Genomic DNA, 169,370 nt, shown 5'->3' on the forward strand with positions numbered 1-169,370 from the left:
CCCTAATGCGCTTTTCCTCATCGGTGGGACGTCGGATTTCTGGCGGGAATGGCAACTTGTCTGTCGTGTCCGCGCTGTTGGACCTGGGCCAGGAATGGCTGGCTCGACACGCCTCGCCGGGTTCCTTCAATACTGCATAGGAAGATTCGAGGTAGTGGAGCGCGCATGCGACCAACACGCCGAAAGGTTTACATAGGGTTTACATAGCGCCGATACTGGGTTGCCTACGTAAACCCTCGGGATGCTCGGACCAGCCCATATTCACCCTTTGTTCTCGGCTAGGGTTTACCTAAAGTTTACATAAAGTTGACAGATCCGGACCCAAAACCACGGTTTTCGGCGATCTATGTAAACCCTGCGACCACAAAACCTCAACAAAACAGGCTTCTGAGCAGAAGCGCGCCGCAGACAGGGTTTACATAAACCGTCGCTCACACAGAAACGCGCACCAGAGCAGACCAACGCATCACCAGCTACACCGACACTCAGAAGACAACGGACAGCATCTGGTGACGAGCACATCGAGCCCTAGAGCACACGCAACACGACAGGTGACGACCACTGAGGACGAACGGCATCGAGGATGCGGAGTTGAGTCACGCATGTCTGAATGACGAGGCAGGTGCGGACAGGTCACGGAAGGTCGGTATTGCTGCCTGATGCCGTGTTGATGATCTAGCTAGACAGCTGTGTAGGTAGGTAGCTGCGGACCCAGATCCGATGAGCAGCTGATGATCTGGCACGCTGCTTCGCCGGTGAGCGCGATCGTTGCCGAGGAGGTTAGAAGCGCAACGCCCTTAATGTCCTAGTTCCCGCCAGCAACGCGAACGCTCCCATCCACCCAGGCGCTCGGGCCCTCGAACTAGTCGCGGTTTTGACCAGCCAACGCATCGTCGTGTTGAGGTTAGCGTATGACACGCGGGCAGCCGGTGCGGTAGTGGGGTTCACAACGAGCCTCCTATAAGGATGTGACCCCGTCACGGATACATTCATGCAACGTCGCGGTCCTGGGTTCTTCCTCTTTTGTGAATGGGAGTCGAGCCAGCGCATACAGGTTCCGCAGGACGAAAGCACCCTTCGGTTTGTTGCCTATCGAGGTCCACATCGACTTGACCGAGAAGCAGAGAAGTCGATCACATCCACGTCAACTGGAACGATTTCAACCCGACCTACCGAAATGCGAAGCCACGACCGCTATAATGGAGGTGCAGTGAATAAGGCGCGCTTCCATCAAGGATTTCACCCATCGCCGCGACGAGAGAAGGCCTTGGGGGGATCGGATAGGGTTTCTCTCACCTCAAGGCAGTATCAACGTGAAGAGCTACATATCAAAGTAGCTACCGCTCTACAGGACATAGAAGATGAAGATGAGTAAAAGCGAGACGGATCTAGGCAAGTTGGCCGTGGGCTACGCACGTGTCTCAACCACGGGGCAAGGAGATAAAGGGACTAGCTTGGAGGCGCAGCGCCGCGCAATCCGGACCTTCTCTGACCACATGGGCTATAGGCTGATTGAGGTCTTCGAGGATGCTGCGTCTGGTGCGCACGAGAAGAGCTTCAATATGCGACCGAACCTCAACCACGCCCTTGATTGTATGAAAGAGAACGATGCGATTCTCGTCGTTTATGACTGGGATCGTTTCTCCCGGTATAGAGGTGTTCCGGAGCAGTTGAAGAAGCGCGGCATATCCAAAGATCGTGTATTATGCGTGAAGTCAGGTGAAGATCTGCGGCGCGCCTCGGAAGCTGCGGTATTCGAGCGTGCTTCCTTCGATCGCGAGATGATCTCGCGTCGCACGAAGGATGGTATGGCTGCAAAGAAACGCGCAGGCGAGACGTTCGGCAATCCCGACATCAAGAACGTGCAAGCGTCCGGTGTGAAGGCCTACAGCGCGAAGGCTGATCGGGTCGTTCATGAGATTGTGGAACACATCCGGCGCGGGACGCTCGACGATAAAGATAGCTGCGGCGTAGTAGCCAAAAAATTGAACGCTGCGGGCCTGCTCACTGCGCACGATAAGTCCTGGAACAAGGACCGTGTGAAAGGTCCACTTCGCAAGGCTCGAGCACTAATCAAGGCCGAGCAATCATCGGAGTCAGACGACATAGATGAAGAAGGCTACGAGCATGAGATTACATTCGGTATGTTCTGACGCGCGCAGGCTGGCTGTTGAGGTCGGTGAGCATGATCCGGGCGCCCCGAGCTACCAGAGTCACACAACGCGTTCGGCGCGCTCTATCCGGTCCGCCGTTGCTGACATCGAAGAATCCGACGGATAGCGAGTGCGACCAGACATCGCACCACCCCGTCGGCATGACGGCCCCGCAGAGACTCTCTGTTCGCGCTCAGGGGCACGGTCGTGTGTTTGGAGGCCTCGGCGCCCGAAATGACTTTGACGCGCTCAGCGGGCAGCACAGCGCCTCTGGGCGCGTTCGGCCAGCGCGGCCATGACAGGAAGGCCCGAGAGATCCGAGACGAAGATGGTGCTGTCATCTACGGGCCAGTCGAGCGACATCTTGGGGGCGCCGCCGTGGCGCCATTCGATCCGGTCGCCGGGATGCGCCTGACGAAGCCAGCGCGCCGCCGGGCCATGGCCCGCGTGAAGCACGCAATCAACGTCGAAGCGTCCGTCAGCGTGCCAATGCCGGTAGGTGAAGGCGCGCGGTCGAGCGGGCGCCCCGGCGCCGCATTCGGGAAACCGCAACCGGCAATGGCCGCCATGCGGCCGGTCCCGCGGCAGCGCTTCCCCGTCCAGCGGCGCGAATGTCACCCTCCGCATGGTCAGGTCGAGCGGGAGGACCCGCTCAACCCGGACCGCGTGAAAGCCTTCACTCGACGCCATAGATGCGCGCGATGTCGTCGAGCATCAGTTGCGCGGCGAGAATGCCGCCGGCGGTATTCCAGATCGCGTCGCTGACGTCGTGCACACGGCCGGCCTGAACCGCCGACAGCGATTGCCAGAGTGGGTCGTTCAGGACCTCTTCGGCCACGGCGTCGCCTTCGCCGTCGCCGGTGTCGTATGTGAAGTGGAAGATCCGGTCGCCGTCCATGTCGGGAATGCTTTCCTTGCCCGTGCGGATCGCGAAGTCCTCGACATTCTGATTCTCGGGCCGGTCGAAGCCGAGATCCTGGAGCAGAACGCCGGAAAAACTGTCGAGTTGGTAGATGCGGATCTGCCCTGGCAGAAACCGGATGACGGAGACCTTTTCCTTAAGAGCATCGCCCAGTGACGCGCTCAGCGTATCGACACGCGCTTCGTAATCAGCGATGGCGGCCGCGCCCTCTTCCTTCAGTCCGAGCGCATCAGCGTAAAGGCGGAAATTGATCTGCCAGTCACCGCGCAGTTCAGCCGACATGACCGTTGGCGCGATGGCCGAAAGCTGGGGAAAGATCTCTTCGTGCCGCTGGGCGTTGCCGAGAATCAGGTCGGGTTGCAACGCAGCGACCAGTTCAAGATTCACCGCGCTCTCGGTGCCGACGGGCTGCGCATCGCCCATCTGCTCGGTGATGTGATCCCACCACGGATCGCCGTTCCAGGAGTTCGCGGCCCCCACCGGCACCACGCCGAGCGCAAGCAGGGCCTCGGTCCCCTCGTTGGTCAGGACGACCACGCGCTGCGGTTCTTCCGGAACGTCGGTGGTCCCCAGCGCATGGTCGATCTCGCGGGCCTGAAGCGGTGCGATGTCCAGCAGCGCCACGACCGGCAGCGCGGCGAGGATATGTCGGAAGAGTTGCATGAGGCGGCATCCTTTGTTGAGTGTTTCAGTCGGATTTGCTGCGAATTGATTGACTAAATCAGTCGGGAATGTCAATCGACCGTCGAAGAAGGTGCATCAGCAATGAAGAAAACCGCCACGCTCCTTGTGCTGGTCCTCGGCCTCGCAATCGGCGCGAGCCTCCACTTGGGGCTAAATCTCTATTCGCCGGCAAAGGTTCTGGCCGCGCTCGGGGGTGCCGAGGGCACGGATGCGATCATCATCAGGACCCTGCGCATCCTCCGCACCCTGGTGGCGATCTGCGCCGGTGCGGCGCTCGGCCTGTCGGGTTTTCTCGTCCAGTCCGCGACGCGCAATCCGCTTGCCGAGCCGGGGCTTCTTGGGATCAACGCCGGTGCGGCGTTCTGCGTCGTTTTGGGGGTCACGTCTTGGGGCACGGTCGGCCTCGCGGCGATGGGAGCGCTGGCCCTCGCGGGCGGGCTTTCGACCACGGGTTTCTTGTTCGCCGTCGTCGCAGCGGCCGGGCGGACCGCCGGGCCGGGCACGACCCTCCTCGCAGGGGTGACGCTGGCGGCCATGCTCGCCTCGCTGACCCAGGTTCTACTGCTGGTGGATGAAACGGCGCTGGAAACCATGTTGTTCTGGCTCTCGGGGGGGTTCGCCGACCGGAGCCTCGCTGTGCTCGCGCTCGGACTGCCCTCGCTCGCCGTCGGGATGATCGGGGCGCTGGCCATATCGGGGTCGCTGGACGTGCTGCGGCTCGACGACGACAGCGCCGGGGCGCTTGGTGTGCACGTGACCGGGGTCAGGATGGGGGCGCTCGCTTTGGGCGCCCTGCTCGCTGCCGGCGCGGTCGCGATGGCCGGGCCGGTCGTGTTTCTCGGTCTCGTGGCCCCACATCTGGCCCGCCGCATCGCTCCGCGCACCAACAGCGCGGGCTGGATCGTCGTCACCGTGCTGACCGGCGCGATTATCGCGGTCCTGGCCGACATCGTGGCCCGGCTCATCGTCCTGCCTGGAGAGGCGCCGGTCGGCGCTGTGCTTGCCCTCGTCGGCGTTCCCATCCTGGTCAGCCTCCTGCGTCGCAAGGCCGAGGCCGCGCTGTGAGCCGGATCGTCGCCCCCCTGCGCCTTGCCGGGCTGGCCGCTTGTCTCGCGGTGCTCGCCGTCGTGGCGACGGGCCTCGGGTCGAGCGCCCTGCCACTCGACCGCGTGACCGCCGCGCTCTTCGGGCGGGGCGAGGCGATGGATGCGGTGATCGTCTGGACCTTGCGCTTGCCACGGGTGGCGCTCGCCGTGCTCGCCGGCATGGCGCTCGCGCTGGCGGGGGCGCTCCTCCAACGGGTAACGCGAAACCCGGTCGCCGCGCCCTCGATCCTCGGGATCACCGACGGGGCCGCCGTGGGGGTTGTCGCATTCCTCTGGATCTTCTCGGACGATGCCAACGCGCTCGCGGTCTCGATCCATTGGCAGCGGCTTGCCGCTGCGCTCGGCGCCCTCGTTTTCGCGGCTCTCGTTGCGGTGCTCGCCCTGCTCGATCCGCAGGGCCTCAGCCCGTTGCGCATCATTCTCTACGGCATTTCACTTGCCGCCCTAGCGAAGGCGGCGGTGACGCTGATGATGATCCTGGGGCCGGTCTACCGCGCAGGGCAGGCCCTGACCTGGCTGACGGGATCGGTCGGTGCGGCCCATTGGCACGACGTGGGAACGGTCGCGGCCGGCCTGATAGTCGCCACACTAATCCTCGTGATGGTCGGCCGCCGCGTCCGGCAACTCGTCCTCGACCCGGAGACCGCCCAGGCGACCGGCGTTTCGGTCGGTCGGGCGCAGCTTCTGTTCCTCGCCCTCACGGTCGTGCTCACCGCGCTCGCTGTGTCACAGGTCGGTGCGGTCGGTTTCGTGGGTCTCATCGCGCCGCATATCGCGCGCCTCATTCACGGCCAGTTCACCGGGGGATACCTCGCGGCCACGGCGATGATCGGTGGCGTGCTCATCCTCGGCGCCGACACGCTGGCCCGGACGCTGGCCCCGCCCGTCGAACTGCCCGCCGGGGCCCTCACCGCGCTGGTCGGCGCCCCCCTTTTTCTCTGGCTGCTGTTGAAAGAAAGGCGAACGCATGGCTGAAGCTCTCACCCGTTTGCGCAATGTCACGGCGCGCTATGACGGTGTCACCGCGCTCGAGACGGTCGACCTCAACCTTCCCAAGGGCCTTATCACCGCGTTCTGCGGCCCGAACGGGAGCGGAAAGTCCACGGCGCTGCGCGTCATGCGCGGCCTGCACGTTCCGTCGATGGGGACCGTCGAGGTCGCCGGCCGTCCGCTCGGCGACTGGATGCCCAGGGAACTCGCGAAATCGGTCGCGATGCTGAGTCAATCGCCCGACGCGCCTCCGGAATTGACGGTGCAGGATCTCGTCCGGCTCGGTCGCTTTGCGCACCAACGTGGCTTCCGCGGGCAACGGGCGGAGGATCGAATCGCCTGCGAGAGGGCGCTGGCGGCGACTGAGATGACCCACCTCGCCGAACGGCCGATCGGGCGGCTCTCGGGGGGGCAACTACAACGCGCGTGGATCGCGATGACCATCGCGCAGGACGCACCAAACATCTTCCTCGACGAACCGACAAACCATCTAGACGTGTCGCATGCGTTCGAGGTGCTCGAACTCGTGAAGCGTCTCAATCGCTCCGAAGGCCGCAGTTTCGTGCTTGTGCTGCATGACCTCAACATGGCGATGCGCTACGCCGATCATATCGTTCTGTTCGACGAGGCGCACGTAGAGGCGGCCGGCCCCACCCGAACTGTCCTGACGGAGCGCCGGATCTCCGAGGTCTTCGGCATCGGCTGCAAGCTGATCGACATCGAGGGGCAGGACGTCCCCACTGTTGTTCTGCTGCCGGGTCAATAAGCTCTAGACTCCGTCGAAAGAGCGAAACGGGCATCCGCTTAGGCCATGGCAACAGACTGCTTTTTATGGATTCGTGTTAAGGGTGTGAGGCCACCGCTCGATCACGCGCACTTTGGCCCGGGCCAGGAATGGCTGTAGCGACACGCCACAGCAGGCCCGTAGCGTCTTCGAAAAGACGCTCCTCTTTTGCTGGGCGCCAAGTAAGAGACCCGGACAGAGGGTTTACATCGGGTTTACATAGCGCCCGCTCCGGGTTGCCCTATGTAAACTCGCGGGACGTTAGGAAGGGAAATATTCACCATTTGTTCTCATTTTGGGTTTACATGGAGTTTACATAGAGTTGACAGATTTCATCCCAAAACCGCGTTTTTTGGTGATCCATGTAAACCCCGCGACGCGAAAACCCCAACAAAACAGGCATCTGCGATGAGATCAGGCCAGGCGAAGGTTTACATCGACCTCGGCGGTGACGGCGATCGACGTCCGCGCGCACCGGCGCAAAGGCCTTTAACGGTGCATCCGAGCGCGTCCTACGATCACGCTGACGACCCACGGACGTGTGGCCAAGTCGATGTCGAACCGGTGACGCGAAGGTCCATAGGAGCAAATGTCGCGCACCGACGTGCATCATGGCTTGCGGGCCGAAACCTGGATGCTCCTTTCTGAAATAATCTCGCCTCGAACCGCCTCCCGTCGTCCGGGTTGCTATAATGGGAGATATTGAAGATCTGAAAGACGATGCTAATGAACCGACATCTGGACATCACGCGAATGACATCGGGCACGAACAGGAAATTGCTCCAACGCGAGCTGCGCAAATGGCTCGCACGCTACACTTTCACGCACTTTGTCACTTTGTCGTCCAATCACCAGAGCTTCAGCTACCAGTGGATGAAGCAACAGTTGAGAGAGTGGGATGCGCGCGTAAACCACTCTCTGAACGGCCGGCGGTGGCAAAAAAGACCGGACGAGCGCCTGGTTTGGTTCGCATTTCCGGAGAAGCTCACCACCAATCCGCACTGGCACCTTCTGGTGGCGGTTGATGACCGCGCTGAGACGCCCGCTCGTGCTGCGCGCCTTGCAGATTTTCCCATTTACGGCAACCGGCATTGGATGAACCTATGTTACCAAGGATCCTTCGACGCACAGCGCATTGAATCAAAGGGAATAATCGAGTATGCTACGAAGGTGAGCGCCAACCCGGCGTATCTGGAAAGGTTCGTGCTCTCGAGGGAGTTCATGAACATCTAGGGTTCGAAGACAGCCTGATTGCGACGCTTCAGGTAGGTCATGGGCATCTAGATTCCTGGCATTTCCATCGACCTCGCTCTGGTCGTAATGGCGAAGCTATGTTTGATAGCTCCACTACACATAAATCGAAAGCATGGTTCAGCGCCGACAACGGAGGCGCTGAACGCAGCGAGCGAGGCCGAAGGCCGAGTGAGTGAGCATCTCTTGTCGCTGCTACACGCCACGAGCGTGAACCGTTCCGCCCCCCAACGAACACGAAGTCCTAGAAAAACACGTCGCTAGCGATGAGGATGCAGACTGGTGCCGCAACAGCTTCAAGTTCCAAAGCTCCCATGTTTTCTTTTCTGTGTTCCGGTCGTTTTTGTTTGCTTCTTAGATCTGAAGAGCCAGTGATACTCGTGGTTCTCTGAACGAGGTAAGTTCTGGCACGACAACATGGACACCCGGTCTTTATCGCGAACCAGAATGCGCCCGGGGTCGTTCTTTCGACGAACAGCGAGTTCAATGAGGAGCAGCTTCAACAACTGGTCCACGAGCACCCTGAGGCACTTCCCATCAACGAAATCGACGCGGCCTTCGAGGGTGCGATTTCGGTCTGCCGCGAGTTGAACACACCCGCCGGCCCGATCGACAACTTCCTCATCACACTTTCTGGGCTCCCGGTCATCGTCGAATGCAAGTCATGGCGCAACCCGCAAGCGTGCCTTGAGGTGGTGGGCTAAGTGCTCAATTATGCGAAAGCGCTCGCGCTGGTCGTCGACTGAAATTGAGTGTGATGCTGCCCCGCGCGGTCGCACTCTCGATCCGAACACAACAAAGGACCTACTCGAATGACCAGTGAGGCTCTCAAGCATGGTCTTCGCAAAAACGCCGGCCAGGTCGCCCACCAGCTCATCCAGGTGATGCTGGTCGGCTTTGCCATCGGGATGACCCGAACGGTAGTTCCCGCCATGGCCGAATCCGAGTTTGGGCTTGAGCGCGGTTCGTTCTTGTTGCTGGCCTCCTTCGTCGTGGCCTTCGGGGCGGTGAAGGCCGTGATGAACTTTGTCGCTGGTCGCTGGTCGGAACGCATCGGTCGCAAGCGCGTGCTGTTCTGGGGCTGGGTCGTGGCGCTGCCGATCCCGGCGATCATCTGGGCGGCACCCGATTGGAGCTGGATCGTGGGGGCCACCGTGTTGCTTGGTGTGAACCAAGGTCTGTGCTGGTCGATGACCCAGACAGCGAAGCTGGACATGACGCGCGCAGACGAGCGCGGGCTGACGATGGGGCTCAACGAATTCTCCGGCTATGCCGGTGTTGCCCTTGCCGGCATCCTCACCGCCTACGCCGCCGAGTGGTTCGGCGCGCGCACGGGGCTTCTTGTCTTCGGTTTCGCGGTGATACTGGTCGCGCTTGCTCTGACGGTGGTCTGGGTGAAGGATACCCTACCTTGGGCGAAGGCCGAGAGCGCCGCCCATAAGGCCGCGCTGCAGAAGAACCCGCCACGCTATCCCCCGGGCGTCCCGGCACATCCAACGACGAGCGAAGTGTTCGCTTTGATGAGTTGGCGTGACAAGAGGCTCTTCGCGATCAGCCAAGCGGGCCTGGTCGAGAAATTTGTAGACGCGCTCGTCTGGGTCCTTTTCCCTGCCTTTCTTTCAACGCAAGGCTCCGGCCTGACCGAAATCGGCTGGATCGTCGGCGTCTATGGCTTCGTCTGGGGGGGCTCGCAGCTCTTGACAGGGCGGCTGTCGGACCATGTGGGCCGGTTATGGCCCAACGTGCTCGGCATGTGGATCAGCGGCGCCGGCGTGGCGATGGTCGTGTTGGGCACCGGTGCGTATTGGTGGTCCATTTCTGCCGGCGTGGCAGGTTTCGGAATGGCGCTCCTGTATCCGAACCTTTCGGCGGCCGTGGCCGATATCACCCCGCCCATCTGGCGCGGCTCTGCCATCGGGATCTACCGGTTCTGGCGTGACCTTGGCTACGCCATCGGCGCGCTCGGGCTCGGCCTTGCGGCCAGCCTCGCCGGGGCACCGGAAGCTGCGTTCTGGTTCGTAGCAATCTCGATGTTCATATCCGGTGCCTTGCTGTTGTGGCTCTCGGAAGAAACGCATCCGCGCTTGAATCCTGCCATTCCAGAGAATTCCGATTGCTGAATTCCTTGCCCGCCGTCTAGGCCTCATGGTCATTTTGCTTCTCGCGGTCTCGGTCAGGGGCTTTTGCCCAAGTGGATGTGCGCTGCTTCGACGATCTGTCAGACACAGAGAGACCAGCCGCGGCGCTGAATTGGCTCGCCAACCAAACCAGAACCTTCATTAACGTCTTACGCACTACCATCCGGTCCGCCGACACTGACAGCGAAGATGCTGACAAATTACGATCGCAGTCGGTCTTGCAACGGGAGCTTTGCTCAATGCCGTCGCAAAAGCTCTGCTTGAAATCCGACCGATGCCTCTACCGGCTTTTCAAAGGTCCGTTTTCGCCAAATCCGTTCATGCTTCGGGAAGTGATATCGTCGAGTGTGATGAGATCTGGGTGCACTCGCAGATAGAGCAAGACTGGCTGCACTTCCTGCGTGATGTCGGGAATGGTAAGAACGTTACCATCACACTACGCCAGGTCCAGCTGCTGATGCGCGTAGGCGCAACGAAAACGGCCTAGAACCGGGCGTCTGCCTCTAGCTTGCACGGTCGGGCCCGTCCTCATACAATAATCCATGAGGCAAAAACTCCCTGCGTCGTCACAACAGGCACGAATGTCGCTCGCCAAGGCCCTTATTCTTTCAATCATCCTAGCGTTCATTGGAATGTTCGAGGTGACGATGAACGTCGGTTCACACCATGATCCGGGCGTCGAGATTTCGCAAACCCATTGCGAATCCTGCCCTGAGGCCACTGAAATGGACACGTCCCGCGCACACGCGGGCGCTTGTTCGAGCGGAGCCAGCTGCATGCTCAATGCGGTCGAGGCCGCACAGCAGCCCATCGTATTTGTGCAGATGACGAGCGATTGGATGACCCCTGCCCCAAGCTCGACATTCGCGTCGACTCAACCCCAACTCGATCTGCCGCCTCCGCGCGCTTGAGACTGTTCCCTATGTCATCCATCGGGGCGACCCGATGATCCCGACCCGTGCAGTTGCGCGCGAACAGTTCGATCGAGAGTCACATGAACAAACCCCTGCTACTGGCCGTTCTGGCCGCCGCCGTCCTTGGCGGTATCTACGTCGTCACCCGTCCCGGCACATCTGCCCAGGACACAACCACCAGTGCGGTCGCCGAACCTGCGGAAGGCGACCCCATCGTCACCGTCACCCTTCCGCAAACGCTCTCTGACCAAGCCCAGATGGGCGAGCGCGGCTTCAACGCGGTCTGCGCCGATTGCCACGGCGAAAACGCGCAGGGCAAGATGGGGTTCGGTCCGCCGCTGGTGCACAAGATCTATGAGCCGTCCCATCATGCCGATATGGCGTTCCAACTGGCGGTCCAGAACGGCGTCACGGCGCACCACTGGAAGTTCGGCAACATGCCTCCGCAAGAGGGGCTGACAGGTGCGGATGTGCAGGCGATCACGGCCTACGTCCGTGAACTGCAACGTGCGAACGGGATCGAATGATGGGGCGCCTCAATCTCACCCGTCGCGGTTTCTGTGCCGGGGGCGTGGCGGCGTTCAGCGTCCGCCCGACATGGGCCGCCACGCCCGATGACCTGACAGCGCGCAAAGCCCGCGTCCAGCTTGCCCCGGACGGCTACCCGATGACCGAGGTGTGGTCGTATGACGGCACGCTCCCGGGCCGAACGATCCGCGTCGGACAGGGCGAACGGGTCACCCGCCGTCTGGTCAACGACCTCGACGTGCCGACCTCGATCCACTGGCACGGCATCCGCATCGACAACGCGATGGACGGCGTGGCTGGCCTGACGCAGGACGCGGTGCCGCCCGGCCACACCTTCGACTATGACTTCGTGGCGCCGGATGCCGGGACCTACTGGTATCACGCCCACACCAATTCGATGGAGCAGGTGGCGCGTGGTCTGTCCGGGCCGCTGATCGTGGAAGAAGCCGACGCGCCCGAGGTGGACGCGGACGAGGTTCTGATTCTCGACGACTGGCTGATCGACCCGGACAGCGGCCAGTTCTTCGATGACTTCAATCAGCCCATGGCCCTGTCCCATGCCGGGCGCATGGGCAACCTGATCGGGACCAACGGGCAGTATCAATTGGAGCTGCCCGCACAGTCCGGTGCGCGGCTTCGGCTGCGCCTCATCAACGCGGCCAACGCGCGGATCGTCGTGCTGCGGCTTCGGGGGCTTTCGGGCTGGTCCGTCGCGCTCGACGGGATGCCGCTTGCCGCCCCGGAACCCATGATGGACGAGATCATCCTCGCCCCGGCGCAGCGGATCGACCTGATCGTCGACGTGACCGCGCCGGAGGGCGAAACCGCCGCGCTGCTTCGTCTCGACGATGACGACCAGTGGCGCGGTCAGGTCGCCTTCCCGGTGCGGGGCACGCGCTCCGGCCCCCGTCGCGACCGCCCGGCGGCATTGCCCCCCAATCCGAATACGGCGCTGCCCGACCTGACGGCCGCGCGGTCGCTCGACATGGTCATGGAGGGCGGTGCGATGGGGCGGCTCGGCATGGCCCGTTATCAGGGCCGCGACATGGGGTTTCGCGACCTTATAGGGCAGGGCCAGTTCTGGTCGCTCGCCGGTCAGGTCGGGCTTTCCGACGAACCCTTTGCCAGACTCGACCGCGGCGAGGTCGTCCGCCTGCGGATCGAAAACCGGACCGTGTTCGCCCATGCCATGCACCTGCACGGGATGCACTTTCGCAAGGTCGCGGCGGATGGCACCCTCGGCCCCCTGCGCGCACCATCCTGAGTATCCCCGAGGAACCGCTCGAAATCGCCGTCTCGGCCGACAATCCGGGCAAATGGTTGTTCCACTGCCACATGCTCGGACACGCCAGGAGTGGTATGACCACTTGGATCGACGTCGCGTGAGCGACACAACAACAGTAAGGAGACTAAATGAAAAAGATTATCGCACTGCTTCTCGTCGCCACCGGCACGGCGGCCTTTGCACACAGCGGCGTCAAGGACCCCGACGTGATGAACCGCATGATGGGCATGTCCGAACTGGCCAAGCAGATGAAAGTCATCGGCTCCATGCACATGGGTCAGGAAGCCTTCGACGCTGAGGCTGTGAATGCGGCGCTTGCGTCCATCGCGGAAGAGGCATCCTACATCCCATCGCTGTTCGAGGTCGAGGCGCTCGACCCAAAGTCTGAGGCGCTGCCGTCGATCTGGGAGGATTTCGAGGGGTTCACGGCCAAGGCAAATACGCTGCGAGAAACGGCCAGTAGTCTTGCGGGCACCGTGGCCAATGCCGACGATCTGCGGCCGATCATGCACCAGATCGGGCAGGCTTGTAGCGCGTGCCACGCGGATTACCGCGCCGAATGAGACTGGCGGTTGCAAACTTCGCCTGCGCGGCCCCCACCGCGCAGGCCGACCACCGGTTCGAGGGCATGGATATTGCTGAACGCTAAGCGCTGTATGTCGAACACTGTGCGGCCTGCCACGTTGCGAACCTTGAGGGCCAGCCAGACTGGAAATCACCGGGGCAGGACGGACTCTTGGGAGCACCCCCGCATGACGAAACGGGCCATACGTGGCACCACAACACGGGCCTGTTGACGGATTACACCTTGCACGGTGGCCAAGCGGCTCTCAACGCGCGCGGCGCAAAAGGTTTCACCAGTGGGATGCCGGCGTTCGGGGACCTGCTGTCCGAGGAAGCGGTGCTCGACATTCTCGAATTCATTCGGTCGACCTGGCCGCGAGAGGTGCAGGAGGTTCAGAGCCACCGATCACACGTCACCGTCTGATCGGCTGATCGTGTGCACCACTCAGCCAATCAGCAGCTTCTTACGGGCGGTATAGTCATCGGCGTCGATCTCGCCACGCGCGAAACGCAGGTCGAGTTCTGTGAGCGCGGCCGAAGCCTTGCCGACATGGGTAGTGCCCTCCATGCGTCGGACGAACCAGATGATCGCAGCCACGATCAAGCCGAGGACGATCAACCAGAGAACCGGGCCGAACATCATGCCGGCACCGTAGCCCCAGTTCATCGTGTGATCGTAGCCCTCTGGATCGGCCAGTGCCGGTTGAGCGAACAGCGCAAGAGCGAGTCCAAGGCGTTTCATGTCATCCTCCAGTTTCTAGAAACTGCACCTTCAGACTACGACAGAGCGCTTCGAGCTAACTTGATCCAGCGCAACAACACAGGGTCGTGATAGGGCAAGGGCGCTCCGGTTTCCCGGAGCGCCCAATCGCACTGCTACCAAACGGATCACTCGGCGGCGATCTCAGTCACGGTGAGCTTGCCTTTCACGCGGTCGGCGAGGAACTCGATCTCCTGACCTTCGGCCAGACCTTCGATCATGGCAGGATCGGCGACTTCAAAGACCATCGTCATCGCTTCCATATCGAGATTGACCAAGGGCCCATGATCGATGGTCAGGCGATTCCACTGGCTGTCGACTTTGGTGATCGTGCCGGAGCTCATCTCCACCGCGGCGGCATCCGCATGGCTTTCAGCTTGGGCGGTGGCCGTGAACATGGCGAAGGCGAGGGTTATCAGGTATTTCATTTTGTGTCCTTTCGAGACGTCTGAGGGGATCAGGATCAGCCGCGACGAACGTGGTCGCGGGGGGAGATGATGGTTTCAGGGCTGGTGTTCCGGGCTTCCTCCGGTAATTCGCCGGTCCATTCCCAGGCTTCGGTGCCGGGCGGATTTTCATACCAACCGGGGTCCGCGTAATCGTCGGGCGCAATCCCTTCGCGCACCTTAACGACCGAGAACATGCCCCCCATTTCGAGCGGACCGTAGGGCCCCCAGCCGGTCATCATCGGCACGGTGTTGTCTGGCAGTTCCATCGACATTTCGCCCATGTCGGCCATGCCTGCGGTGCCCATCGGCATGTAGCCCTGCGTTTCCCGCCGGATCATGCCAGTGAGCCTACTCTTGTCTGCTCCGATGAAGGTCGGCAGGTCATGACCCATCGCGTTCATCGTGTGGTGCGATTTGTGACAGTGGATCGCCCAGTCGCCTTCGTGCACCGCGTCGAACTCATAGGCACGCATCGCGCCCACGGGGATGTCGATGGAGACCTCCGGCCAGCGGGCGCTTTCCGGCACCCATCCGCCGTCGGTGCATGTCACCTCGAAATCGTAGCCGTGCATGTGGATCGGGTGGTTCGTCATGGTGAGGTTGCCACAGCGCACCCGGACGCGGTCCCCCTTATTCACCACGAGCGGGTCGATGTCGGGGAAAATCCGGCTGTTCCACGTCCACATGTTGAAGTTGGTCATTTCGGCCACGCGCGGGATGTAAGTCCCCGGATCGATGTCATAGGACGCGAGGAGGAAGGCGAAGTCGCGGTCCACAGGCATGAAGGACGGGTCGCGCGGATGCACGATGAACAGTCCCATCATGCCCATGGCCATCTGCACCATCTCATCCGCGTGAGGGTGATACATGAAGGTGCCCGACTTGGTCAGGTCGAACTCATAGACGAACGTCTTGCCGGGCGGGATCGCCGGGTGGCTGAGACCTCCGACACCGTCCATGCCGGAGGGCAGGATCAGCCCATGCCAATGGACCGACGTGTGCTCCGGTAGGCGGTTGGTGACATAGATGCGCACCCGCTCGCCTTCGACAGCCTCGATAGTAGGACCGGTCGACTGGCCGTTATAGCCCCAGAGCCGGGCCATCATGCCACTCGCCATGATCCGCTCGACAGGTTCAGCGACCAGATGGAACTCTTTGACGTTGCCGTTCATGCGCCACGGCAACGACCAGCCGTTGAGCGTCACGACCGGGTTGTAATCCGGGCCGTTGTCCGGTCGCAGCGGCACCATCGTGTTAGGGCTGTCGTAGAACGCAGCTTCCGGCAAATCGCGATACCGCGTTTCGGCACGGCCGGCCGAGGTCATGGCGAGGCCCGCGCCTGCCAGTCCGGCCCCTGCGGTGAGGAGTTGTCTGCGGTTCATCAGTCGTTTCCTCCTGTGGGGCCACCCCAGATGGCAGCAGTCATGTCGGCCTCGGCGCGCCAGTAATCGGCCTTGGCCTCCGCATAGCTGATCTCGGCGTCCAGCCGTTCGCGGGCATCGGCGATAAGTTCAAAGGTCGACGACAGCATCCCGTTGTAGGACTTCAGCGCCTCCTCATCGATCACGCGGCGCAGCGGCAGGACTTCGTCCCGCCAATGCTGCGCGATGGAGTATTTGCCCGTGACTGCGGCATGCGCAGTGCGCGCCTCGGACCGCGCGTTGACCGCGGCCTGAGCCAGTTCGTTCGCGGCTCGCATATAGGCCAGTTCACCGCGGCGGTTCGCGATCTTACCGGTATCGTAAAGCGGGATCTCAAAACTGACCTGCGTGACCGGCGACACAGTCGTCTGTCGTCCCGTGCTCGTGATGGAACGCTCCGCTTCGACCCCGGCAACCAACCCGATGTCTGAGATCATGCGCGTCTGACCGGCCAGTCGATGTTCCTGTGCGATTACCTCCAGTTCGAGCCGGCCAATGGCGAGGTCGGTTCGGTTTTCCAGTGCCAGACGTTCCACATCGGCGCGCCCTGGTCGCACGCCGGGCAGTCCCGGCAGACGATCAGGCACGAAAAAGTCGATGTCTGTGCCCCAAAGCCCCATGAGTCGCGTCAGGCGTTCCTTCGCCAGTTGTGCCTCGAGCCTCGCATCGGCCCGCTCCGCGGCGAGTTCTGCGGTAAAGACATGCTCACGCGCCTGATCGGCCCGGTTCATCGCTCCGGTGCGACCAAGCTCGGAAGCGAGCTCGGACGCAGCATCGGCAGTTCCCTGTGCCCGACCGATCAACGCAGCCGTTTCGAACGCCGCGACGGCGTCGATCCAGGCCTGCCGCGTTTCCGTCGCCAAGGCGATTGTCGCGCCGAGCGCTTCGAACTGAGCCTGTTGGAAATGCGTCTGGGCGAGCGCCTTACGCGGCTTCAAGGTTGCTGCATCGAGGATCGCGCCGGTCACGGCGGCCTCAAGCGACCGCGCCAAGCCGACCTCACCGATCCCGGAAATCGTGACACCAAAAGACGGGATCGGCCCGAGCGCCACCTCCCACAGATCTGCAGCGGAAAGCCCCAGATCGGAATAGGCCGCCTGAAGCCCACGATTGTTCATCAAAGCCACCTGCACCGCAGTGTCGGGGCCGATGGTTTTGTGGAAAACGAGCGACCGGGCGCGTGCCTCGTTCGCGGCCACGTCAGCGGCCGACAGCGCCAAGACGCCGTTCGCGCCTGTCGCCTGTCTCGTGACGCGCGACACCGTCTCGAACCCCGCGCCGGGAGTCGAAACCTGATTGACGAGCGCGGTGTCCGCGCAGGCGGCAAGCACGAGCGGCACCAGCGCCACTCCTGTTCTGAGAGCCAATCTCATGATGCGGACCCCGGTGCTTGGGCGTCATTGAGGCGACGCCAGTCTTCAGGTGCGGTGATGGGGCGCGACGTATGCACAACGGTCGGCCCGAACGGCATCAAAACGGCGGTGGCTGGATCGGCGGCACGGATCAACGGCGCGGCGAGGGGTGGCTCGAACGGCTTTTCACAGCCAGCGAGCACGAGCGGCACGGCGGCCGCCAGGAACAGTCTCATGATTAGTCTCCGGAAAGGATCGACACGTCAGGCGGAGCAGTCCGCCCTGCGAAAGCGCGATCAGGCCTTCGGCGGTCGCCGCAATCCGGTCGGTTGCGATAGCTCGTTCAGCCCGGCGAAAGACCAACTGCGCGGAATGACCGAGGTTGTCCGGATCTGTGCGGCGTGCATGTTCAAGACCGAAACCTCCGCGATACACGCGTCTTCGCAGCAAAAGGGCGTGGTCGCCTCTGTCAGTTCGGAATGTCCGGTGGGCTCGGCATGCCCGGCGTGGTCCATAGTTCCAACGCCATGAGCCGCGTGAACGTCTTCACCGCCGTTCGTGGTTTCGGTCGCAGTGAATGCCATCCTCTGTTCACAAAGCATATCACCTGACATAGCCGACGATGTGACCGGTGCGATCACGACAAAAGGCAGGGTCAGGGCCAACATCAATGCGATAAAGGAGCGTCTCATTGTGCGCGCATAATCCACTGGCGCTTGAGAACTGACAAGCCACGATCTCGTAACCGTTCTCCTTTTCTGCGTCCCTCTCTGCTGAATCCCAAACGCCGGCCCCAAGGCAGAAACGGCGCCCGGCGGGGCGGTCTGAATTTCGCCCTTGACCCTCCAGTAACTGGAAGCCCCATCTTAGATGTGTAATCGAACGCCGGAGCCCGACATGCCGCAAGACCACGACACGCACCACCATGACACCGATGCCCCGAGCACCACGCGCGACCCGGTCTGCGGCATGCTTGTCGACCCGGCTGCGGGCAAACCGACCGTCAACCACGAAGGCCACACCTATCACTTCTGCTCGGACAACTGCCGGGACAAATTCCGCGCCGAACCTGACGCCTATATCACCGCGAAAGACCCGGTCTGCGGCATGGATGTCGCGCGCGCCAGTGCCGAGCACATGGTGAAGCACGAGGGGCAGAAGCACTACTTCTGCTCCGAGCGATGCCAGTCGAAGTTCGGGGCCGACCCGAACACTTACCTCGGCGACCGACCGCAGCAGGCTGAGATGCCCAAGGGCACCCAATACACCTGTCCCATGCACCCGGAAATCATCCGCGACGCCCCCGGCGACTGCCCGAAATGCGGTATGGCGCTGGAACCCGTGACGCCCTCGGCGGACACCGGGCCGAACCCCGAACTCGTCGACTTCAGACGGCGCCTGTGGATCACGGGTCCGCTGGCGCTAGCCGTGTTCGTGCTCGAGATGGGCAGCCACCTGGGTTTGCCGTTTGCGGGCTGGATCGGCCATACGGCGTTCGGCTGGCTGCAATTCGCGTTCGCCACGCCGGTGGTGCTGATCTGCTACCCGTTCTTCAAACGCGGCTGGTCGTCGATCGTGAACGCCAGCCCGAACATGTGGACCCTGATCGCGCTCGGCACCGGGGCGGCGTATCTCTTTTCCATCGTCGCCCTGATCGCCCCCGGTCTGTTTCCCGACGCTGTGCGCGGCGACATGGGCATGGCCCCGGTCTACTTCGAAGCGGCGGCGGTCATCCTCGTCCTCGTTCTGATCGGGCAGGTGCTCGAACTTGCGGCTCGGGATCGGACCGGCGATGCGATCCGCGCGCTGATGGACCTCGCGCCAAAGACCGCGCGGCGTGTGACCGATGACGGCGAAGAGGATGTGGAACTGGACGCGGTCCAGACCGGCGACATTCTCCGCGTGCGCCCCGGTGAAAGCGTGCCCGTCGACGGCATCGTGACCGAGGGCCGCACCTCCGTCGACGAAAGCATGATCACGGGGGAACCCGTCCCGGTCGAAAAAACCGAAGGCGACGACCTGACCGGCGGCACGTTGAACAAATCTGGCTCGGTTCTGATGCGCGCCGAAAGCGTGGGGGCGGATACGACACTCAGCCGGATCGTGGATATGGTGGCCAATGCCCAACGCTCCCGCGCGCCAATTCAGGGGCTCGCCGACCGGGTGTCGCTGTTCTTCGTGCCCACCGTGGTTGCCGTCGCGATCGCGGCGTTCATCGCCTGGATGGTTTTGGGCCCAGAGCCGCGACTGTCCTACGCCTTCGTCGCGGCCGTCTCGGTCCTCATCATCGCCTGTCCCTGTGCGCTTGGCCTCGCCACGCCTATGTCGATCATGGTGGCCACCGGTCGCGGTGCGCAGGCGGGTGTCCTGATCCGAGATGCCGAGGCGCTGGAGCGGTTCTCAAGAGTAGATGCGCTGATCGTCGACAAGACCGGCACGCTGACCGAGGGCAAGCCGGCCCTGACCGATGTCGAGCCTGTGGGCGAGGTGACGCGAGACCGCCTCCTGTCCTTCGCCGCGGCGTTGGAACGCGGTTCCGAGCACCCGTTGGCCGAGGCTATCGTCACGGGCGCGAAGGTGGCCGGCGTGCCCATGCTCGACGCCAAGGACTTTGAGGCTGTCACCGGGAAGGGCGTGAAAGGCCGTGTCGACGGATCAGAGGTGCATCTGGGCAACGCAGCCCTGCTCGTGGACGCCGGCATAGACACGGGTTCGCTCGATGACCGTGTGAGAGCCCTGCAATCCGACGGCAAGACCGCGATGTTCGTCGCTATCGACGGCGCGCCTGCTGGCGTCATCGCGGTGGCGGACCGGATCAAGGACAGCACACCCGACGCGATCCGCGCGCTGCACGACGCTGGCCTGCGGATCATCATGGCGACGGGCGATGCCGAGGCCACGGCACAGGCGGTCGCGCGCGACCTCAACATCGACGAGGTCCACGCAGGCGTCAGCCCCGAAGACAAGCAGGCTCTGGTCGAGAAGCTGCGCGGCGAGGGCCTCTCGGTCGCGATGGCGGGCGACGGCGTCAACGATGCCCCGGCCCTTGCCGCGGCCGACGTGGGTATCGCTATGGGAACGGGCGCGGACGTCGCCGTTGAGAGCGCCGGTATCACGCTCGTCAAAGGCGATCTGGGCGGCATCGTGCGCGCGCGCCGACTGGCCGAGGCGACGATGCGCAACATCAAGCAGAACCTGTTCTTTGCCTTCGTCTACAACTCCGGCGGCGTGCCGCTCGCGGCGGGTGTGCTGTTCCCGATCTTCGGCGTGCTCCTGTCGCCCGTCGTGGCGGCGGCGGCGATGAGCCTGTCCTCCGTGTCGGTGATCGGCAATGCGCTCCGCCTTCGGCTGGCCAAGCTCTAACGCCACCGCAGGATCTCCCAGCAAGTCGCCTAACGGGTGGCTACGACCTCGGTCGCAAAAAGACTCTTCGTCGTAGTCCGATCCGCCAATGGCAGTGCAGACCCTTGGCGCACCGCTCGCTCCCAGACAGCGATAAGCGCCGTCGTTAGAAATATTTTGCGAGAACTGACAAGGAAGGGGGGAGGTTGCAAACGAGCGGGTCTGGTTGCACAGACTACGCGTAGCGGGAATCGGTCAACAAGCTGCGCAGCGTGCAAAGGCGCTGACGTGCGTGCGAAGTGGAGCGCGTCTGGCGCAGGCGGTCTAGGCTTGGCCACCTTTAGTGGGCATATACTCGACCCAAGCCTCCGACATTTTCAACAAAAGCCGATACCAATCTCATGCGGATAGCAGCCGCGCCGCTGGAACGATCCACCGGCGCGGACAATGTGCTGAAAAGTGGTCAATTCATGGTAGCTTCTCGCAATAAACTGAACGTGCCTTTCATGCCCGCCTCGCGGTGTCCCGGAACGTTGCAAGCGAACCCGACCTCGCCTTCTTCGGGGAAGGTCCAGATCACTTCTGCCGTCTGATTGGGGGCGAGGAGCACGCTGTTCGGATCGTCATGCATCATCCCTGCCTCTTCCATGCGCGCGTGCCGTATCTCTCTAGCGGTGATCATACCTTTGCGCATCATGGCATTCATTTCGGCGCGGTGGCCGTCCCAGGTCGAATCCGTCCCGATGTTGAATTCATGAATGAATTGCCCAGTGTTGGTGACAACGAAGCGCACGGTTTCGCCTGGCTCGACTACGATTGTCTTAGGGTCAAATTTCATTTCTTTCATTGCCACCTCGATGGTGCGGTTCACGTTGCCGGGGCGGCCGGCCTCGCCGAAGCCGACGTCGGTGCCGTGTCCAGGGCTCGCCAGCACAAAGCCGGGCAAAATTGCGATGGCGCAGACGGCGCCGAAAGTTTTGACGTGCATTTGATATCTCCTTTTGTGCACTGATATTGAGACGGGCTTGTCACCCGTTCGCGTCAAATCCCTGCACGAGGAACAGGTGGGTCGGAGATAAAATCGGCGGCCGTGAGCCGCGAATTGCGGAAGGTCCTGCGCGAATGCGTGTGGGGTCGGACCTCAGCGGGACCCGACGTTTCAAAGAACCAGACTTGCACGTGACAGTCGATGCTCGGATGACAATGGACTTCGTCAGACGCTTTCTGAACGGTGCGATGATGGCCCACTTGTTGCGTCTCGGCTGCGCGGTGGTCAGAAAGGAGGTTGGCAGCCGAGACCGGCACGACAGGTGACAGCGACGTCAGTAGGCAGAGAAATGCGACAAGGTAATGTCGGAAGAGGCTCACGAAATTGCTAACTTTTTGATCGGTGCCCTGCACTCTTAGCTCTGTTCCAGCGTCGGCCGGTGTGTGGTTGCTTACCATATTCATGCATCTTGTTCGATTTGCACTGTCAATGATGCCCGTCATCGGCACTGCTACTACCTGCCCTAGATACCATTCTGCCGTTTCAGGTCGCACGGGAACGACGGGCAGCAGATTTATCTTCCTTGAGGTTGAACGGCTAAACCATCCTGCAGGAGCGGTCAAAGGTCGAAAACGGATGCGCGCGAGAATCCGCTCCTGCAACGGGGCAGCCCCGATGGCCCGAGGGGATGGCGCAAAAAAATTTTTCTTATGATGCTGTAACTTTGGCAACGGTTTGTTCGCCACTTGGCTCGGAGCTTGCACAAGAGCTGTGGCATCACACCGGGCCAAAATTGTTTCGGGTCAATGGCATGGCGGGCGGCGCAACCACTATGACTTGGACAGTGGGCGAAGATCAGACCCAGATTCGGCATAATGGTTGGCTCCGTCGTCGAACCCGGCGTGATGACTGCACGCAGGGGTTGACGGGGAACGAAGCTTTCGCCTCCAACGGTGATGGCCGCGTGACCTTCGAGGAGATGGAGCAAGGCATGGGAGACCTTCAGGTCAAGTTCGATGCCCACGGAAACGGCACCCTTTGGCTCGACGGGTTCGAGGCGCTTTACGCCAGCGTAATGCGCGAGCACATGGTCGCCATGTTCCAGGATCTCGACTCAGACGGCGATGGCGAGGTCACCGTGGATGAAATGCAGGAGCCTGCCAGGATGTTTGAGCGCATGCGCCGCTACTGGTCCGAAGATGGTAGTCCGGGTTCCATGATCGATGACGGCCCGATCATGAACGACGACTGAGACACGGCGCCATCGCCCGCCTCAGTGCGGGTGGCGGTGCTCGTCGTGCGTGTCGGCGACGCGCTTCAGGAACACATGTTCGAAGCCGAACACTGCGGCCATACCCACGATTCCGACCAGCACGATCGTCGGATCGCTTTGCAGCTTCATCGCGCCGAAGGTGACGAGAACGGCGGCATCGAGTGCGATGGCAGTGAGAAGAACCCCTCCCCGAACGCCGACGTCCTGACGCAGATTGCGCCACACACCCCAGTGGATCAGTATGTCCATGACCAGATAGAAGAACGCGCCGAGCGATGCGATCCGCGACAGGTCAAAGAACAGCGTCAAAAGCCCGGCAATGACAACGGTATAAACCAGCGTGTGATCCTTTATCGTCCCGGGCATGCCGAAATGGCTGTGTGGGATCATCTTCATGTCCGTCAGCATCGCCAGCATGCGCGACACCGCGAAGATGGACGCGATCAGGCCGGACGCGGTCGCCACCAGCGCCAGTGCAACGGTGAGGTAGAAGCCGGTCTGACCGAGCGCCGGCCGCGCCGCTTCCGCGAGCGCCGAGTCCTTCGCGGCCACGATCTGGTCGAGCGGCAGGCTGGAGCCCACTCCGAAGGCGACGAGCAGGTAAACCGCAGCGCAGATGAGGATGGAAATCGTGATCGCACGGCCCACGTTGCGATGTGGACGCGTGATTTCCGCGCCGCTGTTCGTAATGGTCGTGAATCCCTTGAATGCGAGAATCGAGAGTGCGAGCGATCCCACAAATCCGGTCGCCCCGGTCTCGAGGTCGCTCGCCGTCGCCTCGAAGGAAAACCCGCTCGCCCAGAGCGCCGCACCTCCGAAAACTGCGATGCCGAAGACCTTCAGGACGGCCATGAGAATCGAGACCAGCCCCACGGATCTGTTCCCCGCGACGTTCACGAGGTAGGCGAACACGATCAGCGCGACGCCAAGGATCGGCACCAGGGGTGTCGAAGGCTCCATACCAAGGCCGCGTAACAGGTAGGTTCCGAAGGTTCGGGCGACGAGACTTTCATTTATCACCATCGACAGCGCCATCAGGAGCGCTGCTCCTGCCGCCACGGTCTTCGGGCCATATGCTTTGTGCAGGATCATCCCGATGCCGCCCGCCGAGGGATAGGCGTTCGACATCTTGATGTAGGTATAGGCACTGAACCCGGTCACGATCGCCCCAGCGATGAAGGATAGTGGAAACAGAGGACCGGCAAGTTCCGCGATCTGCCCCGTCAGCGCGAAAATACCTGCGCCGATCATGACCCCCGTGCCCATCGCGATCGCGCCTGCAAGAGTGATCGATCCCTGTTCGTAGTCAGTCATAGGTCTTCTTCCGCTTTGCGGTCTCCGCGTAACGCAGCCCAGATGAGGGGCGCTCCAGTGGCGGCACCAAGCCCGAGCGCAAGTGCCCAGTCAACGGTGCCAAGCCCGCCCTGCGCGGCTTGGGTTCCCAGGTGGGCGAGCAGAAAACTCGCCGGCGCGATCCCGGCCAGCGTCGCGAGCGCAAAGCGCCAAGGCCGGATCGTGCTGAGGCCGGCGACGTAGCTGACAAGGTCGGAGGAGATGAAGGGCATCAACCGGCTGGCGAAAACGACCAAGGTCAGGGCGTTTTGCGAACCGAGGAAGCCCCGCTCAATCCTCTTGCCAAGTCTGCGCTCTATTGCCTCGCGCCCCAGGGCTCGAGCTAGAACGAAGGCGCAGACCGCGCCCGTTTCCGCGCCGAGGATGACCCAAGGCGTGCCCCAGGTGTGCCCATAGGCCGCGCCAGCCGCCAAAGCGATCGGGGCGCTGGGAAGCGGGCTGGCGACCACGGCCAAGATCATCAGGCCCACTATGACTACCGGGCCAGCCGCGCCTGCGTTCTCGACAAGGCGTTCGAGCGTCTCACGGTTGAGGTCGTTCGCGACGTCGGGCGAGCCCCACAGGAGCCAAGCGGCGAACAATCCGATGCCGAAGACGATCGCTACCAGCGGCGTCAAATGGGGCCTGCTTACATGGGGCATGAGTATTGCTAGCCCTAGTCTCTCGTTTATTGCAACGCAAACTCGCCATCCATCCACTTCTGCTGGAAGTGCGAGTGACCAAACTGGTCCTGTCAATACTCTAACGCCGCCGCGCGAGTTCTCGATAGAGTGCCTCTCGGGTGGTGCCGATCTCGGACGCCAAATCCTGATACTGCCCCTTGGGCGGGAGCTCGTTGCCGGTCGACAGCCACGCGTCCAGTCGCCCGGCAACCGTCCGGATCGTCCGAATCTCGGCGCGCATCCGCGCGGTCTGTGCGGCCGATGCAAGACGCGCGGCCCAATGTTCAGCTAGGTCGGGATCAGCGCGTAGCCGATCCCGTGCCACATTCGCACCGATCCGCAGGACTTCCGCCCCCTCCGGCCCCGCAACCGCATCACAGTGATAAGCCGCCGAATATAGCGACGCCTCGGCCAGCACGTCACCAGCCTTGGCGGTCTGCAGCGTCAGCGCCGTGCCCTCGAGCGTCACGCGGACGAGCCGGACCGCGGCCTGCGTCACGCGATAGAGCGCGACCACCTGGTCACCTTTCCGAAACAGCGGCTCACCCGGTCCCAGCACATCGCGAGTTGCGTCATCAAAGAGCCGTGAAAGAACGTCAAACATGATGTCTATCATATGAACGCTGAGCCTTCTGTCGCAATGGTCTTGCACCCAAAAGGAGAACCAACCCATGAAATGCATCGTCCCCTTGGCCTTCGCCGCAACCTTGGTGAGCGTCTCGCCGGCTCAGTCCCAGACGCACCAATCAGACCACATGCACGACATGTCGGTCGTATCCGCTAGCTCAAGCGAATCAGGTCAGAGCGCCTTCGCGGCGATACAGGAGATCGTCACGCTCCTCATGGCCGACCCGGACACCGACTGGTCCACTGTCGACGTCGAGGCCCTGCGCCAGCACCTGATCGACATGGACAACGTGGCGCTGCGCGCCCGTGTCGTTCGTGAGGTGACGGGCGACGGTGTGACCTTCACCGCCACAGCGGACGAGCCCGAGATCGCCGCCTCCATCGAGAGGATGGTCATCGCTCATGCGCGGACCATGTCGGGACAGGCCGGGATCTCGCTCACCGCGGCTTCGGTCCCCAATGGCGCGCGCCTGACGGCCGCCGGAAATCCCGAGCTACTGAACGCACTGGGCTTCATCGGGATCATGTCTCTGGGGGCGCACCATCAGGCCCATCACCTCGCCCTCGCCAGGGGTAGCTTGGCCCATTAGTCCCGGACAGACATCCCGCCGCTTGGAACATTCCAGCGCTGGAAGGTTGTTGTCCCACTATAACGAAGAGGAGACTGCACCATGTCCTATTGGCGTTTTGCCGCGATGATCGCCACGTCCACCCTGATCATGTTCGGCCTGATGTATCTGAACACCTACCTTCTCGGACACGTGTTCTTCTCGGAAACGCGCGCCTACATGGCGGTGCTGATGGGCGCGACGATGGCCTTCGTGATGCTGGCCTTCATGTTGTCGATGTATGCAAGCAAGGCGATCAACGCGTCGATTTTTGTCGGCTCCATCGTGGTCTTCGCGAGTTCGCTCTGGCTCGTGCGCAGTCAGGCGACGGTGGGTGATGTCTCCTACATGCGCGCGATGATCCCGCACCACTCCATCGCGATCATGACGTCGAACCGGTCGAACCTGTCCGACCCCCGTGTGCAAGAGCTGGCAGGTGGGATCGCCGAGGCCCAGAACAAGGAAATCGCCGAGATGCGGTATCTGATCTCCGACATCGCCCAGAACGGCGACCAGCCCGAAGCGGCGCCCAAGCGCGAGGCCGAGATAGTCGATCTGGAAACCGCGTTGTCGACCCCGGTTCTGTCACGTTTAGATGCCGAACCGCTGACGCCGGGCGACATTGCGAAGGCGTATGAGAACGGGGCTAGGTGCACCTTTTCCTACACCACGGAAGGCCAGCCGGTTCTGGCGACCAACGGCGACACGGCTCTCATCAAGATCAGCGAAGATCTTGTCGAGCTTGTAGGGCCCGCGCCCACCTTCGAAACCCAAGGTCTTAACGTCGAACTTTCAAGACCGGAGGGTGCGTCGCTTTCGGCTACCGATGTTGCACAGACCAAGGCGATCATGGTCCTTGAGATCGAGAGCAGCCTCAAAGCTGGCTACGAAGGGTGGTGGCGTTGTGCCCGGCAACGAGACCCGAATGCCTCGTGATTTTCGACTTCCACGGTGACGGCAATTCCTTCATCCACGAGAAATGTCGCGGCACCAACGAAGCGGAGGGCGAAATCCTCGCTGGCTTCGACGGTGATCGCGGCTGGTTCTGTTGTAACCGCAACAGCGTGTGCGTCACGGTGACCGTCTATATCAGTCGAGTGTATGCCGAGACCAAGGACGCGCGCTGGAGGAGATGGGCTGCCGTTTGTCGAAATTGCGACAGACGGCAGCGACCTGCATCATCTTTTTGACAAAGCGGGGCGACTTGTTTGTCGACTACGCACTGTTGGCCTGGGCCAGGAATGGCTGGATCGACACGCCACATCGGATTACTTTCATACTGTAGAGAAGGCTCCTGACGTCGGCGGCACCGCTGCGCCTAGTAAAACGAAAGCTTTCGGATCTCCGATCAATTAACGCTACTTCGGCGACCTGTCCGACGCGGCGATACGTGTCGAAGCGCTTGTATGGCTGACCGACCGAACGAACACTTTCATCAACGTCTTGCGCCCTGCCATCCAGTCCGCCGTTGCCGATAGCGAAGAAGCGAAGGTTAGAAACAGCAAACCAACTCCGACCTTGCACCTCGGCGATATGCTACCGCAGAGGCGCCCCGCGCAGGCTCAGGACGCACCTAGGTGGGCTTGGCGCCGTGTCACGCCTGAAACATGTGGACGCACACAGCGGGCAGCACAGCACCCCTGAGGCGACGCGAGCTCGTGGGAACGGGGTGATGAAGGCGCTCTAGGGTTCATCTGCCCACTCAGTGGAGCTGCTCGCTATCACGCCGGCCGCGGTGATTCACGGTTTCACACGCGGACAGGCGTTTTTTCGTCGGATATGCGAAACAGCTCAAGGGCCAATTTTCGGTCGGCAGAGCGGAGCCACCTGGCCAGATTGTCAGAGCAAAGTCCTGACAGTGACAATCATTTTGAAATGACCGAGAGTGAGCGCCGGCGACGTGGGACAATGGATAGGATGCGATGGCGCGCGCGATGTTTGCGAAGTTGGGGGAGCCCTACGTCGTCGGTGTCGCCTCACGCATCTTCGGGCAGGTGATCGCTTTTGTATCGGTCGCAGTCGCGTCGCGATATCTAGATCTCGAAGTGTTTGGCACCTACGCACTGGCGTGGGCCGCGGCGGTGATCGGCAACACATTCGTGTTCACGGGCCTCTACCAGGCGCTTCTGCGAAGTCGGGATTTCGAAAGGGAACGCGACACGTTGTTGTGGCTGTTGTTGACGGTCGGGTGTGCGTTCGCGATCGTTCTGGTCGCCTTTGGACTCCTGTCCGGCGGCTTTGCCACGGCGCAGGGCTACGCGTTGCTTGCATTTGCGCCGATCCCATTGCTGAGTGCACCGGCGGCATGGTGGGAGGCGCAGTTGGTGAGGGCCAAACGGGTGCGTGCGGCGAGCCTCTATGTTCTCGTCGCTGAAACCGCCGCGCTTGCTGTGGCGATCCTCATGCTAACAAGCGGCTGGCAGATCGAGGCTCTGATCGCGGCGCGCTATGCCGCTGTGCTCGCCGGGGTCGTTTTGACCGGGGCACTGGTGCGCAGGCTGCCACGTCTGGCGTTCCGGCGCGACACGGTGCGCACGGCGCGCAGGACGGCCCTACCGCTTTGGGGAACGTCCACGGTTCACCTTTTCACCAACTATGGGGCTGACATTATCCTTGGGGCCTTCTCGCCAGCGGCCATGGTCGGGGCATATCGCGGTGGCGCTCGCATCGCGATCACAGCGTCCAACCTCGTGCTGCAGCCTCTGACCATGCTGAGCTGGTCGCGCTTCACGGACATTGAGAAATCCGGCGAAAGTCTTGCAGCGATGCGGGCGTCATGGGCCGACAACATGGCGCTGGGGGCCGCGATCCTTTGGCCGATGAATGCTGCCGTCGCGATGCTAGCCCCGGCGCTTGTCGTCACGATACTGGACGAAACGTGGCTGGCGGCGGCGGGCGTCGTGGCGATCCTTTCGGTATCCCGCGCGATCGGGTTCGGCGGCGCTCTGCTCGAACCCGTGATGATGACGGTGGGCAACGGTCGCCTGCAATTCCTGATCCGTCTTTGGGGGGCGGGGACACTTCTTATCCTGCTGCTCGCTTTCGCCCGTTTCGGGGCCGAACCGGCAGCCTTTGCGCATCTTGCAAGTTCGGTTCTTGTTGCGACGCTATCACTCGTTGCGATCGCTCGCACGTTGGAGATGCCCGTCGCTTACATGGCAAAGGCGTTCGCGCCCGGCCTCGCCCTGACCGGCGTAGTGTTGGCGGTCATCCTTGCATCGGGGACTTTGATCGATGGTGGCGGCATCGCGACCGGATTAGCACTTAAGATCGGAGCAATCGTCCTCGCATGGTCCGGCCTGATGATCGTGTTCCTCACGCGCCGCATCCTCGTGCTTCCCAAGCCATGAGCTTGCGCCCGGCGCTTGCCTGTCTCCCGCGACTACCCGAATCGGCTTCGGGCATGGGTGCCCAAGAATTTGATGATTGTCCGCATACAAAAACCGCATTGCCCGGCAACAAAGGTGCTGCTGGTTGGGGGATTGACCACCAGCCAACACCAAGAACGGCGCGCGTCAGGGTATCAAAAAGGAAAGAAGCCGTTAAAATTCAAAGCCGACCAGGGTTGGCAATAGTAAGGCGATTCATACAGGCAATCATACTGAAGCATGCAGACGCCACCGAAGCTTATCGCCTTTTCCAATTTTCCCAGGGAGAGCTGGGACAGCCTCAACGCGCCCGGCACTCCGCCGATGCTGCGCCATCTCTGGATGCGCACGGCGGCCGAGGTTTTTGCACGTGAACGTCCCGCGCAGGTGCTTGTGAGCGGAGACCCCAAACACCCCTCCGCTTGCGTTGCGCTGTATGCCCCACCTGACAGTCCCGGGACCTTGCGCCTTCTAGGAGCCCTTGATCTGGGCGAACCGGCGGACCTGCCTGCGCGGAGCGACGAGGCGCTTGCGGATCTGGCTCGGAAGTTGTGGCGACTCGGCGTCCCGGTCGATCTAGGCCATCTACCCACCGATACCCGCCTGATTTCGCAACTTCGCCAACAGAAGCCAGCTTTCGCGATGATCGGCTTGCGCACGCGCGATGAACGGGGATTGCCCGCGCTCGCGCTGGAAGGCGAATGGTCGGATCCGGCCATGGCTATCGGTCGCAGGCGCCGCCAATCCCTTGCACGCAAACGCCGCAGAGCCGAAGCCAATTTTGGCAAGGTGCGTCTTCAAATGATAGCGCCCGGCCCTGAGACTGCGACCGAAGACATGGATCTGGCCTTCGCGGTCGAGGCTAACAGTTGGAAACGTAGGGCAGGCACGGCGATCATCCAGCAGCCGCGCCAGCTCGAGTTCTTTCGGCTCTACGGACAGCGCGCCGCCAAACTGGGGATACTGCGTCTTGCATTTCTCGAGATCGGCGGGGCGCCGGCGGCGGTTCACTACGGCGTGGAAATCGACAACATCTTTTGGTCGCTCAGGGTCGGGTATGACGAACGCTTCGGCTCGGTTTCGCCCGGCGATCTTCTGATGTTCGATCTTGTTAAGGACTGCGTTGCGCGTGGCGTCAGCCGGTTCGAGTTGTGCGGCAAAGATGCGGACTGGACACGTCGCTGGTCCAATCATTCGCGACCCATCGCCGCCGTCCGCCTGTATCCCCTCACGTTGAGCGGTTTCGGCAGCCTTGCCGGAGACCTGACCGCTCTGGGTTTGCGCAAGACTCGTTGGCGCCAGTCCAAAAGAGGCGCGCGGGCATGACTGCGAAGATCGACCCTACGACGATTCTTCTTCTTGGCAACTACCGCCCGGCGCTAACCGTGGCCCGCTCGCTTGCTGCGCAGGGCCACAGGATCTGGGCCAGTCTTGACGACGATGCAGGGGCGGCGGGCTCGTCTCGCGCTGTCGAGGGGCAGTGGCGGAATACGGCGAGCATCGACCCTGACGTGCAGTATCGTGCGTTGGCGCTGTTTCTGGCCGACCGCCCAGACATCCGGGTCGTGTTCCCCTTGGCGGAAGCCTACGTCCGCGCCTTCTATGCCCACAGACACCTCCTGCCCGACGACCGGACTTACGTGATGCCGAACCAAACGGCGGCCGAGGTCTGCGCGGACAAGGGTAGACTGCTGGACCTGGTTACCAAAGCGGGCCTGCCGGTGGCGCGCAACGTGACTGTCGGCACCTATGAGGAGCTTCGCGACGCCGCCAGGACCGTCGGCTTCCCCCTTATCGTGAAACCCGCCGACAGCACGATCTGGATCGGCGCGCGCAAGGTTCTGATCCTCGAAGATCGGGCTGCATTCGACGCGGCACTGACGGAATGGCCCTCGGGTCATGCCGCTCTGATCGTTCAGAGCTACGTCGACGGTCCGCGCCTCAACCTCTATTTCGCGGCACAGCACGGGCGCGCTATCCGTTATGCGGCGGTGCGGATCGGTCAGACCGATCTGCCGGACAGGACCGGACTGGCCACCGACGGCGTAACCATCCCGCTTGAGCCGAGCCTGCGCGACATCGGCGATACTTTGATCGCCAAGCTGGATTACCACGGGGTCGGCTGCATTCAGGTTCTTCGCGACCGTCACACTGGCGAACTGAGCTTTCTTGAAATCAACGCGCGGATCGGGGGCAACCACACCATCACCGATGCCTGCGGCTTGGAACTGGACAGAATTGCGGTCGCGCTTGCCTCTGGTGGCGTATTGGACGACCGCCTGATCGTCGCCAATGACGGGGTGCGTTATGTCTGGACTACCGGCGCGTTGCGCGGGGCGGCGATCGCGCTGCGTGACGGCGAAATCAGTCCCTCAGCCTTCCTCGCTCAGGTCCTGCAGACCCTGTTTCTCGCGGTCACGACCCGAACGCACATTACCTTTCGCCTCACCGACCCAAGGCCGGCGCTGATCTTGCTCTCCCGCGCTTTGCCGCACCGGCTCAGGCTGTTCGGAAGTGGCAGACCAGACAGCGCTGCGTGACACTTGGGTTACCAAAGCCCCGACGCAATCGGACCGCTCAAGGAGACTGGATTGAACCAAGCCATCAAGAAGAACTTTTTCGTCTTCGCGCCCCCCGCGATCCTGGTCATCGCCTTGCTGGTGCCGCCTTGGGTGAACCCGTTATGGGCATTCCAGGACCCTATCGTCGCGGCGCAAAGCTCGGGTGAATGCTGCAGCGCCTACTTCGGTGTGATGTCTAACATCGGCGTCATATATTGGATCGTTGGCGCCACCGCGGCCGCCTGCGCAGCCATCGTGTTGCGTGCGTCTGGGGCGCCGTCGCGCACCGTTGCCTTCATGACCTCAGCCGGGCTGCTGACCGCCGCGCTTGGCCTAGACGATCTTCTTTTGCTGCATGAGCGTATCCTGCCGAAGCTCGGCATACCGCAGAAAGCGATCCTGTTGGCCTATGCCCTCGCCGGTGTCGCCTATGTCGCAGCGTTCTTCCGAGACATCCGATCACGCGATTTTTCGGTCCTTTGTCTCGGAATTCTTGCTTTGGTCGTGAGCCTCGGCATCGACGTCGTCTTCTCAGAGCAAACCGATCAAATGAAGATCGCCGAAGACATCGCGAAGTTTTTTGGTATCGCAGGATGGACCGGCTTCCACTGGCTTCGCGCCATTGCCGAAATGAGAGAAAGAGCGAGATCAACTGCTTGAAATCGAAGTATCTTCACGCTGCATCTCGATGCTAAGCGATCGTCGAACATCTCCATGACCAGATTGCGCTGAAGTTCAGCGACCTGTCCGCCGCAGCGACAGGTGTTGTGGAGCTTAAATAACACGCCGTCCGAACCAGCCCTCCTTCAAGGTGGCACGCCGCCGCCCTTCAGTCCGCCCCTGCCGACCACGAGGGAGTCAACGGAGATTAGGGGGGACCCGGTATCGCACCAACGCCTCGAAGGATGTCACCGCACAGGCTCTCTGTGCACACGTAGAACGTAACGTCGTGAATTTCGGCCCCATGGATACCTACGCCGACCCAGACGCACTGAGCGGGCAGCACAGCGCCTATGAAAGCGCGGCGGGTTCGATTGCTCACGGTCACGAAGGAGCAACGCTTGTCTGTGGACTTGCCGGGGCTGTTCGTGACTTCGTCGGCCGCAGTGGTGCTGAGGCAAGCGCATGGGCAACAGCTGGTCAATTCGTCGGGTGGCGAGACCCCCACTCTACACCTTGCCGATACGGGTATGACGGCTATAATAGAGTGAGAAAGTTGCTATACATTTTGCTATACAATTGGGATAGACGCGAAAAATAAATTTCCTTTTTTTCAATGCCTTAATGGTTTTCTTTAGGAAGCGCGGCGGACTTCGTCTCCGCCACTTCCCGTCCCTGCCAGCGCATGGACCTTCCTCCCCGACCCATTGGCCCTTCACCGACATCGACGCCGCTTGGCCGCTCGTGGTGGCCGCGTTCTTTGCAATCGCGGAGCGGGATGCTAGATCACCGGGACGGCAGGCGCTTTCGCTGCGCATGGGCCGCGGGCTGTCCGGGTTTCGAGGGGTGCGCACATGGTCGGGTTTCTGGGCAAGCTCCTTGGTCGGTTGAATACGGAAGACGCCGCGCCCGCATTCGCCGCGCCGCTGGCCCCGTCCGAGACCCTTTGCATCATCGGTGACGTTCACGGCTGCGACACGCTGCTGTCCCACATGCTCGACCATCTCGACGGGCGCGACGAGGTGGCGCGCGTCGTGTGCGTCGGCGACTATATCGACCGGGGGGAACAGAGCCGCGGGGTCCTCGACCTCCTTCGCCCGCGCGATGATGCCGACAGGTTCACCTGCCTACAGGGCAACCATGAAGAGGCCATGCTCGACTTCATCACCGACCCCGACGGGCATGGGCGGCGGTGGCTGCGGTTCGGGGGGCTTCAGACCCTTGCGAGCTACGGGATCGGTGGATTGTCGGAGCAATCGACCGGAGACGCGGTGACCGAGGCCGCAGCGGCACTGGCCGACGCCCTCGGGCCGGACATGATGAACTGGCTGCGCGCGATGCCGCTTTGGACGACGTCGGGCAACCTGGGAATCGTTCATGCCGCCGCCGACCCCACCAAGCCGCTGGAAGATCAGTCGGGACACGCATTGAAATGGGGGCACCGTGACTTTCCCGACACAATGCGCGAGGACGGTCTCTGGATCGCGCATGGCCACACGATCATACCCGAGGCACGCGCCGCAGGTGGTATTATCTCCGTGGATACAGGGGCCTATGCCACGGGTCGGCTGTCGGGAATCATCGCCTATCCGGATGGGCGCACCGAAACGGTGGTCGCGACCTATCAGGGAGTTTCCTGTGGATATCCCTAGTATGTCGCTTCAATCGGACCGCTAGGGCTGGTATCACCTTACTGAGAAAAGAATCCTGTCTTGGGGGGCAGTCGTGCGGTCAATTCTAATGACGGGTCTGTTTCTGGCCCTTGCCGGATGCGGTGCGATCGGGACGCCCGTGATCGTCGCCGAACGGACGGCGGTCGGCGAGGTCGAAATCGTCGCGATGACGGCGAACAGCATCGCCGCGGCGAACGCGAGCACCTATCAGCCGCGCACGCTTCCCGCGATCTTCGCGCGCACCACGGGCACGGCGGGCTCGACGACGGGGTTCGGCGCCCTGCCCGAACCGCCGGTCGCCGAGGAACGGCGCCCCACGGGTCTGAGCACGCGAATCCCGCCGCAGATCGACCCCGGCCCTTACCGGCTCGGCGCGGGCGACATCATCACGCTGGCCACGCCGGAGTCGGCCAACACCGTCGAAGCGTTGACCGGGCTTCTCGCCGCGCAGAGCCGCCGCCTTGGTTACACGATCCAGGATGACGGTTCGATCTCGATCCCGGATATCGGGCGGATCAACCTTGGCGGCATGACGCTGCAAGAGGCCGAAAGCGAAATTTTCAGCGCCATGGTCGATCAGGACATGGTGCCCAACTTCTCGCTTGAGGTGTCCGAGTTCAACTCCAAGCGGGTGACCGTGGGGGGCGCGGTTCAGTCCGCCGCGATCCTGCCGATCACCGTATCGCCCCTGCGGCTGGCCGAGGCCTTGACGGCCGCCGGCGGGATCGACACCGAGGACCTCGATTACGCGTCGATCCGGCTTTACCGGGACGGGACGATGTATCAGATCCCGCTCGAAACCTATCTCAAGACGCCGAGCATTCAGCGCCTCATCCTCACGGATGGCGACTCCATCTACGTCGATACGGAATACGAGCTCGACCGGGCGCAAGCGTTCTTCCAGCAACAGATCACCGTCAATTCGCTGCGTCAGCAGGCGCGGGCCAACGCCATTTCGCAACTGAACACCGAGATCGGTATTCGTCGCGCCGAACTGGACGAAGCGCGCGCCAACTATGCGCAACGCATCCAGCTGGACGCGGTCGAGCGGGACTATGTCTATATCGCCGGTGAAGTCGGGCAGCAGAGCCGCTTCACCCTGCCCTTCGAACGCAAGGCGAGCCTTGCGGACGCGCTGTTCAGCGAAGGCGAAGGGGTGCCGAACGCGTCGGGCAATATCGGAGAGGTCTACGTGCTGCGTGGCACCGGCGACGGCAAGGGTATTCGGGCCTGGCACCTCAACGCCTACAACGCCGCGAACCTCGTCCTTGCGACCCGGTTCGAGCTTCGGCCGAACGATGTGGTCTTCGTGTCCGAAAAGCCCCTGACCGCCCTGAGCCGGGTCATGGGCGAAGTGGCCGCAAGCGTGCGCCTTCTGGGGATATGACGGGCACCCCGGCCTGATGCCGGGGTCAGGCGTTGAAGAGGAAGTGGAGGACGTCGCCGTCCTTCACGACGTAAGACTTTCCTTCGGCCCGCATCTTGCCTGCGTCCTTGGCGCCGTTCTCGCCGCCCAGCGCGATATAGTCGTCATAGGCGATGGTTTCGGCCCGGATGAACCCGCGCTCGAAGTCGCCGTGAATGACGCCCGCGGCCTGCGGTGCGGCGGTGCCCTCCTTGATCGTCCAGGCGCGCGCCTCTTTCGGACCGACGGTGAAGTAGGTCTGAAGATGCAACAGGTCGTAGCCCGCCTTGATGAGGCGATCCAGACCGGCCTGTTCCAGCCCGAGTTCGTCGAGGAACATGGCCTGTTCTTCCGCGTCGAGCTGACTGATCTCTTCCTCGATCTTGGCCGAGATGACGACCGACGCCGCCCCCTGTTCCGCTGCCATCTCGGCGACGGCTGCGGAATGTTCGTTGCCCTCGGCCGCCTCGTCCTCGCCCACGTTGCAGACGTAGAGGATCGGTTTGGTGGTCAGAAGCTGGAGCATCTTCCATGCCTTCGCATCTTCGGCATCCACCTCGACGGTGCGCGCCGGTTGACCGGCTTCGAGGGCCTCCATCGCGGCTTTCATCAGGCGTTCCTGCTGGACCGCCTCCTTGTCGCCGCCACGCACCTTGCGCACGATGTTCTGAAGCCGCTTCTCGATCGACTCCATGTCGGCCAGCATCAATTCGGTCTCGATGGTCTGGGCATCTTCGACCGGGTTCACGCGGCCCTCGACGTGGGTCACATCCCCGTCCTCGAAACAGCGCAGAACGTGGGCGATAGCGTCGACCTCGCGAATGTTGGCAAGGAACTGGTTGCCCAGCCCTTCGCCCTTGGACGCGCCTTTCACGAGGCCCGCGATGTCGACGAAGGTCATCCGGGTCGGGATGATCTCTTTCGACTTGGCGATTTCGGCCAGTTTGTCGAGACGCGCATCGGGCACGGCGACCTCGCCCACGTTGGGTTCGATCGTGCAGAACGGGAAGTTCGCCGCCTGCGCCGCGGCGGTGCGCGTCAGTGCGTTGAACAGGGTCGACTTGCCGACGTTCGGCAGCCCTACGATCCCCATGCGAAAGCCCATGCTCGTCTCCTTCGGAATTGTCCCGCGCCTTCTATGTGCAAAACCCCTCGCCCGCAACGGGGCGCGTGCTAGGGTCTACGGGCAGTCTTGATGGAGTTTCCGATGCAGCCGATTCCTTATCTTTTCTTCTCGAACACGGCCCGCGAGGCATTCACGTACTATGGCGAGGTGTTCGGCGCCGATCCCGAAATCATGGAGATGGGCGACCAGATGCCCGGCGTCGACCCCAAGACGGTGATGCATGCAGCGCTCAAGGTCGGCGACGGCTGGATCTACGGTTCCGACGATCCTTCGGGCACGGATTTCTCGGCCATGGCCGGGTGCAATATCCACGTCAGCTTCCCGACGGTGGACGAGGCGACGCGCGTGTTCAACGCGCTGTCCGACGGTGGCGAAGTCAGGATGCCGCTGGAGGCGACGTTCTGGGCCCCGGCCTTCGGCGCGTTTTCCGACAGGTTCGGCATCCGCTGGATGGTATCCGCCGATCCGGCCGAGTGACCTCAGCCCCGGCTGAACATCCGGAAGGCCGTCGACGCGCCGTAGCCCGCGATGATCGCGATGGCGAGCGACAGCAACCCGTACCAGAGCGGCTGGTCGTGGGCGAGGTTGTAGAGCCAGCGTTCCAGCCCGACCTTCTGCACACTCACGTATGAGATGTGATCCGATACGATATTGCCGTTCCGGGTCAGATAGATACGCGCCGTGTAGAGCCCTTCGACGAGGTTGGAGGGAAGCTGCACGGCGGTCGAGAACAGGGTTTCCTGATTGAGGTCGATGGAGCTTTCTTTCAGCGTGTAGAGGTCGGCCTCTTCCCGGATGCGAATGACGGCATCCACGAACGCCTGTTCGTCCGCGATGTCGGGCCGGTCGAGTATCCAGATCGCCTCGTCGATCGAGACGAGGCGCCGCGCGTTGGCCTCTTCATTCACCACATCGTCGAACACGCCGGAGGTGGCGACGGCATAGAACGAGGGCACGTTGCTGACGCGCACTTCGTCGGTGTTGATCCAGATACCGAACCGCCTGTCCTTGCGCCGGACCGTGATCGCCTGTGTCGGCCCTTCGATCACGACGACGACGCCGAGCTCACTGTCGGGCGCAGGCCGTTCGCGCTTCACCGCACCGAAGACGAGGATTTCCGAGCCGACGAAGGTCGCGTCGATGGCGACGCGGTTCTGGCTCATCCCCGCGACGATCTGTTCCTGCTGCGCACGCGCGGGGACTGCGAGGAACAGGGTGAGGATCAGAACCAGACGCAGCATCCCTCAGCCCTCCGTCCCGATCGAATAGAGTTCCTTGGGTTCAACCAACAGGCCCACGGCAAGGTTCAGGCAGACCCCAACCACCAATAGGGCGAGCAGGATGCGCGTCTGCTCGGCCTTGATCCTCAGCCCGATCCGCGCCCCGACCTGCGCGCCGATCACGCCGCCGACGATCAGCAGCACGGCCAGACCGATATCGACCGTGTGATTTTCCCATGCGTGCATCAGGGTGGTGAAGGCCGCGACGAAGATGATCTGGAACAGCGAGGTTCCGACGACGACCTTGGTGGGCATCCCGAGGATATAGATCATCGCGGGCACCATGATGAACCCGCCGCCGACGCCCATGATGGCCGACAGCACGCCCACCCCGAAGCCCACGAGAACCGGAGGGATCACGGAGATATAAAGCCCCGAGGTGCGGAATTTCGACTTGATCGGCAGGTTGTGGACCCAGTTGTGCTTCTTGCGCTTGGGCGCGGCCATCCGGCGCGACCGCATGAGCGCGCCTACGCTTTCGATCAGCATCAGCGTGCCGATGATGCCGAGGAAAACGACGTAGGACAGCGTGACGAGCAGATCGACCTGCCCGATGGATCTGAGATAGGCGAAAAGCTGAACACCGGCGGCAGCTCCGACAAGGCCGCCGCTTAGCAGCACGCAGCCCATCTTGAGATCGACGGTCTTTCGTTTGAGGTGGGCCAGAACGCCCGATACCGATGACGCGACGATCTGGTTCGTGCCCGTCGCCACCGCCACGGCGGGGGGTATGCCGATCATGAACAGCAGGGGCGTCATCAGAAAGCCGCCACCGACCCCGAACATACCCGAGAGCACCCCCACCAAACCACCCAGCCCCAAGAGCAGGAAGGCGTTGACCGAAACCTCGGCGATGGGGAGGTAGATCTGCATATTCATCTCCTGCGCCAACTTGCCGCGGTTGTCCAGATGACCGGGCGGGCGCAGAGGTGATTTCTAGGCCTTTTCTGAAAGATACCTGCGGATGAGGCGTTCAAGCTTTTCGGCACCCGCGACGGCCATCTTCTTGGTATGGGCGTGGGAGAGTTTCTCGTCCGACATGCCTTCAGCCATGTTCGTGATGGCCGAGATCGCCGCCACCTCGAGCCCGAAGAACCGGGCGAGGATCACCTCCGGCACGGTGGACATACCGACCGCGTCGCCCCCCAGCATCTTGATCGCGCGAATTTCCGCGGGCGTTTCGAACGAAGGGCCGGAAAACCACGCATAGGTGCCTTCGGCGAGCGTGATGTTTTCGGCCACGGCGGCATCGTGCAGCGCCTTGCGCATCGGCTCCGAATAGGCGTCGCCCAGCGGCACGAAACGCGCATCCGTCGCCTCGCCGATCAGGGGGTTGGCGCCCGCGAAGTTGATGTGGTCGGTCAGCATCAGCAACTCGCCCGGCGGCACGTCGAGCCGCGTCGATCCGGCGGCATTCGTCAGCAACAGCGTCTTTGCGCCCAGAGCCTTCAGCACTTCGAGCGGCAGGCGCATCTCCGCCGGGTTGCCATGCTCGTAGTAATGCGCGCGCGCACCGAAGATCGCCACGCGCGTGCCCAGCAGATCCCCGACCACGAGCTTGGGGTTGTGTCCCGACACGCCCGGCTGGGGGAAACCCTGAAGATCGGAATAGGGGATCGCGGTTCCCTCGACCGCATCGGCAAGGTGGCCGAGACCCGATCCGAGGATCAGCCCCATTTCGACCGGCGCGTCCCCGGCTTTGCTTCGGATGAAATCGGCCAGCGTGGCGGCGTCGGACATGGGTCACCTCGTCGTTTTCGCCACCCTAGTCGCGACAAGTGGCACGGGTCCAGCCCGCCCGCGCGTCAGGCGGCGTTGGCGCGCGCCGCCTTGGCCGCGTCACCGCCGAGCGCCTGCATCTGATGATCGGCCCAGAACCGGATGTCGTATTTGTGGACTGTCTCGCGCAGGGCCTTCATCCGGTCTTTGCGCTCCACCTCCTCCATCGCCAACGCCTGTTCGATCGCGCTGTCCATCGAGCGGGCGGAGAACGGGTTGGTGAGCAGGGCCGAACGCATCTCGACCGCCGCGCCGGCGAATTCCGAAAGCACCAGAACGCCGTCGCCATCGACCCGCGCGGCGGCGAATTCCTTGGCGACAAGGTTCATTCCGTCCGCCAGCGGGGTGATCCACGCGACATTAGCGGCCCGGTAATAGGCCACAAGATCGGTGAACGGGATCGCGCGCGAGATAAGCGCGATGGGCTGCCAGTCGAGCGTGCCGAACCGCCCGTTGATCCGCCCCGCCATCTGCTCCAGATCGGCCTGAATGTTCTCATAGACGGTCATGTTCTGGTTCGCGGGCACCGACACATGCATGAGCTTCACCTTGCCCAGCATGTCGGGGTTGGCCTCCAGAATACGCTCGAAGCTTTCCAACTGGTCGATCCCGCCCTTTGTATAATCGGTGCGCCCGACCGACAGAAGCAGACGGCGTTCGCCCAGCTCCGCGCGGATTTCGGCGGCCATCCTGTCGGTCTCGGGCCGCTGCGACACCTCTTCGATGTAATCGGCGTCCACCCCGACCGGCGAGGCTTGGACACCGATCTTGTGACCCCGGAACTCCAATTCCGAGGGCACCGACACTTCGGTAAGGGCCGAGAATTCCGAGGCGAAGTCGTCCTCGACCTTCTGCCGCCGCGTCACGTCCACCTCGAACATCGACCGCGCGGCGGACACGAAGTTCGCCACATAGCGCGGGATGTGGAAGCCGACCACGTCGCAGGCCAGAAGGCTTTCGAGGATTTCCTTGCGCCAGGGCAGCACGTTGAACATATCGGCCGAGGGAAACGGCGTGTGATGGAAAAAGCTGATCTTCACGTCCGGGCGAAGCTGGCGCAGATAGCCCGGCACCAGCCACAGGTTGTAGTCGTGAACCCAGACCACGGCACCGTCCGCGGCTTCCGCCGCGGCGGCCTCGGCAAAGGCCCAGTTCACCTCGCGAAACGTGGGCCAGTCCACGGGATCGTAATTGTAGCGTTCCTTGAATCCGTGAAGGATCGGCCAGAACGCCTCTTTCGACGACACCTCATAGAAGCTCTTCACCTGCTCGCGGGTCAGCGGCAGGCGCGTCACGCCATAGGTGCCGAAATCGTCCTCGATCTCGATCCGGCGTTCGAAGTCGGGGTTGTTCGGGTCTTCGGCCTCTTTCCACGCGACCCAAGACCCTTTGTCGAAGCGGCCGAAGAAGCTTTTCAGCGTCGGCACGATCCCGTTCGGACTCTTGTTCTCGTGGTATTCGATTTTCCCGTCGACCTCGACCTCCGTATAGGGCTGGCGGTGGTAGACGATGACGAGGTTCGAGGACATCTCAGGCTCCTAGCGGTTTTTCATAGGGCACCTTGGGGTGCAGGTCGAAGGCGGCGATGGCTTCCATGATGCCCGCCGCGCCATGTGCGGTGGCGTAGTGGACATGCGGCAGATGCGCGACGCGGGACACGAGTTCGGGCTCCGAATTTCCGACGGCCACGGCGGGCAGCCCGCATTCGAGCATGGACAGATCGTTGAGCGTGTCGCCCGCGACCAGAACCCGGCTTTCCTCCATCCCGAGGTGTTCGACCAGCCGCCGGATCGAAGGCCCTTTCGAAACGCCCTTGGGCAACACGTCGAAATAGCGATCGTCGGAGATCAGCCAGTCCAGACCCATCGCCTCGACCCGCGTTTTGGCGGCCTCGTCGAAGGTTTCGGGGGCAAGGTCGTAACTCACCCGATAGCGAAATTCGGTCGGTTGAAGCGTCAGGCCGGGCGCACCATGCAGCTTGGCGCGCACGGTGTCGCCCATGTCGCGCCAGCGGGTCGCGATATCTTCTTCGAGCGCAGCGATGGGCGTGACTGTCCCGTCTTTCACTCTGGCGATGGTGGTGCCCACGTCACCGACGACGTATTCCGGCCACGGCAACGCTCCGCTCGCACACATCTCGGCGATGAACTTTGGATCGCGCCCGGTGACGAAGATCAGGCCGACGGTCTCGCGGTTCGTCTCGATCCAGTCATACAGCCGTCTGCGGTCCGCCTCGGCCCCGCCGAGGAAGGTGCCGTCCAGATCGGTGGCGAGCGTAAAGGTCCGCGCGGCGAGCGTCGTGACCGGGGTGGTCATTGCGGCAAGGTTCATCGGGGCACTCCAAAGTCCAGTCGGGCGGACGGGCTGGGATGGTCGAGAATGATGTCGAGCGCACGAGGTTCGGCCTCGATGGGCCTGCGCCACAGGGCCGAAAAGCTGTCTTCCAGATCCGCGCCTTCGTGCAGCACGGCATTCACCGTTTCGCAGATCGGCATCGGCACACCGATCCGGCGGGCAAGGTCGATGACGGACACGGCGTTCACCTCGCCCTCGACGACGACCGGCTTGCCGTCGAAGCAGTCGGGGCGGGCGATCCCCTGCCCCAGTTGCGTGCCGAGCGACATGTTGCGCGACGTGGTGGAGGAGCAGGTGAGGGTCAGATCCCCGGCCCCGGCCAGACCCGTGACCGTCTCACGCCGACCGCCCAGCGCCTCGGCCAGTTGCTTCATCTCGTCGATCCCGCGGGTGATGAGCGCGGCGCGTGTGTTCTCGGCGAACCCCGCCCCCGACATCATGCCGCAAGCGATGGCGATGACGTTCTTCACCGCACCCCCGACCTCGACGCCGACAAGGTCATCCGAGACATAGGGCCGGAAACCGCCGCCCGACAGCGACACGGCGAGGCGCGCGGCAGGGCTGGCATGCGGGTCGAGACGGTCGGCATAGCTGAACGGAAACGCCACGGTCGCGGCGGTGGGATGATCGAGCGCGGTCTCGCGCGCGAAGGTCGGGCCGGATACGGCACCAACGGGATGGCCCGGCAACATATCCGACACCACTTCGGACAGCAAAAGCCCGGTGCCGCGTTCGATACCCTTGCAAGCGAGCGCGATGGGGATGCCCGGCGGGATATGCGGGGCCATGGCGGTGCAGATGTCGCGCAGGGTCGAGGATGGGGTGACGATCAGCACGGCTTCCGCCCCGGCCAGCGCGTCGCCGATCACACCCGTCGCACGGATACCGGGGGGCAGGTCTATGTCGGGAAGGTAGTCGTGGTTCTCGCTCCGCAGGTTAATCGCTTCGGCCAGTTCGGCGCGGCGCGACCAGAGCGAAACGTCGCGCCCGGAGCGGGCGAGAACGGTGGCAAGGGCTGTGCCCCATGATCCGGCGCCGATCACGGCGACGCGGGAAAAGGGCTCGGATGACGGCTGTCTGTCGCTGTCTTTCATCTGCTCGGGCCTAAGACCCTTCGGATTGTCGTTGCTCGGCCGACCGTGGGGCGGATCGGCCCAGGAAGCCCGGGACTGGCTCACCGAATGCTACGCACTCAACCCCTCATCCGCCCGGATCACGGGGGCGCGCAGCGTTATGAACATGAGGGTAGCCGGTTCCCGCCCCTCCGCAAGGCAACGCTGCCGTGCAGCATCGGGTTCCGCGAAGGGACGAAAAAGTTCACCCGCGCCTGACGATGGCGCGGGCGCCTTGCACATTTTTTGTGCGGTTACGGAGTGAAGCGCGCGACGCCCGCCGTCACATCGTTGATCGTGCCGGAGCCGAGGCCGACCAGCGTCAGGAACTTCTGAAGCTCGGTCGAGGGCGCGCCGGAGACGTACAGGATGTCGTCCTCGAGCACATCGAACCGCTGGGCCAGAAACAAGGTGTTCGGGTCGCGCAGGTTCGCCCGGTAGACGACGTTGACGTAGCCGTTGGGGTTCTTGATCGGGAAGCCCGGGTCGAGTTTTCGGGCGAGCGAGGCATGTTCGCGGCGCAGCAGGAACACCCCACGGGGGTCCGAAAGCACGTTGATGAGACCGCCCGCCTTCGCAACGGCCTTTTCCAGCGTGATCCCGTCGGTCGAGAAATCGACCAGTGTGTTGCGGCCCGTGGCACCGAGGGCGGTGAACGTCTGGATCTCGCGCACCACGGTGATCGTGTCGCCGGGACGGGCATAGATGTTCTCGGACGGGTCGTTGATGAGCTTGCCCATCGCGATCGACAGGGTGCGCCCGCCGCGCGTGAGCGTCACCTTGGTTTCGTCCGTGGGTGCCCGCGCGCCGCCCGCCGCCGCGATCACGTCGAGAATACGATCCCCGGCCTGCGTCAGCGGAATGCGGCGGCCGTTCACGACCTCGCCGGTCACGGTCACGGTGTTCGAGACGTTCTGGTTCACCGAGACGATGGCCTGCGGCTCGATCGCCTTGCCCTGAAGCGCCTCGACGATCTTGGTCTCGGCCTCGGACAGCATCAGACCGGCAACGGTCACGCGGCCGGCATAGGGAATGGTGATCGCGCCGTCACGCTCGACCACCTGCGCCGGAATACCCGTTGCACGCGACCCGGTGGTGCCGGGCGCGCCTGTCGCGAACAGACCGCCGCCGTTCGCCTCCCAGATCGAAACGCTGACGGCATCGCCGACGCCGATCCGGTACTGCCCGGCCCCGCGATAAGCACCGCCAAGGCTGCCGAAGCTCTGCACGCCACGCCCTTCGAGCAATTGCACGACACGCGGGGTCAGGTCGGCGACGATGAACCCTTCGGAGACCGCCGTCGGCATCCGGTTTTCTTCCATTTCAAAGGCCTGCGTGGTCGGCCCCTGGTTCGGAAGGATCGAACAGGCGCTCAGAAGAACCGACAGGACGAGCGGAAGAATACGGGAAAAAGTCATACGGTGTTCCGGTTGCGCGATACGAGTTTCGAATCGCGGCTCACGCCCGTGGTCGCACGGCGGAGCAAGGTTGTTTTCGTTATGGTGCAGCGCGTGTGCATGACCATCCCCCCGGATATCACCGGGGTTATGTGGCAGGAAAAAACCGGGTTGGCAATTGCCCCACGGCACTCTCTCGCCGAGGGGTTTCCCGGGCGCAACAGGCACCCGGCGGCCTGTCAGCCGACCTGCTTGCCGTGCGACCAGACCCCGCGCACGACCGGCGTGCCCTGCACCCGCCCGACCCGAACGAGGTCGCCGTGCAGGCCCGCGGCGATCCGGCCACGGTCGGTCAGGTTCGCCGCGCGGGCCGGATTGGCCGTGACCGTTGCGATGGCGCGCGGCAGGTTATCCCAGAGGTCGGCCAGCAGGAAGGCCGAGGTCATGAGCGCGGAGGGCACGTAATCGGACGACACGATATCGAGCAGACCCGCTTCGGCCAGTTCATGCGCCGCCACGTTGCCCGAATGCGACCCGCCCCGGATCAGGTTGGGCGCGCCCATCATCACCTGAATGCCATTGGCATGGCAGGCTTCGGCGGCTTCGAAGGTCGTTGGAAACTCCGCCAGCCCCATGCCGTGCGCGGCCGACACCGCGACGTGTTGCGCCGTCGTGTCGTCATGGCTCGCCAAAACCGCGCCGTATCGCCGGGCATGGGCGACGGCTTCGGCTTCGTGCAGGTCCGCGTTGTTGGCCTGAAGCGATTTCAGATGCGATACATGCGCGTCGAACTCGTCATCGGTCATGCTGCGCTTCTTGGCCACGTATTGCTTGAGCTTGGAAATATCGCGAAATTGGCGCTGCCCCGGCGTGTGATCCATCAGGCTCACGATCCCGACACGGTCGTCGGGGCCGAATTCCTCCATCTCCTCGACCAGCGTTTCCGAACAGATTTCCGCCCTAAGGTGCACGAAATGACTGATCCGCAGCGCGCCCATCTGGCGCATCGCGAAAATCTCGCTCGCCACCTTGCGCGCGTATTTTTCGTACCGCCCTTTTCCGGTGTGGATCGACCCCACGCGCAGCGCATCGAACACGGTGGTGATGCCCACGCTGGCAAGTTCGCCGTCATGGGCGAGGATCGCGGCGGCATGGGGCCAGTCCACGTTCGGGCGCGGTTCCAGATGCCGTTCCAGATTGTCGGTGTGCAACTCGATCAGGCCGGGGATCAGCAGATCGCCTGCCACATCCACCGCACCCGGCACCGCCGTCGCGCCATGATCGACCGACGCGATCCGCCCGTCGCGGATCGTCACGCTGCCGCGTATCACCTCATCGGCGAGCACGATTTGGGCATTGGTGAAAATGAGGTCGGTCATGGAAGCCTCCGCAGAATTCGGGGGTTGTGGCAGGGCTTTGTCACCGCAATGTGACGGTCTAAGGTTACGGGCCGAGCATGGAACAGTTTCACAGATACGCCGTCTATTACGCCCCGGATCGGGGGCCGTTCGCACGCTTCGCTGCCGAATGGTTGGGCTGGTGCCCGCTGTCCGGCATCGAAAAGCCCCATCCCGACGTCGCGGGCCTGCCCCGCCCGGTCGAAGAGATCACGCGCACCCCGCGCAAATACGGGTTTCACGGCACGATCAAGCCGCCCTTCCGGCTGGCGGACGGTTCCAGCCCCGAGGCGCTTCAGGACGACCTGTCGGCGCTGGCCCGGCGTCTGACGCCTGTCCGGATGGGGGGGCTTGCCCTGAAACGGCTGGGCGGCTTCGTGGCGCTGGTGCCGGAGGGCGACACGTCCGCCCTCGCCCAACTGGCGGGAGAGGTGGTCGAGGCGCTGGACCATCACCGCGCCCCGGCACCCGCATCGGAAATCCAGCGACGGCGCGCGGCCGGTCTGACCCCGAGACAGGACGAGTTGCTGATGCGCTGGGGCTACCCTTACGTGATGGACGAGTTTCGGTTCCATCTGACGCTGACCGGCAAGCTGGACCCGGACGAGGCCGCACGCACGATGGCCGCGCTCGACCCGTATCTCACGCCGCTCCTGCCGCGCCCGTTCGCGCTGCGCGATCTGTGCCTTTTCGGAGAGGACGAGACGGGGCGCTTTCAGTTGATCCAACGCTACGCCCTCACCGGCTGAAGCGCGGCGCGCACCGCCTTGACCGCACGGTCCAAAGCGCCCGAATTGTCGATCTCGGTCACGCGCAGCCCGGCGGGGAGCGGCAGTTTCGCCCGCGCGAGCCGCTGGGCGATCTGGTCCTCGCTCTCACGCCCCCGTGCTCGCAGCCGGGCCGCCAGCACATCGTCGGTTGCCGTGATCGACAGCACCCGCAGACCGGGGAACACCTTGACCGCCTCTGCGAGCATTGCGCGCGAGACGTTGAAGAGAACGGGCCGCCCGGCGCCAAGGTCGTCATGGATCGACACCGGGATGCCGTAGGCCAGACCATGCGCCTCCCAATCCAGCGCGAAGTCACCCGCCGCTTTCATCGCCGCGAACGCCGCACGGTCCACACCCTCGAACGCCTCGCCACCGGCCTCGGCGGGCCGTGTAATGACCCGGCGCACCAGCACGACCGAAGGGTCGGCCGCCTGCACCGCCTCCATCACCGTGTCCTTGCCGACACCCGAGGGGCCGACGACCGCGAAGGGGCCGATCACGCTCATGCCGCGCGCCTTGGCGTGAACGCCGACACGTCGACCTCGCGATCCGCCACGCGGTCCCGCGCGGGCGCGTCGTGGAAGATGCCGACGATGGCCGCCCCCCGCGCCTTGGCCTCTTCGATCAGGCTCAGGACGGTTTCACGGTTCGTCGCGTCGAGCGAGGCGGTGGGTTCATCCAGAAGCATCGCCGGATAGCGATGCGCGAAGCCACGCGCGATGTTCACGCGCTGCTGTTCTCCGCCGGAAAAGGTCGTCGGCGACAGACCCCAGAGCGTTTCGGGAATGTTGAGCCGCGCAAGCAGCTCTTCCGCCCGCGCCCGCGCCGCGTCGCGCGGCACACCCACGGCCAGCATCGGCTCCGCCACCACGTCGACCGTCGCCACACGCGGCACCACGCGCAGGAATTGCGACACATACCCGAGCGTATGGCGACGCAGCGCGATGATTTCGCGCGGCTGGGCGGTGGCCACATCGGTGTCACCCACGATGATCGACCCGGAGGCGGCAAGGTAGTTGCCGTAGATCATCCGCATCAGCGTGGACTTGCCCGCACCCGAATTACCAGTCAGCGCCACGCATTCCCCCGGCGCGACCGAAAAGGTGGCGTTCGCCATGACCGGGATCACCGCACCGCCTTGATTGTGCAGCGTGAAGGACTTCGAGACGTTTTCGATACGGATCATCTTCACACCTGCAAGACCGAGGATACGAGGAGTTGGGTATAACCATGCTGCGGATCGTCGAGCACCTGATCGGTCAGCCCCGCCTCGACCACTCGGCCCGACTTCATCACCATCAGCCGGTCGGCCAGTAGCCGCACCACGGCAAGGTCATGGGTCACGATGATGGCCGAAAGCCCCATCTCGCGCACCAGCCCGCGCAACAGGTCCAGCAGCCGCGCCTGAACGCTCACGTCCAGCCCGCCGGTGGGTTCGTCCATGAACACCAGACGCGGCCCGGTGACGAGGTTGCGCGCGATCTGGAGCCGCTGCTGCATCCCGCCGGAAAACGCACGCGGGCGATCGTCGATCCGGTCCGCCGCGATTTCGACCCGGCCAAGCCAGTCGGTCGCGCTGTCGCGAATGTCGCCATAGTGCCGCGCACCTACGGCCATCAGCCGCTCGCCCACGTTACCGCCCGCCGAGACCGACATGCGCAGCCCGTCGCGCGGGTTCTGGTGAACGAAGGCCCAGTCGGTGCGGCCAAGCATCCGCCGCTCAGGCTCCGACATGGTCAGCGTGTCGCGGGGGCCGTCCGTGCGAGTGTCAAAGATCACCTCGCCCCGGTCAGGGGACAGATGCCCCGCAAGGCAGTTCAGAAGCGTCGACTTCCCCGACCCGGATTCGCCGACGATCCCCATGACCTCACCGGGGAACAGATCGAAACCGACATCGGTGCAGCCGATACGCGCGCCATAGCTCTTGTGAATGTCGCGCACGGACAGAAGCGGGGTCATCAGGCGGCCTCCTCGGCGTTCAGTCGTCCGCGATACCCGGCGTCCTGCCGGCCCGCGCAGAAATCGGTGTCGGAGCAGACGAACATCCGCCCGCCCGCATCGTCGGTGATGACCTCGTCAAGGTAACTGTCCCCAGCCCCGCACAGGTCACACGGATGATCGGCCTTGGACGCCTCGAACGGATGATCCTCGAAGTCGAGGCTGACCACGCGCGTAAAGGGCGGGATCGCATAGATGCGCTGCTCGCGCCCGGCGCCGAAGAGTTGCAGCCCCGCCATCTCCATCTTCGGATTGTCGAATTTTGGAATCGGGGACGGGTCCATCACATAGCGCCCCTCGACCTTCACCGGATAGGCATAGCTGGTCGCGATATGACCGTGGCGCGAGATGTCTTCGTAAAGCTTCACATGCATCAGCCCGTATTCCTCGAGCGCGTGCATCTTGCGTGTCTCGGTCTCGCGCGGTTCGAGGAACCGGAGCGGCTCCGGGATCGGCACCTGATAGACGAGGATCTGATCCTCGGTCAGCGGCTCTTCGGGGATGCGGTGGCGGGTCTGGATCACTGTGGCCTCATTCGTGCGCTCGGTCGTCTCGACGCCCGCCGTGCGCTCAAAGAACTTGCGGATCGACACCGCGTTGGTCGTGTCGTCGGCCCCTTGATCGATCACCTTCAGCTTGTCCTCAGGCGTCAGGCAGGCCGCCGACACCTGCACCCCGCCCGTGCCCCAGCCATAGGGCATCGGCATCTCGCGGCTGGCGAAGGGCACCTGATAACCGGGGATCGCGACACCCTTGAGGATCGCGCGGCGGATCATCCGTTTGGTCTGTTCGTCCAGATAGGCGAAGTTGTAGTCGCTCATAAAAACCCCCTGTCGATCAGGTCGAGCCGTAGCACTTTGGGCGAGATGAACTGCGCCGCCTGCATCCCCATCGCGCGCGCCGCTTCGACGTTCTTGATGCTTTCGTCGACAAAGAAACACGCCTCCGGCGCGACGCCCGCACGGTCGCAAAACAGCGCGAAGATCGCCGGGTCCGGCTTTGCCATGCGTTCCTCGCCCGACACGATGAGCGTGTCGAACACCTTGCTCAGACGCGGCTGCGCGGTCAGCCCGCGCGGCCACGTTTCCGCCGACCAGTTGGTGATGGCGTGAACCGGCGTGCCGTTTTCCTTCATCGCATCCAGAAGCGTCCAGCTGCCCTTGATCTTGCGCTGCACGGTCAGGGGATAGGCGTCGAGGTATCCTGCAAAAATCTCGCGATCCCGCGCGTCTTCGATCTCATCCGCCAGATCGGCAAAGCTCTCGCCCGCGTCGGCCCGCGCGTTCTTGTCGCGAAAGCCCACACGTTCCATGAACCCCATCGCGGCCTCGCGCCCACCGCAAGCCTCGGCAAAGGCGGCGACCGGATCCCAATGCACCAGCACGCCGCCGATATCGAACACCATATGGGTCGGTTTCATTCCGCCGCCTCCTTCATGGCCGCATTGTCCACATCGGCACGGATGCGGCGCACGAGCTCCAGCTCGGACTGGAAGTCGACGCAATGCGGGAGCTTGATGTGTTCGAGGAAACCGGTCGCCTGAATGTTGTCGGCATGGGACAGCACGAATTCCTCGTCCTGCGCCGGGGCGCCCAAGTTGTCCTCGCCCAGTTCCTCCCACCGAAGCGCGCGGTCGACCAGCGCCATGCTGATCGCCTTGCGCTCGGTCTGCCCGAAGACGAGGCCGTAGCCCCGCGTGAACTGCGGCGGCTCGGTCTTGGACCCGGTGAACTGGTTCACGGTCTCGCATTCGGTGAGCGTGATCTCCCCGATCTCGATGGCGAAACCCAGCTCGGGAATGTCCATCTCGACCGCGACTGCGCCGATGCGCAGCTCGCCCACGAAGGGGTGGTTCTTGGCATAGCCGCGCTGGGTCGAATACGCCATCGACAGCACGAAGCCCTCGTCGCCGCGTGTGAGCGCCTGTAGCCTGAGCGCCCGGTTTGCTGGGTATTCCATCGGCTGGCGGGTCATGTCGGGGGGCGTTTCGTCACTCTCCGGTTCCGACTGGATCAGCCCGTCGCGGTTCAGATACTCGGTCACGCGCGGCATGTCAGCGCCCGACGCTTCGGCCTGCGGCGTTTCCGGCACCTCGCCGTCGGCAGCGAGTTTGAAGTCGAGCAGACGGTGCGTATAGTCGAAGGTCGGCCCCAGCACCTGCCCACCGGGAACGTCCTTGAACGTGGCCGAGATACGCCGATCACAGGCCATAGCACCGGTATCGACCGGCTCGGAAGTACCGATGCGCGGCAGTGTCGTGCGATAGGCGCGGATCAGGAAAATCGCCTCGATCAGATCGCCCCGCGCTTGCTTGATCGCGAGGGCTGCGAGGTCGGGGTCGTAGAGCGAGCCCTCGGCCATCACCCGGTTCACGGCAAGGCTCATCTGTTCGCGGATCTGGTCGGTGCCAAGTTCGGCCACGGCGGTGTCGCCACGCCGCTCCTCGGTCAACCACGTATGGGCATTGTCGATGGCGCGCTCGCCACCTTTGACGGCGACATACATCAGCGATCCTCCACGCGGGTCGAGCGGGGCAGCGCGGCAAGGCGGCTGCCAGAGGTGAACACGCAATCGACGCCCAGCGGAAAAAGCGCGGCGTTGCGGGCGAAAAAGCCGGTTTCGGGCAGGCTCAGATGCGCCTCGCTCTCGATCCCCGGCCCGGTCAGGTGCGCGCCTTCGCTCGTGAGCGCGTCGACCTCGACGATCAGCGTCGCGCTTCGGTCCGGGTACTCCGGCGTCCCGATGGGAAAGCCGGTTTGCGGGGCGAGCGCCGCCCAATTGCCCAGCGCGAACATCGCGTTTTCGCGATCCACGATAGGTGCGCCGATGTGGAACGCGATCCACTGGCGGATCGCCGCGCCGTCATGGCCGGGGGCGAGGTAGAGCGGTGTCTCGCCGTCGCAAAGCGTCAGCATCAACGTGGCGGCGGCGGGCGAGATCGGCGCGGGCGCGGCGCCGCCCAGAATGTCCACGATCTTGCCGGGCCGGGCCATCGCGTCCAGCACGGCGCGAAAGGCGCGCGCCGCCTCACGGGGCGCATCGGCGAAATCGCCGGAAAGCGCGTCGTCCAGCATCAGTCCTCTCCCCTGACCATCGTGAAGAAATCGACCTTGGTGGCCGCCGCCTTGGCCGCGCGCGTGGCCTTGGCGGTCAAGGCCGCCTCGGCCAGCGGGTCCAGCACCTGCGCCTGCACCGCCTCCGCGCGGTCGGTCTGCATCAGCGCATCGACCAGAGCGGCGCGTTCCGCATGGGCCTTGTCGCGCCCCTGCACATAGCCATGCCCGACCTCGCCCGTCGCCAACCGCAGCGCACAGCGGGTCACGGTCATCTCGCCCAGATTGAACGGCGCGCCGGTGCCGCCCATCCGGCCCCGGACCATGACGCCGCCGACCTCGGGCGCGCGCAGCCAGTCGAAGCCGGGGACCTCCACCCCCGCCATCAACGCCGCAAGTCGCGCGGGCGGCGCCTTGGCCACCAGCCCCATCCGGGCCCGCCGCGCCGTGTCCGTCTTTTCCGTCATCTAGACACCTTGCCGATTTGTCTACGCTACTATACAACTAGACAAATCATAGGGCCCCGCGCCCGGATTGTCTTGTGAAAGTTCTGTGACGTATGCCCAAGACCCCGATCTGGAAATCCATCGCGGCCACCATCGGAGACGAGATTGCCAAGGGCCATTATGGGCCCGGCGACAAGCTTCCGACCGAGGCGGCCCTGTCGGCGCGTTTCGGCGTCAATCGCCACACGGTGCGCCACGCGCTGTCGGACATGGCCGAGCGGGGGCTGGTGCGGGCGCGGCGCGGGGCGGGCGTGTTCGTGGAGGCCGAGCCGACCGATTATCCCATCGGTCGCCGGGTCCGCTTTCACCAGAACATCCGCGCCTCGGGCCGTTTGCCGCAAAAAGCCGTGCTCAGGATCGAAGAGCGGGGGGCGGACCTGTCCGAGGCCGCCGCGCTTGAGATCGCGCAGGGCGCCCCGGTGATCGTCTACGAGGGGCTGTCGTTCTCCGAAGGCACGCCCATCGCGCATTTCATTTCCGTTTTCCCAAAGGCACCTGTGCCGGGCCTTGCCGCGACATTGGGCGAGGTGACATCGGTCACCGAAGCGCTGGTGCGCAACGGGATCGACGACTACGTGCGGGCCGAAACGCGCATTTCCGTCGACCACGCCTCCGCAACGCAGGCGATTCACCTCAGGATCGGATCGGGCGATGCGGTGCTGAAATCCGTCGGCATCAACCGGACCGAGGGCGGGTTACCCATCGAATACGGCACGACGTGGTTCGCCGGGGACAAGGTGACGCTGACGGTCGCGCCGGACAGCTAAGCGCCGTACTTTTCCAGAAAGGCTGGCGTCGACATCGACCGGAAATCCGCAAGTCGGTCGCGAAGCGTCGCATGATCCCAGTCCCACCACGCAAGATCCATCAGCCGCTGGGCCACGGGCCGCTCGAACCGGGCGCGCAAGGGTTTGGCGGGGATGCCCGCGACGATCTGATATGGCTCCACGTCATGAGTCACGACCGCCATGCTCGCCACCACGGCGCCATGGCCGATCTGAATCTCGGGGCGGATCACGGCGCCGTGCCCGATCCATGTGTCATGCCCGATGCGGGCCACACGTGCGGCGCGCTTTTCAAAGAAGCCGTCATCCACCTCGGCGTCGTCGAAGTAGTCCGGCGAACGGTAGAGGAAGTGATGCAGCGACGGCTGGTCCATCGGGTGATCGGTCGGCCCGATCCGCACGAACGCGGCGATATTGGCGAACTTGCCGATCTCGGCATTGGCGATGTCGGCGTAACGGTCGCAATAGGAATAGTCCCCGAACTGCGCGTTCTGGATGCGGCTGCCCTGCCCGATCTCGACAAACGCCCCGAAGCGGGAGCCGCCGATCTGGCAGTCCGGATGGATGAACGGCGCCTCGCCCAGCCGTGCCATCAGAATGGTCTTTCCTCGCCGGTGAACTTGAAGAACTTGCCGGTATCGGACATCGACAAGCGTTCGATCAGACCCAGAATGCCCGTCGCCACCTCGTCGGGCGTCACATCCGCCTCGGGCCCGCCCATGTCGGTCTGCACCCAGCCCGGATCGACCAGCGCGACGGGGATACGGTCGGCGGCAAGATCGGTCGCCAGCCCCTGCATCACCTTGTTCACCGCCGCCTTGGACGCGCGATAGGCGATGCGGTCGGACTTGGCATAGCCCATCCACGCCATCTGGCTCGACACCGTGACGATCTTGCCCTGACCGCTGGCCCGCAACGCGGGCAGCACGGCCTGCGCCACCGCGAGCGGGGCGAGCGTGTTGATCGTCAGCGTCTCGGCGAACCCTTCGAAATCCATGTCGAGCGTCGACTGCCGGTCCGGCCCGATGATCCCTGCGTTGTTCACGAGCACGTCGATCCGGCCCAAACCGCCGAAGGCCCCGGCGATGGCGGCCACGTCGGACAGATCGCAGGCGATATCCGTGCCCGCGCCCGACCGGCTGTGCGTCACGACGTCATGCCCCTCAAGCCGCGTAGCCGCCACCAGCGCCGCGCCGATGCCACGGTTCGCCCCTGTCACCAGAATTCGCATGTCACTCTCCCTTAATCAGTTTCCGTCGGAGCCAACCGGACAAGCTGTCCATCAGCATCACGACGATCACGATCAGGATGATATAATAGGTGACCTCTTCCCAGTCCTTCTGGGTAATCATGGCCTGCGTGAGCAAAAGCCCGATCCCACCGCCCGTGATCGCGCCGATGATGGTGGCCGAGCGGGTGTTGGATTCGAGGAAATAGAGCACCTGCGACAACAGCACGGGCGTCACCTGCGGGATGACCCCGAAGCGGTAGCGCTGCACGGTCGACGCCCCGGTCGAGACGACACCGTCGATCTGTTTCTGATCCACGTTCTCCAGCGCCTCCGAGAACATCTTGCCGAAGCTGCCGGTATCCGTGAACAGGATCGCAAGTGCGCCGGTCATCGGGCCGGGGCCGAAGGCACGGGATAGAAGGATGGTCCAGATCAGCGCGTCCACTCCGCGCAGAAAGTCGAACACGCGGCGCAGCGCAAAGCGCACGGGCATCAGCGGCGAAAAGTTCTTGGCGGCAAGGAAGGCGACGGGCAGCGCGACGATGGCCGCGCCGAAGGTTCCGAGAAAGGCCATGAGCACGGTTTCAAACAGCGCCCAAGCTACATCGACATGCCGCCACATCGGGTTTTCCCAGAAGTCGTGCCACGCGCCTTCGATATTCCCACGCGCCGGGTCGATCTGGTCGCCAAAGAGAATGTCAAAGACCCCGTGGCCAGAATAGGGGCTGTCGAGCGTGAACCAAAAGAGCTCCCATCCCGGAAAATAGTTGAACACCTCGGTCTTGTTCCGTGTCAGCGAAAGCCGCCCCTCGTCCGTCGTGATCGCCATGCGCGTGCTGGACAGGTTGATCCAGTCCGGCACGTCGTCTTCGGGGATGTTGGTGACGACCGTGCGCCCTTCGATCTGGCCGCGAATGGTGCCGTATCCGGGCACCTCATAGGTCAAAGCGTTACCCGGCAGGAAGGTGACGATATGCCCGGCGCCAAGGTCGATCACCGTGGTCTCGCCCTGCGCGTCCACCCAATCCGGCACGATGCCGTCCGGATAGGCCCCCTTGCGCTCGCCCTCGATGGCGACGCCGAGTTCGCCCGAGCGGTTGTCGCGGGTCACGTGGGTCTTGTAGCTCACCATATCCGCGACAAGCGTGCGCCCGTTCTGCACGTCGAACTTGAGCCGGTCGCGGTCGGGGATGTTCGACGGGATGCCGAACATGTCGGGCGTCAGGATGTGGAACGCGAAGGCGACATAGACCAGATAGGTCAGGACAACCGCAGGAAGACCCCACGAAAAGAGCTTCTTGCGCCCGAACAGGCGGTCCGCCTGTGCATATGCGGTCGCATCGGTCATCAGTGCGCCCCCTCATGTGCCAGCCGGTTGCGCACGTGGCTGGAGATTTGATCGAACACGACGATGGTCAGGAACAGCAGGATAAAGATCGCCGCCGCCTCGTCGAACCGGCCCTGCCCCCATGACATCGCGTTCTTGAGCTCGTACCCGATGCCGCCCGCGCCCACGAAGCCGAGGATGGCGGAGGCGCGGATGTTGATTTCGAACCTCAGCAGGGCGTAGCTGAAATAGTTGGGCGCGACCTGCGGCACGACGCCCAGCCACATGCGCTGACCCCATGTCGCCCCGACCGAGGCCAGCCCCTCGATAGGTTTGAGGTCGGCGTTCTCGTTCACCTCGGAGAACAGCTTGCCCAGCGCGCCGGAGGTGTGGAAGGCGATGGCGATCATCGCGGGCACCGGGCCACCGCCCAGGACGAAGATCAGGATCAGCGCGATGACGATTTCAGGCACCGCGCGCATCACGTCCATGATCCGGCGAAACACCGGGATCAGGCGCGGCCAGCGGGCCATGCCGCGCGTGGACAGAAGCGACAGGATGAAGCCAAGAGCCGCACCGATGATTGTCGAAGCCGCCGCGATGTTGAGCGTTTCGGTGAGCGCCGGGAAGTATGTCACGAGGTGGCCGGGCAACTGATCCACCTTGGGGGCCGTGTCCGCGATCACGTCGGCAGGAAAGCCAAAGATATTCGGCAGCCCGGCCCAGAACCCGCCCGCGTTCCGGGCATCGGCCAGCATGAAGCCGGACACCATGAGCGCGACGAAAACGGCCAGCATGATTCCACCGTACATCCGTTTGCGCCGGGTCATTTCGACGTAATGCGCGCGGGCGTCGAAGGGGATGTCGGTCATGGCGGGCCTTTCGAATACAAAGACCCCGCCGGGGTGCGGCGGGGTCGATGGTGGTCTGGTTTACTCGCTCTTGGCCTTGCGGGCCTCGATGATCGAGAGATAGGCGTCATGGGTGATCGGGTCGAAGCCCAGCGATTCACCGGCCGAGATGTTGTAGGTGCATTCGGGGTCGGCGTCGTACATGCCGTCGACCAGCGCGGTCATCTTGTCCTTCACGTCCTGCGGCAGCGCCGAGGCGAGCACGATCGGGCCTTCGGGGATCGGCTTGGAGCGCCAGATTTCCACAAGGTCGTTCATGTCGACGAGGCCCGCGTCCACGGCTTTACGAAGCGCGCCGGAGTTATAGCCGTCGGCCCATTCGCCCTGACCGTCGGCCCAGGTCACGCCCGCGTCGATGTCGCCGTTGTTGACCGCGACGATGGTCTGCTCATGCCCGCCGGTGAACACGACGTCACCGAAATACGCGCCCGGCTCCATCGTGATCGCGTCGCCTGCCATCGGGATTTCGATGGACGGGATCAGGTAGCCGGAGGTCGAGTTCGGGTCACCGAAGCCGAACACCTTGTCCTGCATGTCCTCGAGCGAGGTGATGCCGCTGTCGGCGCGGGCGAAGCCGATGGAATGATAGCCGTAGGAGCCGTCGAGGTTGATCTTGACCAGCACCGGCTCGACCGCCTCGGGGTCTTGCAGGTAAGTGGCGGCATAGGCGGAGGCGCCCAGCCACGCCATGTGGATCGTGCCGCCCAGCAGGCCCTGAATGACGCCGTTGTAGTCGGCGGGGGCGAACAGCTTGACCGGAACGCCCAGAGCGTCTTCGGCATAGGTCTTGAGGCATCCGTGGTTGTTCAGGCGGTCCTGAGCGTTTTCGCCACCCAGAATGCCGATGTTGAACTCTTCGATGCCTTGGGCCATGGCCGGGGTCACCAGCGCGGTGGTGGCAAGGGCAGCTGCGAGGATGCGTTTCATCTGTCTCTCTCCGTTTCAGGTTGATTGAGGGGCGTCCTGCCCCGGTCGATGAAAGGGTCGTCAGGCGGTCGCGGCGGCGCGGGCGGTGAGCGCCGGGCGCGCGGCATCGCGGATTTCGGTCGAGGTGGCGTCTTCGGAAAAGCTGTCGTCCGCGCCGTAGATGTCGCGGGCCACGCCGGTCGTGAGTTGCGCGGGCGTGCCGTCGAACACGATCCGCCCGTCGCGCATCCCGATCACCCGGTCGCAATAGCGCCGCGCGGTGTCGAGCGTGTGGAGGTTGGCGATGACCATCCGCCCGTCTTCTTCGTGGATGCGCCGCAGCGTCTCCATCACGATCTGGGCGTTCATCGGATCGAGCGAGGCGATGGGTTCGTCCGCAAGGATCACCTTGGGGTCCTGCATCAGCGCCCGCGCAATGGCGACCCGCTGCTGCTGACCGCCCGACAGTGCCTCGGCGCGTTTGGCCGCATGTTCGGCAATGCCCATACGTTCGAGAATGTCGATGGCGTGATGGATGTCCTCACGCGGGAACAGGTTGAACATCGTGGCGAAGGTCGAGCGGCGATTGAGCGTGCCGTGCAGCACGTTCGACACCACGTCCATGCGCGGGACGAGGTTGAACTGCTGAAAGATCATGGCGCAGTCTGCCTGCCAGTTGCGGCGTTCGCGGCCGCGCAGGGTCAGCACGTCGCGCCCCTCGAAGGTCAGGCTGCCCTGGGTCGCGTCCGTCATCCGGTTCATCATCCGAAGGAAGGTGGACTTGCCCGCCCCCGAGCGCCCGATGATGCCCAGCATCATGGGCCGGTCGACGCTGAAATTCATGGAATCGACCGCCGCGTTGCGGCCAAAGCGTTTGGTCAGGTTTTCGACAACCAGCATGGAGCCCCCGTCTGTCACGGGGGTCCGTATGGGGCGAATCCGTCACCGAAATGTGTCGCTGGCGTAAAGCTTTTGTAACGCCGCGCCGCCGAGGTCAGGTCAGGGCGGATCGCAGCTTTTCGATGTGCAGGGTGACCAAATTCGTGGCGGTTTCAGGATCGCTCGCTTCGGCATAGCACCTGAATTCGGGCGCGTTGCCGGAGGGGCGCAGATGCACCACGGCCCCTTCGGCAAAGGTCACGCGCAGCCCGTCCGTGGTGTCGGTCGCGGTCTCGGTGAGGCCCTCACCGAAGAACGCCGCGCGCGCGACCCGGTCGCCCTCGAGCCCCGCGATGAACGCCCGCGCCACCTCCGGCTCGACACCTTGCAGGCGGTCGGCGGCGGTGAACCGCGGCGGCAGGGTCGAAGCGAGGCCTGACAGGCGCACCCCCTCGGCCTTTGCCCGCGCGAGCGGCGCGATGATCGGCAGCAGGCTGTCGCGGGTCATGAGCGGGGCAAGCGTGCCCGCTGGCCCCTGCGCCTCGAACCCGAGCAGGAAGCCCCCGTTCGCCTCATACCCGGCGACCTTGGCGGCGGGGTCGGCGTCCAGCGCCGCCTCCATCGCCGCGATCACGAAGGGCGAGCCGATGCGCGTCAGGTCCACCCGGTCGAAGCCCAGTTCGGACACCATCGTGTTGGAGGACACCGGCGTGCAGATCACCTGCGCGCCCAACATCTGCGCCGTGAGCGGGCCAAGCACGTCGCCCGGCACGATCCGCCCCGTCTCGTCCGTCACCATCGGGCGGTCGGCATCGCCATCGGTGGACACCAGCGCCGACAACCCATGTTCGGCACACCAGCCCGCGAACATCTCGCGCGTCTCGGCGTCCACCGCTTCGGTGTCGACCGGGATGAAGGTGTCCGAACGGGCAAGCGGCACGACCTCGGCCCCCAGTTCGGCCATGACGCGGATCAGGATGTCGCGGGCCACCGACGAATGTTCATAGACGCCAATCCTGAGCCCCGACAACGCATCCGCCCCGAACGCCCGCACATACCGCGCAACGTAAAGGTCCGGTGCGTCGTAGCGCGGCTCTTCCTGCGCGGTGAGCCCCCTTGCCTCGCGCCTAAGCGCGGCCGTGATGCGCCCTTCGTCCTCCTTCGAAATCTCACCCGTCGGCAGATAGAATTTCAGCCCGTTGCGGTCCGCCGGAATGTGACTGCCCGTCACCATCACGGCCCCCGCCTGCCCGGCCATCGACACCAGCGCAAGCGCGGGTGTCGGCACCGGGCCAAGGCGAACCACGTTCACGCCCTCGCCCAACGCCGCATCGGCCACGGCATCCGCGATGTCGGGCGAGGAAGGCCGCAGATCCCATCCCAGACAGATCGTGCCGTTATGCGGACAAGCGGCGAGGAACGCGCGGGTGTAATCCGCGACCAGTTCCGGCGTCAGCTCCGTGACGAGGCCCCGCAGCCCGCTCGTTCCGAATTTCGGTGCCATGTCCCTGCCCTTCGCCTGTTTTCCCGTTTGTCCCGGCCCGGTGCCCGTGGGTCAAGCCGCATTCGCGGGGCGGCCAGCCATCGCGGCGGCGCGCACGACTTCGGCCACCTCGCGCAACTGGCCCGCCAGCGGACTTGTCCGGCGCCAGATCATCCCGATCGTGCGCGTCGGCTGCGGTTCGGGAAACCGGGCGACCGAGACATCCGTCGCCCGCGTCTCGACCGGGACAGCCATTTCGGGGATGAGCGTGACACCGATGCCCGACCCGACCATCTGAACCAGCGTCGAAAGCGACGACCCGTCCAGCGTCTCGCGCGGCAAAGCGGACTGGATGTTGCAGAACGACAGCGCCTGATCGCGAAAGCAATGCCCCTCTTCCAGTAGGAGCAGCCGCATCTCGCGCAGGCCCTCGCGGTCGGGAACGGGTTTGTCGGCATCTTCGGGCGGACGCACGAGCACGAAGTCCTCTTCGAATAGCGCGACCTCGGTGAACGCGGGTTCCGATATGGGAAGCGCGAGAATGGCCGTGTCCAGCCGCCCCTCGTGCAACTCGGTGATAAGCTTCGACGTCAGCGACTCCCGCACATGAATGTCGAGGTCGTCATGCTCCAACGACAGCCGACCGATGATGGCGGGCAGCAGATAGGGTGCGATGGTCGGGATCACCCCGATCCTGAGCCGCCCGGCGAGCCGCCCCTTCGCCGCGCGCGCCAGATCGCCCAGTTCATCCACACCACGCAGCACCTCCCGCGCTTTCGCCACGAAATCTTCACCGAACGGCGTCAGCCGCAACTGGCGGGGCCCACGTTCGACCAGAGGTGTCCCAAGTTCTTCCTCAAGCTCCTTGATCCGCATCGAAAGGGCCGGCTGCGAGATGGCGCAGGCATCGGCCGCGCGCCCGAAATGGCCGTGTTGCGCGAGCGCGTCGAAATAGCGGAGCTGCTTGATCGTCAGGTTTGCCATAACTCCTAATTATGACAACCATCAGAAAACGCAACTTTTAGATATCGAATGCGAATGTTAGATTGATTCTAGGAGGAGGACATTCCATGCGCCGCCAAGGTCGAATCAAGGACTTTGGAGGGGTCGACGTGACCGTTGGCCCCGCAAAAGCGGACGTATGCCCTGTCCTTCGAGAGCGCATAACAGACTGACTCTAAAGGGAGAGTACCTCATGGACGGCAATGCTGCATCGAAATGCCCCTTCGCCGGTGGCGCAGCGGTCACGCAAGGGACCCGCACGAACCGCAACTGGTGGCCCAACCAGCTTAACCTCAAGATCCTGCACCAGAATTCGGACCTGTCCGACCCCATGGGCGACGATTTCGATTACGCCGAGGCGTTCTCCAAGCTCGACCTGAAGGCGCTGAAAGCGGACCTGACGGCGCTGATGACCGACAGTCAGGACTGGTGGCCCGCCGATTTCGGCCACTACGGCGGCCTGATGGTCCGCATGGCATGGCACGCCGCCGGCACCTACCGGATCGGTGACGGTCGCGGCGGTGCGGGCACCGGGCAGCAGCGGTTCGCGCCGCTGAATTCGTGGCCGGACAACGCCAACCTCGACAAGGCGCGTCGCCTGATGTGGCCGATCAAACAGAAATACGGCAACGCGATTTCCTGGGCCGACCTGATGGTGCTGGCGGGGAACGTCGCGCTGGAGTCGATGGGCTTCAAGACCTTCGGTTTCGCCGGTGGCCGCGCGGATACGTGGGAGCCGGAAGAGGACGTGAACTGGGGCGCTGAAGAAGAGTGGCTCGGCACCGATCAGCGTTTCCACGGCGAGCGTTACCTCGACAACCCGCTGGGCGCCACGCACATGGGCCTGATCTACGTGAACCCCGAAGGGCCCGAGGGCGAGCCGGACCCGGTCAAAGCCGCGCACGACATCCGCGTGACCTTCGCCCGTATGGCGATGAACGACGAGGAAACCGTCGCGCTGATCGCGGGCGGCCACACCTTCGGCAAGACGCACGGCGCGGGCGACGCCGCCCTCGTGGGCGCCGAGCCCGAGGGCGCGGGGCTGGCCGAGCAAGGCTTCGGCTGGACCTCGACCCACGGCAGCGGCATGGGTGCCGATGCGATCACGGGCGGCCCGGAAGTCACCTGGACCAAGACCCCGACACAGTGGTCGAACAATTTCTTCGAGAACCTGTTCGAGTACGAATACGAGCTGACCGAAAGCCCTGCGGGCGCCAAGCAGTTCGTGGCCAAGGACGCGCCGGAGATCATCCCCGACCCGTTCGACCCGAACAAGAAGCACAAGCCGACGATGCTGGTCACCGACCTGTCGCTGCGCATGGACCCGGAATACGAGAAGATCTCGCGTCGGTTCTATGAAAACCCCGACCAGTTCGCCGACGCCTTCGCCCGCGCGTGGTTCAAGCTGACCCACCGCGACATGGGGCCGAAGACGCGCTATCTGGGCGAGGAAGTCCCGGCCGAGGATCTGATCTGGCAAGACCCGATCCCGGCATGCGATCACCCGCTGGTCGACAGCGCGGACATTGATACGCTGAAGTCCAAGATCCTGTCGTCGGGCCTGTCCGTGTCGGACATGGTGAAAACCGCCTGGGCCTCGGCTTCGACCTTCCGGGGGTCCGACAAGCGTGGCGGGGCCAACGGCGGCCGCATCCGTCTTGCCCCGCAGAAGGACTGGGACGCGAACGAACCGGCGGAACTCGCCCGCGTGCTGGGTGTCTACGAAGGCATCATGGCCGACTTCAACGGCTCGGCCTCGGGTGGCAAGAAGATCTCGCTCGCCGACCTGATCGTGCTCGGCGGTTCGGCCGGGATCGAGAAGGCGGCCAAGGACGCCGGTCTGGACATCTCGGTGCCCTTCACGCCGGGCCGGATGGATGCCTCGGAAGAGCAGACGGATGTCGAGAACTTCGAGCCGCTCGAACCCCTCGCCGATGGTTTCCGCAACTACCAGCAGGTCGAATTCGCGGTGCCGGCCGAGGCGATGATGGTCGACAAGGCCCAGCTTCTGACCCTGACCGCACCGGAAATGACGGTGCTCGTGGGTGGCCTGCGGGTGCTGGGCGCGAACCACGGCGGATCGGCGCATGGCGTGCTGACTGACAAGCCCGGCACGCTGTCGAACGACTTCTTCGTCAATCTCCTCGACATGGGGTGCAAGTGGTCGGCCACGGACGACGCCGAGACGACATTCGAGGCGCGGGACCGCAAGACGGGCGAAGCGAAGTGGACCGGGACGCGCTGCGATCTGGTGTTCGGCTCCAACTCGCAACTCAGGGCGATCGCCGAGGTCTATGGCCAGTCGGACGCGAAAGAGAAATTCGCGGCGGACTTCGTGAAGGCCTGGGTCAAGGTGATGGACGCGGACCGCTTCGACGTGAAGTGACCTGACCTTAGCGACCTTCGGGGGCGGCCTTTCGGGGCCGCCCTTTTCTTGTCTGGGGGTTCGGCTCGGGCTTGGCTGGACGGGATCGCGGGTGCGCTTGGAGTTTGAGCCAACAGGATACCAGAATACTAGGATTCTAGTATTCTGGTTCCAAAAATAACTCTATTTTACAGTATCTTGAAACCACAGCACCCGCTCAATTCGTTAACGCCACGCGTTTCGCAGCACCCGGAGCACCGCGTCAGGACCGTTCCCCAAACGCCCACTTCCCTTGCCCCAGACCCGGCGAGGCGCGCCCGGACACCGTCTCGGCGTCGGACAACCGGATGGGTGTGCGAACCCCCGGTATCCCCTCGGGCCGGATCACCATCCCACGCGCCGCCATCTGCGGATCGTCGATCGCCTCGGCAACCGTGTTGATCGGCCCCACCGGAATGCCCAAGGCCGTCAGCCGCTCGATCAACGCCGCCTTCTCGACCTCCGCCGTCGCGCCGGAAATCGCGTCGCAAAGCTCGCCGCGATGCGCGACCCGGCCCGCGTTGTCGGCGAACCGCGCGTCGGTCAGAAACCGATCGAGCCCAAGTGCTGCGCACAAGGCCCGGAACTGACGGTCGTTCCCGGTCGCGATGATGACGTGGCCATCGGCCACCGGGAACACCTTATAGGGCACCAAATTCGGATGGGCATTTCCCATCCGCGTGGGCGCCGCACCGGACACGAGGTAATTCATAGCCTGATTGGCCAGCACGCCGACCCCCGTCTCCATCAGGGACACGTCGACCTGCTGCCCGCGCCCGGTCCGCTCCCGCGCCGCAAGCGCCGCTTGCACCCCGATCACGCCGTGCAGGCCGGTCAGGATGTCGATCCACGCGACCCCGATCTTCTGCGGTTCGCCGTCGGGATCGCCGGTCAGGTCCATGATCCCGGTCATGCCCTGCGCCATGAAGTCGTAGCCCGGCTGATGCTTGCGCGGCCCGTCCTGACCGAAACCGGACACCGAGGCATAGACCAGCCGGGGGTTCAGCGCGGCGCAGCTTGCGTAATCCAGCCCGTATTTCGCAAGGCCCCCGACCTTGAAGTTTTCGATCAGCACGTCGGCCTCGGCGATCAGCGCCTTCAGCCGCGCCAGATCGTCCGCGTCGCGAAAATCGCAGACGACCGAGGTTTTACCCCGGTTCGCGGAGTGGAAATAAGCCGCCACCCGCTCGGTCCCGCCATCCGGCAGGGGCCGTTCGATAAAGGGCGGCCCCCATTTGCGGGTGTCGTCGCCGTCCGGGCTTTCGACCTTGATGACCTCGGCCCCAAGGTCCGCAAGCGTCTGGCCGATCCACGGACCGGCCAGCACCCGCGCAAGTTCGATGACCTTCAGCCCCGCATACGGTGCGGTCATCAGAAGAACGCCTGAAGGCCCGTCTGCCCACGACCCAGAATGAGCGCGTGAACATCATGCGTGCCCTCGTAGGTATTCACCGTTTCGAGGTTCTGGGCATGACGCATCACGTGGTATTCCGACGAAATTCCGTTGCCGCCGTGCATATCGCGGGCCTGCCGGGCGATGTCCAAGGCCTTGCCGCAGTTGTTGCGTTTGACGATGGAGATCATCTCGGGCGCGAACTTGCCCGCGTCCATCAGCCGCCCGACGCGCAGCGCGCCTTGCAGGCCCAGCGCAATCTCGGTCTGCATGTCGGCCAGTTTCTTCTGATAAAGCTGCGTCGCGGCAAGCGGCCTGTCGAACTGCTTGCGCTCCATCCCGTAGGCATGCGCCCGGAACCAGCAATCCTCGGCCGCACCCATCGCGCCCCAGGAGATGCCGTAACGTGCGCGGTTCAGACAGCCGAATGGCCCGGACATGCCCGAGACGTTGGGCAGCAGTGCATCCTCGCCCACTTCGACATCTTCCATGACGATTTCGCCCGTGATGGACGCTCGCAGGGATAGCTTGCCTTCGATCTTGGGCGCCGACAGGCCCTTCATGCCCTTTTCCAGCACGAAGCCGCGCACCTTGCCGTCATGCGCTTCGGACTTGGCCCAGACAACGAACACGTCGGCAATGGGGGAGTTCGAGATCCACATTTTGGACCCGTTCAGCACATAGCCGCCGTCCGTCTTTTTCGCCCGCGTCTTCATACCCGCCGGGTCCGAGCCCGCATCGGGTTCGGTCAGACCGAAACAGCCGATCCATTCGCCGGACGCCAGTTTGGGCAGGTATTTCTGCTTCTGCGCCTCGGACCCGTAGGCCTCGATCGGATACATCACCAGCGACGACTGCACCGACATCATCGAGCGGTAACCGCTGTCTATCCGCTCCACCTCACGCGCGACGAGGCCGTAGGAGACATATCCCGCGCCGACCCCGCCGTAGGCGTCGGACACGGTGACGCCAAGCAGCCCGGCGGCCCCCATCTCGGCGAAGATCGCCGGGTCGGTCGTCTCATTGAGATAGGCGTCCTTCACGCGGGGTGCGAGCTTGTCGGCGGCAAAGGCGGCCGCCGTGTCGCGGATCATGCGCTCGTCTTCTTCGAGCTGATCGTCCAGCAGGAACGGGTCCTCCCACTTGAAGCTCTGTCCTTTCGCGTCGGCCATCTGATCCTCCTAGTCCGTCGTTTCCATGTGCATAATCGTTGAAAACCCGCCTGAACATCGGCATTTTCCCAAGAGTTGATGCACTTTATGCATGAGGTGTCATGCGCAATCGCCGTTTCCTCCCGTCGATCTCGGTGCTCGCCGCCTTCGACGCCGTGATCGCCACCGGGTCGGTGACCGCCGCCGCGCGCGAACTGGACCTCACCCAGAGCACCGTAAGCCGCCTGATCCGCACATTGGAAGAGCAGTTGGGGCGCGATCTGTTCGTGCGGCACAAGAAACGGCTGGTGCCGACGCCCGCCGCGCTCGATCTGGCCGGGGACGTGGGGCGCGCGCTCGACCTCATTCAGCGGGCCAGCATGAAGGTGGTGGCGAACCCCGAAGGCGGTTCGCTGTCCGTCGCGACGCTACCGACGCTCAACGCCCAGTGGCTCGGCCCGCGGCTGAAGTCGTTCCTCGACACCAATCCGGGGATCAACCTGAGCCTGACCACCCGCCTGCGCCGTTTTTCGTTCGAGACCGAGCCGGTGGATGCGGTGATCTACTTCGGCGACGACGACTGGCCCGGCGCGCATCATCTGCGCCTGTTCGGCGAGCATTACACCGCCTGCGCCGCGCCCAACCTCATCGCCGGGGCGGACGTCACCGCGCCCGCCGACCTCGCCCGCCTGCCGCTCCTCCAACTGGAAACCCGGCCACTCGCGTGGGCCGACTGGTTCGCCGCGCATGATGCGCCGCCGCCGCGTGCGGACGGGATGCTGTTCGACCACTTCTCGATGATGACGCAGGCGGCCATCGCGGGGCTTGGCGTCGCGATCCTGCCCGCCTACCTCGCGGCCACCGAACGGTCCGAGGGGCGGCTGGAGCCGCTGTTCACTCCGGCGGTGCCGGGGCGCGGGTCGTACTGGCTCGCGTGGCCGGAACCGCGCGACGCCTATCCACCGCTCGTCGCGTTTCGCGACTGGCTGTCCGGGCAGCCCGCGCCCTAGTCTCCGAAGACCGAGAGGTAGCGGATCACGGTCGGCCCCAGTGTGATGAGGAACAGCGCGGGCAGCATCATCACCGACATGACCCCGGACATCTGCACCGGCAGGCGGTTGGCTTTTTCGATCGCCTTCATCTCGCGCATCTCGCGCATTTCGGCGGCATAGGCGTTCAGCGCCTTGGCGATGGACGTGCCGTATTCCATCGACTGACTGACCACCTGCGCAAAGGCCGAAACCTCGGCCACACCCATTCGTTCGGCCATATCGGCCAGCGCTTGCCGCCGGTCGCGGCTGGCGAGGATTTCGGCCTGACACAGCAGGAACTCTTCGGAAATGGCCGGGCTGACGGTGGCAAGACTCTGACCCACGCGCGTCATCGCCGCATCGAACCCCATGCCCGCCTCGGTCGAGATTTGCAGCAGGTCGAGCGCATTGGGAAACCCCGCCTCGATCTCGGCCTGTCGCGCCCTGATCTTGCGCTTGAGCCAGATCGTCGGCGACCAGAACCCGATGGCGGTGCAGATCGCGACGAGGCGCGAGGCGGAAATGAAGGTGAGGCCGCCGACGAGTTTGTCGAGGAACCAGGGCAATCCGATGCTCATGTTCAGGGCCGTCAACGCCAGTGCGATGACCGGCGCGGCGGTAGCGAGGATCAGGCGCAGCACGAAGAAGTTGCGCAGCGCGTTCGGACCGCCGAACCCGGCCCGCCGCAATTGGTCGCGGATCTGGGTCCGTTCGGCGCGTTCCTCGGGGATCAGCGCCTTGAGCATCCCCTCGGGCAGCGCGTCGGGTGTCTTGAGAAGGTCACGGTTCGCCGCGCGCCCATAAGCTGCGGACGCCGCCCGCATCCGTTCGGCCGCCGGGTCGCGCATCGCGATCGCGGTCCAGAGCGCGAGGCCGATGAAAACGACCGACACCGCGACCATCGCCATGAGCAGACCGGGCGAGTTCAGGAGCGAAGTCAGATCGGAAAACGTATCACCAAGCATCGCGAAACCTCACACACGGAACGAAACGAGTTTTCTAAGCATCAGCGCATTGCCCAGAACCAGCGCGAGGATCGCGCCGCACATCGGCCAGAACGCCGGATCGTCCTTGACGGACGCATAGTATTCCGGCGCGGTCAGCGAAGTGCCCACATACATGAGCACCGGCATCGCCGAGAGGATGATGGCGGTGATCCGCCCTTCCGAACTGACAGCCGAAACTCGGCGACGCATGGCGAAGCGACCCCGGATCACCCGCGCAAGGGTTTCGAGCATCGCGCCGAGATTGCCCCCGGTCGCGTGCTGGATTTGCACGGCGGCGGACAGGTAGTGAAAATCCTCAATGTCGATGCGCCGCGCCAGATCGTCGACCGCGTCGGTCAGGCTGTCACCATAAGCCACCTGATCGGCGAGAATGCGGAACTCCGCCGCGATGGGGTCGGGCAAGGTGGTGGCGACGTTGCGGATCGTGACGTTCAACGGGTGTCCGACGGAGAGCCCCCGTTTCATGAGGTCGAGCGCGTCGGGCAGTTGCCGGGTCAGCGCGTCAGCCCGTTTGAGGGCCGCGGTCGAGATGACGAGCGTCGGGACGAGAACACCGACACCGACGGCCACCACAAACGCAAGGCCCGCGCCGATCACCCCCTGAAGCACGAGGAACAGGAGCGAGGTGACAAGCGCCGACCCCAGCACCAGCACGTTGGGCGACAGGGTCATGCCGGCACGCCGCATACGCACCGGAATGGTTCCGAGGATCGGCAGACCGTCTAACGCGGTCCGCTCCACCAGCTTGCGCAGCCGGTCGCCCGTTCCAGCGTCCCCACCCGCTTGCATCCGGCGCATCCGGTCCAGCTGCACGCTGTCGTCCGCCGGGCGGCGCACCTGCCAGACGGCGGCCCCGATCAGGCAGAGCGCCAGAACGGCAAGGCCGATCAGCAAAGCGGTGCCGGACAGGCCCGCCATCACACCGGCTCCGCTGCGGTGAAGATCCCCGTGGGCAGCGGATAGCCAGCCGCCTCGATCGCCTCGACCGCGCGGGGGCGTACGCCGGTCGGACCGAAGCGTCCGATCACGTTGCCCTCCGCATCGCGCCCCGCACGGCGGTAGGCGAAGATATCCTGCATCAGGATCGTATCCCCCTCGATCCCGTAAACCTCGGAGATCGCCATGACGCGGCGCGTGCCGTCCGACAGGCGGTTGAGCTGCACGACGATGTTGATCCCTGCGGCCACCTGCGCGCGCACAGCGGACAGCGGGAAGTCGTTTCCGATCATCACCACCATCTGTTCGAGCCGCGAAATCGCATCGCGGGCGGTGTTGGCGTGAATCGTGGTCATCGACCCGTCATGCCCGGTGTTCATCGCCTGAAGCATGTCGAAAGCCTCCGACCCCCGCACCTCGCCGATCACGATCCGGTCGGGCCGCATCCTGAGCGCGTTCTTGACGAGAAGCCGTTGGCTTACCTCTCCCGCGCCTTCTACATTCGCGGGGCGGGTTTCAAGCCGCACCACATGCTCCTGCTGAAGCTGAAGCTCGGCGGCGTCCTCGATCGTCACGATCCGCTGGCGGCGGTCGATGAAGGACGACAGCGCATTCAGCATCGTCGTCTTGCCCGACCCGGTGCCGCCGGAGATCAGCACGTTCATTCGCGCTCCGACCGCGGCATGGAGAAACGCGGCGGCGTTCCGGCTCAACGCGCCTTGGCTCACCAGCTTTTCCATCGTCAGTTTGTCGGCCGAGAACTTGCGGATCGAAAGCGACGGTCCGTCGATGGCACAGGGCCGGATGATCGCGTTCACGCGGCTTCCGTCCGGCAGGCGCGCATCGACCCACGGCTGGCTTTCGTCGATCCGGCGACCCACGCGGCTGACGATCTTGTCGATGATCCTGAGCAGGTGCTTTTCGTCCCGAAACGTCGTCGGCGCGCGTTCCAGCAAGCCGCCGCGTTCCACGAAGACGTTGCGATGGCCGTTGACGAGGATGTCCGAAACGCCGTCATCCGCAAGCAGCGGTTCGAGCGGGCCAAGCCCCATCACCTCGTCGATCAGTTCGCCCACCAGCCGCTTGAAGCTGTCCGATCCCATCTGGATGCGGTTGTCGTTCAGATGCGTGACGACCAACGCCGAAATCGCACGGCGCAGTTCCTTGAGGTCGGCTTCTTCGATCAGGGCGAGGTTCACCTCTTCGAGGATGATCTCATGCAGGCGGTGCTTGAGGTCGAACCATGCGCTCGTCTCGCCTTGCGAGCTGTGCGCGACCGGGGCGGGCGCGGGCATCGGCACGACGTTGCGGGTGTCGGTTGGGGGCACCCCGGCGGCAACGGGCACCGGTTTGCGCGCGTCGCGTCCACCGCGGAAATCATTGAAAATCGGCATGCTCAGGCCCTCCGCCGGTTCGAATTCTTGAAGTCTGTTCTGATCTGCTCGACGACCGGACCCATGGCGCGGCTTACGGGTGCCTTCGGGCCGGACAGTGCCATCGGCTGCCCGTGCGCGCGCGCCCGTGCGGCGGTCTTGTCGTCGCGGGGGAGCCATGTGGCGAGGGTCTGGCCGAGGAAGTGCTCGGCTTCCTTCACATGGGCGGCACCCGGCTTCTTCTCCTTCGACACGACGACCTGCACCGGCAGGGCGGCGTGATCGTCGGTGTAGAGGTCGATCATCCGTCGGATCTGGCGCACCGTGTGGACCGAGGTATCGCCGAGGATGAAAAAGCGGTCTGCCCGGGCCAGCACGGCGTCGATCCAATCGACGACGACACGGGGCAGGTCGAGCACGACGTAGTCGTAGGCCAGACGAAGTTCGTCGATCAGCCAGGCGACCATGTCCGGCGTCATCGCGTCGAGCGGCGCAAGCGTCACGGGCGCGGCCATCACGTCGAAGCCGCCGGGTGCATAGCTCTCAAGCGCCCGCTTCAGAAAGGACTGGTTCGGGTTCGCTTGCCCCTGAAGCATCTCCAGATAGGCACCGCCATCGGTCAGGTCGATGGAGGCGCCCAGAACGCCGTTTTGGAAGTCGAGGTCCACCACCGCGACCCGCGCGGGTTCGCCTTTCGATGTCTTGTCGGGGCGTGCCAGCAGCGTGGCGAGGTTCAGCGCGAAGGTCGTCGTGCCGACACCGCCCGCCGCCCCGCAGACCGCAAGCACCATGGCGTCGCGCGTCTCGCCCCCGGTGGTTTCGGCCTGCGTGGTCAGCGCACCGAGGCTCGCCGCATGGTCCGCTTGCGGCTGGGTGTTGGACAGCGGAATGACCTCGGCCACCCCGGCCTCCATCAGCGTGCGCGCCGTCGCCAGCGTCAATGCCTCGCCGGTCACCCCGAGGATTTGCAGATCGTCCCCGAAGTGGCGTTTGAGTTCGCGAATGATCGCGATGTCGGTGTCGTTTCCGGGGCGGATCTCGAAGACCAGCAATTCGAGACCCGTAAGATCGGCGTCTTCGCGAGAGATGTAATCTGCAAGGCCGAAGGGTTTGTGGCGGACGTCGAGGTTGGCGTCCTGCGCCAGCCCCCGCGCGACCATCTCGGCCATGCCGGGCGTGCCGGACAGCATCAGGGTCCGGGTGCGCGCAGCCTTTGGCGCCGCGACCGGCAGATCGGCGTCGGTGAAGCGGGACGAGACGGCCAACTCGGTCATGTGTTCTCTCCATCCATGAGGATTTCGGCGGGCAACGAGGCGCTCATGCCCGGAAAGGCGATGGCGGCCCCGACCTTGCCGTCGGCATTCGCGCCCATAAGCGTGGCCAGCGCCCCGATGGGGGTTACGAATTCGAAGTCGAGGTCGACGATCTCGACCGTGACGCGGGGCGTGTAAGGCCCGCCGACGAAGCCGAGGTTCCCGTCGTAGTCGTAGCCGAAACGCAGGTTGGCGGGCGTCGCGTTGGTCGGCAGAAGCGCCGTGATGCGGGCGTAGATTTCGGCCCCCGTCGCGCCCGACTGCGCAGCCGTGCAGGACACCGAACCGGGGTCGGCGCACAGCCCATCGCCCGCCGAACAGGCGGTTCCGTAGGGGGTCAGGCTCCAGCCGATGCTGCGCGTGGTCGCCGCCGGCACGCCATCGCAGGCGGGCGTCCGAACCACGGCGGCGCGCACCGCCTGCTCGGTCGCCTTCTGCGCCATGACATAGGCGAAGCCCAGACGACCGAAGTCGATCAGGCCGAAGGCGAGCAGCAGGAAAAGGGGCATGATGATCCCCATTTCGACAAGCGCCGCACCGCCCTCGTCCCGCCGGAAGCGGATGATATGGCCGCGCAGGATCATGTTCCGAAAATCCGGCCCTGATCGCTCACCTGCGTCGATGCGGTGGGCAGGGTCATGCCCGCCAGTTCGAACACGCGCGCGAAGGGAAAGGTTATGTTCAGCACGGCGGTCACGGTCGCCACCGGCACGGTGCCGGTGCGATAGTCGCCGGATGCGCAGGTCAGCGCGGCGGTCACCGAGGACACGGTGATCGACGCCGGAAAAATCAGCGTTCCGTCCGAGGCGTTGCGCACTATGTCGGTGACGGTCGCCTGCCAGTCGTCCAGATCGGCGCCGACCTCGTCACAGATCGTGGGCGTCTCGACCCGCGCGACGTAGCGTGTCGCATCACGCACGCCCGCGATGGTCGCCTGATAGGCCCAGAAGGTGCGCGCGGCCTCGATCGTCACGCCGAAGAGGATCAGCATGAGCGGCAGGACGAGGCCGAACTCGGCCAGCACCGCGCCCTCGTCGCGGTGTGCGAAACGGCGGATATGACGAAACGCGCGCATCAGTCGTAGAGCCTCACCACGTCGCGCAGCACCGCATCGGTGACGTTCTGCGAGGGGTCCGGCCCGACCTGCCCCACGATCTCGACCGCGACACCGTCGGTGCCGTCAAGGCCGACCGGGGTCATCAGAAAGACCTCGGCGAAGCCAAGCACCGGAACGCCAGCAGACCCGGCCGAGACACCGTTCGCGCCGCAATCCACCACCGCCGCCACCATCACGCGGCGGGCCGGGTCTTCGGACACCGCCGAGGTGCATTGCGGGCCGACGACCAGATCGAGAACGTCGTCCACGATGCCGCCGACGCCGCCGAGCAGACCGCCCAAACCCCCGGACGACCCACCACTCGACCCGTCCGGGGTTTCGCCTGCCAGTTCGGCGGCAAGCTCGGCCTGAAAGTATCCGAAGCGCGTCGTCGCGGTCGGGTAAGGGTCGGTGCCGCCATAGTTCACATCGACATAGACGTCGCGCCCCGCGCTCCAGTCGCCATCGCCCAGAAGTCCGCAGGTTCCGCCCGCCTGACAATCGTCGAGCGGCAAGCCCGCAGCCCCCGAAAGCGAGACGTTCGTGCCCGTCAGACATTGACCCAGAAGCGGCTCGAACGCCGAGAGCACGTTCGAGGCGGCAGGATAAAGCGCGTCGTTCACGAGGTCCGTGGCCGGGCCGTCGAATATGTCGAAGGGGATGTTGAGCGAGGCGTCGAGACTGACCGACAACAGGCTGTCGCGCACCGTGACCCCGTCATCGGCAAGGCAGACCGGCTTGTCGCCTTCCGCCGCGATCATGCAGATGTCGAGGCCGACACCGTCAAGACCCGCGCACAGACCGTCCATCCCGATAAGGTCCGCGACCGGATCGAGCGGGGCGAGCGCGCCAGGGGCGAGTTGGCCCACATCGGCGGCAAGGTGGAGGTCGAGCGACCGGCCCACACTGGCCCCGATGTCGAAGTCGGCACCTGGCGCGCAGATCATCAGCGGCGTGACGTTGCAGGCATAGCGCGTGAAGCCCGCGACGGCATGGGCGCCCGCGCGGTCGCGCCCGGCATCGTTGCCCGACAGGGCCGCATAGACGGCGCCGAAGATCGGCGTCACGGCGCGGTCCGCGACCCGGACCGACACGTATTTCGCCGCCTCCGGGGTGGTCGTGGCGTCGATCTCGCCCGACGCATCCGGCCGCACCGCGTAGAAAGTCAGGACGAAATCCTCCGCGCCCAAGGCGCCCGGCCCTTCGCCATAGGTCTGGCTGTCCGCGATCAGTTGTTCGGCGGCGGCTTGCGCGCGGGTCAGCGCGTCGGCACCCCCGTCAAGCTCGCCCGCCGCCGCCAGCGCCACGTTGTCGGCGAAGCTCTGCATCTCGGATTGCGTGGCTGCGGCGCGACCGAAATCGTAGCTGAGGGCGACGATGCCCGACAAGATGGCGAGCATCAGCGCGAACACGACAAGCACGGCGCCGCCCTCGTCGCGCCAGTGGGAAGCCAGACGGGACCGCATCATTGCTCCAGAACGATCTCTTCCGACGCCATGCCACGGCGCACACGCACCGTCGTCGGGTCGAGCGCGGGGGCCTGAACGACCACCTCGGGTTCCGGCGTGGGTTCGGGATCGCCCCAAACGTCGCGCAGGGTGATCTGATCCATCTCGCCGGTGTCGCCGATGGCATCGTCATTGCGCAGGATCAGGCTCAACTGCCCGGCCTCCTGCGCCAGGACGAGGCGCTGACTGTCGCGCGGCGCGACCTCGACGGTGATCGTGCGGGCCTTGCGCGCCCCCCGCGCCTCGGTGTCCTGATCGACGGCAAGAACGCGGGTGTCCTGAAGGATGACGCCCGTGCGAAGCGTGTCGCCCCGCCCCTGTGTCAGGACGATATCGACATGGTCACCGGGGGAGACGAAGCCGCCGACGGCCGTGTCCGCGTTCACCCGGATCGCGACGGCACGGGTTCCGGGCGAAAGGGTCGATCCGATGGTCACCGAAGCGCCGAATTCGGAAACATTGGCGGCGAGAACGACATCGCCCTCGCGGATTGTCTGGGTGGCGCGGCGCGGGGCCGTGCCTTCGGCGCCCAGCAGGACCGTGGCGCTGTCGAAGGCGCCTGTTGGCACCAGATCGGCGGGCCATGTCTGGGGGACGAGGTCGTCGCGGCGGATCGGCTCACCGAACCGGATGTCTCGCGCGGCGGCGATCAGCACGACCGTTTCCGGAACGGCCACCGTTGGGGCGGCCTGTTCGGACCCGCCCAGCACGCGCTGTGCGACGGCGGCACAACCGACGGCCAGTGCGATGCCGCTCGCGGCGAGGATGAGGGGTGCTTTTCGCATGATCTGCTCGTTTTCACTCGTAAGACTTGCCTTCGCCTTCTGTCCCGGGCGAAGTGCGGGTCACGCGCCGCGCAGACCTGAAACTGCGCGACGCGTGGCGAGGTAATCGTCTCAGCTCGGGGCCGGTGCGTCCGGGAGGGCGCTGGACGCGGCGCCCATCGATTCCGACACGTCGCCCGAGAGGGTGAGGAACGCGCCAGCGCCGATGGTGATGGCGAGGGAGAGGGCGATCCCGTATTCGACGAGGGTGGCGCCGCATTCGTCGCGCTGGAAACGGCCCAGCGCAGCCTTGATAACATTGAACATACTAGCTCCTTGGGGGTTGGACGAAACCGACGCGGCCCGCCTCAATGCCTATAAACGTGTCGGAAAACGGAAATCCGGGCATCATTCAAAGGGATGAGAACTGCAACCTAAGGTTGAACTTCTAGCGCCGAAAGGGTCAGGGCAACCTTACCTTTTCACAGGATCGACACAGTGCTGCCGCCGCGCCGCCACATTTCGCCTCGGAAACTAACCTTTTGTTCAGAAAGGCGGCCCGGATCGTGGTCTTTTGCAAATTGCGAAACCTGAATCCGGGATGTTGAATACCTTAATAATTCCCCACTTTTGGACGCGGTTTTTTGTTGGATGGCGGTGTCGCGACCAGAAACGAAGGGGCACATCATGGTCATGCCGCTGAACCACCGCCGCATCGCAGCAGCGTCACCCACATCGGACCTCGGCTGTTTCGTGCGAGTCGGCCACGTGGCCACGCTCACCCTGTCCGGTCAGGCCGACTTCCGCTCCATGGCCGAAGCGATCGCCGTCGCGACGCGGGCCGACCGTCTGGCGCTCGTCCGGCTTTGCAAGGGCAGCGACCGGGCGGATATGATCGTGGATGTCGGGGGGGTCGACACCCGGAAGCTGAACGACCTCGTCTGGATCGCGGCCGAGGGGGAGGTGGGAAGCCTCAAGACCTATTCGGGCGACTATTTCGAGAAATTCACGGTCCTGCTCGGCAAGAACGACGCATATGCCGACATCCTGTTCATCGCCTGCCCGGACCCTGCGGTGACCGAACTCCTCGGCTCGGAACTCGCCTTTCTCTGGTCCACGCGCAAAAAGGGCCTCGTCTCGCGGCTCATCGGGCAGGAAGACCACCTCGAACCCACATCGGTTTATCCGCTCCTGTCGCCGGAAAATCCCTATGACCTGACACGGGCCGAAGCGCGGATCTGCAAATCTCTGGCCGACGGTCTGAAACCCGCCGAGATCACCGAACGCCTGCATTGCTCCATGCCCACCGTGCGCACGCATCTGCGCAACATCTATGCCAAGACCGGGCTGAACGGGATGCTCGCCGTGGTGCACAAGCTGCACGCCGACATGAACGGCGCGCCCGTCACCTGAGGCACGTTTGCTTTTCCCGGCGCCCCACCCCACTTGATCGGTGTGGACACGTCAGAGACACCTCAACCCCTGCCGCGTGGCGAGATCCGGGCGTTCGTGCGGGAAACCTTCGGGCTTCGCGGCACCCTGCGGCTGCATCGCGCGGCCCTTGGCGGCGATCTGATCCGCGCGCCGCTGAACGTGATCCTCGCGCCCGTGTTCCTGCTGACGCGCCTTGCCGCTTTGCTCGCGCGAGTGATGAAATGGCCTCGCGCCGCAGACTGGCTTGCCACGCGCCGCATCCTGCTTCGCACCCGTGTGGCGACCGAAGTGGCCGCGCGGGTGTCGGCGTTCATTCACGAGCTGGACGGTCACGGCATCGGTCCCGGTGCGCCGGTGGACGAGACGCGCGCGGCGATCGACGCCTATGTCTCGACCCGCAGCGCCGTGGCCGAGATCGTCACACTGATCGTCGTCATCCTATCCGGCTTTCTGCTGTTTCACACCGCGACCCCCGGCCTCGTATCGCTCGCTGGCCCCTTCGCCGATCTGGGGGCCCAGACCATCGCCATCGACCGGTTCCCGCTTGGCCCCGGCATCGGGCGGCTGTGGTACGGCCTGTTCCCGGCGGCGCTGCCGATCTGGATGGTGGTCGCGGTCTTTCTGGCGCTCTCCGTCGCCAGCGCCTTTGTCACGACCTTCGCGGGCCTCGTCGCCGATCCGGTTCAGGTCGCGACCGGAACGCATCGCCGCAGGCTGGAGCGCCTTTTCCGCCGCCTCGCGGACCGTGCCGGGCCGGAAGGGCTTGCGCGCGAGCATGTCGCGGCACGGCTGGGCGATATCGGCGACCTTGCATTCAACCTGATCCGCTTCCTGCGCGGCTGAGTTACGGCACCATCGCGGATTTGAGCGCCTTGCTGGGAAAGCATGTGGCCTCGCGCCCGTTGGCCTCCTGCCAGCGCCCGATGGAGCGGCGCGTCTTGTAGCCCGGCAACCCGTCGACCCCGCCGACGTCGTGCCCCTTCCCTTCCAGCACACGCTGGATGTCGGCGATGTCCGAGCGATACATTCCGCCGACATCGCCCCAATCGCCGCGAAAATCCCCGATGCCATACTGGATACGGTCGCCCACATGCCCCACGAAAAGGGCGTACAGGTCGCTCGTGTTGTAATCCTTGAGCACGTAGAAATTCGGTGTGACGACGAAGGCCGGGCCGAACCGGCCGGCGGGCATCATTAGATAGCCCTCGCCTTTCGCCTCATGTTCGGGAAACGGACGGCCCGAAACACGGGTGATCCCCATATCGGCCCAATCCGCGATGCTGCGCCCCTGATCCGGCCCCTCCAACGTGCAACTGACGGAGGCGGGCACCCTGACCTCGAACCCCCAATCGCGGCCCGCGACCCAGCCGTGGTCGGCCAGATAGGCGGCGATCGAGGCGATGGTGTCGGCCTCAGACCCCCAGATATCGGCCTTGCCGTCGCCGTTCCCATCGGTGCCGTAGCGGGCGAAGTTCGACGGCATGAACTGCGGCTGCCCCAATGCCCCCGCCCAGCTGCTGCGCATCTCACGCGGGTCGAGATGCCCCGCCTCGGCGATTTCCAGAGCGGCGATCAACTCGTCGGTGAAGTAATTCGCGCGCGTGGACATGAAGCCTTTGGTGCCCAGCACTTCGAAGGCGTCATACCGGATCGCGACCCGGCCATAGCCGCTCTCGCGCCCCCAGACGCCAAGAACGATCCGCCCCGGCACGCCTGTCTTTCGTTCGACCGCGTCTAGGGTGGCCGCGTGACGGCGTGCCATGACCTTGCCGACCGAGGTGGCACCGTCCAGCCCGTTCCGGTTGAAGTATTTCGCGGGCGCCCCGAATTCCGCCTGCCGCTGGTTCTGCGGCGTCTCGCGCACCGTTCCCGGGGGCACGAGGTCGGGAAGATCCCAGTTCAGCGTTACCCCGTCGAAAGCCGCATCGAACGTGTCCCGCGACACGCCGTTGGCCTGTGCGCGCGGCCAGACGGTCGTGTCCAGCCAGTCCTGAAACTGGCTTTCCACAGCGTCACGATCCTGCCCTGCGGCGGGTGTGGCGATGAGGGCAGCGAGGATCAGGGCATGTAGCCAGCGCATGAAACGAACGTCCAAAGGTCGCCCCGACCCTAGGGCCAATCCCGCGCGGCACCAAGGCGGGGGTTCCGCCATCGGCTGAAAACCCCGCCACGTCTCTTTCCGCCGCCCCGGTCTTCGGTCACAGTGCCGCCGAGGACAGGGAGGACCGACATGACCAAACGCGACACGCTCATCTCACGCACCATCGTGGAGGGGCTCGACCGTGCGCCCCACCGCGCCTTCCTGCGCGCGATGGGGCACGACGACACGGCACTGGCCAGCCCGTTCGTCGGCATCGCACATACCGCGAGCGAGGTGACGCCCTGCACCATGTCGCTCCCGCCGCAGATCCAGTCGGCCAAGTTAGGCATCACCCGCGAAGGAATGACCCCGTTCGAATTCGGCACGATCACCGTGGCCGACAGCATGTCGATGAACCATCGCGGGATGCGCTTTTCGCTCGTCTCGCGTGAGATCATCGCGGACAGCATCGACGCAGTGGTGCGCGGCCATGCCTATGACGGGCTGATGACCTTCGCCTCCTGCGACAAGACGCTGCCGGGCATGTTGATGGCCATCGCGCGCATCAACCGCCCTTCGGTCTTTCTGTATGGCGGGGCCGCGCTGCCGACGCCGTGGAACGGGCAGGACATCGGGGTGGTCGACGTCTACGAAGGCGTGGGGCGCGTCTATGAGGGGACATCGAGCGAGGAAGAGCTCGACGCGATGGAACGGGTGGGCGTGCCCACTGTCGGCTCCTGCGCCGGGCAGTTCACGGCCAACACCATGGCGCTCGTGGCCGAGGTTCTGGGCTTGGCCCCCCTCGGTGTCGCCTACCTTCCCGCCGTCTATTCCGAACGGCAGGCACTGGTGAAACGCGCGGCGGGTCTGTTGCGCCGCGCGGTGGACGAGAACGGCCCGCTGCCCTCGGACCTCATCACGCGCGAGTCGCTGGAAAACGCCGTGGTCGCTGTGGGCGCGACGGGCGGGTCGACCAATGCCCTCCTGCACCTGCCCGCAATCGCGAACGAGGTCGGGATCAGCTTCACGCTGGACGACATCGCGAAGGTGCTTGAGGACGTGCCGCTGGTCGCCGACCTGAAACCCGGCGGCGCCTACTGGGCGCGCGACATGCACCACGTGGGCAGCACCCCGGCGCTCCTGCGCGTGTTGAAGGGGGCGGGCGTGCTGCACACGGACACGCCGAGTGTCGAGGGCCGGACGCTGGGTGAACTGGCCGACACCGGACCTGAAGCGGACGGCAAGGTGATCCGAGCCGTGGGCAATCCGGTCACGCCGACCTCAGGCGTGGTGGTGCTCAAGGGGTCGCTCGCCCCCGAAGGGGCGGTGCTCAAGGTCGCGGGTCTCAAGCACACAGTTCACGAAGGCCCCGCGCGGGTGTTCGAGTGCGAGGAGGATGCCGTGGCCGCCGTGCGCAAGCGCGAATACGAGGCGGGCGACGTGATTGTGATCCGCAACGAAGGCCCCAAGGGCGGGCCGGGGATGCGCGAGATGCTGGGCGTCACCGCGCTCCTCTACGGTCAGGGCATGGGCGAGAAGGTCGCGCTCATCACCGACGGCCGCTTCTCAGGCGCGACGCGGGGTCTGTGCATCGGTCACGTCGGGCCCGAGGCGGCGGCGGGTGGTCCCATCGGCCTGATCCGCACCGGCGACATCATCCAGATCGACGCGGGCAAACGGGAGTTGAACGTCAAACTATCGACAGACGAGCTTGCCCGGCGCACCCGCCCCCCGGTGCCCGAGGGGCTGGAACCCGAAACGGCGACCCTGCGCAAATACGCGGCTCTCGTCGGCCCCGCGCATCTGGGCGCGACCACGCACCGGAACACCTAGGCTCAGGGGCGCGGGAACGGATTGCTCCACGCCTGCTTTCCCGCCGCATCCACCACGGTCACGCGCAACCAATCGCTGTCGTAGAACCGCATGAGCGGCACTTCGGTCCGCGTCATCGACGTGCCGTGGACCGCTGCCGTGCCCTGCCCCCGACCCTGTACGATGATCGACACCGCGGCGGTGGTTTCCACGGTCACCGCGCTTTTCGTCACGTCGATGCCCCGGATTTCCGGGCCTTGAGAGGCGTAGAACTCCCCCCGCTTCAGCGCCGCCAACAGCAGATCCGGATCGTTCGCTTCGGCCTTCACCATGACCCAGCCTCCGAAGTGGTCCGGTTCGGTGAAATGGGCATCGTCCGTCGCGATGATCGTCAGGTCGCGCCCCTCCGACAGAAGCAGGTCCAGCACATGCCCGCCGCCGCCGCGCGCCGCCCCGGCTTCGCACCCGTGGTTATAGATCTCGACCGCATGGGCCGCGTCGATCGACCGGGCATCCGCCAGCGTCAGCCCCGACCAGTGCGGATGCGCGATGGCGATGAAAGCCCCGGCATCGCGCGCACGCCGGGCGATCTCGGGCCCGGTCTCCTGCGCGTCGACGGCAAGGAAACCGGGCGAGTTCGAGGGCGCGAAATCGGCGGGCAACCCAACGGCGAGGATGTGCCACAGATCCCCATTCTCCATCGCGCCGGAATGCAGCTCGGCCCCCAGAAGCGTGGTGAAGGCGTTGTTGCGATACGGCGGCGTATCCGCGATTGGATAGTCGAACATGCCGACGAAATGATCGGTGAGCGCGATGAAATCATAGCCCTCGGCCTGATAGCGTCGGCACACCTCGCCGGGGTCGAGCGCCCCGTCGGACAAGTTGGAATGGGTGTGCAGGTTCCCGCGCCAGAACCGTCCGGGCGCCGTGAATGCGGTCAGCGACATCGTGCTCTCCTTGTTGCCGGAACGCTATCGCAATCACGGCGCGGTTTTGAACCCGTTTGTCGCCATCGCCCGCCCGGCGTCATGCGTCAGGGCACGGGTGCGGCGGAAAACGCGTCGGTCCAGCGTTCGAGGAATTGCCGCTCTGTGCTGCCGTCCAGGGCCACGAGGAGCGGCGGCGCAAGCGGGATGGACCGGCGCGCGCTTTGCACCGTGCGCAACTCGTCGGGGTCGGTCGCATACAGCAGGCCGACCGAAGCGAGCATCGCCTGCCCCCGCTCGGACAGAAGGAAGTCGAGGAACTGTTCGGCCGCCATGGGGTTTCGCGCCTTGGCGGGGATCATGTAGGCGCGCGACAGAAAGAGGGTGTAGTCCTCCGGCAGGATCACACCCACGTTCGCGGGGGCCGCGTTGCGCACGTATGATCCGAGGACGTTGTAGGCGAACAGGTATTCGCCGGTCGAAACGCCCTCGATGATCTCGGTCGAACAGCAGGTCGCGATCGCATCGGACCGTGCCAGACCTTCCAGCAGCGACCCGAAAGTGGTCGCTTCGAGACTGTCGATATAGGCGAACAGGTATCCCAGCCCGGATGCCTCGATGTCGTAGGTCGCGATGCGCGCCCGGAACGTCACGGGGTCGTCGCGCATGAGATCGAGCAGGTCGAAACGCGATTGCGGAACATCCTCAGGCGCAATCCGGTCGGTGTTGTAGATCATGACCGCAGGTTCCTGCGTCACGCCCCAAACCTCGTCGCGCCACCGTCGCGTATCGGGAAGGGCCCGCGTGCGGTCGGACACGAAGGGCCGGGCGCAGGCGCGGTTGACCAGCGAGACCATCAGATGAACGGCGGACGAGAACACCGCATCCGCCGGGGTCGTCTCGCCGTCGCAGGCGGACGACGCATTGGCGTGCAGGGGGTTCGAGCCCCATTGTTCATAAGTGATCGCAAGGTCCGGGTGGTCGGCGGCGAAGGCGGTCAGGGCGGGTTCCAGAATGGCGATGTCGGTCGTCGACCGGATGACGAACGGCGTCGCCCCGGTGCCGAATGTCGCCACGTCTTCCTGTGCGAATGCCGCCGTGGCCGAAACCGCGACCGCCAGCAGAGCTTGTATCAGGCGCGTCACGAAGCACCCCCTTTGACCATGGGAAGGGCGAAGCCGATCCGGAAACGTCCGTTCGCCTGCGACACGACGATCTCGCCATCGAAAGCGTCGGTCACGGCGGTCACGATGGACAGGCCAAGCCCGCCGCTGTCCTCGCGCGAGGCGGCGGAGCGTTGAAACCGTTCGCCAGTGCGGGCGAGCAGACCGGGTGACATGCCCGGCCCCGCATCCTCGATCCACAGAACCGCGCGCCCCTTATCCTCGCTCACGCCGATCCGCACGGGCGGCGCGCCATGTTTGAGCGCGTTGGTCAGCAGGTTCTTTCCGGCCTGAACCAGCGAAAACTCGTCGCCCAGAACCATGACCGGGTCTTCCCCGATCACCAGTTCCACCTCGACGTCAGGCGCCAGCACCTCGTGGTCGCGGGTCTCGACGATCTCAAGCGCGATCTGGCGCAGGTCGATTTTTTCGCGCGCGACCGAGTCGGTGCGATGGACGACCAGAGCGCGCGACAGCATCTGATCGAGAAGCGTGCCCAAGGACCGCGTGCGCCGCGCGAGGCGTTCGAGACGTTTGTCGCGTTCCCCCGGATCGCTTTCTTCGATTGCCGTCTCGGCCTGTGCGCGGATCGCGGCGACGGGCGTGCGAAGCTGGTGGGCCGTGTCCGAAATAAGTGACTGCATCGCCGTGAACTGCCGATCCAGCCGCCCCATGAAGCGGTTCATGGCGGTGACGATGACGGCGATCTCGCGCGGAACGTCCTCGACCGAGACCGGCGTCAGGTCATAAGGGTCGCGCCCCGCCATATCCTCGGCGATCCGGTCGAGCGGCCGGACCGCGCCGCGCACCACGATGACCGAGATCAGGATCAGCGCGGCCCCCGCGATGGCAATGGGAACGAGAGCATTCAGCATCAGGTCGATGGCAAGCGCCCGCCGCGCGATCATGGTCTGCCCCACGGTCACCCGGACATTGCCCGAAAAGTCGCGCTCGGCGAAGCGACGGACGACATCGACGAAGCGCGCATCCTCGCCCTGCATCGACCCGTCGAAGAAGATCGCCTCGCGCAGCCGTTCGCGCGTCGGGGACGGCGTGTCACTCAGCCCCGTAATCAGTCCGTCGTCCGGTCCGCGCACGGCATAGGTCACGCGATCGTCCGGGGCCTGCGCCAGAAGCTCGAAGGCCGAGGTGGGCAGGTTAAGCGTCGGCGCCCCGTCGGCGATCCGAATGGACTCCGCGATGTCGTTCGCGGCACCCAGAAGCAGACGATCATAAGCCTCCCACGATGCGGATCGTCCGTTGAACCATGCCGACAGGGCCACGATCACGGCGCCGATGCCAAGGATCAGGACCACCCCTGTCAGAAGCCGGGCCAGAAGGCTGGGGGCCGAACCGTCAGCCACGGTCGACGATCCTGTAGCCGACACCGCGTTGCGTCTCGATCCCCACGCTGCTGCCCGCAAGACGCTTGCGCAGCCTCGCGATGTAAAGCTCGATGGCATTCAGCCCGACATCCGCATCGTCGAAGGCGAAGAGCCCGTCGTAAAGCCGTTCCTTCGACAGGTATTGCTCGGGGAAACGGACGAGCAGTTCCAGCAACGCCGCCTCGCGCCGGGTCAGGGTCACTTTCTCGCCGTCGAGAGTCGCGCTCATTTGTGACGGCGAATAGCTAAGGGCCCCAAGCTGGATGGTGTCGCTTTTCTGCGCCGCCTCGCGCCGCACCAGCGCCCGTAGCCGCGCCTCCAGCTCGCGCTGATCAAAGGGTTTCACGAGATAGTCGTCGGCCCGGAGGTCGAGCGCATCGACCCGATTATCCACCGACACCAGCGCGGTCAGCATCAGGACCGGCGTCCGATTCCCGCCGGTGCGCAGACGGCGCAAAAGGTCGGTCCCGCTGCCGTCCGGCAGGTTGATGTCCAGCACCAGCGCGTCATACCGCTGGACCGCCAGATGATCTTCGGCCTCGGTCACGGTGGCCGCCAGATCGCAGGCGATTCCCACGCGCGCGAACCGGGCCGACACGGTTTCGGCCAGATCGGTCGCGTCTTCGACCATCAGAACGCGCATCTCGGGGGTCCTTTCGTGCCATGCGTCCGGCGCATGACAGGTTTGTGACAGGTTCAACCGTTACTGCCCAGTTAACCCGACGGGAGCGGTGGTGCAAAGCCGTGTCCCGGCCGGGGAGGAGACCGGCGTGCCGCTTGGGAGTGCGGGCGCCGAAATTGGAGGACACTCATGACCATCAAACTCACCCTCGCCGCCCTCATGCTGGGCGCATCCACCTTCGGCGCCGTCGCGCAGGACTTCACCCCCGAGAACCCGGAGTGCATCGCACCCGCCAACCCCGGCGGTGGCTGGGACTTCACCTGCCGTCAGGTGGGCAAGTCGCTTCAGGATCAGGGCCTGATCGAAAAGACCATGCAGGTCGTCAACCTCGCCGGTGGCGGCGGCGGTGTCGCCTTTGCCGAAGTGGTGAACAAGCGCAGCGATGACAACGACCTGATCGTCGCGGCATCGAGCGCGACCGCGACCCGTCTGGCGCAGGGGGCATTCCCCGGCAACACGATGGATCAGGTCCGCTGGCTCGCCTCGATCGGCGCGGATTATGGCGTGATCGCCGTGGCGGCCGACAGCGACGTGAACACGCTGCCCGAGCTGCTGGACATGGTGAAGAACGATCCGACCTCGGTGTCGGTCGCGGGCGGTTCGGCCGTGGGTGGCTGGGACCACCTCAAGGTGCTGATCGCGGCCAATGCCTATGGCATCGAGGACGTGCGTTCGGTGAAATACATCGCCTTCGACGGCGGCGGCGAGGCTGTCACGCAGCTTCTGGCCGGTTCCGTTCAGGCCTTCACCGGCGATATTTCGGAAGCCAAGGGGTTCGTCGATTCCGGTGACATCAAGGTCATCGCGGTTCTCTCGCCCGAGCGTCTGGAGGGCGAATTCGCCGACTTCCCGACCGCGAAGGAGCAGGGCATCGACGCGATCGGCGCGAACTGGCGCGGGTTCTACGCGCCGGGCGGCATGTCCGACGAAGCCTATGACACTTGGGTGTCGAAAATCGCCGATCTCTATGCCTCGGACGAGTGGAAAGAGATCATGGCGGCCAACGGCCTCGCCCCGCTCAGCCTGCAAGGTGCCGAGTTCCAGGAATTCGTCGCGAATTCGGTCCAGCAGATTCAGGACATCTCGAAGGAAATCGGGATCATCAAGTAACCCGACCACCACTCACACACACCGGGGCGGCGGCCATGTCGCCGCCCTTTCCGCAATCTCTGCCGCAAGGAGAGCGCCATGAGCGATCGCATATTCGGTGCCGTCGGCCTGCTGTTGGCCATCGGCTTCGCCGTCGCCGCCTGGAACATCGAGGAAAGCTTCCTCTCGGACGCCGTCGGGCCGAGTGGCTTCCCCCTCATCGTCGCCGTCGTGCTGGGCCTGTCCAGCATCGTCATCGCGATCAAACCCGACGCCGCCCCGCATTGGCCCGGCCTCGGCCGCCTCGCCGAACTGCTCGCCGCCGTCGTGATGATGGTGCTGTATGCCGAGCTTCTGCCGGTCGTGGGCTTCGTCATCGCCACCGCCGTCGCAGCCGCCTACCTGAGCTGGCGATTGGGGTCCGGCATCGTCGGTGCCGTCCTGACCGGGGTCGGTTCCTCCGTGGGGATTTACGTGATCTTCCACCTCATCTTCGGCCTGTCGCTCGCGCGCGGCCCGCTCGGCTTCTGAGGAGGCTCACGTGGAAACTTTCGCAAACCTCGCCGATGGTTTCGCCATCGCTTTGACGTGGAACAACCTGTGGCTCGCGCTGCTGGGCTGTTTCCTCGGCACCATCATGGGCGCGCTGCCCGGCCTTGGTCCGTCGAACGGCGTCGCCATCTTGATCCCGCTCGCCTTTACCATGGGCCTTGGCGCGACGCCGTCGCTGATCCTGCTGACATCAGTCTACTACGGCGCGATGTATGGCGGGCGAATATCGTCGATCCTGCTCAATATTCCCGGCGATGAACCCGCCATGATGACCTGTCTCGACGGGTACCCGATGGCGAAGAAGGGGCTCGCGGGCGAGGCGCTGTCGCTCTCCGGCATCGCATCCTTCGTCGGTGCGTTTCTTGCCACCTGGGGGCTCATCCTGCTGGCCCCGCAACTCGTCAAGATCGCGCTTCTGTTCGGCCCTGCCGAATATTTCGCGCTCTTCGCGCTCGCGTTCATGACGCTGGGCGGCGTGTCCTCCACCAATCAGGCGAAATCGGCCTTCGCCGCCGCGCTGGGTCTGGGTCTCGCCACGATCGGCGTCGACACGCAGACCGGCGTGCCTCGGTTCACCTTCGGCGAAGTGCACCTTTACGACGGCCTCGACTTCCTCGTCGCAATCGTCGGTCTGTTCGCCCTGTCCGAGGTGTTCATTTTCCTCGAAGAGCGCCACGGCAACTCCGAAGCGGACGCGAAAAAGCTGACCATCGGACGGCTCTATCCGCCGGTTTCGATGATTAAACAGACGACGCCGACCATGCTGCGCACCTCGGTGCTGGGCTTCATCGCGGGCGTTCTGCCCGGTGCGGGGGCCTCGCTCGGCTCGTTCATCAGCTATTCGTTCGAGAAGCGGCTGGTGGACAAGGAAGGCACCTTCGGCACGGGCGACCCGCGTGGCGTGGCCGCGCCCGAGGCGGGCAATAACGCCGCCGCCGGGGGTGCGCTGGTACCGATGCTGGCGCTGGGTGTGCCGGGGTCCGGCACCACGGCGGTTCTGCTCGCCGTGCTCTTGTCGCTGAACATCACCCCCGGCCCGCTGCTGTTCACGCAGAACCCGGATGTGGTCTGGGGCCTGATCGCGGCGCTGTTCATCGCGAACTTCATGCTGCTGGCGCTGAACATCCCGATGGTGGGTCTGTTCACCCGCGTCCTGCTGATCCCGCCCCGTATCCTGATGCCGATCGTCGCGATGGTCAGCTTCGTCGGGATCTACGGCATCTCGGGCTCGTCCTTCGACCTCTTGGTGATGATCGGCTTCGGCGTGATGGGCTGGGTGCTTCGCAAGTTCGACGTGCCGCTGGTGCCGATCATTCTGGGCACGCTTCTGGGCAACGCGATGGAGAACAACCTGCGCCGCGCGATCACCATCGACAACGGCAACTGGTGGACGCTGATCGACAGCCCGCTGACGATCATCCTGTGGTCCATCGCTATCGTCGGCTTCATCCTGCCCGTCATCGTCGGGCGACGCGTGAAAGCCAAGATGCGCCGCGACGAAGAAGGCGCGCTTCAGGACTGACGAGATCGAGGGCGGCATTCAGGTGCCGCCCTTTTCGCATCCATGCCGGGCGGGGCGCGGAGTTTTTCGGTTGGGCAGCGTCAGCGATGCCCGACATTTTTCGCGAAGGCGACGGGCGGTTGTCCTCGAGTTGTTCGAAGAGCCGTAAACGCCCACCGCATTCGACGAACTGAGAGGTATGCCTGACGCCCGATATCCCTGACGCTAGAAGTAGGCCGCAACTCCGCGTCGACATGCTTCGCAGACGCATCAGTGGAAAGCCCTCAGGCCAGCACCGTCTCGATCTTGACCCCGGAAATACGATGCCATAGGTACGCAGTCACCGAGCGGGCGTTGTGTAATGGTAAGACCTCAGCCTTCCAAGCTGATGATACGGGTTCGATTCCCGTCGCCCGCTCCACCGATCCGCAGGTCTCCAGACACAAAAAAGCCGGGCACCCGGCCCGGCGATTTCGTCACGCTCTGATCCTCGATCAGAGGTAGTAGGTGTCCGCGAAAACGTGGCGGACGATGCCGTCGCGGGTGAGGCCGCGTTCGGCGAGCTCGGCGTCCGACAGCGACTCGAACGCGGCGATTTCAGCTTGGCGCGAGCGGGCTTCGACATAGGCGGCACCGAAGGATTTCAGACCGTTCAGAACACGGGCGAAGACCGGGTGCGAAGCGGCGAAGTCGGAGTTGGTTGCGGTATAGGCCATCTTGGGAACCTCAGATCAGATTGTGTTGCTCAGGGTTTCCCCCCTTGCCGATCTAATTAGGTCACACAGGCTGCCACGAACACCGACAATGCGGCAATGCCGCTATGCAGCATTTGCAGAGCCGGCCGGGGCGAGGCTCAATCCCCCAATATTTACAATGTGTTCCACGATGTCGGAGACACCCTCACCGTGCCGCAATGCAGAAAAAACGAAGGGTTTCCCGGCCCGCATCCGGGTCGCGTCACGCTCCATCACCCCCAGATCGGCCCCCACATAGGGCGCCAGATCGCGTTTGTTGATGACCAGAAGGTCGCTTCGCGTGATCGCGGGGCCGCCTTTGCGCGGGATCTCCTCCCCCGCCGCCACGTCGATGACGTAAAGCGTGATGTCGGCCAGTTCCGGGCTGAAGGTGGCCGACAGGTTGTCGCCGCCGCTTTCGATCAGGATCAGGTCCAGATCGGGGTGACGGGCGTTCAGATCGGCCACGGCGGCGAGGTTGATCGACGCATCCTCCCGGATCGCCGTATGCGGGCAGCCGCCGGTTTCGACGCCGACGACGCGGTCGGCGGGCAGGATCTGCATCCGCATCAGCGCCTCGGCGTCCTCCTGCGTGTAGATGTCGTTGGTGATGACCGCCATCGAACAGCGGTCTTTCAGCGCCTTGGCCAGTTCGGCGGTCAGGGTGGTCTTGCCAGCCCCCACCGGGCCACCGATGCCTACTCTCAGGGGTCCATTCATGTGCGGAAAATCCTCGAGCGTTGGGTTTCGTGTTTCATCGCCGCGATGTCGGACAGGAACGAGGACGAGGCGATATGCGTCAACTCCCCGTCCGCCGCTTCCCGCGCGGTCTCTTCGCAGATCGGTGACAGCGTGCGGATCACGCGTTGCGCCTCGGTCTGGCCGATCGGGCCAAGCCGCTGCGCCGCCGAGACCAGGTTCGAGACGAACGCCTGAAGGTAAAGCGTGAGCGACAGCTCCAGCGGCAGCCCCTCGATCGCCACCGCACGGCCCAGCGCCACCGGATATGTCAGGCCGGCGAGGTCGGCGTCCCACACATGGCCCACGACGTCGCAGAACGCCCGCCCCTGCGCCTCGGCCTCGAGCAGCCGTTCGCGGCAGGGCGCGAAGGCCCGCGCCGCCCGGTCCACCTCGGCCAGCGGCACCCGGGCGTGATAGGCGGCGGCCACGAAATGCGCGTCAGCATGGGCCGAGCCGAGCGTCAGCAGGTCGGTGAGCCACGTTTCCAGATCGGCGGAGGTCTTGATCCACCCCGCCTCGAACGCGGCCTCCAGTCCATGCGAATAGGTAAAAGCCCCGACCGGAAAGGCGGGCGAAAGCCATTGGGTCAGCGTGAGAACCGCGTCAGTGCGCATGGCTGTGATCTCCGTGGTCGTGGTCGTGGCCTTCGGGGCCGTGGGTATGCGAATGGTCGTGCCCGTGGGTGCGACCGTGACCATAGGCTCCGCCTTCGGGGGTGAAGGGTGCAACCACTTCGCGCACCGAAGCGCCAAGCCGCGTCAGCATGTCCCGCATGACGTGGTCGCGTTGGATGAAAATTGCGGCAGATGCCAATTGTGCAGGCGTATGGCGATTGCCGATGTGCCAGGCGAGCCGCACCATGTCGTCGCCCGTCACCTCGTAAAGGTCTTCCTCCGCCGGCACGACGCCCACGCTGCGCCCGTCCTCCAGCACGAAGGCGTCATGCACCCCGACGCTCGTCGTCTGGGCCAGATCGACGAGGAACCGCTCGCCCGTCTCGGTGGTCAGAACCCTGCGCCTCAGGAACCGCTCGTCATAGGTCAGCACCACCCGTGCGTCGGTGTGGTGGAGGTTTTTCACGGCTCGGGCGGCAGGCAAGTTCATCTCAACCCCATAACGGTGTCGTAACGGTAATCGGTCTTGGCCCCGTCCGGCGCGATGCTCTCGGCAAGGTAGGACAGGCCGTATTCCGGCAGGTAGTGATAGATTTCGCGCTCCTGCCCGTAAGACAACGCGACCGGGATCATCGCGAAGGCGCAGGTGCCGATGGTCAAGACGGATGCTGGCCCGAAGGTATAGGTCTCGGTCGACTTGAACCGGTCGGTGCCGTCGAACCCTTCGACCGTCAGGGTGAGGGCGCCATCGGGAAACGGTTCCGGCAGGTTGTCGAGCGCGGTCGGATAAGAATACCGCGTCTCGTTCTCCGCCTTGCCGTCGACCAGATCGAAGATCCGGGTCAGGTACATGCCCTTGGCCAGCACGGCGCGCACCGTCGGCTTCGTCTCGCTTTCGACCGTGGATTCGACCGAGCCGTCGGCATAGCGAACGAAGGTCTCGACATCCCCGGTCGAGGCCGAAAACCGAACGCCGTTCCCGGCCATGTCCGAAGGGCGCGGGCAATCGGCCAGCGCGGGGCCGGCGAGCAGGGTCAATGCAAGGAACAGTCTCATCGCGCCTGCACCCCCGTGATCCCATAGGTTCGCTGCACGCCCGAGGCCAGTTCCGTCCACTGGGTCTGAACCGCCATGTCGAGGTCGATGAAATAAACGTAACGGTCGAGGAAGGCCGTTTGCCCGTCCCGATGCTCGGCGGTGATGCCCATCACGCGGTAGTCGCAACCGCTCACCCGCGCGCTCTTTTCTTCGAGGAAGGTGTAGGTGACCTGCCAGCGCGTGCGCCCCCGCTGATCGTCCAGACCGTTGGACGAGGACGACACCTCGGTCACGGCCCGTGTCGCTCGGGTGAGCGGGTCGAGCCGGGGCCGCGCACCGCTCATCCGCCAGTCCGACGACCACGTCGTGTTGAAGTCGAGCGGCGCCTGCCCCGTTAGGGCGACCGCCGTGGTCGACCCGCTTTCCCGGATCGGAAACGGCCCGTCGCGCAGAATGTCGGTGTAACGATCCACCGCGAACCCATCCGTCGTGTCGGGGTCGAAACGTCGCGTGAATTGATAGCGCGTCCCCTGCCCCGTGCGCGTCACGGTGGTCGGCCCGGTGGCCTGACGGGTCACGACGACCCCCCGGTCGAGGTTCGCGGCCGTCAGGCACGCCGCCGCACCCGGCCCCGCGAGCCCCGCGACACCGGCGGCAAGGATCGCCGCGCCCCTCATTTCGTCACCATCTTGGTGATGCCGTAGCGGGCGGTGCGTCCGGTCTGGTTGTCCGTGTATTGCGTCAGCAGGCCATACCCCAGTTCAGGGAAATAGGCGTAACGGTCGGTCCAGTCGCGCCCTTCGCCCTGAAACCGCGCCGTCACGCCCATGACCGCGTAGGTGCAGCCCGACAGCGTGGCCTGCCGCATTTCTTCGAACACGTAACGCACGGTGTAGCGGTAATTCTCCTTGAACGCGCCCGACTGATCGCTCCCCGTCGCCTTGACGTTGAGGGTCGAGGTCCAGACCCGCCCCGACTGCGGCTTGGGCGGATTGCCCCCGAAGCTGTATTTCGAGGTCTGCTCGAACCACGCCCCGATCACGTTCTCGGGCGCATCCGAGAAATGGCCCTGCACCGGAAAGATGCCATAGCGAGCGACCACCGCATCGCCCCGGCCATAATTCACCTGCACGTATTGCCCGTTCGGTTGCGCGGCCCCCTGCCCCTTGATCTCGCGGGTGAACGCGATGCCTCGAGCAAGGTCACCGGGCGCGACACAGGCGGCATTGGCGGAAAGCGGGAGGGCGGCGGCGAGGGCCGTCGTCAGGGCGCAAAGGCGGAAAGGCATGGCGGAAATCCTCGGTTCAAAATGGGTAATTCCCATTCTGACCGGCATTTGTCCGATTCCGGCAAGCCCCCGTTTGGAGTATATGGACGCAACCGCCCCCATTCAGAACAAGAAATACCGCTGCGCCATCGGCAGCTCGCTTGCCGGTTCACAGGTGAGCAATTCGCCGTTCGCCCGCACCTCGTAGGTCTCGGGATGCACTTCGATCTCCGGTGTCGCGTCGTTCAGGACGAGGTCTTTCTTCCCGATCCCCCGCGTGTTCTTCACGCCGACCGTGTTCTTCATCAGCCCCAGCGTCTTGGCGATGGAGTTGTCGTGGGCGCAGGCGCTGACGAAGGTTACGGCCGAGTTCTCGACCGCCCGCCCCATCGCGCCGAACATGGGCCGGGAATAGACCGGCTGCGGCGTCGGGATCGAGGCGTTCGGGTCGCCCATCTGCGCCATTGCGATCATGCCGCCGATCAGCACCATCTCCGGCTTCACGCCGAACATGGCCGTGTTCCACAGCACAAGGTCCGCGCGCTTGCCGACTTCGATCGACCCGATCTCATGGCTCATCCCATGCGCAATCGCCGGGTTCATGGTGTATTTCGCGATATAGCGGCGGACGCGGAAGTTGTCGTTGTCGCCGGTCTCCTCGGCCAGACGCCCGCGCTGCTTCTTCATCTTGTCGGCGGTCTGCCACGTGCGGATCAGCACCTCGCCCACGCGGCCCATCGCCTGACTGTCGGACGCGATGATGCTGAATGCGCCCATGTCGTGCAGAATGTCCTCCGCCGCGATGGTTTCGCGCCGGATGCGGGATTCCGCGAACGCCACATCCTCGGGGATCGACTTGTCGAGGTGGTGACAAACCATGAGCATATCCAGATGCTCTTCCAGCGTGTTCACCGTGAAGGGCCGCGTCGGGTTGGTGGACGAGGGCAGCACGAAATCTTCGCCGCAGATTTTGATGATGTCGGGCGCATGGCCGCCGCCCGCGCCCTCGGTGTGGAAAGCGTGGATCGTTCGGCCTTTCATCGCGGCCACGGTGTTCTCGACGAACCCGGACTCGTTCAGCGTATCGGTGTGGATCATCACCTGCACGTCAAGGTCATCGGCCACGCTCAGGCAGCAATCAATCGCCCCCGGCGTCGTCCCCCAGTCTTCGTGCAGCTTCAGCGAGCAGGCGCCCGCCATCACCTGTTCTTCCAAGGCGGCGGGGAGCGAGGCGTTGCCCTTGCCCGCGAACCCGATGTTCATCGGCACGCCATCGACCGCCTGAAGCATCCGCGCGATGTTCCACGGCCCCGGCGTGCAGGTGGTGGCGAGCGTGCCATGCGCCGGCCCCGTGCCGCCGCCCAGCATCGTGGTCACCCCGGAATGCAGCGCATCCTCGATCTGCTGCGGACAGATGAAATGGATGTGGCTGTCGAAGCCCCCCGCGGTCAGGATCCTGCCCTCGCCCGCAATCGCCTCGGTCCCCGGACCGACGATGATGTTCACGCCGTCCTGCGTATCGGGGTTGCCCGCCTTGCCGATGGCCGCAATGCGCCCGTCCTTCAGTCCCACGTCGGCCTTGTAGATACCCGTGTAGTCCACGATCAGCGCGTTGGTGATGACGCAATCGACGGCCCCGTCGGCACGCGGAGACTGGCTCTGCCCCATCCCGTCGCGGATGACCTTGCCGCCGCCGAATTTCACCTGATCGCCATACCCGCCGGTCGCGGTCAGGTCGCGCTCGACCTCGATGATAAGGTCCGTGTCCGCCAGCCGCACCTTGTCGCCGGTGGTCGGGCCGAACATCGCGGCATAGTCGGATCGTTTGATGGTTGCTGGCATGTCTTACCCCTCGCCGCGCCTTGGTCTGTCAGATGAGCAGGCCGCCAAGGCCCCACTCCGCATCGTCCGTATCATTCCACCCAAACCCCGTTCGCCCGGTGCCATTCTTCCAGCGACAGGTCCGGGTAGCCGTCGAAGCTGCGGTCACCCTTTCCGATCTCGGCCTCGACCCAGTCGGGTTTGTCCACCAGCCAGATGTGCGTGATCGCCGAAGGCACCGGCAGCTTGGTGTCGATGACGCTCGCCAGCGGATGCACGAGGTCCGGCCAGCGTTCGTCGAAAAGCCAAAGCTGGCTCCCGCAGGTCTTGCAGAAAAACCGTTCGCCATGCGACGCACGCCCGCTGTCATGGACGGCGTGATAGCTTCCCAGCCCTTCCCAGTTGTCGCAACTCAGACTGTCTGCGATTGCCCCGATGTTGACGGCAAAGCCCCCGCCCCCGGCCGAGTGTCGGCAGATCGAGCAATAGCACCGCTGGTAGGGCACGGGCGTGCGGCTCTGAACGGTGAAGTTCACCGCTCCGCATTGGCACGACCCTTCCAGCGACATCGGCATCAGAGCGCCCCCATGACCTTCTGGTTGAAGCCATAGATCTTGCGTGCGCCCCCGATGGGGATGAGGTTGACCTCACGCGATTGCCCCGGCTCGAACCGCACCGCCGTTCCGGGCGCGATGTCGAGGCGCAGGCCCCGCGCCGCCTCGCGGTCGAAATCGAGCGCCGGGTTCGTCTCGTAGAAATGATAATGACTGCCGACCTGAACCGGACGGTCGCCGGTGTTGGCCACCATCAGGGTCGTGACCGGCGCGCCCTCGTTCAGGACGAGCTCACCGGGGGCCGCCATGACCTCGCCGGGGATCATTTCCGGGCCTTCGCCGCTTTGATGACCGCGACGGCCGACAGGCTGACCCCGATGACGAAGGCGATGCCCGCGATCAGAAACCCGTCCTTTTCATGCAGATGCAGCGCCGCGCCGTGACCGGGATGGGCCAAAGCGGGGGCGGTGGTAGCGAGCAGGGCAACGAGATAACGCATATGAGGTCTCCTCAGCGAATGGGGTTGTGAACGGTGACGAGCTTGGTGCCGTCGGGAAACGTGGCTTCGACCTGAACCTCGTGGATCATCTCCGGCACGCCCTCCATGCATTGATCGCGCGTGATGACTGCCGCGCCCGCCTGCATCATCTCGGCCACCGACCGTCCGTCGCGCGCGCCCTCGACCACCGTGTCGGTGATGAGCGCGATGGCCTCGGGATGGTTCAGCTTCACCCCGCGCTCCAGCCGCTTGCGGGCGACGATGGCGGCCATGGCGACCAGCAGTTTGTCTTTTTCTCTCGGGGTCAGGTTCATGTCACAGCATCCAGGGTCTTGGGAGTTCGTCGTCGTTGAGCAGGCGGATCGCGGGAACCAGCGCGCGGCGCAGCGCAAAGCCGTCCTGTGCCACGATCCGGCAGGTCAGAAGGTCGGGAGATTGCAGGCTCACACCCCCGGTTTCGGGCATCAGGCGGCGCATCGGTTCGAGCCACGCCTCGGCATCGGCGCCCACGTAAACCAGCGCGGCCATCGCCCGCGCGCCGTTCAGGGTCGAGGCCGTCGACATCTGCGCATCGACATCCCCGGTCAGCGCCACACCGTCGAGATAGACCGCCTGCCTGCCGACCCGGATCGCCACCCGGTCGCGGAACCGGCCATCTTGGATGCGCTCGCCCATCGCGACGCGGCCAAGGATGATCGGCTCGACCATCAGGAACCGGGCGCCGGGGTCCAGATCGACCGTCAGACTGCGCTCGAAATTCATATGCTCGAAAAGGATGGTTTCCTGCGGCAGCCAGTTCAGCCGCGCATCACGCGCCACGCTCAGATGCGTTTCGATCCGCCCCGCGGTCTCGCCGCGTGCCGCATAGGCCCGTTCGGCGGCCTGCGTCGTCACGGTCAGGGTGGTGCCCGGCCCGGCGGTCGCTTCGATGAAGAAACGGTCGCCCCCGGTCACGCCGCCTGCCGTGTTGATGAGCATGGTGTCGAGCCCGGTGGTGTCGGTGCGCGGAAACAGCGCCTTCATCGACCCGGCCATGGCCAGACCGTCGATCACCGACCGTCCGTCGCGCAGCTTGGAACTCACCTGCACCCGCCCGCGCGCGCGGGGCTGGCTCGCCTCGTGCTCCAACGTCGCCCCCGGCTGGTGGGTCATGATTCCTCCGGCTGTCCGTGGATCATCTGAGCGCGGGGGGCGGGCGTTGTCAGGTCGGGGGCCGGATCAACGGCGAGATTCGGCTGGCGCCAGACGGGCGGCGCACAAAAAATGCGCTGTCAGCTTAAAAATGTCGCAAAATGGAATCTCGGGGTTCGAGCGCTGCGCCTTCAATCCTCAGGCGGGGCGTCGTCGTAGATCCCCGACAGGATACGCTGCGCGTCGCCCGCCGGGTCGTCGTATTGGCGCGAGCGCATCGTCCAGAGGAAAAAGACGAGGCCCAGAAGACCCAGAAAGATCGAAGTCGGGATGAGGAACACGAGTACGTTCATTTGCCCACTTTCAGCCGAAGCGCGTTGAGCGTGACCATAATGGATGAGGCCGACATCGCCAAGGCCGCCGCCAGAGGCGTGGCGAAGCCAAGCAGCGCCACGGGAATGGCGATGGCGTTGTAAGTCGCTGCGATTCCGAAGTTTTCCTTGATCCGCCGCGTCGCCTTGCGCGAGGTCAGCAGCGCGTCGCCAAGGGGGGCGAGGCTCTTGCCCAACAGCACGATATCCGACACGACCCGCGCGGCCTCCAGCGCCGAGGCCGGGCTGATCGACACATGCGCGGCGGCCAGCGCGGCGGTGTCGTTGAGACCGTCACCGACCATCAGCACCCGCTTGCCTGACGCAGCCAGCGCCTCAACCTCGGCCACCTTGCCGTCCGGCAACATGCCCGCGCGGAAATCGTCGATGCCAAGCCGGAACGCCACGTCGCGCACAGCTTCCTCGGCATCGCCGGAGATCAGCGTCACGCCACAGCCCGCCGCCTTCTGCGCCGTCACGGCCTCCTTCGCGCCGTCGCGCAGCGCGTCGGTGAAGGTGAACGCCACCGCGGGCCGCTTGCCGATCTTGAGGTAGGTCGCGGTGCGTCCGAGCACATGCGCCCCCACCCATTCGGCGCGGCCGAGCCGAACCTGCTGGCCGTTCCAAAGCGCCTCGATCCCGTGGCCCGGAACTTCGCGCACGTCGGTCAGCGCCGCAGGCACCAGCCCCTCGCCCCGCGCCGCGAACGCGATGGCTTGGGCCAGCGGATGCGCCGACCCCTGCGCCAGACCCAGCGCCACGACCAGATCGGCCTCGGCATGATCGCCAAGGTTTTCCAGCTTCGGCGCGCCCTCGGTCAGCGTCCCGGTCTTGTCGAAGACGACGTGATCCACGTCCGCCAGCCGCTCCATCGCCGTTGCGGATTTGAGGAGCATCCCCTTCTTGAAGAGCCGCCCGCTCGCCGCCGTCGTCACCGCAGGTACGGCAAGGCCCAGCGCGCAGGGACAGGTGATGATAAGCACGGCAACCGCGATGTTCAGCGCAAGGCGCACATCGCCGCCCGTGATGACCAGCCATGCCATGAACGCGCCCAGCGCCAGCAAATGCACCACCGGCGCATAGATCGCGGCGGCCTTGTCGGCCAGCCCGGTGTATTTGTTGCGCGCGGTTTCCGCGATGGCGACCAGATCGGCCATGCGGTGCAGCGCGGTATCCTTGCCCGCCGCCGCGACCCGCAGCGTGAGCGGCCCGGTCAGGTTCACCTCGCCCGCGTTCAGCATGTCGCCGGGGCCGGCGAAGATCGGGAGCGACTCGCCCGTCAGGAACGACCGGTCCACCTCGCTCTCACCCGTTTCGACCATGCCGTCCACAGGCACCCGGTTGCCGGGCGTGACCCGCACGACATCACCGATGGCAAGATCGGCGACGCTCACCACCTCTTCGCCGCCCTCCACGATCCGGTGCGCGCGCGGCACTTCGAGCGCGGCCAATTCCTCGGCCGCCGACCGCGCCACGGCACGGGTGCGGTGATCCAGATAACGGCCCGCGAGCAGGAAGAAGGTCAGCGACAGCGCGGCGTCGAAATAGGCGTGTTCGCCGGAATGCATCGTCTCGTAGACCGACATGCCCGCCGCCAGCAGGATGGCGAGCGAGATCGGCACATCCATGTTCAGCCGCTTGACCCGAAGCGCGCTCCACGCGCTCGTGAAAAACGGCTGGGCCGAGAACGCCACGATGGGCAGCGCGATCCCCGCGCTGACCCAATGGAACAGATCGCGCGTCGCGTCCGAGGCGCCGGACCAGACCGCGACCGACAGGAGCATCACGTTCATCATGCCGAAGAACGCAACGCCCAGCCGCATCAGAAGTTCGCGCGAGCGTTTGTCGGTCTCGGTCGCCATCAACGCGCCCGCGTCGAGCTCATAGGCTTCGAACCCGATGCCGGTCAGGTAATCCGCGAGCGCCTCCGGCTCGACATCCTGATCGACCTCGACCGTCGCGCGCTTCAGCGTCAGGTTCACCCGTGCCGAACGCACGCCGGGCTGCGTGGTCAGCCCCTTTTCCACCCCCACGATGCAGGCCGCGCAGTAGACCTGCGGCAACGACAGCATGATGCGCTTGGCCTCACCCCCATCGCCCGCATAGCCCCTTCCGGCCGTGCTTTCGGCAAGCGCGGCAGCATCACAGGCTGGACAGGCGGAAACAGGGGCGGCCATGGGTCAGTTCTTCGGAATGTAGAGTTCGATGAGTTGGCGGAACGGCGTGCCGTCGTCGGCCACGGCTTCGAGCCGCAGTTCCCATTTGCCGAAATCGAGCGCGCCGACCTCGGTCACGTAGGTGCCGTTCATGGTGCGCTTGAAGGTCAGCGTCTGGTCGTCGGCCACATGGGTCGCGCGGCCAAGGATGCCGCCCGCGTCCCGCACCATGACCGGCAGGCCCGTCGCTTGATCGGTAATCATCAGCATCAGGGTTTCGCCCGACAGGGTCGGCGCCACGTCCCAGCCCAGCGCCTCTTGCGCGGCGCGGTCGGTGTCGAACTTCTGACTCGCGACGTAGGAGTTGCGCGTCTCGAGCCCCGGAAAGGTGCCGACGGCCTTGACCGCCATGAACACGTTCACCCCGATGATGATGGCGAAGGCGCCGACGAAGATGGCAAGCACATGCCAGCCGGTGAGTTTCTTGCCCGTGTCGGGGGCGTCATAGGTCATGCTCATTGCCCTCTCCCGTTAAAGACGGTGTCGTGGGACGCGCGGTCGCCCGTCACGCCGTCGATCACCCAGATGCGAATTTCGGTCCGGTCGTCGCGCGCGACCTCGCTGCCAGCGGGGGCCGTGACGTAAAGCCGGGTCTTGCCTTCCGTGTCCGGGTCGACCACGAGCATCGTCTCGATCGATCCTTCCACGTTTACCGTGAACGGGCTGTCCACGCCCAGCGAGAAGTAGAACGGGCGGCTTTCCCCGTGCTTGTTTCGGATGCCCACCTCGTAGGTGTTGCGCACCGAGCCGTCGGACAGGGTCACGAAGGTCGGGTTGCGCACCGGGTGCACGGTGATCTGAAGGTCAGGCCGGATGAACAGCGCGACGGTCAGCGCGACGCCGACGGCGGCCCAAAGCGCCGTGTACATGATCGTGCGCGGGCGCAGGATGTGCTTCATGATCGGGCGCTTGTGGCCGCCCGCCCGTTCGTGGGTTTCGTCCTTCAGCGCCATATAGTCGATCAGACCGCGCGGTTTGCCGACCTTGTCCATCATCTCGTTACAGGCGTCGATGCAGAGCGCACAGGTGATGCATTCGAGTTGCTGACCGTCGCGGATGTCGATGCCCATCGGGCAGACGTTCACGCAGGCCATGCAGTCGATGCAATCGCCCAGCTTCTCGGCCTCCGGCCCCTTGCGGTGCTTGCCGCGCGGCTCGCCGCGCCAGTCGCGATAGGCGACGACGAGGGTGTCCTCGTCGATCATCGCGGCCTGGATACGCGGCCACGGGCAGGCGTAGATGCAGATCTGCTCACGCGCGATGCCGCCGAAGAAGAAGGTGGTGAAGGTCAGGATGCCCATGGTGGAATAGGCCACCGGATGCGCGTTCAGGGTGACGAGGTCGCGCGCCAGTGTCGGCGCATCGACGAAGTAGAACACCCATGCGCCGCCCGTTGCGAGGCCGATAAGCAGCCAGACGAACCATTTCGACAGGCGCAGCCGCCACTTTTTCAGGTCCCACTTGGATTTCCACAGACGCACCCGCGCGTTGCGGTCGCCCTCGATCCAGCGTTCGGTCAGGATGAACAGGTCGGTCCAGACGGTCTGCGGGCAGGCATAGCCGCACCAGACCCGGCCCAGCGCCGAGGTGAACAGGAAAAGGCCCAGCCCCGCCATGATGAGCAGGCCTGCGATGAAGTAAAATTCATGCGGCCAGATTTCGATCCAGAAGAAAAAGAACCGCCGCCCGGCAAGGTCCACGAGAACCGCCTGATCCGGCAGGTTCGGACCCCGGTCCCAGCGAATCCACGGCGTCAGGTAGTACACACCAAGGGTCAGCGCCATGATCCACCATTTGAGCGCGCGGAAATGACCGCGCACCCGGCGCGGGAACACGGGTTCGCGCGCGGCATAGAGTTTCTGCGGTGCCTCGGGGGTGTCACTCGTCGACATGGGAATCCGATCCTGGGTTTCGCGTTTGTCCGGTTCTAGGGTCTCAGGCCCCGCCCGAGCCTTGACTTGGATCAACATACCGCGCCGCACCGGGCCAGTTGACGCAACGTAACCTTACTTTGCAGCGTATGTTTTAAGGCCCCGCAAAAACAGGGGTTTCATGGCCATGCGACGGCTTGGCGCAGGGTGCGATGGCATGTCGCACCGGGTGCTGCCCCGTCGCGCCGCTTCCCGCATCGCCCCGAATATGTGATACCGAAGCTACCGGCCTCGGAGATGCGAACAGGTTCTGGGCCGGTTTGTCCCTAAGACGGTTACGGCGGGCTCACCCTCGGGTCCGCCGTACTCGTTCACCCGTCCCGTTCGGGCGGGCGCGTCACCCGCACCATCGGCAGATAGCGCCCGTGGGGGCCGTCCTGCGGCTGGCCCGCCGGTTGGAACCCCGCCTTGGCGAAGGCCGCGATGGACCCGGCGTTCGAGGGATGCGGATCGGCCCCGACGCTGGGCGCGCCGCCCGCGAGAAGCCAGTCGGAAAACGCCCGGATCAGCCCAGAACCGTGTCCCTGCCCCGCCATATCCTCGGGCCCGATGAACAGGTCGATCCCACGCGATCCGGCGGGCAGGAAGGTGAACGGATGATCCGGCCACCCGTGCACGTCATAGTCCTGCACATACCCGAACGCCCGGCCCTCGTGGCTGACGATCCAGGCGCGGAACCCCTTGTCCGCCAGATCCTCGTCGTCGAAAGGGTCTTCGTCGTCCCACCAACGCGCCACACGCGTTGCGGCCAGCCACAGCCGCAGCATGGGCAGGTCGTCCGGGGTGGCGCGCCGAAACGCGTATGTCCGATCATCCGTCATCGCCCACACATGGCACGAAAAAGGGCCGGAGGCAGCCCTCCGACCCTTCGTTAAGTTGGCACCGACCCCGGAGAAACGCGCGAACAGGATCAGGGGTCGGTGCCTTGTACCGGGGAGTGAGGCCCCGGAACTTGGTGCCAGCCGGCGGTTACTGACCGCCGCCCAGCTGGTGTACATAGGCCGCAACGGCCTTGATCTCGGCTTCGTCGAGGCGAGAGTTCCAGTTCGGCATCACACCGAACGGACCCTGCCGGACCGAGGTTTCGATCGCGGCTTCGCTCGAGCCGTGCAGCCAGATTGCATCGGAGAGATTCGGCGCGCCTTGATCTGGATCACCTTCCGCATTTTCTCCGTGGCAGGCGGTGCAGTTGTCCGCGAACACCGTCTCGCCCTCGGCCACATCGCCCGAACCTTCGAGACCGGACAGCGACATGACATAGGCCACCACGTTGGTGATCTCGTCATCCGAGAGGTAGTCGTCGCCGAACGCGGGCATCTGCGAATAGCGCGCGTCAGGGTCTTCCTCGTTCCGGATGCCGTGGGTCACCGTGTAGGTGATGGCTTCGATGTCGCCGCCCCAGAGCCATTCGTCATCGAGAAGGTTGGGATAGCCGTTGCCCTCTTCGATGCCGTTGGCGCCCGAACCGTGGCACTGCGAACAATAGGTCGCGAAGGTCGCGCGGCCCGACTGGATCGCATAGTTCGCCACCGCTTCGTTCGACGCAATCTCGGTCACGTCCATCGCGGCAAGCTCGGCCTTCACGCCCGCATTCATCTCTTCGAAGCGGTTGATCTCGTCCGCGACTTCGGTGCGGGTCGAGTAGCCCAGAACACCGCGCGTCGCCCCGTTTATCAGCGGCCAAGCCGGATAGGCGATGGTGTAGCCGATGCCCCAGATGATCGTGGCGTAGAAGGTCCAGATCCACCAGCGCGGCAGGGGATTGTTGAACTCCTTCAGGTCCTCGTCCCAGACGTGACCTGTGGTTTCCACTTGGTCTTTGTTGTCGCTCATTGCCGGGCCTCCTTCATATCAGCGCCGGGTTCATCGTTGCGGAAGGGGGCCTGTGCCGCGTCCCTGTGCAGATCGCGCGAGCCGGGGCGAAACACCCAGAGCACCGTCGCGATGAAGAACAGGAACATGGCCAGAAGCACCCAGCTGTCCGCGATTTCTCGGAAGATCGAATAGGTATCCATCATCGCCTCCCTTACCGGATCCAGTCTTCGGGGGTCTGCTCGAAGGTCGAGAAGTCCACGAGCGTGCCCAACATCTGCATGTAGGCAATCAGCGCGTCCATCTCGGTCACTTCGGGCTGACCGTCGAAGTTGCGGACCTGTGCGCCCGGATAGCGTTCGACGACGGCATCGGGATCGCTATCCTCGAAGACCACCCCATCCGGGTCGGCCTGCGATTTGAAATCCGCGACGGCGGCTTCGAGCTGCTCGTCCGTATAGGGCACACCGACGAAGGCGTTGGTGCGCAGCACGTCCTCGATGTAGCGCCCGTCGAGCGGCCGATCGAGAAGGTAGGCGTATTTCGGCATGACCGATTCCGGCACCACCGACTGCGGGTTCACGAGGTGGTCGACGTGCCACTCGTCCGAGTAGCGGCCGCCCACGCGGGCCAGATCCGGCCCGGTGCGCTTGGAGCCCCACTGGAACGGGTGGTCGTATTTCGACTCCGCGGCGAGGCTGTAATGCCCGTAGCGTTCGACCTCGTCCCGCATCGGCCGGATCATCTGCGAGTGGCAGACGTAGCAGCCCTCGCGGATGTAAATGTTCCGGCCTTCCATCTCGAGCGGGGAGTAGGGGCGCACGCCCTCTACATCCTCGATCGTGTTTTCGAGATAGAACAGCGGGGCGATTTCGACGATGCCACCGACGGTGACGACCAGGAGAGATCCGACCAGCAGAAGCGTGGCGTTTTTCTCAAGGACGGCGTGTTTATCAAGAATTCCCATGTCTATGGTCCTCCTTATTCAGCCGGTGCCGCAGCAGGCGTCGTGGCTTCGGCCAGCGGTGCTTTGCGAACGGTCATCCAGAGGTTGTAGGCCATGATCAGGGCACCGGAGAGGTACAGGATACCCCCGAAGCCACGGACCAGATACATCGGGAACTTCGCGGCCACGGTGTCGGCGAAGGAGTTCACGAGGAAACCCTGCGCGTCGACTTCACGCCACATCAGGCCTTCCATGATCCCCGTCACCCACATCGACGCGGCGTAGAGCACGATGCCGATGGTGGCGAGCCAGAAGTGCCAGCTCACGAGTTTCAGCGAGTAGAGGCCCGCCTTGTTCCACAGTTTCGGGAACAGGAAGTAGAGCATCCCGAAGGTGATCATCCCGTTCCAGCCCAGCGCACCGGAGTGCACGTGACCGATGGTCCAGTCGGTGTAATGGCTGAGCGAGTTCACAGCCTTGATCGACATCATCGGGCCTTCGAAGGTGGACATGCCGTAGAAGCCGACCGAGATGACCATCATGCGGATGATCGGATCGGTGCGCAGCTTGTCCCAGGCGCCCGAGAGCGTCATCAGGCCGTTAATCATGCCGCCCCAGCTGGGCATCCACAGCACGACCGAGAACACCATGCCGAGGGTCGAGGCCCAGTCGGGAAGCGCGGTGTAGTGCAGGTGGTGCGGACCGGCCCAGATATAAAGGAAGATCAGCGCCCAGAAGTGGATGATCGACAGCTTGTAGCTGAAAACGGGCCGTTCGGCCTGTTTCGGGATGAAGTAGTACATCATGCCCAGGAAGCCCGCGGTCAGGAAAAAGCCGACCGCGTTGTGGCCGTACCACCACTGGGTCATGGCGTCCTGAACGCCCGCGAAGACCTGCACCGACTTGGAGCCGAAGATCGACACCGGGATCGACAGGTTGTTCACGACGTGCAGCATCGCGATGGTGATGATGAACGACAGGTAGAACCAGTTGGCGACGTAGATGTGCGGCTCCTTGCGCTTCATGAGCGTGCCCATGAACAGCAGCAGGTAGCCGACCCAGACGATCGTCAGCCAGAGGTCCGTGTACCATTCCGGTTCGGCGTATTCCTTGCCCTGCGTGGAGCCGAGGATATAGCCGGTCGCGGCCAGAAGGATGACGATCTGGTAGCCCCAGAACACGAACCATGCCAGCCCGTCGGACCAAAGACGCGCGCCGGTGGTGCGCTGAACGACATAGAACGAGGACGTGATGAGCGCCGTGCCACCGAAGGCGAAGATGACCGCCGAGGTGTGCAGCGGACGCAGGCGCCCGAAGTTCAGGATGCCCTCGGCCCAAGCGAAGTTGAGCTGCGGGAATGCCAGCATGAAGGCGATGTAGGTTCCGACGAGGAAGCCCACGACACCCCAGAATGCGGTGAGTGCGACACCGATACGGATCGGTGCGTCGAGATACCCGGATTTCGGCGCCTTCTCATGACCCATCTTGCGCAGGGTGATGATGAAGCCCGCCGCCGCGATCGCCACGACCAGAATGGCGTGGACCAGGTAAGCGAGATCGCGGGCATAGGTGGTGGCAATCGCGGCCAGTATTGCAATGAGGCCGAAGATCACCAGTTTAAGGTAATCCCACATGTTACGTCCCTTCTGTCTGTCACTACGCGGCTCGGACAAAGGACGAATCCCACCCAGTCCGCGCTTTTCGACTGATTGGGGGTTTGACCTGTTGGGGGGCCAGTAACCTTGATCCATGTCAAAACCCCGTGGGCTTTGTGAAATTAGCGATTTGACACATATCAAAGCGCGTTCTTCGGACCCTATGCACCATGGCGTCATACACCGTCCGGCCGTTCCATTCCGGCCCCTGACAGCATGAGGCAGCCATGAAGGCGTTCCGCACCGTGACCACGGTTCTCACCGACCCCAAGGACTCAGCGTCCGCCTTCGACGCGGCGCAGAAAATCGCCGCCGCGAACGAGGCGCACCTCGACGTGTTGTGCCTTGGCCTCGACCGGACGCAGCCCGGTTTCTATTACGCCGGCGCCACCGCCGTCGTGATGCAGGACAGTCTCGATCAGGCCCGCGAGGATGCCCTGGCGATCGAGGATATGGCGCGCAAGACGCTCGCAGGATCGACGTTCAACTGGTCGGCCACCGGCCTGTCGGCGCAGATGGTCGCCGTGAACCAGCTGATCGCGCATCGCACCCGCTTTTCCGACCTCGTGGTTCTGCCGCAGCCTTATTCCAAGGGGCGCGGGCACGACATGGAGGCGATCTCCGAGGCGGCGATGTTCGAGGGCGACGTGCCGGTGCTGATCCAGCCCGACGGGCACAGCTTCCCGGACAAGGCCGACCGCATCCTGATCGGCTGGAACGAAAGCCGCGAAGCTCTGCGCGCGGTCAAGGCCGCCCTGCCCTTCCTCAAGGCCGCCTCGACGGTGAACATCGCGATCATCGACCCGCCCAAACATGGCCCCGAACGGTCCGACCCCGGTGGGCAGTTGAGCCAGTTCCTTGCCCGTCACGGGGTGAAGGCCGAGCTTTCGGTCCTGTCCAAGACCATGCCCCGCGTCGCGGACGTGCTGGCCCGGCATGGCAACGACATCGACGCCGACATGATCGTCATGGGTGCCTACAGCCATTCCCGTTTCCGCGAGTCGATCCTCGGCGGTGCGACGCGAAATATGCTGGAGCTGACGGAACGCCCGCTGCTTCTCATGCATTGACCATGTGACGAGTACGTTTTTTCCTCCCTGAAGGACTGACCGGTGGCACCCCCACCGGTCTTTTTTTTGCCGTGCGGGTGGCGGGCGTCGGTGCCCGTGGCTATCGTGCGGTCACAAAACCAGTGAGTGAGGGTAACCCATTGAATCCAAAAACCATTACGACCGTGCTTCTTTGCACGGCCGCGCTGTCGGCCTGTGCCAAATCCAGCGCGAACATCGAAGCGTCCTATGTCTCGCCCGCGCTGTACGAGAGCATGTCCTGCAAGCAGTTGTCGGACGAGGCGCAACGGGTGGCGAGCCGCGCCAACACCGTGGCCGGGGTGCAGGACAAGAACGCCACCCGCGATGCGGTCGCGACCACGGCGGCGGCGGTGATTTTCTGGCCTGCCGCGTTCTTCATCGGGGGCAACGGCACCAACGCGACCGAGCTTGCCAGCCTCAAGGGCCAACTCGAAACGATTCAGTCCGTGTCAGAGCAGAAGAATTGCGGGCTGACGTTCCGCACGGTCGACCCGAACAAGGTCTGATCCGGCGTGGCGGCGCGGTCCGACTGCGCCGCCATTTTCGTCAGATAATCATCCCGCCGTCCACGTCATCGCCGGTTTCGGCGATCAGGTCCTGAAGGTCCGGCACGATCACGCGCCGCTTGCCTTCAAGCTGGATGATCCCCGATTTGCGCAACGCCGAGATCTGGCGGCTCACGGTTTCCAGCGTCAGGCCCAGATAATCCGACATCGCTTCACGCGTGAGGGGCAGGTCGAAGACCATACCGTCGCCCGGCAGTTGCTTGCGCAGCGACGCATCGCGCCGCGCGACGATCAGCAGAAGGCTCGCGATCTTTTCGCGCGCGGTCTTGCGCCCGAGAACGGTCATCCACTCGCGCGCGGAATCCAGTTCGTCCAGCGTCATTTCCAACAGGCGCTGCCCGATATGCGGGGTGTTGGTCATGAGTTGCTCGAAGGGGCGGCGGCGGAAACAGCAAAGCGTCACGTCGGACACCGCGACCACGTCGAAGGCCGCCGTTTCACGCCCCGGACGCCCGATGAAATCGGACGGAAGAAGCAGGCCGACCATCTGGGTGCGGCCGTCCTCCATCGTCTGGCTGAGGGTGGATATTCCGGTCACGATCGAGGCCACGAATTCCATATGGTCGCCGGACCACAGGATCGGCTGCCCGGCCTCGTAGCTGCGGTAGTATTTGATTTCTTCCAACACCTCGAGCTCGTCGGGTTCGCAGCGCGAACAGACGGCACGGTGGCGGATCGGACAATTGCCGCAATCCTTTAGATCGAGGTGAAGTGAGCCCATAGCTGAGGCCATTTGATCCGTATCAATGTCGCGCGCGAAAGTTGAACTTAAGCCTACGCCAATGGATAACCTGACGCAACTTCGCAAACTCGGTCTTTTTGACGCGCGTGTCCCCCGTTACACGAGCTATCCGACCGCTCCGCACTTCGCCGGCGGCATCGGTGGTTCGCATGTAAGCGACTGGATTCGCGCGATTCCCCAAGGATCGCAGATCTCACTCTACCTTCATGTTCCGTTCTGCCGGAGGTTGTGCTGGTTCTGTGCCTGCCGCACGCAGGGGACGAGCACACTCAGCCCGGTCGCCGCATATGTTGATTCGCTCACTCAGGAATTAGAGACCTTGAAGTCTCACCTCCTGCCGGGCATCACGATCAGCCATCTGCACTGGGGCGGCGGGACACCGACCCTGCTCGATCCGGGCATGATCGAACGGCTGTCCGCCGCGATTTTCGACACGGCGCCGCTGGGCGAGAACGCGCAGTTCTCGGTCGAGATCGACCCGAACGAAATCGACGATGCCCGGATGGACGCGCTGGTGGCCGCGGGCCTCAACCGTGCCTCGCTCGGCGTGCAGGACTTCGACCCGATGATTCAGGAGGTCATCGGCCGCCCGCAGACGTTCGAAGTGACCAAGGCCGCCGTCGATGGGCTGCGCGCCCGGGGCGTGCAATCGCTGAACGTCGATCTGCTGTACGGCCTGCCGCACCAGACCAACGCCCGGATGACGGATTCGGTGAAAAAGGTGCTGTCGCTCGGACCGGACCGCATCGCGCTTTTCGGTTACGCCCACGTTCCGTGGATGGCCCGGCGTCAGGGCCTGATCCCGACCGAGGCCCTGCCTTCGCCCGAGGAACGGCTGGAGCTGTTCAACCTCTCGCGCGACCTTTTCGTGGCGAACGGGTTCGATGAAATCGGCATCGACCATTTCGCCCGGCCCGAAGACGGGCTGTCGAAGGCCCACAAGGCGGGCACCATGCATCGCAACTTTCAGGGCTACACCGAGGACAGCGCCGAGGCGCTTATCGGCATCGGTGCCTCGTCCATCTCGCGCTATCCGCAAGGTTACGCGCAGAACGCCCCGGCCACCTCGGCGTATCAGGAGCGTGTGCGCGCCGGGCAGCTTCCGGTCACGCGCGGGCACGCCTTCACGGGTGACGACATCCTGCGCGGCCGGGTGATCGAGCAGATCCTGTGCGATTTCGCGGTCGATCTGCCCGCCATCGCGCGCGAGGTCGGGGTCGACCCGGCGACGGCGGTTGCGCTGGCCGGCGGCTTGGCCGAAACTCTGCCCGGCACGGTGTCCGTCACGGACGGTGTCCTGACGATCGAGCCGCAGGCGCGGCCCCTCGCCCGGATCATCGCCCGCTACTTCGACGCCTACGAAATGAACGAAGCCGGGCACAGTCAGGCGGTCTGAGACCTCCTCGCCCGGTGCGGGGAGGAAAGTATGGGTTTCATCGAACAGGCCGCTGCCATCGTCGGCAGCGCACAGGTGCTGACCGGGTCCGACATTGCGCGCTATGTCGACGATCCGACCGGCGCCTATCACTCCGCCCCGCTCTGCGTCGTCCGCCCCGGCTCGACGCGGGAGGTGTCGGACCTCATGGCGCTGGCGTATGGGATGGGTCAGGTCGTCGTCCCCGTCTCCGGCAACACGGGCGTCAGCGGCGGCACGTTCAACGAGGGCGCCGTCATGCTGTCGGTCGAGCGGATGAACGCGGTGCGCGAGGTCAATGCCTCGGCCCGCACGGCGACCGTGGAAGCGGGCGTGATCCTCGACCGCCTGCGCGACGCCGCGGATGACGCGGGCCTCGTATTTCCCGTCGTTTTCGGCGCGCGCGGTTCCGCGATGGTCGGCGGCATCCTGTCGACCAATGCGGGCGGATCGAACGTCCTGCGCTACGGCAACACGCGGGCGCAATGCCTCGGGATCGAGGTGGTGCTCGCCGACGGGCGGGTCATGGACCTGATGACCGCATTGCACAAGGACAACTCCGGCTACGACCTGCGCGACCTGATGATCGGGGCCGAGGGCACGCTGGGGATCATCACCGCCGCCGTGATGAAGTTGTCACCCAAGCCCGCCCATACCGTCACCGCGATGCTCGCCCCCGTGTCGCTGGATGCCGCGCTGACGGTCCTGAACCGCCTGCAAGCCGCGTCGGGTGGCGCGGTCGAAGCCTGCGAATACATGCCGCGCAGCTATATCGAACGGCAGTTGGCCCAGATCGCGGGCGCGCGCGAGCCCTTCGACGCGCCGCATGAGGTGAACGTGCTGGTCGAGCTTGCGGGCGATGCGGGGCTGTCGGAGCTTTTCGAGGATGTGCTGGGGGCGGCGTTGGAAGAGGGCCTGATCGCGGACGCCGTGATCGCCCAGAACGACACGCAGCGCGCCGCGATGTGGGAGCGGCGCGAATCCGCAGCCGAAGTCACGCTCGCCACCACCCCCGCGCTAATGGGCGACATCGCCCTGCCCGTGGATCGTCTGAGCGACTTTTTCGCGGCCATGCGCGACCGTCTGTCCAAGATCGAGCCGAAGGCACAGGAAACCTGTGTCGCGCATCTGGGCGACGGGAACATCCATTACGTCGCCTATAGCGAGGCCAACGACCCGGACCTAAAGATCCGGCTGTCCGAAGCGATGGAGGGGCTTGTCGCCGACATGCGCGGCTCGTTCTCCGCCGAACACGGCGTCGGGCTTTACAAGCTCGGGTCGATGGAACGGCACAAGAACCCGGTGGCGCTTGACGTGATGCGCTCGATCAAGACCGCGCTGGACCCCAAGGGCATCCTGAACCCCGGCAAGGTGATCCCGGCCTGACCCCGGATTTCGCGCGGGCGCACTGGATATGTTAGGGATGATCGCGAACCTCTGAACCTTTTGCAGGGAGCGATCATGTTTCGGACAATCCTATGCGCGCTTGCGGTCGCGTCATTCGCCGGTGCCGTGCGCGCCGACGAGGCGGGCACCCTGACGCTCGACATCGCCGGTGAAACCCATAGCTTCACGCTCTGGACCGATCAAAGCGACTGGTCCGGCTCGGAAACCTACGCAAGCGTCAACATCTACGCCCGGCCCGAGACGGACGCGACGCGCGAAGCTTACGGCATCCTCACGCTTGGGTTCGAAGTGGCCGGTGGCAGCGCGAATGCGCCGGAGGCGAGCCTGACGCGGATCGACGGGGACGAGCGGGTGAAGCTCTATTCCACCGACGACGCTGGCGGGCTGTCCATCACCCCCGACACCGCAAGCGTGTCGGGTGAGGAACTGACCATCTCGGGCAGCTTCGCGGGCGAGATGGGGATCAGCGAGAATTACGGCCGGGACATCGACCTGAACGATCCGCTCGCCGTCAGCGGCACCTTCGACGTGGTGCTCGGCCCGGTCGAATAGCCGCGCTATTTCCAGTCGAAGAAATCCGGCCCGGCGCGCGACAGCAGTTTCTGTGCCAATGCCCGGCCCATGTCCGGCCCGTCTTCGACCGCGCCGCTGATCTCGTCCGCCAGCGCCTCGGACCCGTCCGTGCGCAGGATTTCCCCGCGCAGGCGCAGCGTGCCGCCGTCGATCTCGGCCAGACCTGCAATCGGCGTTTCGCAAGACCCGTCGAGGGTGGCGAGGAAACTGCGTTCCGCCGCCAGCCGCCGCTCGGTCCCGCCATGGTGAATCGCTTCGAGCATGTCGGCGACATTCGTGTCGTGCGAGCGGCGTTCGATGCCGATGGCACCCTGCGCGATGGCGGGCAGCATATCCTCGGGCGCGATGGCGTCATGCGGCACCTCGTCCAGCATCCCCAGCCGGGTGATCCCGGCCATGGCGAGGAACGTGGCCTCGGCAACCCCGTCGCGCAACTTGGTCAGCCGCGTCTGCACGTTGCCCCGGAACTCCACGACGTTCAGATCAGGCCGCCGGTTCAGAAGCTGGGCCTTGCGCCGCAGGGACGAGGTGCCGACCACGGCCCCCTCGGCCAGCCCGTGAATGCCGCCGCCGCCCAGCGAGATGAACGCATCCCGCGTGTCTTCGCGCGGCAGGTAGCAGTCGAGCGTCAGGCCCGGTGGCTGTTCGGTCGGCATGTCCTTCATCGAATGGACCGCCAGATCGATCCCACCGTTCAGAAGCTGATCCTCGATCTCGCGCGTGAACAACCCTTTGTTCCCGATCTCTTTGAGCGGCCGGTCCGCCGCGATCATCGCCCGGTCGTCGCCGGTCGTTTTGATGACCACGATCTCAAACGCGGTTTCGGGCAGATCGAAGGCCGCCGCCAGCCGATCACGGGTTTCATAAGCCTGCGCCAGCGCCAGGGGCGAGCCACGGGTGCCGATCTTGAGCGGTTTGGTCGGGTCGGGAAGTTTTGGCGTCATGGACCTCGTTTAGACGCGGCAAATGGCCCTGTCCATGCCCCCGCCGCTTGACATGAGGCCGCAGACGGTGGACCCACGCGGGGCCGTAGATAAGGATCACCCATGACCAAGCTTCTCATGCGCGCACTGGCGGGCGAAACCCTGCCGACGCCCCCGATCTGGATGATGCGTCAGGCGGGCCGTTACCTGCCGGAATACCGCGCGACGCGCGAGAAGGCGGGCGATTTCCTGTCGCTGTGCTACAACCCCGAGCTTGCCGCCGAGGTGACGCTGCAACCGATCCGCCGCTTCGGCTTCGACGCCGCGATCCTGTTTGCCGACATCCTGCTGGTGCCGCAGGCGCTTGGCGCCGACCTGTGGTTCGTCACCGGCGAAGGCCCGCGCCTTTCGACCATCGAAGGTGAAGAGGATTTCGCCAAGCTGGGCGGCAAGGACGACATTCACGACACGCTCGGCCCCGTTTACGAAACCGTGCGCATCCTGTCGCGCGAACTGCCCGCCGAGACCGCGCTCATCGGTTTCGCGGGCGCGCCGTGGACGGTCGCGACCTACATGGTGGCGGGGCGCGGCACCTCGGATCAGGGCCCGGCCCACGCGCTCAAGGACACGAACCGCGACCTCTTCACCCGGCTCATCGACAAGATCACAGACGCGACCATCGAATACCTGTCGAAACAGGTCGAGGCGGGCGCGGAAACGGTCAAGATCTTCGACAGCTGGGCCGGCTCGCTCAAGGGGCGGGACTTCGACGACTTCGCGCTCGAACCCACCAAACGGATCATCGCGGAACTCAAGGCGCGCCATCCCGGCCTGCCGATCATCGCCTTCCCGCGTGAGGCAGGCGAGCGTTACATCGGTTTCCACAAGGCCACCGGGGCCGATTGCGTGGCGGTCGACAACTCGGTCTCGGCAGACTGGGTCGCGAAGCATGTCCAGCCCGACGGCTGCGTGCAGGGCAACCTCGCCTCCAGCCACATGGTGACGGGCGGTCAGGCGCTGGTCGACGAAGCACAGGCGATCACCCGCGCCCTGCGCGGCGGCCCGCACATCTTCAACTTGGGCCACGGCATCACGCCCGACGCCGACCCCGACAACGTCGCCCGGATGATCGAGGCGGTGCGCACCGCCTAGGGCGCGCCGGGGGCGACCACGAACAGCGAACGGACCGGCGCGGGATGAACGACAGACCCAACGACTTCCTCACCCCGCTTCTGGACAACCTCCCGACCGCCGAGAACCCGCATCTCGACGAGCTTGTCGCCTCGATCGGCGACTGCGTGCCGGATCACGCGACCGCACAGTTGGAGGCGTTCGAACATGCCGCGACACTCGTGCCGCGCACGGGCGAATTCCGGGTGCTCGACCTCGGCTCCGGCTTCGGCAAGACCAAGGCCCAGTTCGAAACCCTGAACCCCGTCCTCAGATGGAACGGCGTCGACATCGCGCGGCGCTGGGACCGGCGTGACCGGCCCCTCGCCCGCGCGTCGCGGAAATACAACGGCGTGCGCATCCCCTTTCACCGCAACACCTTCGACATGGTGTTCAGCAAGCAGGTCTTCGAACACGTCCGCCATCCCGAACCGCTCCTGCACGACATCCGCCGTGTGCTGAAACCGGGCGGCGTGTTCGTGGGCAGCGTGTCCTGCATGGAGCCGTTTCACATGGCGAGCATGTTCTGCTTCTCGCCGCACGGGTGGAAGACGATCAATGCGGACGCGGGGCTGAAGGTCACGTTCCTCGCCAGTGGGATCGACGCGCTGTCGCTCGGCCTCTGGCACTTCAACCGCGATGCCCGGCAGGGACGACCGTTCAAGAGCTCGAACCTGAACATCGCCATCGACGCATTGGCCGAACGCGGCGATATGGACTGGCGCCGCGCCAACGTGCTCAAGGTGCTGCACGCGGGGCAGATGATCTTCACCGCGCAGAAGGCATACTGAGGAAATGGGGGATAAGGTGAGAGGCTGGACAACGACCCAAGCGGGACTCGTTACGGCTGCTTCCTTCCGGACCTGACCGGGTTGGCGAGGCACTTGCCCGCGCCAACCTCTCACGGGGCGATATAGGTGACTCGGCCCCACGGATCAAGCCCTCGGACCGCAGGGGTTTGACACCCGGCGGCCCCCCGCATACCCGTTTCACACGCAACGGACGGAGGACAGGATGGACCTGAGCGAACTGGCATTCGGGGGCGGCGGGCTTGACCGTGCCGCGCATCGCAGGGCCGAGGCCGACGCGCTGTTGTCCTCCGGCACCGCCCGCGCGCTTCCGATCTGGCGCGGCAGGCCCCTGATGGCCGGGGTTTCCGGTCCCGGCGGCGATCTGCACCTCGAACTGCTCGCGACCGACCATCCGCTCATCACCGGGCACGACCCGGCGTGGATCTTTCTCGGGCAGCAGGACGGCACCCCGCTTTTCGCCGCCGACATTTCCGCGATGCCTGCCTATTCCCACGCCGCCGACGGCGGACCCGGTGATCCCGGCATGGACATGCCCGCCCCGCCGCTGGGCGACCTGCCCGAAGATGCGCGCTTTCCCGATCTGCGGGCCGCGCTCGCCGGCCTCACCCCGTTCGAAAGCGAACTCGCCGCGACCGCGCGCGGCATCCTCGAATGGCACCGCTCGCACGGCTATTGCGCGGCCTGCGGCGAGAAATCGAACATGGATCAGGCCGGATGGCGCCGGTCCTGTCCGTCCTGCGGGCGCTTCCACTTCCCGCGCACCGACCCGGTGGTCATCATGCTCGTCACCCACGGCAACTCGGTCCTGCTGGGCCGCTCGCCGGGCTGGCCGGATGGCATGTATTCCCTACTCGCAGGTTTCATGGAGCCGGGGGAAACCGTCTCTGCCGCCGTCGCACGCGAAGTGCAGGAGGAGACCGGGGTCATCGTCGGCCCCTCCCGCATCCTCGCGACGCAACCCTGGCCGTTCCCGGCCTCGCTGATGATCGGCTGCTGGGCCGAAGCCACGCACACCGAAATGACGCTCGACCCGGCCGAGATCGAGGACGCGCACTGGGTCAGCCGCGAGGCGCTTGTGGACATCTTCGCAGGCACGCACCCGACGATCCGCAGACCGCGCAGGGGCGCCATCGCTCAGGTTCTGATGAAAAACTGGCTTGCCGGAACGCTCTGACTGCCTCAGAATCGCCCCGAACCACCACTAAAGGGGGCCAACGCCACGGGGCGAGAGCGGGAAAAGGGACAGGCATGCAACTCACCACGCGCGAGGATATCGCGGCGCCGATCGAGGCGGTGTTCGCCAATATCGCCGATTTCGGCTGGTTCGAACGGGCCGCGATGCGCCGCGGTGCCGAGATCGTGCGCACCGATACGCTTCAGGCACCGGGCGTCGGCATGTCGTGGCACGCGGAATTCGAGTATCGCGGGCGCGAGCGCAAGGCGGATATCGACCTGACCAAATACGACCCGCCCGAGGGCATGACGCTGGTGATGCGCGCCGCCGGGCTGGACGTGGAAGCGGTGATCGAACTGGTCGCCATGTCGCGGACCCGGACCCGGATGAACATCACGATGGAGGCCACGCCGCGCACGATACCGGCCCGCCTGATGATCCAATCCGCCAAGCTTGCCAAGACCAACATCCAGAACCGCTATCGCCGCCGGATCGCCGAATTCTGCGCCGACCTCGAAGAGCGGTGCCAGTCGCGCGGGTTCTGAGCGGCCCGCGCCTTCACCCTCCGTGATGAATTTGCATCAATCCCCGAATTGCACCAGCGTGGCGTGCAAGGGAGCGCACGGGACATTCGATTTGACCCGATCGCTTCGTTACGGTCCGCGATGGGTATTCGCTTCGACATTGAAAACAAAACTGGTGGAAAAACATGGATTTCGTGACACATGGCGGCGCAAACATAGACCTGAGCGTTGCGGATGACATTACGTCGCCCCGTGTGATTTCCGAGATCGAACAGGGCACCTACGAAGACCGCGAGATGAAGTTCGCGCGCAACGTCATTCAGGACGGGGATCGCGTTCTCGAGCTTGGGGCCGGGCTCGGATTCGTCTCGACCGTGGTCTGCGGGTCCAAGAAGCCCGCCTATTTCGCGGCGGTCGAAGCCGACGCGCGGCTGATTCCGCATATCCGGCGGACGCATGAGAAGAACGGCGTCACGGGGGTCGAGGTCATCAACGCGGCCTTCGTCGCGGATCGCGACACGCTTGATCGCGGTCATGTGGAATTCGGCGTGACGAGCGTTTTCTGGGGTTCCGGCATCAACAAGGCCGGGGACAACAACGTCACGACCGTCCGGGTCGACGTTCAGGATGCGTCACGGTTCATTCGCGAAAAGAAGATCAATGTGCTGGTGTCCGACATCGAAGGGGGCGAGCTGGACCTTTTCCGCCATCTCGACTTCGGCCCCATCCGCAAGATCATCATCGAAGTGCACCCGCGCGTTTTCGGCCCCGAAGGCGTGCGCGAAGTGTTCCGCATCCTCGACGACAACGATTTCGTCTATGACGCGCCCAACAGTTCCGGGCCGGTGATCACGTTCCGCAAGCAAAAGCCGTTCCCCCGCATTTTCGGACGGCGCAAGTGGCCCTTCGGGCGCCGCTAGGCGCGCTTACCCGTCCCGGCGCGGGTCCGCGGGATAGACGCCCAGAACGTCGAGGTTGCGGGTGAAATACTCCAGCTCTTCGAGGGCGAGTTTCACGTTCTCGTCTTCCGGGTGGCCTTCGATATCCGAATAGAACCGGGTCGCGGTGAACGAGCCGTCGATCATGTAGCTTTCCAGCTTGGTCATGTTGACGCCGTTGGTCGCGAAGCCGCCCATCGCCTTGTAAAGCGCGGCCGGAATGTTGCGCACTTCGAAAACGAAGGTGGTCATCATCTTGTCGCCGCGCCGGGTGAGATCGGGCTCGCGCCCCATGATGACGAAGCGCGTGGTGTTGTGCCCGTGGTCCTCGATATCGCGGGCCAAAACGTCGAGGCCATAGATCTCGGCGGCGAGAGTCGAGGCGAGCACGCCTTCGCCTTTCACCTTGCGTTCGGCCAGTTCCGCCGCCGCCCCGGCGCTGTCGGCCGCCGCGTGCCCCCGGATGCCATGCGCCTTCAGAAACGCCGCCGATTGCGGCAGCAGGACCAGATGCGCCCGAACGTCCGTGATGTCTTGCAGCCGGGCGCCGGGCAGGCCCATCAGTGAAATCCGCACCCGGACGAAGGCCTCGTCGAGAATGTGAAGCCCGCTTTCAGGCAGCAGCCGGTGGATGTCGGCAACCCGGCCATAGGTCGAGTTTTCGACCGGCAGCATCGCCTGCTCGGCCCGGCCTTCGCGCACGGCGGCGATCACATCCTCGAAGGTCGCGCAGGGCAAGGCCTCCATGTCGGGACGCGCCTGTTGGCAGGCCTCGTGCGAATATGCGCCCGGTTCGCCTTGAAACGCTATGATGCCGGTCATGCCCATCCCCTTCCCATGACGTGCGACGCGGCAGACACCATGTCGCATTTCGTCGCGCCTCATACCGCTTGAAACGCCGGGGTTAAAGCGTGTAGACACCCGCGAGACCAGGCATCAGATGGAACGCGACATGTTCGACACAATGACCCTTACCAAGGCCGGCGCCGCCGTTTGCGCCGCGCTGCTGATTTTCCTTTTCGCAAGCTGGGGTGCCGATGCGCTCTATGCCACCTCCGAGGGCGGCCACGGGGAAGAGGGCGAAGAGCACAGCCAAGGCTACGTGATCGCGAACCTCGAGGAATCGAGCGAAGGCGGCGAAGAAGAAGCCGAAGTCAGCTTCGAAGAGGTCTATGCGTCCGCCGATGCCGGTGCGGGCGAGCGCGTGTTCAACAAGTGCCAGTCCTGCCACAAGCTTGACGGTTCCAACGGCACCGGCCCGCATCTGGACGGCGTCGTGGGTCGTGCCGTCGCCGGTGTCGACGGCTTCGGCTACTCCGACGCGATGGCGAGCCACGGTGGCGACTGGACCCCGGAGGCGCTCGACGCCTTCCTCGAAAACCCGCGCAGCAACATCAGCGGCACCAAGATGACCTTCTCGGGTCTCAAGGATATCGAAGACCGCGCGAACGTGATCGCGTATCTCGCCGCGAACCCCTGATCCGCGCAGGACACGGAAATTCAAGGGCCGCCTCGGGGAACCGGGGCGGCCTTTTTCTTGTTTCCGTGTAATGTGCCCGCAATCTATCTCACGAATTCTCGCCTTGAATGTCAGGGCGATGCGGGCTTAGCCTTTTCTCTACCGGACCAGTCCAGAGCGACCAGAGGAGACGCCATGACGCCCCGCCCCGCGCGCGCCGCCACCCAAGCCCGACTTGCAGCCCCGACGTTCCCGACGCTGACCGCGATCCTTCTGTCGGGCGCCGCGATCCTTGGCGGGGCCACCGTCGCCCGCGGTCAGGACACGATCGAGACCCACGCGTTTTCGAACTTCGGCGAGGTCAAATATGGCCCGGACATGGAGCATCTGGACTACGTGAACCCGGATGCGCCCAAGGGCGGCGAGATTTCGATCTCGTCCATGGGCACCTTCGACAGCTTCAACAACTATTCGCGCAAGGGCGTGTCGGCCGCGCTCGCCACGATCGGGTCGGAATCGATCCTGACCTCCACCGCCGACGACCCCTACGGCATCTACTGTTTCCTCTGCACGACGATGGAATACCCCGAGGATCTGAAGTGGATCACCTTCAACCTGCGCGATGACGTGACCTTCGCCGACGGCACGCCGATGACCGCCGAGGACGTGCTGTTTTCCTTCAACCTGTTCCTCGAACAGGGCATCACCGAATACCGCCGGATCGTCGAGGGCTTCATCGAGGATGTCGAGATCGTGGACGATCACACGATCACCTTCACCTTCACCGATCAGGCGCCGATCCGCGAACGGGTCGGCTTTGCGGGCGGAACCCCGGTCTTCTCGAAGGCGTGGTTCGAGGAAACCGGCACCCGGCTTGACGACAGTTCGGAAGAGCCGTTCATGTCGACAGGCGCCTATGTGCTTGAATCGAAAGACTTCAACCGGCAGATCGTCTATGCGAAGAACCCCGATTACTGGGGCGCGGATCACCCGCTTCAGATCGGCCGCAACAACTTCGACCGCATCCGGGTCGAGTATTTCGCCGACAGTCAGGCCGCGTTCGAGGCGTTCAAGGCCGGGGCCTTCACCTTCCGCGTCGAGAATTCCTCGCTCATCTGGGCGACCGGCTATGACTTCCCGAACCTGAACGACGGCTACGTCATCAAGGAAGAAATCCCCGACGGCACCGTGGGCACCGCCCAAAGCTTCATCTTCAACCTCGACCGCGAGGTCTGGCAGGACAAGCGCGTGCGCGACGCGATCGGCATGATGTTCAACTTCGAATGGTCGAACGAGGCGCTGTTCTATGGCCTTTACGACCGCGTCTATTCCTTCTGGCCCGGCACAGACCTGGCGGCCGAGGGCGTTCCGTCCGAGGGCGAGGTGGAAATCCTTCAGCCGCTCGTCGACGAAGGTCTGCTGGACGCCTCGATCCTGACCGACGAACCGGCGATGCCCCACGTCAACAGCGCGGACGGCAACCGCCCCTCGCGCGGGACCTACCGGGCCGCGGGCGCCTTGCTGGAAGAGGCGGGCTGGATTCCCGGCGACGACGGCGTGCGGCGCAACGAAGCGGGCGAGGTTCTGGCGCTTGAGATCCTGTCTTACGACCCGAATTTCGACCGCATCCTGAACCCCTATATCGAAAACCTTCAGCAACTCGGCGTTCAGGCCAAGCTGGAACGCGTGGACACGGCGCAATATGTCGAGAACCGCCGCGCGGGCGATTTCGACATGACCAGCCACAGCTTTTCGATGGGGTTCGAGCCGGGCATCGGGCTGGAACAATGGTTCGCCTCCAAGACGGCCGACGACAGTTCGCGCAACCTGATGCGTCTCAGGAACGAGGCGGTGGACCGCATCATTCCCACCGTGGTCGATGCCGAGACGCTTAAGGCGCTCGAAACCTCGGTCCATGCGCTCGACCGGACGCTGCGGTCCATCGGCTTCATGGTGCCGCAGTGGTACAAGCCCGTGCATACCGTCGCCTATTTCGATATGTATGGGAAACCCGAGACGATCCCGCCGCTCGATATGGGTTATCTGGATTTCTGGTGGTACGACGCCGAGAAACATCAGGCGCTCAAAGACGCGGGCGTCCTGCGCTAAGGCAAGGACCAAGACCACCCTATGGGCGCCTATATCCTCCGCAGGTTGCTGCTCATCATCCCGACGCTCTTCGGGATCATGGTCATCAACTTCACTCTGACCCAATTCGTCCCCGGCGGGCCGATCGAGCAGATCATCGCGCGCATCGACGGCGAGGGCGACGTGTTCGGCGCCATCTCGGGAGGTGCGGGGGAATTCGCCAACGACACCGCGCGAAGCTCGGCGCAAGGGTCGTCGGAATATGCGGGCGCACGCGGTCTGCCCCCGGAATTCATCGAGGAACTCGAACGCGAATTCGGCTTCGACAAACCGCCGGTCGAACGGTTCTTCACGATGATCTGGAACTACATGCGGCTCGACTTCGGCGAGAGCTACTTCCGATCCATCGGGGTGTTCGAACTGGTGGCCGAAAAACTGCCGGTCTCGATCACGCTGGGCCTGTGGTCGACGCTGATCGCCTATATCGTGTCGATCCCGCTAGGCATCCGCAAAGCGGTGAATGACGGATCGACCTTCGATACATGGACCTCGGGCCTTATCATCGTGGCCTATGCCATCCCCGGCTTTCTGTTCGCGATCCTGCTTCTGGTCCTGTTCGCGGGCGGCACCTACTGGCAGATCTTCCCGCTCAGGGGCCTCACCTCGGACAACTTCGAGGACCTCAGCCTGATCGGCAAAGTGCTCGACTATTTCTGGCACATCGCCCTGCCCGTCTTCGCCTCGACCATCGCCAGCTTCGCGACGCTGACGCTGTTGACCAAGAACAGCTTTCTGGACGAGATCAAGAAGCAGTACGTCATCACCGCGCGTGCTAAGGGCGTGTCGGAACGGCGCGTGCTTTACGGGCACGTCTTCCGCAACGCGATGCTAATCGTCATCGCGGGCTTTCCCGGCCTGTTCATCTCGGTCTTCTTCGGCGGCTCCCTCATCATCGAGACGATCTTCTCGCTCGACGGTCTTGGCCGCCTTGGGTTCGAGGCCGCCGTCGCGCGTGACTATCCGGTGATCTTCGGCACGCTCTTCGTCTTCGGCCTCGTCGGGCTGGTCATCGGCATCTTGTCGGACCTCATGTATGTCTTCGTCGATCCGCGCATCGACTTCGAAAAGCGGGAAGCCTGATGAGCGCCGATCCGAACATGCGTGAACCGGCCCAAACGGCCCCGGCCCCGGTCGCCCCGCGCAAGCGCCCGTTCCTGTCCCCGCTGAACCAGCGGCGCTGGCGCAACTTCAAGCGCAATCGCCGCGCCTTCTGGTCGCTCATCATTTTCGCCATCGTCTTCGGCCTGTCGCTCTTTGCCGAATTCATCGCGAACGACAAACCCATCCTCGTGTCCTATAACGGCAAGCTTCACGCCCCGGTGTTCAAGTTCTATCCCGAGACGGCGTTCGGCGGCGATTTCCGCACCGAAGCGGTCTATGCCGATATCGAAGTCGAATGCCTGATCGTCGCCGCCGGGTCCGAGCTGTGCTGGGACGACCCCGAAGGCACCATCGCGGATGCCGAAGATGGCGAGATCGCGGGTGAGCAGATCACCAAGGGATGGCTGCTCTGGCCGCCGATCCCCTACAGCTACGACACGATCAACGACATCGGCACGGCGGCGCCCTCGGCCCCCGACGGCGACCATTGGCTCGGCACCGACGACACCGCGCGCGACGTGCTGGCGCGGGTGATCTACGGCTTTCGGCTTTCGGTCTATTTCACCATCATCGTGACCCTCGCCACCTCTCTCATCGGGATCGCGGCGGGCGCGGTGCAGGGCTATTTCGGTGGCTGGCTCGACCTCGTCTTTCAGCGCATCCTCGAAATATGGGCCTCTACGCCCTCGCTCTACGTCATCATCATCCTGTTCGCCATTCTGGGGCGAAGTTTCTGGCTCTTGGTCTTCGTGACGATCCTGTTCGGCTGGCCCGCGCTCGTCGGCGTCGTGCGGGCCGAGTTCCTGCGGGCGCGCAACTTCGAATACGTCCGTGCCGCCAAGGCGCTCGGCGTGTCGAACCGGACCATCATGTTCCGCCATATGCTGCCCAACGCGATGGTCGCCACGCTCACCATGCTGCCCTTCATCATCACCGGCACCATCGGCACGCTCGCCGCGCTCGATTTCCTCGGTTACGGCCTGCCCTCGTCCGCGCCGTCGCTGGGCGAACTCACACGGCAGGCGAAACAGAACCTTCAGGCCCCCTGGCTTGCGTTCACCTCCTTCGTGACCTTCACGGTGCTGCTGTCGCTTCTCGTCTTCATCTTCGAAGGCGTGCGCGATGCCTTCGATCCCCGGAAGACCTTTCAATGAAGCTGCTCGACGTCCGCAACCTCAAGATCGCGTTCCGGCAGGACGGGCAGCTCCTGCCCGCCGTCAAAGGCGTGTCCTTCGACGTGATGAAGGGCGAGACGGTCGCGCTGGTCGGGGAGTCCGGGTCCGGCAAGTCGGTCACGGCGCTGTCCACCGTGTCGCTCCTGCCCGAAAGCGCCGAGATCGAAGGGTCGATCAAGTATGACGGGCGCGAGATGGTCGGGGCCACGTGGAAGGAGTTGCGCCGCACGCGCGGCAACGACATCAGCTTCATCTTTCAGGAGCCGATGACCTCGCTCAACCCGCTGCACACGCTGGAAAAGCAGCTGCGCGAGTCGATCCAGCTGCATCAGGGGCTCGAAGGTCAGGCGTTGCACGACAAGATCGTCGAACTTCTGGACAAGGTCGGCATTCCTGACCCCGAAAGCCGGCTCAAGAGCTATCCGCACCAGTTGTCGGGCGGTCAACGCCAGCGGGTGATGATCGCGATGGCTCTGGCGAACGGCCCGGACCTGCTGATCGCGGACGAGCCGACCACGGCGCTCGACGTGACCATTCAAGCGCAGATTCTTGACCTACTGGCCGACCTCATCAGGTCCGAGGGAATGAGCCTTCTGTTCATCACGCACGATCTGTCCATCGTCCGCAAATTCGCGGACCGCGTGAACGTGATGAAGGATGGCGAGATCGTCGAGGCCGGGCGCACCGACGAACTGTTCGCCAACCCGCGCCATCCTTACACACGGAAACTCCTCTCCGCCGAGGCGACCGGCAAGCCGCTGCCCGTCCCCGCAGGCGCGCAGGAGATCGCGAGCACCAAGGATCTGCGCATTTGGTTCCCGATCGAACGCGGCCTGTTGCGCAAGACGGTCGGGCACATCAAGGCGGTCAATGCCGCCAGCTTTTCGGTGCGCGAGGGCGAGACGGTGGGGATCGTGGGCGAATCCGGCTCCGGCAAGACCACGCTTGCACTCGCCGTCATGCGGCTTATCTCGTCACAGGGGCCGGTGGTGTTCCTGGGCGACGACATTCAGGGGTGGAAGTCCAAGCAGTTGCGTGGCCTGCGCCGCGATATGCAGATCGTGTTCCAGGACCCCTACGGCTCGCTTTCGCCCCGCATGACCTGCGAGGAAATCATTGCCGAGGGCCTCGCCGTTCACGGGGTGGAGCCGGGGCGCAACAAGCGCGAGATGGTGGCCGAGATCATGACCGAGGTCGGGCTGAACCCCGAGATGATGCACCGCTACCCGCACGAATTTTCCGGCGGCCAACGCCAGCGCATCGCCATCGCCCGCGCCATGATCCTGCGTCCCCGCCTTGTCGTGCTGGACGAGCCGACATCGGCTTTGGATATGACGGTGCAGGTGCAGATCGTCGATCTGCTGCGGCGTTTGCAGGAAAAGTACAAGCTCGCCTATCTGTTCATTTCCCACGACCTGAAGGTCGTTCGCGCCCTCAGCCACAAGGTGCTGGTCATGAAGTCCGGCGACGTGGTGGAGCAGGGCGACGTGGATCAGGTGTTCGACGCGCCCAAGACCGACTACACCAAGGCGCTCATGGCGGCGGCGTTCGAGATCAAGGCGGCGGACGGCGCTGCGATGTAGTGCGGCGGGGTCCGGTGCGGACCGGGCCTAGCTCGCCCCGGCCTCGATCACCGTGCAGGACGTGTCGCGCACCGAGAGCCGCCGACAGGCGAGTTCGGCGCTTTCCTTGGTCATGCCCACGAAGTTTGCGTTGAACCCCTGACGCGACTTGCCGACCTTTCGAAGCGCCTCGCCCAAGGTCGCGAGTTCCGACAGGGCGGTCCTGAGGAGCACTTTCTCGGCCTCGTATTGGGTCGTGTAGATGCCGACGTTGATGCCCCAGTGACGCCCGCCCGAGGTGGACATGCGCGTCACCAGTTCCGGTGCAGCCGGGGCGGCGGCGCCCGAGCTTTCCACGCTGACGAGGATCATGTCGTCGGGCCGCGCGGGCGGGACCGGAGCGATCTCCGGCGCGGCGAGCGAGGCATTGATGATCGGCGTCGCGTCGTCCTGCGCGATTGGCGGGGTTTCGGCCGCCACGCCCGCCTCGGCCACCTCTTGCGGCGCGGTCTGCGGCGTCATCGCGGGGTCGGGCTGCAGCGTTTCGGCCGGGTCTGCGACCGTCGCCACCTCGACCGTTTCGCCCGACTCTGTCGGTTCCGTCGTCTCCGCTTCGGCCACCGTGGCCGCGTCCGTCTCGGCCACATCCGGCGCCGCGAGAATGCCAGCGATCACGTCTTCGACCGCTTCCGATGTCGCGGGGTCGAAGGCCATGCCGGGGCGCGGTCTGGGGCGGATCGACTTGGCCGGCGCTCCGACGACGCGGATCGTCTTGCCCGCCCCGCCCGGCTCGTCGAACTCGTTGTTCGCGACCAGCGGCGCCGAAGCCCCAAGTCCGCTGTTGCCCATGTAGGGCGGCTTCGACGGCGGTCGCACGGCGACGTTGTTGCCCGCCTGTCTGAAGCCCATGTCCAGAAGCTCGGCCATCTGCGCGTCGCGCGACGGGCCGGACGTGCCGCCGAAGATCGTCGCGATGATGCGCTTGTTGCCGCGATGCGCGCTGGCGGTCAGGTTCGACCCCGAAGCGCGGGTATAGCCCGTCTTGATGCCGTCCGCGCCCTCATAGGTCGTGAGGAACCGGCGGTTGGTGCTGGGCACCGTCTTGACGCCGACATCGGCGGAGGTGCGCGAGAACAGGTTGTAATACTGCGGGTAGTCGTAGAACAGGTGCCGCCCCAATGTGGTCATGTCCCGCGCGGTGGACAGGTGCCCTTCGGCGGTCAGCCCGTGCATATTCTCGAAATGCGTGCGCGTCATGCCCAGCGCCTTGGCGGTGCGGTTCATCCGGGCGGCGAAGGCCTCTTCCGACCCCGAGATCGCTTCGCCCAGCGCGGTGGCGGCGTCGTTCGCGGATTTGACGGCGGCGGCGCGGATCAGGTGGCGCAGTCGCACCTGCGAGCCTTCGCGGAACCCGATTTTCGACGGCGGCTCGGCCGAGGCATTGCGGGAGATCGTCACGAGACTGTCGAGGGAAATCTCGCCATGCTCGACCGCCTCGAACACGATGTAGAGCGTCATCATCTTGGTGAGCGAGGCAGGGTGCAGCCGCGCATCGGCGTTGCGTTCGTGCAGCACCTGTCCGGATCGCGCGTCCACCACCAGCGCGGCGTAGGGCGCGGCGAGCGCGGGCGCACCGGCCAGCGTCAGGGCCACTACGATGAATGCCAGAAAAGTGCGGACTGCCTGCCCGACACGACGAAGAGCGTCGCTTGCCATCACTGCCTCATTCCCCGGACGGTTGTTTTTTTGATGTCCGGATTTTTCTGCTTGGGGGAAGCGTAGCACGGCCCCTGAGCCGAGAAAACAGTTAAGTCTCAGTTGCTTTGCCGAAAGACATCATGCCGCGCTCAACATCTAGCGTGTCCCATTTGGTGCACCGCGAGATGCTGGAATGTGGCGACATTGTGTCAGGCCGGCGGACCTGAAAGGCACGGGCGGCGGGGCCGCCCGCACAGGATTTGCGCCGCGCCGACTGCGTCGGCCCGTCACGGTGGCGAGGGGACCAGTCCCCTCGCGCTCCCCTGAAGTATTTTCGAAACGAAGAAGAGATCAGTCGAGGCTTGCGAGGATGGCCGGGAGGGCACCCAGCCGGGGGATTTCGCGAAAGCGTGGGTGCTCCGTCGGGGGCTCGGCATGCTCGAATGACCACGTGAGGTCATGCGGGACATGGGTGCCCCAGGCCCCCGCTTCGATCACCGGAAGCACGTCGGATTTGAGCGAATTGCCGACCATCATCGCGGTGTCCGGCGCCACCTCGCGCCGCCGGAAAATCTCGGCATAGACCGGGGGCGTCTTGTCCGACACGATCTCGACCCCGTCGAACAGGTCACCAAGACCGGATTGCGCCAGCTTGCGCTCCTGATCCAGAAGGTCGCCCTTGGTGATGAGCAGGATATGGTGGCTTTCGGCCAGCGCGCCCACGGTCTCCTCGACATCCGGCAAAAGCTCGATCGGATGCGAGAGCATCTCCTGCCCCGCCGCGATGATCTCGGCGATCACCGTCGCGGGTACCCGTGCCTCGGTCACTTCGATGGCGGTCTCGATCATCGACAGCACGAAGCCCTTGATGCCGAACCCGTAGTGCCCGAGGTTGCGCCGTTCAGCCGCCATGAGCCGCTCTTCCAGATGCCCGCGCTCGGCGTGATCGGCCAGAAGGTCCGCGAATCGTTCCTGCGTCAGGCGGAAAAATTGCTCGTTCTGCCAGAGCGTATCGTCGGCATCGAATGCGATTGTCTTTATTTTTCCTGCCATTGTGACCACTCCCTGCCGAAGGCCCCCTTTATTTGCGTGGCCACCCCATTATATTGTCGGCCTCATGCGGGCAAATTGCGATCACATGGAGAGCGGATTGGCGAGCGACCTCAAACTCATGGCTGACGAACCGAACGGCCCGCCGGGCGGGGACACCCAGCTTGCGGTCCGGCCCAAGGCCAAGTCCAAGCGCCCGCCGCTTTACAAGGTGCTGCTCATCAATGACGATTTCACCCCGATGGAATTCGTCGTCATGGTGCTGGAGCGGTTCTTCAGCATGAACCACGCGCAGGCGTTCGAGATCATGCTGACGGTCCACAAGAAGGGGCTCGCGGTGGTCGGCGTGTTCTCCTACGAGATCGCCGAGACCAAGGTGAATCAGGTGATGGAAATGGCCCGTCAGTACCAGCACCCCCTGCAATGCACGATGGAGCGGGAATAGCCCGCCATGTCATCCGCCAGACTATCGCACGCGCTGGAGACCGGCGCGCTCGTGCTGCCCGAAGGTCGCATCGCGGTCTTCGGCCCGCCGATCGGCACGGACCTGTCGCCGCTGGAGCGTGACCGGGTCGAGATCGTGAGCCGGTTCTTTCCCGATGCACGCTATTGGCAGGGGCTGGGCTACAGGGTCTTGCAGGCGCCCGAGGGCACGTATGCGACCGCGCTGGTGTTCCTGCCCCGCGCCAAGGATGCCGCGCGCGCCCTTCTTGCGCAGGCATCGGGCTGTGCCGGGTTCCTGATCGTGGACGGGCAGAAGACCGACGGGGTGGATTCGATCCTGAAAGCGGTCAAGACCGTGGCCGGAACGATCGGTGTCACCTCGAAATCCCACGGCAAACTGTTCTGGCTCGCCGCACCGGACTTTCCGGGGTGGGCGGGTCAGGCGCGCACGGTCGAGGGCTTCGTCACACGCCCCGGTGTGTTTTCGGCGGACGGGCCCGACAAAGGCTCGCGCGCGCTGGTCGACGCGCTTCCCGCGCTTTCCGGCCGGGTGGTCGACCTCGGCGCAGGTTGGGGGTTTCTCGCGCGCCACATCCTGACCTCGAACAAGGTGACCGCGCTTGATCTGGTCGAGGCCGATCTGACCGCGCTCGACTGCGCGCGTGAGAACGTGACCGACCCGCGGGCGTCGTTCCACTGGGCCGATGCGACCGATTACCGGCCCGACACCCCTGTCGATGTCGTCGTCTCGAACCCGCCGTTTCACACCGGGCGCGCCGGCGACCCCGGCCTCGGCCGCGCCTTCATCGCATCGGCCGCGGCCATGCTTGCCCCGACCGGCACTTTCTGGATGGTCGCCAACCGCCATTTGCCCTATGAGGACGCGCTGACCGCCCAGTTCCGCGAGGTGGACGAGGTCGGCGGCACGCCGGGCTTCAAGGTGATCCGCGCGTCGAAACCCCTTCGCAGCCGGACCTGAATGCCCCTAGTCTCGACCCCGGTGAATCAGGAGACCTGAATGTCCTTTTCTATCACGGGCAAGACCGTCATCGTCACGGGCGCCGCCAATGGCGTCGGCCTGGCCATCGCCCGCCATCTGGCCGAGTCCGGCGCCAACGTCATGTGCGCCGACATGGACGAGGTGAAGCTGGCCGAGGAATTCGGCTCCAACCCCGATATGGACGTGCTGCCCGCCGCCGGGGCCGACCCGGTCGAGGAGGAAGCCTCGAAGGCGCGCATCTTCGCGGGCGACCTGCGCGAAAAGCTGACCATCGCCAATCTGCTGTCGGCCACAATCGACGCCTTCGACCGGGTCGACATTCTCGTCAACGCCTCGCGTCAGGTGATCGCGATGGACCCGCTGGACAGCGAAGACAAGACCGTCGAAACCCTGATCGACCAGAACCTGATGACCGCGCTCAAGCTCAGTCAGGCCGTCGCCAAGCGGATGATCCAGCAGGCGAAGGACGAGGATGCCGAAGAGCCGCCGCAGTCCATCGGTGCCATCGTCAACCTGACCTCGATTGCCGCGACACGCACCCGGCCCGCGCTGATGGGGTTCTCGATCGCATCGGCCGCGCTGGAACAGATGACCCGCTCCATGGCCGTCGCGCTCGCCCCGCACAAGATCCGGGTGAACGCGGTCGGCTTCGGTTCGGTCATGTCGACGAGCCTGCGCGAAGCCTGCGCGGCCGATCCGAACCTGCGCGAAGAGGTCATCCACGGCACCCCGCTGGGCCGCATCGCCGAGGCGAGCGAGGTGGCGGAAGCCGTTCATTTCCTCGCCGCCGATGCCTCGCGCTTCATGACCGGACAGGTGGTGATGGTCGACGGTGGGCGCACGGTGATCGACGTGGTGGACAGCGACCGGCACTAGCCCCGGCGAACGGGTCCGCGCCTTCGGACCGTCCTGGACAAGCGGTCGGACCCGCGCCGCGCGCCGGGTTTCCGGCCGGTTCATCCGGCAGGCAAACCCCCTGTTCAGGGGGATGTGTCAACGCCCTGCGAAACCCTATCCATAAGGCGATGCGCCGCCTGCGGTGCACAGCACCAAGGGGGTTTCCATGAATCATTCCAGACGCATTCTCGCGGCCACGGCCGCACTCGCGGCAGCGACGTCCATGTCGGGCTGTGCGCTCTTCGGTATCGGGCCGGACGGGTCCACCGCCGACCCGGTGGCGACCGCAGCCCTGGCGGTCCAGACCCGCGACGATTTCAACGCCTTGGCCAGCGTGGATTCGACGCTGCCCACGAGCGGTGAAGCCAATTACTCGGGCTTCATGGCGGGTGTCGTGAAGGACACGCAGTTCACCGGCGGCAACCCGACCCAGATCGGGCGCATGCTGGTCGGCGACGCGAATTTCGAGGTCGCATTCATGGCCAGCGACGTCGACTTCTCGGGCACGGTCAGCAACATCCTCGCCAAGGACGAGACCGACCAGAACGAGTTCTACATCGCCCTCACCTCCGGCACGGCAGCCGACGTTCAGGCGCTTCTCGAAACCTATGACGGCACCAGCGGCGAGCTGACCTTCACCAACGGTCGACTCGACACGCCGGTCGGCACCACCAAGAACATCACGTCCAACGTGTCGGGCACGGTCACGCACAACGGCGACGCCATCGAATTCGGCGGCACCACCCGGGGCTATTTCATCGGCGCCAACGGAGAAGGCATGTTCGTGAACGCGGAGACGCACGAAGGGCTGACCATCAAGGAAAACGGCGTCGACCGTTTCGGCGACTTCGGCATCCGGCTCGTCGAAACGAACTGATCCGGCGACGGCCCCGGTGCGATAAGGATCGGGGCCACGCCTGCGGACGATGGACAAATCCCGCTGAACATCCTAGAGTTGTAGCGGGGATACATGCCTAGCGCATGGGATGAGGGCCGAACGACCCGAAAGGGATGCCATGTCCTGTGCCCGTGCCCTGCCCTTCGTCCTTCTTCTGTCCGCCTGCGCCGCCCAGTCCGGCAGCAACGCTTCGCCCGAGGTCATCGCAAACAGCGTCGCCGACGTCATCGCCGACCTGTCGGGCGTCGGAGCGGCGCCCGCCACCATGCCCACCTCGGGCGGCGCGACCTATACCGGCTACGCGACCGCCTTCGTCAAGGAAACGATCACCGATCAGATCGGGCGTCAGCTTGTCGGAACCGCCGCGCTGGATGCGACCTTCACGGCGGCGGGGGCCCGGATCGACGGCTCGGTCGGCAACATGCTCGGCAAGACCGGGGTGAACCAGACCGAGCTGTTCAGCGCGATCCAGAACGGGCACGCGGGCGACATCGAAGACATCCTCGCCGACTACAGCGAGGCGACGGGCCAGATCGCGGTGGAAAGCACCGGCGCAAGCGGGGCCAATTTCGAGGTGACGATCGACGGCACGATCACGCATGACGGCGACGCGCTGCATTTCGACGGGCGTGGCACCGGCAATTTCTCGGGCGACGGGGCGACGGGCGTTCAGGTCACGGGCACCGCAGGGGGCGCGGGGAACATGACGCTGACCGAAAACAACGCGCTGCGCGCCGGAACGCTTGCTGTGGTCGCGGCACAGTAGTCCATTTACCTGCGCGGACGCTTGGCATAGGCAAGGCCCGTTGCAGGAGGACCGCCGATGACCGACATGATGGACGACCAGAAAGCCCGCGCAAGCGCGTGGTTCCGGGACTTGCGCGACCAGATCGTCGCGGCCTTCGAGGCGCTGGAAGACAGCCAGACGACCGGACCCTTCGCCGAAAACGCCCCGGGCCGGTTCGAGGTCAAGTCGACCACCCGCACCTCCGACGACGGCTCGGACGCGGGCGGCGGTCTGATGTCGGTCATGCGCGGCGGGCGCGTGTTCGAAAAGGTCGGCGTCAACATCTCGACCGTCTACGGCGTGCTGGGCGAGGCGGCCCAGAAAAGCATGGCCGCGCGCGGCGTGCCGGGGATCGAGGCGGACCCCAGCTTCTGGGCCTCGGGCATTTCGCTCGTCGCGCATATGCAAAACCCCCACAGCCCGGCGGTGCATATGAACACGCGGATGTTCTGGACCCCCGGCGCATGGTGGTTCGGCGGTGGTGCCGACCTGAACCCCTGCATCGAATACGACGAGGACACGGCGCATTTCCACGCCGCGATGAAGGCGGGCTGCGACCCGCACGACCCGGCCTATTACGACCGCTACAAGGCCTGGGCGGACGAGTATTTCTACATCCCGCACCGCCGCCGCGCGCGCGGTGTCGGCGGCATATTCTACGACGACCACAACACCGGCGACTGGGAGGCCGACTTCGCCTTCACACAGGACGTCGGGCGCGCCTTCCTCCCCGCCTTCCTGCCGGTGACGGAGAAGCGCCGCGACACGCCCTGGGACGCCGCCGACAAGGACACGCAACTCGTGCACCGGGGCCTCTATGCCGAATACAACCTCGTCTACGACCGCGGCACCAAATTCGGCCTCGCCACCAGCCACGACCCGGACGCCGTCCTGATGAGCCTGCCCCCGCTCGCCAAGTGGGTGTGAGACGGCAGAGGGGGGCTGTCTGCCCCCCACGGCGGCAAGCCGCCGTTCCCCCCGAAGGTTTCCGGAAACAGAGAAGGGGCGGCCGTTAACCTTAATGCGCCCGCCCCCTCTTCTCTGTTTCAAAAGGGGCCTACATACTTAACTAGCCGCAATGACGGCTAGATCGGTTTTCCTAGACACCAAATTCCGCCTAATGATAGGAACGTTTAGGGAGTGACGGCTACCATCTTCTTACGTGTCCCTTGGCCTAGACAACCTTAGCGGGACGGGTAGGAACGGCAGTGCGAGACCACGTATTCCCACTTTCCAAACCGAAACCGGGTGTATGAGCAAACGCTCACCGGTTTCGGCCATACACACGCTACCATATTAGGCTCCTTCGTGCGATCCGGGTATGTCCCGGCCCACTGGGGCCACCCCTTGCGCCCCCAGAACTACTGCTTATCGGGCGTGGAGCTATATATGGTGACGGTAGCCGTCTCTTAACCTATATCGAATCGCAGGATTGCGTGTCGAGTCATATCTTGTTCTTGATGCGTTCGCGGTTTGGGCTATCGGTCGTCGTCCAGTAGCAGTTCTAACTGCGTCCCCTTCTTGGGGAAGGCGCGATCTAGCATGGTTTTGAACTGTTCCCATGTGGCCGATGCCCGCATGAGGCCAATAACAGCGTGCAGGTGCTGTGCTAGTGCCGGGTGCCCGATATCTTCAGTGAGAAATTGGTGATGGCGTCTCAAACGCCCCCCATCGTCCTTTGTTGGGTTCATGGCTTGCAGCTCTTCGAGGATGCCGGGGGCTAGGCGTTCATAGACAATGTCGTTTGTGTATTTTCCGACCACGCCCGGCCTAGCGACCGACATTGCATTCCAACTCCATCCGCGAAGCCTGAATATCTCGCGATAGAAAGCATCGGGGAACCGCTTAGCCCATGCGGCAAATTCCTTTTGCAGGTATTTGTCCAAAATCGCCTGAAGGGCGTCATGGTCTCGGGTGTTTTGGTATCCTGTGGCTTCGTCAACGAGGCCGATGATGCCAAGGTCCGCAAGACCGCGCATAACGATTTCCGCTGCTTGGGCCCTGTCCGCCTGCTGCGGATTAAGGACCCCATCCTGTCTAGCCTGTAGCCATATGTTGCAGATTTCAGGAAGTGCTTCGGCTGGATAGCCTTCCGCCTCGGTGTCTCCAGATTTATAAGTTATCGGCTTGAGGGGCCCGTCCATTAACTCCTTGGAAATGTATGGCAAAAGACTTTTTGATGCCAGAAAGACGGGCATATGGGCCCCGTCTTTCTCTGCCTCTGTTTTCAATCTCTTTGCTGCACCGCTGCGACCGCCAAGGACGCTGGCAATTCCGTGCCCAGACAGAACTCTACGACCGTCTTTCAAGACCGCGCAGGGAATCTCGACGGGCCCAATCCTGAGCTTGCCCCGATGCGTTGCCTCATTGTCAGCGAGGGCGTCCCTTTCAGACGCAGGAATAATCTCAGGCCCGGATGATGCTTTAAGGCGCGGTGCTACCTTGCTCACAACTTCCTCAAAGTTGGCGTCGATAGGTTCGATGATGTCTTTCTTCTCATCAGGCATTGGTCAGCCTCCTGTATGTCAGTCGCTTGCCGTCCATGCGGTCGATTGTCATGTTGATGAAATCCATGGTGCCGACCTGCGACGTGTTATGGCGGAATGAGTATTCCTTGATGTAGCGATGAAGGTGCTTGGCACTCATGTAGTGGTAGATGCCGATGTAGCCGCGCTTCAGCAGAGACCAGAAGCTTTCGATGCCGTTGGTATGCGCCATGTCGCGGACATACTCGCCAGCAGAGTGATTAATCCGAATGTGACGGTAGCCCGCGCCCGTCAGTCCAATGTAACCGCCGTGAGTGTCCGTGACGACGGTTGCCCCCTTCTTGCAGTGTTGGCGAACGAACTTCTCAAGGGTCGCAGCCTTGGTGTTTTCAACCACTACGGCGCGGACCTGACCAACTTCATCGCGGACACCAACAACCGCAGTCTTGCCAACCGCGCCACGACCAGCGCGAAGTTTCTTGTCGGCATGTTTGTTCTTTTCGCGCCCCCCAATGTAGGTTTCGTCAACCTGCATCTGGCCGTCCATGTGATCGTCACGATCCTTCAGCCACGTCTCTCGGATGCGCTGGGCGAGGAACCACGCGGTTTTCTGCGTGACCCCCAGTTCACGGGCCATCTGAGTGCTCGGTATGCCCTTACGGGCGCTGGTGAGCATGAAGATAGCAAGAAGCCACTTCTGAAGGGGAAGGCGGCTCTCAGCCAACACGGTGCCCGTGCGGACGCTGAAATGCTTCCGGCAGTCCTTGCAGCGGTAGGGCATGGGCTTATGGTCTTTGCACTCGGTCACACTGACCGAACCACAGTGGCCGCAAACCGGCTCATCGCCCCAGCGGCGCGCCTCGAAAAACCTGCGGGCGGCTTCCTCATCCGGGAACTTCTTGAAGAACTCGAAGGTGGAGAGGGTTTCGGGTTTGGACATGATGCAAGCTCCTTCTGCATCATGTTTAATCTAACTAGCCATCCGCCGCAAGAGATTTTTGGCTAGCTAAGTATATAGGCCCCTTTCAAAAAACCTCGGGGGAGTCGGCCAGCTTGCTGGACGACGGGGGCAGCGCCCCCTGACGGCGAAAGCGCGGGATCGGGCGGCAAGGTCCGGTGGACGCCCGTCCGGCCAGCCACTAAATTCGACCAGACTCACCCGGAGGCCAAATGTCCGACAGCACCGAATATCAGGTTCTCGCCCGCAAATATCGGCCCGAGACCTTCGCCGACCTGATCGGGCAGGAGGCGATGGTGCGCACGCTGCGCAACGCCTTCGCGGCGGACCGGATCGCGCAGGCCTTCGTGATGACCGGCATCCGGGGGATCGGCAAGACGACGACGGCACGGATCATCGCCAAGGGGATGAACTGCATCGGTCCGGATGGGAACGGCGGCCCCACGGTCGAGCCCTGCGGGGAGTGCGAACATTGCGTCGCCATCGCCGAAGGGCGCCATGTCGACGTGATGGAGATGGACGCGGCCTCGCGCACCGGCGTCGGCGACATCCGCGAGATCATCGACAGCGTGCATTACCGGGCCGCATCCGCGCGCTACAAGATCTACATCATCGACGAGGTTCACATGCTGTCGACGAGCGCGTTCAACGCGCTTCTGAAGACGCTCGAGGAACCGCCGGCGCATGTGAAGTTCATCTTCGCCACCACCGAGATCCGCAAGGTGCCCGTCACGGTCCTGTCGCGCTGTCAGCGGTTCGACCTGCGCCGGATCGAGCCCGAGGACATGATCGGCCTGTTGCGCCGGATCGCCACCGAAGAAAAGGCCGAGATCGCGGACGACGCCCTCGCGCTCATCACCCGCGCCGCCGAAGGCTCGGCGCGCGATGCCACGTCGCTTCTCGATCAGGCGATCAGCCACGGGGCGGGCGAGACAACGGCGGATCAGGTGCGCGCCATGTTGGGGCTCGCCGACCGGGGTCGTGTGCTCGACTTGATCGACATGATCCTGCGCGGCGACGCCGCCGGTGCCCTGGCCGAGCTTTCCGCGCAATATGCCGATGGGGCCGACCCGATGGCGGTGCTGCGCGATCTGGCCGAGGTCACGCATTGGGTCAGCGTCATCAAGATCACGCCCGAGGCCGCCGAAGACCCGACCGTGTCACCCGACGAACGCGCGCGTGGTCAGGCGATGGCCGAGGCGTTGTCGCAGCGCGTTCTGGCCCGGATGTGGCAGATGCTCCTCAAGGCGATCGAAGAGGTCGGCATGGCCCCCAACGCCATGATGGCCGCCGAAATGGCGGTGATCCGCCTAACCCATGTGTCCGACCTGCCCTCGCCCGAGGAACTGGTGAAGAAGTTGCAGGAAACGCCGCCTCCGCCTCCCACCGCGCCCACAGGTGGCCCGGCGCCGGGTGGCGGGTCCACCAACGGCTACGCGACCAGCCGCGCACCGTCGGGCGGTGGAGGCACCGTGACCGCGCTCGCCCCGCAAGCCGAGAACGCGCTGGCCCGTTTTCCGACCTTCGAAAGCGTCGTGCGGCTGATCCGCGCGAACCGCGATGTGAAGCTCTTGGTCGAGGTCGAGACCTGCATCCGGCTTGCCGCCTACCAGCCCGGCCGGATCGAATTCACGCCGACGCCCGACGCCCCCCGCGACCTCGCCGCGCGTCTGGCGCAGCGGCTTCAGGGCTGGACCGGCGCGCGCTGGGGCGTCTCGCTCGTCAACGACGCCGAGGTGCCGACCATCGCCGAGACCCGCGATGCCGAGGAGAACGAGATCAAGGCCAAGGCGACCGAGCACCCGTTGGTGCAGGCCGTCCTCGCCGCCTTTCCCAAGGCGCGCATCACCGAAATCCGCACCCCGGACGAGTTGGAGGCCGAGGCGCAGGTCGAGGCGCTGCCCGAGGTCGAGGACGAATGGGACCCGTTTGAGGATGGGTGAGGTGCCTGCACCTCACCCCGCGCGAGCAGTCCGGTTTACATCGCAAACCTGAATGTCGCGCCCCGAATACATTCTTGGCGTCCAGCCTTGTGGCCCCGCCCGGCCATTGCGATATAGAGACCGACACCCGAACAAGAGGGAGACACCCATGCTCAAAGGACTTGGCGGCCTTGGCGACATGACCAAGATGATGAAAGCCGCGCAGGAAATGCAGACCAAGATGGGCGAGATGCAGGAACGTCTCGACACCATCACCGTGGTCGGCGAAAGCGGCGCGGGGCTGGTCAAGGCGACCTCCACGGCCAAGGGCGAACTTGTCGGGCTGGACATCGACCCGTCGATCTTCGACCCGAACGAGAAAGAAGTGGTCGAGGACCTGATCCTCGCCGCGATCAAGGACGCGCAGGTGAAAGCCTCGGAACGCTCCAGCCAGGAAATGCAGAAGATCACCGAAGAGCTCGGCCTGCCCGCGGGCATGGGCAACCCCTTCGGCGGCATGGGCGGCTGACGGAACCTTGAGCGAAGCGCCGCGCGACATCGAGAACCTGATCGAGTTGATGGCCAAGCTGCCGGGCCTCGGCCCGCGCTCGGCCCGTCGCGCCGTGCTGCACCTGATCCGAAAGCGCGGGCTGCTTCTGGCCCCTCTGGCCGACGCGATGCATGCCGTCGCGGTTTCGGCCCGCGAATGCATCACCTGCGGCAATGTCGGCACGACCGAGGTCTGCGACATCTGCACCTCGGAAAAGCGCGCGACGGGCGAGTTGTGCGTGGTCGAGGATGTGGCGGACCTTTGGGCGATGGAACGCGCGGGCGTGTTCAAGGGCCGCTATCACGTTCTGGGCGGCACGCTCTCCGCGCTCGACGCCATCGGCCCTGACGAGTTGCGCATCCCCAAGCTGGTCAGCCGCGTGGGCGACGAGAACATCACCGAAGTGATCCTTGCGTTGAACGCCACGGTCAATGGCCAGACCACGGCGCATTACATCGCGGAAGAGTTGGAGGGGCGCTGTGACGTCACCTCGCTTGCCCAAGGTGTGCCCATCGGCGGTGAACTCGATTATCTCGACGATGGCACCATCACCGCGGCGCTCAGGGCGCGTAAGCGGGTCTAACGCTCTAGCGGAACCTGCTTGTGGCAGGTCAGCAGCCAGTCGCCCGCGCTTTTCACATAGACGCTTTCGCATTTCGCCACATAGGCGGCCACGCCGTCGCGCTTGCCTTCGGCGCGATAGGTCAGGCGCGCCTTGTTCCCCAGTTTCTCGACATCGCGATCGAAGAACGACACGCTATCCCAGCGCGGCGCATTTTCCAGCGCGTTCAAAACCTGCTCGCCTTTCAGCAATCCGGTCGGCTCGGGGAAGTCCATCACCGCGTCGGGCACCATGTGCGCGCGGTAGAAATCGGGGCCTTCGAGCCAGAAGTTCTCCTCTTCGGCCCAAAGGCTTTCGGCGGCGGGCGTGTCATCCAGTGAAGTCATGCAAACGTAACGCTGCTGACGCAGCATCGTTCCGAGAGGTGATCGGTGCGTAACGTAAGTCGGGCCTGTGCATCACCGGGGGTGGCGAGCGGCCGCCAAACGACATAGGTTCCGTGAGCGCAAACAGGAGGGGCCCAATGGCACCGATCATTTCCGTCAAGAACCTGCAAAAAACCTATGACAACGGATTTCAGGCGCTCAAGGGCGTCGATCTGGATATCCAGGAGGGCGAGGTTCTGGCCCTCCTCGGCCCGAACGGCGCGGGCAAGACCACGCTGATTTCCATCATCTGCGGACTGGCACGCGCCACCGGCGGCTCGGTCACGGTCGGCGGCTACGACATTTCCAAGGACTTCCGCGAGGCTCGCAAGCTGATCGGTCTGGTCCCGCAGGAAATGTCGATCGAGATCTTCGAGAAGGTCGAGCCGAACGTGAAGCATTCGCGCCGCCTGTTCGGCAAGGGCAAGAACGATGCCTATGTCGAGCAGATCCTCAGGGATCTGACGCTGTGGGACAAGAAGGACAACCGTATCCGCGAGCTGTCGGGCGGCATGAAACGGCGGGTGATGATCGCCAAGGCGCTCAGCCACGAGCCGCGCATCCTGTTCCTCGACGAGCCGACCGCCGGCGTGGATGTCGAACTGCGCAAGGAGATGTGGGCGGTCATGTCGGAACTCAAGAAATCCGGCGTCACGATCATCCTCACCACCCATTACATCGAAGAGGCCGAGGCGATGGCGGATCGCGTCGGCGTCATCTCGAAGGGTGAGCTTCTGCTGGTCGAAGAGACCAATACGCTGATGAAATCCTTCGGGAAAAAGATGCTGGAGATCGAGCTCGACAAGCCCGTCGACGCCATTCCCCCGGCACTCTTGGATCGCGGCGTGACCTTGGGCGAGGACGGGCGCACGCTTTACTACTCCTACGACACCGCCGCCGAGAAGACCGGGATCACCGATCTTCTGGCCGAGGTGCGCAAGGCCGGGCTGACCATGTCCGACCTGTCCACCCGTCAAAGCTCGCTCGAGGACATCTTCGTCGACCTCGTCGCCAAGCAGAAAGAAGAAGAAACGGAGGACGCGGCATGAACTGGCACGCGGTCGCAGCAATCTACCGGTTCGAAATGGCGCGGACGTTCCGCTCCATCGGTCAGTCGGTCATCAGCCCGGTCGTCTCGACCTCGCTTTACTTCGTCGTCTTCGGCACCGCCATCGGCAGCCGGATCGACACGGTCGAAGGCATCGCCTATGGCGCCTTCATCGTGCCGGGTCTGATGATGCTTCAGATGCTCATGCAGTCGGTGTCGAACGCCGCGCTCGGCATCTACTTCCCGAAGTTCGTCGGCACGATATACGAGGTGCTGTCCGCCCCCGTCTCGGTCCCCGAAATCGTCATGGGGTATGTCGGGGCGGCGGCGACCAAGGCCTTGATGATCGGGCTCATCATCCTCGGCACGGCGTCCTTCTTCGTGGACCTTCAGATCGCGCATCCGGTTGCGATGCTCGCCTTCATGATCCTGACCTGCGTGACCTTCTCGCTCTTCGGGTTCATCATCGGCATCTGGGCGGACAACTTCGAACAGGTGAACCTGATCCCGATGCTGGTCATCACCCCGCTCGTGTTCCTTGGCGGCGCCTTCTACTCGATCTCGATGTTGCCGGAGGCATGGCAGACGGTGGCGCTGTTCAACCCCGTGGTCTACCTCGTCTCGGGTTTCCGCTGGTCGTTCTTCGCCATGTCCGACGTTCCCGTCGGCATCTCGCTGGTCGCCATCGGGGTCGTGCTGGTCGCCTGTCTTGCGGTCATCACCGCGATCTTCCGCACCGGTTGGAAACTGCGGACCTGACGAACCCGACGTCATTGCCACAGGGGGGCGACAATCATCGCCCGCTGGCCTTGTAGCCCCCCTGTCGCGCCTCTACATCGACCCCTATGAAGCGCTTTATTCCTTTCATGACGCCCGACCCAACGGTCGCGGTGATCCGCCTCCATGGGTCCATTTCCACAGGCACGCGTGGACAGTTGAACGATGTCGCGATGGCCGGACCGATCGAACGCGCGTTCCGCCGCAAACCCAAGGCGGTGGCGCTGTCGATCAACTCCCCCGGCGGCAGCCCTGTGCAATCCTCGCTCATCGCGGCCCGCATCCGGCGGCTCGCGGACGAGAAAGAGGTGCCGGTCTACGCCTTCGTCGAGGATGCGGCAGCCTCGGGCGGCTACTGGCTCGCCTGTGCGGCGGATGAGATCTATGCCGACCGGTCCTCGATCCTCGGCTCCATCGGCGTCATCATGGCCAGCTTCGGCGCGCATGAGTTCATCGCGAAGCACGGCATCGAACGCCGGGTCTACACCTCGGGCGAGTCGAAGTCGCAACTCGACCCGTTCAAGCCCGAAGACCCCAAGGACGTCGAGCGCATCAAGGCGGTGGGCAGCGAAATTCACGAGGCGTTCATCGAACACGTCAAAGCCGCCCGCAAAGACAAGCTGGCCGACGATCCGTCGCTTTTCACCGGGGAATTCTGGGTCGGGCAAAAGGCCGTGGACCTTGGCCTTGCCGATGGTATCGGCCACCTCGTCCCGTTCATGAAGGAAAAGTTCGGCAAGGACGTGAAGTTCGCGGTCCTCGGCCCGAAAAAATCGCTGTTCAAACGGTTCGGCGCGCAGATCGCCGAAGACGCCATCGCCACGGTCGAGGATCGGGCGGCTTGGGCGCGGTTCGGTCTCTGACATGATAAAGATCGTCTCGCTTTTCCTGATCCTGATGCTCGTGCTCGCCATGTTCGGGCGCCTGCGCATACCGGGGGCCGACAAGCTCACGCGGGCCAAATGTCCGAAGTGCGGCAGGCCGCGTCTGGGCAAGGGCCCTTGCGAGTGTGGTCATTCATGATCGTCGATCTTCTGTATGCGGCCCTCGGTCTGGTCATCCTGCTTCTCGCCGGTGACAGCCTCGTCAAAGGCGCGGTGAACCTTGCCCTCAGGCTTGGCATTCCCGCCCTGATCGTGTCGCTCACCGTTGTCGCCTTCGGCACCTCGGCGCCGGAGCTTCTGATCTCGGTGCAGGCCATCCTCGAGGGCGTGCCGGGCCTTGCCCTCGGAAACGTCGTCGGGTCGAACACGGCCAACATCCTGCTCGTCCTCGGCGTCCCTGCCCTGCTCACGGGCCTTGCGACCAAGGATTGCGACAGCCGCCATAACTACGTGATGATGCTCGCGGGGACGGTGCTGTTCATGGCGCTGGCCACGACCGGGCAATTCGGCTGGTGGCAGGGTCTGATCCTGCTCGCCGGTCTCGCCTTCATGCTAATCCATGCCGGGCGCGCCGCGATGAAGCACCGGCGCGAAGTGGTCGCCGCCGCGGCCGCCAAGGGAAAAGAGATCGACGAAAACCAGCTCGAGGACGACGAGGAGCTTGAGGGTGCCGACCCCGACCTGCCCAAGTGGAAGATCGCGCTTTACCTGATCCTCGGCCTGATCGGTCTGCCCTTGGGCGCTGACCTGCTTGTCGAAAGCTCGACCAACATCGCGCTGTCCATCGGCGTGTCGGAAACCGTGATCGGGCTGACGCTGGTGGCGGTCGGCACATCGCTGCCTGAACTCGCCACCACCGTGATGGCCGCCTATCGCCGTCAGGCGGACGTGGCGCTGGGCAACGTCATCGGCTCGAACATGTTCAACCTTCTGGGCATCATCGGCGTCGCGGCGCTGGTCGGCAAGATCCCGGTCGACCCCGAGATGCTGCGCTTCGACATCTGGGTGATGCTCGCCGTGTCGATCCTGATCGCGCCCTTCGTCTTCCGGGGCTGGCACATGGGCCGCGTCTGGGGCGCCGCCTTCTGCGTGCTCTACGCGCTCTACGTCTTCGTGGTGCTGGGCGCATGAGCGGAGCGTTGGTGACAGGCGCAGGCACCCGTCTGGGGCGTGCCATGGCGATCTACCTTGCCGAACGCGGCTATGACGTCGCCGTGCACTACGCAGGCTCGCAAGAGGGCGCGCAGGAGACGGCCGAAGCCTGCCGTGCGCTGGGCGTGCGCGCCGAGGCCGTTCAGGCCGATCTTCTGAACCCCGACGAGGTCGAGGCGCTCATCCCGACCGCAACCCGCGCGATCGGACAACTGACGGTGCTCGTGAACAACGCGTCGATCTTCGAAGACGACGACATCGAAACCGCAACGGCGGAAAGCTGGGACAAGCACATCGGATCGAACCTGCGCGCGCCCTTCTTCCTGACGCAGGCGTTTGCCGCGCAGGCCCCCGACGCGGGCACCGACGAGAATGGCGAACCGATCGCCACCGGCCTCGTCGTGAACATGATCGACCAGAGGGTGAAAAAGCTCACCCCCTACTTCATGACCTACACCATCGCCAAGATGGGCCTGTGGGCCTTCACCCAGACCGCCGCCCGCGCCCTTGCCCCGCGCATCCGCGTGAACGGCATCGGCCCCGGCCCCACGCTTCAGGGTGCAAACCAGAGCGACGAGGCCTTCGCCCACCAGCGCGCGAACACGGTTCTCGAACGCGGCGCGAACCCCTCCGATATCACTGGCGCGCTTGGGTATTTCCTCGACGCCCCGGCGGTCAGCGGGCAGATGATCGCGGTGGATGGCGGGCAACATCTGGGCTGGAAAACACCCGAGATTCAGGGCCGCGATTGACTTCGATCAAGGCCTCCGGAAACGAGACCCGGGGAAGTTGTGCACGGGCGAGTCGACTTGCATAAATTACACATGGAAAATTGTGTGTTTTCATGGATTTACATTCTCTTAACAATTTTTCTATTTAATTTCAGTAGGTTGAAATGGCGCCTATTTTTTAGGCAGCCCAATGTAACACCTGTGAAACAAGGAAATATTCCGCGGAACAGGTTTTCTTCCACGGACTTATCCCCAGATTCTGTGGACGTGTTTCCTCTTGTCGCCGCCACGCTATCATTGCAGCCAAAACGGGAATCAGCGAGCAGTCCGGATGAGTGAGTCAGCACCAACAGAAATGGGGATCGACGGGCTTCGCGGTCACGCCCTGATCGCGCGCTACGTGCGGCAGTTGGACAATTCCCCCGGCGTCTATCGGATGCTGGATGAGACGGGGCGCGTGCTTTACGTCGGCAAGGCCAAGAGCCTGAAGAACCGCGTCACGAACTATGCGAACCGCACCGGCCACTCGGCCCGGATCGCGCGCATGATCTCGCAGACGGCGAGCATGATGTTTCTGACGACCCGGACCGAGACCGAGGCGCTTCTGCTCGAGCAGAACCTAATCAAACAATTGAAGCCGCACTTCAACGTGCTCCTGCGCGACGACAAGTCCTTTCCGAACATTCTGGTCACCAAGGACCACCCTTACCCGCAGATCAGAAAGCACCGCGGCGCGAAGAAGACCAAGGGCGCCTATTATGGCCCCTTCGCCAGCGCCGACGCGGTGAACCGCACGCTGAACCAGCTGCAAAAGGTCTTCCTCCTGCGCAACTGCTCGGACAGCATGTTCGAAAGCCGCACCCGGCCCTGCCTGCTTTACCAGATCAAACGCTGCGCCGGTCCCTGCGTCGGCAAGATCTCGGAAGAGGGGTACGGCGAACTGGTGGGCGACGCCGAACGGTTCCTGTCCGGCAAGACCACCAAGGTGCAGTCGGAACTGGCCGCCGAGATGCAGGCGGCTTCTGAAGCGATGGAGTTCGAGCGCGCGGCCGTGCTGCGCGACCGGATCGCGGCGCTGACCAAGGTGCAGTCGTCGCAGGGCATCAACCCGCGCGGCGTGACCGAGGCCGACGTGATCGCGCTCCACATGGAAGGGGGGCAGGCTTGCGTGCAGGTGTTCTTCATCCGCGCGAACCAGAACTGGGGCAACCGCGACTTCTACCCCCGCACCGGCGCGGGCGCGGGCGCGGACGAGGCCGAGGTGCTGCGCGGCTTCATCGGCCAGTTCTACGACCAGAAGGAGCCCGCGCGCCTTCTCCTGCTCTCGCACGACATCGAAGAGCGCGAGTTGATGTCCGAGGCGCTGGCCGAAAAACTGGGCCGCAAGGTCGCGATCGAAGTGCCGCAGCGGGGCGAAAAGATGGAACTGGTGTCCAATGCCGCCCGCAACGCCCGCGAGTCGCTCGGGCGCAAGCTGGCGGAAACGGCGACACAGGCGAAACTGCTCGCGGGCCTCGCCGAAGCTTTCGATCTGGACGAGGCGCCGAAACGGATCGAGGTCTACGACAACTCTCACATCCAAGGCGCGCACGCGGTCGGCGGGATGATCGTGGCGGGCCCCGAGGGCTTCATGAAAAGCCAGTACCGCAAGTTCAACATCAAAGGCGAAGACCTGACGCCCGGCGACGACTTCGGCATGATGAAAGAGGTTCTGACCCGCCGCTTCAAACGCCTGCTCAAGGAAGACCCGGACCGCGAAAGCGACGCGTGGCCCGACCTTCTGCTGATCGACGGGGGCGCGGGGCAGGTCTCAGCGGTGAACGAGATCATGGAGGACTTGGGCGTCGAGGATATCGCGATGATCGGCGTCGCCAAAGGCGTGGACCGCGACCACGGGAAAGAGGAATTCCACAGGCCCAAACAGCGACCCTTCGCGCTCAAACGCAACGATCCCGTGCTCTACTTCGTGCAACGGATGCGGGACGAGGCGCACCGCTTCGCCATCGGCACCCACCGCGCCAAACGGACCAAGGCGATCAGCGCCAACCCGCTGGACGACGTGCCCGGCGTCGGCGCGGGCCGCAAGAAGGCGCTGCTCGCGCATTTCGGCTCGGCCAAGGCGGTCACGACCGCGTCGCTTTCGGACCTCAAGGCGGTCAAGGGAATCTCCGCCTCGCTGGCGGAAACGATCTACGGGCATTTTCATGAGAATGGCTGACGGAACCTTCCCCGTGGGTAAGGTTTTCTCCATATTAACAATGACTTAACGCGTCGCACGTTCCGGCGCTGCGCGACCCGCCCTCACATTGGCCCAAGTCTGGCCGAACATACATCCGAGGGGGTCGCCACTGCTGCGCCATTTGTCCGCCCCGCCGGGCGCCCCTTCCCCTTCTCTGTTTCAAAAATACTTCGGGGAGCGCGAGGGGCAGCGCCCCTCGCACGGGTCGGCCCGGGCGCAAGCCCGGGACGAAAGCCTCCTTCCCCCCGGCCCTGCCCCGCGATACACCTTCCATCATGAGATGGACGATCCCCAATATCCTCACCATCGGACGCCTGATCGCAGTCCCGCTTCTGCCGATCATGTTCCTGTTTTTCGCCCGCCCCTGGGCGGACTGGTACGCGCTGATCGTGTTCATCGTGGCCGCGGTCACGGATTACGTCGACGGCTACCTCGCCCGCGCGTGGAGCCAGGAATCGAAGTTCGGCGCGACGATGGACCCGATCGCGGACAAGGCGCTCGTCCTCACCGCGCTACTGGTCATCGCCGCCTATTCCGGCCTCGCCGTCTGGATCGTCCTGCCGTCGGGCATCATCATCTTCCGCGAGGTCTTCGTTTCGGGCCTGCGCGAGGCGCTGGGGGACAAGGCCCGCGCGCTCAAGGTCACGCAGATCGGCAAGTGGAAGACGACGGTTCAGATGATCGCGCTCACGCTTCTCTTCGCCAAGGGCGTGTTCGAGCATTACGTGGGGATGCAGAGCTTCGGCATGGATGACGAGTTGTTCGATCAGATCCTCGACGGCGAGGTGACCGATCACCTCGGCCTCGGCTGGAAGACGACCGGGATGATCTGGTCGGGCAACGCGGGCGTCATTCTCTTGTGGATCGCCGCGCTGCTCACCGCGATTTCCGGCTGGGACTACTTCCGCAAGGCCTGGCCGTTCCTGAAGGAGGCTGACGATGCTTGACGTGATGTATTTCGCTTGGGTCCGTGAGCGGATCGGTGAGCCGCGCGAAACGGTGGCGACCGAGGCCGCGACCGTGGCCGATTTGGTCGAGGAATTGAAAGCGCGCGAGCCGCGATACGAAGCTGCCTTCGCCGACCTGTCGGCCCTGCGCGTGGCACTGGATCAGGAGCTCTCCGATTTCGACGCGCCGCTTGCGGGCGTACGCGAGGTGGCGTTCTTTCCCCCGATGACGGGCGGCTGACATGCCGATGATCCGGGTGCAGTCCGAGCCGTTCTCATTGGGTGACGAGGCCGAAGCATTCGCGAAGGGGCGCACCGACACGGGCGCGGTCGTGACCTTCACCGGCATCGTGCGCGACACCGGCGGCATGGCCCGGATGGAGATCGAGCATTATCCCGGCATGACAGAAAAGGCGATTTCGGGCATCGTGGATCAGGCGATGGACCGCTGGTCGCTGGACGATGCGCTGGTGATCCACCGCTACGGCAGCCTCGCCCCCGGCGAACGGATCATGATGGTCGCCACGGCCAGCCGCCACCGGGTCGCGGCCTTCGAGGCGGCGGAGTTCCTGATGGATTACCTCAAGTCCCGCGCGCCGTTCTGGAAGAAGGAGTTCGGTCCTGACGGCGCCGAATGGGTCGCCGCCAAGGACGAGGACGAGGACGCGCTGTCGCGCTGGTGACGTTCACCGAATCTCAAGCCCTGTGGCGCAATCATGGCGCCCATGTCGACGCGAATACTTTATTCCTCCGGTGCCTTGCGCGCCACGATGACCGGGCAATCGTCCGAGCGCGTCATGTTCACCTTCGACCATTGGCGGCGTGATCGGCGCGGCATGGCTCCGCCGCCCTCCGGCGCGCCGTTCACCACGCGGGGGTTCGCGCACATCCACGTCTCGACGGCCCGGAACGACTGGTTTCTCGCGCCTGACCTTGCCGCGCTTCTGACGACGCTCGCGGGGGTCGCCGCGCATTTTCCGGTGCGGGCCGGGCTTGGGTTTTCGATGGGCGGCTTCGGTCTTTTCGCCGTATCGCGGGCGGTGCCGCTGACGCAGGCTTTGTTCGTGTCTCCGCAGACCACCTGCCGCCCCGACCTGCCGCTGGATCATGCCATCGAGGATGGTCGGTTCCCGCAGGATCTGGCCGATCCGGTCTTCGCCTGCGAGGCGGATCATGTCATCCGCCACACCCCGCCGTCTGATGCGGCCTGCGTGGTTCTGTTCGACCCGACCCTGCCGTTCGACGCGCGCCATGCTGCCGAGGTCGCCCGGGGCTTCGTCGCGCCGCGGCTGGTGCCGATGCCGGGCGCGGGCCACCCGGTCACCGATGCGCTGCCGCCGACGCGGGCGTTCGGGACCGTCGCGCGAGCGGCCTGTGCGCCGGGCGTCGCAGAGCATTTCGTGACCCAGGCTTTCGCGCGTTTCAGGCGCAACCCGGCTAAGGCGCTATTGGAACAGATACGGCCAAAAGGTGAGGAGGCCGACGAGGACCGCCGTGATCGCAGCCACGAGGACCGCCCCCGCCGCCAGATCTTTCGCAATGCGGATCCCTTCGGCCTGCGCGGGGTGCAGGGTGTCGGCAAGGGTTTCGAGCGCGGTGTTCAGGATCTCGGCGATCCAGACCAGCGCGATCATGGCGACGATCCAGCGCCAGTCGTCGCCGTCTAGGCCCAGCCAAATCGCCGCCCCCATCGCAATCGCCGTGGCCAGCAGGTGAATCCGCGCGTTGGGTTCGCGCATCATGATGTGAGCCAGACCCGCGAGCGCATGTGCAAGGCTCGCAAGGCGGGATCTCATCCCGCGTTCATCCGCTCGATATAGGCGCGCAGCTCCTCGGCCTCCTGCCGGGCGGCCCGCAGGCCGTCCATCGCGGCGCGAAGCTCGGCCTCGGTCTGGTGCTGCTGGTTCGACAGTTCCGCTTCGCGTTGCTGGAGGTAGGTGATCGCCTGATCCCGCGTCTCTTCGGCGTCATGAAGCGCCTGTGCCATGCGGTCGAGTTCGCCCATCTCGGCGCCGGAGACCCGCGTGAACCTGTGGATGAGCCAATGGGCGAACCACCCGAGCGCAAATGCTATGAAAAGAATGATCGCCGTGACGATGATGAACTCGGCTCTGTTCATGTGTCCCTATCCCTCGCGCTCCGGTCTGGGCGGGGCGCGGACCCCTTCCAGCTCCGGGTGCACCACGGTCGGTGGCGACAACGCTTCTTCGCTGACTGTCTCAGTCTCTGTGGTTTCGTCAACCCCTTCCCCGGGGGTCTCGTCCGCCGCGTTGGCCGCGGTCTCGTTCGTGGTTTCTTCGTCCGCCGATGCGGTCTCGTCCGCCGCGTCAGGGTCTTCGCCCTCGGTGGTCTCGGCCACCTCTTCCGCCTGCGTCGCGCCGTCGTCCGTTTCATCCGTGCCCGGCTCGGTGTTGGCGGTTTCGGGGGCGGGTGCCTCGTCGCCGGTCGGCTCCGTCGCTCCCTCGGCGGCCGCGTCTTCGACGTCGTCCTCGGGCGCAAGGGCGGCCGCCGTTTCGGCATCCATGCCTTCGGGCGGTCCGTCGTCGCCGGCGACGTATTCCTCGTCCTCCGGCGGCACGCCTTCGTCACCGGTCTCGTCGGCCTCTGCGGTGTCTTCCGCGTCGGCGGCGGTCGGGCGCGGGCGGGGGCGAATGTCGCCCAGCGGCCCGTCATAGGGCGTGCCTTCGATCAGCGGTTCGCCATCGAGCTCGCGCTGTGAGATGAGCCGGAATTCGATGCGGCGGTTCGCCTCGCGCCCCGCTTCGGTGTCGTTGTCGGCAATCGGCACCTCTTCGCCATAGCCGTGGGCAACGATGTTGGAGGTGAGGATGCGGCGGGCGAGCAGCGCGTTCAGAACCGAATTCGCGCGCTGTTGCGACAGGGCCTTGTTGAGTTCTTCCGAGCCTTGGCTGTCGGTGTGACCGCCGATCTCCATCGGCACCTCGGCACAGTCGCGCAGAACATCGGCGATCTTGTCGATGGTCGCCGCCGCCGAAGCCTCGATCTCGACCGAACCGGGCGCGAAGGTGATCTTGGAGCCCGCGATGGTCTCGTTGATCATGGCGACGCATTCCTCGGGCGAAGGCAGCGATGCGATGGGATCGAGCGCCTCGTCATAGCTGACGTTCACGCGGTAATCCTGCGCCTCGCCCAGCTTTTCCGAGAGCAGGCGCGAAATCTCGGTGTTGGCGTTCGGGTCGCCGGTCTTGCCGCGCAGTTCCACCAGTTCCGGCTGGACGATGGCCACGCCGTTGTCGAGGTAAGACAGCGCCTCGACCGCCGCGAGGACGCGCACGGACCAGCCGCGCGGCAGGTTCTCGTCCAGACGCGCCGCCATATAGACCTTGTCCATTCCGAAGCGCGCGCGGGCGACGCTTTCGGTGATCGTGCGTTGCTGTTCGTCGCCAAGACGACCGCGAAGCTGGACCTGCCCTTCCGGGCTGAGGGTCGCGGAAAATTCGGGCCGCCCTTCACCTTCGGTGGATTCGGCCTGTGTCTTGGTGGCGTGGAGCGAAAAGACATCGGGCAGATCGGCTTCGAGTTCGCCCACCACGCGGTCGAAATTCTGCTGCTCGACGCTCGCGGGCGCGACGAGGGTCACGTCGGCATCCGAGAAGGTGATCGTGCCCGCGCCCATTTCACGCACGGCGCGCACGCCGCGCGACACCGCGTCCGGCCAGTCGGGCGAGGGCACGCCAAGGCCGATGGTGCAGGTCGGGCGCCCCTTGACGCCCGATGCGATCCCGGCGGCGACGATCTTGACCCGCCCCGCCTCGGTCCCGGCCGTGCAGGCATCGAAGCGCGCGCCCTGATCGTCGATGACGAACCGGGTCGTGAAGGGCGTGATGACGGGCCGAGGGGCCGAGATGTTCATCGCCACCCGCAGACCGCCCGGTGCGGCGCGTGCAAGATCGCGTTCCCATGTCGTGCGCTGTTCGGCGCTGTCGGCAATCGCCTCGATCGTCACGCGCGAGGCATCCATCGAAATCTTGGCGCGCGGCAGACGTTCGAGCGCGACGAGCGCGAAGTCGAGCGCCGAGGACCAGTTTTCGGGCACGTCGTAATCGGCGGTTTCGAGAAGGTCGGCCACGTTCTTTTCCGGCGCGATCCGGCGCACGCGGGCATTCAGCGCCTCGCGGTCGGTGGCGTTCGGAATGAGCCCGATCATCGAAATGCCGCCGTCGTTGCGCAGGATCTCGACCGAAAAGCGCGGCGGTTCGATCCCGGCGGCGTTCGGCACCTCCATCTGGTCGATCACGCGACTGGAATCGACCTCACCCCCGGCGATGGAGATTGCGCGGAACCGGTCGGATTCGGTGGGGGCCATGCCCGACAGCACGAGTTGCAGACCATCGGTATGGACATTCGCCCAGTCCTGCCCGCCGAGGATCAGGGCCTGTTCGACCGCAGCCTTGGACACCCGCTCGATCACGTTCACGGAACTGAACGCCGCCACCAGCGCAAGCAGGGCCGCGAAAAGGAAAACCCCGGGAATGATCAGGACTTTGGAGAATTTCATGCCGGCAGGATGGTATCCGTTATGACGTTGCAGGCTTCATTAGGGCTGTTTCCCGCGAGGTGCAATCAAAGGAAAAGTGCGACGGCAAGAAACGGCACAGGGATCAGCCCGGCATTCCGATTCGAGCGGAAAAGCATGAGGCAGGTGTCGGGATCGTCCATCTCGAGTTTGCGCATCTGCCAGGACAGGTGCCAACCCATCGCCCAAGGCGCGGCAAGCGCCACGACCAGCGCCAGCGGGCTTTGACCGGGCAGGTAGGCGGTGATGATGGCCAGCGTCATGAGCGCGACGCAGCCCACCAGAAAGGCAAGCAGCCAGCGCGGCGTATTGTCGCCGAAGAGCCGGGCGGTGGATTTCACCCCGATCAGCGCGTCGTCCTCTTTATCCTGATGGGCATAGATCGTGTCGTAAAACAGCGTCCATGCCATGCCGGCGAGATAGAGCGCGACGGCGGGCCAGGCGAGCGTGCCGGTGTGTGCGGCGAAGGCAAGGAGCGCGCCCCAGTTGAAGGCGATGCCCAAGAAGATCTGCGGCCACCACGTAAAACGTTTGGCGAAAGGGTAGATCGCCACCGGGGCGAGCGCGACGATGCCGAGGATGATGGCCGCCGTGTCGAAGGTGATGAGGATGAAGAAGGCGATCAGCGCCTGCACCACGAGCCACGCCAGCGCCTGAGGCACGCTCACCGCGCCCCAGGGAATCGGGCGGGACCGGGTGCGCGCGACCGAGCCGTCGATGTGGCGGTCGGTGATGTCGTTCCAGGTGCAGCCCGCGCCGCGCATGAGCGTGGCCCCGATGGCGCAGCCCACGGCGATCCAGAGGTCATGCCAGCTCGCACGCCCGTCGAAGCCCATGCCCAAGAGCAGACCCCACCAGCACGGCAGCAGCAAAAGCCATGTGCCGATCGGTCGGTCCAGACGGCTGAGGCGGAAATAGGGGCGCAGGGGCGCGGGCGCATACCTGTCGACCCAGTTGCCGGTATAGGCATCGGCGACCGTGCCGCTGCCGTTCGCTGCCTCTGGCGTCCCGTTGCCTGTCGCCATAACGTGCCCCCATGATCGAGCGTGCCAAAATCCGGCTCTTTGTAGACGAGTCCCTGCGCGAAGGGCAAACCATTCCCCTCGAACGCGACAAGGCGCATTACCTGTTCGGCGTGATGCGGCAGGCGGTGGGCGACCGCGTGGCGCTGTTCAACGGGCGCGATGGCGAGTGGACCGCCGAGGTGACGCTGGCGGGCAAGCGAAACGGGGTGCTGACCTGTCTGGGTCAGGCCGCGCCGCAACTGGACCCGCCGGACCTGTGGCTGATGTTCGCGCCGATCAAGAAGGCGCGCACGGATTTCATTGTCGAGAAAGCCGCCGAGATGGGCGCGTCGCGCATCGTGCCGGTACTGACGGAGTTCACCAATTCCGAACGGGTGCGCGTGGATCGGTTGCAGGCCCATGCGGTCGAGGCCGCCGAGCAATGCGGCGGGACATTCGTGCCGGAAGTGGCGGAGCCGGAAAAGCTGGACCGGCTGCTCGATGGCTGGGACGGGGCGCGGCGCCTGATGTTCTGCGACGAGGCTCTGGCGGGCGAGAACAAGCCCTTAAGCGGCGCGGCCGGCGCGCCCTGGGCGATCCTGATCGGCCCAGAAGGCGGGTTTTCGGATGCCGAGCGCAAACGCCTGCACGGGATGGAAAGCGCGGTCTCCGTCAGCCTCGGCCCGCGCATCCTGCGCGCCGATACGGCAGCGGTGGCGGCGATGACCCTGTGGCAAAGTGCGCTGGGGGACTGGTGATGCGGCCCGCCATCGCCACCGATATTCCCGCAATCGAGGCGTTCCTGTCCGATCACGCGGCGACGACGATGTTCCTGCGCGCGAATCTTGCGCGCCACGGCCTGATGAACCGGACGCATCCGCACGGCACCGCCTATTACGTCGAAGGCGAGGAGGCGGTGACCGGGGTGTTCGGCATATCGAACGCCGGGTTCGTGATGGGGCAAGGCAACGACTGGCGGGGCTTTGCCCGCGCTATCGCGGGGCGCGAGGTGATCGGGCTGAATGGTGCCAAGGATCAGGTCGAGGCTGCGCGAGCGGAGTTCGATTTCAAGGGCGCGGATTTCGCGCTCGACCGGGACGAGCCGCATTTTCGGCTGTCGTTGGACAGGCTGGACGAGGGCGCCCTCGGCCCCCAGACCCTTCGCCCGACGGTGCCAGCGGACCTTTCGCTCCTGACCCGCTGGAACGCGGCCTATACCATCGAAACGCTGGGCGCTGACGACGGGCCGGACAACGCGGCCGAAGCGGTGGCGCGGTCGGAGCGCATGATCGCCGAGGGTTATGGCCGCATCCTGATGGAGGGCGACACGCCCGTCGCGATGACCGCCTTCAACGCGGAACTGCCGGACATGGTGCAGATCGGCGGGGTCTATACACCGCCCGCGTTTCGCGGACGGGGATATGCCCGGACCGCCGTCGGGCGGCATCTGATCGAGGTGCGTCAAGCAGGCGTGCGCGAGGCGATCCTGTTCGCCTCCGGCGAGGCGGCCTGCCGCGCCTATGCGGCCATCGGGTTTCAGCGCATCGGGGTCTATACGCTCGTCATCCTGCGCACCGCGCGAAAGGTGGCGGCATGAGTTTCCTGCGGCCCGAAGCCCTGAACGGCCTTGCGCGCTGGCGTGATGTTCTGATCGGTGCGGCGGTGGCGCTTGCCGGGCTGCGCTGGGTGCTGGTGGGCGTCGGGCTGATGCCGTGGATCGGTGTCGCCGTCACGTTGCTGGGGGCCGTGTTTCTGTGGACCGGGTTCCAACGCGCCCGGTTTCGCACAGGATCGGGCGGGCTTGGCGTGGTCGAGGTGGACGAGCGCCAGATCACCTACCTCGCCCCGGTCGGCGGAGGCATCGCGGCGATCGACGCTCTGACACAGGTATCGGTGGTAGCGAGCCGTGCGGGCGGCGCGTTCTGGCGCTTCGACATGGCGGGCGAACGGCTGTCCGTTCCCGCCGCCGCAGAAGGGGCGCGTGCGGTGTTCGACGTGCTCACCGCCCTGCCCGGCGCCCGGATCGAAACCGCCATCCGCGCACTGAACCAACCGCCCGAGACCCCCGTCACGATCTGGCGAAAGGGCCCGGCGGGCGTTGACACCCCCCGCGCAATCGAACACTCGTAAACTCCGAGACAGTTCAGAGGCAGCGTTTCATGTCCATTCCCCAGTCCGGCGGCGGGCCGATCACCGACCAATCCCAGCTCGCGGGCTACCTCGAGGCGGGGTGCAAGCCCAAGGACGACTGGCGGATCGGCACCGAGCACGAGAAGTTCGGCTATTGCAAGGACACGCTCAAACCCCTGCCCTACGACGGGGAACGGTCGATCCGTGCGATGCTGGAGGGCCTGCGCGACACCTATGGCTGGGCGCCGGTCGAAGAGGGCGGCAACCTGATCGGGCTGGAGAAGGACGGCGCGAACGTGTCGCTGGAGCCGGGCGGGCAGTTGGAGCTCTCCGGCGCGCCGCTTGAGACGATCCACCAGACCTGCGACGAGGTGAACGAGCACCTGCGCGAGGTTCAGGACATTGCCGACCGGATCGGGGCCGGGTTCATCGGTCTGGGCGCTGCGCCCGAATGGACGCACGAAGACATGCCGATGATGCCTAAGGGGCGGTATCGGCTGATGACCGACTACATGGGCCGCGTCGGCACCCACGGCACGCAGATGATGTACCGGACCTGCACGGTTCAGGTGAACCTAGACTTCGCGTCCGAGGCCGACATGGTGCAGAAATTCCGGGTGGCGCTGGCGTTGCAGCCTGTCGCGACGGCGCTGTTCGCCAATTCGCCGTTCTTCGACGGCAAGCCCAACGGCCACAAAAGCTGGCGCTCGCGGGTCTGGCGCGGGCTGGACGATGCGCGCACCGGGATGCTGCCTTTCGTGTTCGAGGACGGCATGGGGTTCGAACGCTACGTGGACTATGCGCTCGATGTGCCGATGTATTTCGTCTACCGCGACGGCAAGTATATCGACGCTTTGGGTCAGTCGTTCCGCGACTTCCTGAAGGGTGAGCTGCCTGCCCTGCCCGGCGAAGTGCCGACGCTTTCGGACTGGGCCGATCATCTGACGACGATTTTCCCCGAGGCGCGGATCAAGAAGTTCATGGAGATGCGCGGGGCCGACGGTGGCCCGTGGCGGCGGATCTGTGCGCTGCCCGCGTTCTGGACCGGGATTATGTACGATCAGTCCGCGCTGGATGCGGCGTGGGATCTGATCAAAGGCTGGGACGCGGAGACCCGTGAGGCGCTTCGGGTGGCGGCATCCGAGGACGCGCTGGATGCCGTCGTCGGGTCGATCAGGATGAAGGATCTGGCGGCGCAGGCGCTGGAGATTTCACGGGCGGGCCTCAAGGCACGCGCGCGCCCGGCTTCGGGCGGGATGATCCCTGACGAGCGCCATTTCCTCAATACTCTGGAAGACAGTGTCGAGGACGGGCGCACGCCGGCGGACGAGTTGCTGGCGCATTACCATGGCGATTGGAACGGCGATCTGTCGAAGATCTACGGCGCCTATTCCTATTAGAACAGGCTGAGACCGATCCACAGACCGGGGTGGGAGGCCATGTGCGCCATCATCCCGGCCTCGAGCCCGCGTTTCCAGTAGAACAGGCCGTAAAGCACACCGAGCACGGCGTTGAGCAGGATGGTGCGGATCGCGATGGCGGCATCCAGCGGGGCGGTCACGGCCATCGCGGGCAAGTGGCCGAGGCCGAAGAGCATGGCCACGACGATGACAAGCATGGTGCCAAGGACCGAACCGGGCACACGGCCCGACAGTTTCCACGCGGCCCAGAACATGAGCGTCAGCAGCCCGTATCGCAGCATCAGTTCCTCGACGATCCCGCCATAGGTGATCGCCGCCAGCCCTTGCATCAGGGTCGGCAGAGCCGTTCCCGGCGTCTCTCCCCCGCTGTAGACATGGTAGAACCACCGATCCGCCAGCGCGATCAGGATGCCGCCGACGAGGCCCGCCGCGACGGGCAGGACGGGGGACGGGAACCGCGCGGGTTCGCCGCGCAGCCGGGCCGTCAGCCATGAGGTGAGGCCCACGCGGTGCGACAGCCCCACACCCGCTGCCGTTCCGGCGGCCAGAAGCATGAAAGGCTGTGTGATCGCCAGCAGCCGCAGCACGGGGTCGGGAAGGTCCGGTGCCTCCGGCAGACCCTTGAGGAACGTCAGGTCGATGGTCGCGGCGAGCGCCAGCAGACCCATCGCGCCAATGGCGATCCACGCAAAGAAGGGCTTCTGAAACCACATGGCGCGACCCTGCCCCGCCACGCGCGGGGGCGCAACCGAAAGGGCGGCGCGCTCGGGCGCCGCCCTCCGGTGGACAGGCTCCCCTCAAGGGAAGGAGAAGGGGGCCTAGCCGCCGATCGGTTGGATGAAACAGGTGGAGGTGCCGAGCGCGATGACCTTGCCATCCCGGCTTTCCACCCGCCCCTCGACATTCGCGACCCGTTTGCCGCGCGTCTGCACGGTGGCGATGGCGCGGACCTGCCCGGTGCCGGGCATCATGGGCCGCACGAATTTGACGCAGGTGTCCATCGATACGAACCCCTCGCCCGGTGCGCAGGTCGTGTGGACCGCGCAGCCCAGAACGCTGTCGAGCAGCGCCATGGCCCAGCCGCCGTGCACGGTGCCCAGCGGGTTCATATGCGCGGTCGTGGGCTCGCCCCGGAACTCCGCCATGCCCTCATCCGCCTGATGGATCCAGAAATTCATCGTCTCGGCAATGGTCGGCGCGGCGATCTCGCCCGCCATCGTGGCGCGCATGATGTCGAGCCCGGACATGCCGATGAGCTTGCCCATATCGGCGGGGCCAGCGTTGATGTCGGGTCTTGGCACTTCGTCGAACATGGCCTAATCTCCAAATAGATGCATATGCATCGGATCACATGCATATGCATCGAGTCAATGAGGACGTAACGGCATGAGCACAGACCTGTCCGAAGACATGACTCCGGAACTGGCGGAACTTCTGACCGGGAACTGCTACTGCCTTGCCGTCCGCCGCGCCTCGCGCCGGATGGTGCGGCTGTACGATGCGGCGCTGGCCGAGCGGGGTCTGACGATCTCGCAACTCGCCATGCTGGCATGGGTCAAGGGCCTGCGGACCCCGACCGTGCAGAAGATCGCGGATTACATGGAGATGGACCAGTCCGCCGCGTCACGCGGGATCAAACCGCTGGAGCGCGACGGGCTGATCGCCAGCGCGCCCCACCCGCGCGACAAGCGCAAGTCGGTGCTGGCGCTGACGGAGGACGGCGAGGCGCGGCTGGCCGCAGGTGCCGCTGCCTGGGCCACGGCGCAACGGCAGGTGGAGGCCGAGATGACGCCGATGGGCGGGCTTGCGTCGTTCATCGGTGAGGTGAACGCGCTGGCGCAGAAGGCGGACGAAACGCTGGGCTAGGCGGGCTGACGCCCTTCGAGGTCGAGCCGCATGGTCGCCATACCGTGACGGCGCGACAGTTCCTCGTACCCGGCGGACAGATAGGCGTTGAGCGCGGGCGCGTTGTCCAGCTCGACCTTCAGCGTCAGGGTCAGCGCGCCAAGGTCCAGCGCCGCCTGTTCGACCCGTTCGTTCAGTTCCGCCGCCGCCCCGCCGCGCGCCTCTTCCACCAGATAGACGTAAGTGAGGTGGCGCACTTCAGGCCCGATCCCTTCGCGCAGGGCGAAAAAGCCGACGTCCCGGCCCGCGTCATCCTCGAGATAGAACGACACATCCTGCCCCTCGCCCAGCCATTTGCGCTGCCACTCCATCTCGTCGAACGGGACTTTCGCATTGGGATTGAGGAGCGGGATATCCGCGTCGGGCAGCATCTGTTCCAGAGGGGCGAGATCGCGGGAGCGGTTGCGGCGCAGGGTGAGAGGCATGTGTCCTTCCTTCGGCTTGGCCCGGCGCGGGCCGGGGGCTTGGTGAAAGGGGCGTGGGTGGCATAGGGCGGTGGGGTGGGTCAACCGGGGGGGCCAAAGTGCATGATGCTACACATTGCACAAAGGTCAACTTGGAGCCCGGTTTGACCGATGCTGCGAGGCGCACGAGTAGCCGCTTTCGCGTGGCGGTTCGTCAAAATCAAGGCTTCTCGCCGACCAGACCTTGAAGACGCGACGAGAGTTGATTTTCCAGAACTCCCAAACCTTCTGAGTTGTTCAGATAGGTCAGGTATCGATGATGGCGCAGATCAAACGGCACGTCTTCGCTATTCTGAGTTATTGGAATAACAGGTTTTCCCCAGGCGTGTGCGATCCCAAGTTCGTAGAACACGTTTTCATTGCGACCGGTTAGATCACATATGACCACAGCCGAATGGTTGATAAGCTCAAGTATGTCGTTGATTAGGACCGAGTTGTTCCAAACCTCATCAGCGCGCTTTGCGGGGAGCGGCGTCGTTTCGCATGATCGTTTGATTGCGTCGTAAACTTGTCCAAACCGGCCTCCAAAGGGCATCATCACACCGATTACATCGTTTCGCGATCTAACAAAATTGTAACCCAGACTACGTTTTGCGGCGGAGAATGCCACTGCATCGGTCGCGGCTTGAGCTTCGATCGAAAACTTCTCTTCAATGTAGGTGCGTAATTTCTCGATTGAGCCATCACCTGCATCATCCATCCGAGTAATTAGGTCCAAGACGTTTCCAGGGTAATCTGGGTCACGCCAACTCAAGCTTCTAAGAAGACGACTGTGATTGCGGATTTGGTTTGTCCAGCCAGACAGCACACCAATTTCGAGAAAGTTTTCTTGGTCAAAATTCTCAACAATGAGGTCTTTGAGTTGAAGTAGGTTTAGTGGTTCCGCTGAATGGCTCTCGTCATCGTTCGATGCGAGCTCATCGTCCATCCCACAAATGAATGCCAGCTGTCTCACAGCTTGCATGAAGCTGATGCCACGTTTTTCTTTGAGAAAAGAAACAACATCGCCCTTTGCATGACATCCAAAGCAATAATAGAAGCCCTTCCGATCATCAACATGGAAGCTTGCTGTTGTTTCTTCGTGAAATGGGCAAGGTGCCCAATAGTCTCCTTTTTCAGGATTACTTTTCCGCATATCCCAACGAACCCAACGCGAAGTTACGTCAGTGAGGGAAATGTTATCTCTAAGGCGATCCAAGTAACCGGGCGGAAGTGACATCAGCTTTCATAGAGCAAAGAATTAATGACCAATTCGGGATTGAGATCGTTGATTTCTGCGAGATATGCAAGAGCGGACCTTGAACCAGAAAGTTCCAAAGACCGCTCCGTCCGCTCAGCTGCCATCCGCTACACACCCCCGCCCCCGCAGTCCCCCGCGAGGGCGCCCGCCACCCCTCAGGCCACCTCTGGATGCTTATAATCCGCCAGCTGCTTGCGCAGATTCAGCTTTGACACCTTGCCGGTCGCGGTGAGCGGGAGGTCTTCGACCCAGATCACGTCGTCGGGGAGTTGCCATTTGGCGAAGTGCGGCTCCATCGTATTCCGGATTTCGTCCAGCGACGGGCGCTCGTCCCCTGCCGCCACGGCGACCAGCACGGGGCGTTCGTCCCATTTCGGGTGGGCCACGCCGATGGCCGCGCAGTTGGCGATACCCGGGTGGGAAAGCGCGGCGCTTTCGAGGTCGATGGAGGAAATCCACTCGCCGCCCGATTTGATGAGGTCCTTGGCGCGGTCCTGAATGGTCAGGTAGCCGTTGTCGTCGATGCTGGCCACGTCGCCGGTGCCGAACCAACCCTCGGCGTCGATCGCCTTGGCGCTGGCTTCCTCGTTCTTGAAGTAGCCCGCGACGATGGCATTGCCGCGCACGTAAAGCTCGCCGATGGCCTTGCCGTCGTGGGGCTGGCGGTTGCCGTCCTCGTCCACGATCTTGAGTTCCACGCCATAGACCCGGCGGCCCTGCCGGGATTTCACGTCGATCATCTCGTCGAACGGCAGGTCGCGGACCTTGGGCGGCTGGACCCCATGCGTGCCGATGGGCGACATTTCGGTCATGCCCCAAGCGTGGTTGACGTTGATCCCCAGCTTTTCGAATTTCTCGATCATCGGGCGCGGGGCGGCGGACCCGCCGATCACCACGTCGCCGAACCCTTCGGGCGCACGGCCTTGCTTCTCGATCTCGCCCAGCAGGCCCATCCAGACCGTCGGCACACCCCAAGCGGAGTAGACCTTTTCCTGATCCATCAGCTTGAACACGCTCGGACCGTCCAGACCGGGACCGGGCATGATAAGGTTGATACCGAGGATCGGCCCTGCATAGGGCAGACCCCAAGCGTTGACGTGGAAGAGCGGCACGACAGGCAGGACATTCGTCCCCTGCCCCAGCGCACCGCCCATGACGGCGGCGACCATAAGCGCGTGCAGCACGGTCGAGCGGTGCGAATAGAGCGCGCCCTTGGGGTTGCCGGTCGTCCCGGAGGTATAGCACAGCGCGGCGGCTGTGTTTTCGTCCAACTCCGGCCAGTCGTAGGTGGTCTTTTGCCCGTCAAGGAGGTTCTCGTAGATCAGAACGTCGAGCGGCGTGTCGGGCATGTGATCGTGGTCGGTCATCACCACGACGCGCAGATCCTTCGGAAGCTGGTCGCGCAACGCCGCGATGATCGGGAGGAAGGTGGTATCGACGAAGATCACCTTATCCTCGGCATGATTCACGATATAGATCATCTGCTCGGCCGAGAGGCGCGGGTTGATCGTGTGGCACACCGCCCCCATGCCCGAGATCGCATAGTAAAGTTCGAAATGACGGTGGCCGTTCCACGCGAGCGTCGCGACGCGGTCGCCCTGCTCGATTCCCAGCGCATGAAGGGCGTGGGCAAGCTGGCCGACCCTTTTGTAGGTTTCGCGATACGTGGCGCGGTGCGTGTCGCCTTCGGTCCGCACCGACACCATTCCGGCGTCGGGATGCGCTTCGGCGGCGTAATCCAGAATAGAAATGATCGACAACGGCCGATTCATCATCATGCCTTGCATGAGGCTCCTCCCTTTCGGTTGCCACGCCCGGCGCTCGTGCGGCACCTTGGTTTACGTGGCGTTTTACCTTGCGAAACTCAGTTTCAAAGCCAAGTATCCGCAAGACTCGGGAGGAAGGAAAGCACAAATGTCTGTCACCGCAAAACGGATCGTTCTGGCCAAAAGGCCGAAGGGCGAAGTCACGCCGGAGAACTTCCGGCTCGAAGATTACGAAGTCCCCGACCCCAAGGCGGGCGAGGTGGTGGTGCGGGTCACCGCCCTGTCGCTCGACCCCTACATGCGCGGACGGATGGACGACGCGAAAAGCTATGCCGCCCCGGTCGAGGTCGACGCGGTCATGGAGGGCGGCACGGTGGGCGAGGTCATCGCCTCGAACGCCGACGGGTTCGCCGAGGGCGACGTGGTCTTCGGCATGACCGGGTGGTGCGACCACGCGGTGATGAGCGCCAAGGCGCTGACCAAGGTGCCAGCGGGGGTGCCGCCGACCGCCGCGCTGGGCGTTCTGGGGATGCCGGGGTTCACCGGCTGGCACGGGCTGACCGATATCGGCAAACCCAAGGCGGGTGAAACGGTTGTGGTCGCTGCCGCCACCGGCCCCGTGGGGTCGATGGTCGGACAATACGCCAAGCACTTGGGTCTGCGGGCCGTGGGCGTCGCGGGCGGCCCGGACAAATGCCGCCATGCGGTCGAGCATTTCGGGTTCGACGAATGTCTGGATCACCGCGCCTATGCCGACGGGAAAGAGATGCGCAAAGCCATCGCCGAGGCCTGCCCGGACGGGGTCGACATCTATTTCGAGAACGTAGGCGGCAAGGTGCTGGAAGGCGTGCTGCCCAACATGAACACCTTCGGGCGCATCCCCGTCTGCGGCATGATCGCGTGGTACGATCTGGGCGGTCTGGGGATGGGCGACGGCCCCGGCAAGGACCAGTTGCCGCGTGCTTGGCGCACCATTCTGGTGAACCGGCTGAAGGTCGAGGGCTTCATCATCACCGACGGCTGGCACCGGCTGAACGAGTTTCTGGGCGAGGTCGCGCCGCTTGTCGCGAACGGCACCATCAAGTTCACCGAGGACGTGGCCGAGGGGCTGGAAAACGCGCCCGAGGCCTTCATGTCGATGCTGAAGGGTGGCAATTTCGGCAAGCAGATCGTGAAGATCGCGTGATGCATTCGCTGTTCGATCTGACGGGCCAGACCGCGATCGTCACGGGGTCGACCAAGGGGATCGGCAAGGCCATCGCCTTCGCCCTGGCCGAGGCCGGGGCGAACGTGGTGATCTCGTCCCGCAAGGCCGACGTTTGCGACGCGGTCGCGGCCGAGGTGAACGCGCGGGGCGGCGGCCGGGCGGTCGCGATCCCGGCCAACGTGTCGAAGGACGAAGACCTCGACCGATTGGTGGCCGAGACCGAAGCGCAGTTGGGACCGGCGGATATTCTGGTTCTGAACGCGGCGGTGAACCCCTATATGGGCCCGTTCCTCGACACGCCCGACGATGCGTTCGACAAGACCATCGCGGTGAACATCCGGGCGAACATGCAGCTTGCCAAGCGGGTGGTGCCGGGGATGCAGGCGAAGGGCGGCGGCGCGATCGTGATCGTGTCGTCCATCGCGGCCTTCAAGGGGTCGAAGATGCTGGGTATCTACGCGGTGACCAAGGCCGCCGACACACAGATCGTACGCAATCTGGCGAGCGCCTATGGCCCCGACAACATCCGGGTGAACGGAATCGCGCCTGCGGTGGTGAAGACCGACTTCGCCCGCGCGCTTTACGAGGACCCGGAGCGCGAGAAACAGGTGTCGGCGTCCTATGCTCTGAAACGGCTGGGTGAGCCGGACGACATCGCGGGGGCGGCGCTGTTCTTTTCCTCCCGCGCCGGGGCCTGGACGACGGGGCAGACGCTTATCATCGACGGGGGCTGGTCGATCGAAGAAAGCTGAGAGGGCGCGGGTGGCGTTGTGGTCGCCCGGGTTTCGCGTGGCGTCAGGATACTAGAATACTAGGATTCTAGTATCCTTAGCGCGTCGATTTTCGCTTCGTTTTCAGCACCTTAACCCGGCACCAATCCGCCGGCCCACCCCGCCGTTAACCTTTCAATGCTCGTGATCGCACTGCCGATGATCCCCGAACGCTTCGAGGATATTGCAGTCGTGCCCCGGCCCTCCGTCGCAGGCTTCGACGATCCGCAGAAGTTCCGCCTCCAGCCGCCTGAGCCGCGCGATCCGGGCGCGGATGTCCGACAGGTGGGTCTCGGCGATATCGTGAGTCTCAGCATGATTGGCAGGGTCCAGCGCGACCAAGGCCCTGATCGCGTCGAGCGACAGCCCCAGATCGCGCGCGTGGCGGATGAACCCCAGACGCTCCAGCCCGGCGCGGGAATACCTGCGCTGGTTCCCCTCGGTCCGCTCGTCGGCCTCGATCAGCCCGACGCCCTCGTAATACCGGATCGTCGGCACCTTGACCCCGGTGGCATGGCTGAGTTCACCAATCGAATACATGAAAATTACCTCTTGAACCTCTAGTCGCTAGAGGAATTATTTAGGGTGGGCAGACGGAGAATGCCATGCCCCACGATCACGCCCACGGCCACCATCACGTAGACCCCGACGCGGGCGACCGCGCCGTCGCGGCGGCGGTCGGAGTCAACGTCGCGCTGACCGTGGCCGAGATCGTCGGGGGGCTCCTGTCCGGTTCGGTCGCACTGATCGCGGATGCGGTGCACAACCTGTCCGATGCGGCGAGCCTTGGCATCGCGTGGTTCGCACGGCGGATCGGGCGGCGACCGACCGACGCGACCATGACCTTCGGCTACAAACGGGCGGAACTTGTCGCCGCGCTCATCAACCTGACGACCCTGATCGTGATCGGCCTTTACCTGATCTACGAAGCGGTGCAGCGGTTCTTCGCCCCCGTGGAGGTGATCGGCTGGCTGATGATCTGGGTGTCGGTCTTCGCGCTGATCGTCGATGCGGTGACAGCCTGGCTGACCTATCGGCTGTCCAAGGAAAGCGTGAACATCCGCGCGGCGTTCATGCACAACGTGGCGGACGCGTTGGGTTCGGTCGGGGTCATCGTCACGGGGCTGCTCATCGTGTCGTTCGGGTGGAGCTGGGCAGACCCGCTCGCCACGCTTCTGATCGCGGGCTACATCCTGTGGATGGCGGTCGGCGAAATCCGGGGCGTGATCCGCACCCTCATGCTGGGCACCCCGCCGGGCATCGAACCGGATGAGGTCTTGGCAGCAATGGAAACCGTCGAAGGTGTCGCAAGTGTTCATCACCTGCACATCTGGCAGATCAGCGAACGGGTCGTGTCGCTGGAGGCGCATCTGGTGACCGACGCCGAGACGTTGCCGCAGATCGCGCGTGTGAAGGGCCGCCTTCGTGATATGCTCCACACCCGGTTCGAGATAACCCATGTGACGCTGGACGCCGAAACGCCGGAACTGGCCTGTGCGCATCCGGCGCGGATCGGGAGTTAGGCGAGTGGTCGGCCCCGGTGGCAGTCGTAGAATGTCTTGAGGTTCTTGTCGGCCTCCAGCGGAAACACATCGCCCTCGCTCACCTCGCCCATGCGGTCGACGCGGAACATGCGAAAATCCTGACGAAGCTCGCACCAGCTCGCCAGCGTCCAGACCTTGCCCCAATAGAGCAGCGCAAGCGGGCGCACCGTGCGGGTCGTCGCCCGCCCGCCCTCGTCCTCATAGGGAAAACGCACGCGCAGGCGGGCATGAGCGGCATGTTCCAACTGGTCGAGCCGGGCGCGGTCGACCGGGTCGGCGGAGAGAAAGTCCATCGCTTCGATCGGCACCCGCGCGGCGCGATCCTTAAGGCTTTGCGGCAGCACCGCTTCGATCTTGACCAGCGCCTCTTCGGCGGCGCGGGCCATTTCCAGCCCGCCCCAGGCACGGGCCATGCGCGCGCCTGCGACAAGCGCCGTCACCTCCGCCTGCGTGAACATAAGCGGCGGAACGTCGTAGCCTGCGCGCATGATGTAGCCGACCCCGGCCTCGCCTTCGATGGGAACGCCGGAGCCGATGAGATCGGCGATGTCGCGGTAGATGGTCCGCTCGCTCACCTCCAACCGTTGGGCGAGGCTTCGGGCCGTGGTCAGCCGACCGCCGCGCAGATACTGAACGATCTGGAACAGGCGGTCGGCCCGTCGCATCAGGCGGCGTGCGGCTGGAACAGGCCGATCTGGTTGCCGTCGAGGTCGAGCGCCATGATGAAGCGGCCCGCCGGAATCTCGACAGCCTCGCCCAGCACCTGCCCCCCGGCAGAGCGCACGCGGTCGGCAGCCGCCTCGCAGGTGCCGTCGACGGCGAAGTGGATGACGTTGCCGCGGGTGCCGGTGTCGTCGGACTGAAACAGGTTCGCGCCGACGCCGGCGGTCGAGCCGTTGAGCACCGCGAAGGGGGCGCTGCTGTCAATTTCCGTCCGATAGCCGAAGACGGAATCGTAGAACGAGATCGAGGTCTTCAGGTCTTTCACTGGAATTTCCGCCCAGACGACAATGGGTTGCGTGGTCATATCAGGTCTCCTTCATGTTCTGACGAACCCTGATTAACACCCCCCAACTGACAGCATCCTGTCAGGAGCCTTTCACCGCGTCCAGCCAGCCGAGCGTTTTTCGCGTGTCGCCCTCGGGCATGTATTCGGCCGAGACCCAGCCCTTGTAGCCGCTGTCGTCCAGCGCGGCGAAGAAGGCGGGAAAGTCGACCTCGCCCTTCTCGGGTGCCCGCCGACCCGGCGCACTTGCGATCTGGACGTGGACCGCGCGGTGTCCATGCGCCTCCCACACCGCCATGCCGTCGCCGGTGAGCATCTGCGCGTGATACATGTCGAATTGAAGGTTCACGTTCTTCGCCTTCACCTCGTCCAGAATCTCGGCCGCCTGATCGAAGTCGTTCAGGAAATACCCCGGCATGTCGGTGCCGTTGAGCGGCTCGATGGTCAGGCTCATCCTGGGCGCCTCAGCCGAGGCCCAGCGCAGATTTTCGACGAAGGTGGTTCGCGCGACCAGACCGCTCGCCTTGCCGGCCATGACGTGCATGTGCTGCGCGCCCAGCGCCTCGGCGAAGCGGACCGCGCGTTTGAAGTCGTGACGGAAGCGTTCGGTCAGACCCGGCACGGCCGCAAACCCGCGCTCGCCCCCGGCCCAGTTGGGCGGCGGGCAATTGATGAGCACCATCTGGAGGCCATTCATGGCGAGCCGCCGGGTCATTTGGGTCACCGCGTCGTCATAGGGAAACAACGCCTCGACCCCGGTGAAGCCGTGGTCGGCGGCAGCGGCAAAACGGTCGAGGAACGGAAGCTCTTTGAACAGGAGCGAGATATTGGCGGCGAACTTCGGCATGTCGTCTTCCCTAGCGGTCAATCCATGTTTCGACTAGCCGCAACGGTGCATCGGACACGAAAAAGGGCCGGACGCTGGTCCGGCCCCTTCGTTAACCTTTGGCGCGGTCTCAGCCCCGCGGGATGATGAGCACCTCGACGCGACGGTTCTGGGCCCGGCCCTCGGGCGTCAGGTTGGTCGCGACCGGCTCGCTGTCGCCCTTGCCCACCGCCTGAAGCCGTGCGGCACCGACGCCGTTCGACTGAATCACGCCGAGCACGGCCTGCGCGCGGCGCTGCGACAGGGTGAGGTTGTAGCTCGCCTGCCCGGTGTTGTCGGTATGGCCCACGACCTGAACCGACGAATTCGGATACTCGCGCAGGTTTTCGGCCAGCGCGCGCAGATCGGGGTAAAGGGCGGGCGAAACATCGGCGCTGTCGGTCGGGAACAGGATGCCCTGCGGCATCACGACCTTCAGATAGCTGCCGGTGTTGATGACCTGGATCGACGAGTTCGACAGGCTCGAGCGCAGGTCGCCCGCCTGTTTGTCGAGCTGGTTGCCGACCAGACCGCCGACGATGGCACCGCCGATGGCGCCGGCCGCCGCGGTGGCTGCACGGTTGCCGGGGATCGCCGCGCCGACAAGGCCGCCGACAGCCGCGCCGGTCGCGATGCCCGCGCCTTCGCGCTGACCCACGGTCGAGCAGCCGGTCAGCGCCAGAACCGACACCAGCGGCAGGACGAACAGGGGTTTCAGGGTAGTCATTCGTGGACCTTTCAGTGGGAATCCGATCTTCGCGGGCAGCATAAGCCCCGGCCCCGCAAGGGGAAAGGCCCGTTCGGCCCGGGTTTCGCGGCGGGCAGCAAACCGCCGCCTACCCGATGGCCTCGTCGCGCGCGGACTCCCACGCGAGAAGCGCGCGTTTGACCGGCAATCCCCAGTGATAGCCGCCAAGGCCCCCCGATTTGCGCAGCGCCCGGTGGCACGGGATGATCCAGCTTACCGGGTTTCGCCCCACGGCGGTGCCGACGGCGCGGACCGCTTTGGGGTGGCCGACCGCGCCCGCGATCTCGGAATAGGTGGTGACGTGGCCCGAAGGGATCGCGATCAGCGCCTCCCACACCTTGATCTGGAAGGGCGCGCCGATCATGTGAAGCCGCGCCTCGCCAGTCTGATCGAAAGCCGCCGTGACATCGGGCCGGATCGCCATGGGATCTTCGACGAACGTCGCCTTGGGCCAGCGCGACAGCATATCGGCCATCGCCGCTTCGGCCCCGGTTTCGGCGGCGAAGGCCAGTCCGCAGATACCCCGGTCCGTCGCCATGACGAGGGCGAGGTCGAAGGGCGAATCGAACCAGCCCCAGCGGATCGTCAGACCCTCGCCGCCCTTGGCGTAGTCGCCGGGGCTCATCGCCTCCCACGTCAGGAACAGGTCGTGAAGCCGCCCGGTCCCGGACAGGCCCAGCGAATTGGCCGCTTCCAACATGGTGAACTTGTCGCGCAGCAGCGCGCGGGCGTGGTCGATGGTCAGGTATTGCTGATACCGTTTGGGGCTGACGCCAACCCATTTCGAGAAAACACGCTGAAAATGCGCTGGGCTCATGTTCACTTCGCCCGCCAGCGCGTCGAGCGTCAGGGGCGTTCCGCCCGCCGCGTCGATGGCGTCGATGGCCCGACGCATGACGTGATAGTGATAGGCCCCTTCGGCCTCGGTCTCGGGCGTTTTCAGATCAAGCGCGGTCATGGGCGTCTCCTTCGACACCAAATTTAGGCGGGGCGCGCCCGTCGGGCGACCCGTTTCCTGCGGTTTAGCGTGGGACGCCGCGCATCACGCAACCTGTCGGATCATCCGCGGGATCTGATCCCGATCCGTGCCGCGCAACGCCCGCACCTCCCACTCCGTCAGGCAGAGCCGGGCCGCGCGGGCATGGCTGAGCCTGAGCGATGGTGTCGCCAGCAGGTGCGCAGGCAGGTCACGTCCGATGGCACCCAGCGTCGCCGGATCGAGCAGCAGCGATTCCGCCCACAGCCCGTTGGCCTGCACAAGGTCATGCACGGGGAGGAGGAGTTGGGTCAGACAGCTTGCCCCCATCGGGGCGCTGCGCACGCGCAGCCCATCGGCAAGGTGCGCGATTGGCGCGAGGGCTTCATCCACCCCCAGATGCAACTCCACCGCCGCGCCCGACAAAAGAACCCGGTGCGCGGGCGCGAGCCAGGTCGCGTGGGTCGGGCCGCCATCCCCCAATGCACCCTCGGCGATCTCGACCAGGGCGAGGTCCGGTTGCAGGGCGGCATCACCCGGGGATACGCGAATGCGCCCGACCCAAAGGACGGGCTGAACCCCGTGGTCGCGCGTGAGCACACGGTCGCCGGTCGCCAGCCATTCGACGGGCAATTCGCCGTCGGTCGTCATCACATGCGTTCCGGGACCGAACCCCGGCATCGTCGCGATCTGGCTGTGCATTCTGGCTGTCATGCCCCGATCCTTGGACCTTTGCGCATCACCAGACCAGAAAAAGCGAAACACGAGGTTAAGACCCGCACACCAACTTGCGCCCCCCGCCGAAACCCCCGATACGGGGATCGATGGCCAAGCAAATGGACTATATGACGATCCGCGAGGTGTTCCGCCGGTTACACGAGGCCGAGCCGGAGCCGAAGGGCGAACTGGAGCACGTCAACGCCTATACGCTCGTCGTCGCCGTGGCGCTGTCGGCGCAGGCGACGGACGCAGGCGTGAACAAGGCCACGCGCGAGCTGTTCAAGATCGCGGATACGCCCGCCAAGATGCTGGCGCTGGGCGAAGCGGGCCTGACCGAGCATATCAAGACCATTGGCCTCTTTCGCCAGAAGGCCAAGAACGTCATCAAGCTCTCGCAGATCCTCGTCGATCACTACGGCGGCGAGGTGCCCAATAGTCGCGCCGCCCTGCAATTGCTGCCCGGTGTGGGCCGCAAGACCGCGAACGTGGTCCTGAACATGTGGTGGCACTATCCGGCGCAGGCGGTGGACACCCACATCTTTCGCGTCGGCAACCGGACGGGCATCTGCCCGGGCAAAGACGTCGTCGCCGTCGAACGCGCCATCGAAGACAATGTCCCGGCGGATTACCAGCAGCACGCCCATCACTGGCTGATCCTGCACGGGCGCTACACCTGCAAGGCACGCAAGCCCCTGTGCGGCACCTGCCTGATCCGCGATCTCTGCCAATTCGAGGAGAAGAACCTTTGACCAAACGCTTCCAGGTCGTCGGCATCGGCAACGCCATCGTCGACGTCATCACCCAGAACACCGACGACTTCCTCGAACACATGGGGATCGAAAAGGGCATCATGCAGCTCGTCGAAAAGGAACGCGGCGAAACGCTCTATGGCGCGATGGAGAACAGGGTGCAGGCGCCGGGCGGGTCGGTCGCCAACACGCTCGCCGGGCTCGGGAACCTGGGCCTGTCGACCGGCTTCCTCGGACGCGTGCGCGACGATTCGCTGGGGCGTTTCTACGCGCATGAGATGGCCGAGGACGGGACGGTCTTCGTCAACGCGCCGGTGAAGGACGGCGAGCTTCCGACCTCGCGCTGTATGATCTTCGTCACGCCCGATGGCGAGCGGTCGATGAACACCTATCTCGGCATCTCGTCGGAAATCTCCGAAGCCGACGTGCCGGAAGAAGCCGCGCGCGATACCGAGGTCATGTTCCTCGAGGGCTATCTCTACGACAAGGACAAGGGCAAGGCGGCCTTCAACCGCGCCGCCGAGATCACGCACAAGGCCGGCGGCAAGGTGGGCATCTCGCTCTCCGACCCGTTCTGCGTGGAACGCCACCGCGACGATTTCCGCCGCTTCGTGAAAGAAATGGATTTCGTGATCGGGAACGAACACGAATGGCAGTCGCTCTACCAGACCGACCTGTCGGCGGCGCTGGAACTGGCCGCCGCCGAATGTGGTCTGGCCGTGTGCACCCGGTCCGGCGCCGACGTGGTGCTGATGCAGGGCGAGAAAGAGGCCGTGGTGCCGGTGAACCGGATCGACCCGGTCGACACCACCGGCGCGGGCGACCAGTTCGCCGCCGGCTTCCTTGCAGGCTACGCGCTCGGCCATGACCTCGAGACCTGCGGTCGCATGGGTGTCATCGCGGCGGGCGAGGTCATCAGCCACATCGGCCCGCGCCCCGAGGCCGACCTGAAAGAGCTGTTCCGCAAGAACGGCATCGCGCTTTAGGAGTTTCGCGGCGGGCTTGCGCCCGCCACGATCCGCTGGAGGGGCCAGCC

At 64.4% G+C, this 169,370-nt stretch carries 179 protein-coding genes, 1 tRNA gene and 1 other RNA gene; 79 read left to right on the forward strand and 102 right to left on the reverse strand.

What is annotated here, in order from left to right:
• Window positions 1–1,361 precede the first annotated feature (1,361 nt).
• The gene (locus RB2654_RS09630) at window positions 1,362–2,153 is read left to right on the forward strand and encodes a recombinase family protein (RefSeq protein ID WP_008330880.1); all 792 of its coding nucleotides are present in this window, start codon (window positions 1,362–1,364) and stop codon (window positions 2,151–2,153) included.
• 249 nt (window positions 2,154–2,402) lie between these two features.
• On the opposite strand, the gene RB2654_RS09635 is transcribed toward RB2654_RS09630, so the two are convergent.
• On the reverse strand, window positions 2,403–2,780 hold the full coding sequence (locus RB2654_RS09635) for a siderophore-interacting protein (RefSeq protein WP_161600688.1): 378 nt from the start codon (window positions 2,778–2,780) through the stop codon (window positions 2,403–2,405).
• 49 nt (window positions 2,781–2,829) lie between these two features.
• Window positions 2,830–3,738, reverse strand: coding sequence for an ABC transporter substrate-binding protein (locus RB2654_RS09640; RefSeq protein WP_008330882.1), 909 nt, complete (start codon window positions 3,736–3,738; stop codon window positions 2,830–2,832).
• A 102-nt stretch (window positions 3,739–3,840) separates the two neighbouring features.
• On the opposite strand from RB2654_RS09640, the gene RB2654_RS09645 reads away from it, so the two are divergent.
• The 11 genes from RB2654_RS09645 to RB2654_RS09695 all read left to right on the forward strand — a co-directional run bounded on the left by RB2654_RS09645 (window position 3,841) and on the right by RB2654_RS09695 (window position 13,743).
• Entirely contained in the window at window positions 3,841–4,824 is a 984-nt protein-coding gene (locus tag RB2654_RS09645) for a FecCD family ABC transporter permease (RefSeq protein ID WP_008330883.1), read from the forward strand.
• On the forward strand, window positions 4,821–5,840 hold the full coding sequence (locus RB2654_RS09650) for a FecCD family ABC transporter permease (protein ID WP_008330884.1): 1,020 nt from the start codon (window positions 4,821–4,823) through the stop codon (window positions 5,838–5,840). The genes RB2654_RS09645 and RB2654_RS09650 overlap by 4 nt, the downstream gene beginning before the upstream one ends.
• Entirely contained in the window at window positions 5,833–6,621 is a 789-nt protein-coding gene (locus tag RB2654_RS09655; protein WP_008330885.1) for an ABC transporter ATP-binding protein, read from the forward strand. Before RB2654_RS09650 ends, RB2654_RS09655 begins: the two co-directional genes overlap by 8 nt.
• Window positions 6,622–7,365: 744 nt before the next feature.
• Window positions 7,366–7,872: a hypothetical protein gene (locus RB2654_RS09660; protein ID WP_040884667.1), complete on the forward strand. Its 507-nt coding sequence runs from the start codon at window positions 7,366–7,368 to the stop codon at window positions 7,870–7,872.
• Between the two features lie 830 nt (window positions 7,873–8,702).
• A complete protein-coding gene (locus RB2654_RS09665) occupies window positions 8,703–10,010 on the forward strand; it encodes an MFS transporter (protein WP_008330888.1) in 1,308 nt (435 codons plus the stop codon).
• 599 nt (window positions 10,011–10,609) lie between these two features.
• A complete protein-coding gene (locus RB2654_RS09675) occupies window positions 10,610–10,939 on the forward strand; it encodes a hypothetical protein (protein WP_008330891.1) in 330 nt (109 codons plus the stop codon).
• 83 nt (window positions 10,940–11,022) lie between these two features.
• The gene (locus RB2654_RS09680; protein ID WP_008330893.1) at window positions 11,023–11,469 is read left to right on the forward strand and encodes a c-type cytochrome; all 447 of its coding nucleotides are present in this window, start codon (window positions 11,023–11,025) and stop codon (window positions 11,467–11,469) included.
• Window positions 11,469–12,734 carry a multicopper oxidase family protein gene (locus tag RB2654_RS09685; RefSeq protein WP_425463151.1) on the forward strand — a complete coding sequence of 422 codons (1,266 nt, stop codon included), beginning with the start codon at window positions 11,469–11,471 and terminating at the stop codon, window positions 12,732–12,734. The genes RB2654_RS09680 and RB2654_RS09685 overlap by 1 nt, the downstream gene beginning before the upstream one ends.
• Before the next feature lie 23 nt (window positions 12,735–12,757).
• Window positions 12,758–12,856: a multicopper oxidase domain-containing protein gene (locus tag RB2654_RS24140; RefSeq protein ID WP_437435905.1), complete on the forward strand. Its 99-nt coding sequence runs from the start codon at window positions 12,758–12,760 to the stop codon at window positions 12,854–12,856.
• Between the two features lie 27 nt (window positions 12,857–12,883).
• A complete protein-coding gene (locus RB2654_RS09690) occupies window positions 12,884–13,318 on the forward strand; it encodes a c-type cytochrome (RefSeq protein ID WP_008330898.1) in 435 nt (144 codons plus the stop codon).
• An 89-nt stretch (window positions 13,319–13,407) separates the two neighbouring features.
• Window positions 13,408–13,743, forward strand: a complete 336-nt coding sequence (locus RB2654_RS09695) for a c-type cytochrome (protein ID WP_148912461.1) — start codon at window positions 13,408–13,410, stop codon at window positions 13,741–13,743.
• A 21-nt stretch (window positions 13,744–13,764) separates the two neighbouring features.
• On the opposite strand, the gene RB2654_RS09700 is transcribed toward RB2654_RS09695, so the two are convergent.
• The 6 genes from RB2654_RS09700 to RB2654_RS09720 form a co-directional block, all read right to left on the reverse strand.
• The gene (locus RB2654_RS09700) at window positions 13,765–14,061 is read right to left on the reverse strand and encodes an SHOCT domain-containing protein (RefSeq protein ID WP_008330900.1); all 297 of its coding nucleotides are present in this window, start codon (window positions 14,059–14,061) and stop codon (window positions 13,765–13,767) included.
• A 146-nt stretch (window positions 14,062–14,207) separates the two neighbouring features.
• The gene (locus RB2654_RS09705) at window positions 14,208–14,507 is read right to left on the reverse strand and encodes a copper-binding protein (protein ID WP_008330901.1); all 300 of its coding nucleotides are present in this window, start codon (window positions 14,505–14,507) and stop codon (window positions 14,208–14,210) included.
• Window positions 14,508–14,542: 35 nt separating this feature from the next.
• On the reverse strand, window positions 14,543–15,910 hold the full coding sequence (locus RB2654_RS09710) for a multicopper oxidase family protein (RefSeq protein WP_008330903.1): 1,368 nt from the start codon (window positions 15,908–15,910) through the stop codon (window positions 14,543–14,545).
• Window positions 15,910–17,316 carry a TolC family protein gene (locus RB2654_RS09715; protein WP_246146514.1) on the reverse strand — a complete coding sequence of 469 codons (1,407 nt, stop codon included), beginning with the start codon at window positions 17,314–17,316 and terminating at the stop codon, window positions 15,910–15,912. The genes RB2654_RS09710 and RB2654_RS09715 overlap by 1 nt, the downstream gene beginning before the upstream one ends.
• Before the next feature lie 2 nt (window positions 17,317–17,318).
• On the reverse strand, window positions 17,319–17,537 hold the full coding sequence (locus RB2654_RS23375; protein ID WP_148912460.1) for a hypothetical protein: 219 nt from the start codon (window positions 17,535–17,537) through the stop codon (window positions 17,319–17,321).
• A gap of 60 nt (window positions 17,538–17,597) precedes the next feature.
• Window positions 17,598–17,969, reverse strand: a complete 372-nt coding sequence (locus RB2654_RS09720) for a hypothetical protein (RefSeq protein WP_040884671.1) — start codon at window positions 17,967–17,969, stop codon at window positions 17,598–17,600.
• Window positions 17,970–18,198: 229 nt separating this feature from the next.
• Here RB2654_RS09720 and RB2654_RS09725 point away from each other — a divergent pair, with 229 nt between their 5' ends.
• Window positions 18,199–20,664 (forward strand): heavy metal translocating P-type ATPase, encoded by a 2,466-nt coding sequence (locus RB2654_RS09725; RefSeq protein ID WP_008330911.1) that lies wholly within the window; start codon window positions 18,199–18,201, stop codon window positions 20,662–20,664.
• Between the two features lie 442 nt (window positions 20,665–21,106).
• On the opposite strand, the gene RB2654_RS09730 is transcribed toward RB2654_RS09725, so the two are convergent.
• Entirely contained in the window at window positions 21,107–21,631 is a 525-nt protein-coding gene (locus RB2654_RS09730; RefSeq protein ID WP_008330913.1) for a cupredoxin domain-containing protein, read from the reverse strand.
• 688 nt (window positions 21,632–22,319) lie between these two features.
• Here RB2654_RS09730 and RB2654_RS23875 point away from each other — a divergent pair.
• On the forward strand, window positions 22,320–22,883 hold the full coding sequence (locus RB2654_RS23875; protein ID WP_083783372.1) for an EF-hand domain-containing protein: 564 nt from the start codon (window positions 22,320–22,322) through the stop codon (window positions 22,881–22,883).
• Window positions 22,884–22,904: 21 nt separating this feature from the next.
• Here the strand turns inward: RB2654_RS23875 and RB2654_RS09745 are convergent, their stop codons facing one another.
• From RB2654_RS09745 to RB2654_RS09755, 3 genes are all read right to left on the reverse strand, one after another.
• Complete coding sequence (locus RB2654_RS09745; protein ID WP_008330921.1) at window positions 22,905–24,218, reverse strand: APC family permease; 1,314 nt, start codon at window positions 24,216–24,218, stop codon at window positions 22,905–22,907.
• Window positions 24,215–24,898: a TVP38/TMEM64 family protein gene (locus RB2654_RS09750; protein ID WP_008330923.1), complete on the reverse strand. Its 684-nt coding sequence runs from the start codon at window positions 24,896–24,898 to the stop codon at window positions 24,215–24,217. Before RB2654_RS09750 ends, RB2654_RS09745 begins: the two co-directional genes overlap by 4 nt.
• Before the next feature lie 100 nt (window positions 24,899–24,998).
• Complete coding sequence (locus tag RB2654_RS09755) at window positions 24,999–25,535, reverse strand: Crp/Fnr family transcriptional regulator (RefSeq protein WP_008330924.1); 537 nt, start codon at window positions 25,533–25,535, stop codon at window positions 24,999–25,001.
• 55 nt (window positions 25,536–25,590) lie between these two features.
• Here RB2654_RS09755 and RB2654_RS09760 point away from each other — a divergent pair, with 55 nt between their 5' ends.
• From RB2654_RS09760 to RB2654_RS09795, 9 genes are all read left to right on the forward strand, one after another.
• Window positions 25,591–26,136 (forward strand): hypothetical protein, encoded by a 546-nt coding sequence (locus RB2654_RS09760; RefSeq protein WP_008330927.1) that lies wholly within the window; start codon window positions 25,591–25,593, stop codon window positions 26,134–26,136.
• Between the two features lie 81 nt (window positions 26,137–26,217).
• Window positions 26,218–27,090: a DUF305 domain-containing protein gene (locus RB2654_RS09765; protein ID WP_008330929.1), complete on the forward strand. Its 873-nt coding sequence runs from the start codon at window positions 26,218–26,220 to the stop codon at window positions 27,088–27,090.
• A complete protein-coding gene (locus RB2654_RS23385) occupies window positions 27,087–27,344 on the forward strand; it encodes a hypothetical protein (RefSeq protein ID WP_148912459.1) in 258 nt (85 codons plus the stop codon). Before RB2654_RS09765 ends, RB2654_RS23385 begins: the two co-directional genes overlap by 4 nt.
• Before the next feature lie 744 nt (window positions 27,345–28,088).
• Window positions 28,089–29,504: an oligosaccharide flippase family protein gene (locus RB2654_RS09770; protein ID WP_148912458.1), complete on the forward strand. Its 1,416-nt coding sequence runs from the start codon at window positions 28,089–28,091 to the stop codon at window positions 29,502–29,504.
• Between the two features lie 258 nt (window positions 29,505–29,762).
• Window positions 29,763–30,848: a GNAT family N-acetyltransferase gene (locus RB2654_RS09775; RefSeq protein WP_040884673.1), complete on the forward strand. Its 1,086-nt coding sequence runs from the start codon at window positions 29,763–29,765 to the stop codon at window positions 30,846–30,848.
• A complete protein-coding gene (locus RB2654_RS09780) occupies window positions 30,845–32,062 on the forward strand; it encodes an ATP-binding protein (protein WP_008330934.1) in 1,218 nt (405 codons plus the stop codon). Before RB2654_RS09775 ends, RB2654_RS09780 begins: the two co-directional genes overlap by 4 nt.
• Window positions 32,063–32,113: 51 nt before the next feature.
• Complete coding sequence (locus tag RB2654_RS09785) at window positions 32,114–32,743, forward strand: DUF8692 domain-containing protein (RefSeq protein WP_040884675.1); 630 nt, start codon at window positions 32,114–32,116, stop codon at window positions 32,741–32,743.
• Window positions 32,744–33,597: 854 nt separating this feature from the next.
• Window positions 33,598–34,395: a metallophosphoesterase gene (locus tag RB2654_RS09790; protein ID WP_008330938.1), complete on the forward strand. Its 798-nt coding sequence runs from the start codon at window positions 33,598–33,600 to the stop codon at window positions 34,393–34,395.
• Between the two features lie 88 nt (window positions 34,396–34,483).
• Window positions 34,484–35,803 carry a polysaccharide biosynthesis/export family protein gene (locus tag RB2654_RS09795; protein ID WP_008330940.1) on the forward strand — a complete coding sequence of 440 codons (1,320 nt, stop codon included), beginning with the start codon at window positions 34,484–34,486 and terminating at the stop codon, window positions 35,801–35,803.
• Window positions 35,804–35,828: 25 nt separating this feature from the next.
• Here the strand turns inward: RB2654_RS09795 and ychF are convergent, their stop codons facing one another.
• A complete protein-coding gene (ychF, locus tag RB2654_RS09800) occupies window positions 35,829–36,926 on the reverse strand; it encodes a redox-regulated ATPase YchF (protein WP_008330948.1) in 1,098 nt (365 codons plus the stop codon).
• A gap of 102 nt (window positions 36,927–37,028) precedes the next feature.
• Here ychF and RB2654_RS09805 point away from each other — a divergent pair, with 102 nt between their 5' ends.
• The gene (locus tag RB2654_RS09805) at window positions 37,029–37,424 is read left to right on the forward strand and encodes a VOC family protein (protein WP_008330956.1); all 396 of its coding nucleotides are present in this window, start codon (window positions 37,029–37,031) and stop codon (window positions 37,422–37,424) included.
• Window positions 37,425–37,426: 2 nt separating this feature from the next.
• On the opposite strand, the gene RB2654_RS09810 is transcribed toward RB2654_RS09805, so the two are convergent.
• From RB2654_RS09810 to RB2654_RS09845, 8 genes are all read right to left on the reverse strand, one after another.
• Window positions 37,427–38,188, reverse strand: a complete 762-nt coding sequence (locus RB2654_RS09810; protein WP_008330958.1) for a TIGR02186 family protein — start codon at window positions 38,186–38,188, stop codon at window positions 37,427–37,429.
• A 3-nt stretch (window positions 38,189–38,191) separates the two neighbouring features.
• Window positions 38,192–39,100, reverse strand: a complete 909-nt coding sequence (locus tag RB2654_RS09815; protein ID WP_040884677.1) for a sulfite exporter TauE/SafE family protein — start codon at window positions 39,098–39,100, stop codon at window positions 38,192–38,194.
• A 63-nt stretch (window positions 39,101–39,163) separates the two neighbouring features.
• A complete protein-coding gene (locus RB2654_RS09820) occupies window positions 39,164–39,967 on the reverse strand; it encodes a purine-nucleoside phosphorylase (RefSeq protein ID WP_008330961.1) in 804 nt (267 codons plus the stop codon).
• Window positions 39,968–40,032: 65 nt separating this feature from the next.
• The gene (gene ggpS / locus RB2654_RS09825) at window positions 40,033–41,535 is read right to left on the reverse strand and encodes a glucosylglycerol-phosphate synthase (protein WP_008330962.1); all 1,503 of its coding nucleotides are present in this window, start codon (window positions 41,533–41,535) and stop codon (window positions 40,033–40,035) included.
• A 1-nt stretch (window position 41,536) separates the two neighbouring features.
• Window positions 41,537–42,337: an HAD-IIB family hydrolase gene (locus RB2654_RS09830; protein ID WP_008330963.1), complete on the reverse strand. Its 801-nt coding sequence runs from the start codon at window positions 42,335–42,337 to the stop codon at window positions 41,537–41,539.
• The gene (locus RB2654_RS09835) at window positions 42,334–43,455 is read right to left on the reverse strand and encodes an NAD(P)H-dependent glycerol-3-phosphate dehydrogenase (protein ID WP_083783374.1); all 1,122 of its coding nucleotides are present in this window, start codon (window positions 43,453–43,455) and stop codon (window positions 42,334–42,336) included. The genes RB2654_RS09830 and RB2654_RS09835 overlap by 4 nt, the downstream gene beginning before the upstream one ends.
• A 272-nt stretch (window positions 43,456–43,727) precedes the next feature.
• Entirely contained in the window at window positions 43,728–44,891 is a 1,164-nt protein-coding gene (locus tag RB2654_RS09840; RefSeq protein ID WP_008330967.1) for a polysaccharide biosynthesis/export family protein, read from the reverse strand.
• A 218-nt stretch (window positions 44,892–45,109) separates the two neighbouring features.
• Window positions 45,110–46,249 (reverse strand): alpha-D-ribose 1-methylphosphonate 5-triphosphate diphosphatase, encoded by a 1,140-nt coding sequence (locus RB2654_RS09845; protein ID WP_008330969.1) that lies wholly within the window; start codon window positions 46,247–46,249, stop codon window positions 45,110–45,112.
• A 77-nt stretch (window positions 46,250–46,326) separates the two neighbouring features.
• Here RB2654_RS09845 and RB2654_RS09850 point away from each other — a divergent pair, with 77 nt between their 5' ends.
• A complete protein-coding gene (locus RB2654_RS09850; protein ID WP_008330972.1) occupies window positions 46,327–47,016 on the forward strand; it encodes a DUF1045 domain-containing protein in 690 nt (229 codons plus the stop codon).
• Here the strand turns inward: RB2654_RS09850 and phnN are convergent.
• Genes phnN through phnG form a run of 8 tightly spaced genes read right to left on the reverse strand, consistent with a single transcriptional unit; the run spans window position 46,998 to window position 52,555 of the window.
• A complete protein-coding gene (gene phnN, locus RB2654_RS09855) occupies window positions 46,998–47,543 on the reverse strand; it encodes a phosphonate metabolism protein/1,5-bisphosphokinase (PRPP-forming) PhnN (RefSeq protein WP_008330974.1) in 546 nt (181 codons plus the stop codon). The two genes, RB2654_RS09850 and phnN, sit on opposite strands and share 19 nt — an antisense overlap.
• A complete protein-coding gene (gene phnL / locus RB2654_RS09860) occupies window positions 47,540–48,223 on the reverse strand; it encodes a phosphonate C-P lyase system protein PhnL (RefSeq protein WP_040884679.1) in 684 nt (227 codons plus the stop codon). The genes phnN and phnL overlap by 4 nt, the downstream gene beginning before the upstream one ends.
• A 2-nt stretch (window positions 48,224–48,225) precedes the next feature.
• Window positions 48,226–48,996 (reverse strand): phosphonate C-P lyase system protein PhnK, encoded by a 771-nt coding sequence (gene phnK / locus RB2654_RS09865; RefSeq protein WP_008330978.1) that lies wholly within the window; start codon window positions 48,994–48,996, stop codon window positions 48,226–48,228.
• A complete protein-coding gene (locus RB2654_RS09870) occupies window positions 48,996–49,856 on the reverse strand; it encodes an alpha-D-ribose 1-methylphosphonate 5-phosphate C-P-lyase PhnJ (RefSeq protein WP_008330980.1) in 861 nt (286 codons plus the stop codon). Before RB2654_RS09870 ends, phnK begins: the two co-directional genes overlap by 1 nt.
• A complete protein-coding gene (locus RB2654_RS09875; RefSeq protein WP_008330983.1) occupies window positions 49,853–50,455 on the reverse strand; it encodes an HAD family hydrolase in 603 nt (200 codons plus the stop codon). Before RB2654_RS09875 ends, RB2654_RS09870 begins: the two co-directional genes overlap by 4 nt.
• Window positions 50,452–51,540 (reverse strand): carbon-phosphorus lyase complex subunit, encoded by a 1,089-nt coding sequence (locus tag RB2654_RS09880; RefSeq protein WP_008330985.1) that lies wholly within the window; start codon window positions 51,538–51,540, stop codon window positions 50,452–50,454. The genes RB2654_RS09875 and RB2654_RS09880 overlap by 4 nt, the downstream gene beginning before the upstream one ends.
• Window positions 51,540–52,109 carry a phosphonate C-P lyase system protein PhnH gene (gene phnH / locus RB2654_RS09885; protein ID WP_008330999.1) on the reverse strand — a complete coding sequence of 190 codons (570 nt, stop codon included), beginning with the start codon at window positions 52,107–52,109 and terminating at the stop codon, window positions 51,540–51,542. Before phnH ends, RB2654_RS09880 begins: the two co-directional genes overlap by 1 nt.
• Window positions 52,109–52,555 (reverse strand): phosphonate C-P lyase system protein PhnG, encoded by a 447-nt coding sequence (phnG, locus tag RB2654_RS09890; protein WP_008331001.1) that lies wholly within the window; start codon window positions 52,553–52,555, stop codon window positions 52,109–52,111. The genes phnH and phnG overlap by 1 nt, the downstream gene beginning before the upstream one ends.
• A 92-nt stretch (window positions 52,556–52,647) precedes the next feature.
• Between phnG and phnF the strand changes: the two genes are divergently transcribed.
• Complete coding sequence (gene phnF / locus RB2654_RS09895; protein WP_008331003.1) at window positions 52,648–53,361, forward strand: phosphonate metabolism transcriptional regulator PhnF; 714 nt, start codon at window positions 52,648–52,650, stop codon at window positions 53,359–53,361.
• On the opposite strand, the gene RB2654_RS09900 is transcribed toward phnF, so the two are convergent.
• The 8 genes from RB2654_RS09900 to RB2654_RS09935 all read right to left on the reverse strand — a co-directional run bounded on the left by RB2654_RS09900 (window position 53,358) and on the right by RB2654_RS09935 (window position 61,100).
• A complete protein-coding gene (locus RB2654_RS09900; protein WP_008331005.1) occupies window positions 53,358–53,972 on the reverse strand; it encodes an LbetaH domain-containing protein in 615 nt (204 codons plus the stop codon). The genes phnF and RB2654_RS09900 overlap by 4 nt on opposite strands.
• Window positions 53,972–54,610 carry an SDR family NAD(P)-dependent oxidoreductase gene (locus RB2654_RS09905; protein WP_008331007.1) on the reverse strand — a complete coding sequence of 213 codons (639 nt, stop codon included), beginning with the start codon at window positions 54,608–54,610 and terminating at the stop codon, window positions 53,972–53,974. Before RB2654_RS09905 ends, RB2654_RS09900 begins: the two co-directional genes overlap by 1 nt.
• Window position 54,611: 1 nt before the next feature.
• Window positions 54,612–55,958, reverse strand: a complete 1,347-nt coding sequence (gene phnE / locus RB2654_RS09910; RefSeq protein WP_008331009.1) for a phosphonate ABC transporter, permease protein PhnE — start codon at window positions 55,956–55,958, stop codon at window positions 54,612–54,614.
• Window positions 55,958–56,809, reverse strand: coding sequence for a phosphonate ABC transporter, permease protein PhnE (gene phnE, locus RB2654_RS09915; RefSeq protein WP_008331011.1), 852 nt, complete (start codon window positions 56,807–56,809; stop codon window positions 55,958–55,960). Before phnE (RB2654_RS09915) ends, phnE (RB2654_RS09910) begins: the two co-directional genes overlap by 1 nt.
• A gap of 60 nt (window positions 56,810–56,869) precedes the next feature.
• The gene (gene phnD, locus RB2654_RS09920) at window positions 56,870–57,775 is read right to left on the reverse strand and encodes a phosphonate ABC transporter substrate-binding protein (RefSeq protein WP_008331012.1); all 906 of its coding nucleotides are present in this window, start codon (window positions 57,773–57,775) and stop codon (window positions 56,870–56,872) included.
• Between the two features lie 60 nt (window positions 57,776–57,835).
• Window positions 57,836–58,654 (reverse strand): phosphonate ABC transporter ATP-binding protein, encoded by an 819-nt coding sequence (gene phnC, locus RB2654_RS09925; RefSeq protein WP_008331013.1) that lies wholly within the window; start codon window positions 58,652–58,654, stop codon window positions 57,836–57,838.
• A gap of 94 nt (window positions 58,655–58,748) precedes the next feature.
• Window positions 58,749–60,137 (reverse strand): phosphomannomutase, encoded by a 1,389-nt coding sequence (locus RB2654_RS09930; RefSeq protein WP_008331014.1) that lies wholly within the window; start codon window positions 60,135–60,137, stop codon window positions 58,749–58,751.
• Window positions 60,138–60,188: 51 nt separating this feature from the next.
• The gene (locus tag RB2654_RS09935; protein WP_008331015.1) at window positions 60,189–61,100 is read right to left on the reverse strand and encodes a LysR substrate-binding domain-containing protein; all 912 of its coding nucleotides are present in this window, start codon (window positions 61,098–61,100) and stop codon (window positions 60,189–60,191) included.
• 211 nt (window positions 61,101–61,311) lie between these two features.
• On the opposite strand from RB2654_RS09935, the gene katG reads away from it, so the two are divergent.
• Window positions 61,312–63,504, forward strand: a complete 2,193-nt coding sequence (katG, locus tag RB2654_RS09940; RefSeq protein WP_008331016.1) for a catalase/peroxidase HPI — start codon at window positions 61,312–61,314, stop codon at window positions 63,502–63,504.
• Between the two features lie 241 nt (window positions 63,505–63,745).
• Here the strand turns inward: katG and RB2654_RS09945 are convergent, their stop codons facing one another.
• Window positions 63,746–64,894: a CaiB/BaiF CoA transferase family protein gene (locus RB2654_RS09945; protein WP_008331017.1), complete on the reverse strand. Its 1,149-nt coding sequence runs from the start codon at window positions 64,892–64,894 to the stop codon at window positions 63,746–63,748.
• Window positions 64,894–66,087, reverse strand: a complete 1,194-nt coding sequence (locus tag RB2654_RS09950; RefSeq protein WP_008331018.1) for an acyl-CoA dehydrogenase — start codon at window positions 66,085–66,087, stop codon at window positions 64,894–64,896. The genes RB2654_RS09945 and RB2654_RS09950 overlap by 1 nt, the downstream gene beginning before the upstream one ends.
• Window positions 66,088–66,188: 101 nt before the next feature.
• Here RB2654_RS09950 and RB2654_RS09955 point away from each other — a divergent pair, with 101 nt between their 5' ends.
• Window positions 66,189–67,076, forward strand: coding sequence for a LysR family transcriptional regulator (locus tag RB2654_RS09955; RefSeq protein WP_008331019.1), 888 nt, complete (start codon window positions 66,189–66,191; stop codon window positions 67,074–67,076).
• Here the strand turns inward: RB2654_RS09955 and RB2654_RS09960 are convergent.
• The 10 genes from RB2654_RS09960 to RB2654_RS23835 all read right to left on the reverse strand — a co-directional run bounded on the left by RB2654_RS09960 (window position 67,073) and on the right by RB2654_RS23835 (window position 75,789).
• Window positions 67,073–68,062 carry a type II secretion system F family protein gene (locus RB2654_RS09960; RefSeq protein ID WP_008331020.1) on the reverse strand — a complete coding sequence of 330 codons (990 nt, stop codon included), beginning with the start codon at window positions 68,060–68,062 and terminating at the stop codon, window positions 67,073–67,075. The genes RB2654_RS09955 and RB2654_RS09960 overlap by 4 nt on opposite strands.
• 9 nt (window positions 68,063–68,071) lie before the next feature.
• The gene (locus RB2654_RS09965) at window positions 68,072–69,022 is read right to left on the reverse strand and encodes a type II secretion system F family protein (RefSeq protein WP_008331022.1); all 951 of its coding nucleotides are present in this window, start codon (window positions 69,020–69,022) and stop codon (window positions 68,072–68,074) included.
• Window positions 69,022–70,434: a TadA family conjugal transfer-associated ATPase gene (locus RB2654_RS09970; protein WP_008331023.1), complete on the reverse strand. Its 1,413-nt coding sequence runs from the start codon at window positions 70,432–70,434 to the stop codon at window positions 69,022–69,024. The genes RB2654_RS09965 and RB2654_RS09970 overlap by 1 nt, the downstream gene beginning before the upstream one ends.
• A 2-nt stretch (window positions 70,435–70,436) precedes the next feature.
• On the reverse strand, window positions 70,437–71,687 hold the full coding sequence (locus RB2654_RS09975; RefSeq protein ID WP_008331026.1) for a CpaE/TadZ family protein: 1,251 nt from the start codon (window positions 71,685–71,687) through the stop codon (window positions 70,437–70,439).
• Window positions 71,684–72,310 (reverse strand): TadE/TadG family type IV pilus assembly protein, encoded by a 627-nt coding sequence (locus RB2654_RS09980; protein WP_008331028.1) that lies wholly within the window; start codon window positions 72,308–72,310, stop codon window positions 71,684–71,686. Before RB2654_RS09980 ends, RB2654_RS09975 begins: the two co-directional genes overlap by 4 nt.
• The gene (locus RB2654_RS09985) at window positions 72,307–72,801 is read right to left on the reverse strand and encodes a TadE/TadG family type IV pilus assembly protein (RefSeq protein WP_008331029.1); all 495 of its coding nucleotides are present in this window, start codon (window positions 72,799–72,801) and stop codon (window positions 72,307–72,309) included. Before RB2654_RS09985 ends, RB2654_RS09980 begins: the two co-directional genes overlap by 4 nt.
• Window positions 72,801–74,288: a TadE/TadG family type IV pilus assembly protein gene (locus RB2654_RS09990; protein WP_161600689.1), complete on the reverse strand. Its 1,488-nt coding sequence runs from the start codon at window positions 74,286–74,288 to the stop codon at window positions 72,801–72,803. The genes RB2654_RS09985 and RB2654_RS09990 overlap by 1 nt, the downstream gene beginning before the upstream one ends.
• Window positions 74,288–75,115, reverse strand: coding sequence for a Flp pilus assembly protein CpaB (gene cpaB / locus RB2654_RS09995; protein ID WP_008331047.1), 828 nt, complete (start codon window positions 75,113–75,115; stop codon window positions 74,288–74,290). Before cpaB ends, RB2654_RS09990 begins: the two co-directional genes overlap by 1 nt.
• Before the next feature lie 111 nt (window positions 75,116–75,226).
• The gene (locus tag RB2654_RS10000) at window positions 75,227–75,421 is read right to left on the reverse strand and encodes a Flp family type IVb pilin (protein WP_008331049.1); all 195 of its coding nucleotides are present in this window, start codon (window positions 75,419–75,421) and stop codon (window positions 75,227–75,229) included.
• Window positions 75,422–75,576: 155 nt separating this feature from the next.
• Complete coding sequence (locus tag RB2654_RS23835) at window positions 75,577–75,789, reverse strand: hypothetical protein (protein WP_187432383.1); 213 nt, start codon at window positions 75,787–75,789, stop codon at window positions 75,577–75,579.
• Between RB2654_RS23835 and RB2654_RS22390 the strand changes: the two genes are divergently transcribed.
• Window positions 75,782–76,507, forward strand: coding sequence for a helix-turn-helix transcriptional regulator (locus RB2654_RS22390; RefSeq protein WP_050771951.1), 726 nt, complete (start codon window positions 75,782–75,784; stop codon window positions 76,505–76,507). The two genes, RB2654_RS23835 and RB2654_RS22390, sit on opposite strands and share 8 nt — an antisense overlap.
• A 42-nt stretch (window positions 76,508–76,549) precedes the next feature.
• The gene (locus tag RB2654_RS10010) at window positions 76,550–77,371 is read left to right on the forward strand and encodes a DUF6635 family protein (protein ID WP_040885613.1); all 822 of its coding nucleotides are present in this window, start codon (window positions 76,550–76,552) and stop codon (window positions 77,369–77,371) included.
• 1 nt (window position 77,372) lies between these two features.
• Here the strand turns inward: RB2654_RS10010 and RB2654_RS10015 are convergent, their stop codons facing one another.
• Window positions 77,373–78,608 (reverse strand): lytic murein transglycosylase, encoded by a 1,236-nt coding sequence (locus tag RB2654_RS10015; protein WP_008331055.1) that lies wholly within the window; start codon window positions 78,606–78,608, stop codon window positions 77,373–77,375.
• Window positions 78,609–78,758: 150 nt separating this feature from the next.
• Here RB2654_RS10015 and ilvD point away from each other — a divergent pair, with 150 nt between their 5' ends.
• On the forward strand, window positions 78,759–80,441 hold the full coding sequence (ilvD, locus tag RB2654_RS10020; RefSeq protein ID WP_008331057.1) for a dihydroxy-acid dehydratase: 1,683 nt from the start codon (window positions 78,759–78,761) through the stop codon (window positions 80,439–80,441).
• 2 nt (window positions 80,442–80,443) lie between these two features.
• On the opposite strand, the gene RB2654_RS10025 is transcribed toward ilvD, so the two are convergent.
• From RB2654_RS10025 to RB2654_RS10040, 4 genes are all read right to left on the reverse strand, one after another.
• Window positions 80,444–81,367, reverse strand: a complete 924-nt coding sequence (locus RB2654_RS10025) for a PHP domain-containing protein (RefSeq protein WP_008331059.1) — start codon at window positions 81,365–81,367, stop codon at window positions 80,444–80,446.
• A gap of 86 nt (window positions 81,368–81,453) precedes the next feature.
• Window positions 81,454–82,491 (reverse strand): ABC transporter substrate-binding protein, encoded by a 1,038-nt coding sequence (locus RB2654_RS10030; protein ID WP_008331061.1) that lies wholly within the window; start codon window positions 82,489–82,491, stop codon window positions 81,454–81,456.
• Window positions 82,488–83,873 carry a sensor histidine kinase gene (locus tag RB2654_RS10035; protein ID WP_008331063.1) on the reverse strand — a complete coding sequence of 462 codons (1,386 nt, stop codon included), beginning with the start codon at window positions 83,871–83,873 and terminating at the stop codon, window positions 82,488–82,490. The genes RB2654_RS10030 and RB2654_RS10035 overlap by 4 nt, the downstream gene beginning before the upstream one ends.
• Window positions 83,866–84,537, reverse strand: coding sequence for a response regulator transcription factor (locus RB2654_RS10040; RefSeq protein ID WP_040884685.1), 672 nt, complete (start codon window positions 84,535–84,537; stop codon window positions 83,866–83,868). Before RB2654_RS10040 ends, RB2654_RS10035 begins: the two co-directional genes overlap by 8 nt.
• Before the next feature lie 168 nt (window positions 84,538–84,705).
• Between RB2654_RS10040 and RB2654_RS10045 the strand changes: the two genes are divergently transcribed.
• From RB2654_RS10045 to RB2654_RS10060, 4 genes are all read left to right on the forward strand, one after another.
• On the forward strand, window positions 84,706–85,686 hold the full coding sequence (locus RB2654_RS10045; RefSeq protein ID WP_008331068.1) for a Bug family tripartite tricarboxylate transporter substrate binding protein: 981 nt from the start codon (window positions 84,706–84,708) through the stop codon (window positions 85,684–85,686).
• A 78-nt stretch (window positions 85,687–85,764) separates the two neighbouring features.
• Window positions 85,765–86,196, forward strand: a complete 432-nt coding sequence (locus RB2654_RS10050; protein WP_008331075.1) for a tripartite tricarboxylate transporter TctB family protein — start codon at window positions 85,765–85,767, stop codon at window positions 86,194–86,196.
• 10 nt (window positions 86,197–86,206) lie between these two features.
• Window positions 86,207–87,739 carry a tripartite tricarboxylate transporter permease gene (locus RB2654_RS10055; RefSeq protein WP_008331076.1) on the forward strand — a complete coding sequence of 511 codons (1,533 nt, stop codon included), beginning with the start codon at window positions 86,207–86,209 and terminating at the stop codon, window positions 87,737–87,739.
• Window positions 87,740–88,065: 326 nt separating this feature from the next.
• Window positions 88,066–88,139, forward strand: a tRNA-Gly gene (locus RB2654_RS10060).
• 73 nt (window positions 88,140–88,212) lie between these two features.
• On the opposite strand, the gene RB2654_RS10065 is transcribed toward RB2654_RS10060, so the two are convergent.
• The 22 genes from RB2654_RS10065 to ccoN all read right to left on the reverse strand — a co-directional run bounded on the left by RB2654_RS10065 (window position 88,213) and on the right by ccoN (window position 105,027).
• Window positions 88,213–88,434, reverse strand: a complete 222-nt coding sequence (locus RB2654_RS10065; RefSeq protein ID WP_008331077.1) for a hypothetical protein — start codon at window positions 88,432–88,434, stop codon at window positions 88,213–88,215.
• A gap of 102 nt (window positions 88,435–88,536) precedes the next feature.
• Complete coding sequence (gene ureG, locus RB2654_RS10070; RefSeq protein ID WP_040884687.1) at window positions 88,537–89,172, reverse strand: urease accessory protein UreG; 636 nt, start codon at window positions 89,170–89,172, stop codon at window positions 88,537–88,539.
• On the reverse strand, window positions 89,169–89,807 hold the full coding sequence (locus RB2654_RS10075) for an urease accessory protein UreF (RefSeq protein WP_008331079.1): 639 nt from the start codon (window positions 89,805–89,807) through the stop codon (window positions 89,169–89,171). Before RB2654_RS10075 ends, ureG begins: the two co-directional genes overlap by 4 nt.
• A complete protein-coding gene (locus tag RB2654_RS10080; protein WP_008331080.1) occupies window positions 89,797–90,297 on the reverse strand; it encodes an urease accessory protein UreE in 501 nt (166 codons plus the stop codon). The genes RB2654_RS10075 and RB2654_RS10080 overlap by 11 nt, the downstream gene beginning before the upstream one ends.
• A complete protein-coding gene (locus RB2654_RS10085; protein WP_008331089.1) occupies window positions 90,294–90,863 on the reverse strand; it encodes a hypothetical protein in 570 nt (189 codons plus the stop codon). Before RB2654_RS10085 ends, RB2654_RS10080 begins: the two co-directional genes overlap by 4 nt.
• Window positions 90,860–91,522, reverse strand: coding sequence for a hypothetical protein (locus RB2654_RS10090; RefSeq protein ID WP_008331092.1), 663 nt, complete (start codon window positions 91,520–91,522; stop codon window positions 90,860–90,862). Before RB2654_RS10090 ends, RB2654_RS10085 begins: the two co-directional genes overlap by 4 nt.
• The gene (locus tag RB2654_RS10095) at window positions 91,519–92,133 is read right to left on the reverse strand and encodes a hypothetical protein (protein WP_008331094.1); all 615 of its coding nucleotides are present in this window, start codon (window positions 92,131–92,133) and stop codon (window positions 91,519–91,521) included. Before RB2654_RS10095 ends, RB2654_RS10090 begins: the two co-directional genes overlap by 4 nt.
• 102 nt (window positions 92,134–92,235) lie before the next feature.
• Complete coding sequence (gene ureC / locus RB2654_RS10100) at window positions 92,236–93,954, reverse strand: urease subunit alpha (protein ID WP_008331096.1); 1,719 nt, start codon at window positions 93,952–93,954, stop codon at window positions 92,236–92,238.
• 71 nt (window positions 93,955–94,025) lie between these two features.
• Window positions 94,026–94,508, reverse strand: a complete 483-nt coding sequence (locus tag RB2654_RS10105) for a GFA family protein (RefSeq protein ID WP_008331098.1) — start codon at window positions 94,506–94,508, stop codon at window positions 94,026–94,028.
• Window positions 94,508–94,813: an urease subunit beta gene (locus tag RB2654_RS10110; protein ID WP_008331099.1), complete on the reverse strand. Its 306-nt coding sequence runs from the start codon at window positions 94,811–94,813 to the stop codon at window positions 94,508–94,510. The genes RB2654_RS10105 and RB2654_RS10110 overlap by 1 nt, the downstream gene beginning before the upstream one ends.
• Window positions 94,810–94,986: a hypothetical protein gene (locus RB2654_RS23390; protein WP_008331102.1), complete on the reverse strand. Its 177-nt coding sequence runs from the start codon at window positions 94,984–94,986 to the stop codon at window positions 94,810–94,812. Before RB2654_RS23390 ends, RB2654_RS10110 begins: the two co-directional genes overlap by 4 nt.
• An 11-nt stretch (window positions 94,987–94,997) precedes the next feature.
• Window positions 94,998–95,300, reverse strand: coding sequence for an urease subunit gamma (locus RB2654_RS10115; RefSeq protein ID WP_008331104.1), 303 nt, complete (start codon window positions 95,298–95,300; stop codon window positions 94,998–95,000).
• A gap of 1 nt (window position 95,301) precedes the next feature.
• The gene (locus tag RB2654_RS10120) at window positions 95,302–96,138 is read right to left on the reverse strand and encodes an urease accessory protein UreD (RefSeq protein ID WP_008331112.1); all 837 of its coding nucleotides are present in this window, start codon (window positions 96,136–96,138) and stop codon (window positions 95,302–95,304) included.
• Window positions 96,139–96,308: 170 nt separating this feature from the next.
• Entirely contained in the window at window positions 96,309–96,470 is a 162-nt protein-coding gene (gene ccoS / locus RB2654_RS10125; RefSeq protein WP_008331113.1) for a cbb3-type cytochrome oxidase assembly protein CcoS, read from the reverse strand.
• Entirely contained in the window at window positions 96,467–98,665 is a 2,199-nt protein-coding gene (locus tag RB2654_RS10130) for a heavy metal translocating P-type ATPase (protein ID WP_008331114.1), read from the reverse strand. The genes ccoS and RB2654_RS10130 overlap by 4 nt, the downstream gene beginning before the upstream one ends.
• A gap of 3 nt (window positions 98,666–98,668) precedes the next feature.
• Complete coding sequence (locus RB2654_RS23200; RefSeq protein ID WP_008331115.1) at window positions 98,669–99,163, reverse strand: FixH family protein; 495 nt, start codon at window positions 99,161–99,163, stop codon at window positions 98,669–98,671.
• On the reverse strand, window positions 99,160–100,596 hold the full coding sequence (ccoG, locus tag RB2654_RS10140) for a cytochrome c oxidase accessory protein CcoG (protein ID WP_040884691.1): 1,437 nt from the start codon (window positions 100,594–100,596) through the stop codon (window positions 99,160–99,162). The genes RB2654_RS23200 and ccoG overlap by 4 nt, the downstream gene beginning before the upstream one ends.
• A 350-nt stretch (window positions 100,597–100,946) precedes the next feature.
• Window positions 100,947–101,456, reverse strand: coding sequence for a GNAT family N-acetyltransferase (locus RB2654_RS10145; protein WP_008331117.1), 510 nt, complete (start codon window positions 101,454–101,456; stop codon window positions 100,947–100,949).
• 148 nt (window positions 101,457–101,604) lie between these two features.
• Window positions 101,605–102,468 (reverse strand): cytochrome-c oxidase, cbb3-type subunit III, encoded by an 864-nt coding sequence (gene ccoP / locus RB2654_RS10150; RefSeq protein WP_008331119.1) that lies wholly within the window; start codon window positions 102,466–102,468, stop codon window positions 101,605–101,607.
• Window positions 102,465–102,650 (reverse strand): CcoQ/FixQ family Cbb3-type cytochrome c oxidase assembly chaperone, encoded by a 186-nt coding sequence (locus RB2654_RS10155; RefSeq protein WP_040884692.1) that lies wholly within the window; start codon window positions 102,648–102,650, stop codon window positions 102,465–102,467. The genes ccoP and RB2654_RS10155 overlap by 4 nt, the downstream gene beginning before the upstream one ends.
• 11 nt (window positions 102,651–102,661) lie before the next feature.
• The gene (ccoO, locus tag RB2654_RS10160; protein WP_008331123.1) at window positions 102,662–103,414 is read right to left on the reverse strand and encodes a cytochrome-c oxidase, cbb3-type subunit II; all 753 of its coding nucleotides are present in this window, start codon (window positions 103,412–103,414) and stop codon (window positions 102,662–102,664) included.
• Window positions 103,415–103,428: 14 nt separating this feature from the next.
• Window positions 103,429–105,027: a cytochrome-c oxidase, cbb3-type subunit I gene (gene ccoN / locus RB2654_RS10165; protein ID WP_008331124.1), complete on the reverse strand. Its 1,599-nt coding sequence runs from the start codon at window positions 105,025–105,027 to the stop codon at window positions 103,429–103,431.
• Window positions 105,028–105,275: 248 nt separating this feature from the next.
• Between ccoN and RB2654_RS10170 the strand changes: the two genes are divergently transcribed.
• Together RB2654_RS10170 and RB2654_RS10175 are read left to right on the forward strand one after the other, a co-directional pair.
• Window positions 105,276–106,118, forward strand: coding sequence for a universal stress protein (locus RB2654_RS10170; RefSeq protein ID WP_008331125.1), 843 nt, complete (start codon window positions 105,276–105,278; stop codon window positions 106,116–106,118).
• 164 nt (window positions 106,119–106,282) lie between these two features.
• Window positions 106,283–106,645, forward strand: coding sequence for a hypothetical protein (locus RB2654_RS10175; RefSeq protein WP_008331126.1), 363 nt, complete (start codon window positions 106,283–106,285; stop codon window positions 106,643–106,645).
• 40 nt (window positions 106,646–106,685) lie between these two features.
• Here the strand turns inward: RB2654_RS10175 and fnrL are convergent, their stop codons facing one another.
• Entirely contained in the window at window positions 106,686–107,426 is a 741-nt protein-coding gene (gene fnrL, locus RB2654_RS10180; RefSeq protein ID WP_008331127.1) for a transcriptional regulator FnrL, read from the reverse strand.
• A gap of 61 nt (window positions 107,427–107,487) precedes the next feature.
• Here fnrL and hemN point away from each other — a divergent pair, with 61 nt between their 5' ends.
• From hemN to RB2654_RS10195, 3 genes are all read left to right on the forward strand, one after another.
• On the forward strand, window positions 107,488–108,843 hold the full coding sequence (gene hemN / locus RB2654_RS10185; protein ID WP_008331128.1) for an oxygen-independent coproporphyrinogen III oxidase: 1,356 nt from the start codon (window positions 107,488–107,490) through the stop codon (window positions 108,841–108,843).
• A 30-nt stretch (window positions 108,844–108,873) separates the two neighbouring features.
• Window positions 108,874–110,247: an FAD-binding oxidoreductase gene (locus RB2654_RS10190; RefSeq protein WP_008331129.1), complete on the forward strand. Its 1,374-nt coding sequence runs from the start codon at window positions 108,874–108,876 to the stop codon at window positions 110,245–110,247.
• 75 nt (window positions 110,248–110,322) lie between these two features.
• On the forward strand, window positions 110,323–110,820 hold the full coding sequence (locus RB2654_RS10195) for a hypothetical protein (protein WP_008331130.1): 498 nt from the start codon (window positions 110,323–110,325) through the stop codon (window positions 110,818–110,820).
• A 5-nt stretch (window positions 110,821–110,825) separates the two neighbouring features.
• Here the strand turns inward: RB2654_RS10195 and hemC are convergent, their stop codons facing one another.
• Window positions 110,826–111,785 (reverse strand): hydroxymethylbilane synthase, encoded by a 960-nt coding sequence (hemC, locus tag RB2654_RS10200; RefSeq protein ID WP_008331131.1) that lies wholly within the window; start codon window positions 111,783–111,785, stop codon window positions 110,826–110,828.
• Between the two features lie 102 nt (window positions 111,786–111,887).
• Between hemC and hemE the strand changes: the two genes are divergently transcribed.
• Both hemE and RB2654_RS10210 read left to right on the forward strand, forming a co-directional pair.
• Window positions 111,888–112,916 carry a uroporphyrinogen decarboxylase gene (hemE, locus tag RB2654_RS10205; protein WP_008331132.1) on the forward strand — a complete coding sequence of 343 codons (1,029 nt, stop codon included), beginning with the start codon at window positions 111,888–111,890 and terminating at the stop codon, window positions 112,914–112,916.
• 44 nt (window positions 112,917–112,960) lie between these two features.
• Window positions 112,961–113,725 carry a class I SAM-dependent methyltransferase gene (locus RB2654_RS10210; protein ID WP_008331133.1) on the forward strand — a complete coding sequence of 255 codons (765 nt, stop codon included), beginning with the start codon at window positions 112,961–112,963 and terminating at the stop codon, window positions 113,723–113,725.
• Between the two features lie 14 nt (window positions 113,726–113,739).
• Here the strand turns inward: RB2654_RS10210 and ffs are convergent.
• Window positions 113,740–113,838, reverse strand: an RNA gene (gene ffs / locus RB2654_RS22880) — signal recognition particle sRNA small type.
• A 110-nt stretch (window positions 113,839–113,948) separates the two neighbouring features.
• Here ffs and nudC point away from each other — a divergent pair.
• From nudC to RB2654_RS10225, 3 genes are all read left to right on the forward strand, one after another.
• Complete coding sequence (nudC, locus tag RB2654_RS10215) at window positions 113,949–114,920, forward strand: NAD(+) diphosphatase (RefSeq protein WP_008331134.1); 972 nt, start codon at window positions 113,949–113,951, stop codon at window positions 114,918–114,920.
• A gap of 74 nt (window positions 114,921–114,994) precedes the next feature.
• The gene (locus RB2654_RS10220; RefSeq protein WP_008331137.1) at window positions 114,995–115,465 is read left to right on the forward strand and encodes an SRPBCC family protein; all 471 of its coding nucleotides are present in this window, start codon (window positions 114,995–114,997) and stop codon (window positions 115,463–115,465) included.
• Window positions 115,466–115,629: 164 nt separating this feature from the next.
• On the forward strand, window positions 115,630–116,364 hold the full coding sequence (locus tag RB2654_RS10225) for an FkbM family methyltransferase (protein WP_008331139.1): 735 nt from the start codon (window positions 115,630–115,632) through the stop codon (window positions 116,362–116,364).
• A 6-nt stretch (window positions 116,365–116,370) separates the two neighbouring features.
• On the opposite strand, the gene RB2654_RS10230 is transcribed toward RB2654_RS10225, so the two are convergent.
• A complete protein-coding gene (locus RB2654_RS10230; RefSeq protein WP_040884694.1) occupies window positions 116,371–117,204 on the reverse strand; it encodes a prephenate dehydratase in 834 nt (277 codons plus the stop codon).
• Between the two features lie 130 nt (window positions 117,205–117,334).
• On the opposite strand from RB2654_RS10230, the gene RB2654_RS10235 reads away from it, so the two are divergent.
• From RB2654_RS10235 to RB2654_RS10255, 5 genes are all read left to right on the forward strand, one after another.
• Window positions 117,335–117,862 carry a c-type cytochrome gene (locus tag RB2654_RS10235; protein ID WP_040885615.1) on the forward strand — a complete coding sequence of 176 codons (528 nt, stop codon included), beginning with the start codon at window positions 117,335–117,337 and terminating at the stop codon, window positions 117,860–117,862.
• 174 nt (window positions 117,863–118,036) lie between these two features.
• On the forward strand, window positions 118,037–119,950 hold the full coding sequence (locus RB2654_RS10240; RefSeq protein WP_008331145.1) for an extracellular solute-binding protein: 1,914 nt from the start codon (window positions 118,037–118,039) through the stop codon (window positions 119,948–119,950).
• A 21-nt stretch (window positions 119,951–119,971) separates the two neighbouring features.
• Window positions 119,972–121,069 carry a microcin C ABC transporter permease YejB gene (locus tag RB2654_RS10245; protein WP_008331147.1) on the forward strand — a complete coding sequence of 366 codons (1,098 nt, stop codon included), beginning with the start codon at window positions 119,972–119,974 and terminating at the stop codon, window positions 121,067–121,069.
• Between the two features lie 17 nt (window positions 121,070–121,086).
• Window positions 121,087–122,244 (forward strand): ABC transporter permease, encoded by a 1,158-nt coding sequence (locus RB2654_RS10250; RefSeq protein ID WP_235889138.1) that lies wholly within the window; start codon window positions 121,087–121,089, stop codon window positions 122,242–122,244.
• The gene (locus tag RB2654_RS10255; RefSeq protein WP_008331151.1) at window positions 122,241–123,848 is read left to right on the forward strand and encodes an ABC transporter ATP-binding protein; all 1,608 of its coding nucleotides are present in this window, start codon (window positions 122,241–122,243) and stop codon (window positions 123,846–123,848) included. The genes RB2654_RS10250 and RB2654_RS10255 overlap by 4 nt, the downstream gene beginning before the upstream one ends.
• A 27-nt stretch (window positions 123,849–123,875) precedes the next feature.
• Here RB2654_RS10255 and RB2654_RS10260 read toward each other — a convergent pair whose 3' ends face one another.
• Together RB2654_RS10260 and RB2654_RS10265 are read right to left on the reverse strand one after the other, a co-directional pair.
• Window positions 123,876–125,543: a D-alanyl-D-alanine carboxypeptidase family protein gene (locus tag RB2654_RS10260; protein ID WP_050771953.1), complete on the reverse strand. Its 1,668-nt coding sequence runs from the start codon at window positions 125,541–125,543 to the stop codon at window positions 123,876–123,878.
• A 333-nt stretch (window positions 125,544–125,876) separates the two neighbouring features.
• A complete protein-coding gene (locus tag RB2654_RS10265) occupies window positions 125,877–126,578 on the reverse strand; it encodes an HAD family hydrolase (RefSeq protein ID WP_008331154.1) in 702 nt (233 codons plus the stop codon).
• Between the two features lie 118 nt (window positions 126,579–126,696).
• Here RB2654_RS10265 and clpS point away from each other — a divergent pair, with 118 nt between their 5' ends.
• The 6 genes from clpS to hemF all read left to right on the forward strand — a co-directional run bounded on the left by clpS (window position 126,697) and on the right by hemF (window position 131,528).
• Window positions 126,697–127,020, forward strand: coding sequence for an ATP-dependent Clp protease adapter ClpS (gene clpS / locus RB2654_RS10270; RefSeq protein WP_040885616.1), 324 nt, complete (start codon window positions 126,697–126,699; stop codon window positions 127,018–127,020).
• 6 nt (window positions 127,021–127,026) lie between these two features.
• On the forward strand, window positions 127,027–127,998 hold the full coding sequence (locus RB2654_RS10275) for a class I SAM-dependent methyltransferase (RefSeq protein ID WP_008331159.1): 972 nt from the start codon (window positions 127,027–127,029) through the stop codon (window positions 127,996–127,998).
• A 39-nt stretch (window positions 127,999–128,037) separates the two neighbouring features.
• Window positions 128,038–128,895, forward strand: a complete 858-nt coding sequence (locus tag RB2654_RS10280) for an SDR family NAD(P)-dependent oxidoreductase (RefSeq protein WP_008331161.1) — start codon at window positions 128,038–128,040, stop codon at window positions 128,893–128,895.
• 187 nt (window positions 128,896–129,082) lie between these two features.
• On the forward strand, window positions 129,083–129,793 hold the full coding sequence (locus tag RB2654_RS10285) for a hypothetical protein (RefSeq protein ID WP_008331163.1): 711 nt from the start codon (window positions 129,083–129,085) through the stop codon (window positions 129,791–129,793).
• 139 nt (window positions 129,794–129,932) lie between these two features.
• On the forward strand, window positions 129,933–130,580 hold the full coding sequence (locus RB2654_RS10290) for a hypothetical protein (protein ID WP_040884696.1): 648 nt from the start codon (window positions 129,933–129,935) through the stop codon (window positions 130,578–130,580).
• 57 nt (window positions 130,581–130,637) lie between these two features.
• The gene (gene hemF / locus RB2654_RS10295) at window positions 130,638–131,528 is read left to right on the forward strand and encodes an oxygen-dependent coproporphyrinogen oxidase (protein WP_008331167.1); all 891 of its coding nucleotides are present in this window, start codon (window positions 130,638–130,640) and stop codon (window positions 131,526–131,528) included.
• A 551-nt stretch (window positions 131,529–132,079) separates the two neighbouring features.
• Here hemF and RB2654_RS10300 read toward each other — a convergent pair.
• Complete coding sequence (locus tag RB2654_RS10300) at window positions 132,080–133,108, reverse strand: P63C domain-containing protein (RefSeq protein ID WP_008331169.1); 1,029 nt, start codon at window positions 133,106–133,108, stop codon at window positions 132,080–132,082.
• Entirely contained in the window at window positions 133,101–134,027 is a 927-nt protein-coding gene (locus RB2654_RS10305) for an IS1595-like element ISRhba1 family transposase (RefSeq protein ID WP_008331170.1), read from the reverse strand. Before RB2654_RS10305 ends, RB2654_RS10300 begins: the two co-directional genes overlap by 8 nt.
• Before the next feature lie 230 nt (window positions 134,028–134,257).
• On the opposite strand from RB2654_RS10305, the gene RB2654_RS10310 reads away from it, so the two are divergent.
• From RB2654_RS10310 to recR, 3 genes are all read left to right on the forward strand, one after another.
• Window positions 134,258–135,988, forward strand: a complete 1,731-nt coding sequence (locus RB2654_RS10310; RefSeq protein WP_008331173.1) for a DNA polymerase III subunit gamma/tau — start codon at window positions 134,258–134,260, stop codon at window positions 135,986–135,988.
• A gap of 148 nt (window positions 135,989–136,136) precedes the next feature.
• Window positions 136,137–136,496: a YbaB/EbfC family nucleoid-associated protein gene (locus RB2654_RS10315; protein ID WP_008331181.1), complete on the forward strand. Its 360-nt coding sequence runs from the start codon at window positions 136,137–136,139 to the stop codon at window positions 136,494–136,496.
• Window positions 136,497–136,503: 7 nt separating this feature from the next.
• Window positions 136,504–137,100, forward strand: coding sequence for a recombination mediator RecR (gene recR / locus RB2654_RS10320; protein WP_008331182.1), 597 nt, complete (start codon window positions 136,504–136,506; stop codon window positions 137,098–137,100).
• On the opposite strand, the gene RB2654_RS10325 is transcribed toward recR, so the two are convergent.
• Window positions 137,097–137,465 (reverse strand): hypothetical protein, encoded by a 369-nt coding sequence (locus tag RB2654_RS10325; RefSeq protein ID WP_008331183.1) that lies wholly within the window; start codon window positions 137,463–137,465, stop codon window positions 137,097–137,099. The two genes, recR and RB2654_RS10325, sit on opposite strands and share 4 nt — an antisense overlap.
• Window positions 137,466–137,602: 137 nt before the next feature.
• Here RB2654_RS10325 and RB2654_RS10330 point away from each other — a divergent pair, with 137 nt between their 5' ends.
• The 10 genes from RB2654_RS10330 to RB2654_RS10375 all read left to right on the forward strand — a co-directional run bounded on the left by RB2654_RS10330 (window position 137,603) and on the right by RB2654_RS10375 (window position 145,965).
• Entirely contained in the window at window positions 137,603–138,553 is a 951-nt protein-coding gene (locus tag RB2654_RS10330; protein WP_008331184.1) for an ABC transporter ATP-binding protein, read from the forward strand.
• A complete protein-coding gene (locus RB2654_RS10335; RefSeq protein WP_008331185.1) occupies window positions 138,550–139,311 on the forward strand; it encodes an ABC transporter permease in 762 nt (253 codons plus the stop codon). The genes RB2654_RS10330 and RB2654_RS10335 overlap by 4 nt, the downstream gene beginning before the upstream one ends.
• A gap of 86 nt (window positions 139,312–139,397) precedes the next feature.
• Window positions 139,398–140,192, forward strand: coding sequence for a S49 family peptidase (locus tag RB2654_RS10340; RefSeq protein WP_008331186.1), 795 nt, complete (start codon window positions 139,398–139,400; stop codon window positions 140,190–140,192).
• Between the two features lies 1 nt (window position 140,193).
• Window positions 140,194–140,352, forward strand: coding sequence for a hypothetical protein (locus RB2654_RS23690; protein ID WP_008331187.1), 159 nt, complete (start codon window positions 140,194–140,196; stop codon window positions 140,350–140,352).
• Window positions 140,349–141,344, forward strand: a complete 996-nt coding sequence (locus RB2654_RS10350) for a calcium/sodium antiporter (RefSeq protein ID WP_008331188.1) — start codon at window positions 140,349–140,351, stop codon at window positions 141,342–141,344. The genes RB2654_RS23690 and RB2654_RS10350 overlap by 4 nt, the downstream gene beginning before the upstream one ends.
• A complete protein-coding gene (locus RB2654_RS10355; RefSeq protein ID WP_040884699.1) occupies window positions 141,341–142,117 on the forward strand; it encodes an SDR family oxidoreductase in 777 nt (258 codons plus the stop codon). The genes RB2654_RS10350 and RB2654_RS10355 overlap by 4 nt, the downstream gene beginning before the upstream one ends.
• 310 nt (window positions 142,118–142,427) lie before the next feature.
• Window positions 142,428–144,314 carry an excinuclease ABC subunit UvrC gene (gene uvrC / locus RB2654_RS10360; protein ID WP_050771954.1) on the forward strand — a complete coding sequence of 629 codons (1,887 nt, stop codon included), beginning with the start codon at window positions 142,428–142,430 and terminating at the stop codon, window positions 144,312–144,314.
• Window positions 144,315–144,610: 296 nt separating this feature from the next.
• Window positions 144,611–145,282: a CDP-diacylglycerol--glycerol-3-phosphate 3-phosphatidyltransferase gene (gene pgsA / locus RB2654_RS10365; protein WP_008331192.1), complete on the forward strand. Its 672-nt coding sequence runs from the start codon at window positions 144,611–144,613 to the stop codon at window positions 145,280–145,282.
• Entirely contained in the window at window positions 145,275–145,523 is a 249-nt protein-coding gene (gene moaD, locus RB2654_RS10370) for a molybdopterin converting factor subunit 1 (protein ID WP_008331193.1), read from the forward strand. Before pgsA ends, moaD begins: the two co-directional genes overlap by 8 nt.
• A gap of 1 nt (window position 145,524) precedes the next feature.
• Complete coding sequence (locus tag RB2654_RS10375) at window positions 145,525–145,965, forward strand: molybdenum cofactor biosynthesis protein MoaE (RefSeq protein WP_008331194.1); 441 nt, start codon at window positions 145,525–145,527, stop codon at window positions 145,963–145,965.
• A gap of 3 nt (window positions 145,966–145,968) precedes the next feature.
• Here the strand turns inward: RB2654_RS10375 and RB2654_RS24065 are convergent, their stop codons facing one another.
• The 5 genes from RB2654_RS24065 to ubiA all read right to left on the reverse strand — a co-directional run bounded on the left by RB2654_RS24065 (window position 145,969) and on the right by ubiA (window position 150,844).
• The gene (locus RB2654_RS24065) at window positions 145,969–146,679 is read right to left on the reverse strand and encodes a hypothetical protein (protein ID WP_083783376.1); all 711 of its coding nucleotides are present in this window, start codon (window positions 146,677–146,679) and stop codon (window positions 145,969–145,971) included.
• A gap of 48 nt (window positions 146,680–146,727) precedes the next feature.
• Entirely contained in the window at window positions 146,728–147,078 is a 351-nt protein-coding gene (locus RB2654_RS24070; protein WP_040884703.1) for a diacylglycerol kinase family protein, read from the reverse strand.
• Window positions 147,075–147,401: a hypothetical protein gene (locus RB2654_RS10395; protein ID WP_008331196.1), complete on the reverse strand. Its 327-nt coding sequence runs from the start codon at window positions 147,399–147,401 to the stop codon at window positions 147,075–147,077. Before RB2654_RS10395 ends, RB2654_RS24070 begins: the two co-directional genes overlap by 4 nt.
• A gap of 6 nt (window positions 147,402–147,407) precedes the next feature.
• Window positions 147,408–149,801 (reverse strand): OmpA family protein, encoded by a 2,394-nt coding sequence (locus tag RB2654_RS10400; protein WP_008331197.1) that lies wholly within the window; start codon window positions 149,799–149,801, stop codon window positions 147,408–147,410.
• Between the two features lie 65 nt (window positions 149,802–149,866).
• Window positions 149,867–150,844 carry a 4-hydroxybenzoate octaprenyltransferase gene (ubiA, locus tag RB2654_RS10405; RefSeq protein WP_008331205.1) on the reverse strand — a complete coding sequence of 326 codons (978 nt, stop codon included), beginning with the start codon at window positions 150,842–150,844 and terminating at the stop codon, window positions 149,867–149,869.
• An 11-nt stretch (window positions 150,845–150,855) separates the two neighbouring features.
• Here ubiA and RB2654_RS10410 point away from each other — a divergent pair, with 11 nt between their 5' ends.
• From RB2654_RS10410 to RB2654_RS10425, 4 genes are read left to right on the forward strand one after another with little or no spacing between them, the layout of a single operon-like run.
• Window positions 150,856–151,581, forward strand: a complete 726-nt coding sequence (locus tag RB2654_RS10410; RefSeq protein WP_008331207.1) for a 16S rRNA (uracil(1498)-N(3))-methyltransferase — start codon at window positions 150,856–150,858, stop codon at window positions 151,579–151,581.
• Window positions 151,581–152,420: a GNAT family N-acetyltransferase gene (locus RB2654_RS10415; protein ID WP_008331209.1), complete on the forward strand. Its 840-nt coding sequence runs from the start codon at window positions 151,581–151,583 to the stop codon at window positions 152,418–152,420. Before RB2654_RS10410 ends, RB2654_RS10415 begins: the two co-directional genes overlap by 1 nt.
• A complete protein-coding gene (locus RB2654_RS10420) occupies window positions 152,417–152,953 on the forward strand; it encodes a hypothetical protein (RefSeq protein WP_008331211.1) in 537 nt (178 codons plus the stop codon). Before RB2654_RS10415 ends, RB2654_RS10420 begins: the two co-directional genes overlap by 4 nt.
• A gap of 29 nt (window positions 152,954–152,982) precedes the next feature.
• The gene (locus RB2654_RS10425; RefSeq protein ID WP_008331213.1) at window positions 152,983–154,353 is read left to right on the forward strand and encodes a glutamate--cysteine ligase; all 1,371 of its coding nucleotides are present in this window, start codon (window positions 152,983–152,985) and stop codon (window positions 154,351–154,353) included.
• Here the strand turns inward: RB2654_RS10425 and RB2654_RS22400 are convergent.
• Together RB2654_RS22400 and RB2654_RS10435 are read right to left on the reverse strand one after the other, a co-directional pair.
• On the reverse strand, window positions 154,350–155,087 hold the full coding sequence (locus RB2654_RS22400) for a CPBP family glutamic-type intramembrane protease (protein ID WP_008331215.1): 738 nt from the start codon (window positions 155,085–155,087) through the stop codon (window positions 154,350–154,352). The genes RB2654_RS10425 and RB2654_RS22400 overlap by 4 nt on opposite strands.
• Before the next feature lie 105 nt (window positions 155,088–155,192).
• Window positions 155,193–155,687 (reverse strand): PaaI family thioesterase, encoded by a 495-nt coding sequence (locus RB2654_RS10435; RefSeq protein ID WP_008331217.1) that lies wholly within the window; start codon window positions 155,685–155,687, stop codon window positions 155,193–155,195.
• A 73-nt stretch (window positions 155,688–155,760) separates the two neighbouring features.
• On the opposite strand from RB2654_RS10435, the gene RB2654_RS10440 reads away from it, so the two are divergent.
• Window positions 155,761–156,240: a MarR family winged helix-turn-helix transcriptional regulator gene (locus RB2654_RS10440; protein WP_008331231.1), complete on the forward strand. Its 480-nt coding sequence runs from the start codon at window positions 155,761–155,763 to the stop codon at window positions 156,238–156,240.
• On the opposite strand, the gene RB2654_RS10445 is transcribed toward RB2654_RS10440, so the two are convergent.
• The 3 genes from RB2654_RS10445 to RB2654_RS10455 all read right to left on the reverse strand — a co-directional run bounded on the left by RB2654_RS10445 (window position 156,237) and on the right by RB2654_RS10455 (window position 159,770).
• On the reverse strand, window positions 156,237–156,704 hold the full coding sequence (locus RB2654_RS10445; RefSeq protein WP_008331233.1) for a GNAT family N-acetyltransferase: 468 nt from the start codon (window positions 156,702–156,704) through the stop codon (window positions 156,237–156,239). The genes RB2654_RS10440 and RB2654_RS10445 overlap by 4 nt on opposite strands.
• Window positions 156,705–156,903: 199 nt before the next feature.
• Window positions 156,904–157,962, reverse strand: coding sequence for a CHC2 zinc finger domain-containing protein (locus RB2654_RS22895; protein ID WP_008331234.1), 1,059 nt, complete (start codon window positions 157,960–157,962; stop codon window positions 156,904–156,906).
• Window positions 157,963–158,138: 176 nt separating this feature from the next.
• Window positions 158,139–159,770, reverse strand: a complete 1,632-nt coding sequence (locus tag RB2654_RS10455; RefSeq protein ID WP_008331235.1) for a long-chain fatty acid--CoA ligase — start codon at window positions 159,768–159,770, stop codon at window positions 158,139–158,141.
• A gap of 127 nt (window positions 159,771–159,897) precedes the next feature.
• Here RB2654_RS10455 and curA point away from each other — a divergent pair, with 127 nt between their 5' ends.
• Window positions 159,898–160,935, forward strand: a complete 1,038-nt coding sequence (gene curA, locus RB2654_RS10460; protein WP_008331237.1) for an NADPH-dependent curcumin/dihydrocurcumin reductase — start codon at window positions 159,898–159,900, stop codon at window positions 160,933–160,935.
• Window positions 160,935–161,708 carry an SDR family NAD(P)-dependent oxidoreductase gene (locus RB2654_RS10465; protein WP_008331239.1) on the forward strand — a complete coding sequence of 258 codons (774 nt, stop codon included), beginning with the start codon at window positions 160,935–160,937 and terminating at the stop codon, window positions 161,706–161,708. Before curA ends, RB2654_RS10465 begins: the two co-directional genes overlap by 1 nt.
• 153 nt (window positions 161,709–161,861) lie before the next feature.
• On the opposite strand, the gene RB2654_RS10470 is transcribed toward RB2654_RS10465, so the two are convergent.
• A complete protein-coding gene (locus tag RB2654_RS10470) occupies window positions 161,862–162,266 on the reverse strand; it encodes a MerR family transcriptional regulator (RefSeq protein ID WP_008331241.1) in 405 nt (134 codons plus the stop codon).
• 65 nt (window positions 162,267–162,331) lie between these two features.
• Between RB2654_RS10470 and RB2654_RS10475 the strand changes: the two genes are divergently transcribed.
• Window positions 162,332–163,249, forward strand: a complete 918-nt coding sequence (locus RB2654_RS10475) for a cation diffusion facilitator family transporter (RefSeq protein WP_008331243.1) — start codon at window positions 162,332–162,334, stop codon at window positions 163,247–163,249.
• On the opposite strand, the gene RB2654_RS10480 is transcribed toward RB2654_RS10475, so the two are convergent.
• From RB2654_RS10480 to RB2654_RS22405, 6 genes are all read right to left on the reverse strand, one after another.
• The gene (locus RB2654_RS10480) at window positions 163,246–163,935 is read right to left on the reverse strand and encodes a helix-turn-helix transcriptional regulator (protein WP_008331245.1); all 690 of its coding nucleotides are present in this window, start codon (window positions 163,933–163,935) and stop codon (window positions 163,246–163,248) included. The genes RB2654_RS10475 and RB2654_RS10480 overlap by 4 nt on opposite strands.
• On the reverse strand, window positions 163,935–164,297 hold the full coding sequence (locus RB2654_RS10485; RefSeq protein ID WP_008331246.1) for a VOC family protein: 363 nt from the start codon (window positions 164,295–164,297) through the stop codon (window positions 163,935–163,937). The genes RB2654_RS10480 and RB2654_RS10485 overlap by 1 nt, the downstream gene beginning before the upstream one ends.
• A 61-nt stretch (window positions 164,298–164,358) precedes the next feature.
• Complete coding sequence (locus RB2654_RS10490; RefSeq protein ID WP_008331256.1) at window positions 164,359–165,123, reverse strand: hydroxypyruvate isomerase family protein; 765 nt, start codon at window positions 165,121–165,123, stop codon at window positions 164,359–164,361.
• A gap of 109 nt (window positions 165,124–165,232) precedes the next feature.
• Window positions 165,233–165,868 (reverse strand): YiaD family glycine zipper/OmpA-like lipoprotein, encoded by a 636-nt coding sequence (locus tag RB2654_RS10495; RefSeq protein WP_040884705.1) that lies wholly within the window; start codon window positions 165,866–165,868, stop codon window positions 165,233–165,235.
• Window positions 165,869–165,977: 109 nt separating this feature from the next.
• A complete protein-coding gene (locus RB2654_RS10500) occupies window positions 165,978–166,847 on the reverse strand; it encodes a methylated-DNA--[protein]-cysteine S-methyltransferase (RefSeq protein WP_008331259.1) in 870 nt (289 codons plus the stop codon).
• An 84-nt stretch (window positions 166,848–166,931) separates the two neighbouring features.
• The gene (locus RB2654_RS22405; RefSeq protein WP_083783377.1) at window positions 166,932–167,579 is read right to left on the reverse strand and encodes a Hint domain-containing protein; all 648 of its coding nucleotides are present in this window, start codon (window positions 167,577–167,579) and stop codon (window positions 166,932–166,934) included.
• 110 nt (window positions 167,580–167,689) lie between these two features.
• Between RB2654_RS22405 and nth the strand changes: the two genes are divergently transcribed.
• Window positions 167,690–168,334 (forward strand): endonuclease III, encoded by a 645-nt coding sequence (nth, locus tag RB2654_RS10510; protein ID WP_040884706.1) that lies wholly within the window; start codon window positions 167,690–167,692, stop codon window positions 168,332–168,334.
• On the forward strand, window positions 168,331–169,320 hold the full coding sequence (locus RB2654_RS10515; protein WP_008331265.1) for an adenosine kinase: 990 nt from the start codon (window positions 168,331–168,333) through the stop codon (window positions 169,318–169,320). Before nth ends, RB2654_RS10515 begins: the two co-directional genes overlap by 4 nt.
• Window positions 169,321–169,370 lie beyond the last annotated feature (50 nt).

It is taken from the genome of Maritimibacter alkaliphilus HTCC2654, from assembly GCF_000152805.1.
In the GTDB taxonomy this organism is placed as follows: Bacteria; Pseudomonadota; Alphaproteobacteria; order Rhodobacterales; family Rhodobacteraceae; genus Maritimibacter; species Maritimibacter alkaliphilus.

Excerpts from the sequence above, each read along its gene's own strand:
- RB2654_RS09630 (WP_008330880.1), top strand. The coding sequence starts at position 1,362 with ATGAAGATGAGTAAAAGCGAGACGGATCTAGGCAAGTTGGCCGTGGGC.
- RB2654_RS09635 (WP_161600688.1), bottom strand. The coding sequence starts at position 2,780 with ATGCGGAGGGTGACATTCGCGCCGCTGGACGGGGAAGCGCTGCCGCGG.
- RB2654_RS09640 (WP_008330882.1), bottom strand. The coding sequence starts at position 3,738 with ATGCAACTCTTCCGACATATCCTCGCCGCGCTGCCGGTCGTGGCGCTG.
- RB2654_RS09645 (WP_008330883.1), top strand. The coding sequence starts at position 3,841 with ATGAAGAAAACCGCCACGCTCCTTGTGCTGGTCCTCGGCCTCGCAATC.
- RB2654_RS09655 (WP_008330885.1), top strand. The coding sequence starts at position 5,833 with ATGGCTGAAGCTCTCACCCGTTTGCGCAATGTCACGGCGCGCTATGAC.
- RB2654_RS09660 (WP_040884667.1), top strand. The coding sequence starts at position 7,366 with ATGAACCGACATCTGGACATCACGCGAATGACATCGGGCACGAACAGG.
- RB2654_RS09665 (WP_008330888.1), top strand. The coding sequence starts at position 8,703 with ATGACCAGTGAGGCTCTCAAGCATGGTCTTCGCAAAAACGCCGGCCAG.
- RB2654_RS09675 (WP_008330891.1), top strand. The coding sequence starts at position 10,610 with ATGTCGCTCGCCAAGGCCCTTATTCTTTCAATCATCCTAGCGTTCATT.
- RB2654_RS09680 (WP_008330893.1), top strand. The coding sequence starts at position 11,023 with ATGAACAAACCCCTGCTACTGGCCGTTCTGGCCGCCGCCGTCCTTGGC.
- RB2654_RS09685 (WP_425463151.1), top strand. The coding sequence starts at position 11,469 with ATGGGGCGCCTCAATCTCACCCGTCGCGGTTTCTGTGCCGGGGGCGTG.
- RB2654_RS09690 (WP_008330898.1), top strand. The coding sequence starts at position 12,884 with ATGAAAAAGATTATCGCACTGCTTCTCGTCGCCACCGGCACGGCGGCC.
- RB2654_RS09700 (WP_008330900.1), bottom strand. The coding sequence starts at position 14,061 with ATGAAACGCCTTGGACTCGCTCTTGCGCTGTTCGCTCAACCGGCACTG.
- RB2654_RS09705 (WP_008330901.1), bottom strand. The coding sequence starts at position 14,507 with ATGAAATACCTGATAACCCTCGCCTTCGCCATGTTCACGGCCACCGCC.
- RB2654_RS09710 (WP_008330903.1), bottom strand. The coding sequence starts at position 15,910 with ATGAACCGCAGACAACTCCTCACCGCAGGGGCCGGACTGGCAGGCGCG.
- RB2654_RS23375 (WP_148912460.1), bottom strand. The coding sequence starts at position 17,537 with ATGAGACTGTTCCTGGCGGCCGCCGTGCCGCTCGTGCTCGCTGGCTGT.
- RB2654_RS09720 (WP_040884671.1), bottom strand. The coding sequence starts at position 17,969 with ATGTTGGCCCTGACCCTGCCTTTTGTCGTGATCGCACCGGTCACATCG.
- RB2654_RS09725 (WP_008330911.1), top strand. The coding sequence starts at position 18,199 with ATGCCGCAAGACCACGACACGCACCACCATGACACCGATGCCCCGAGC.
- RB2654_RS09730 (WP_008330913.1), bottom strand. The coding sequence starts at position 21,631 with ATGCACGTCAAAACTTTCGGCGCCGTCTGCGCCATCGCAATTTTGCCC.
- RB2654_RS23875 (WP_083783372.1), top strand. The coding sequence starts at position 22,320 with ATGGCGCAAAAAAATTTTTCTTATGATGCTGTAACTTTGGCAACGGTT.
- RB2654_RS09745 (WP_008330921.1), bottom strand. The coding sequence starts at position 24,218 with ATGACTGACTACGAACAGGGATCGATCACTCTTGCAGGCGCGATCGCG.
- RB2654_RS09750 (WP_008330923.1), bottom strand. The coding sequence starts at position 24,898 with ATGCCCCATGTAAGCAGGCCCCATTTGACGCCGCTGGTAGCGATCGTC.
- RB2654_RS09755 (WP_008330924.1), bottom strand. The coding sequence starts at position 25,535 with ATGATAGACATCATGTTTGACGTTCTTTCACGGCTCTTTGATGACGCA.
- RB2654_RS09760 (WP_008330927.1), top strand. The coding sequence starts at position 25,591 with ATGAAATGCATCGTCCCCTTGGCCTTCGCCGCAACCTTGGTGAGCGTC.
- RB2654_RS09765 (WP_008330929.1), top strand. The coding sequence starts at position 26,218 with ATGTCCTATTGGCGTTTTGCCGCGATGATCGCCACGTCCACCCTGATC.
- RB2654_RS09770 (WP_148912458.1), top strand. The coding sequence starts at position 28,089 with ATGTTTGCGAAGTTGGGGGAGCCCTACGTCGTCGGTGTCGCCTCACGC.
- RB2654_RS09775 (WP_040884673.1), top strand. The coding sequence starts at position 29,763 with ATGCAGACGCCACCGAAGCTTATCGCCTTTTCCAATTTTCCCAGGGAG.
- RB2654_RS09780 (WP_008330934.1), top strand. The coding sequence starts at position 30,845 with ATGACTGCGAAGATCGACCCTACGACGATTCTTCTTCTTGGCAACTAC.
- RB2654_RS09790 (WP_008330938.1), top strand. The coding sequence starts at position 33,598 with ATGGTCGGGTTTCTGGGCAAGCTCCTTGGTCGGTTGAATACGGAAGAC.
- RB2654_RS09795 (WP_008330940.1), top strand. The coding sequence starts at position 34,484 with ATGACGGGTCTGTTTCTGGCCCTTGCCGGATGCGGTGCGATCGGGACG.
- ychF (WP_008330948.1), bottom strand. The coding sequence starts at position 36,926 with ATGGGCTTTCGCATGGGGATCGTAGGGCTGCCGAACGTCGGCAAGTCG.
- RB2654_RS09805 (WP_008330956.1), top strand. The coding sequence starts at position 37,029 with ATGCAGCCGATTCCTTATCTTTTCTTCTCGAACACGGCCCGCGAGGCA.
- RB2654_RS09810 (WP_008330958.1), bottom strand. The coding sequence starts at position 38,188 with ATGCTGCGTCTGGTTCTGATCCTCACCCTGTTCCTCGCAGTCCCCGCG.
- RB2654_RS09815 (WP_040884677.1), bottom strand. The coding sequence starts at position 39,100 with ATGCAGATCTACCTCCCCATCGCCGAGGTTTCGGTCAACGCCTTCCTG.
- RB2654_RS09820 (WP_008330961.1), bottom strand. The coding sequence starts at position 39,967 with ATGTCCGACGCCGCCACGCTGGCCGATTTCATCCGAAGCAAAGCCGGG.
- ggpS (WP_008330962.1), bottom strand. The coding sequence starts at position 41,535 with ATGTCCTCGAACCTCGTCATCGTCTACCACCGCCAGCCCTATACGGAG.
- RB2654_RS09830 (WP_008330963.1), bottom strand. The coding sequence starts at position 42,337 with ATGAACCTTGCCGCAATGACCACCCCGGTCACGACGCTCGCCGCGCGG.
- RB2654_RS09835 (WP_083783374.1), bottom strand. The coding sequence starts at position 43,455 with ATGAAAGACAGCGACAGACAGCCGTCATCCGAGCCCTTTTCCCGCGTC.
- RB2654_RS09840 (WP_008330967.1), bottom strand. The coding sequence starts at position 44,891 with ATGACTTTTTCCCGTATTCTTCCGCTCGTCCTGTCGGTTCTTCTGAGC.
- RB2654_RS09845 (WP_008330969.1), bottom strand. The coding sequence starts at position 46,249 with ATGACCGACCTCATTTTCACCAATGCCCAAATCGTGCTCGCCGATGAG.
- RB2654_RS09850 (WP_008330972.1), top strand. The coding sequence starts at position 46,327 with ATGGAACAGTTTCACAGATACGCCGTCTATTACGCCCCGGATCGGGGG.
- phnN (WP_008330974.1), bottom strand. The coding sequence starts at position 47,543 with ATGAGCGTGATCGGCCCCTTCGCGGTCGTCGGCCCCTCGGGTGTCGGC.
- phnL (WP_040884679.1), bottom strand. The coding sequence starts at position 48,223 with ATGATCCGTATCGAAAACGTCTCGAAGTCCTTCACGCTGCACAATCAA.
- phnK (WP_008330978.1), bottom strand. The coding sequence starts at position 48,996 with ATGACCCCGCTTCTGTCCGTGCGCGACATTCACAAGAGCTATGGCGCG.
- RB2654_RS09870 (WP_008330980.1), bottom strand. The coding sequence starts at position 49,856 with ATGAGCGACTACAACTTCGCCTATCTGGACGAACAGACCAAACGGATG.
- RB2654_RS09875 (WP_008330983.1), bottom strand. The coding sequence starts at position 50,455 with ATGAAACCGACCCATATGGTGTTCGATATCGGCGGCGTGCTGGTGCAT.
- RB2654_RS09880 (WP_008330985.1), bottom strand. The coding sequence starts at position 51,540 with ATGTATGTCGCCGTCAAAGGTGGCGAGCGCGCCATCGACAATGCCCAT.
- phnH (WP_008330999.1), bottom strand. The coding sequence starts at position 52,109 with ATGCTGGACGACGCGCTTTCCGGCGATTTCGCCGATGCGCCCCGTGAG.
- phnG (WP_008331001.1), bottom strand. The coding sequence starts at position 52,555 with ATGACGGAAAAGACGGACACGGCGCGGCGGGCCCGGATGGGGCTGGTG.
- phnF (WP_008331003.1), top strand. The coding sequence starts at position 52,648 with ATGCCCAAGACCCCGATCTGGAAATCCATCGCGGCCACCATCGGAGAC.
- RB2654_RS09900 (WP_008331005.1), bottom strand. The coding sequence starts at position 53,972 with ATGGCACGGCTGGGCGAGGCGCCGTTCATCCATCCGGACTGCCAGATC.
- RB2654_RS09905 (WP_008331007.1), bottom strand. The coding sequence starts at position 54,610 with ATGCGAATTCTGGTGACAGGGGCGAACCGTGGCATCGGCGCGGCGCTG.
- phnE (WP_008331009.1), bottom strand. The coding sequence starts at position 55,958 with ATGACCGATGCGACCGCATATGCACAGGCGGACCGCCTGTTCGGGCGC.
- phnE (WP_008331011.1), bottom strand. The coding sequence starts at position 56,809 with ATGACCGACATCCCCTTCGACGCCCGCGCGCATTACGTCGAAATGACC.
- phnD (WP_008331012.1), bottom strand. The coding sequence starts at position 57,775 with ATGAAACGCATCCTCGCAGCTGCCCTTGCCACCACCGCGCTGGTGACC.
- phnC (WP_008331013.1), bottom strand. The coding sequence starts at position 58,654 with ATGCTGGTTGTCGAAAACCTGACCAAACGCTTTGGCCGCAACGCGGCG.
- RB2654_RS09930 (WP_008331014.1), bottom strand. The coding sequence starts at position 60,137 with ATGGCACCGAAATTCGGAACGAGCGGGCTGCGGGGCCTCGTCACGGAG.
- RB2654_RS09935 (WP_008331015.1), bottom strand. The coding sequence starts at position 61,100 with ATGGCAAACCTGACGATCAAGCAGCTCCGCTATTTCGACGCGCTCGCG.
- katG (WP_008331016.1), top strand. The coding sequence starts at position 61,312 with ATGGACGGCAATGCTGCATCGAAATGCCCCTTCGCCGGTGGCGCAGCG.
- RB2654_RS09945 (WP_008331017.1), bottom strand. The coding sequence starts at position 64,894 with ATGACCGCACCGTATGCGGGGCTGAAGGTCATCGAACTTGCGCGGGTG.
- RB2654_RS09950 (WP_008331018.1), bottom strand. The coding sequence starts at position 66,087 with ATGGCCGACGCGAAAGGACAGAGCTTCAAGTGGGAGGACCCGTTCCTG.
- RB2654_RS09955 (WP_008331019.1), top strand. The coding sequence starts at position 66,189 with ATGCGCAATCGCCGTTTCCTCCCGTCGATCTCGGTGCTCGCCGCCTTC.
- RB2654_RS09960 (WP_008331020.1), bottom strand. The coding sequence starts at position 68,062 with ATGCTTGGTGATACGTTTTCCGATCTGACTTCGCTCCTGAACTCGCCC.
- RB2654_RS09965 (WP_008331022.1), bottom strand. The coding sequence starts at position 69,022 with ATGGCGGGCCTGTCCGGCACCGCTTTGCTGATCGGCCTTGCCGTTCTG.
- RB2654_RS09970 (WP_008331023.1), bottom strand. The coding sequence starts at position 70,434 with ATGCCGATTTTCAATGATTTCCGCGGTGGACGCGACGCGCGCAAACCG.
- RB2654_RS09975 (WP_008331026.1), bottom strand. The coding sequence starts at position 71,687 with ATGACCGAGTTGGCCGTCTCGTCCCGCTTCACCGACGCCGATCTGCCG.
- RB2654_RS09980 (WP_008331028.1), bottom strand. The coding sequence starts at position 72,310 with ATGATCCTGCGCGGCCATATCATCCGCTTCCGGCGGGACGAGGGCGGT.
- RB2654_RS09985 (WP_008331029.1), bottom strand. The coding sequence starts at position 72,801 with ATGCGCGCGTTTCGTCATATCCGCCGTTTCGCACACCGCGACGAGGGC.
- RB2654_RS09990 (WP_161600689.1), bottom strand. The coding sequence starts at position 74,288 with ATGCGGTCCCGTCTGGCTTCCCACTGGCGCGACGAGGGCGGCGCCGTG.
- cpaB (WP_008331047.1), bottom strand. The coding sequence starts at position 75,115 with ATGCGAAAAGCACCCCTCATCCTCGCCGCGAGCGGCATCGCACTGGCC.
- RB2654_RS10000 (WP_008331049.1), bottom strand. The coding sequence starts at position 75,421 with ATGTTCAATGTTATCAAGGCTGCGCTGGGCCGTTTCCAGCGCGACGAA.
- RB2654_RS22390 (WP_050771951.1), top strand. The coding sequence starts at position 75,782 with ATGGTCATGCCGCTGAACCACCGCCGCATCGCAGCAGCGTCACCCACA.
- RB2654_RS23835 (WP_187432383.1), bottom strand. The coding sequence starts at position 75,789 with ATGACCATGATGTGCCCCTTCGTTTCTGGTCGCGACACCGCCATCCAA.
- RB2654_RS10015 (WP_008331055.1), bottom strand. The coding sequence starts at position 78,608 with ATGCGCTGGCTACATGCCCTGATCCTCGCTGCCCTCATCGCCACACCC.
- ilvD (WP_008331057.1), top strand. The coding sequence starts at position 78,759 with ATGACCAAACGCGACACGCTCATCTCACGCACCATCGTGGAGGGGCTC.
- RB2654_RS10025 (WP_008331059.1), bottom strand. The coding sequence starts at position 81,367 with ATGTCGCTGACCGCATTCACGGCGCCCGGACGGTTCTGGCGCGGGAAC.
- RB2654_RS10040 (WP_040884685.1), bottom strand. The coding sequence starts at position 84,537 with ATGCGCGTTCTGATGGTCGAAGACGCGACCGATCTGGCCGAAACCGTG.
- RB2654_RS10045 (WP_008331068.1), top strand. The coding sequence starts at position 84,706 with ATGACCATCAAACTCACCCTCGCCGCCCTCATGCTGGGCGCATCCACC.
- RB2654_RS10050 (WP_008331075.1), top strand. The coding sequence starts at position 85,765 with ATGAGCGATCGCATATTCGGTGCCGTCGGCCTGCTGTTGGCCATCGGC.
- RB2654_RS10065 (WP_008331077.1), bottom strand. The coding sequence starts at position 88,434 with ATGGCCTATACCGCAACCAACTCCGACTTCGCCGCTTCGCACCCGGTC.
- ureG (WP_040884687.1), bottom strand. The coding sequence starts at position 89,172 with ATGAATGGACCCCTGAGAGTAGGCATCGGTGGCCCGGTGGGGGCTGGC.
- RB2654_RS10075 (WP_008331079.1), bottom strand. The coding sequence starts at position 89,807 with ATGCGCACTGACGCGGTTCTCACGCTGACCCAATGGCTTTCGCCCGCC.
- RB2654_RS10080 (WP_008331080.1), bottom strand. The coding sequence starts at position 90,297 with ATGAACTTGCCTGCCGCCCGAGCCGTGAAAAACCTCCACCACACCGAC.
- RB2654_RS10085 (WP_008331089.1), bottom strand. The coding sequence starts at position 90,863 with ATGAGACTGTTCCTTGCATTGACCCTGCTCGCCGGCCCCGCGCTGGCC.
- RB2654_RS10090 (WP_008331092.1), bottom strand. The coding sequence starts at position 91,522 with ATGAGGGGCGCGGCGATCCTTGCCGCCGGTGTCGCGGGGCTCGCGGGG.
- RB2654_RS10095 (WP_008331094.1), bottom strand. The coding sequence starts at position 92,133 with ATGCCTTTCCGCCTTTGCGCCCTGACGACGGCCCTCGCCGCCGCCCTC.
- ureC (WP_008331096.1), bottom strand. The coding sequence starts at position 93,954 with ATGCCAGCAACCATCAAACGATCCGACTATGCCGCGATGTTCGGCCCG.
- RB2654_RS10105 (WP_008331098.1), bottom strand. The coding sequence starts at position 94,508 with ATGCCGATGTCGCTGGAAGGGTCGTGCCAATGCGGAGCGGTGAACTTC.
- RB2654_RS10110 (WP_008331099.1), bottom strand. The coding sequence starts at position 94,813 with ATGATCCCCGGCGAGGTCATGGCGGCCCCCGGTGAGCTCGTCCTGAAC.
- RB2654_RS23390 (WP_008331102.1), bottom strand. The coding sequence starts at position 94,986 with ATGCGTTATCTCGTTGCCCTGCTCGCTACCACCGCCCCCGCTTTGGCC.
- RB2654_RS10115 (WP_008331104.1), bottom strand. The coding sequence starts at position 95,300 with ATGAACCTGACCCCGAGAGAAAAAGACAAACTGCTGGTCGCCATGGCC.
- RB2654_RS10120 (WP_008331112.1), bottom strand. The coding sequence starts at position 96,138 with ATGACCCACCAGCCGGGGGCGACGTTGGAGCACGAGGCGAGCCAGCCC.
- ccoS (WP_008331113.1), bottom strand. The coding sequence starts at position 96,470 with ATGAACGTACTCGTGTTCCTCATCCCGACTTCGATCTTTCTGGGTCTT.
- RB2654_RS10130 (WP_008331114.1), bottom strand. The coding sequence starts at position 98,665 with ATGGCCGCCCCTGTTTCCGCCTGTCCAGCCTGTGATGCTGCCGCGCTT.
- RB2654_RS23200 (WP_008331115.1), bottom strand. The coding sequence starts at position 99,163 with ATGAGCATGACCTATGACGCCCCCGACACGGGCAAGAAACTCACCGGC.
- ccoG (WP_040884691.1), bottom strand. The coding sequence starts at position 100,596 with ATGTCGACGAGTGACACCCCCGAGGCACCGCAGAAACTCTATGCCGCG.
- RB2654_RS10145 (WP_008331117.1), bottom strand. The coding sequence starts at position 101,456 with ATGACGGATGATCGGACATACGCGTTTCGGCGCGCCACCCCGGACGAC.
- ccoP (WP_008331119.1), bottom strand. The coding sequence starts at position 102,468 with ATGAGCGACAACAAAGACCAAGTGGAAACCACAGGTCACGTCTGGGAC.
- RB2654_RS10155 (WP_040884692.1), bottom strand. The coding sequence starts at position 102,650 with ATGGATACCTATTCGATCTTCCGAGAAATCGCGGACAGCTGGGTGCTT.
- ccoO (WP_008331123.1), bottom strand. The coding sequence starts at position 103,414 with ATGGGAATTCTTGATAAACACGCCGTCCTTGAGAAAAACGCCACGCTT.
- ccoN (WP_008331124.1), bottom strand. The coding sequence starts at position 105,027 with ATGTGGGATTACCTTAAACTGGTGATCTTCGGCCTCATTGCAATACTG.
- RB2654_RS10170 (WP_008331125.1), top strand. The coding sequence starts at position 105,276 with ATGAAGGCGTTCCGCACCGTGACCACGGTTCTCACCGACCCCAAGGAC.
- fnrL (WP_008331127.1), bottom strand. The coding sequence starts at position 107,426 with ATGGGCTCACTTCACCTCGATCTAAAGGATTGCGGCAATTGTCCGATC.
- hemN (WP_008331128.1), top strand. The coding sequence starts at position 107,488 with ATGGATAACCTGACGCAACTTCGCAAACTCGGTCTTTTTGACGCGCGT.
- RB2654_RS10190 (WP_008331129.1), top strand. The coding sequence starts at position 108,874 with ATGGGTTTCATCGAACAGGCCGCTGCCATCGTCGGCAGCGCACAGGTG.
- RB2654_RS10195 (WP_008331130.1), top strand. The coding sequence starts at position 110,323 with ATGTTTCGGACAATCCTATGCGCGCTTGCGGTCGCGTCATTCGCCGGT.
- hemC (WP_008331131.1), bottom strand. The coding sequence starts at position 111,785 with ATGACGCCAAAACTTCCCGACCCGACCAAACCGCTCAAGATCGGCACC.
- hemE (WP_008331132.1), top strand. The coding sequence starts at position 111,888 with ATGACCAAGCTTCTCATGCGCGCACTGGCGGGCGAAACCCTGCCGACG.
- RB2654_RS10210 (WP_008331133.1), top strand. The coding sequence starts at position 112,961 with ATGAACGACAGACCCAACGACTTCCTCACCCCGCTTCTGGACAACCTC.
- nudC (WP_008331134.1), top strand. The coding sequence starts at position 113,949 with ATGGACCTGAGCGAACTGGCATTCGGGGGCGGCGGGCTTGACCGTGCC.
- RB2654_RS10220 (WP_008331137.1), top strand. The coding sequence starts at position 114,995 with ATGCAACTCACCACGCGCGAGGATATCGCGGCGCCGATCGAGGCGGTG.
- RB2654_RS10225 (WP_008331139.1), top strand. The coding sequence starts at position 115,630 with ATGGATTTCGTGACACATGGCGGCGCAAACATAGACCTGAGCGTTGCG.
- RB2654_RS10230 (WP_040884694.1), bottom strand. The coding sequence starts at position 117,204 with ATGACCGGCATCATAGCGTTTCAAGGCGAACCGGGCGCATATTCGCAC.
- RB2654_RS10235 (WP_040885615.1), top strand. The coding sequence starts at position 117,335 with ATGTTCGACACAATGACCCTTACCAAGGCCGGCGCCGCCGTTTGCGCC.
- RB2654_RS10240 (WP_008331145.1), top strand. The coding sequence starts at position 118,037 with ATGACGCCCCGCCCCGCGCGCGCCGCCACCCAAGCCCGACTTGCAGCC.
- RB2654_RS10245 (WP_008331147.1), top strand. The coding sequence starts at position 119,972 with ATGGGCGCCTATATCCTCCGCAGGTTGCTGCTCATCATCCCGACGCTC.
- RB2654_RS10250 (WP_235889138.1), top strand. The coding sequence starts at position 121,087 with ATGCGTGAACCGGCCCAAACGGCCCCGGCCCCGGTCGCCCCGCGCAAG.
- RB2654_RS10255 (WP_008331151.1), top strand. The coding sequence starts at position 122,241 with ATGAAGCTGCTCGACGTCCGCAACCTCAAGATCGCGTTCCGGCAGGAC.
- RB2654_RS10260 (WP_050771953.1), bottom strand. The coding sequence starts at position 125,543 with ATGGCAAGCGACGCTCTTCGTCGTGTCGGGCAGGCAGTCCGCACTTTT.
- RB2654_RS10265 (WP_008331154.1), bottom strand. The coding sequence starts at position 126,578 with ATGGCAGGAAAAATAAAGACAATCGCATTCGATGCCGACGATACGCTC.
- clpS (WP_040885616.1), top strand. The coding sequence starts at position 126,697 with ATGGCTGACGAACCGAACGGCCCGCCGGGCGGGGACACCCAGCTTGCG.
- RB2654_RS10275 (WP_008331159.1), top strand. The coding sequence starts at position 127,027 with ATGTCATCCGCCAGACTATCGCACGCGCTGGAGACCGGCGCGCTCGTG.
- RB2654_RS10280 (WP_008331161.1), top strand. The coding sequence starts at position 128,038 with ATGTCCTTTTCTATCACGGGCAAGACCGTCATCGTCACGGGCGCCGCC.
- RB2654_RS10285 (WP_008331163.1), top strand. The coding sequence starts at position 129,083 with ATGAATCATTCCAGACGCATTCTCGCGGCCACGGCCGCACTCGCGGCA.
- RB2654_RS10290 (WP_040884696.1), top strand. The coding sequence starts at position 129,933 with ATGTCCTGTGCCCGTGCCCTGCCCTTCGTCCTTCTTCTGTCCGCCTGC.
- hemF (WP_008331167.1), top strand. The coding sequence starts at position 130,638 with ATGACCGACATGATGGACGACCAGAAAGCCCGCGCAAGCGCGTGGTTC.
- RB2654_RS10300 (WP_008331169.1), bottom strand. The coding sequence starts at position 133,108 with ATGCCTGATGAGAAGAAAGACATCATCGAACCTATCGACGCCAACTTT.
- RB2654_RS10305 (WP_008331170.1), bottom strand. The coding sequence starts at position 134,027 with ATGTCCAAACCCGAAACCCTCTCCACCTTCGAGTTCTTCAAGAAGTTC.
- RB2654_RS10310 (WP_008331173.1), top strand. The coding sequence starts at position 134,258 with ATGTCCGACAGCACCGAATATCAGGTTCTCGCCCGCAAATATCGGCCC.
- RB2654_RS10315 (WP_008331181.1), top strand. The coding sequence starts at position 136,137 with ATGCTCAAAGGACTTGGCGGCCTTGGCGACATGACCAAGATGATGAAA.
- RB2654_RS10325 (WP_008331183.1), bottom strand. The coding sequence starts at position 137,465 with ATGACTTCACTGGATGACACGCCCGCCGCCGAAAGCCTTTGGGCCGAA.
- RB2654_RS10330 (WP_008331184.1), top strand. The coding sequence starts at position 137,603 with ATGGCACCGATCATTTCCGTCAAGAACCTGCAAAAAACCTATGACAAC.
- RB2654_RS10335 (WP_008331185.1), top strand. The coding sequence starts at position 138,550 with ATGAACTGGCACGCGGTCGCAGCAATCTACCGGTTCGAAATGGCGCGG.
- RB2654_RS10340 (WP_008331186.1), top strand. The coding sequence starts at position 139,398 with ATGAAGCGCTTTATTCCTTTCATGACGCCCGACCCAACGGTCGCGGTG.
- RB2654_RS23690 (WP_008331187.1), top strand. The coding sequence starts at position 140,194 with ATGATAAAGATCGTCTCGCTTTTCCTGATCCTGATGCTCGTGCTCGCC.
- RB2654_RS10350 (WP_008331188.1), top strand. The coding sequence starts at position 140,349 with ATGATCGTCGATCTTCTGTATGCGGCCCTCGGTCTGGTCATCCTGCTT.
- RB2654_RS10355 (WP_040884699.1), top strand. The coding sequence starts at position 141,341 with ATGAGCGGAGCGTTGGTGACAGGCGCAGGCACCCGTCTGGGGCGTGCC.
- uvrC (WP_050771954.1), top strand. The coding sequence starts at position 142,428 with ATGAGTGAGTCAGCACCAACAGAAATGGGGATCGACGGGCTTCGCGGT.
- pgsA (WP_008331192.1), top strand. The coding sequence starts at position 144,611 with ATGAGATGGACGATCCCCAATATCCTCACCATCGGACGCCTGATCGCA.
- moaD (WP_008331193.1), top strand. The coding sequence starts at position 145,275 with ATGCTTGACGTGATGTATTTCGCTTGGGTCCGTGAGCGGATCGGTGAG.
- RB2654_RS10375 (WP_008331194.1), top strand. The coding sequence starts at position 145,525 with ATGCCGATGATCCGGGTGCAGTCCGAGCCGTTCTCATTGGGTGACGAG.
- RB2654_RS24065 (WP_083783376.1), bottom strand. The coding sequence starts at position 146,679 with ATGCTCTGCGACGCCCGGCGCACAGGCCGCTCGCGCGACGGTCCCGAA.
- RB2654_RS24070 (WP_040884703.1), bottom strand. The coding sequence starts at position 147,078 with ATGAGATCCCGCCTTGCGAGCCTTGCACATGCGCTCGCGGGTCTGGCT.
- RB2654_RS10395 (WP_008331196.1), bottom strand. The coding sequence starts at position 147,401 with ATGAACAGAGCCGAGTTCATCATCGTCACGGCGATCATTCTTTTCATA.
- RB2654_RS10400 (WP_008331197.1), bottom strand. The coding sequence starts at position 149,801 with ATGAAATTCTCCAAAGTCCTGATCATTCCCGGGGTTTTCCTTTTCGCG.
- ubiA (WP_008331205.1), bottom strand. The coding sequence starts at position 150,844 with ATGGCGACAGGCAACGGGACGCCAGAGGCAGCGAACGGCAGCGGCACG.
- RB2654_RS10410 (WP_008331207.1), top strand. The coding sequence starts at position 150,856 with ATGATCGAGCGTGCCAAAATCCGGCTCTTTGTAGACGAGTCCCTGCGC.
- RB2654_RS10415 (WP_008331209.1), top strand. The coding sequence starts at position 151,581 with ATGCGGCCCGCCATCGCCACCGATATTCCCGCAATCGAGGCGTTCCTG.
- RB2654_RS10420 (WP_008331211.1), top strand. The coding sequence starts at position 152,417 with ATGAGTTTCCTGCGGCCCGAAGCCCTGAACGGCCTTGCGCGCTGGCGT.
- RB2654_RS10425 (WP_008331213.1), top strand. The coding sequence starts at position 152,983 with ATGTCCATTCCCCAGTCCGGCGGCGGGCCGATCACCGACCAATCCCAG.
- RB2654_RS22400 (WP_008331215.1), bottom strand. The coding sequence starts at position 155,087 with ATGTGGTTTCAGAAGCCCTTCTTTGCGTGGATCGCCATTGGCGCGATG.
- RB2654_RS10435 (WP_008331217.1), bottom strand. The coding sequence starts at position 155,687 with ATGTTCGACGAAGTGCCAAGACCCGACATCAACGCTGGCCCCGCCGAT.
- RB2654_RS10440 (WP_008331231.1), top strand. The coding sequence starts at position 155,761 with ATGAGCACAGACCTGTCCGAAGACATGACTCCGGAACTGGCGGAACTT.
- RB2654_RS10445 (WP_008331233.1), bottom strand. The coding sequence starts at position 156,704 with ATGCCTCTCACCCTGCGCCGCAACCGCTCCCGCGATCTCGCCCCTCTG.
- RB2654_RS22895 (WP_008331234.1), bottom strand. The coding sequence starts at position 157,962 with ATGTCACTTCCGCCCGGTTACTTGGATCGCCTTAGAGATAACATTTCC.
- RB2654_RS10455 (WP_008331235.1), bottom strand. The coding sequence starts at position 159,770 with ATGCAAGGCATGATGATGAATCGGCCGTTGTCGATCATTTCTATTCTG.
- curA (WP_008331237.1), top strand. The coding sequence starts at position 159,898 with ATGTCTGTCACCGCAAAACGGATCGTTCTGGCCAAAAGGCCGAAGGGC.
- RB2654_RS10465 (WP_008331239.1), top strand. The coding sequence starts at position 160,935 with ATGCATTCGCTGTTCGATCTGACGGGCCAGACCGCGATCGTCACGGGG.
- RB2654_RS10470 (WP_008331241.1), bottom strand. The coding sequence starts at position 162,266 with ATGTATTCGATTGGTGAACTCAGCCATGCCACCGGGGTCAAGGTGCCG.
- RB2654_RS10475 (WP_008331243.1), top strand. The coding sequence starts at position 162,332 with ATGCCCCACGATCACGCCCACGGCCACCATCACGTAGACCCCGACGCG.
- RB2654_RS10480 (WP_008331245.1), bottom strand. The coding sequence starts at position 163,935 with ATGCGACGGGCCGACCGCCTGTTCCAGATCGTTCAGTATCTGCGCGGC.
- RB2654_RS10485 (WP_008331246.1), bottom strand. The coding sequence starts at position 164,297 with ATGACCACGCAACCCATTGTCGTCTGGGCGGAAATTCCAGTGAAAGAC.
- RB2654_RS10490 (WP_008331256.1), bottom strand. The coding sequence starts at position 165,123 with ATGCCGAAGTTCGCCGCCAATATCTCGCTCCTGTTCAAAGAGCTTCCG.
- RB2654_RS10495 (WP_040884705.1), bottom strand. The coding sequence starts at position 165,868 with ATGACTACCCTGAAACCCCTGTTCGTCCTGCCGCTGGTGTCGGTTCTG.
- RB2654_RS10500 (WP_008331259.1), bottom strand. The coding sequence starts at position 166,847 with ATGACCGCGCTTGATCTGAAAACGCCCGAGACCGAGGCCGAAGGGGCC.
- RB2654_RS22405 (WP_083783377.1), bottom strand. The coding sequence starts at position 167,579 with ATGACAGCCAGAATGCACAGCCAGATCGCGACGATGCCGGGGTTCGGT.
- nth (WP_040884706.1), top strand. The coding sequence starts at position 167,690 with ATGGCCAAGCAAATGGACTATATGACGATCCGCGAGGTGTTCCGCCGG.